This is a genomic window from Bacillus sp. FSL K6-3200, from assembly GCF_038630485.1.
Taxonomy (GTDB): domain Bacteria; phylum Bacillota; class Bacilli; order Bacillales; family Bacillaceae; genus Bacillus; species Bacillus safensis.
This window is the reverse complement of the sequence record NZ_CP152032.1, coordinates 748,929-979,614: the sequence shown is the minus strand read 5'-3', so window position 1 is coordinate 979,614 and position 230,686 is coordinate 748,929. Positions and strand designations below refer to the sequence as shown.

The 230,686-nt window shown below is 41.5% G+C and carries 227 protein-coding genes, 11 tRNA genes, 3 rRNA genes, 3 pseudogenes, 4 riboswitches and 1 other annotated feature (1 of these 249 running past the window's edge); of the genes and pseudogenes, 175 read left to right on the top strand and 69 right to left on the bottom strand.

All coding sequences use genetic code 11. From position 1 onward, the window contains the following. A protein-coding gene (locus MHI60_RS05100; RefSeq protein WP_144486140.1) for a BglG family transcription antiterminator crosses the window boundary here: on the top strand, positions 1-376 show its 3' portion. The gene continues 1,712 nt to the left of window position 1, outside the view; only the last 376 of its 2,088 coding nucleotides appear in the window; the start codon falls outside the window, past its left edge; the stop codon is at positions 374-376. A 16-nt stretch (positions 377-392) separates the two neighbouring features. On the opposite strand, the gene MHI60_RS05095 is transcribed toward MHI60_RS05100, so the two are convergent. Continuing rightward, positions 393-1,031: a class I SAM-dependent methyltransferase gene (locus MHI60_RS05095; RefSeq protein ID WP_263639930.1), complete on the bottom strand. Its 639-nt coding sequence runs from the start codon at positions 1,029-1,031 to the stop codon at positions 393-395. Between the two features lie 129 nt (positions 1,032-1,160). Here MHI60_RS05095 and MHI60_RS05090 point away from each other — a divergent pair, with 129 nt between their 5' ends. Both MHI60_RS05090 and MHI60_RS05085 read left to right on the top strand, forming a co-directional pair. Then, on the top strand, positions 1,161-2,030 hold the full coding sequence (locus MHI60_RS05090) for an SDR family oxidoreductase (protein WP_144473004.1): 870 nt from the start codon (positions 1,161-1,163) through the stop codon (positions 2,028-2,030). Between the two features lie 294 nt (positions 2,031-2,324). Next, positions 2,325-2,747, top strand: coding sequence for a pyridoxamine 5'-phosphate oxidase family protein (locus tag MHI60_RS05085; RefSeq protein ID WP_144486142.1), 423 nt, complete (start codon positions 2,325-2,327; stop codon positions 2,745-2,747). Positions 2,748-3,191: 444 nt separating this feature from the next. On the opposite strand, the gene MHI60_RS05080 is transcribed toward MHI60_RS05085, so the two are convergent. From MHI60_RS05080 to MHI60_RS05070, 3 genes are read right to left on the bottom strand one after another with little or no spacing between them, the layout of a single operon-like run. Then, positions 3,192-3,371, bottom strand: coding sequence for a hypothetical protein (locus MHI60_RS05080; RefSeq protein ID WP_144473002.1), 180 nt, complete (start codon positions 3,369-3,371; stop codon positions 3,192-3,194). Next, the gene (locus tag MHI60_RS05075) at positions 3,368-3,550 is read right to left on the bottom strand and encodes a hypothetical protein (protein WP_024425563.1); all 183 of its coding nucleotides are present in this window, start codon (positions 3,548-3,550) and stop codon (positions 3,368-3,370) included. Before MHI60_RS05075 ends, MHI60_RS05080 begins: the two co-directional genes overlap by 4 nt. Before the next feature lie 13 nt (positions 3,551-3,563). Beyond that, positions 3,564-3,782 carry a hypothetical protein gene (locus MHI60_RS05070; protein WP_034283837.1) on the bottom strand — a complete coding sequence of 73 codons (219 nt, stop codon included), beginning with the start codon at positions 3,780-3,782 and terminating at the stop codon, positions 3,564-3,566. A gap of 158 nt (positions 3,783-3,940) precedes the next feature. Here MHI60_RS05070 and MHI60_RS05065 point away from each other — a divergent pair, with 158 nt between their 5' ends. Then, positions 3,941-6,190, top strand: coding sequence for a hypothetical protein (locus MHI60_RS05065; protein ID WP_263639931.1), 2,250 nt, complete (start codon positions 3,941-3,943; stop codon positions 6,188-6,190). A gap of 75 nt (positions 6,191-6,265) precedes the next feature. Here the strand turns inward: MHI60_RS05065 and MHI60_RS05060 are convergent, their stop codons facing one another. After that, positions 6,266-6,562, bottom strand: a complete 297-nt coding sequence (locus MHI60_RS05060) for a DUF3817 domain-containing protein (RefSeq protein WP_008347156.1) — start codon at positions 6,560-6,562, stop codon at positions 6,266-6,268. A 129-nt stretch (positions 6,563-6,691) separates the two neighbouring features. After that, the gene (locus MHI60_RS05055; RefSeq protein WP_144472998.1) at positions 6,692-7,366 is read right to left on the bottom strand and encodes a GntR family transcriptional regulator; all 675 of its coding nucleotides are present in this window, start codon (positions 7,364-7,366) and stop codon (positions 6,692-6,694) included. A 154-nt stretch (positions 7,367-7,520) separates the two neighbouring features. Between MHI60_RS05055 and MHI60_RS05050 the strand changes: the two genes are divergently transcribed. The 15 genes from MHI60_RS05050 to MHI60_RS04980 all read left to right on the top strand — a co-directional run bounded on the left by MHI60_RS05050 (position 7,521) and on the right by MHI60_RS04980 (position 28,076). Further along, entirely contained in the window at positions 7,521-8,348 is an 828-nt protein-coding gene (locus MHI60_RS05050; protein ID WP_144486148.1) for an AraC family ligand binding domain-containing protein, read from the top strand. Then, entirely contained in the window at positions 8,338-9,270 is a 933-nt protein-coding gene (locus MHI60_RS05045) for a DMT family transporter (RefSeq protein WP_144486151.1), read from the top strand. The genes MHI60_RS05050 and MHI60_RS05045 overlap by 11 nt, the downstream gene beginning before the upstream one ends. Before the next feature lie 100 nt (positions 9,271-9,370). After that, on the top strand, positions 9,371-10,426 hold the full coding sequence (locus MHI60_RS05040) for a tartrate dehydrogenase (protein WP_144486153.1): 1,056 nt from the start codon (positions 9,371-9,373) through the stop codon (positions 10,424-10,426). Positions 10,427-10,498: 72 nt separating this feature from the next. Then, complete coding sequence (locus MHI60_RS05035) at positions 10,499-12,685, top strand: DNA topoisomerase III (protein WP_144486155.1); 2,187 nt, start codon at positions 10,499-10,501, stop codon at positions 12,683-12,685. 196 nt (positions 12,686-12,881) lie between these two features. After that, positions 12,882-13,964, top strand: a complete 1,083-nt coding sequence (locus tag MHI60_RS05030) for a glycosyl hydrolase family 8 (protein ID WP_144486157.1) — start codon at positions 12,882-12,884, stop codon at positions 13,962-13,964. Then, complete coding sequence (locus tag MHI60_RS05025) at positions 13,945-14,796, top strand: GGDEF domain-containing protein (protein WP_095407781.1); 852 nt, start codon at positions 13,945-13,947, stop codon at positions 14,794-14,796. The genes MHI60_RS05030 and MHI60_RS05025 overlap by 20 nt, the downstream gene beginning before the upstream one ends. Continuing rightward, entirely contained in the window at positions 14,786-16,498 is a 1,713-nt protein-coding gene (locus tag MHI60_RS05020) for a DUF2334 domain-containing protein (RefSeq protein ID WP_144486159.1), read from the top strand. The genes MHI60_RS05025 and MHI60_RS05020 overlap by 11 nt, the downstream gene beginning before the upstream one ends. Beyond that, the gene (locus tag MHI60_RS05015; RefSeq protein ID WP_144486161.1) at positions 16,491-17,759 is read left to right on the top strand and encodes a glycosyltransferase; all 1,269 of its coding nucleotides are present in this window, start codon (positions 16,491-16,493) and stop codon (positions 17,757-17,759) included. The genes MHI60_RS05020 and MHI60_RS05015 overlap by 8 nt, the downstream gene beginning before the upstream one ends. A gap of 4 nt (positions 17,760-17,763) precedes the next feature. Continuing rightward, on the top strand, positions 17,764-19,851 hold the full coding sequence (locus tag MHI60_RS05010; RefSeq protein WP_144486163.1) for a cellulose biosynthesis cyclic di-GMP-binding regulatory protein BcsB: 2,088 nt from the start codon (positions 17,764-17,766) through the stop codon (positions 19,849-19,851). Between the two features lie 69 nt (positions 19,852-19,920). Continuing rightward, a riboswitch (cyclic di-AMP (ydaO/yuaA leader) is annotated at positions 19,921-20,065 on the top strand. 112 nt (positions 20,066-20,177) lie between these two features. After that, positions 20,178-22,004: an APC family permease gene (locus tag MHI60_RS05005; RefSeq protein ID WP_144486165.1), complete on the top strand. Its 1,827-nt coding sequence runs from the start codon at positions 20,178-20,180 to the stop codon at positions 22,002-22,004. A gap of 67 nt (positions 22,005-22,071) precedes the next feature. Next, complete coding sequence (locus MHI60_RS05000; protein WP_144472980.1) at positions 22,072-23,793, top strand: pyruvate oxidase; 1,722 nt, start codon at positions 22,072-22,074, stop codon at positions 23,791-23,793. A gap of 231 nt (positions 23,794-24,024) precedes the next feature. Further along, positions 24,025-25,743 (top strand): T7SS effector LXG polymorphic toxin, encoded by a 1,719-nt coding sequence (locus MHI60_RS04995; protein WP_342502672.1) that lies wholly within the window; start codon positions 24,025-24,027, stop codon positions 25,741-25,743. A 19-nt stretch (positions 25,744-25,762) separates the two neighbouring features. Next, entirely contained in the window at positions 25,763-26,308 is a 546-nt protein-coding gene (locus MHI60_RS04990) for a T6SS immunity protein Tdi1 domain-containing protein (RefSeq protein WP_144472976.1), read from the top strand. Between the two features lie 1,006 nt (positions 26,309-27,314). Continuing rightward, the gene (locus MHI60_RS04985; protein ID WP_144472974.1) at positions 27,315-27,761 is read left to right on the top strand and encodes a hypothetical protein; all 447 of its coding nucleotides are present in this window, start codon (positions 27,315-27,317) and stop codon (positions 27,759-27,761) included. A gap of 90 nt (positions 27,762-27,851) precedes the next feature. After that, a complete protein-coding gene (locus MHI60_RS04980; RefSeq protein ID WP_144472972.1) occupies positions 27,852-28,076 on the top strand; it encodes a hypothetical protein in 225 nt (74 codons plus the stop codon). 40 nt (positions 28,077-28,116) lie between these two features. On the opposite strand, the gene MHI60_RS04975 is transcribed toward MHI60_RS04980, so the two are convergent. The 4 genes from MHI60_RS04975 to MHI60_RS04960 form a co-directional block, all read right to left on the bottom strand. Further along, positions 28,117-28,380: a hypothetical protein gene (locus MHI60_RS04975; RefSeq protein ID WP_008346966.1), complete on the bottom strand. Its 264-nt coding sequence runs from the start codon at positions 28,378-28,380 to the stop codon at positions 28,117-28,119. 98 nt (positions 28,381-28,478) lie between these two features. Beyond that, positions 28,479-29,048, bottom strand: a complete 570-nt coding sequence (locus tag MHI60_RS04970) for a GNAT family protein (RefSeq protein ID WP_095407787.1) — start codon at positions 29,046-29,048, stop codon at positions 28,479-28,481. A 71-nt stretch (positions 29,049-29,119) separates the two neighbouring features. Continuing rightward, a complete protein-coding gene (locus MHI60_RS04965; RefSeq protein WP_144472970.1) occupies positions 29,120-30,397 on the bottom strand; it encodes an Nramp family divalent metal transporter in 1,278 nt (425 codons plus the stop codon). A 222-nt stretch (positions 30,398-30,619) separates the two neighbouring features. Then, positions 30,620-30,880: a GlsB/YeaQ/YmgE family stress response membrane protein gene (locus MHI60_RS04960; RefSeq protein ID WP_024427360.1), complete on the bottom strand. Its 261-nt coding sequence runs from the start codon at positions 30,878-30,880 to the stop codon at positions 30,620-30,622. A 156-nt stretch (positions 30,881-31,036) separates the two neighbouring features. Between MHI60_RS04960 and MHI60_RS04955 the strand changes: the two genes are divergently transcribed. Beyond that, positions 31,037-31,867 carry an EcsC family protein gene (locus MHI60_RS04955; protein ID WP_073203922.1) on the top strand — a complete coding sequence of 277 codons (831 nt, stop codon included), beginning with the start codon at positions 31,037-31,039 and terminating at the stop codon, positions 31,865-31,867. Between the two features lie 25 nt (positions 31,868-31,892). On the opposite strand, the gene MHI60_RS04950 is transcribed toward MHI60_RS04955, so the two are convergent. Next, complete coding sequence (locus MHI60_RS04950; RefSeq protein WP_144472968.1) at positions 31,893-32,990, bottom strand: DctP family TRAP transporter solute-binding subunit; 1,098 nt, start codon at positions 32,988-32,990, stop codon at positions 31,893-31,895. 82 nt (positions 32,991-33,072) lie between these two features. On the opposite strand from MHI60_RS04950, the gene MHI60_RS04945 reads away from it, so the two are divergent. From MHI60_RS04945 to MHI60_RS04910, 8 genes are all read left to right on the top strand, one after another. Further along, the gene (locus tag MHI60_RS04945; protein WP_186318710.1) at positions 33,073-34,677 is read left to right on the top strand and encodes a sensor histidine kinase; all 1,605 of its coding nucleotides are present in this window, start codon (positions 33,073-33,075) and stop codon (positions 34,675-34,677) included. Beyond that, entirely contained in the window at positions 34,674-35,357 is a 684-nt protein-coding gene (locus MHI60_RS04940) for a response regulator (protein ID WP_144472954.1), read from the top strand. The genes MHI60_RS04945 and MHI60_RS04940 overlap by 4 nt, the downstream gene beginning before the upstream one ends. A 123-nt stretch (positions 35,358-35,480) precedes the next feature. Continuing rightward, on the top strand, positions 35,481-36,749 hold the full coding sequence (gene dctP / locus MHI60_RS04935) for a C4-dicarboxylate transporter DctP (protein WP_095407792.1): 1,269 nt from the start codon (positions 35,481-35,483) through the stop codon (positions 36,747-36,749). Positions 36,750-36,946: 197 nt separating this feature from the next. Beyond that, entirely contained in the window at positions 36,947-37,969 is a 1,023-nt protein-coding gene (locus tag MHI60_RS04930; protein ID WP_024425375.1) for an AI-2E family transporter, read from the top strand. A 63-nt stretch (positions 37,970-38,032) separates the two neighbouring features. Then, positions 38,033-38,166: riboswitch (cyclic di-AMP (ydaO/yuaA leader) on the top strand. A gap of 76 nt (positions 38,167-38,242) precedes the next feature. Continuing rightward, positions 38,243-39,484, top strand: coding sequence for a dicarboxylate/amino acid:cation symporter (locus tag MHI60_RS04925; RefSeq protein WP_095407793.1), 1,242 nt, complete (start codon positions 38,243-38,245; stop codon positions 39,482-39,484). Positions 39,485-39,611: 127 nt separating this feature from the next. Further along, positions 39,612-40,523 (top strand): ABC transporter ATP-binding protein, encoded by a 912-nt coding sequence (locus tag MHI60_RS04920; protein ID WP_144472952.1) that lies wholly within the window; start codon positions 39,612-39,614, stop codon positions 40,521-40,523. Further along, positions 40,516-41,283 (top strand): ABC transporter permease, encoded by a 768-nt coding sequence (locus MHI60_RS04915; protein WP_095407795.1) that lies wholly within the window; start codon positions 40,516-40,518, stop codon positions 41,281-41,283. The genes MHI60_RS04920 and MHI60_RS04915 overlap by 8 nt, the downstream gene beginning before the upstream one ends. Before the next feature lie 117 nt (positions 41,284-41,400). Further along, entirely contained in the window at positions 41,401-41,736 is a 336-nt protein-coding gene (locus MHI60_RS04910) for a hypothetical protein (RefSeq protein ID WP_024427366.1), read from the top strand. A 98-nt stretch (positions 41,737-41,834) separates the two neighbouring features. Here MHI60_RS04910 and fbpB read toward each other — a convergent pair whose 3' ends face one another. Beyond that, positions 41,835-41,984 carry a Fur-regulated basic protein FbpB gene (gene fbpB / locus MHI60_RS04905; protein WP_065215285.1) on the bottom strand — a complete coding sequence of 50 codons (150 nt, stop codon included), beginning with the start codon at positions 41,982-41,984 and terminating at the stop codon, positions 41,835-41,837. 315 nt (positions 41,985-42,299) lie between these two features. Further along, positions 42,300-42,620 (bottom strand): thioredoxin family protein, encoded by a 321-nt coding sequence (locus MHI60_RS04900; protein WP_012008983.1) that lies wholly within the window; start codon positions 42,618-42,620, stop codon positions 42,300-42,302. A gap of 184 nt (positions 42,621-42,804) precedes the next feature. Between MHI60_RS04900 and MHI60_RS04895 the strand changes: the two genes are divergently transcribed. The 7 genes from MHI60_RS04895 (at position 42,805) to MHI60_RS04865 (ending at position 50,242) form a co-directional block, all read left to right on the top strand. Further along, positions 42,805-43,887, top strand: coding sequence for a D-alanine--D-alanine ligase (locus MHI60_RS04895; RefSeq protein WP_048240325.1), 1,083 nt, complete (start codon positions 42,805-42,807; stop codon positions 43,885-43,887). Between the two features lie 79 nt (positions 43,888-43,966). Next, entirely contained in the window at positions 43,967-45,331 is a 1,365-nt protein-coding gene (gene murF / locus MHI60_RS04890) for a UDP-N-acetylmuramoyl-tripeptide--D-alanyl-D-alanine ligase (RefSeq protein ID WP_144486167.1), read from the top strand. Between the two features lie 18 nt (positions 45,332-45,349). Beyond that, positions 45,350-46,042, top strand: a complete 693-nt coding sequence (locus MHI60_RS04885) for an alpha/beta fold hydrolase (RefSeq protein WP_095407798.1) — start codon at positions 45,350-45,352, stop codon at positions 46,040-46,042. Between the two features lie 127 nt (positions 46,043-46,169). Then, positions 46,170-46,508, top strand: a complete 339-nt coding sequence (locus MHI60_RS04880) for a n-acetylglutamate synthase (protein WP_095407799.1) — start codon at positions 46,170-46,172, stop codon at positions 46,506-46,508. 165 nt (positions 46,509-46,673) lie between these two features. After that, positions 46,674-48,164: a DEAD/DEAH box helicase gene (locus MHI60_RS04875; RefSeq protein ID WP_058214406.1), complete on the top strand. Its 1,491-nt coding sequence runs from the start codon at positions 46,674-46,676 to the stop codon at positions 48,162-48,164. A 112-nt stretch (positions 48,165-48,276) separates the two neighbouring features. Beyond that, on the top strand, positions 48,277-48,756 hold the full coding sequence (locus MHI60_RS04870) for a PH domain-containing protein (protein ID WP_024425383.1): 480 nt from the start codon (positions 48,277-48,279) through the stop codon (positions 48,754-48,756). Further along, positions 48,746-50,242: a PH domain-containing protein gene (locus tag MHI60_RS04865; protein ID WP_144472948.1), complete on the top strand. Its 1,497-nt coding sequence runs from the start codon at positions 48,746-48,748 to the stop codon at positions 50,240-50,242. Before MHI60_RS04870 ends, MHI60_RS04865 begins: the two co-directional genes overlap by 11 nt. A gap of 53 nt (positions 50,243-50,295) precedes the next feature. Here MHI60_RS04865 and MHI60_RS04860 read toward each other — a convergent pair whose 3' ends face one another. Beyond that, a complete protein-coding gene (locus tag MHI60_RS04860) occupies positions 50,296-50,901 on the bottom strand; it encodes a rhomboid family intramembrane serine protease (protein ID WP_144472946.1) in 606 nt (201 codons plus the stop codon). Between the two features lie 94 nt (positions 50,902-50,995). Between MHI60_RS04860 and acpS the strand changes: the two genes are divergently transcribed. The 14 genes from acpS to MHI60_RS04790 all read left to right on the top strand — a co-directional run bounded on the left by acpS (position 50,996) and on the right by MHI60_RS04790 (position 61,980). Further along, positions 50,996-51,361, top strand: a complete 366-nt coding sequence (gene acpS / locus MHI60_RS04855; protein ID WP_075622395.1) for a holo-ACP synthase — start codon at positions 50,996-50,998, stop codon at positions 51,359-51,361. A gap of 160 nt (positions 51,362-51,521) precedes the next feature. Beyond that, complete coding sequence (locus MHI60_RS04850) at positions 51,522-52,538, top strand: outer membrane lipoprotein carrier protein LolA (RefSeq protein ID WP_095407802.1); 1,017 nt, start codon at positions 51,522-51,524, stop codon at positions 52,536-52,538. A gap of 139 nt (positions 52,539-52,677) precedes the next feature. Next, positions 52,678-53,844, top strand: a complete 1,167-nt coding sequence (gene alr / locus MHI60_RS04845) for an alanine racemase (RefSeq protein ID WP_095407803.1) — start codon at positions 52,678-52,680, stop codon at positions 53,842-53,844. A gap of 293 nt (positions 53,845-54,137) precedes the next feature. Next, positions 54,138-54,419 (top strand): hypothetical protein, encoded by a 282-nt coding sequence (locus MHI60_RS04840; protein WP_003214273.1) that lies wholly within the window; start codon positions 54,138-54,140, stop codon positions 54,417-54,419. A 4-nt stretch (positions 54,420-54,423) separates the two neighbouring features. Beyond that, positions 54,424-54,774 (top strand): type II toxin-antitoxin system endoribonuclease NdoA, encoded by a 351-nt coding sequence (gene ndoA, locus MHI60_RS04835; RefSeq protein WP_024425388.1) that lies wholly within the window; start codon positions 54,424-54,426, stop codon positions 54,772-54,774. 117 nt (positions 54,775-54,891) lie between these two features. Further along, a complete protein-coding gene (locus MHI60_RS04830; RefSeq protein ID WP_024427375.1) occupies positions 54,892-55,722 on the top strand; it encodes an RsbT co-antagonist protein RsbRA in 831 nt (276 codons plus the stop codon). Positions 55,723-55,726: 4 nt separating this feature from the next. Continuing rightward, positions 55,727-56,095 (top strand): RsbT antagonist protein RsbS, encoded by a 369-nt coding sequence (gene rsbS, locus MHI60_RS04825; RefSeq protein WP_003214235.1) that lies wholly within the window; start codon positions 55,727-55,729, stop codon positions 56,093-56,095. 2 nt (positions 56,096-56,097) lie between these two features. After that, positions 56,098-56,499: an anti-sigma regulatory factor gene (locus MHI60_RS04820; protein WP_024427376.1), complete on the top strand. Its 402-nt coding sequence runs from the start codon at positions 56,098-56,100 to the stop codon at positions 56,497-56,499. Positions 56,500-56,509: 10 nt separating this feature from the next. Beyond that, complete coding sequence (locus MHI60_RS04815) at positions 56,510-57,517, top strand: PP2C family protein-serine/threonine phosphatase (protein WP_095407804.1); 1,008 nt, start codon at positions 56,510-56,512, stop codon at positions 57,515-57,517. 59 nt (positions 57,518-57,576) lie between these two features. Further along, positions 57,577-57,906 (top strand): anti-sigma factor antagonist, encoded by a 330-nt coding sequence (locus tag MHI60_RS04810; protein WP_017358393.1) that lies wholly within the window; start codon positions 57,577-57,579, stop codon positions 57,904-57,906. Continuing rightward, positions 57,903-58,391 carry an anti-sigma B factor RsbW gene (rsbW, locus tag MHI60_RS04805; RefSeq protein ID WP_048240335.1) on the top strand — a complete coding sequence of 163 codons (489 nt, stop codon included), beginning with the start codon at positions 57,903-57,905 and terminating at the stop codon, positions 58,389-58,391. The genes MHI60_RS04810 and rsbW overlap by 4 nt, the downstream gene beginning before the upstream one ends. Then, entirely contained in the window at positions 58,357-59,145 is a 789-nt protein-coding gene (gene sigB / locus MHI60_RS04800; RefSeq protein ID WP_024427378.1) for an RNA polymerase sigma factor SigB, read from the top strand. Before rsbW ends, sigB begins: the two co-directional genes overlap by 35 nt. Continuing rightward, positions 59,145-59,744, top strand: coding sequence for a PP2C family serine/threonine-protein phosphatase (locus MHI60_RS04795; RefSeq protein ID WP_095407805.1), 600 nt, complete (start codon positions 59,145-59,147; stop codon positions 59,742-59,744). The genes sigB and MHI60_RS04795 overlap by 1 nt, the downstream gene beginning before the upstream one ends. A gap of 76 nt (positions 59,745-59,820) precedes the next feature. Then, the gene (locus tag MHI60_RS04790; RefSeq protein WP_144486169.1) at positions 59,821-61,980 is read left to right on the top strand and encodes a Tex family protein; all 2,160 of its coding nucleotides are present in this window, start codon (positions 59,821-59,823) and stop codon (positions 61,978-61,980) included. A 19-nt stretch (positions 61,981-61,999) separates the two neighbouring features. Here MHI60_RS04790 and cmpA read toward each other — a convergent pair whose 3' ends face one another. Continuing rightward, positions 62,000-62,134, bottom strand: coding sequence for a cortex morphogenetic protein CmpA (gene cmpA, locus MHI60_RS04785; protein ID WP_008346893.1), 135 nt, complete (start codon positions 62,132-62,134; stop codon positions 62,000-62,002). A gap of 99 nt (positions 62,135-62,233) precedes the next feature. Between cmpA and MHI60_RS04780 the strand changes: the two genes are divergently transcribed. The 13 genes from MHI60_RS04780 to MHI60_RS04720 all read left to right on the top strand — a co-directional run bounded on the left by MHI60_RS04780 (position 62,234) and on the right by MHI60_RS04720 (position 70,340). Beyond that, entirely contained in the window at positions 62,234-62,707 is a 474-nt protein-coding gene (locus MHI60_RS04780) for a SprT family protein (RefSeq protein ID WP_111289827.1), read from the top strand. A gap of 200 nt (positions 62,708-62,907) precedes the next feature. Beyond that, complete coding sequence (locus MHI60_RS04775) at positions 62,908-63,885, top strand: thiamine pyrophosphate-dependent dehydrogenase E1 component subunit alpha (RefSeq protein WP_144486171.1); 978 nt, start codon at positions 62,908-62,910, stop codon at positions 63,883-63,885. Between the two features lie 19 nt (positions 63,886-63,904). After that, complete coding sequence (locus MHI60_RS04770) at positions 63,905-64,942, top strand: alpha-ketoacid dehydrogenase subunit beta (protein ID WP_095407808.1); 1,038 nt, start codon at positions 63,905-63,907, stop codon at positions 64,940-64,942. A 17-nt stretch (positions 64,943-64,959) separates the two neighbouring features. Continuing rightward, entirely contained in the window at positions 64,960-66,096 is a 1,137-nt protein-coding gene (locus MHI60_RS04765) for a dihydrolipoamide acetyltransferase family protein (RefSeq protein ID WP_144486173.1), read from the top strand. A 16-nt stretch (positions 66,097-66,112) separates the two neighbouring features. Next, positions 66,113-67,492 carry a dihydrolipoyl dehydrogenase gene (gene lpdA / locus MHI60_RS04760; RefSeq protein ID WP_144486175.1) on the top strand — a complete coding sequence of 460 codons (1,380 nt, stop codon included), beginning with the start codon at positions 66,113-66,115 and terminating at the stop codon, positions 67,490-67,492. 103 nt (positions 67,493-67,595) lie between these two features. Continuing rightward, positions 67,596-69,443 carry a sigma-54-dependent Fis family transcriptional regulator gene (locus MHI60_RS04755; RefSeq protein WP_144486177.1) on the top strand — a complete coding sequence of 616 codons (1,848 nt, stop codon included), beginning with the start codon at positions 67,596-67,598 and terminating at the stop codon, positions 69,441-69,443. 223 nt (positions 69,444-69,666) lie between these two features. Continuing rightward, positions 69,667-69,741 (top strand) — tRNA-Asn (locus tag MHI60_RS04750). A 4-nt stretch (positions 69,742-69,745) separates the two neighbouring features. Beyond that, positions 69,746-69,836, top strand: a tRNA-Ser gene (locus tag MHI60_RS04745). A gap of 9 nt (positions 69,837-69,845) precedes the next feature. Continuing rightward, positions 69,846-69,917, top strand: a tRNA-Glu gene (locus MHI60_RS04740). 20 nt (positions 69,918-69,937) lie between these two features. Further along, positions 69,938-70,012: transfer RNA gene (locus MHI60_RS04735), tRNA-Gln, on the top strand. A gap of 30 nt (positions 70,013-70,042) precedes the next feature. After that, positions 70,043-70,118: transfer RNA gene (locus tag MHI60_RS04730), tRNA-Lys, on the top strand. Between the two features lie 7 nt (positions 70,119-70,125). Next, positions 70,126-70,208: transfer RNA gene (locus MHI60_RS04725), tRNA-Leu, on the top strand. Between the two features lie 48 nt (positions 70,209-70,256). Beyond that, a tRNA-Leu gene (locus MHI60_RS04720) sits at positions 70,257-70,340 on the top strand. Between the two features lie 362 nt (positions 70,341-70,702). Here the strand turns inward: MHI60_RS04720 and MHI60_RS04715 are convergent. After that, positions 70,703-71,209, bottom strand: coding sequence for a hypothetical protein (locus MHI60_RS04715; RefSeq protein ID WP_144486179.1), 507 nt, complete (start codon positions 71,207-71,209; stop codon positions 70,703-70,705). A 263-nt stretch (positions 71,210-71,472) separates the two neighbouring features. On the opposite strand from MHI60_RS04715, the gene MHI60_RS04710 reads away from it, so the two are divergent. After that, complete coding sequence (locus MHI60_RS04710) at positions 71,473-72,645, top strand: sensor histidine kinase (protein WP_144486181.1); 1,173 nt, start codon at positions 71,473-71,475, stop codon at positions 72,643-72,645. 36 nt (positions 72,646-72,681) lie between these two features. Next, on the top strand, positions 72,682-73,356 hold the full coding sequence (locus MHI60_RS04705; RefSeq protein ID WP_144486183.1) for a response regulator transcription factor: 675 nt from the start codon (positions 72,682-72,684) through the stop codon (positions 73,354-73,356). A gap of 249 nt (positions 73,357-73,605) precedes the next feature. Here the strand turns inward: MHI60_RS04705 and MHI60_RS04700 are convergent, their stop codons facing one another. Beyond that, a complete protein-coding gene (locus MHI60_RS04700) occupies positions 73,606-73,950 on the bottom strand; it encodes a hypothetical protein (RefSeq protein ID WP_144472928.1) in 345 nt (114 codons plus the stop codon). Between the two features lie 466 nt (positions 73,951-74,416). On the opposite strand from MHI60_RS04700, the gene MHI60_RS04695 reads away from it, so the two are divergent. Together MHI60_RS04695 and MHI60_RS04690 are read left to right on the top strand one after the other, a co-directional pair. Then, positions 74,417-74,794 (top strand): hypothetical protein, encoded by a 378-nt coding sequence (locus MHI60_RS04695; protein ID WP_144486185.1) that lies wholly within the window; start codon positions 74,417-74,419, stop codon positions 74,792-74,794. Positions 74,795-75,133: 339 nt separating this feature from the next. Beyond that, positions 75,134-75,337, top strand: coding sequence for a cold-shock protein (locus MHI60_RS04690; RefSeq protein ID WP_003214229.1), 204 nt, complete (start codon positions 75,134-75,136; stop codon positions 75,335-75,337). A gap of 274 nt (positions 75,338-75,611) precedes the next feature. Here MHI60_RS04690 and MHI60_RS04685 read toward each other — a convergent pair whose 3' ends face one another. After that, positions 75,612-76,073: a CarD family transcriptional regulator gene (locus MHI60_RS04685; RefSeq protein WP_087976933.1), complete on the bottom strand. Its 462-nt coding sequence runs from the start codon at positions 76,071-76,073 to the stop codon at positions 75,612-75,614. Between the two features lie 330 nt (positions 76,074-76,403). Next, the gene (locus tag MHI60_RS04680; RefSeq protein ID WP_144486187.1) at positions 76,404-77,453 is read right to left on the bottom strand and encodes an NAD(P)-dependent alcohol dehydrogenase; all 1,050 of its coding nucleotides are present in this window, start codon (positions 77,451-77,453) and stop codon (positions 76,404-76,406) included. 218 nt (positions 77,454-77,671) lie between these two features. Between MHI60_RS04680 and MHI60_RS04675 the strand changes: the two genes are divergently transcribed. Continuing rightward, the gene (locus MHI60_RS04675) at positions 77,672-78,073 is read left to right on the top strand and encodes a MerR family transcriptional regulator (protein WP_095407819.1); all 402 of its coding nucleotides are present in this window, start codon (positions 77,672-77,674) and stop codon (positions 78,071-78,073) included. Between the two features lie 43 nt (positions 78,074-78,116). On the opposite strand, the gene MHI60_RS04670 is transcribed toward MHI60_RS04675, so the two are convergent. After that, on the bottom strand, positions 78,117-78,845 hold the full coding sequence (locus MHI60_RS04670) for a glycoside hydrolase family 16 protein (protein ID WP_025093569.1): 729 nt from the start codon (positions 78,843-78,845) through the stop codon (positions 78,117-78,119). A gap of 271 nt (positions 78,846-79,116) precedes the next feature. Here MHI60_RS04670 and MHI60_RS04665 point away from each other — a divergent pair, with 271 nt between their 5' ends. The 5 genes from MHI60_RS04665 (at position 79,117) to MHI60_RS04645 (ending at position 83,704) form a co-directional block, all read left to right on the top strand. Beyond that, positions 79,117-79,689: a TetR/AcrR family transcriptional regulator gene (locus tag MHI60_RS04665; protein WP_025093568.1), complete on the top strand. Its 573-nt coding sequence runs from the start codon at positions 79,117-79,119 to the stop codon at positions 79,687-79,689. A 78-nt stretch (positions 79,690-79,767) separates the two neighbouring features. Next, the gene (locus MHI60_RS04660) at positions 79,768-81,207 is read left to right on the top strand and encodes a DHA2 family efflux MFS transporter permease subunit (protein ID WP_048240348.1); all 1,440 of its coding nucleotides are present in this window, start codon (positions 79,768-79,770) and stop codon (positions 81,205-81,207) included. A gap of 194 nt (positions 81,208-81,401) precedes the next feature. Then, entirely contained in the window at positions 81,402-82,295 is an 894-nt protein-coding gene (locus MHI60_RS04655; protein ID WP_144486189.1) for an alpha/beta hydrolase, read from the top strand. A 157-nt stretch (positions 82,296-82,452) separates the two neighbouring features. After that, a complete protein-coding gene (locus MHI60_RS04650; RefSeq protein WP_144486191.1) occupies positions 82,453-82,830 on the top strand; it encodes an MmcQ/YjbR family DNA-binding protein in 378 nt (125 codons plus the stop codon). 112 nt (positions 82,831-82,942) lie between these two features. After that, positions 82,943-83,704: an SDR family NAD(P)-dependent oxidoreductase gene (locus MHI60_RS04645; RefSeq protein WP_095407823.1), complete on the top strand. Its 762-nt coding sequence runs from the start codon at positions 82,943-82,945 to the stop codon at positions 83,702-83,704. 231 nt (positions 83,705-83,935) lie between these two features. Here the strand turns inward: MHI60_RS04645 and MHI60_RS04640 are convergent, their stop codons facing one another. After that, the gene (locus tag MHI60_RS04640; RefSeq protein ID WP_144486192.1) at positions 83,936-84,304 is read right to left on the bottom strand and encodes a hypothetical protein; all 369 of its coding nucleotides are present in this window, start codon (positions 84,302-84,304) and stop codon (positions 83,936-83,938) included. Positions 84,305-84,581: 277 nt separating this feature from the next. Here MHI60_RS04640 and MHI60_RS04635 point away from each other — a divergent pair, with 277 nt between their 5' ends. Then, on the top strand, positions 84,582-85,730 hold the full coding sequence (locus MHI60_RS04635; RefSeq protein WP_144486194.1) for a type II asparaginase: 1,149 nt from the start codon (positions 84,582-84,584) through the stop codon (positions 85,728-85,730). 36 nt (positions 85,731-85,766) lie between these two features. Here the strand turns inward: MHI60_RS04635 and MHI60_RS04630 are convergent, their stop codons facing one another. After that, entirely contained in the window at positions 85,767-86,660 is an 894-nt protein-coding gene (locus MHI60_RS04630) for an alpha/beta hydrolase (protein ID WP_095407828.1), read from the bottom strand. A 56-nt stretch (positions 86,661-86,716) separates the two neighbouring features. Next, positions 86,717-87,169 carry a helix-turn-helix domain-containing protein gene (locus MHI60_RS04625; protein ID WP_034284102.1) on the bottom strand — a complete coding sequence of 151 codons (453 nt, stop codon included), beginning with the start codon at positions 87,167-87,169 and terminating at the stop codon, positions 86,717-86,719. 422 nt (positions 87,170-87,591) lie between these two features. Here MHI60_RS04625 and MHI60_RS04620 point away from each other — a divergent pair, with 422 nt between their 5' ends. The 3 genes and pseudogenes from MHI60_RS04620 (at position 87,592) to MHI60_RS04610 (ending at position 90,356) form a co-directional block, all read left to right on the top strand. Next, positions 87,592-88,197, top strand: a complete 606-nt coding sequence (locus MHI60_RS04620; protein WP_095407829.1) for a TetR/AcrR family transcriptional regulator — start codon at positions 87,592-87,594, stop codon at positions 88,195-88,197. A 31-nt stretch (positions 88,198-88,228) separates the two neighbouring features. Continuing rightward, entirely contained in the window at positions 88,229-89,431 is a 1,203-nt protein-coding gene (locus MHI60_RS04615) for an MFS transporter (protein WP_024425416.1), read from the top strand. Between the two features lie 172 nt (positions 89,432-89,603). Further along, positions 89,604-90,356: pseudogene (locus MHI60_RS04610) on the top strand (GNAT family N-acetyltransferase). Here the strand turns inward: MHI60_RS04610 and MHI60_RS04605 are convergent. Further along, complete coding sequence (locus MHI60_RS04605; RefSeq protein WP_095407831.1) at positions 90,351-90,824, bottom strand: GNAT family N-acetyltransferase; 474 nt, start codon at positions 90,822-90,824, stop codon at positions 90,351-90,353. The pseudogene MHI60_RS04610 and the gene MHI60_RS04605 sit on opposite strands and share 6 nt — an antisense overlap. 53 nt (positions 90,825-90,877) lie before the next feature. On the opposite strand from MHI60_RS04605, the gene MHI60_RS04600 reads away from it, so the two are divergent. After that, complete coding sequence (locus tag MHI60_RS04600) at positions 90,878-91,147, top strand: YesK-like family protein (RefSeq protein WP_095407832.1); 270 nt, start codon at positions 90,878-90,880, stop codon at positions 91,145-91,147. On the opposite strand, the gene MHI60_RS04595 is transcribed toward MHI60_RS04600, so the two are convergent. The 3 genes from MHI60_RS04595 to MHI60_RS04585 form a co-directional block, all read right to left on the bottom strand. Next, the gene (locus MHI60_RS04595) at positions 91,144-91,683 is read right to left on the bottom strand and encodes a GNAT family protein (RefSeq protein ID WP_095407833.1); all 540 of its coding nucleotides are present in this window, start codon (positions 91,681-91,683) and stop codon (positions 91,144-91,146) included. The two genes, MHI60_RS04600 and MHI60_RS04595, sit on opposite strands and share 4 nt — an antisense overlap. Continuing rightward, a complete protein-coding gene (locus MHI60_RS04590; RefSeq protein WP_024425420.1) occupies positions 91,680-92,075 on the bottom strand; it encodes a VOC family protein in 396 nt (131 codons plus the stop codon). Before MHI60_RS04590 ends, MHI60_RS04595 begins: the two co-directional genes overlap by 4 nt. 68 nt (positions 92,076-92,143) lie before the next feature. After that, positions 92,144-92,767 carry a GNAT family N-acetyltransferase gene (locus MHI60_RS04585; RefSeq protein ID WP_095407834.1) on the bottom strand — a complete coding sequence of 208 codons (624 nt, stop codon included), beginning with the start codon at positions 92,765-92,767 and terminating at the stop codon, positions 92,144-92,146. A gap of 149 nt (positions 92,768-92,916) precedes the next feature. On the opposite strand from MHI60_RS04585, the gene MHI60_RS04580 reads away from it, so the two are divergent. The 6 genes from MHI60_RS04580 to MHI60_RS04555 all read left to right on the top strand — a co-directional run bounded on the left by MHI60_RS04580 (position 92,917) and on the right by MHI60_RS04555 (position 97,000). Next, the gene (locus MHI60_RS04580; protein WP_095407835.1) at positions 92,917-93,468 is read left to right on the top strand and encodes a TetR/AcrR family transcriptional regulator; all 552 of its coding nucleotides are present in this window, start codon (positions 92,917-92,919) and stop codon (positions 93,466-93,468) included. An 85-nt stretch (positions 93,469-93,553) separates the two neighbouring features. Next, complete coding sequence (locus MHI60_RS04575) at positions 93,554-94,096, top strand: dihydrofolate reductase family protein (protein WP_111289882.1); 543 nt, start codon at positions 93,554-93,556, stop codon at positions 94,094-94,096. A gap of 109 nt (positions 94,097-94,205) precedes the next feature. Beyond that, positions 94,206-94,679 (top strand): MarR family transcriptional regulator, encoded by a 474-nt coding sequence (locus MHI60_RS04570; RefSeq protein WP_144486196.1) that lies wholly within the window; start codon positions 94,206-94,208, stop codon positions 94,677-94,679. Then, positions 94,663-95,286, top strand: a complete 624-nt coding sequence (locus MHI60_RS04565; RefSeq protein ID WP_095407838.1) for a nitroreductase family protein — start codon at positions 94,663-94,665, stop codon at positions 95,284-95,286. The genes MHI60_RS04570 and MHI60_RS04565 overlap by 17 nt, the downstream gene beginning before the upstream one ends. A 17-nt stretch (positions 95,287-95,303) precedes the next feature. Further along, on the top strand, positions 95,304-96,356 hold the full coding sequence (locus MHI60_RS04560) for an LLM class flavin-dependent oxidoreductase (RefSeq protein ID WP_095407839.1): 1,053 nt from the start codon (positions 95,304-95,306) through the stop codon (positions 96,354-96,356). A gap of 350 nt (positions 96,357-96,706) precedes the next feature. After that, complete coding sequence (locus tag MHI60_RS04555) at positions 96,707-97,000, top strand: hypothetical protein (RefSeq protein WP_095407840.1); 294 nt, start codon at positions 96,707-96,709, stop codon at positions 96,998-97,000. 34 nt (positions 97,001-97,034) lie between these two features. Here the strand turns inward: MHI60_RS04555 and MHI60_RS04550 are convergent, their stop codons facing one another. Then, positions 97,035-97,598 (bottom strand): XRE family transcriptional regulator, encoded by a 564-nt coding sequence (locus tag MHI60_RS04550; protein ID WP_095407841.1) that lies wholly within the window; start codon positions 97,596-97,598, stop codon positions 97,035-97,037. 110 nt (positions 97,599-97,708) lie between these two features. Here MHI60_RS04550 and MHI60_RS04545 point away from each other — a divergent pair, with 110 nt between their 5' ends. Next, positions 97,709-98,296, top strand: coding sequence for a LysE family transporter (locus MHI60_RS04545; protein ID WP_144486198.1), 588 nt, complete (start codon positions 97,709-97,711; stop codon positions 98,294-98,296). Between the two features lie 4 nt (positions 98,297-98,300). Here MHI60_RS04545 and MHI60_RS04540 read toward each other — a convergent pair whose 3' ends face one another. Next, on the bottom strand, positions 98,301-98,852 hold the full coding sequence (locus MHI60_RS04540; protein WP_144486201.1) for a GNAT family N-acetyltransferase: 552 nt from the start codon (positions 98,850-98,852) through the stop codon (positions 98,301-98,303). Positions 98,853-98,978: 126 nt separating this feature from the next. Here MHI60_RS04540 and MHI60_RS04535 point away from each other — a divergent pair, with 126 nt between their 5' ends. Both MHI60_RS04535 and MHI60_RS04530 read left to right on the top strand, forming a co-directional pair. Then, a complete protein-coding gene (locus MHI60_RS04535) occupies positions 98,979-99,164 on the top strand; it encodes a CsbD family protein (RefSeq protein WP_024425431.1) in 186 nt (61 codons plus the stop codon). A 147-nt stretch (positions 99,165-99,311) separates the two neighbouring features. Beyond that, positions 99,312-99,974, top strand: coding sequence for an O-methyltransferase (locus MHI60_RS04530; RefSeq protein WP_095407844.1), 663 nt, complete (start codon positions 99,312-99,314; stop codon positions 99,972-99,974). Between the two features lie 35 nt (positions 99,975-100,009). Here MHI60_RS04530 and MHI60_RS04525 read toward each other — a convergent pair whose 3' ends face one another. Both MHI60_RS04525 and MHI60_RS04520 read right to left on the bottom strand, forming a co-directional pair. Beyond that, on the bottom strand, positions 100,010-100,336 hold the full coding sequence (locus tag MHI60_RS04525; RefSeq protein ID WP_144486203.1) for an AzlD domain-containing protein: 327 nt from the start codon (positions 100,334-100,336) through the stop codon (positions 100,010-100,012). Beyond that, positions 100,333-101,058 carry an AzlC family ABC transporter permease gene (locus tag MHI60_RS04520; RefSeq protein ID WP_144486205.1) on the bottom strand — a complete coding sequence of 242 codons (726 nt, stop codon included), beginning with the start codon at positions 101,056-101,058 and terminating at the stop codon, positions 100,333-100,335. The genes MHI60_RS04525 and MHI60_RS04520 overlap by 4 nt, the downstream gene beginning before the upstream one ends. Before the next feature lie 297 nt (positions 101,059-101,355). On the opposite strand from MHI60_RS04520, the gene MHI60_RS04515 reads away from it, so the two are divergent. Continuing rightward, the gene (locus tag MHI60_RS04515; RefSeq protein ID WP_095407847.1) at positions 101,356-102,231 is read left to right on the top strand and encodes an EamA family transporter; all 876 of its coding nucleotides are present in this window, start codon (positions 101,356-101,358) and stop codon (positions 102,229-102,231) included. A 78-nt stretch (positions 102,232-102,309) separates the two neighbouring features. After that, complete coding sequence (locus tag MHI60_RS04510; RefSeq protein WP_095407848.1) at positions 102,310-103,329, top strand: S66 peptidase family protein; 1,020 nt, start codon at positions 102,310-102,312, stop codon at positions 103,327-103,329. Between the two features lie 35 nt (positions 103,330-103,364). Here MHI60_RS04510 and gltP read toward each other — a convergent pair whose 3' ends face one another. After that, entirely contained in the window at positions 103,365-104,615 is a 1,251-nt protein-coding gene (gene gltP / locus MHI60_RS04505) for a glutamate-aspartate/proton symporter GltP (protein ID WP_095407852.1), read from the bottom strand. A gap of 369 nt (positions 104,616-104,984) precedes the next feature. Between gltP and MHI60_RS04500 the strand changes: the two genes are divergently transcribed. The 12 genes from MHI60_RS04500 to tsaD all read left to right on the top strand — a co-directional run bounded on the left by MHI60_RS04500 (position 104,985) and on the right by tsaD (position 114,180). Next, positions 104,985-105,061, top strand: a tRNA-Arg gene (locus tag MHI60_RS04500). 11 nt (positions 105,062-105,072) lie between these two features. Then, positions 105,073-105,146 (top strand) — tRNA-Gly (locus MHI60_RS04495). Positions 105,147-105,280: 134 nt separating this feature from the next. Further along, positions 105,281-106,829: ribosomal RNA gene (locus MHI60_RS04490) — 16S ribosomal RNA — on the top strand. 182 nt (positions 106,830-107,011) lie between these two features. Beyond that, positions 107,012-109,942: ribosomal RNA gene (locus tag MHI60_RS04485) — 23S ribosomal RNA — on the top strand. Positions 109,943-110,003: 61 nt separating this feature from the next. Next, a 5S ribosomal RNA gene (gene rrf / locus MHI60_RS04480) occupies positions 110,004-110,119 on the top strand. Together the 16S, 23S and 5S rRNA genes with 4 tRNA genes alongside form the textbook arrangement of a ribosomal RNA operon. 18 nt (positions 110,120-110,137) lie before the next feature. Further along, positions 110,138-110,214, top strand: a tRNA-Met gene (locus tag MHI60_RS04475). 4 nt (positions 110,215-110,218) lie between these two features. After that, positions 110,219-110,295, top strand: a tRNA-Asp gene (locus tag MHI60_RS04470). Between the two features lie 272 nt (positions 110,296-110,567). After that, a complete protein-coding gene (gene thiL, locus MHI60_RS04465) occupies positions 110,568-111,545 on the top strand; it encodes a thiamine-phosphate kinase (protein ID WP_144485890.1) in 978 nt (325 codons plus the stop codon). A gap of 58 nt (positions 111,546-111,603) precedes the next feature. After that, positions 111,604-112,035, top strand: a complete 432-nt coding sequence (gene tsaE, locus MHI60_RS04460) for a tRNA (adenosine(37)-N6)-threonylcarbamoyltransferase complex ATPase subunit type 1 TsaE (protein WP_240193836.1) — start codon at positions 111,604-111,606, stop codon at positions 112,033-112,035. After that, entirely contained in the window at positions 112,016-112,705 is a 690-nt protein-coding gene (gene tsaB / locus MHI60_RS04455) for a tRNA (adenosine(37)-N6)-threonylcarbamoyltransferase complex dimerization subunit type 1 TsaB (protein ID WP_144485886.1), read from the top strand. Before tsaE ends, tsaB begins: the two co-directional genes overlap by 20 nt. A gap of 25 nt (positions 112,706-112,730) precedes the next feature. Then, positions 112,731-113,159, top strand: coding sequence for a ribosomal protein S18-alanine N-acetyltransferase (rimI, locus tag MHI60_RS04450; RefSeq protein ID WP_024424460.1), 429 nt, complete (start codon positions 112,731-112,733; stop codon positions 113,157-113,159). Beyond that, the gene (gene tsaD / locus MHI60_RS04445; protein WP_144485884.1) at positions 113,152-114,180 is read left to right on the top strand and encodes a tRNA (adenosine(37)-N6)-threonylcarbamoyltransferase complex transferase subunit TsaD; all 1,029 of its coding nucleotides are present in this window, start codon (positions 113,152-113,154) and stop codon (positions 114,178-114,180) included. The genes rimI and tsaD overlap by 8 nt, the downstream gene beginning before the upstream one ends. A gap of 270 nt (positions 114,181-114,450) precedes the next feature. Here tsaD and MHI60_RS04440 read toward each other — a convergent pair whose 3' ends face one another. After that, positions 114,451-116,373 carry an ABC-F family ATP-binding cassette domain-containing protein gene (locus MHI60_RS04440; RefSeq protein WP_144485882.1) on the bottom strand — a complete coding sequence of 641 codons (1,923 nt, stop codon included), beginning with the start codon at positions 116,371-116,373 and terminating at the stop codon, positions 114,451-114,453. A gap of 138 nt (positions 116,374-116,511) precedes the next feature. On the opposite strand from MHI60_RS04440, the gene moaC reads away from it, so the two are divergent. Genes moaC through tatC form a run of 4 tightly spaced genes read left to right on the top strand, consistent with a single transcriptional unit; the run spans position 116,512 to position 118,644 of the window. After that, the gene (gene moaC / locus MHI60_RS04435) at positions 116,512-117,003 is read left to right on the top strand and encodes a cyclic pyranopterin monophosphate synthase MoaC (protein WP_144485880.1); all 492 of its coding nucleotides are present in this window, start codon (positions 116,512-116,514) and stop codon (positions 117,001-117,003) included. Between the two features lie 15 nt (positions 117,004-117,018). Next, complete coding sequence (locus tag MHI60_RS04430) at positions 117,019-117,672, top strand: redox-sensing transcriptional repressor Rex (protein ID WP_008355687.1); 654 nt, start codon at positions 117,019-117,021, stop codon at positions 117,670-117,672. A gap of 27 nt (positions 117,673-117,699) precedes the next feature. Then, positions 117,700-117,879, top strand: coding sequence for a twin-arginine translocase TatA/TatE family subunit (locus MHI60_RS04425; protein WP_008355689.1), 180 nt, complete (start codon positions 117,700-117,702; stop codon positions 117,877-117,879). Between the two features lie 6 nt (positions 117,880-117,885). Further along, on the top strand, positions 117,886-118,644 hold the full coding sequence (gene tatC, locus MHI60_RS04420) for a twin-arginine translocase subunit TatC (RefSeq protein WP_095407858.1): 759 nt from the start codon (positions 117,886-117,888) through the stop codon (positions 118,642-118,644). 39 nt (positions 118,645-118,683) lie between these two features. Here the strand turns inward: tatC and MHI60_RS04415 are convergent, their stop codons facing one another. The 3 genes from MHI60_RS04415 to MHI60_RS04405 are packed head-to-tail and all read right to left on the bottom strand — an operon-like array spanning position 118,684 to position 120,292. Beyond that, positions 118,684-119,310 carry an NUDIX domain-containing protein gene (locus MHI60_RS04415; RefSeq protein WP_144485878.1) on the bottom strand — a complete coding sequence of 209 codons (627 nt, stop codon included), beginning with the start codon at positions 119,308-119,310 and terminating at the stop codon, positions 118,684-118,686. 56 nt (positions 119,311-119,366) lie between these two features. Continuing rightward, entirely contained in the window at positions 119,367-119,561 is a 195-nt protein-coding gene (locus MHI60_RS04410; protein ID WP_003213897.1) for a YdiK family protein, read from the bottom strand. Then, the gene (locus MHI60_RS04405; RefSeq protein ID WP_144485876.1) at positions 119,558-120,292 is read right to left on the bottom strand and encodes a CPBP family intramembrane glutamic endopeptidase; all 735 of its coding nucleotides are present in this window, start codon (positions 120,290-120,292) and stop codon (positions 119,558-119,560) included. The genes MHI60_RS04410 and MHI60_RS04405 overlap by 4 nt, the downstream gene beginning before the upstream one ends. Positions 120,293-120,521: 229 nt before the next feature. Between MHI60_RS04405 and groES the strand changes: the two genes are divergently transcribed. The 4 genes from groES to MHI60_RS04385 all read left to right on the top strand — a co-directional run bounded on the left by groES (position 120,522) and on the right by MHI60_RS04385 (position 125,613). Beyond that, on the top strand, positions 120,522-120,806 hold the full coding sequence (gene groES / locus MHI60_RS04400) for a co-chaperone GroES (RefSeq protein WP_024426730.1): 285 nt from the start codon (positions 120,522-120,524) through the stop codon (positions 120,804-120,806). Between the two features lie 55 nt (positions 120,807-120,861). Then, positions 120,862-122,496 (top strand): chaperonin GroEL, encoded by a 1,635-nt coding sequence (gene groL, locus MHI60_RS04395; protein WP_041108751.1) that lies wholly within the window; start codon positions 120,862-120,864, stop codon positions 122,494-122,496. Between the two features lie 509 nt (positions 122,497-123,005). After that, positions 123,006-124,787 carry an AAA family ATPase gene (locus tag MHI60_RS04390; RefSeq protein ID WP_144485874.1) on the top strand — a complete coding sequence of 594 codons (1,782 nt, stop codon included), beginning with the start codon at positions 123,006-123,008 and terminating at the stop codon, positions 124,785-124,787. 220 nt (positions 124,788-125,007) lie between these two features. Continuing rightward, entirely contained in the window at positions 125,008-125,613 is a 606-nt protein-coding gene (locus MHI60_RS04385) for an FMN-binding negative transcriptional regulator (protein ID WP_144485872.1), read from the top strand. A gap of 144 nt (positions 125,614-125,757) precedes the next feature. Here the strand turns inward: MHI60_RS04385 and MHI60_RS04380 are convergent, their stop codons facing one another. Continuing rightward, on the bottom strand, positions 125,758-126,294 hold the full coding sequence (locus MHI60_RS04380; protein ID WP_144485870.1) for a hypothetical protein: 537 nt from the start codon (positions 126,292-126,294) through the stop codon (positions 125,758-125,760). 244 nt (positions 126,295-126,538) lie between these two features. Between MHI60_RS04380 and MHI60_RS04375 the strand changes: the two genes are divergently transcribed. Continuing rightward, positions 126,539-126,973, top strand: a complete 435-nt coding sequence (locus MHI60_RS04375; protein ID WP_095407862.1) for a hypothetical protein — start codon at positions 126,539-126,541, stop codon at positions 126,971-126,973. A 28-nt stretch (positions 126,974-127,001) separates the two neighbouring features. Here MHI60_RS04375 and MHI60_RS04370 read toward each other — a convergent pair whose 3' ends face one another. From MHI60_RS04370 to MHI60_RS04360, 3 genes are all read right to left on the bottom strand, one after another. Beyond that, a complete protein-coding gene (locus MHI60_RS04370; RefSeq protein ID WP_024424475.1) occupies positions 127,002-127,352 on the bottom strand; it encodes a DUF4064 domain-containing protein in 351 nt (116 codons plus the stop codon). A 141-nt stretch (positions 127,353-127,493) separates the two neighbouring features. After that, a complete protein-coding gene (locus MHI60_RS04365) occupies positions 127,494-127,958 on the bottom strand; it encodes a hypothetical protein (protein WP_144485868.1) in 465 nt (154 codons plus the stop codon). A gap of 125 nt (positions 127,959-128,083) precedes the next feature. Next, complete coding sequence (locus MHI60_RS04360; RefSeq protein ID WP_144485866.1) at positions 128,084-128,758, bottom strand: hypothetical protein; 675 nt, start codon at positions 128,756-128,758, stop codon at positions 128,084-128,086. A gap of 209 nt (positions 128,759-128,967) precedes the next feature. Between MHI60_RS04360 and MHI60_RS04355 the strand changes: the two genes are divergently transcribed. Next, the gene (locus MHI60_RS04355; protein ID WP_024424478.1) at positions 128,968-129,336 is read left to right on the top strand and encodes an RlpA-like double-psi beta-barrel domain-containing protein; all 369 of its coding nucleotides are present in this window, start codon (positions 128,968-128,970) and stop codon (positions 129,334-129,336) included. A 73-nt stretch (positions 129,337-129,409) separates the two neighbouring features. Then, positions 129,410-130,459 carry a hypothetical protein gene (locus MHI60_RS04350; RefSeq protein ID WP_144485864.1) on the top strand — a complete coding sequence of 350 codons (1,050 nt, stop codon included), beginning with the start codon at positions 129,410-129,412 and terminating at the stop codon, positions 130,457-130,459. A gap of 214 nt (positions 130,460-130,673) precedes the next feature. Here the strand turns inward: MHI60_RS04350 and MHI60_RS04345 are convergent, their stop codons facing one another. The 3 genes from MHI60_RS04345 to gabP all read right to left on the bottom strand — a co-directional run bounded on the left by MHI60_RS04345 (position 130,674) and on the right by gabP (position 134,341). Continuing rightward, a complete protein-coding gene (locus tag MHI60_RS04345) occupies positions 130,674-131,045 on the bottom strand; it encodes a carboxymuconolactone decarboxylase family protein (RefSeq protein ID WP_095407866.1) in 372 nt (123 codons plus the stop codon). A 276-nt stretch (positions 131,046-131,321) separates the two neighbouring features. Beyond that, a complete protein-coding gene (locus MHI60_RS04340; protein ID WP_144485862.1) occupies positions 131,322-132,854 on the bottom strand; it encodes a multicopper oxidase domain-containing protein in 1,533 nt (510 codons plus the stop codon). 98 nt (positions 132,855-132,952) lie between these two features. Next, positions 132,953-134,341, bottom strand: a complete 1,389-nt coding sequence (gene gabP, locus MHI60_RS04335) for a GABA permease (protein ID WP_048240037.1) — start codon at positions 134,339-134,341, stop codon at positions 132,953-132,955. Between the two features lie 479 nt (positions 134,342-134,820). Between gabP and MHI60_RS04330 the strand changes: the two genes are divergently transcribed. The 5 genes from MHI60_RS04330 (at position 134,821) to guaA (ending at position 141,914) form a co-directional block, all read left to right on the top strand. Beyond that, on the top strand, positions 134,821-135,720 hold the full coding sequence (locus tag MHI60_RS04330; protein WP_059376152.1) for a cation diffusion facilitator family transporter: 900 nt from the start codon (positions 134,821-134,823) through the stop codon (positions 135,718-135,720). A gap of 102 nt (positions 135,721-135,822) precedes the next feature. Then, on the top strand, positions 135,823-136,785 hold the full coding sequence (locus tag MHI60_RS04325) for a MoxR family ATPase (RefSeq protein ID WP_111291467.1): 963 nt from the start codon (positions 135,823-135,825) through the stop codon (positions 136,783-136,785). Then, on the top strand, positions 136,782-137,972 hold the full coding sequence (locus MHI60_RS04320; protein ID WP_144485860.1) for a DUF58 domain-containing protein: 1,191 nt from the start codon (positions 136,782-136,784) through the stop codon (positions 137,970-137,972). The genes MHI60_RS04325 and MHI60_RS04320 overlap by 4 nt, the downstream gene beginning before the upstream one ends. Before the next feature lie 9 nt (positions 137,973-137,981). Continuing rightward, positions 137,982-140,186, top strand: a complete 2,205-nt coding sequence (locus tag MHI60_RS04315) for a transglutaminaseTgpA domain-containing protein (protein WP_144485858.1) — start codon at positions 137,982-137,984, stop codon at positions 140,184-140,186. A gap of 186 nt (positions 140,187-140,372) precedes the next feature. Continuing rightward, positions 140,373-141,914, top strand: coding sequence for a glutamine-hydrolyzing GMP synthase (gene guaA, locus MHI60_RS04310; protein ID WP_144485856.1), 1,542 nt, complete (start codon positions 140,373-140,375; stop codon positions 141,912-141,914). A gap of 88 nt (positions 141,915-142,002) precedes the next feature. Here the strand turns inward: guaA and MHI60_RS04305 are convergent, their stop codons facing one another. The 4 genes from MHI60_RS04305 to MHI60_RS04290 form a co-directional block, all read right to left on the bottom strand. Further along, a complete protein-coding gene (locus MHI60_RS04305) occupies positions 142,003-142,479 on the bottom strand; it encodes a YbaK/EbsC family protein (RefSeq protein ID WP_144485854.1) in 477 nt (158 codons plus the stop codon). Positions 142,480-142,565: 86 nt separating this feature from the next. Continuing rightward, a complete protein-coding gene (locus MHI60_RS04300; RefSeq protein WP_144485852.1) occupies positions 142,566-143,624 on the bottom strand; it encodes an AraC family transcriptional regulator in 1,059 nt (352 codons plus the stop codon). Beyond that, entirely contained in the window at positions 143,625-145,286 is a 1,662-nt protein-coding gene (locus MHI60_RS04295; RefSeq protein ID WP_144485850.1) for a 2-isopropylmalate synthase, read from the bottom strand. Positions 145,287-145,343: 57 nt separating this feature from the next. Next, positions 145,344-145,607 (bottom strand) — a binding site (T-box leader). A gap of 219 nt (positions 145,608-145,826) precedes the next feature. After that, positions 145,827-146,714 carry a helix-turn-helix domain-containing protein gene (locus MHI60_RS04290; protein ID WP_144485848.1) on the bottom strand — a complete coding sequence of 296 codons (888 nt, stop codon included), beginning with the start codon at positions 146,712-146,714 and terminating at the stop codon, positions 145,827-145,829. A 104-nt stretch (positions 146,715-146,818) separates the two neighbouring features. Here MHI60_RS04290 and MHI60_RS04285 point away from each other — a divergent pair. The 3 genes and pseudogenes from MHI60_RS04285 to MHI60_RS04275 form a co-directional block, all read left to right on the top strand. Further along, a pseudogene (locus MHI60_RS04285) lies at positions 146,819-147,172 on the top strand (GMP synthase (glutamine-hydrolyzing)); the annotation flags it as partial. Between the two features lie 122 nt (positions 147,173-147,294). Next, positions 147,295-148,293 (top strand): HEPN domain-containing protein, encoded by a 999-nt coding sequence (locus tag MHI60_RS04280; protein ID WP_144485846.1) that lies wholly within the window; start codon positions 147,295-147,297, stop codon positions 148,291-148,293. A gap of 227 nt (positions 148,294-148,520) precedes the next feature. Continuing rightward, positions 148,521-151,046 carry an ATP-binding protein gene (locus tag MHI60_RS04275; RefSeq protein WP_144485844.1) on the top strand — a complete coding sequence of 842 codons (2,526 nt, stop codon included), beginning with the start codon at positions 148,521-148,523 and terminating at the stop codon, positions 151,044-151,046. Between the two features lie 515 nt (positions 151,047-151,561). On the opposite strand, the gene MHI60_RS04270 is transcribed toward MHI60_RS04275, so the two are convergent. From MHI60_RS04270 to MHI60_RS04260, 3 genes are read right to left on the bottom strand one after another with little or no spacing between them, the layout of a single operon-like run. Further along, positions 151,562-152,014, bottom strand: coding sequence for a LytTR family DNA-binding domain-containing protein (locus MHI60_RS04270; protein WP_144485842.1), 453 nt, complete (start codon positions 152,012-152,014; stop codon positions 151,562-151,564). Between the two features lie 5 nt (positions 152,015-152,019). After that, positions 152,020-152,580 carry a GNAT family protein gene (locus MHI60_RS04265; RefSeq protein WP_144485828.1) on the bottom strand — a complete coding sequence of 187 codons (561 nt, stop codon included), beginning with the start codon at positions 152,578-152,580 and terminating at the stop codon, positions 152,020-152,022. Positions 152,581-152,584: 4 nt separating this feature from the next. Further along, a complete protein-coding gene (locus MHI60_RS04260) occupies positions 152,585-152,770 on the bottom strand; it encodes a Fe3+ hydroxamate ABC transporter substrate-binding protein (protein ID WP_144485826.1) in 186 nt (61 codons plus the stop codon). Between the two features lie 179 nt (positions 152,771-152,949). Here MHI60_RS04260 and MHI60_RS04255 point away from each other — a divergent pair, with 179 nt between their 5' ends. Together MHI60_RS04255 and MHI60_RS04250 are read left to right on the top strand one after the other, a co-directional pair. After that, on the top strand, positions 152,950-153,495 hold the full coding sequence (locus MHI60_RS04255; RefSeq protein ID WP_144485824.1) for a sigma-70 family RNA polymerase sigma factor: 546 nt from the start codon (positions 152,950-152,952) through the stop codon (positions 153,493-153,495). Continuing rightward, positions 153,464-154,909: a DUF4179 domain-containing protein gene (locus MHI60_RS04250; protein ID WP_144472589.1), complete on the top strand. Its 1,446-nt coding sequence runs from the start codon at positions 153,464-153,466 to the stop codon at positions 154,907-154,909. The genes MHI60_RS04255 and MHI60_RS04250 overlap by 32 nt, the downstream gene beginning before the upstream one ends. 18 nt (positions 154,910-154,927) lie before the next feature. Here the strand turns inward: MHI60_RS04250 and MHI60_RS04245 are convergent, their stop codons facing one another. Continuing rightward, on the bottom strand, positions 154,928-156,115 hold the full coding sequence (locus MHI60_RS04245) for an MFS transporter (RefSeq protein ID WP_144485822.1): 1,188 nt from the start codon (positions 156,113-156,115) through the stop codon (positions 154,928-154,930). A 100-nt stretch (positions 156,116-156,215) separates the two neighbouring features. On the opposite strand from MHI60_RS04245, the gene MHI60_RS04240 reads away from it, so the two are divergent. The 21 genes from MHI60_RS04240 (at position 156,216) to ablB (ending at position 175,640) form a co-directional block, all read left to right on the top strand. After that, complete coding sequence (locus MHI60_RS04240; RefSeq protein WP_144485820.1) at positions 156,216-157,112, top strand: LysR family transcriptional regulator; 897 nt, start codon at positions 156,216-156,218, stop codon at positions 157,110-157,112. A 115-nt stretch (positions 157,113-157,227) separates the two neighbouring features. After that, a riboswitch (purine riboswitch) is annotated at positions 157,228-157,329 on the top strand. A gap of 144 nt (positions 157,330-157,473) precedes the next feature. After that, entirely contained in the window at positions 157,474-158,799 is a 1,326-nt protein-coding gene (locus MHI60_RS04235; protein WP_095407886.1) for an NCS2 family permease, read from the top strand. A gap of 206 nt (positions 158,800-159,005) precedes the next feature. Further along, positions 159,006-159,167 (top strand): hypothetical protein, encoded by a 162-nt coding sequence (locus MHI60_RS04230; protein ID WP_166644707.1) that lies wholly within the window; start codon positions 159,006-159,008, stop codon positions 159,165-159,167. An 11-nt stretch (positions 159,168-159,178) separates the two neighbouring features. Next, on the top strand, positions 159,179-159,358 hold the full coding sequence (locus MHI60_RS04225) for a YezD family protein (protein ID WP_024424503.1): 180 nt from the start codon (positions 159,179-159,181) through the stop codon (positions 159,356-159,358). Positions 159,359-159,566: 208 nt separating this feature from the next. After that, positions 159,567-160,358, top strand: coding sequence for a hypothetical protein (locus tag MHI60_RS04220; protein ID WP_144485818.1), 792 nt, complete (start codon positions 159,567-159,569; stop codon positions 160,356-160,358). Positions 160,359-160,562: 204 nt separating this feature from the next. Further along, complete coding sequence (locus MHI60_RS04215) at positions 160,563-161,117, top strand: DUF2179 domain-containing protein (protein WP_024424505.1); 555 nt, start codon at positions 160,563-160,565, stop codon at positions 161,115-161,117. Beyond that, positions 161,114-161,314: an NETI motif-containing protein gene (locus MHI60_RS04210; protein WP_012009137.1), complete on the top strand. Its 201-nt coding sequence runs from the start codon at positions 161,114-161,116 to the stop codon at positions 161,312-161,314. The genes MHI60_RS04215 and MHI60_RS04210 overlap by 4 nt, the downstream gene beginning before the upstream one ends. Before the next feature lie 79 nt (positions 161,315-161,393). Further along, a riboswitch (purine riboswitch) is annotated at positions 161,394-161,495 on the top strand. A 169-nt stretch (positions 161,496-161,664) separates the two neighbouring features. After that, the gene (gene purE, locus MHI60_RS04205; protein ID WP_039183007.1) at positions 161,665-162,153 is read left to right on the top strand and encodes a 5-(carboxyamino)imidazole ribonucleotide mutase; all 489 of its coding nucleotides are present in this window, start codon (positions 161,665-161,667) and stop codon (positions 162,151-162,153) included. Next, entirely contained in the window at positions 162,146-163,288 is a 1,143-nt protein-coding gene (purK, locus tag MHI60_RS04200; RefSeq protein WP_144472581.1) for a 5-(carboxyamino)imidazole ribonucleotide synthase, read from the top strand. The genes purE and purK overlap by 8 nt, the downstream gene beginning before the upstream one ends. Continuing rightward, complete coding sequence (gene purB, locus MHI60_RS04195; protein ID WP_024426701.1) at positions 163,285-164,580, top strand: adenylosuccinate lyase; 1,296 nt, start codon at positions 163,285-163,287, stop codon at positions 164,578-164,580. Before purK ends, purB begins: the two co-directional genes overlap by 4 nt. Positions 164,581-164,652: 72 nt before the next feature. Continuing rightward, positions 164,653-165,375 carry a phosphoribosylaminoimidazolesuccinocarboxamide synthase gene (purC, locus tag MHI60_RS04190; RefSeq protein ID WP_144472579.1) on the top strand — a complete coding sequence of 241 codons (723 nt, stop codon included), beginning with the start codon at positions 164,653-164,655 and terminating at the stop codon, positions 165,373-165,375. After that, complete coding sequence (gene purS / locus MHI60_RS04185; protein WP_003214349.1) at positions 165,368-165,622, top strand: phosphoribosylformylglycinamidine synthase subunit PurS; 255 nt, start codon at positions 165,368-165,370, stop codon at positions 165,620-165,622. The genes purC and purS overlap by 8 nt, the downstream gene beginning before the upstream one ends. Continuing rightward, a complete protein-coding gene (gene purQ, locus MHI60_RS04180) occupies positions 165,619-166,302 on the top strand; it encodes a phosphoribosylformylglycinamidine synthase subunit PurQ (RefSeq protein WP_024424510.1) in 684 nt (227 codons plus the stop codon). Before purS ends, purQ begins: the two co-directional genes overlap by 4 nt. After that, complete coding sequence (purL, locus tag MHI60_RS04175) at positions 166,286-168,517, top strand: phosphoribosylformylglycinamidine synthase subunit PurL (RefSeq protein WP_044335226.1); 2,232 nt, start codon at positions 166,286-166,288, stop codon at positions 168,515-168,517. The genes purQ and purL overlap by 17 nt, the downstream gene beginning before the upstream one ends. Beyond that, positions 168,493-169,923 carry an amidophosphoribosyltransferase gene (gene purF / locus MHI60_RS04170; protein WP_039183010.1) on the top strand — a complete coding sequence of 477 codons (1,431 nt, stop codon included), beginning with the start codon at positions 168,493-168,495 and terminating at the stop codon, positions 169,921-169,923. Before purL ends, purF begins: the two co-directional genes overlap by 25 nt. A 96-nt stretch (positions 169,924-170,019) precedes the next feature. Further along, positions 170,020-171,060 (top strand): phosphoribosylformylglycinamidine cyclo-ligase, encoded by a 1,041-nt coding sequence (purM, locus tag MHI60_RS04165; RefSeq protein WP_144472577.1) that lies wholly within the window; start codon positions 170,020-170,022, stop codon positions 171,058-171,060. Further along, positions 171,057-171,626: a phosphoribosylglycinamide formyltransferase gene (purN, locus tag MHI60_RS04160; RefSeq protein WP_095407892.1), complete on the top strand. Its 570-nt coding sequence runs from the start codon at positions 171,057-171,059 to the stop codon at positions 171,624-171,626. Before purM ends, purN begins: the two co-directional genes overlap by 4 nt. A 15-nt stretch (positions 171,627-171,641) precedes the next feature. Then, a complete protein-coding gene (purH, locus tag MHI60_RS04155) occupies positions 171,642-173,180 on the top strand; it encodes a bifunctional phosphoribosylaminoimidazolecarboxamide formyltransferase/IMP cyclohydrolase (RefSeq protein ID WP_144485816.1) in 1,539 nt (512 codons plus the stop codon). A gap of 12 nt (positions 173,181-173,192) precedes the next feature. Next, on the top strand, positions 173,193-174,467 hold the full coding sequence (purD, locus tag MHI60_RS04150; RefSeq protein WP_144485814.1) for a phosphoribosylamine--glycine ligase: 1,275 nt from the start codon (positions 173,193-173,195) through the stop codon (positions 174,465-174,467). A gap of 111 nt (positions 174,468-174,578) precedes the next feature. Next, entirely contained in the window at positions 174,579-174,773 is a 195-nt protein-coding gene (locus tag MHI60_RS04145; protein ID WP_144485812.1) for a hypothetical protein, read from the top strand. Between the two features lie 21 nt (positions 174,774-174,794). After that, positions 174,795-175,640, top strand: a complete 846-nt coding sequence (gene ablB / locus MHI60_RS04140; RefSeq protein WP_144485810.1) for a putative beta-lysine N-acetyltransferase — start codon at positions 174,795-174,797, stop codon at positions 175,638-175,640. Here the strand turns inward: ablB and MHI60_RS04135 are convergent. Then, positions 175,635-177,293: a PucR family transcriptional regulator gene (locus MHI60_RS04135; RefSeq protein ID WP_144485808.1), complete on the bottom strand. Its 1,659-nt coding sequence runs from the start codon at positions 177,291-177,293 to the stop codon at positions 175,635-175,637. The two genes, ablB and MHI60_RS04135, sit on opposite strands and share 6 nt — an antisense overlap. Positions 177,294-177,484: 191 nt before the next feature. On the opposite strand from MHI60_RS04135, the gene MHI60_RS04130 reads away from it, so the two are divergent. The 4 genes from MHI60_RS04130 to MHI60_RS04115 are packed head-to-tail and all read left to right on the top strand — an operon-like array spanning position 177,485 to position 181,469. After that, the gene (locus MHI60_RS04130; protein ID WP_048240005.1) at positions 177,485-178,849 is read left to right on the top strand and encodes an aspartate aminotransferase family protein; all 1,365 of its coding nucleotides are present in this window, start codon (positions 177,485-177,487) and stop codon (positions 178,847-178,849) included. Between the two features lie 9 nt (positions 178,850-178,858). After that, the gene (locus tag MHI60_RS04125) at positions 178,859-179,548 is read left to right on the top strand and encodes a CoA transferase subunit A (RefSeq protein WP_186437339.1); all 690 of its coding nucleotides are present in this window, start codon (positions 178,859-178,861) and stop codon (positions 179,546-179,548) included. Then, entirely contained in the window at positions 179,524-180,189 is a 666-nt protein-coding gene (locus tag MHI60_RS04120) for a 3-oxoacid CoA-transferase subunit B (protein ID WP_095407899.1), read from the top strand. Before MHI60_RS04125 ends, MHI60_RS04120 begins: the two co-directional genes overlap by 25 nt. A gap of 14 nt (positions 180,190-180,203) precedes the next feature. Next, positions 180,204-181,469 (top strand): peptidase, encoded by a 1,266-nt coding sequence (locus MHI60_RS04115; protein WP_144485804.1) that lies wholly within the window; start codon positions 180,204-180,206, stop codon positions 181,467-181,469. A gap of 31 nt (positions 181,470-181,500) precedes the next feature. On the opposite strand, the gene MHI60_RS04110 is transcribed toward MHI60_RS04115, so the two are convergent. Continuing rightward, entirely contained in the window at positions 181,501-181,722 is a 222-nt protein-coding gene (locus MHI60_RS04110; protein ID WP_144485803.1) for a DUF2892 domain-containing protein, read from the bottom strand. Positions 181,723-181,846: 124 nt separating this feature from the next. On the opposite strand from MHI60_RS04110, the gene MHI60_RS04105 reads away from it, so the two are divergent. Together MHI60_RS04105 and MHI60_RS04100 are read left to right on the top strand one after the other, a co-directional pair. After that, positions 181,847-183,589: an adenine deaminase C-terminal domain-containing protein gene (locus MHI60_RS04105; protein ID WP_144485801.1), complete on the top strand. Its 1,743-nt coding sequence runs from the start codon at positions 181,847-181,849 to the stop codon at positions 183,587-183,589. Between the two features lie 560 nt (positions 183,590-184,149). Further along, positions 184,150-184,464, top strand: a complete 315-nt coding sequence (locus tag MHI60_RS04100; protein ID WP_024424524.1) for a YerC/YecD family TrpR-related protein — start codon at positions 184,150-184,152, stop codon at positions 184,462-184,464. A gap of 219 nt (positions 184,465-184,683) precedes the next feature. Here the strand turns inward: MHI60_RS04100 and MHI60_RS04095 are convergent, their stop codons facing one another. From MHI60_RS04095 to MHI60_RS04085, 3 genes are all read right to left on the bottom strand, one after another. After that, positions 184,684-184,749: a hypothetical protein gene (locus MHI60_RS04095; RefSeq protein ID WP_342502685.1), complete on the bottom strand. Its 66-nt coding sequence runs from the start codon at positions 184,747-184,749 to the stop codon at positions 184,684-184,686. Positions 184,750-184,790: 41 nt separating this feature from the next. Further along, positions 184,791-184,865 (bottom strand): hypothetical protein, encoded by a 75-nt coding sequence (locus MHI60_RS04090; protein ID WP_263640222.1) that lies wholly within the window; start codon positions 184,863-184,865, stop codon positions 184,791-184,793. A gap of 113 nt (positions 184,866-184,978) precedes the next feature. Further along, positions 184,979-186,559 (bottom strand): FMN-binding glutamate synthase family protein, encoded by a 1,581-nt coding sequence (locus tag MHI60_RS04085; protein WP_144485799.1) that lies wholly within the window; start codon positions 186,557-186,559, stop codon positions 184,979-184,981. A gap of 139 nt (positions 186,560-186,698) precedes the next feature. Here MHI60_RS04085 and MHI60_RS04080 point away from each other — a divergent pair, with 139 nt between their 5' ends. Further along, positions 186,699-186,929, top strand: a complete 231-nt coding sequence (locus MHI60_RS04080; RefSeq protein ID WP_024426686.1) for a hypothetical protein — start codon at positions 186,699-186,701, stop codon at positions 186,927-186,929. A gap of 24 nt (positions 186,930-186,953) precedes the next feature. Here the strand turns inward: MHI60_RS04080 and MHI60_RS04075 are convergent, their stop codons facing one another. Then, positions 186,954-187,319 (bottom strand): DUF2283 domain-containing protein, encoded by a 366-nt coding sequence (locus MHI60_RS04075; RefSeq protein WP_144472552.1) that lies wholly within the window; start codon positions 187,317-187,319, stop codon positions 186,954-186,956. A gap of 273 nt (positions 187,320-187,592) precedes the next feature. Between MHI60_RS04075 and MHI60_RS04070 the strand changes: the two genes are divergently transcribed. The 5 genes from MHI60_RS04070 (at position 187,593) to MHI60_RS04050 (ending at position 194,964) form a co-directional block, all read left to right on the top strand. Beyond that, the gene (locus MHI60_RS04070; protein WP_048239995.1) at positions 187,593-188,285 is read left to right on the top strand and encodes a heptaprenylglyceryl phosphate synthase; all 693 of its coding nucleotides are present in this window, start codon (positions 187,593-187,595) and stop codon (positions 188,283-188,285) included. Between the two features lie 57 nt (positions 188,286-188,342). Further along, on the top strand, positions 188,343-190,565 hold the full coding sequence (gene pcrA / locus MHI60_RS04065; protein ID WP_144485797.1) for a DNA helicase PcrA: 2,223 nt from the start codon (positions 188,343-188,345) through the stop codon (positions 190,563-190,565). A gap of 44 nt (positions 190,566-190,609) precedes the next feature. Then, positions 190,610-192,616 carry an NAD-dependent DNA ligase LigA gene (gene ligA, locus MHI60_RS04060; RefSeq protein WP_048239993.1) on the top strand — a complete coding sequence of 669 codons (2,007 nt, stop codon included), beginning with the start codon at positions 190,610-190,612 and terminating at the stop codon, positions 192,614-192,616. 42 nt (positions 192,617-192,658) lie between these two features. Then, entirely contained in the window at positions 192,659-193,828 is a 1,170-nt protein-coding gene (locus MHI60_RS04055; RefSeq protein WP_238409518.1) for a CamS family sex pheromone protein, read from the top strand. 128 nt (positions 193,829-193,956) lie between these two features. Beyond that, entirely contained in the window at positions 193,957-194,964 is a 1,008-nt protein-coding gene (locus MHI60_RS04050) for a phosphotransferase (RefSeq protein ID WP_144472548.1), read from the top strand. Between the two features lie 43 nt (positions 194,965-195,007). Here the strand turns inward: MHI60_RS04050 and MHI60_RS04045 are convergent, their stop codons facing one another. Together MHI60_RS04045 and putP are read right to left on the bottom strand one after the other, a co-directional pair. Next, the gene (locus tag MHI60_RS04045) at positions 195,008-195,706 is read right to left on the bottom strand and encodes an MgtC/SapB family protein (RefSeq protein ID WP_169510856.1); all 699 of its coding nucleotides are present in this window, start codon (positions 195,704-195,706) and stop codon (positions 195,008-195,010) included. Between the two features lie 160 nt (positions 195,707-195,866). Continuing rightward, a complete protein-coding gene (gene putP / locus MHI60_RS04040) occupies positions 195,867-197,348 on the bottom strand; it encodes a sodium/proline symporter PutP (protein WP_144472547.1) in 1,482 nt (493 codons plus the stop codon). A 423-nt stretch (positions 197,349-197,771) separates the two neighbouring features. Here putP and gatC point away from each other — a divergent pair, with 423 nt between their 5' ends. The 3 genes from gatC to gatB are packed head-to-tail and all read left to right on the top strand — an operon-like array spanning position 197,772 to position 200,978. Then, positions 197,772-198,062, top strand: a complete 291-nt coding sequence (gatC, locus tag MHI60_RS04035; protein WP_024424549.1) for an Asp-tRNA(Asn)/Glu-tRNA(Gln) amidotransferase subunit GatC — start codon at positions 197,772-197,774, stop codon at positions 198,060-198,062. Positions 198,063-198,076: 14 nt separating this feature from the next. Beyond that, positions 198,077-199,534 carry an Asp-tRNA(Asn)/Glu-tRNA(Gln) amidotransferase subunit GatA gene (gene gatA / locus MHI60_RS04030; RefSeq protein WP_041116096.1) on the top strand — a complete coding sequence of 486 codons (1,458 nt, stop codon included), beginning with the start codon at positions 198,077-198,079 and terminating at the stop codon, positions 199,532-199,534. A gap of 13 nt (positions 199,535-199,547) precedes the next feature. Next, entirely contained in the window at positions 199,548-200,978 is a 1,431-nt protein-coding gene (gene gatB / locus MHI60_RS04025) for an Asp-tRNA(Asn)/Glu-tRNA(Gln) amidotransferase subunit GatB (RefSeq protein WP_059374649.1), read from the top strand. 165 nt (positions 200,979-201,143) lie between these two features. Here the strand turns inward: gatB and MHI60_RS04020 are convergent, their stop codons facing one another. Continuing rightward, positions 201,144-201,989, bottom strand: a complete 846-nt coding sequence (locus tag MHI60_RS04020) for a TetR/AcrR family transcriptional regulator (RefSeq protein ID WP_095407910.1) — start codon at positions 201,987-201,989, stop codon at positions 201,144-201,146. 131 nt (positions 201,990-202,120) lie between these two features. Here MHI60_RS04020 and MHI60_RS04015 point away from each other — a divergent pair, with 131 nt between their 5' ends. Then, positions 202,121-205,336: an efflux RND transporter permease subunit gene (locus MHI60_RS04015; protein WP_144472545.1), complete on the top strand. Its 3,216-nt coding sequence runs from the start codon at positions 202,121-202,123 to the stop codon at positions 205,334-205,336. A 31-nt stretch (positions 205,337-205,367) separates the two neighbouring features. Here the strand turns inward: MHI60_RS04015 and MHI60_RS04010 are convergent, their stop codons facing one another. Continuing rightward, entirely contained in the window at positions 205,368-206,321 is a 954-nt protein-coding gene (locus MHI60_RS04010; protein WP_144472543.1) for a nucleoside hydrolase, read from the bottom strand. A 181-nt stretch (positions 206,322-206,502) separates the two neighbouring features. On the opposite strand from MHI60_RS04010, the gene MHI60_RS04005 reads away from it, so the two are divergent. The 4 genes and pseudogenes from MHI60_RS04005 to MHI60_RS03990 form a co-directional block, all read left to right on the top strand. Then, on the top strand, positions 206,503-207,411 hold the full coding sequence (locus MHI60_RS04005) for a diacylglycerol kinase (protein WP_024424554.1): 909 nt from the start codon (positions 206,503-206,505) through the stop codon (positions 207,409-207,411). A 61-nt stretch (positions 207,412-207,472) separates the two neighbouring features. Then, positions 207,473-208,852: a 23S rRNA (uracil(1939)-C(5))-methyltransferase RlmD gene (gene rlmD, locus MHI60_RS04000; protein ID WP_144485795.1), complete on the top strand. Its 1,380-nt coding sequence runs from the start codon at positions 207,473-207,475 to the stop codon at positions 208,850-208,852. Between the two features lie 250 nt (positions 208,853-209,102). Continuing rightward, positions 209,103-210,077 (top strand): tRNA-dihydrouridine synthase, encoded by a 975-nt coding sequence (locus tag MHI60_RS03995; RefSeq protein ID WP_095407913.1) that lies wholly within the window; start codon positions 209,103-209,105, stop codon positions 210,075-210,077. 106 nt (positions 210,078-210,183) lie between these two features. Then, positions 210,184-210,627, top strand: a pseudogene (locus tag MHI60_RS03990) (SMI1/KNR4 family protein); the annotation flags it as partial. A 143-nt stretch (positions 210,628-210,770) separates the two neighbouring features. Here the strand turns inward: MHI60_RS03990 and MHI60_RS03985 are convergent. Beyond that, positions 210,771-211,535 (bottom strand): MurR/RpiR family transcriptional regulator, encoded by a 765-nt coding sequence (locus tag MHI60_RS03985; protein ID WP_095407914.1) that lies wholly within the window; start codon positions 211,533-211,535, stop codon positions 210,771-210,773. A 148-nt stretch (positions 211,536-211,683) separates the two neighbouring features. Here MHI60_RS03985 and MHI60_RS03980 point away from each other — a divergent pair, with 148 nt between their 5' ends. Together MHI60_RS03980 and MHI60_RS03975 are read left to right on the top strand one after the other, a co-directional pair. Then, positions 211,684-213,273 (top strand): alpha-glucoside-specific PTS transporter subunit IIBC, encoded by a 1,590-nt coding sequence (locus MHI60_RS03980; protein WP_095407915.1) that lies wholly within the window; start codon positions 211,684-211,686, stop codon positions 213,271-213,273. Positions 213,274-213,290: 17 nt separating this feature from the next. Then, positions 213,291-214,616 carry a 6-phospho-alpha-glucosidase gene (locus tag MHI60_RS03975; RefSeq protein WP_144485793.1) on the top strand — a complete coding sequence of 442 codons (1,326 nt, stop codon included), beginning with the start codon at positions 213,291-213,293 and terminating at the stop codon, positions 214,614-214,616. A gap of 90 nt (positions 214,617-214,706) precedes the next feature. On the opposite strand, the gene MHI60_RS03970 is transcribed toward MHI60_RS03975, so the two are convergent. Beyond that, entirely contained in the window at positions 214,707-215,078 is a 372-nt protein-coding gene (locus MHI60_RS03970; RefSeq protein ID WP_046314086.1) for a hypothetical protein, read from the bottom strand. 172 nt (positions 215,079-215,250) lie between these two features. Here MHI60_RS03970 and MHI60_RS03965 point away from each other — a divergent pair, with 172 nt between their 5' ends. Together MHI60_RS03965 and MHI60_RS03960 are read left to right on the top strand one after the other, a co-directional pair. After that, on the top strand, positions 215,251-215,688 hold the full coding sequence (locus tag MHI60_RS03965; RefSeq protein ID WP_034623077.1) for an Rrf2 family transcriptional regulator: 438 nt from the start codon (positions 215,251-215,253) through the stop codon (positions 215,686-215,688). Between the two features lie 64 nt (positions 215,689-215,752). Then, a complete protein-coding gene (locus MHI60_RS03960) occupies positions 215,753-216,664 on the top strand; it encodes an NAD(P)/FAD-dependent oxidoreductase (RefSeq protein WP_144485791.1) in 912 nt (303 codons plus the stop codon). A 10-nt stretch (positions 216,665-216,674) separates the two neighbouring features. On the opposite strand, the gene MHI60_RS03955 is transcribed toward MHI60_RS03960, so the two are convergent. Continuing rightward, positions 216,675-216,881 (bottom strand): hypothetical protein, encoded by a 207-nt coding sequence (locus MHI60_RS03955; RefSeq protein ID WP_144485790.1) that lies wholly within the window; start codon positions 216,879-216,881, stop codon positions 216,675-216,677. 113 nt (positions 216,882-216,994) lie between these two features. Between MHI60_RS03955 and MHI60_RS03950 the strand changes: the two genes are divergently transcribed. Then, complete coding sequence (locus MHI60_RS03950; protein WP_144485788.1) at positions 216,995-217,642, top strand: DUF3885 domain-containing protein; 648 nt, start codon at positions 216,995-216,997, stop codon at positions 217,640-217,642. 33 nt (positions 217,643-217,675) lie between these two features. Here MHI60_RS03950 and MHI60_RS03945 read toward each other — a convergent pair whose 3' ends face one another. After that, positions 217,676-219,004, bottom strand: coding sequence for a 6-phospho-beta-glucosidase (locus MHI60_RS03945; protein ID WP_144485786.1), 1,329 nt, complete (start codon positions 219,002-219,004; stop codon positions 217,676-217,678). A 197-nt stretch (positions 219,005-219,201) separates the two neighbouring features. Here MHI60_RS03945 and MHI60_RS03940 point away from each other — a divergent pair, with 197 nt between their 5' ends. Further along, positions 219,202-219,933 (top strand): MurR/RpiR family transcriptional regulator, encoded by a 732-nt coding sequence (locus MHI60_RS03940; protein ID WP_041116121.1) that lies wholly within the window; start codon positions 219,202-219,204, stop codon positions 219,931-219,933. A gap of 17 nt (positions 219,934-219,950) precedes the next feature. Here MHI60_RS03940 and MHI60_RS03935 read toward each other — a convergent pair whose 3' ends face one another. Next, positions 219,951-221,150: an MFS transporter gene (locus MHI60_RS03935; RefSeq protein WP_144485784.1), complete on the bottom strand. Its 1,200-nt coding sequence runs from the start codon at positions 221,148-221,150 to the stop codon at positions 219,951-219,953. Between the two features lie 145 nt (positions 221,151-221,295). On the opposite strand from MHI60_RS03935, the gene MHI60_RS03930 reads away from it, so the two are divergent. Further along, positions 221,296-221,775 carry a YbaK/EbsC family protein gene (locus MHI60_RS03930; RefSeq protein WP_024426664.1) on the top strand — a complete coding sequence of 160 codons (480 nt, stop codon included), beginning with the start codon at positions 221,296-221,298 and terminating at the stop codon, positions 221,773-221,775. 34 nt (positions 221,776-221,809) lie between these two features. On the opposite strand, the gene MHI60_RS03925 is transcribed toward MHI60_RS03930, so the two are convergent. Further along, the gene (locus MHI60_RS03925) at positions 221,810-222,718 is read right to left on the bottom strand and encodes a LysR family transcriptional regulator (RefSeq protein ID WP_111291760.1); all 909 of its coding nucleotides are present in this window, start codon (positions 222,716-222,718) and stop codon (positions 221,810-221,812) included. A 103-nt stretch (positions 222,719-222,821) separates the two neighbouring features. Between MHI60_RS03925 and MHI60_RS03920 the strand changes: the two genes are divergently transcribed. Continuing rightward, entirely contained in the window at positions 222,822-224,024 is a 1,203-nt protein-coding gene (locus MHI60_RS03920; protein WP_342502671.1) for an MFS transporter, read from the top strand. A gap of 58 nt (positions 224,025-224,082) precedes the next feature. On the opposite strand, the gene MHI60_RS03915 is transcribed toward MHI60_RS03920, so the two are convergent. Together MHI60_RS03915 and MHI60_RS03910 are read right to left on the bottom strand one after the other, a co-directional pair. Continuing rightward, entirely contained in the window at positions 224,083-225,162 is a 1,080-nt protein-coding gene (locus tag MHI60_RS03915; protein ID WP_024426661.1) for a DUF3900 domain-containing protein, read from the bottom strand. 200 nt (positions 225,163-225,362) lie between these two features. Continuing rightward, positions 225,363-225,512, bottom strand: coding sequence for a DUF1540 domain-containing protein (locus MHI60_RS03910; RefSeq protein WP_072367870.1), 150 nt, complete (start codon positions 225,510-225,512; stop codon positions 225,363-225,365). Between the two features lie 354 nt (positions 225,513-225,866). Here MHI60_RS03910 and rfbF point away from each other — a divergent pair, with 354 nt between their 5' ends. Genes rfbF through MHI60_RS03885 form a run of 5 tightly spaced genes read left to right on the top strand, consistent with a single transcriptional unit; the run spans position 225,867 to position 230,648 of the window. Next, on the top strand, positions 225,867-226,631 hold the full coding sequence (gene rfbF, locus MHI60_RS03905; protein ID WP_144485780.1) for a glucose-1-phosphate cytidylyltransferase: 765 nt from the start codon (positions 225,867-225,869) through the stop codon (positions 226,629-226,631). A 4-nt stretch (positions 226,632-226,635) separates the two neighbouring features. Beyond that, on the top strand, positions 226,636-227,607 hold the full coding sequence (locus tag MHI60_RS03900; protein WP_025092661.1) for a GDP-mannose 4,6-dehydratase: 972 nt from the start codon (positions 226,636-226,638) through the stop codon (positions 227,605-227,607). A 12-nt stretch (positions 227,608-227,619) separates the two neighbouring features. After that, positions 227,620-228,531, top strand: coding sequence for a putative nucleotide-diphospho-sugar transferase (locus MHI60_RS03895; protein WP_144485778.1), 912 nt, complete (start codon positions 227,620-227,622; stop codon positions 228,529-228,531). Beyond that, a complete protein-coding gene (locus tag MHI60_RS03890) occupies positions 228,528-229,718 on the top strand; it encodes a glycosyltransferase family 2 protein (RefSeq protein ID WP_111291765.1) in 1,191 nt (396 codons plus the stop codon). Before MHI60_RS03895 ends, MHI60_RS03890 begins: the two co-directional genes overlap by 4 nt. Further along, positions 229,719-230,648, top strand: coding sequence for a putative nucleotide-diphospho-sugar transferase (locus tag MHI60_RS03885; RefSeq protein ID WP_144485776.1), 930 nt, complete (start codon positions 229,719-229,721; stop codon positions 230,646-230,648). The last annotated feature ends 38 nt before the right edge of the window (positions 230,649-230,686 follow it).

Genomic DNA, 230,686 nt, shown 5'->3' with positions numbered 1-230,686 from the left:
CATACATGCGGATGATGTGGCGAGCGGTCTTCTGGAACGTGAACAGCAAGGCGGCTTAGGCATACCTGGTACTGAATTTGCTCTTTTTCATTTAAAGCATGCAGACATCAAGGAACCAATTTTTCATATTTATGATCTTGATCAGGCATACAAGGTTAAAAGCATGGATGGCGGGCAGCAGCAGATGTCACGAATGCTCATGATGCTTGCGCCGCAAGAGCTTGGCAAGGAAGGATCAGAAATGTTTAGTCTGATCAGTTCATCCATCATTGAAAGTGAAGAAAGCATGGCGCTTTATGGACAGGGGACTAAGGAAGACATTGAACAGAAATTACATCAGCTTTTCTATCAATTTGTCAAAGAGGCAAAGTGGTAAGAAAAAGGCCGAGAGCTTATTCGCTTCTCGGCTTTTTTGCTGTGACACAGACAGCAAGGGTAGGGCGAATTTCTTCATACTCAATAGAAAATTGGTCAAACCCTGCAAACTGTATGTCATTTAATATGTTTTCACCCATCTCTTTTGTCCGCTTGGCGTCAGCTCCTTTTTCTCTTGGCTGCATCACAATAACGAGAGTCCCGCCTGGTTTCAAAGTGTGATAAAGATTGAGTAATCCCGTTTTTGGATCATCCCAAATTGTAAAATTATTAACAGATAGCACTTTGTCATACTGCTCTCCGGGAAGGCGTGTTTTCTCGATTTTTCCGACATACAGCCTAACCTGTTTGTCTTTTGCTCGTTTGCTGACGCGGGACTGTGCTTGCTCCTGCATGGTAGAAGAAGCATCCAGCCCATCAATGTGAAGGTCTTGATAATGCTTGAGCATATGTTTAATACTGTAGCCGGGTCCATAGCCAATTTCCAAAATGTTTTCACCATCTGTCAAATCTAAGTGGCGAATGGCCCACTGATTCAATGCTTTATTTTCATTTGCCATAATGAATCCAGCGATGCTTCCGAGCCAGCCTTTTGGTCTGCTAAAGGTTTTCGAAATAGTAGACAGCATGTGAGAACGCTCCTTTTTGATGATCATGTAACCGTTTTTTCTCCTCTTCAAACATGCTGATTTTCGGGAACACATCGGTACAGCTTCATGATGTTTGAGTGGAAAAATGAGGTGGTAATGAAAGGATACATCAACAAATCAAGGAGGAGCTTACACATGGATTTACGTGAATATTTAACAAATGGCATTCCGCGCCAAACGCAGGATCAGCAGCCAGGCAGTGAAAGGGAAATGAATCCAGCGCCGATCTTTGAGGATGAATCATATCAAGGTTCTGGCAAGCTAAAAGGAAAAGTGGCACTGATTACAGGTGGAGATAGTGGAATTGGACGGGCAGTATCTGTTGCCTATGCAAAGGAAGGTGCAAATGTCGCCATTGTATATTTAAATGAACATGAGGATGCAAAGGATACGCAAAAGCGCGTAGAACAGGAAGGCGTCAAATGTTTAACGATTGCAGGAGATGTCGGTGACGAAGCCTTTTGTGAGAAAGCAGTAGAAAAAACAGTTGAAGCCTTTGGTCAATTAGACATTTTAGTGAATAATGCGGCTGAACAGCACCCGAAAGAACGGATTCAGGATATTTCTAGTGAACAGCTTCACCAAACCTTTAGAACCAACTTCTATTCCTATTTCTATTTTACGAAAAAGGCATTGGATTATTTAAAACCGGGAAGCTCCATCATTAATACAACATCAATTAATCCATACCGGGGTAACCCAGTGCTGATTGATTATACGGCGACAAAAGGAGCCATCAACGGATTTACACGTTCTATGGCACAATCGCTTGTGAAAGATGGGATTAGGGTGAACGGTGTAGCGCCAGGTCCAATTTGGACGCCGCTCATTCCATCTACATTTGATGAAGACAGTGTGGAAAGCTTCGGGTCAGAAACCCCAATGGGAAGACCAGGACAGCCTGTAGAGCATGTCGGCTGCTTTGTGCTGCTGGCTTCTGACGAATCGTCTTATATGACAGGACAGACACTTCACGTCAATGGCGGTTCCTTTATGAATACATGATCTACCGCGGCACCGCCCAGCTTTGATTGGGCGGTGTTTTTAGTATTTCTTGCGATTCTTCTGCACAGATATGACAGACCATACGATAATGCCTACAACAACTGCCGCAATGACAAGTGAACTTAAATGAAACATCGTTTCATGATGCATGTTCAATTTCTCCCTTCATTGAACCTGTTTTCTATAGCATCAGCTAGAAGGTCTCTTTTTATGAAAAACACATTTCTTTGTTTAATGAATGGGCTGTCGTGGAAACCTATGAATACGGATGAAATTTTGAAGGAGTGAAACGATATGTCTCAAGAAGAATTAAAACAAAAGGTATTAAACCTATTAGATGAACAAAAGGTCGGAACATTGGCGACTGTTGAACAGGATAAGCCGCATACCCGCTACATGACTTTTTTCCATGAAGGGCTGACGTTATATACACCAACGAGTAAAGAAACACATAAAGCAGAAGAAATTGAAAAAAATCCGAATGTTCATATTCTCATTGGATATTCAGGCGAAGGATTCGGTGATACTTATGCAGAGATTGCAGGCACCGCAGCATTAACCGACGATCGGGAACTGATCGACCGTCTTTGGTCTGATGAGATGGAGAAATGGTTTAAAGGAAAAGATGATCCGAATTTAGTGATTCTGAAGATTAACCCAACCTCCATCCGTTATATGAATGAAGGAAGCCGTACACCAGCAGAATTATCACTTTAACACTTGCGTAAGAAGGGGGAATGTGTTATAGTTTGATATTAAGTGTTGAAATAAGCAAATAAATAAAGAAAGTAAACTTTCTTTTTTCTATGACATAATGAGAAGCAATAGAGCTTCTACTTGATAAGAACGAGACGCTGTCAAAGCGAACAAACTTATTCTTTTCCTTCTGCACCCGCCCCCCTATATAAGCGGAAGAATGGAAAAAAGACGTTTTGATTTACAATTCACACTGGCGCGGCTTCGGAGCCGTAAGGACGAATGAGAGGTAGGGCTTTCGTTGTCTTGTTATCCAGAACTTCCATGGCGTTTACTTTCAAACGTAGGTTCACTCGGAACACATATGACACACTGATATGATCGAATCTTAATTCATACACTCCGTAACGGAGATTAAACATTAATTATTTATTTGCATGAAAAGAGTAAGGAACAGGCTGCCATCTATTTGGCAGCCTTTTTCATTGGGTTAAACAATAGGACCCCGAGACCAACGAGCCCAAGAAAAGGGAAAACAAAGGTCGCAACCAAACGCATAGCGTCCGCTCCAAAAGGGTTCGATACTAACAGCAGGCCGATAAATGCACAGATCATCAGAGTGAACAAAGCGAGCTTCATGATCATTTACTTTGTCCTTTCTTCTGATACCGCCAAATTCGCTCAATAAAAAAGAACATGACCGCAAACAAAATAGAAAACATGAACATGTCCAGCAGTGTCACGCCTCTATTTGGGTGCACAAGACCAAACCAAACGAATTGCAGCACAAAAGAGATCGCAAAATATAGAATCGATTTTTTCATCATTGTCCTCTTTTCACTTATTTTTTTGTCCCTTAAGCCACATCAGCCAAATGATGAAGGAACCAATCACACATGAGAGCAAAGTGACAGGCGGCAAGGTGTGCCAGCTAGTCAGCCCCTTTACAAAACACATATAAAAAAAGAAAATGGAAATGGATACGAGTACCCATTGCTTGAACCAGCGAGGGACACGCAGCCAAGCTGCTAGAATGATTGATGATAGCTTATCCAATGAGATAACTCCTTTTTTGAATCTGATTGGATTTTATCGTAAACAACAAAGTTTGTAAAATATGGATTTTAGAGGCTTTGATGGTATTCTTCTAGCATGAAACATTTTCGCTGTACTGACGTATAAGTTACAGGAACCTCATGAAAGGAAGCGATCAAGTGAAAAGAATACCAGTCATCTTCCTCAGATATATTGTCTTCTTTATTCCAGCGATCATTCTCAGTGTTTTGGTGTGGAATCATTACCAAGATGATTTGTCAGATGGGAAAGTAACAGAGTATGACGTCAAAGGAATGTTTACATTTGATGAAGGAAAACGAGTGGTGAGTGCTGTATCAAAAGACCAGCAGCTCCATTTTGCAATGTATGATCCTCAATCAGGAAAAAGAATCAGTGAATGGACCACAGAAAGTGATTCGTTTAATGAAATGCTGCCATCCATTCAAGGAAACAATCTCTTACTGGCTTTAAAAAATAAAGACGGGCAGCTGTTGATCGAGAAACTAACACCAAGCGGAAAAAAGAAAGAGCTCGTTCAAAATAACCTGCAGATTCCCTCATTTTTAAAAACGAATACATACCAATGGAATGGACGGCTCGTATTTACAGGAGAAATGGACGGTGCCGCTGCGGTCATCGGTGAGCTGAAGAATGGGCAGTTTCATGTGCACAATCTGAACGAGCTAAAGCTGCCAGCAAGACCCGTTTCTATCGATGTCGTCATGAATTCCTTTAGAGGGCAGACGCCAATTCCTATGTATGAATTGGCTTTGAAAAATGACCAGAAGGCGTATGTCAGCGGAATCTCAAACGAGAAGCATCAGCTGGGGGTTTATGTCTCCAAAAACGCTGAACCGTTTAGCCTCATTGAAGATAAGGTGGAGCAGCAGCTGGAGAAAACAATCGGGACATCACAAAACTTTGCAGTCGCTGTGGAATCGGAATATCCAAAAAGGGCAAGAAAAGTGAATGCAGAAGGAAGGCTTGGGGAAGTCGTTCCAACACCAAAACCGATTTATCAAGCCTTTATTTACCAGCTTAATGAAGAAGAAGTTCTCCTGGCAGGCTCTACAGCAAAGGACGAAGCAAAAGGCAAACTGACAGGTTATATTTATAACCATCGTACGAATAAGGCGACGTCTGCCAGCAAGCTTTTGCAGTCGTTTTCATATGAATCTTTACAAAAAGAAGGGCTCTCTTTCAATAAAAATGTGAAGAGCAATTGGCTCTATTATTCATTTGACAATCAATTAACGGGTGCATTTGAGACGAAAAGCAAAGAGCTAAAGGAATTTCCTTTGCAGAAGGTCATCTCAATTGAAAACGCCAGTCCAGCCCACCAAACGTCTGTTGATACCTTTACGCAATATGTAATGAAGGGCGGACCGCTCATTCTTAACTGGGCGATATGGATCTTGATCCCGCTGTTATTATTTGTACTAGCGATCTTCCTGCCGCCGATTTTGAGACTGGTGAGAAGAAACAAAATAAAGGACAGTGTCACATTAGAAGCCAATATTGTGTCTGTTAAAGAAACGGGCACCTACATCAACGAACAGCCAGTTGTCAGCATGCGGCTTCAATTTGAATATGAAGGGCAGCGTATAGAAAAGACGGTTAAAACGGTAGTATCCTACACCCAGATACCACAGCCAGGCCAGCGTATTGTCATTCACTATGATCCGAAGAAGAAAAAGGCAATGCTCTTAAAAGAAGGTGACTTCTCGCAGCCAAGTCAGCCAAAGTTCATCAAAGGCGCTGTTTTGAGAAAAATAGAATCATATGGAACCGTAGGACGAGGCACCGTCTTATCACTCACATTTGAATTAGATCAGAAAACGTATATCATTCCGATGATTCAAGCCGCTGGTTTTGAATTTAGAACAGGAGAAAAAGCCGATCTCGTCGACATCAACGGCTATCTCAAAATGGCAGCCTATGGCCATGAAGTGCGGAATCGATCGGGGAAAGATGTGACGTTAACAGGAACGATCCAGCGTGTGAAACAATATCCAATTGCCATCCATGAGCAAAAGCCTATTCAGCTTGATGTGACGGTTTCAAACGGAGATGAATCCATCACAAAAACGGTCAGCCAGTTCATCCCTGACCATATGCAGGTCGCAGCTGGCACTCAAATTACGATCCAGACAAAGAAAGAAGAGCTGGATAGAGAAATGGGTCTTATGCAAGAGAAACAAGGAAGCGCAAAAGTGACCAATATCGAATTTGCTGGCGTCATCGGCAATCTGCCGTTAGCGATCATTCAGGTTGAGAGAAATGGCATGATGTATGAAGTGAAACAGCCAATCGATCCAATCACTAGCGTCTTGCCTGGTGATGAATTATGGGTGGCGTATCACGATATGACGCGTCAAGCAGCCATTGTGAAATATGCATCAATATAAAAAAGCGTTCCTTTATCAGGACGCTTCAGCGTGAAGACTAAGGGCTAAAACGAATGTCGTTTTAGCCCTTTTTGATTAAGCTTTTGTATCATATTGGCGGAGTACCTTATCGTAGGCGAAATTACCGAAAGGAATGAAAGCCGCAAAAAAACCAGCGATGGACCATTTCAAATGCCAGCGAACTTTAAAAGTCACATATGCCAAAATGAGCATATAGATGACAAACAATGCGCCATGAAGAGAGCCTACAATAGTGACTGCCATCGGAATATCCGCAAAATATTTTAGAGGCATGGCAATTAAAAGAAGGGTTAAAAGAGACATACCCTCAATAAAACCCGCCTGTCGAAGACGGCTAATACTTGTATGCATATACAAATCCTCCTGTATAAAAGCTAGTTTCTCATCTTCTAATATAAACGAAAGATCGTCTGGACATGCTGAAATCTACGAAAAATTCAAAATATGTTCATGGAATGCTTAAAAAATGGGAAAAGTCCTTTACTCTTTGTTTGTTTTACAGAGTACTTGCTTTAAGTGCATGACATCATGTAATAAATGCTCTGTCATTGCTTGAACGGCTTCTGTGGAGCGGCGTTCTTTTATTTCAGAATAGATGGCTGCATGCTCTCTTTGAATCGTTTCAGCACGAGCTCCGCCGCTAAAATGGAAGATGCGGCAATAGTGAATGAGTGCATTCACGTGATTCAATTGTTTGGATAAGCGGTCATTGTGACTCGCCAAAATGATTTTTTGGTGAAAGGCTTCATGTAACTGGACAATCTCTTTAGATGGCAGCTGCTGCTTGATCGCTTCGTCCGCCTGCGTGAGAACCTGCTCAATTTCATCCATTTCTCTTTGCGTGGCTTCCTTACAGGCAAGCTCAACAGCAAGTGTTTCTAAGGCCACCCGAATTTGATAAAGCTCCTCGACATCTTTTTCTGTTAACGTATAGACGGAATAGCCTGAGCGATGATCCGCGATTAAAAGCTCGTCTTTTTCTAACAGCCTCATCGCCTCTCTTACCGGTGATCGGCTTACGCCAAATTGTTTGGCAAGCTGCGTTTCATTGATGCGCTCTCCTGGCTGAAACTGGCCATCAAATATCATTTGCTTCAGCTGTTCATAAAATTGCATGTGATACGGTGTTGGTTTTTCCATCTCGAATGAATTCATCCCATCATTCCCTCTTTTATACATCATCTTTTGTCTCATGTTATCCAAGTTCTTCCCTCTAGGCAAGCCTGCATCGCAAAGTCAATATCGTACAATCCAAGAGAAAAAGGGTGTGCTACACTAATGATGAGCTCAGTGAAAAGAGGGGATCGACATGAGAATACTAGAGGAACGAACAGTCCATTTTGATCAGGACTTGCAAATAGAGGCGTATCGCTTTCATGCCATCATCAAAAAGTTCCCAAAACATTTTCATACATACTATGTGATTGGATTTATTGAAGGCGGTCAAAGGCGTATGTTCTGCCAAAATCAAGAATACATCATTGAAAAAGGAGATATCCTTCTTTTCAATCCATACGATAACCACGCATGTGAACAATTTGATCACATGCCGCTAGATTATCGCAGCTTAAATATTGAACCAGAGTTGCTGGAAAAGGTCTTTCAGCACAAGCCGCATTTTAAAGCCCCTGTGGTTTCACAAAGTGAACTAGCAAAGCAATTATATGATCTTCATCAAATGATCACAGAAGAAGCTCCTGCTTTGAATAAACAGGAAGCCTTTTACTTTTTGATGAAGCAGTTGATCGAAACCTATTCTGATACACCAGAGGAAAAAGCATCAGCAGCCAATGCCAATGAACAAAAAGTCCAAGACGTACAGCAATATATTGAAACACATCTCACGGAAAATATATCGTTAGATGACTTAGGTGAGCTTGTGTCCATGAACAAATATTCATTGCTGCGTGCTTTTACAAAGTTCAGAGGAATTACGCCGTATCGTTATTTACAGACAATCAGGGTGAACTATGCGAAGGAACTTCTCGCCCAAGGAATGAAGCCAATAGATGTAGCTGCTGCCGCTGGATTTTCTGATCAAAGTCATTTGACTCATTTCTTTTCGGAATTTATTGGGCTTACGCCAGGGCAGTATCAGCAAATTTTTGCAAAGCAGGTAACACAAAATGAAAAATAAACAGCTTCTTGGTCATCTAGCAGCCATGTTCACCATTTTTTTATGGGGATCTACCTTTATATCAACCAAAATATTATTAACGGCTTTTTCTCCAACAGAGATTTTATTTTTTCGTTTTTTTATAGGGTACTTGGCTCTAATGATCATCTATCCAGTTACCATGAAAGTGCAAAGTAAAAAGCATGAAGGGATGTTTGCACTCGCAGGTTTATGCGGTGTGGTCTTATATTACTTTTTAGAAAATGTCGCACTTACTTATACGTTCGCTTCGAATGCAGGTGTCATCAGCTCCGTTGTCCCATTCTTCTCTTTTTTATTGGCTTATTTTTTATTAAAAGATGAGCCGCTGAACAGCCGGTTTTTCATAGGATTTTTCATCGCGATGACGGGAATTGTGCTGATTAGCATGAATGGAATGACGACGTTTCAGCTGAATCCACTTGGTGATGTCTTAGCATTAACGGCTACCATCGTCTGGGCACTCTATTCCATCTTATCGAAGATCATCAACCAATATGGGTACCATATCATTCAGGTGACTAGGCGTGTCTTCTTTTACGGACTGTTATGGATGATTCCATTGATCTGGCATTTTAAGATTCGTTTAGACTGGGAGCGATTCACGAATCCATCGTTTGCCTTCCACTTACTGTTTTTAGGTCTTTTCGCATCTGCTATTTGTTTTCTGACATGGAGCTTTTCCGTGAAAACGCTCGGTGTGGTGAAATCGAGTGTGTATATTTATGGAGTGCCCATTATTACGATGGTCATTTCAATGATCGTTCTTCACGAGAGATTGACCTTCATGTCTGCGCTTGGAACGGCACTGACCTTAGGAGGTTTGCTGCTTTCAGATAAAAAAGGTGCGGGAAGAAAGAAACAGAAGTCCCCGATACTGGTGCAGGATAAAAAGGCGCTTTGATCAAAAAAGCGTCTTTTGTCCATTGTAAGAACAGGCACTCTTTAGTAAACTCAAATTAAATAGGGTCGACGGTCGACCGATAACAAAGGGGGAAAAATCAATGAAGCATGTTTCAATTGCAGCGATACCAGGAGACGGGGTTGGAAAGGAAGTTGTACCTGAAGCCATACGGGTTTTGAAAGCGGTATCAGAGGTGCATGGCGGTCTGTCTTTCACCTTTCAGGATTTTCCGTGGAGCTGTGAATATTATTTAGAGCATGGCGAAATGATGCCAAAGGATGGATTGGAACAACTGAAAGCCTTTGACAGCATTTTCTTAGGGGCCGTCGGAGATGCCAATTTAGTGCCGGATCATGTATCACTTTGGGGATTGCTCATTAAAATTAGACGTGAATTTGAGCAGGTGATTAACGTTAGACCTGCAAAACAGCTGAGCGGCATTCGCTCCCCGCTTGCTCAGCCAAAGGATTTCGATCTTCTTGTTGTAAGAGAAAACGGTGAAGGTGAATATAGTGAAATCGGAGGCCGCATCTATCAAGGGGAAGATCAGCTTGCCATTCAAAATGCTGTTTTCTCAAGAAAAGGGACAGAGCGAGCCATACGTTTTGCCTTTCAATTAGCAGAAAAAAGACGAAAGCATGTGACAAGTGCAACCAAATCAAATGGAATCGTTCATACAATGCCATTTTGGGATGAAGTGTTTCAAGACGTAGCAAAGGATTATCCAGAGGTGACAGCAGACTCGCAGCACATTGATGCGCTCTCAGCCTTCTTTGTGACAAGACCAGAGAAATTCGATGTGATTGTTGCCAGCAATTTATTTGGCGATATTTTAACTGATCTTGGGGCTGCCATTATGGGAAGTATTGGCGTGGCGCCTGCCGCCAACATCAATGTAAATGGCAAATATCCATCCATGTTTGAGCCTGTACACGGATCAGCCCCAGACATTGCAGGAAAAGGAATCGCTAACCCAATCGGTCAAATTTGGACCGCTAAACTCATGCTTGATCATTTCGGAGAGGAAGAACTGGGCACACACCTGCTCGAAATCATCGAGTCAGTCACAGCAGACAACTTTTTAACGGCAGACATCGGCGGGGCTTATCAAACACAAGAAATCACAAATGAAATCATTAAGCGCTTGAAGAAATAATCCGTCATTAGAACCACATCTCCACGTCTGCTATAATAAAAGGATGGATAGAAGAAAGAGATGTGAAATCTAGTGTCAAAAACAGTTGTATTAGCAGAGAAACCTTCAGTAGGACGTGACTTAGCGCGTGTGCTGAAGTGTCATAAAAAAGGAAATGGTTTTTTAGAAGGAGATCAATACATTGTAACGTGGGCGCTTGGTCATTTGGTCACACTGGCTGATCCAGAAGGCTACGGAAAAGAATTTCAATCCTGGCGTTTAGAGGATTTGCCGATCATTCCAGAGCCGCTCAAGCTTGTCGTCATGAAAAAGACAGGTAAACAATTTCAAGCAGTGAAAGCGCAGCTTGCAAGAAAAGATGTAAAAGACATTGTCATCGCAACAGATGCTGGACGTGAAGGAGAGCTTGTCGCAAGATGGATTCTTGAAAAAGCGCACGTGAAAAAGCCGCTAAAACGACTATGGATCTCATCTGTTACAGATAAAGCCATTCAAGAAGGCTTCAAACGATTAAAAGACGGCAGAGAATATGATAACCTGTATCGCTCGGCAGTTGCACGTGCAGAGGCAGACTGGATTGTAGGGATCAACGCAACAAGAGCGCTGACGACCAAATTCAATGCACAGCTTTCCTGCGGACGGGTACAGACACCAACGATTGCCATGATCGCCAAACGAGAAGAAGACATTCAGCAATTCCAGCCGAAGCCATTCTATGGATTGACTGCACTAGTAGATGGACTTACGTTGACCTGGCAGGATGCCAAAACAAAGCAAAACCGCACATTCCAAGAGAATGTCATAAAAGAGCGCTTAGCAGGCTGCAAAGGAAAACCAGCAGTGATCGATGCATTGAAAAAAACAGCGAAAAAAGCTTTTGCTCCAGGGCTGTACGACCTGACTGAATTGCAGCGTGATGCGCATAAACGCTACGGCTTCTCGGCGAAAGAAACCTTGTCTACGCTTCAACGATTGTATGAGCAGCATAAGCTTGTGACATATCCGCGTACAGATTCACGTTTTATTTCAGCGGATATCGTTCCTACATTAAAAGATCGATTAAAAGGAATGAACGTCAGACCGTACGCACAGCATGTGAACCGCATTTTACAATCAGGCGTGAAAGCGCACAAAGGGTTCGTCAACGATGCAAAAGTGTCAGATCATCATGCGATCATTCCAACCGAGGAAGAGCTGTATCCTGGTGCATTAAGTGATAAAGAGCGTAAATTATATGATCTAATTGCCAAACGATTCCTTGCTGTACTTATGAATCCTTTTGAATACGAGGAAACAACGGTGATCGCCAAAATAGGCAGTGAAACATTCACAGCAAAAGGAAAAATCGTGCAATCAGCCGGCTGGAAAGCCGTTTATGATGAATCCTATGAAGACGAGGAATCAGGCGAAGCAGATCAGCATCTGCCGGTACTCTCCGAAGGGCAATCACTTGAAGTACGCCAGCTGAAAGAAACAAAAGGAGAAACGAAGCCTCCTGCTCGTTTTAATGAAGCAACGCTGCTATCTGCTATGGAGAACCCAGCGGCATTCATGCAAGATCAGGAAAAGGATTTAGTGAAAACTCTTGGTGAAACAGGCGGACTAGGGACAGTAGCTACAAGAGCCGATATCATTGAAAAACTGTTCAACAGCTTCTTAATCGAGAAAAAGGGCAAAGACATTTTCATCACATCAAAAGGGAAGCAGCTGCTCTCCTTAGTGCCTGAGGACTTAAAGTCTCCAGCGTTAACAGCGGAATGGGAACAAAAGCTTTCTAAAATCGCAAAAGGACAGCTAAAGGCTGCTCAATTCATGAGTGAAATGAAGTCCTATGCAAAACAAGCCGTATCTGAAATCAAACAGACGAACCAAACCTTTAAGCATGACAATGTCACTGGCACCCATTGTCCGGACTGCGGAAAACTTATGCTGAAAGTGAACGGAAAACATGGCACCATGCTCGTGTGCCAAGACCGAGAATGCGGCCACCGTAAAAATGTGGCGAAGAAAACAAACGCACGCTGCCCGAACTGTCATAAAAAGCTCGAGCTGCGCGGAGAAGGCGATGGTAAAATCTTTGCTTGTGTGTGCGGCCATAGAGAAAAACTGTCTGTTTTCGAAAAACGCAAATCACAATCCAATCAAAAGAAAGCCAGTAAGCACGATGTGTCTAAGTATATGAAGAAACAAAAGAAAGTGGAAGAACCAATCAATAACGCACTGGCAGAGCAATTGAAGAAATTAAAATTAGATCAATAGTAGTGTAAAAACCCATGTGGAAACACATGGGTTTTCCAATACAATCAAGCATATCGGCATACTGTTTTTCTGAAAATGGGAATACCTATGCGAAAAGACTCGTAATTTGGTATAAAATATTTATTTAAATTTAAACAGAAACACTCTATAATAAATCGTTGGATGCAAAGAGCACGGGAGTTGAAAGGGGACACGAATGGATACACCCATACATCGCATGACTATTGTTTTACTCATTGTCATTCTACTAGGCGGATGTACCTGGAAACAGCAGAAGGAATCAGCTAATCCAGTATCACCACAGCCTGTATTGCCTGGAGAATATTTTATCACTCACGACTTAATGACAGATCAAGGCATGATTCGCACCTCATTTGCAGAGCAGCACATCTACTTATCTGAATCACTTGGACTTTGGATGGATTATCTTGTTCGAAAAAAAGATCAGAACTCTTTTGACCAACAATTTGGTGTCCTGCAAGATCAATTTTTACTAGACGATCATCTTCTCAGCTGGCAAATCGAATCTGATCAAAAAAGTAAGGCCAATGCCTTAGTTGATGATTTACGGGTAGTGGCGGCACTACAAAAAGCAGGTCGTTTATGGAAGAATTCAGCATATCAAACCACAGCAAAAGAAATCTCACAAGCGTTAAAAGACAAAAATATGTATAGAGGCATCTTGTCCGATTATTATGATGCATCAACAAATCGAACTTCACACACAATCACACTCTCATATATAGACCCAAAAGCAATCAAAGAATTGGAATCCCTCAAAATATTCACGAAACAAATGACGAGTAATCAATTGTCCATTCTAAAACAAGCACCGAGAAAAAAAGGATTCTTTCCTAAATCCTATGACATAAAGAAAAAAGCCTATTCATTTGATCGAGAAATCAATATGATTGATCAACTCTATACGGCACTACATGCCGATCGTGCAAAGGTGAATACGTCCGCGATCATGAAATGGCTTAAAACAACTTTTGCAAAAGAAGGAAAATTGTACGGTAGATATAAACTGAGTACATTGCAGCCAGCAGTGACGTATGAATCGCCTTCTGTATATGCACTGGTCATCTTGTATGCTCTTAAACGAAACGAACCGGAATTCGCAAAAGATGTGTATGACCGCATGAAAGAATTACAAATTCAAGATCCTCTCAAGGATTATTATGGAGGGTATATGAATGAAAAAGACACACACTCATTCGATAACTTGTTGCCTCTAATTGCAGAAAGGGAGCTTTTTAATGAATCGGTTATTCAGTAATACGTATCGTTTGTATTATTCTCTGCTCCTCACGTTTGCAGGTCTTATTTTGTTTATGGGCTACCTAAGCGTACAGGATGCGGAGAGCTTTATGATGATCACACTGACTTTTGTCGTGTTAGGATGCGGGATTTTATTTGGCATCTTACCAGCATTAATTTTTACTTTGCTGATGTTGTTCTTTATAGGAAGCACTATGTTCTTTACAGAGCTTGGTCAGACAAACTCTTTCTTTTCCAATCAAACATTGCAAGATGTGGTGATTTGGGCTGTAGCCCTCCTCTTTTTTGCGATTTCAGCAGGAAGCTTGCATGAGCGGATCAAGACGATGCGTCACACCATTGAACAACAAAAGCAGGCTATGAAACAATTTGTGGCGATAGACTCGACAACAGGGTTTGACAATGCAGAGCGGATGAAACTGGAATTGTCCGAGGAAATGAAACGGGCAGAACGCTACAAACAGCCATTTGTTTTTATTCTTCTTCATATCCATTATGCAGCGGAATTCAAATCGTTATATGGAGAAAAAGAAATGAAACACCTATTTCAGCAATTAAGTATCAAGATCCGTGAAAGTGTCAGAGAAACCGATAAGAAATTTCGATTATCTGAAGAACGAATAGGCCTGCTGCTTACTCATACACCAGAAGAGAATGTCTCTGTCGTCCTTGAGAAGCTAAAGGATAAATTGCAAAAGCATGTGCTGTTAAATGGCCGTGAAGTCACCTTGACATTTCATGTCTGTCATTTAACAAGCAGTTCGGATTATCGTACGCCAGAGCAATTTTTAGAAGAACTAGAAAAAGAGATGATGATGAATGAACTTTAATTCTTTAATGAAATGTTGTTTGATGATCGCTCTTTTTTTGATTCTTTCGTTTCAATACATGGCTCCAGCCGACGCTCTTGCTAAGCCAAATACCCTCATCGTTTATTCGACAGAATCGGGAGAAGCGACTCCAGCTGTGCATATGCTGGATCTACTTTCCGGACATTTTTCCAAACAGCCGACGATTGTATCTGATGAACGTTTGGCTGAAAAGAGAATCAGTGAATTTCAGCAAGTCATTTATCTAGGTGAAATGAAGAAAACTTTACCGAAAAAAACAATTCGTGCGATGAACGAATCACAGAAGGTAATAGCCATTGGGTACAATGCGGAACAGCTTCGCCCATTCTCCAAGTTTACTTTTCACAAACAAGATCACACGAGTCAAATCAAATATACAGATGATCAAGCTTACCGTCAGCTAGAGAAAAGGATCAGTGCGTTAACGGTTCAAGGGCCAGACTTGCAAAGTGAATTTCTCTTGAAGAAGCATGAAGCTGATCTTCCATTTGTGGTTCAAACGAAAGAAGGTGCGGCTTATATCGGAATCTTAGATGTTGTTCAGCACAGCGAGCTTCTTGCAGAAGTGCTAGAAAAACACCTGCCTTCTTCTGATCAGCTGACCACAAAATATTTAAAGCTTGGGAACATCAGTCCTGTCACTGACGAGAAGAAGCTGCTTGAGCTTGGACAATACGTATCGACTCGGCATGTTCCGTTTCTAATAGCTGTAACCCCTGTTTGGGTGGATCGAACAACAGGTGATGAAGTGACACTGAGTGACCGCCCGAAGCTCGTAAAAGTGTTAAAACAATTGCAAAGCGATGGAGCCAGCATCATTCTTCATGGATTGAGCCGAACGTATCGAACGGAGGATTCTGGTCAGGACTTTGAGTTCTGGGATGCAAAGAATGATCAGTCCATTACGTCAAATGATCCAAAAAAAGCCGAGAAGAAGCAAAGTGCAAGCCATTTCTCGAATGAAAAAGACTTCCATGCTTATACGAATTCGATTAAGCAGCAAGAAATCATCTACACAGAAGAAAAACTGACAAAAGGCATTGAGCTTCTTGCGCAGCAAGGTCTATATCCACTGGCATTCGAGGTGCCGCATGATGCTATATCTCAACAAGGCTATGAAGTGATATCAAGGCATGTGTCCAGTCTGTTTGGACAGGTACAGCTGTCGGAGCATACTTGGAAAACGGCCGGTGCTCCGCCACTCGTGACGAAACCCGCCATGCTACATGGCATGACCTTATACCCTCAGCAGTCAGTAGTGACAGTAACTGACGAAGAAGGTTCAAATGTTTTAACAGAACAGAAAATTCAATCCATCCAGCATCTTCAATCAGCCGCAATTGGGCTTTCCTATGATGTGGAATCGGGAATAACTGGACTGCAAAATCTGATCACACAGATGGATGCAATTCCTTCTAGTGAATGGCTGGATTTAAAGAAAACAAAACAAACAGTCCAAACATCACATGTACAGATCAAAACATCAGGGAATGGACATATTCAAGTAGAACAATCCAATAGAGCGGAAACCACAACAGTCAAACGAAGCGGTATGGAAAATATGCTGCGAATTCTCACAGTCGTGGTGATGCTGTTTATTGCGGCATTTGCTTTTTACACATTGTATTTAAGACTGACAATGAAAAAACGAATTTTTAAGGAGAGAAAATTAGGTGGCTGATGTCTTATTTTATCTTTCATTAATACTGATTTGGATCATGCTCCTATACCACATGTTTCTCATGCAGGGCGGCTTTCAGCACTACCTGACCTACGAAAAAGTGCTGCCTGAATGGACGAAACAAGGGAAGGAACTGCCGACCGTCAGCATTCTGATTCCTGCTCATAATGAAGAAGTTGTCATCCGGCAAACGCTAAAAGCGATGGTCCAGCTATCCTATCCTAAACATCTCCTTGAAATCATTGTGATTAATGACAATTCTTCCGATGGCACAGGAGACATCGTGCAGTCTTTCAGTGAGCAATATGATCATGTTCATATGATTGAAACGAAACCGCCATTTGCAGGAAAGGGAAAATCCACTGCACTGAATGAAGGTTTAAAGGCTTCAACAGGAGAAGTCATCTGCGTATACGATGCAGATAACATGCCTGAACAAAAGGCCGTCTATCATTTGGTTCTTGGTTTATTGAATGACCCAAAGGCAGGCGCTGTTGTCGGGAAATTTAGGGTCATCAATGCAGCCAAAAATCTGCTGACCAAATTTATTAATATTGAGACCATCTGCTTCCAATGGATGGCGCAAGGCGGAAGATGGAAGTGGTTTGGCATTGCAACAATACCAGGCACCAACTTCGCCATCCGCCGGCACATTTTAGAAGAGCTTGGCGGCTGGGATGTTCATGCGTTGGCTGAGGATACCGAATTAACGATCCGTGTCTATAACCTTGGCTATGTCATTCGATTTTTTCCAGCTGCGATCACATGGGAACAAGAGCCTGAGACGTGGAAGGTCTGGTGGCGGCAAAGAACGCGCTGGGCACGAGGTAATCAATATGTTGTGCTCAAATTTTTAAAGCAGTTTATGAAGCTGAAACGAAAACGAATGATTTTTGATTTGTTTTATTTCTTCTTTACGTATTTCTTATTTTTCTTCGGTGTCCTGCTCTCAAATGGCATCTTTATCGTGAACCTATTTGTTGATCTTCACTTATCTGTAGGGGCCGTTGCACTGATCCTGTGGGGATTGGCCTTCTTCCTCTTTCTAACAGAAGTGATGATTACATTAAGCATTGAGAAAACAGAGCTCACCAAACAAAATATACTCATTGTGGCACTCATGTACTTCACTTATTCTCAAGTATGGATTGCGCTAGTCGTGTACTCCTTATTTGTAGAGGCAAAAAGCCGTTTATTCAAACAAGAAGTGAAATGGTACAAAACCGAGCGTTACGATCAACAACAAAAGAAAAGCGGGTGACATATTGAAATCGGTAAAATGGATGATTTTTATATTGGTGATATCCCTTGCCATTCAGCCTTTTTTCATGGCGGGTCAAGCAATGGCGCAATCAAATCGAGTACAAGTGAAAGATGACTGGATTCGCTCATCTAAAGGAAGCCAGACAGAAACGCAGCATTTATCAGAAGATGTAGTGACCTTGTATGGACAAGAAGACCGCACTGAATTTTCCTATCAAATAGAAAAAGAAAAAGTAGAGTCTAGCACCCTTACATTGAATATAGAGGCTTCACCATTACTCATTTCGCCATCTTCATTCACAGTCATGATCGATGGAGAGATTGAAAAGACCATTCCCGTATCAGGGAAAAACCAAAAGAAATCGATTCAAATCAAATTGAACAAAACGCAATTGAAAAAAGGATCTCATCAAATTCAGCTCGCCTTTTATGGCGTGTTAAAAGAAGGTGTGTGTATCAACCAAGAGACACCTGCCAATTGGCTGAAAGTATACCCTGAAAGTGAGCTGGATTTCAAAGGGACTCAAACGAAAGACGTGACGTTAGACAGCTTTCCTTCACCTTTCATTCAAACAGGTGATCAGAAAGAACAAACAGATATTGTGATGCCAAATTCACCGGAAGCATCTGAATTAGAAGCGGCTATGAAAGTATATCGGACGTTGAAAAACAAAGACCGAGAGGCAGACCTCAAACTTGTCCAAGAAAAGGACCTGAAGCAAATCGCGCATCCAACCATTGCTGTAGGAGCAAAAGGAAACTGGGATGGACGAATGAAATCGATCGAGCAAGCTGCGAAGATGAAAACAGCAAGCAATCAACTCACATTAGCGGTGAGAACCTTGACAGGGAAGAAAAAAGAACAGCCCATTTTATTTGTCACTGCTGAACAGCCCAAAATAATTGCCGAAAAAATCAATGTCTTGACTCAACCAGAACTGACCGATCAGCTCACTGGGACTGATTTACTCCTTCAAAAGGTTACGGCTAAAGCATCAAAACCATCTCATCAAATTCGTTTAAAAGATTTTGGTGGTGATGATGTTACGGTTGGAACAAAAAAGACGGCATCTGATCATTACTATTATCCGAAGGCATTGATCGCTAATCAGAAATCAGGTGCAAAACTCAATCTATCATTTAAAAAATCTGATACAGCGAACAAAGCGGAACGCTTAACAGTCATGATCAATAACGAACCACACGATGTACCGTTAACGAAACTAGGAAACAAAGATGGGAATGGATTCTATCATGTGTCAATTCCAGTAGATTCACAAGTACTTCAAAAGAACGAATATATTGATCTCCAATTTGTCACTACAGGCTTTAAAAACATGGAAGCCTGCAGGCATACGGATGAAGAAGGCTGGATTTACATTGATAAGAACAGCTCTCTTCAAATACCAGAAGGGACGACTAGTGATACACCAGATTTAGCTTCATGGCCGCTTCCTTTCACATCAAAAACGCAGCAAGGAAAAACATTGATCATCTTGCCAGATCAAATCAAGCAAGAAACGATCAATCAAATGGCGATGCTGACAGAATCATTTAGTCAGCCGGAAGCTGCTCAATATCAGTTGATCAAAGCATCAAATGTGACAAATGATCAATTGAAAAATCACTCTCTTATTTTCATCGGGGGCATCCATACGTTCTCTCTTTTAAAAGAAAAAGCAGAAGATCTCATCGTTCCAGCGAAAAAGGATCAGTATGATGTATCCTCCTTTGGTATGATCAACGAAACGACTGCTCGTATTGTATGGACGCAGCCATCTGTATGGAATAAAGAACAAACAATGACCGTCTTTTCAGGAATGAATGCAGCCGACGCTGATCTTTCACATGAAGTGATTCGTTTCCTGCAAACAAATACGGAAACGGCAACAGTTGCAATCGAGAGCAAAAACAAGGACATGTTCTCTAATCATCAAACAGTCAGCAGCACAACAAATGATCTTCAAAAAGGTGAAAAGCAAGGCGTTGGTGATTCTTGGATTTACTTTGCATGTATCGCTGTGCTAATTATTTTTGTGGTCGTGATGATTATTTATTTCGTACGAAAAAACCGCAAAAAGACTGATTGATAAACGATCAAAAGACCTTGAAAAAATGTCTTTACTTTGGTATCAAACGGGAGTATGATCTCTTTTATAAAAGACCAATCGCTGAATCATTTCGATGAGCGGGGGAACCATTAGTAGTGTAAAGCACTACGTGGGGTGAATCCTTTTTAGGTAGGGCAAAATCTCATGCGCCCGAATCCGTCAGCTAACCTCGTAAGCGTTAAAGAGAGCAAAGACCAACCTGTGATCTAAACAATAGACGCAGGGGCATTCTATTGCCTCTGTGTCTTTTTGGCGATCCATCTTTTGTAACTTAAATCGTTTGACACTAAAGGAGCGGGCATCACATGTACAGTTTGATGAAGCGTATTTTAATTGGGAAACCATTAAAATCACAGGCAGCAGGAGAACAAAAACTATCAAAAATCAAAGCGTTGGCATTATTGTCATCAGACGCATTGTCATCCGTTGCATACGGTACGGAACAAATCTTGATTGTTCTTTCAGTCGTTAGTGCAGCAGCATTTTGGTACTCACTCCCGATTGCAGGTTGTGTATTAATTCTTTTAATGGCGTTAATTTTATCTTACCGACAGATTATTTATGCTTATCCAGAAGGCGGCGGGGCCTATGTCGTCTCTAGCAGAAACTTAGGTGAAAAACCAGGACTGATCGCAGGCGGATCATTGCTTGTAGATTATATTTTGACTGTAGCAGTGAGTATATCAGCGGGTACCGATGCCATCACATCGGCTTTTCCGGCACTATACCCATATCATGTGCTGATTTCAATTGTATTGGTCATTTTGATCATGGTGCTTAACCTTCGTGGATTGACAGAATCGGCATCTATTTTGGCTTATCCCGTATACTTGTTTGTCATATCACTCCTTATTTTAATTGGAGTCGGCGGCTTTAAATTATTAACAGGAGGCGTGCCTCCAGCACCTGAGCATACAGCGATAGGCACACATGTACCTGGCATTACATTATTTCTTTTATTAAAAGCATTTTCGTCTGGCTGTTCTGCACTAACTGGGGTAGAAGCCATTTCAAATACCATTCCATCCTTTAAAAAACCAGCTGCACAAAATGCAGCGAGAACATTATTGATGATGGGTGGATTACTAGCCGTATTATTTGTTGGCGTGACATTGCTTGCGTTTGGTTTTGGCATCTCACCAAAGCCAGAAGAAACGGTAGTATCACAAATTGCATCAGATACATTTGGACGTACATTTTTCTATTATGTCATTCAGGCTGTCACAGCTTTAATCTTGATATTAGCGGCAAACACCGGCTTTTCCGCCTTTCCTTTATTGGCGGTCAACTTAGCAAAGGATAAATATATGCCGCGCATGTTTACAGTAAGAGGGGATCGACTTGGTTATTCTAATGGCATTATCTTTTTAGGTGTAGCTTCCATGCTGCTCATTTGGTTGTTTGATGGGAAAACGGAACACCTCATCCCGCTATATGCTGTCGGTGTATTTATTCCATTTACCTTGTCACAGACCGGCATGTGTATGAAATGGATTCGTGAAAAACCGCAGGGCTGGAAAACGAAAATGCCTATCAATATAGTCGGAGCACTGATTTCTTTCACGGTTCTCATGATTCTCATTTTGACCAAGTTTCATCTTGTATGGCCATTATTTGTTTTCATGCCAATTGTGCTATTGATTTTTCATTCCATTAAAAAGCATTATCTGTCTGTTGGAGAACAACTGCGTTTAATGAATGAAACAGAGCCTGTTGAGATTAAAGGAAATGTGGTCATTGTGCCAATAGCTGGTGTAACACGTGTCGTTGAACAATCTGTTCAATATGCAAAATCCTTATCAGAGCAAGTCATAGCAGTTCATGTATCCTTTGATAAAGAAAAAGATAAGAAAATTGAAGCGGATTGGGAAAAACTGAATAGCGGTGTGCGGCTTGTGATGCTGCATTCGTCTTATCGAAGCCTTATTCATCCGCTTGATAAATTTCTTGAAACGGTTGAGGCAAAAGCAAATGCTCATCAATATAAAGTGATGGTGCTCGTGCCTCAATTCATCCCGAAAAAAAGATGGCACACCATTTTGCATAACCAATCTGCCTTTTTATTAAGATTCCGTCTATTATGGAAGCGGGATATAGTGGTCGCCACCCTTCCATATCATTTTAAAAAGTAGCAGCAAGTTGAAACGTTTGATCAAAAGGGTGCGGTGGTATGGAGTAAGAAAAAAGGAGTTTTCTCACATGCCGCAAAGAACCGCAGGAAAAGAAGTAACAGCGCTACTGGAAGAGTGGGGCGTAAAACATATTTATGGAATGCCCGGCGACAGCATAAACGAATTGATTGAAGAGCTTAGGCATGAATCAAGCCAAATACAATTTATACAAACGAGACATGAAGAAGTGGCGGCACTTTCAGCGGCGGCTGATGCCAAACTAACAGGTAAGCTCGGTGTCTGCTTATCCATCGCTGGACCGGGTGCTGTCCACTTATTAAATGGACTATACGATGCAAAAGCAGATGGGGCACCCGTATTAGCAATTGCAGGGCAGGTTGCTTCGAATGAAGTAGGGAGAGACGCCTTTCAAGAAATCAAATTAGAGCGGATGTTTGATGACGTCGCTGTCTTTAATCAGCAGGTACAAACTGCAGAAGCTCTGCCTGATTTATTGAATCAAGCCATTAAAGCAGCTTATACCCACAAAGGTGTGGCAGTTCTCACCGTATCGGATGACTTATTTTCTCAAAAAATTAAGCGTAAGCCTGTTTATACATCTCCTCTTTATGTTGAGGGAGAAGTACGGCCAAAGAAAGATCAACTGTTAAAAGCCGCACAGCTGATTAACAATGCGAAGAAGCCAGTCATCTTAGCAGGTAAAGGATTAAGAAATGCAAAAGAAGAGCTTCTGTCGTTTGCAGAAAAGGCTGCTGCACCTATTGTCATTACACTTCCTGCAAAAGGGGTTGTGCCAGACAGACATCCATACTTTTTAGGGAACCTAGGTCAAATTGGAACGAAGCCAGCATATGAAGCGATGGAAGAGTGTGATCTCTTAATTATGCTTGGCACTTCCTTCCCATATAGAGACTACTTACCTGAGGACACACCTGCCATTCAACTGGATATTAAACCAGATCAAATCGGTAAAAGATATCCAGTAGACGTAGGAATCGTGAGTGACAGCAAGAGTGGTTTGCAGGAGCTGACCTCCTACATTGAATATAAAGAGCAGCGTGGTTTCCTTGAAGCTTGTACTGAGCATATGATGAAATGGCGAGAAGAAATGGATAAGGAAAAATCCGTTGCCACATCACCGCTTAAACCGCAGCAAGTCATTGCTAGATTAGAAGAAGCAGTCGAAGACGACGCCATTCTTTCTGTTGATGTAGGGAATGTGACCGTATGGATGGCCCGCCATTTCGAAATGAAACAGCAGGATTTCATCATCTCCAGCTGGCTTGCCACAATGGGCTGTGGTTTGCCTGGAGCGATCTCTGCTAAGTTAAATGAACCGAATCGTCAAGCAATTGCTGTCTGTGGTGATGGTGGCTTCACAATGGTCATGCAAGACTTTGTGACAGCGGTAAAATATAAGCTTCCGATCGTTGTTGTAATCTTAAACAACAGTAACCTTGGAATGATTGAATATGAACAACAGGTAAAAGGAAACATCAATTATGGCATAGAGCTTGAAGATATTGATTTTGCTAAGTTTGCAGAAGCATGTGGCGGCAAAGGAATCTCCGTGTCATCACATGAAGAACTAGCTCCGGCTTTTGATACAGCCCTTCAATCTGATAAACCCGTCATTATTGATGTTGCTGTCACCAATGAACCGCCGTTACCTGGGAAAATTACGTATACACAAGCAGCCGGTTTTAGTAAGTACTTACTGAAAAAATTCTTTGAAAAAGGCGAGTTGGATATCCCTCCACTCAAGAAAAGTTTAAAACGCTTTTTCTAAACAAAATGTAGTCGGTCCTCTCAAAAGAGGACTGACTTTTTTTGCTGAAAAGAAAAAACATTTCAATTATCACTTGTTTTATTCCCTCTAAAAATATTTGGAAATTATTTTTGTAACTTAAAGCCTATTTTTCCAATTTGCTGAGAAAGGTAAAATAGACTTTATGATCAATAATGGAGGGAGTGACTTCTTCTGGGCAAGATACTTGATGCAAAAGCACTAACAAGTGCCATGGACACAAGGGCAAAACACTATCAGGAACTCCGCGAACAAATGGTAGATTTAAAAAAGGCATTACAAGGTGTTGCCAATCTCGGTAATGATTTCACTGGGAAAGGTGCCGATAACATTAAAAGCTTTTATAAAGAGCTTGCTGGAAATGTAGACATGTTTATTAGCTTCATTGATAAGCAAAAAGCCTTTCATGAAGGTGTTTCTGGGACACTGGATGATACGAGCTTTGGCGGCGATACCTTTATAGAGGAACACTTTTTAGACAACGCAGTACATATGGGCATCAAAAACGCCAAAAGCATTGTAAAGGATCAAAAAAAGGCACTCAAAACGATTTTTCAAGACATTGATGACCTCATTTCCCTAGAGGTATTTGATAGTCAAACCTTTGATGAAAAAATAGAAGATGCGGAAGATGAACGAAAAAAGACGGTCAAAGAACTAAGAGAGCTTGATCAAAATTTAAAAGATGAATATGCTTTGTCAGAGACGGAGCAGCAAGCTACAATGGCATTGTACGCTGAAATGATGAATGCGACAAATGATGGAAAAGCGATTTCGCCTATGAATTTTGACAAGAAAGCGTATCAAAATAGCGAAATCTACAAGGCAAAAAGCGATATTGAGAAGCAAACTGCTGAATATCTGAAAATCAAAAAAGAACAAGAAGAAGCCCGCGAGATCGCAAAGGAACAAGAGGCACTCGCTAACCGCCCTTGGTATGAAAAAGCGCTCGATTATGGTGGAAACATCGTGAATGAACTGACTGGTGTGAACGATGCAAAACGTGCCGCAACGGGCATTGATCCAATCACAGGCGAAGAGCTCACGGCAGGACAGAGAGTCGCGGCAGGTGGCATGGCAGCAGCCGGATACATCCCAATCGTTGGCTGGGCAGGCCGCATTTTCAAAGGTGGGAAAGCTGTCTATAAAACAACCCAAGCCACATCAGCCGCAGTCAGGGCAGTCGACATCTACAAGACTTCACAGAAATCCTTTGACGCCCTGAAAACATCTCAAAAAGGCTTATATGGTCTCACCGCCACCAACGGTTTCAGCGAAGCGATCACAGGCCGAGACATGTTTGGAAATAAGATCTCGAAAGAACAGCAGGAAGCGAGTATGAATGCGGCTCTGGGGATGCTTTTGCCGTTTGGGGCTAAAGGGTTTCATGGTAAGATGGGGGTTAAGAGTGCGGGAGATGTAAAGCATTTAGAAGATGCCCCTAGAATAAAAGAAATTGAAGTTAATTTTAAAAGAAATGTTAAACATGATTCTGAAGAGTTCGCAAGACAATTAAAAGACCAAGAAAAAGGTATGAATGAGTTAACGGTTGACGAGTATCTGAAAAATAGAGATAGATATATTGCTGAAGGTAGAGCGATAGAAGGAAATGCAGCTCAAAAAATGGCTAGGCAAGAAGCACTTAAAGATAAAATTGCTGAACTACGAAAACAAGGCCTTTCCAGAGCAGCTGCGACAAAGCAAGCTACGGAATGGCTGGAAACAAAAGCAGCACTGCATAATCCAGATCAAATAGCTGGAGGAAGAGCAGACATTATTGGAGGTTTGGGGGATAAAAAAGTAAATTCCTCGATAGGTTCACAATGGAAATATAGAATTGATGTTGCTGATGAGCAAATTAGGGGAATTGCTAAGAATATGTCACCTGAGCAGCTAAAGAATACTTACTTAAATGTGAAATTAACTCAATAATTAAAGGAGGGTATTTTAATTGGAAACTATATTTAGTGATTATATAAAATATGAAACAGTTGATGAAGATGTTATTTTAAAATATAAGAATAAAATTCCTGAAGAATTAATAGAAACGTGGAAAAAATTTGGTTTTGGTAGTTTCGTTAATAACTTTTTAAAAGTTATCAATCCAGACGATTATTTAGATATTTTAGAAAGAAGTTATGTAAGGTATGAGCAGGCAATTCCTATTTTTACTACTGCAATGGGTGATATTATAGTATGGGAAAAAGATAAGTATTTAAATTTATTAAACTTTAGGAAAGGTTATGTCCATGTTGTTTCATCAGGATTTGAATTCTTTTTTGATGACTTAAAAGATAATGAATTTATGAACGATGAATTAATGTGGCAGCCTTATCCTGAAGCGATTAGTAAATACAGTGCCCCTGGCTATGACGAGTGTTTTGGATACACCCCTCTATTGAGTTTAGGAGGAGCAGAAAAAGTAGAGAATCTAAAAAAAGTCAAATTGAAGGAGCATATTCTTATTATTACTGAATTTATGGGGCCAGTTCAGTAAAGTTCAAGATTATGTTACAGAATTAACTATAAGCACTTGATTGCCTTAGGCAACAGGTGTTTTTTATTTCTATAAGAAATTTAAACCTTGGATGACATTGGCTGATTCATGAAGGTTGTACTATTATAGAATTAATAATATAGGATAGAGGGACAAGTGAGGGTATTTGCTAAGCAAGGAATTAAATACGAAGAAATTATGAAGATAGGAAATTGGGAATTAATATTTAGTAAACCCCGCGGAGACGGATTACTACCTGTAATAAAGCATGCTGTGTATATGCCTTAGAAGGAGACATGATGATGTACATTAAGTGAAAATGTACACAAAATGGAAAATTTTAAATTGGATAACAAAAATATAAATGTGATTAAAGGAGTACCAAATTTTCAAGTAGAAGAACATAATGATAAGACCTATATAGATGAGAAAGGTAAATTAGACGTATATATAGGGTTAGATAAGGTCTTAATTTCATTTTCAGAAAATGATACAGTGTCTATTTTATAAAACGATACAGTAGGACTTGCTTTGGACAAAGATGAAGTAGTATGTGGCATTATTATAAGTGGTATGTTAGAACATGAAAAGAAAACATTAGAAGATGCATTGAATTAGAGTATTATGAAATACAAAAAAACCTTGACGGCTAAAAACCTTTCGAGGTTTTTGTGTTTCAGAGGAAAAGTGGGTTTAAACCTTATGCTATTCATTCTGGTGATACAGTAAATAGCATTAGTTAAGATCAATGACAGAACATTTTTCGAAGTGAATCTTATAATCTCTAAAAGCCGTAAGAGAGTTAAGACAAAAATGTTTAAAGAAGTACAATGGATTCCATTTTTAAACTGGAATTGAAAACAAAGATTATTTTTGAGCAGACAAAAATTTAGATTGCTAAAAGAAAGTGTTAGGAATGATTTCTTGAGCAGTGGATAAGGAGATTTCATGTTAGTTAAAATAGATTTTCGTTTTGTTGAAAGTTAGAAACTGAAAGGGTTTTTATATGTTAAATGATATATTGTCAAAGAAGATAGTTATAGAAAGTGGCACTGAGTTTGAAAAATCTCTAGAGTATGGTGGACCCTACGAACTAGCAATTGTGGAATATACTTCAGGAGGGGAAGAACAACTCTTTACTGGACTAGCCTATGATATGTACGAAAACGGACATATTGAAAGTTATTTCTATGTAGAGAAAGGTATTAAACAGGGGAAGTATGTGGAATTTTATCCAAATGGCTTTGTGAAAAAAATAGGGTATATGAGGAAGAACGCTGTGGATGGATATCAAGTCGAGTTTTTTGAGAATGGAAATAAAAAGTATGAATGTGAGTGTATTGCTGGTCGAGAGATGACTTATATAAAATATGATAAAGAAGGTAATGTGAAAGAGCTTAAGGCAGAACCTAGTGAATCAGATCTCATTTATGCTGAAAAATTCAATGATTGATCAATGTTCAAATGAATTTTCAGTTAAAGTAGCTTAAAATGAGAAGAAAGCAGGTAGAAATCATTTCAAATCATAAAGGAGAAAAAAACCATGCTATGGATTTTCACACAAAACCAGCAAAGTTTCGTTCATGTTCATGAAGTCACTGTAGCCGGCAAAAAGATTGAAGGGATGATTGCAGGAAGCGATACTTGGGTGAAGACGCTCGGCAAGTATGATTCAAATGATCGAGCATCAGAGATCCTTGAAGACATTGTGAAAACAATTGAAGCCAATCAAGATGCCACCGTGACTTACAGAATGCCAAATCAATAAAAAAGAAACCACCTTTCCATTGAGAAAAGGTGGTTTTTGTTTATGACGGTGTTTTTGTAAAGGCTAAAAATAAAGGGATGCCTGTGCCGACAAGGGTTGTGGCAAAAAGGAACATACCGCAAATGAATAGAAAATGGCTGGCTGAAAAGACAAGTGCCAGAATGAGAAAAACGATGCTGAGTCCTGCCATGCTATATGATGGGACAAAGCGGCGTTTGTATGTGGCTTTCTTTGTTAAGAATGAGAAGAAAATGCCAAATAATAATGGGACAATCCATAAGTAAAACAAAATAATAAGAGACATACTTCATACCTCGATTTTTCCTTCTATTCTATCAGATGCTGATCGCAACGGATACTACAAAGCTTCACTTTGTAAAATAATTCATGCAATCGACACAATTAAGTGGACTGATTCATAGAATGCGTTTTTTCTTCCATATATTCAGGCTGTAAAAGGGCGTATACACAATGATCCGTAAAGCGGTCTCCCAGCCATTCACATTGTCTCAAAATGCCTTCAAGCGAAAAGGATAATCGTTCTGCGATGCGTCTGCTCTTCTGGTTATCGACAGCAGCTCTGATTTCAATGCGGTGCAGTCCACATTCTTCAAATAAATAACGAATGACTGCTTTGCACGCTTTTGTCATGATGCCTTTTCCTTGATAGCCTTCTCCGAGCCAATAGCCAATTGAAACAGTCCTGTCGATCCAATGAATTTGGTGGGTGCCGATGATCCCGACAAGCTCTCCATGTGACCAAATGCCCGCTTGAAAACCGTTGTTCTGCATGGCTTGCTGCATTGCGCCTTGAATGAACGCCATGCTGTCTTCTTCTGTTTTCGTTGAATCCACCCAAAGCATCCATTCACGTAAATGCTTTCTTGACCGCTGGATGAGCAAATATAGACTTCTTGCGTCTCTTGGCTCAAGCAGCCGCATGGCTATCTCTTGATCCTGATAAAAAAACATGTGCCCACATCCTCTCAGGGGAATTTTACCATAACCATATGAAAAGAAAAAGACAGCATCACGACTGTCTTTTACATAAACGTATCCACAATTAAAAAGAGATTGAGTGCGACAACAAGAGCTGCTATCACCCAAGATATTCCTGTTACCCAGCTGGCATTCGTCAATTCGCCCATAATTCGTTTTTTACTTGTAAATAAAATGAGCGGAATTAAAGCAAAGGCAATACCAAAGGATAAGACCACCTGACTCATCACAAGTGCGGATGTCGGATTCACCCCAGATGCAATGATCACAATAGGGGGAATAATAGTAATCAGCCGGCGGACATACAGCGGAATCCGGTATTGAATAAAACCCTGCATAATGATATCGCCTGACAATGTACCGACAGAAGAGCTTGATAGTCCGGCTACAAGCAGGCCTACACCAAATAAGATAGCTGATACAGGGCCTGCTAGTGTGCTAAAATGCTGGAACGCAACATCCAGATCTTCAACAAAGAGGCCATTTTTATAAAATAAAGCGGCTGCCACAATCAACATACTGGCATTGATGGCTCCAGCGACTAGCATCGCAATGAGGATATCTAAAAACTCAAAACGGAAAATCTGTTTTTTCTCCTTTTCCGTTCTGCCGACGACTCTTCTTTGGGTTAAAGCTGAATGTAAATAGATCGCGTGCGGCATCACAGTGGCACCTAAAATTCCAGCTGCAAGCAGCACACTATCTGCGCCATCAAATTTTGGAATGAAAAGCCCGCCTGCGACACTTGCCATATCAGGCTTGGCGACAAAGGTTTGCACAGCGAAAGCGATCACGACAACGAACAGCATGCCGGTGATGCCGGCTTCTAATGCGCGATATCCCCGTCTTTGCAATTCTAAAATCGCAAATGATCCGATAGCTGCAATAATGGATGCTTCAAGCAGCGGGATCCGAAAGAGCAAGTATAAACCAAGTGCTGCCCCGATAAACTCGGCTAAATCTGTGGCAATAATGACGAGTTCGCCCTGAATCCATAAACCGATGGAGACGGGTTTTGGAAACTCTTCACGTGCGATTTCAGGTAAGTTTTTACCTGTCGCTATTCCAAGCTTTGCGGACAAGGATTGGATGAGCAAAGCCATGAGATTTGATATGAGAATGACCCATAAGAGGAGATATCCATATTTGGAGCCAGCCGCAATGTTGGTGGCAAAATTCCCTGGATCAATATATGCAATGGCAGCGATAAAAGCAGGGCCTAGAAAAGGAAGAAGCCTTCTAAATCCTTTGACCTTTCCTTCAAGTGCACGCTCAGCTGCCTCTGACATGTGTGCTTGTGCCTCGATGTATTTGTTTGTCATATGTCATCACCTAGATTCTACAAAGTTTTGCTTGGGCACAAAAAGTTTCCTTCATGCAATTTTTTATCATCATATGCCCATCTTCATGAAAAGTCAACTATCTGAACTAATAGGTTTGTTTATCATATGTAAGTGAAAAAAATAGATACCTTGTCAACGCGCAACATAAAAAACACCGCCCCTTAGACGGTGTCCCTACTGCTTCCTCTGTTATTTGTTTTTTTAAGATACCCTTGATCCCACGCTGCGGAAGATCAGGCTTAAAATAATGACAAAGATTGCTGCTCCTAAGATCGCTGGAATGATCGCAAAGCCTGCCAGACTAGGACCCCACGTTCCAAGTAATCCATGACCAATCCAAGCACCTACAAACCCAGCAATCATTGAGCCGATCCATCCTCCTGGTACACTGCCTCCAGCAAGTGCACTCCCAATGAGACCAATGACAATCGCCACAACTAATGAAATTAGAAATCCTAACATGTTGATCACTCCTCTTTTGTTTGTTTATTAAGCAATAACCGTTTTGAAAAAGATTAAAACCTTTCGGAACCGCTTCAATGTTCTATACGTATGATGGACAAGGATTGTGTATAATAACAGACAAATACTTCAGCGGCATCTAAGGAGGCATATGGCATGGAGGAAAGAGAGTGGCTAAAAGCACAATTAAAGGAGATCGAAAAGTGGGAGAAAGACCAGCAAAAGGTATGGTTCTGGGAGAAACTCAGCCGCCTTCCATTTCAAATGCTGGACAAGCTGACGCCTGCTTTTATTCAGAAAAAAATCGGTGTGCTGCTTGATGAAATGGGTCATTACATTCAATCTGGCGGTGCCTATTTGACATCGGAAAAAGGCATCATTCATCAATTTCAAAAGAAGTGTGAGGGCGAATCCATTCAGCGTATAGAGGATATTGGAAAGGCACCAATCGAAATGATGGATGCCATTAGTGAACATATGGGGAAAAACAGAACGAATCTCGCGACGGTGCAAGGGGCGACAACTGGTGTCGGCGGAATGTTTACACTAGCTGCTGATATTCCTGCGGTACTGGGCCTCTCCCTGAAAACATTACAGGATATTGCCGTCACCTATGGCTATGACCCTAAAAACAAAGAGGAGCGGGTCTTCATCATTAAATGCTTGCAGCTGAACTCTGCTGATGTCGTTGGAAAGAAATCGATTCTAAAAGAGCTGAAAAGCTATCATGCATCCGAAGGGAAGCATGAAAACATGATTTCCCAAATCCAAGGGTGGCGTGAGGTCGTCTATAATTACCGGGATTCGTTTGGCTGGAAGAAACTGTTTCAGCTTGTGCCCATCGCTGGGATTTTGTTTGGTGCAGTTTCGAACCGCTCCCAATTAAAAGGAATTGCCGAAACAGGCATGATGCAATACCGAAAGCGTAGAATTTTAACAAGATTAGAAGAGCTCACGCAGCAAGAACAGAGTGAGTCCGGCGCATAAAAAAATCCCTCATCAAAGGGATTTTTTATTTGCTCTCATTCTCTTCCTGAAAAGCATGGATAGGTGAGTGTTCATAACGTGCACGCAGTTCGCGGATCTGTTTGATGAGGGTGGAGCCAATCGTTTTTTCGGCTTCATCATACAAAGGATCAAGGGCTTTCATCCATTTTTGTCTTTCAGCATGCGTCAATTCATGAATGGAAATCGGTGATTCACGTTTAATGTCCTCCAGCTGATCTTTGTTCATCTGTTCTGCATGCTTTTCATTCCAAGCCGTAGTTTCTTCCATGGCCTCAAGTAAAATCCGTTTCGTTTCGGGTGTCTGGCGGTCAAAGAAGGATTGATCTGTTAAGACCACATAGCCTAAATACCCGTGATTGCTGATCGTCATATAGTCTTGTATATGATAGAATTTTTTTGAATAAATATTTGAAATGGTATTTTCTTCACCGTCTACTTTTTTTGATTCTAATAGCTGAAACGTTGAATTAAATGATTCCTGATAGGGCTTTGCGCCAAGAAGTTTGAATTGTTTTTCAATCATGTCGCTTTGCATAATGCGGAGAGACTGGTTTTTTAAATCTGCCGGCTGTTTAATTGGCCCTTTATTAGAGGTAATTTGTTTAAAGCCATTTGTCCAATAAGCCATTCCCTTTAATCCATCTTTTTGCAGCGTGCCAAACAACCTTTGTCCAATTGCACCGTGCAGGCCTTCTTGAACAGCATTGTAATTTGAAAAAGCAAAGGGAAGATCAAGTGCCAGCCACTCAGGAGACAGCATGCCGAGCTTCGAGGTAGACGGAGCGATAAATTGAACTTGATTCTCTTTGAGTGCATTAATCTCTTCAATATCAGAATAAAGGCTTCCGTTGGAGAAAATTTGAATGCTGATTTTACCATCGGATTTTTCTTGCACGAGCTCAGCAAATTTCTTTGCGGCAAGTCCTTTAGGTGTATTGTCTGCCACGACATGGCTGAATTTGAACACAAGCTGGTCCTTCAGTCCAGTCTGTTCATCATCAAAGGTTGTCGCTGATTTTGGCATCATATGATAAAAACCAAAGTATAAAGCGGTTACAAAACCGATCATGAGCAAAAGTGTATAAGCGAGTAAATTCTTCATGCGTCAGATCCCCCTTATGTCAAGCATACTTGACAGAGGAAGAATTCGTAAAGATACAGGTGAAAAAATGATGAGAAATCGATTGAAATTACAACAATTATCTATTAGATGGAAGCTTACCATCCTCACATATTTCGTTGTCATTTTCGCCCTTTTAATCGGAGGGATTGTCCTTGTTGGGGGAATTCAGCAAACAGAGGAACGGGAGCTTCGAAAAAGACTCATGAACACAGCGAGAACTGTGGCTGAAATGAATGAGGTGAAGCAGGCGTTAGCTGATCAGACAAAGGAACGTGATCGATTACAGCATGCTATCGAAGAGATTCGGATTATTCAAGACGCTGACTACATTGTCGTGATGGATATGGATCATGTGAGATTAACGCATCCAGTGAAAACGAGGATTGGCCAGCGCTCAGAAGGAACAGATGAAGAGCCGGCTTTTGCAGAGCATATTTATTTCTCAGAAGCAGAGGGAGAGCTTGGAACAGCCATCAGAGCTTTTTATCCAGTGAAGGATGATCAATTTAATCAAACAGGGGTTGTGCTTGTAGGAAGAACCCTGCCAAGTATGGCAGATATATTAGGAGAAATGAAGCGCGATATCCTCATGATTCTCCTGCTGACACTCAGCTTTGGGCTTGTGGGTTCATTTTTACTTGCTCGTCATATTAAACAGCAAATGTTTAAGCTTGAGCCGCATGAGATTGTAAGAATGCTAGAGGAACGCACTGCAACCTTTCACTCTATTAATGAAGGGGTCATCGCCATTGATAATCAGCACATGATCACCATTTTTAATGAGAAGGCGAAGCAGATTTTTGGCGTGACGGGTGATGTCGTGGGCCTGAATATTTGGGATGTGCTGCCTGACACAAGACTTCCTGAGATCATTGATCGCGCAGAACCCGTCTACAATGAAGAAATTCATATGAGCGGAAAGCGGATCATGAGCAGCCGGATCCCGATTGTGATGAAAAAGAAGATCATCGGAGCGGTCGCCATTTTCCAGGACCGGACGGAAGCGGCAAAATTGGCGGAGGAGCTAACAGGGGTTAAAAACTTTGTGGACGGTTTGCGGGTGCAAAACCATGAACATATGAATAAGCTTCATACGATCGCCGGACTGATTCAGCTTGGTAAAGCCGATCACGCGCTCGATCTAGCCTTTCAAACGACAGAGGAGCAGGAACATGTGACGGACTTTCTTCATCGCGTCATTCAGCATGATGCTGTCGCAGGATTATTGATGAGCAAAATCAGAAGGGGCAAGGAGCTTGGCATCAAGGTCGAAGTAGATGAACATAGCTGTCTCCGTGATTTCCCAGAACGGCTTGATCAGCATGATATGACGAAGCTGCTTGGAAATCTCATTGAGAACGCCTTTGCCTCGTATGATACTGTAGAAAGAGATACAAAAGTCATTTCCATTAGTATCGATCAAACGGAGGATGTTCTTGCGATTTTAATTGAAGACAATGGCTCCGGGATCGAAGAGGAACTGATTCCTTATATTTTCGATAAAGGCTTCACACACGGCAAAGAGGGCGGAACAGGCTATGGCCTGTATATTGTAAAAACGATTATCGACAAAGGGATGGGAAATGTAGAGGTCACATCAAGCATCGGCATTGGTACCACCTTCTCAATCGAATTCCCAATGACAATAGAGGAGAGAGACAGATGACTCAGATTAAGGTGCTGTTAATTGAAGATGACCCGATGGTGCAAGAAGTGAACAAAGAGTTCATTAAGAGTGTTCCTGGCTTTCAAGTTGCAGCTGTCGCTGGGAACGGGGAGCAGGGCATTCAGCTGGTCAAAGAAATTCGTCCAGACCTCGTGGTACTTGATGTGTATATGCCAAAAAAGGATGGCGTCAAAACGCTGCAAGACATCAGAAAACAAAAGATGCAAGTGGATGTGATTGTCATTTCAGCAGCGAAGGACAAAGAGACCATCGGCGTCATGCTTCAAAATGGCGCGCGGGATTATATTATTAAACCATTCAAATTTGAACGAATGAAAGAATCACTTGAAAGCTATAAGGCGTTTAAATCAAAAATTCGAACAGCAGCAGAATTTTCTCAAGAGATGCTGGATGATATCATACGAAAGCCTGCTGTTAAGCAGGAAGATACTTGGCTTCCTAAAGGGCTGAATGTGCATACGATGAACGAAATTAAAGCGTATATGGGCTTGCAGGAAGGCGCGCAGTCTGCAGAAGAAGTCGCCAATGCACTTGGCATTGCCCGCGTCACGGCACGCCGGTATTTAGACTTCCTCGTAAAAGAAGGCGAGCTAAAATTAGATATGCAATATGGCGGGGTAGGACGGCCTGTGAATAAATATATCGTACATTCTGACTAAGAGACCAAAAAGACCAAAATGTACGATATGTCCATAAGCTTCACAGCCTTTGATGAAATCGCTATCATTTATCTACAGATACTAGTTAAGCGTTTACATCAAAGGGTGAGGGAGTTGATTTTTATGAAAAGGATTTTGAAGAACCTGACATTTCAGGTGATTGTAGCTGTCATCATCGGGATCATTGTCGGGATGGTTTGGCCAAACGTCGGAAAAGAAATGAAGCCGCTTGGTGATACCTTTATCAATGCCGTTAAAATGGTCATTGCACCAATTATTTTCTTAACCATTGTTCTTGGTATTGCCAAGATGGGAGATATGAAAAAGGTTGGAAAAGTTGGGGGAAAAGCATTTATTTATTTTGAAGTCGTCACGACACTTGCTCTGGTCATCGGTCTTTGTGTTGTGAATATCATGAAGCCGGGTGCAGGTCTTGACTATAGCAAGCTTGAAAAAGGGGATGTCTCACAATATACCCAAAATGGCGGACAGGGTATCGACTGGATGGAATTTGTCACGCACATCGTGCCATCTAACATGGTTGATGCTTTCGCAAAGGGTGATATTTTACAGGTCTTATTCTTCTCTATTTTATTCGGTGTTGCGCTCGCTGCTCTTGGCGAGAAGGGGAAAGGCATCATCGAATGGCTCGATAAGCTGTCACTTGTTTTCTTTAAAATCATTGGATATATCATGCGTGCTGCGCCGCTTGGTGCATTTGGGGCGATGGCTTATACAATCGGACATTTTGGGCTGGCATCGATTAGACCGCTGGGAAGTTTGATGCTCTCCGTTTATATGACGATGTTCCTGTTCATCTTCATTGTACTGAACATCATTTGTAAAATGTATGGCTTCAGCTTGTTCAGCTATCTGCGATTTATCAAGGATGAAATTTTGATTGTTCTTGGCACAAGCTCTTCAGAATCCGTGCTGCCAAGAATGATGGATAAAATGGAACGCTACGGGTGCTCTAAGTCTGTTGTTGGTCTTGTCATTCCAACAGGTTATTCTTTTAACCTAGACGGAACCTCAATCTATTTATCGATGGCCGTGGTCTTCTTGGCGCAAGTGTTTGGTGTAGACCTGTCGATCGGTCAGCAGATCACCATTATCCTTGTTCTGATGCTTACATCAAAGGGAGCAGCTGGGGTGACAGGAAGCGGATTTATCGTGCTTGCATCTACTCTTGCGGCACTTCAGGTCATTCCATTAGAGGGTCTTGCACTGCTGCTTGGGGTTGACCGCTTCATGAGTGAAGGAAGAGCAATTACAAACCTCATTGGAAATGGAATCGCAACAATTGTTGTCGCGAAGAGTGAAGGTGAATTTGACGAAGCGAAGAGCAAAACAGCACTTCAGGAAATGCGGAATATGAAGCAGGCTGTTTAGTATAAAAACAACCAAAAACCGAAACCTTATGTTCTACATGGGTTCGGTTTTTTTGTGTAAAAAAGAAAAACCAATAAATTTAATACAAATCGTAAGACCTCTTTGACCTTTTATTATATAATTTACAGAAAGATCCGATATAATGTATATCAGATACGATGAAAAATAGACTTTAGTCCTGGCAGGTGTGTAACGTAATGACGGCATTTTTAAAATTGTTCGAAAAACCCGGTGTTAAGCGGTTTTCAGTATTTGTAGTATTAGCCACAGCATTATATCTATTAAGAGGAATGATGAATTTAATTCTTTTGACCTTCATTTTCACCTTTTTGATGAATCGGTTGGAAGAGGTCATTAGAGGCTTTTTAAATCGCTTCCTGAAAATAGGACAGAAATCGGTCATTACCATTTTGTATATTCTCCTGGCTGGTGGATTGACATTTGGCGGATTCGTTTTTGTGCCAATCATCGCTAAACAGGTTGAGCAGCTATTTCATTTAGGAAAGAAAATTGCAGATCACCCACAAGATTTACCCTTCTTTGACGTCATCACGAACGTATTCGGAGATTTCAAAATATCAGCTTTCTTTGAGAAAGGGTTTAATTTCCTCTATACATACATTACCGATTTTAGCACGTTCAGTATCCAGGTCATTATGTCCTTAATTTTAAGCATGTTCTTCCTGTTCGAAAAAGAACGCCTCATTCAATTCATGAACAAGTTCAAAACGAGTAAAATCTCCGTGTTCTATCATGAAATTGCCTTCTTTGGACGTAAATTTTCCCGAACGTTTGGAAAAGTACTCGAAGCACAGTTTATTATTGCAACCGTTAACTGTGTGCTAACGACAATTGCGCTAGGCATTATGGGTTTCCCGCAGTTATTTGGATTAGCGGTCATGGTCTTTTTACTAGGCTTAATCCCAGTAGCAGGTGTAGTTATCTCTCTTATTCCACTCAGCATCATTGCGTATACACTCGGAGGCGGAATGTATGTCCTGTATATAGTGCTGGTGATTGTCATTATCCATGCCATTGAAGCATACTTCTTGAATCCGAAGCTCATGTCAGCTAAAACAGAACTCCCTATTTTCTTCACGTTTATTGTGCTGATCTTCTCTGAACACTATATTGGCATTTGGGGACTTATTATTGGTATCCCAATCTTTGTGTTTATTTTAGATATTCTTGAAGTGACAAATAGGGAAGAAAGTAATTAAAAAGTTCATATGAACCTGTTTACAATTTTCTAAAAATAAGGTATAAATGGTATGAAAATATCATATTACCACACGCTTAATCCTTCTAAAGGAATGGGGGACCCATGTTTTTGGGGTGAATTTTTCTTATCTGAGAAAAAAGGACATCTCTTCGTCCTAACCCGTCAGCTAACCTCATCAGCGTGAAGAGAGTAGACAGTGGTACACGTATGGACACGCAGGCCCACGAGAAAACTCTCTCGTGGGCTTTTTGACGAGGAAGGGGAGATTTTATTGAAGCTGGCGACGAAAATTATTATTGCCTTGTTTTTAGGTGCTATCACAGGATTGCTGCTTAACCTTTTTGCTCCAAATGTATTCAAAGTGTTAGACCCTTATTTATTTACACCTCTAGGTCAAATCTTCTTAAACCTGATTAAAATGCTGGTTGTGCCCATTGTATTCTTTTCGATCACGCTCGGTGTAGCAGGCCTTGGTGATCCGAAAAAGCTAGGCAGAATCGGTGTAAAAACCATTACTTATTTCCTGCTCACGACCACTTTCGCCATTATCATTGGCATTTCATTAGCCTTATTGATTAAGCCCGGAGCTTTCGGTGATTTTGATACAAAAGCGGCTGATTATTCCGCAGAGGAAGCCCCATCAATGGCAGAAACACTACTCAACATTATTCCAACCAATCCAGTCCAATCGTTAGTTGAAGGAAACATGCTCCAAATTATCGTCTTCTGCGTATTTTTAGGTCTTGGCATAGCCATGCTTGGTAAAAAAACGGAAGGCTTGCTGAAGCTGTTTGAACAAGGAAATGAATTAATGATGTATCTTGTCGGTGTTGTAATGAAATTTGCACCGTACGGGACATTCGGTTTGATTGCAACCGCGATCGGCAGTCAGGGACTGGATGCCATGAAAGCGATGGGACTTTACTTCTCGGTCGTGTTAATTGCGCTCATCCTGCATTTCTTCCTGACATATGGATCAACCATTGCTATCTTAGCCAAACGAAATCCAATTGCCTTCTTTAAAGGATTTTCACCAGCGATGGTTGTTGCGTTTAGTACATCAAGCAGTAACGCAGTACTGCCTGTATCAATGGAAACAGCGCAAAAGCGTTTAAAGGTGCCAGAGCCGATTTCAAGCTTTGTGCAGCCGCTGGGTGCAACCATTAATATGGATGGCACAGCCATTATGCAAGGTGTTGCGACCATTTTTATCGCTCAAGTATATGGGGTTGAACTGACGCTTGTTCAAATGCTGACGGTTGTGTTAACGGCTGTATTAGCAAGTGTCGGTACAGCAGGTGTCCCAGGGGTAGGGCTCATCATGCTGGCCATGGTGTTAAATTCCGTGAATCTTCCTGTTGAGGGAATAGCGCTGATCCTTGGCATAGACCGTTTATTAGATATGGCAAGAACCGTAGTGAATATTACAGGTGACGCAGCATGTGCTGTGATTGTGACAGAAACTGAGAAAAAACATGAGAAAGATATATCATCACCTAACTTATCACTGTAATAAGCAAGAAGGGCTGACTGGATCAGCCCTTTTTTTCATGGATTGACTTGTCTACCGTGATATACTTTTTACAGGATGAGCGGTCGTAACTGCCGCCATAGGCTTTACATCAGAAGGAGGAACCACTTTGCAGTCTGCTGTTTTAAAAGTAGAGAAAGTCGATAAACAAATTGGCCGGAAAATGATCTTGCAAGATATTTCTATAGACATTGGGCGAGGAGAAATTGTCGGATTACTTGGTCCCAATGGATCTGGCAAAACAACCTTGATTCGTTTGATCGTTGGCTTGATGAAAAAAAACAATGGCCAAATCATGATCAACGGATATTCACAAGATGAGGATTTTCTCCAGGCGATGTCATCTGTTGGTGCGATCATAGAAAACCCAGAATTTTATTCGTATTTAACAGGCTTTGAAAACCTTGAAATGTATGCAGCGATGCACAACGGGGTGACGGAGGAACGCATTCAGGAAGTAGTGGAAAGAGTTCGTCTTGAGGATGCCATTCATCAGAAGGTCAAAACGTATTCACTAGGGATGAAACAAAGGCTTGGGATTGCACAAGCTATTTTGCATCGGCCGAACCTGCTCATTTTAGACGAACCGACAAATGGACTGGATCCTGCAGGAATGAAGGAATTCCGGGAGCACTTGCAAATGCTTGTACAAGAAGAAGGAACCTCCGTGCTATTTGCGACGCATTTATTGCATGAGGTAGAGGAGCTATGTGACCGCATGATCATCATTCAAAAGGGTCAGATCAAAGCTAGCACTCATCTCCGTGATATGGAAGGGAAAGAACAGGTGCTGATGAATATTCAGCCAGTAGAAAAGGCGGTTTCATGGCTTGACGAACACGAGTATACATATAAACGAAATGGAGAGCGTGTATTGCTTCAACTGAACAAAGAACGTGTGCCAGAGCTGAACAAACAGCTTGTGCTGGCGGGGTTTGATGTACTTGAAATGGTGCCTCAAAAGCAGTCAATTGAAGAGGCGTTTATGAAATGGACGGAAGGCGGGACGACAGATGCTTAACCTCATCAAGAATGAGCATAAGAAAATCATGAGGAAAAAGATCACATTCATTGCTCTTTTATTGATCGTTGTATTTCAACTGGCAATGGCTCTAACTTTGAAACGAGTCATATCAAGCTTTGGTGGACAAGACACAGTCGCAAACTATTTTGCTTATTCCACGAACGTCGTGTTTATTTTACAGGTGTTAGCTGTCGTTGTTGGCGCGACCTTGATCTCAACAGAGTTTCAGAAAAGAACAATCAAGTTTTTATTGATCCGGCCAAAAACAAGACTGCACATTTTTCTGTCAAAATACATCACACTTTTGCTGACAGTCATTTATTTGTTTGTTTTTTATTATGTTTTGGCCTTTCTATTTGGTCTTATTTTCTTCGGTACTGATTTTGATGAAAGAACGGGGCAATTATTTCAGCATACGTTTGCCGTCATTGGATCTCAGTGGGTGGAAGTGGTCATGATGGCAAGTTTTGCTTTTATGTGTTCCAGTTTGTTTAGAAACAGTCTTGTTGCACTTGTGACTTCGTTTTTTGTTTTATATGCGGCGAAATCACTTGTACCCATCATGTCTCTCTTAGAAAATCAGTGGGGGAAAATCCTCCTTTTTGCGAATACAGACTTTACTCAGTACAGCTTTCAAGGACCGCCGCCTTTTGATGGGATGAGCATTTTGTTTTCTCTATTTATAGTGGGGGCGCATTTTGTTTTCTTTGTTGGATCGGCTTGGATTCTTTTTTGGAAACGTGATGTAAATGTGTAAAAATTGTGTCAAATAACAAGAAAAATTCGTGACATCTTTGTGAAAACGAGTCTGTATTTCACGATAACCTGCTGATTTTGTCTTATAATAAGAAGGAGTCATGGAGGTGGCACTATCGTGAAAAATTTCATTACGGCTTTACCAATTTTGTTGCTGCTGTCGTTTTCGTTTGTGTCTTTTGCCTTCCAGTTTGATCACCTTGTTTATTTCAGACTAGCGCTGGGGATCTTTTCGTTAGCGGGTCTTTTCTTTCTGTATACACTTAAAAGAAACATGAAATGGTTCATGGTCTATTTATATGCGAGCTGGATCGTTCTTGCTGCCGTCACGACATTTGAGGAACCAGTCTTTTCTCAATTTTTCTTCGGTGGTTTAACGATGACAATGGGTTATCTCACATATATGCTCATTTATTTAGGAATGAAGCAGGATCGTGTAGCGAAAGCAAATTAAAACAAAAGCCGATAAAATCGAATAACAGATTTTATCGGCTTTTTTCATTTTATTGAAGCAGACAAAAGAGCAGCCAGCGATGACTGCTCCTCTTGTACTTATGATTCACGCCCAGCAGCTGCAAGCTGCTTCTGATGTTTTTTGTCGATGGTTTCGTATATACTTTCCATCATTTGAGGATCGCGCATGATGGCCTTTTTGTTCTCTTCAATCAATTGCTGATAGGTTTTAATTTTCTTCTTAGACATGTGACTTATCGCTCCTTTATTAGAATGGACGTCTATAGGATTTCACATAGATGAAATTGATAATCATTTTCAATTAGCAACTCCATTATACAAAGACAAATGTCAGAAGTAAAGATTCAATTCAGAAAATTCACGTAACCGACATATTCCAAGCTGTATCGACGCTGCATTCTTTCCCAGGAAATAATCTTGTCATTACTTGTCGTAGTGAAACATCTATTTGAAACGTTTTGGCTGCGCAACTCGTCTTATGAAGAGATTTGAAAAGAAAAAAGAACATCAGCAAGTGTTTGCTGATGTCCTTCGTTTAATCAATTAAGAAACGTGTTCTTGAAGAAACTCTGTCACTTCTTCAGGCGATTTTGCATTTGCACTGTGTAAATGACCTGTTTTTTCACCATTTTTGAAAATTAACAGGCTTGGTATGCCCATTACCTGATACGTTTCAGCTAATTCAGGGAAATCATCTTTATTTATTTCAAACCATTCATGGTGAGCATAAGCTTCTAGGATGTCTGGAATGAACATGTCCATTCTTGTGCAGTCAGGACACCATGTTGCAAAGAATTTAACGATGACTTCTTTGTCTGATTGGATAATTTCATTGAATTGTTCAGTACTTGTGATTTTTTTCAATTTGTCACAACTCCTTTTCAATGTCATTTTAATATAAATTACAGGCGAATGACATACAAATGCTCGGGAGGCGCTTACAACCTTTACAAATCATTTCAATTACGTAACAACAAAAATTAATTAGAGCATTTTTGCTTGAAAGTGATAAGATAGTAAAGATGAATTTTAGTGGGGGGAGTATCCATTGAAAATAAGTTTAGGATTGATTTACGGCGGAAAGTCAGCCGAACATAATGTATCACTGCAAACAGCCCTTGCAGTTACAAAAGCACTTAACACTGAGAAGTTCGATATACATCCAATTTATATTACAGAAGAGGGTGAATGGTTAAGAGGAGAAAAACTCACTGAACCAGTATCAAACGTCAAAATGCTTCAATTTGAACAGAACGCAAAGACGTTTTTACCAACTTCTTTAAATGAAAGCATGTTTCCACAGCCTGCATCGGCTGATGAGAAAATTGATGTTGTCTTCCCGTTGCTGCACGGACCAAATGGAGAAGATGGCACAATGCAAGGGTTACTTGAACTGTTAAATATCCCGTATGTCGGCAACGGCGTTCTCGCGTCTGCTGCGGGTATGGATAAAGTCATGATGAAAGATGTTTTTGCACAAGCAGGACTTGCACAAGCAAAGCACCTTTCTTTCAATAAAAAAGACTATGAGAAGGCGACACCAGCCAGCTTAGAACAGGTGGAACAAGTACTTGGCTATCCATGCTTTGTGAAACCTGCCAACATGGGATCAAGTGTTGGAATTAGCAAATGCCGCAGCAAAGAAGAGCTGCAGACTGCATTTGACCTCGCTTTCCAATATGATCGTCGTGTGGTCGTAGAAGAAGGCGTCGTTGGAAGAGAAATCGAGATTGGTGTATTAGGCAACGATGAGCCGAAATGCTCTGTCGTTGGTGAGATTGCACCTAAAACAGATTTTTATGATTACAAAGCAAAATATGAAGATGGCGATACAGATTTGATCATTCCTGCGAGTGTGTCAGAGGATGAATATAAGACGATTCATGACATGGCGATTAAGGCATTTAAAGCCCTCGATGGATCTGGTCTCGTACGTGCAGACTTCTTCCTTACTGAAAAAGGTGAAGTGTTGATCAATGAAGTGAATACAATGCCTGGATTCACACCATTTAGTATGTTCCCATTGCTTTGGAAGCACACTGGTGTAGAGTATCCAGAGTTGATTGAAAAGCTGGTGTCACTTGCAATTGAACGCCATCAAGAAAAACAAACCATTAAAACAACTTTTTAATGTGAGCAGCAAGCAGACACTATCCTTAGGTAGTGTCTCTTTTCCTTCAAACGTGAAATGAGAAAGAGAGGCGAAAATCATGATCAAACGTACAGTGAAACAAATCGCCCAAATGGCTGGTGGAACCCTATCTAATCAAGCTTTTGGCGAAGAGCAGATTCACGGAGTGACAACAGATACACGAAAAGTATCAGACGGCGCACTGTTTATCCCGCTTATTGGAGAACATTTTAATGGTCACACATTTGCTTCGAAAGCAGTGGAGCTTGGAGCATCAGCTGTTCTTTGGAATCAAAAAGAAGCCAATCCGCCAGAAGGCGTTCCGGTTATTCTTGTAGAGGATACATTAACTGCGCTTCAACAGCTCGCGAAATCATACTTAAAAGAAGAAAATCCTCGTGTTGTCGGTATTACAGGAAGTAATGGGAAAACCACAACGAAAGACATGATTCATTCCGTCCTGCAAACAGCGTATCAAGTTCATAAAACAGACGGTAACTTTAATAATCATATCGGTCTTCCGCTCACCATTCTTGCAATGCCTGAAGGAACAGATATTGCGGTTTTGGAGATGGGCATGAGTGCAAAAGGCGAAATCGAATTTTTATCAGATCTCGCTGAGCCGGATGCAGCAGTCATCACAAATATCGGGGAATCTCATATGCAAGATTTAGGATCAAGAGAAGCCATTGCTGATGCCAAATGTGAAATCGTCAAAGGGTTAAAAGAAGACGGTATCTTTTATTACTTAGGTGATGAGCCCTTGCTCCGCGAACGATCAAGTTCACTCTCGCAGCGTGTAAAAACCTTTGGAGAAGCAGAGGACTGTGATATCAAAGTAACGCACATCAACCAGCTTGCAGAAGGAACAGAATTTCAAGTCGAAGGGTATGCCCAAGGTTTTCTCATTCCTGTATTAGGGAAACATAATGTGAAGAATGCACTTGCGGCTATTGCCATAGGCCAGCATTTTGGGCTGAATGAAAGACAAATTGCCCAAGGACTGATGCAAACGAAGTTGACGGGAATGCGTCTTGAGCTGTTTAAAACAGATAAAGGAATTACTGTCATTAATGATGCGTATAATGCAAGTCCTACTTCTATGAAAGCAGCCATTGATCTTGTGGGGGATATGGACGGCTTCGCCAATCGTATTCTTGTACTTGGAGACATGCTCGAAATGGGCAGCGAAGAAGAAACGTATCATTATGAATTAGGCCGTTACATCAAGCCGGAATTTATTGATCATGTCATGACGTATGGCCGTCTAGGTGCATTCATTGCTGAAGGAGCGAAGAAATCATTCGGCGCTGAACGCGTGTGCTCCTTTATGGACAAAGAGGACTTGAAGAAAAAACTAGCTGAAGTGGCAAGGCCTGACGATGTTGTGCTTGTCAAAGCCTCACGCGGTATGAGATTGGAAGAAGTCATTACTGCACTATAAAAGTGAGAAGGTGACAGAATGATCGGCTGTTTATGTATCCACGGTTTTACGGGTGCCCCTTATGAAGTAGAACCGCTGGCGCAATATTTAAAACAGGCGGCAGATTGGAATGTGCAGTCTGTCACGCTTCCGGGGCATGGGAATGAACTTCAGTTAAAAGGCATTCTTTATCAAGAATGGATAGCGACAGCTGAACTCGAACTTCTATCCCTTTATCGAACTTGTGACACCGTGTATTTAGTCGGCTTTTCTATGGGCGGAATGATTGCTTCTTACTTAGCAGCTAAGTACCCAGTTGCCCGTCTCGTTCTTTTAAGTGCTGCGGCCAAATATGTGAACCCAAAACAAATAATGCAAGACACAAGGCAGATGGTGAAGGAATCCCTGTCTGGGTTAATTGATACAAACCCTTTGTATGATCGATATCGTCATAAGCTCACAAGCACACCGCTGTCAGCTGCGATAGAATTTATGAAGCTCGTAAAGCAGACGAAGAATTCGCTTGAGAAGCTTCATCTGCCTGTGTTAATTGTTCAAGGTGAAAGCGACGGGATTGTGCCTGCTTCAAGTGCGGAATTTATTTATCATAAAGTTCCGTCTCGCCAGAAAGAAATGTTTTATTTGCCGGATTGTAAACATCATGTTTGTCATGAGCCATGTGCCCAGCAATTGTTTGAGAAAGTAGAACATTTTTTAAAAAAAGCAATTTAATATATAGAAAAGCAAAAATGTGGCTAAACTAATATAAATTGAATCCCACTTGTTAAAATTTGCATCATTTTTGTCGAACGAGTGACAAGCCTATGGTACAATAGGAAAGAAAAGGTGGTTGATTCGGTTGTTTCAATATGACGGAAAAACCTTTGTCCCGCAGTCTAATTCGAGTAACGGAGAAGTATCGGTAGGAACCATATTTCAATATCGTCAGGACGGGAATATATTAACGGGCACATATCAAGGCGGCAGTATCGTATCTGGTGTACTTGTAGGAACTGTGAATGAGGATGGAACACTTCATTTTAGATACCACCATGTCAGCAAAGACGGCAGCATGAGAAGCGGGTCTTGCAATTCTACACCTAAACAGTTGGATAACGGAAAAATTCAACTGTTCGAAAAGTGGAAATGGATGGACGGAGATCAAAGTGAGGGTGAATCTGTCATTGTGGAACAGTAGATATATCCATTTCTGTCTTGTTGAAAAACAAATAGTGTAATGGTAAGATATAAGGTAGGGTAATTCGGGCTTTGTATATAATGGACCTGTCCTTTCGGAAAAGGACAGTTTTTAATGATCATTCACGAGATTACTGAAACAGCAATTAGAAGGAGTTTGAATAATTTGACTATAACGTTTCAAGATTTTCAATTAAGCGAAAGTCTCATGAAAGCTATTAACCGCATGGGATTTGAAGAAGCAACACCGATTCAAGCGGAAACAATTCCTCTCGGTCTTCAAAATAAAGATGTCATTGGACAAGCACAAACAGGTACAGGGAAAACTGCAGCATTTGGTATTCCTCTTGTAGAAAAAATTGACCCAGCTTCTCCAAACATCCAAGCGATTATCATTGCGCCAACAAGAGAATTAGCGATTCAAGTATCTGAAGAGCTATATAAAATTGGCCAAGACAAGCGTGCGCGCGTACTTCCGATTTACGGCGGACAAGATATCGGTCGTCAAATCCGTTCGCTCAAGAAAAATCCTCATATCATCGTAGGGACTCCAGGACGTTTACTCGATCACATTAACCGTCGTACAATGCGTCTTCAAAACGTTGAAACAGTTGTGCTAGATGAAGCAGACGAAATGTTAAACATGGGTTTCATCGAAGACATTGAATCGATCCTTTCAAATGTACCAAGTGAACACCAAACACTTTTATTCTCTGCGACAATGCCTGCACCAATTAAGCGCATTGCAGAGCGTTTCATGACAAACCCAGAACACGTAAAAGTAAAAGCGAAAGAAATGACAGTCTCTAATATCCAACAGTTCTACTTGGATATTCACGAGCGTAAGAAGTTTGATACATTGACTCGTCTTCTTGACATTCAATCACCTGAGCTTTCAATTGTCTTCGGCCGTACGAAACGCCGTGTTGACGAATTGACGGAAGCACTTAACCTTAGAGGTTATACAGCTGAAGGAATTCATGGTGACCTGACACAAGCGAAACGTATGGTTGCGCTTCGAAAATTCAAAGAAGGTTCAATCGATGTGCTTGTCGCAACAGACGTTGCAGCACGTGGACTTGATATCTCAGGCGTAACACACGTGTATAACTTTGACGTACCACAAGATCCAGAAAGCTACGTTCACCGTATTGGACGTACTGGACGTGCTGGACGTACAGGTATGGCGATGACATTCATCACACCACGTGAAAAAGATATGCTTCGTGCGATTGAGCAAACGACTAAACGTAAAATGGATCGTATGAAAGAACCAACACTAGATGAGGCAATCGAAGGACAACAGCAAGTAACCATTGATCGTCTGCGCACAATCATCAGTGAAAACAACTTGAACTTCTACATGACAGCTGCTGCTGAATTGCTGGAAGATCATGATTCTGTCACAGTGGTTGCGGCTGCCATCAAAATGATGACAAAAGAGCCAGATGCAACGCCTGTTCGTTTGACAGATGAAGCACCAATGATTTCAAAACGCAATCGTAACAACCGCAGCTCTTCTAAACGTAGAGACGGTGGCGGCGGAGGCGGCTATCGCGGGAAAAGCCGTTCATCTTACGGTGATAAAAAGCGTTCTTCAAATGACCGCAATCGTTCTTCTAACGATCGTCGTCAAAAGAAATCTTATAACAACTAATTCTAAAGCGAATCCTTTGCAGGGTTCGCTTTTTTTAACAGGTTAAAATTGAAACTTTTTAGGCTTTGTTTCGTAATATATTGATAGAAAAGTAAGAGAATGGGGGAAGAATGTGAGAAAACAGCCGCAACGTCAAATTAGTTTAAATGGTTTAAAGGTATGGCGTCTTCAAAATGGAATTATCTCATTGATTTTCTTACTCATCATCATTGGGGTATTTGTTGCTAGCTACTATTTTCAATGGCCATATTGGATTGGAGCAATTCTTTCTGGTTTATGGGTCTTACAGGTCATTTTCGGCATTTGGCTCATACCAAAAATCCGACATCATATCTGGCGCTACGAAGTATTTGAAAATGAAATTGAAATACAGCATGGGCTCATTCGCGTCACACGTGTGATTGTGCCGATGGTGCGTGTTCAGCATGTTGATACTTCTCAAGGGCCGCTTTTAAGGCGCTACCGTTTGGCATCTGTTCAAATTTCGACTGCTGCCACAGTTCATGATATACCGGCGCTAGAATTAGAAGAGGCAGATGAGCTTCGTGATTACATATCTCGTTTAGCAAGGGTGACGGAAGATGATGTCTGAACCAAAACGTGTACATCCCATCTCGATGTTCATTGATTTTATATCAGATGCTGTATCCATGATCAAAAACTTCATTATCCCTTTTTTCGTGTTGATTTTTGTGAACTCGAATTCGAGCATTCGTTTTTATGCATTTATCATTCTCGGTGTGCTACTTTTATGGAAAGCTGTGTTTACCATTTTAGAATGGAGACGATTCACTTACCGGATGGAAGACGATGAATTTCGCGTGGAATCGGGTGTGATCACGAAAAAGAAAAAATATATCTCGTTAGAACGAATTCAAACGGTGAATACAAGTGAGGGGATTTTCCAACGGATTTTCGGTTTAGTGCGAGTCCAAATCGAAACGGCAGGCGGAACGGATGGTCCAGAAGTGAGCCTGACCGCGATTACAAAAGCAGAAGCGGAACAATTAAAGCAGTCGATTTTCAACCGGAAGAAAAGCTTGCAGGAAGAAGAAATGACGGATGAAGCAGGAGATCTGCATGGCCATTTGACTGTGCAAAAACCTGTGCAGGAAGAAATCAATGTCTCCTATCGTATGGGTGTGTCAGAGCTGCTTTTGGCTGCGACCACTTCCAGCGGTATCGGAGTCATTATATCTGGGTGTCTCGCCATCTACACGCAAATAGATGAAATTCTTCCACTGGATGGTTTCTTCAAGCAGTTCTCTTTTTTAAGCCATGCGAGCGTTGAAATCTATGCAATTTTGATATTTCTTGCCGTATTGATTGCGTGGATCCTGAGTGTCGGGGTAACAGCACTTCAGTATGCGAATTTTGCTGCAAAGCGAAAAGGGAATGACATCATCATTACAAGAGGACTCATTGAGAGACATCAAATGACCATTCCACTTGCGAGAATTCAAGCAGTGAAAATCAAAGAAAATATTATCCGTGAGCCTTTTGGTTTTGCGACGGTGATGCTGGTTAGTGCAGGAGGTTCAATTACAGAGAAAGAAACGTCTTCCGTCTTATTTCCGCTCATTCGGAAGAAAAAGATCAATGAATTGCTCTGCCAATTCACCGATCATTATCATGCAGCACCAGAAACAGAGCTGAAAAAGGTGCCAAAGCGTTCACTCAAACGCTATTTGATCTCTTATGGCTTTGTACCGTTACTTGTAGGTGTCATCCTGTCGGTACGCTTTCCGCCATGGGGGTATTTAGGACTTATTCCGTTACCGCTTGCCCTATTCTTTGGCTATTTAGCTTATAAACAATCAGGATATACAATCAAAGATTCATTGATTCAAATGACATCAAGAGGCATTGGCAAGACCACTGGCATTGTCTTGAGAAAACGGATGCAAAACTATACGATGACGCAATCTTTTTTCCAAAAGAAAGGCCGGGTCGCAAGTATTCACACCTTTGTGAAATCCTCTGCGCTGCTTGATTCCTTTAGTGTACATCACCTTGAGGAAGAAGATGCAGCGCGTGTATTTGATTGGTATTCGTATGAAAAAAATCAATCGTCTTAAACGAAAAATGTCGATCAGCTCCTATTTAAGGAGGATCGACATTTTTTATGAGATTAATATCGTCTTTTTTTCGAATGGAAGAACAGCGTAATAGGTGCTAGAATCATACCGCCGATCAATCCAAATAAGTGAGCCATGATATTGATGTTCGAATTGACGAACGTCATGATGACAGAAACAGCAAGAATCGTTAAAATTACTTGTGAATTGCCGCGGTCCATCATGTGTGGTTTAAATAGGACAAGGTATAAATAAACTCCAAACAAACCGAAGATCGCACCAGAAGCGCCAACGTGTACATACTCCAAAGGCTCCACCCAATAGGTTCCGAGATTGCCAACGAACCCTGCACCAAGATAAATAATCAGAAATCGAATCTTCCCAAGCAAATGTTCAAGCGCTGGGGCGAATAAGAAAAGGGACATGGAATTAAATAAAATATGTGTGAGACTTCCGTGCAGAAAAATAGGTGTGACAAGCCGCCACCATTCCCCAGCTGCTACACCATAATTGAAACCGACGAGATGATCCTGCCCAAGCTGTATAATAGGGACAGGAATCGCAAATATAAGCCACAGGCCGATTTGTAAAGCAAGGATCGCTGTTACGATTGGATACGATCTAATAAATTGTTGAAAGCTCTCCGTTCGAATAAACATAACAAACCCCTTTTGACTAGATAATGGTAAGTTTATAGTAACACGTTTATGAAGCGAACACTCAAATTAGTACGAGTATCATAGGAGGTACCTCATGATCAAAGGAATAGGCATTGATATTGTAGAGATCGACCGGCTCTCGCGAGTGCTCAGCAGGCAGCCCCGTTTACCGGAACGAATTTTGACTTTAAGTGAACAGGACGTCTTTCGTACACTCAGTGAAAAAAGACAGCTAGAATTTTTGGCAGGACGCTTTGCGGCAAAGGAAGCTTTCGCTAAAGCATACGGAACGGGAATCGGTCAGCATTTAAGCTTTCATGACATAGACATTCAAAAAGACGATAATGGAAAGCCCTTCATCAAAAGCAAGAAAGCGGAGGGAGATCAGGTTCATGTGTCCATTACCCATACAAAGGAATATGCTGCGGCACAAGTTTTAATTGAAAGGTTGTCAAGCTAGTCTGCATATTGTTTGTCCCCCCTTCATATATTGGGTAGTGCGATAAGGAAGGGCGAGTTGCTAACAGGCTTTGATGGTTCGCGGTACGCAGTTAACTCTTGAGGCGTACTGTTAAAGTCAAACAAGCGGTTTCTTCCTTTTAACACAATTAACGAAGGGGTTGAAAAGGGTGAGAAAAAGCTTTGTTTTGCTTGTAACGGGAATCCTTTTTGTACTGATTCTCTCCGCATGCGGTCAAAAATCTCAGAAGGATATCGTTGGAGATTTAAACAAAAAGGCAGAGGAAATGACATCATACAAAGCCAAAGCAAAAATGACCATTGAGACAGGAAATGACCCGCAGGAGTACCAGGTAGAAATTTGGTACAAGAAGCCGGAGCTTTACCGTGTCTATTTAGAAAATCCGAAAAAGGATCAGAGTCAAGTCATTTTAAGAAATGGCAATGGTGTATTTGTGCTGACACCTTCATTGAACAAGAGCTTTCGTTTCCATAGTGATTGGCCGAATAATAGCAGTCAGGTCTATTTATTCGAATCACTCGTGAAGGACATTAAAAATGACAGTGCAGCTCAGTTCAAAGCGAAAGAGTCAAAGTATGTGTTCGAAACGAAGACCAATTATCAGCACAACCAAATGCTGCCTACCCAAGAGATTACCTTTCATAAGAAAACAATGGCGCCTGCCAGTGTGAAAGTGCTGGATAGCGACAAAAAGCCAATGGTGAAAGTGGAATTCTCTCACTTTGAATTCAATAAATCCTTTGACAAAGATGCATTTGATGAGAAGAAAAACATGACACTCTCTCAAATGGATGTTGCTACAAGTGCAGACCCATCTGACAGCTTTGCGGTAAAAACACCAGTTGATATGCCAGAAGGCGTGAAGAAGATGGAAGAGAAAGAAATGACGACAGATGCTGGGAAGCGTTATGTGATTACGTACGGCGGCAAGAAATCCTTCACACTCATTCAGGAAAAAGCGAGAGTAGCTGAAGCATCTACGCCTGTCACGATGAATGGCGAGCCGGTCGATCTTGGCATGACAGTAGGGGTTCTGACAGATCAATCCCTCTCATGGACATCTGACGGAGTTGACTATTTAATTTCCTCAAGTGATTTATCGAAGGAAGAGCTGTTGATGGTCGCAAACAGTGTAGAAGGCCAGTCAGCTAAATAAATGAAGTTCTCAGGCGAAAGCCTTGAAAATGAAGCATCAGCCCTGTGTAAGGGCTGATTTTCTTTGATTTGTTTCACATTATTGTTGATTTTTAGTATCATATGAGGGGATTGAATCATTCAATAGGGAAGTGTGACTGATGGACACAAATGCCTTTTATAGAGACACATGGGCAGAAATTAATTTAACAGCAATCAAGCATAATGTTTCACATATGAAAGATCATATCGGTCAAAATGTTCAACTGATGGCTGTTGTGAAAGCCAATGCATATGGACATGGAGATATAGAAGTGGCAAGAACTGCCCTCGAAGCAGGTGCAGACTTGTTAGCTGTAGCCTTTTTAGATGAGGCCATTTCTTTAAGAAATCAAGGCATCAAAGCACCGATTCTTGTACTCGGCGCTGTACCGCCGGAGTATGTCAAAACTGCCGCTCTATACAATGTGGTCATGACCGCTTACTCCACCAGTTGGCTGAGGGAAGTCGTCCATATGGGACAACCTATTCGTTTTCATTTGAAAATAGACAGCGGAATGAACCGTTTAGGTGTGAAAACGTTGGAGCAAGTCAGCGAAGTAAAGAAGCTTGTGAGCGAGCATTCTTATTTACAGCTGGAAGGTGTATTTACTCACTTTGCGACAGCCGATGAAAAGGATGAGGACTATTTTGAGCGGCAAGTCGACACCTTTCAAACCCTGCTTCAGCCGCTTCATACGGACGAACTGCTCGTTCATTGTGCCAATAGTGCAGCAGGTTTAAGGTTTAAAGAAGTGTTGTTTAATATGGTTCGCTTCGGCATCAGTATGTACGGGCTGTCACCGTCAGAGGAAATCAAAGATGAACTCCCTTTCAAGCTCGAAGAAGCCATGTCTCTTCATACAAAGCTCGCCCATGTGAAGCTCATTCAAAAGGGTGAGAGTGTCAGCTATGGGGCGACGTATACCGCCAATCAAGATACATGGATCGGTACGGTACCAGTCGGCTATGCAGACGGGTGGATCAGGAAGCTGGCAGGCACGGAAGTACTTGTTGGTGGAAAGCGCCGGAAGATTGCCGGAAGGGTATGTATGGATCAATTCATGGTTGAACTGAAAGAGAATTTTTCAGCAGGGGAGCCAGTCGTTTTGATTGGTGGACAAGGTGAAGAAATGGTATCAGTCGATGAAATTGCAAAAAGGCTTGAAACCATTAACTATGAAGTCACTTGCTCCATTGGCCACCGCGTCCCAAGAGTATATATAGAGGACGGCAAAAGGGTGCATGTACGGAATCCGCTGCTTCAAGGCGGGCCAAGCTTTTTCTAAACAGCTTTCACAGGAACGATCGTCAAACTGACATCGTTCCTTTTTATTCTACAAAGAAGGGGTAAACATTCTCCCTTTTTTAGAGATTTTGGAAATACCGTATGATTTTCGGAAAAAAGCGTATAATGTGAAAGAGGAACTCCATTATCATCTTGATTTACGGGTGGCGAGCCGTTTCATGTTCTAATAAGAAATCATGAAAAAACAGCTTTGCTTGCGCATTGAATAATGGTATGATTAGTCTTGGAATGGATCGATACGGTATCCGTAAGTTTTGTGGAGGTGTATGTTTTTTGTCTGAATCCAGCGCAACAAACGAAATGAAGATTCGACTGCCGGAGGCTTTAATGTCTGAGATCGAACGAGTAGCAGAGCAGGATAAGGTAACAAGAAATGAATTGATCTACCGAGCGACAAAAACGTATATTCGTGAACGTAATATTCGACAAAATCGTGAATCGATGAGACGCGGCTACATGGAGATGGCGAAAATTAATCTGAATATCTCTTCAGAGGCACAATACGCAGAGTTTGAGGCTGAGAATACAGTTGAGCGATTAGTCAGCGGGGGTTAAACATTTGATTGTTAAACGCGGTGATGTTTACTTTGCTGATTTATCTCCTGTTGTTGGCTCCGAGCAGGGCGGGGTTCGCCCAGTATTGGTGATTCAAAATGACATTGGAAATCGCTTCAGCCCGACTGCTATCGTTGCAGCCATAACAGCCCAAATACAAAAAGCGAAATTACCGACTCACGTCGAAATTGATGCAAAGCGCTACGGCTTTGAACGAGATTCTGTCATTCTTTTAGAGCAGATTCGTACAATCGATAAACAAAGATTGACAGATAAAATCACACATCTTGATGATGAGATGATGGAGAAGGTTGATGAAGCCTTACAAGTTAGTTTGGCTCTTATTGATTTTTAATATGGTGATATTTGGTTGCTCTGTTGAGAGCAACTTTTTTTTGTGTTCAATTTTTTTTAACGTTATAATGAAGAAAGACTAAAAAGAAGTGCTGTTTATGTACGTAGGGGGTAAAACATGTCGAATCAAATCGTGTTAGCTTTTGCAAGAAAGCATCAAGAGGAATTACAAAAAGAGTGGACGGACATTTTAAGACGACTCGGAGAAAAAGAAACGGACATGATGCTGAACGACAATATGTATGAAACCATCTGTTCGGAATATGTTCAATTAATCATTACATCTCTTTCAGAAGGGTATGCAGAAGATTTTGAAGAAAAAGTGCAAACTTTTGCTTTAAAAATTGTTCAAATGGGTATATCACTTAAGTTACTGGCAAATGGTCTAACAGAAATCCGTTCACATTTATATCATAAAATGAACGACGACAAAGATACAACAGAAGAAAGTCATGACCTCATCTGGCAAATCGATCGATTCATCACACCGATTCATAACGAGATCTTAAACCAGTATTCCATCTCATGGGAGAAAACAGTCAACCTTCAAAAAATTGCGCTGCAGGAACTTTCTGCCCCGCTGATCCCAGTATTTGAGCACATCACCGTCATGCCGCTTGTTGGAACAATTGATACAGAACGTGCGAAAAAAATTATGGAGAACCTGCTCAATGGTGTCGTCAAACATCGCTCGCAGGTCGTCTTGATTGATATTACGGGTGTACCTGTCGTTGACACAATGGTCGCGCATCATATCATTCAAGCATCAGAGGCTGTGAGATTAGTAGGTGCGAAGTGCTTGCTTGTCGGTATTCGCCCAGAAATAGCCCAAACCATTGTGAACCTTGGAATTGATTTATCTCAAGTTACAACAAAGAATACCCTTCAAAAAGGAATTCAAACTGCTTTGGAAATGACAAATCGAAAAATTGTTTCATTGGAGGGATAACCCAGTGAGAAATCACCCGAAGATTCCAATCTTAAAACTATATAACTGCCTTCTGATTTCGATACAGTGGGAGCTTGATGATCAAACAGCTCTCCACTTTCAAGAAGACTTACTGAATAAAATTCATGAAACAGGAGCAAACGGTGTTGTCATTGACCTCACATCCGTCGATATGATTGATTCCTTTATCGCAAAGGTATTAGGCGATGTGATTACCATGTCCAAGCTCATGGGGGCAAAAGTTGTATTAACAGGAATACAGCCGGCAGTCGCTGTGACGCTGATTGAACTTGGTATATCGCTTGAAGAAATTCAGACAGCACTAGATCTTGAACAAGGGCTTGAGACACTGAAGCGGGAATTGGGGGAATAGATATGAAAGACCAATCCTGTGTAAGAATATTGACGGAATGGGACATAGTCGCAGCAAGACAATTGGGGCGCAATGTTGCAAAAGAACTTGGATTTGGAACAGTTGACCAAGCAAGAATTACGACGGCCATTTCAGAATTAGCTCGAAACATCTATTTATACGCTGGTAAAGGTCAGATTTGTATAGAAGAAGTGATGGAGCGAGGAAAGCGTGGACTCAAAGTGATCGCAGCCGATGAGGGGCCGGGTATCATGGATATACGTAAAGTAATGGAAGACGGATTTTCAACATCAGGCGGACTCGGAGCAGGTCTTCCGGGTGTCAGACGACTGATGGATGAATTTAAATTAGATTCTGCACCAGAACAAGGAACGGAGATACAAGCTGTTAAGTGGCTTCGCTAGGAGGGAAACCATGGATTTTAAGGAGGTAATGGAGCAGCGGTACCATCAGCTGCTCAGTCGTTATATCAGTGATTTAACTGAAACATCGCTTTATCAAGCTCAAAAATTTAGCCGTAAAACCATTGAGCATCAAATACCTCCTGAAGAAATAGTGAGTGTTCACCGAAAAGTGATTCAGGAGCTTTACCCTGATTTGCCGGAAGATGTTTTTCATTCACTAGACTTCTTAATTGAAGTCATGATTGGGTACGGACTTGCCTACCAGGAACATTTAACACTCAGAGGCATCCAGCAAGAAATAAAATCTGAAATCGAAATTGCTGCAAATGTTCAGCAAACCCTTCTGGAAACGAAAATTCCAGAAGGAGATACCTTTGATATTGGTGCGATTAGTGTACCGGCAAAACAGATGAGTGGAGATTATTACCACTTTGTAACTGATCACGATACAATCAATATCGCGATCGCAGATGTCATTGGAAAGGGAATCCCGGCTGCGCTCTGTATGTCGATGATTAAATATGCGATGGATTCCTTGCCTGAGTCAGGGAGCGGCCCAACAAAGGTGCTGAAAACCCTGAATCGTGTAGTCGAGCAAAACGTAGACCCAAGTATGTTTATCACGATGTTCTATGGCAGCTATAATAAAGAAACGCATGAGTTTAAATACGCATCGGCTGGTCATGAGCCGGGCTTTTTCTATTGCAGAAAAGAGAACACATTTTACGATTTAGATGCAAAAGGGCTTGTCCTTGGGATCGCACCAGACTTTGACTACAGACAGTACGAGAAGCATTTGGACGCAGGAGATATGGTCATTCTATTCTCTGATGGTGTCACAGAATCCAAGTCAGAGGACGGTTTCTTAGAGCGGGAGGATATCAAAGCGCTCATATCAGAGCATCTATCCTACTCAGCTCAAGAAATGGTGGATGCCATCTACGCCAGCTTACTCAAACTGCAGGATTTTCAGCTGCACGATGACTTTACTTTACTTGTTCTCAAAAGAAAGGTTTAGAAAGTGAACATGCGGGTATATAAAACTTTAGGAAACAAGAATTTCGAGGTGAATGCATAATGAATATGTCTGTAAAAGAGCATCAAATAGATCAAAAAACGAAAATCAGTGTCAGCGGGGAAATTGATGTGTACTCCGCTCCTCAGCTAAGAGAAACGCTCATGCCTAAAGCAGAGGCGGGAGAGCATCTTGAAATCTGTCTAAAGGATGTTACGTATATGGATAGTACAGGTTTAGGTGTATTCGTTGGGCTGTTTAAAGCGGCTCAAAAAGCAGGTGGCACATTAAAGCTTGAGAACTTGTCAGAACGGCTTGTAAGGTTGTTTGAAATCACTGGATTAAAGGACATCATTGACATTTCTGCAAAGTCAGAGGGTGGGGTACAATGAACGAATCAGTAGATCTAATCGAGATGAAAATACCGGCGAAACCAGAATATGTAGGCATCATTCGTTTGACTCTTTCAGGAGTAGCGAGCCGGATGGGCTATGTCTATGAAGAGATTGAGGACTTAAAAATTGCCGTCAGTGAGGCCTGTACAAATGCAGTTCAGCATGCCTACAAAGGTGAAGACGGTGAAGATGGAGAGGTGGCTGTTCGCTTTCTTGTCTACGAGGATCGTCTAGAAATCGTTGTCGCTGACAAAGGTGGCAGCTTTGACTTTAAGCAAAAACAGGAAGACTTGGGACCGTACACATCTGCTCATACGGTGGATCAATTGGCAGAAGGAGGTCTTGGTTTATATTTAATGCAAACATTGATGGATGAAGTCGAGGTGCAAGCAAACTCCGGAGTTACCGTGGCGATGACAAAGTTTTTAAACAGGGAGCGAGTTGACCATGACACAACCATCCAAAACTATGAAACTAACTAAAGATGAAGTAGACCGCCTCATCCAAAGCTATCAAACCAATCAAGACGAGCAGGCGCAGCTCACGCTGGTCGAATGCTATACAAACTTGGTTGATATGCTGGCGAAAAAATATTCTAAAGGAAAAAGCTTTCATGAGGACCTCAGACAAGTTGGAATGATTGGTTTACTTGGCGCCATTAAACGATACGACCCGCTCGTCGGTAAATCATTTGAAGCCTTTGCCATTCCAACCATCATCGGGGAAATCAAACGCTTTTTAAGAGATAAGACATGGAGTGTCCATGTACCAAGGCGGATCAAAGAGCTTGGACCGAGAATCAAAATGGCAGTCGATCATTTGACAACAGAGACACAGAAATCACCTAAAGTCCAAGAAATTGCAGAATACCTAGATGTAACAGAAGAAGAAGTACTTGAAACCATGGAGATGGGCAAAAGCTATCAAGCACTGTCTGTTGACCAAGGCGTAGAGGCTGATTCTGAAGGAAGTACTGTGACGATTTTAGACGTTGTTGGCTCACAGGAAGAGGGCTATGAACGTGTGAACCAAAAAATGATGCTTGAGAGTGTGCTTCATGTGCTGTCAGATAGAGAAAAAGAGATTATCAATCTGACTTACTTGCAAAATAAGAGTCAGAAAGAAACAGGCGATTTGCTTGGTATATCCCAAATGCATGTATCGAGACTGCAGCGAAAGGCAGTGAAAAAACTGCGAGATGCATTATCAGAAGATGCGTCTATGGAGCTAGGGTAATGAAGCAGATTGAACAGCATGAGCATGTAAACGCCATTATTTATCAATCGAATAAAGAAGGAAAAGCATGCTGCGGGGACAGTTTTTTTATTAAAGCAGATGATGAAGAACTAATTTGTGCTGTAGCAGACGGATTGGGCAGCGGCCAGTACGCCAATGAATCATCTTCTTTAGTCAGCGAAATTGTCGAAGAATATGGACATGAGGATGTGACGACCCTCATCGACAGATGCAATCAGGCCATGAAAAATAAACGCGGGGCCACCGTGGCCATATTAAAGGTGAATTTTTCCCAGCAGCAATTTACCTATTGTTCGGTTGGTAATATTCGGTTTATCTTGAATGCACCTTCTGGCGACTATATTTATCCACTTCCGACATCAGGATACTTATCAGGGAAACCTAGAAAATATAAAACGTACACCTATTCCTACGAAAAAGGATCGATATTCATTATGTATTCAGACGGACTGAATGTGCCAAACATGCGCATGTGTTTAAAGCATGGGCATTCAGTTGAAGACATCGCCAAACAGCTTGAAACATACACACAAGACAAAAAGGACGATCTCACCTATGTACTTGGTCAGCTCACGTAAAATAGCTGACCTTTTTTCTGTTTTGCCGGTTTTTTTGATACACTAAATAAGAAGACACAGTGAGAGGATGCAAAGTATGAAGACATCTGACTTTTTATTGAAACAAATTGCAACTGAATTAAAGCTTTCAACGAAACAAATTGAAAGTGTGATCAAGCTTTTAGAGGATGGCAACACCGTCCCGTTTATTGCCCGTTATCGGAAAGAGCAGACAGGCTCACTGGATGAGGTGCAAATTCAAACCATTTCAGAGCGCTATACATATATCCAAAATGTCACGAACCGAAAAGAAGAAGTCATTCGCTTAATTGCTGAACAAGACAAACTAACCGATGAATTAAAACAGAAAATTGAACAAGCTCATAAACTGCAAGAGGTCGAAGATTTATACCGGCCATTCAAACAAAAGCGCAAAACAAAGGCGAATGTAGCCAAAGCAAAAGGGCTGGAGCCGCTGGCGGAATATTTACTCACGCTGCCAAGCGATCAGATCGAGAAGAAAGCAGCTGCTTTTATTAACGAAGAAAAAGAAGTGGCAAATGTAGAAGAGGCACTTGAGGGTGCGCAGCACATCATTGCTGAACAGCTGGCAGATGATCCCGATATGCGAAAATGGATTCGCAGTGAAACGTACCAAAAGGGCAGTCTGGTCACATCAGGAAAAGACGTCGAAAGCGATGAGAAAAATGTCTATGAAATGTATTACGATTATCAAGAGCCAATCAAAAAGATTGTCCCGCACCGTGTATTAGCGGTCAACCGCGGGGAGAAAGAAGGCATTTTAAAGGCAGCCATCGAACCACCTGCTGAAAATATTCGCTTCTATCTCGACAAACAAGTTCTAAAAGGCAAACAGACGACGGCGAGACCGTTTATTGAAGCGGCAATTGATGATGCATATAAACGCCTCATTCAGCCTTCTATCGAACGTGAAATACGAAAAGAGCTGACAGAAAAAGCAGAGGAACAAGCGATTCATATTTTTGCTGAAAACTTAAGAAAACTGCTGCTTCAGCCGCCAATGAAAGGGAAACGTGTACTTGGAGTCGACCCCGCATTTCGGACAGGCTGTAAATTAGCTGTCGTGGATGATACGGGAAAAGTCCATCATATTGGCGTTATTTACCCGCACCCGCCTGTGCAGAAAAAAGCGGAAGCGAAACAAAAAGTGAAAGAGATCATTCAATCATCAAACATTGAAGTTATTGCGATTGGAAACGGAACAGCCTCAAGAGAGACTGAACAATTCATTGCAGACTTGATTCAAGAGCTGGATCAGCCAGTGTCCTATTTAATCGTGAATGAAGCAGGAGCAAGTGTATACTCCGCATCTGCACTTGCGCGAGAAGAGTTTCCAGATCTGCAAGTCGAAGAACGAAGCGCCATCTCAATCGCTAGAAGATTACAAGATCCTTTAGCAGAGCTCGTGAAAATTGATCCGAAGTCTGTCGGTGTGGGCCAATACCAGCATGACGTGAGTCAAAAGCAATTAAACAGCTCGTTAACCTTTGTCGTTGAGACAGTCGTCAACCAAGTTGGTGTGAACGTCAATACAGCCTCACAGGCGCTGCTGCAATATGTATCAGGCCTTTCAAAAACCGTCGCTGGGAATATCATCAAAAGGCGCGAAGAGATTGGGAGATTCACAAGCAGAAAAGAATTGAAGGATATCCCAAGGCTCGGTGCTAAGACATATGAGCAGTGTATCGGTTTCCTTCGCATTACAGACGGACAAGATCCGCTTGACCGTACAGGCATTCACCCCGAGAGCTATAAAGAAACAAAACAGTTTTTACGCATGATCAACATGACGCCAGACGATCTTGGCACAGAGCAGTTAAAAGAGAAAATTGCTGAAGTGAAACTGGACGAAGCAGCCCAGCAGCTGGACATTGGGACAATTACACTTCAAGATATCATCGATCAGCTGACAAGACCTGAGCGTGATCCGCGGGATGAAGTACCAAAACCGCTGCTCAAAACAGATGTGTTGAAATTGGAGGACTTGAAGCAAGGAATGGAGCTGCAAGGAACGGTGAGAAACGTTGTAGACTTCGGCGCATTTGTTGATATTGGCGTAAAGCAGGATGGGCTTGTGCATATTTCTAAACTAAGCAACCGTTTTGTGAAGCATCCGCTTGATGTTGTATCAGTTGGTGACATTGTGACCGTATGGGTGGACTCCGTTGACCAAGCAAAAGGCCGCGTTGCCCTCTCCATGCTGAAACCAGAGTAAACAAAAAACGAGGCGCACCTTAGGATGGGGTGTGCCTTGATGTGACTGAATGTTTTTTTCTATAAAAGTACCAGCATTGATTCAGCAATTTGATTTGATAATGATTTTTCTCATAAAATGCCTTCTGCATCTGATTTTTCAGCCAATTGGGCATCGCCCATTCCTCCTTTGATCGAAACAGTGGATGTACCTTCAATGTATGCATAGGGGAAATTGTCCCGTTCGAGGTTTTTATAGAAAGGAACGATCTTGATTGAACGAGAGAGAGTTACAGCAGTTAACAGAACACATTTCCCAACATTTCTTTGGTAAGACATTCCGCCATCAGGCTATTTTTAATGACCGGCTAAAAACGACAGGCGGGCGATATTTACTTGGTACACACAATATTGAACTGAACCGCCGATATCTAGAGGAGCATGGACGAGAAGAATTAATCGGGATCATCAAGCATGAGCTGTGTCATTATCATCTGCACCTTGAGGGAAAGGGCTATCAGCATCGCGACCGTGATTTTAAAGCGTTATTAAAACAAGTAGGAGCCCCGCGTTTTTGTACACCGCTAAAGACCGTACGAAATAAGCGGCGTGCGGAGAAACGCCATGAATATGTCTGCACAGGATGCGGCAGGTCTTTTATAAGGAAAAGACGGTTTGATACCTCTCGTTATGTATGCGGCGTCTGCAAAGGGAAATTAAAGTGGGAGCGTACAACCGATTCATTGTGAAAAGCATTTCCTCTAAGGAGATGCTTTTTTTGTTCCAATAGATGTGTGAACATATTGAGACAAAAAGAGACGCATGTCTCATTTTGTCTCTTTTTTCATCGGTGTGATTCGCTCAAAGCATAAGTGTTCATGGGTCGTCATGTTGGCATGATTTTTGCTTGTATATAAGTGCAAGCAAAAAAGATAGGAGGTTTTACTAAATGGAAATGGCATTGACTAAAGAAAAAGCCGTATGGATGTATCAAAAGATGCAGGAAATCCGCCAATTTGAAGATCGAGTGCACACGCTTTTTACAAAAGGAATTTTGCCGGGGTTTGTCCATCTTTATGCTGGCGAAGAAGCTGTTGCCGTAGGAGTCTGTGCTCATCTGAATGAAAAAGACAGTATTACAAGTACCCACCGGGGCCACGGCCACTGTATAGCGAAGGGCTGTGATCTAAAGGGAATGATGGCAGAAATCTATGGGAAAGCCACAGGTCTCTGTAAAGGCAAAGGCGGATCCATGCACATTGCAGATTTTGATAAAGGAATGCTTGGTGCCAACGGAATTGTTGGAGGGGGCTTTCCTCTTGCGTGCGGGGCAGCCCTCACAGCTAAATATAAAAAGACAAAAAATGTAAGCGTTTGCTTTTTTGGGGATGGTGCAAACAATCAAGGGACTTTCCACGAAGGAATTAATCTCGCGGCCATCTGGAAACTGCCCGTCATTTTCATTGCAGAAAACAATGGGTACGGGGAAGCGACACCATTTTCCTATGCTTCAAGCTGCAAATCAATCGTAGATCGAGCGGCCGGTTATGACATTCCTGGGATTCAAGTAGATGGAAAAGATGTGATGGCTGTTTATCAAGCCGCAGAACAAGCAATTGAACGAGCAAAAAATGGAGAAGGTCCGACATTAATTGAATGCATGACATATCGAAATTATGGCCATTTCGAAGGAGACGCCCAGCGTTATAAAACCAATCAAGAAAAAACAGAACACCAAGAAGAGAGAGATGCGATCGCTCTTTTTAAAAATGAATTAATCAAGCAGCAGCTGCTGACGAATGGGGAGCTATCAAATATTGAAGCGGCTGTAGCAGAAGCGATAGATGAAGCCGTTACATTCAGTGAAGAAAGTGAATATCCAGATCAGACCGAATTATTGACCGACGTGTATGTTTCGTATCAATAAATCAAAGGGGGAGAGGAAAATGACAAGAGAAATCAGCATGTCTAGTGCATTAAATGAAGCGATTAAACTTGCCATGAGAAGAGACGAGGATGTCATTTTAATGGGGGAAGATGTTGCTGGAGGCGCTCATGTCGATCACTTACAGGATGATGAAGCATGGGGCGGTGTGCTTGGTGTAACGAAAGGAATCGTTCAGGAGTTTGGGCGTGAGCGAGTTCTTGACACACCGATTAGTGAAGCTGGCTATGTAGGTGCGGCCATGGCAGCAGCTTCCACAGGACTAAGGCCAATTGCAGAACTCATGTTTAATGATTTTATCGGCACCTGTCTGGATCAAGTGCTGAATCAAGGAGCAAAATTCCGATATATGTTTGGCGGAAAAGCAGAGGTGCCGATCACGATTAGAACGACACATGGAGCGGGTTTTAGAGCAGCTGCTCAGCATTCGCAAAGCTTGTATGCGCTATTTACAAGCATCCCTGGATTGAAAGTAGTGGTGCCTTCTTCACCATACGATGCCAAAGGATTGCTGCTGGCAGCCATCGAGGATCAGGACCCTGTCATCTTTTTTGAAGACAAAACGCTTTACAATATCACAGGAGATGTTCCAGAGCGATACTACACGCTGCCGCTTGGCAAAGCAGATGTGAAAAGAGAAGGCTCAGATGTGACCATTTTTGCAGTAGGCAAACAAGTTCATACAGCACTCGAAGCGGCAGAGCAATTGGCTGTCCAAGGAATTGAAGCAGAGGTGATTGATCCAAGAAGCTTGTCACCGCTCGATGAAGAGGCCATTCTAACTTCAGTAGAAAAAACAAATCGGCTTGTCATTGTAGATGAAGCAAATCCGAGGTGCGGAATTGCCGCAGATATTTCTTCTCTGGTTGCGGATAAAGGGTTCGATTTACTTGACGCTCCAATCAAAAAAGTGACGGCTCCTCATACACCGGTTCCGTTTTCACCACCGCTTGAAGATATCTATTTGCCGACACCTGATAAGGTTGTGAACACCGTCTTAGAGATGGTTGGAAAGAGTCATGACAAGATTTTGAACTAAAGAAAGGAGAGAGGGAGATGGCTGTCGAGGTTGTGATGCCGAAATTGGGCATGTCAATGAAAGAAGGAACGGTATCTGTCTGGAATAAAGAGATCGGAGAGACTGTAAATAAAGGGGAAAGCATTGCAAGCATCAACTCTGAAAAAATTGAAATGGAGATCGAATCACCTGCTGAAGGAACCATATTGGATATAAAAGTGCCTGAGGGAGAAGGTGTACCGCCTGGCACTGTCATCTGCTATATCGGTGAAGGAAATGAACAGGTCGAGGAAAAGAAAGAAAAAGGCCTGCCGCCAAAACAAAAGAAAGAGAGAATTAAAATCTCCCCTGTTGCACGTAAGATTGCTCAAAGTGCTAATCTGGATATTCATACACTAGTGGGAACAGGTCCAGATGGGAGAATCACGAAAGCGGATGTGCTTCGGGCACTTCCTGATGAAAAAGAAAAAGAACAACACAATGAACCAACAAAGCATCAGCCAGTCAGCATGATGCGGAAAACCATTGCCTCGCGAATGATGGAAAGCCTGCAAACAAGTGCACAATTAACAATAACGATGAAAGCGGATGTGACAAAGCTGACAGCATTACAGTCTGAGTTGAACGAAACAGCTGGAGCACGACACGATATGAAATTAACCATGACTGATTTTGTAGCCAAAGCAGTGATTCTTTCCCTGCTAGAGCATCCTGCAATGAACAGTCAATATCAGAATGATAGAGTCGAAACTTTTGAGTATGTTCATCTTGGAATCGCTGCTGCTTTAGATCACGGGTTGGCAGTGCCTGTTATTCGGCATGCGGAAAAACTTTCACTTATTGAGCTGGCGAAGAGTATCAAATCGTATGGCAAAAAAGCACGTGAAGGCAGACTTCTCCACGATGAAATTGAAGGCTCTACTTTTACAATCACTAATCTAGGCGCCTATGGTGTGGAACATTTCACACCGATTTTGAATCCGCCGGAAGCAGGTATTCTTGGTGTTGGCAAAGCGGATCACATGCCTGTTTATCATGGGAATGAATTATGTAAAGGGACGATCCTGCCACTCAGTCTGACCTTTGACCATCGCGTGCTGGACGGAGCGCCGGCATCACAATTTTTATCAACTGTTAAATCATATTTAGAAAATCCAGTATCCATTCTTTTATAGGAAGAAGGTGAAATGAATGACGCTTGTCATTATAGGAGGCGGGCCAGCAGGATATGTGGCGGCAATAACAGCCGCCCGTTTTGACAGAGAGGTTGTACTAATCGACCAAGGCCTGTTAGGAGGTACCTGCCTGAATGAAGGCTGTATTCCAACGAAAGCACTTTTGCAAAGCGCCGATATGTACGAGCATGTGAAATCAGCTGGACACTTTGGAATTGAGCTTTCAGAAAAGAAGCCTAGCATTCATTGGGATGCCGTTCAAAAGCGGAAGCGGTCAGTCGTCAAGCAGCTGACTGATGGCGTTCGTTATTTGATGAATAAAAACAAAATCAGCGTGTTAAATGGGAAGGCATCATTTCTTTCAGCACATGAGCTATTGATAGAAAGTGAAGGGAAATCTGAAATCATTCAGGCAAAACAAATCATTATTGCTTCAGGATCAGAACCTGCTGCTTTACCTTTCGCCCCATTTGATAGAGAGTGGATTATTGATAGTAAGGATGCGATGACGCTCCCTTCAATACCAGATTCACTTTGTATCATTGGTGGAGGGGTGATCGGCTGTGAGTTTGCAAGCATCTTTAGCAGAATGGGGTCAAAGGTTGTCATGGTGGAACAGGCAGCACACATTTTACCTGAAGAAGATCACGATACAGCTAACTGTCTTCACGATCAGCTTCAAAAAGCAGGTGTAGAGATTTTGACATCAGCAGCAGTTAAACAGCTTGATGCAATCTCAAAAAAAGTGGTGGTTGAGAAGGATCATGGGGAGCGCTGTGAAATCAAGTCCGATCATTGTTTAGTCGCCATTGGCAGAAAGCCGAAGCTGGGAGAGCTGAATCTTGAGCAGATCGGTATTGAATTTGATAGAAACGGCATCTGCGTGAATGAGCATATGCAAACCAATCTCCCGCATATCTATGCGTGCGGTGATGTGACAGGCGGCGTTCAGCTTGCTCATGCTGCTTTTCATGAAGGAACGATTGCGGCATCACATGCATCAGGTGAAGATGTAAAAGTCAATGAACACGTGATTCCAAGGTGCATCTACACGTCTCCAGAAATCGCTAGTGTCGGTTTAAATGAAGAGAATGCTAGAAAACAATATGGGGAGATTCGAATAGGGAAATTCGCATTCTCTGCAAATGGAAAAGCATTAATTTTAAATCAGCCAGCTGGTCAAGTAAAGGTCATTGTCGAACCGCAATATCAAGAAATTTTAGGTGTATCCATCATCGGGCCGAATGCAACAGAACTGATTGGACAAGCGGCGGTGATGATGCATACAGAGTTGACAGCTGATACATTAGAGCAGTTTATTGCGGCACATCCGACACTCTCTGAGGCGATACACGAAGCCTTGCTGCAAACAAATGGACGAGCGGTGCACTGCTGATAGAGAAACTTTCTATCCGAATGACTTCCTGGGTCAGCCAATAATTGAAAGCGCTTTTATAATTATCTATAATGGATAAAAAGCCCCCAGAGGAGAGGATGGAATGAATCCGACGCCTTGCTATTTAAATACTTGGAAACGTTTTGTTCGTGAAGGTTTGCTTGATAGGTCTCGTCTGGATAAGAGAGTGATGGAGTCATGGCACAGATGTAAACAGGCAAATGTGAATCCGTATTTAGATAAAGGACAGTCGTTGTTAGAAAAGGAATTATTCAGTGTTCAAAAAAAGAAGTACTCACTCTTTCTAAATGCCGCTCTTCCTTACTTAAATAAAATCAGTCAGCAATTAAAAGAATCTGACATGATGGCTTTACTCATCGATGCAGATGGTTATGTGCTAAGTCTGACTGGAAGCCAAAGGACGCTGGTAGAAGCGAAAAAAATAAATTTTATGGAGGGTGCGCGCTGGACCGAAGCCGATGTGGGGACGAACGCTATTGGAACGGCACTGGTCATTGGAGAAGCTGTAGCGATCAACGGAACTGAGCATTTTTCAGTCGCTTCCCACCATTGGAGTTGTTCAGCGGCCCCTATTCGTGATGCAGATGGCACGATCATAGGAGTCATTGATATCTCCTGTATGGCGGATCAAAGTCATCCTTTTACGCTTGGAATGGCTTCAGCAGTTGCATATGCCATCGAGAGAGAAATTCAGGTCCAGCAAAAAAGGAAAGAGATGGAGCTGATCAGTCATTGTCTCCAGCAGGTAGAAGCGGACGAACCATATGTTGTCTGTAATGAGAAAAAGCAGATTGTTTTGGCAAGTAAGCCGATTAGAGACCGGTTTTCAGACTGGTACGGAATGGATGTTGCGCTGCTCATGGACGATACATTTGTTACACGGGACAAGCAGATCATTCAGTCAGAACAAGACGGAAAGCCGCTTGGGATGTCTTTTTCTCTTGAAGAAGCAGCGAAGAGCAATATAACCGTTTCTTTTGCTCAATTTCCCGGGGAATCTGGAACAAGTACGGCATTTCAGCAGACGCTCAGCGAATTGAAACGAGCGGCACAAACAGATGCAAATGTCTATATTTGGGGAGAAACAGGTACAGGGAAAGAACTGGCCGCTCGAGCGATTCACTTAGCTAGTGAAAGACATAAAGGACCGTTTATTGCCGTGAATTGTGGAGCCATACCTGAAAGCCTGTTAGAAAGCGAACTTTTTGGTTACGCTGAAGGTGCTTTTACAGGGGCAAAACGTCATGGAGCAAAGGGGAAATTTGAACAGGCGCAGAAAGGAACTCTCTTTTTAGACGAAATTGGGGAAATCCCTTATGCGATGCAAGTGGCGCTTCTTAGGGTCATTGAAGAAAGGAAAGTCGTACCGCTCGGCGGGACACACGAAATCCCTTTGGATATTAGAATCATAACAGCGACACACCGGAATATGAACGAACTGCTGAAGGAAGGAAAAATACGTGAAGATTTGTATTACCGTCTTCATGTCTATCCAATCAACATCCCGCCGCTTAGAGAAAGAAAAGAAGACATTGTTGATTTATATCGTTATTACCAAAAGAAACACCAATGGAATGCGACATTTCCTGAATCTTTTTTTCGTAAGCTAGAAGCGTATCATTGGCCTGGAAACATACGAGAACTTTTTAATCTGTTTGAACATATAAGGGTTCTGTTTCCTAAAGGAGGATGGATTGGTGAATCGCAATATGCGGCGGTATTAGAGACGATGGATCAGAAAAAGCAGAAGCTGCCTCCAGTAGAATGTACCGAGATTCCAAAAGAGCTCACGTTTAGGGAACGCATTCAAAAGCAAACAGTGATAGAAGCACTGCACAAAACAAAAGGTCATGTGTCAGAAGCAGCGAGGTCAGCAGGTGTGCCAAGAAGCACCTTTTATAAGTGGATGCGAAAGTATAAGCTGTCATGAACTCATAGGGAGCGCAGCAGCAAGGAGGCCTTGGTCTTTCAGTTAGAGGTCGGGGTCTTTCTGTCATGTCTAAACAGAAAACAAAAAGGAAGGAAGAAAGGCTTGACTGTTATATTAGTATATGTTAAATTATAAAAGCCGTCGCTAATGAGACAGGAATGAAACACTTAAAAATTCTTGACACATTTTTCTGGCATAGATATAATGAAACATGTCTTATTATTCCGCAGTAGCTCAGTGGTAGAGCTATCGGCTGTTAACCGATCGGTCGTAGGTTCGAGTCCTACCTGCGGAGCCATAATGGAGAAGTACTCAAGTGGCTGAAGAGGCGCCCCTGCTAAGGGTGTAGGTCGCGTAAGCGGCGCGAGGGTTCAAATCCCTCCTTCTCCGCCATTATTGTATGGCCCGTTGGTCAAGCGGTTAAGACACCGCCCTTTCACGGCGGTAACACGGGTTCGAATCCCGTACGGGTCATGTTTTGTTTTTTGATTCGTTGGGCTATAGCCAAGCGGTAAGGCAACGGACTTTGACTCCGTCATGCGTTGGTTCGAATCCAGCTAGCCCAGCCATTTTTATATATGTTTTTCTGCATAGCAGATGAGCCATTAGCTCAGTTGGTAGAGCATCTGACTTTTAATCAGAGGGTCGAAGGTTCGAGTCCTTCATGGCTCACCATTGTCACGCGGGTGTGGCGGAATTGGCAGACGCGCTAGACTTAGGATCTAGTGTCTTTATGACGTGGGGGTTCAAGTCCCTTCACCCGCATTGTTTTTTCAAACAGTGCACTTATGCATATATGAGCACATCATACACGCGGTCGTGGCGGAATGGCAGACGCGCTAGGTTGAGGGCCTAGTGGGTGAATAACCCGTGGAGGTTCAAGTCCTCTCGGCCGCATCAATGATACCAAAGGTTGTAGACCTTTGGTATTTTTATTTCTAAATGAATCTGTCCACTCACCTTAAGTAAGTGGACTTTTTTGTTTGAGATCGATATTTTTATATCATGTCGTCCAATTTTTCAGCCATAGCCTTTTGTTTGTTAGGAAATAAGTGACCATATACGTCTATTCTTTAAAATTACTGTAGATCGAGTTGGTGCATAAATCTTTTCTCCATTTTCTCCTAACACTCTTGTATATCCAAGATATCAGCATATAAAAAAGAAGAGGCCTTTTGGGGTTAACCTCTTCTTTTCTTTTTCATCCTAGTGATAACACCAATATTACAACATGGACATCTAATTTTACATCATTTAATTTAGACACTTGTTGCAGCTTTTTTACGACTCAACTGGAGTCGAATGAAGATACCGAGAATTCTTGTTGTAAACATAGCAAGTGTAAAGAAGATAAAGGCAGGTGGTATGATATCAATATCCAATTTATGTGTGATCATAAACTCCATAAAGCGCTGTGGATTCCAATGTTCAGCATAGTTAGTTAATACAATGCGCCAACCGAGACCGATTATCCATAATAATAAATAAGGTATGCCTGCAATGGTGAAGGCTTTTCCCTCAGACCATTCTATTTTGACAGTGAAAAGAATCAATATTCCAAATAAAATGCCTGCAGCTATCATAAACCCTAATGCAACAATGTCATTTCCTGATGTGGGAATATCCTTAACGTACATTTTTATGACAATACCACATATAATAAACGGCAAAATAGCATTTCGCACTGTAAATTTCTTTCGTCCAAATTGTGTAAATAAAACAACTAAAAAGATCGTCCCCATGATTAACCACGTTTGAGTATCCAAATCAATTCCTCCGTAATATATATTTAGCCTGATTTATATAAGCTGTGTAGAATTTAATGTTAAAAAATCGACCTAAGCTCAAGCTATGAATCGTACACTTAAGACTATATCAACTATCAAAGTATCCATCTTCTATCCGTTGACTGATTTTAAAAAAGAAAAAATATATCTGTAGGTAGAGGCACAACTGGTTTGTTATTTGTTACTATAACGGAATAAACTCAAGAGATATGGAATTGATAAGAATGAGGAAGTGATAAGGTTTGCTTTTTGATGCGAATACGCGATTGATTAAGGTCATTGCAACCATTGCTTTGTTATATGTGTTGTATAAAGAATTCACGAATCAAGTATTTGAGGCTGTCATTGGGTTTTCTTTAATAATACTGTTATATCTCGTCTTACTGTGGGCACGGGAGACTTGGTTGAGTGGGGTAAAATATGCTGTTATTTCACTCTTGATTTTAGCAATAGAATTAATTTTGAATAATGTATACGGCATAACTGACGCAGCTTTGTTATGGCCATTAGTTTGGATTTTGGCAACGGTTTATGATAAGTACAAGTATTTATCTTCTATTCTGGCCTTACTTACAATAGTGGTTTTTATATGCATATCTCGGCCTGTTACTTTCACAGCACCTCTTATCTTAGTAGGATTATTTATAGTGGTCTTAATTCGTAAGATTTGGAAAAATGCTTATCGAATGAAGGAATTACACCTGCAAGAAATAAACAAGGCACATCAAGAGTTAAAAGAAGCACACGCTGAACTGCAGGAAGCTACTATGAATTCCATGAAATATGCAGCTTTAGAAGAACGTATAAGGCTTGCTCGTGAAATTCATGATGGTCTTGGCCACCAGCTCACATCCTTAATTATTCAGCTGCAGGCTCTTGAAATTATGCTGCCGGATGAACCGAAAAAGGCATCTGAAGTAACCACGCAATTACTTCAGATAGCTAGGAAAGCTATGGCTGAAGTTCGTTTTTCGGTAAGAGAATGGTCAAGTGATGAAATGGGTCTCGGGATTATCGCTTTAAAAGGACTTGTATCTCAAATTCAAGGTCGCTCTCCAATAAAATTCAATTTTGTTCAGGAATCAAAAATTTCCGAATGGCCCAATGAAACCAGTATTGTACTATACCGCACACTTCAAGAATCCCTAACTAACATTTTACGTCACTCAAATGCCACATCGGTTACAATTCACCTTCAGGAAGTGAATGATGAAATTATTTTAAAGGTATCTGATAATGGAGACTATGTGAATGATGTCCCGTTGAAAGTAGGGTTCGGATTAAATGGAATGATAGAACGTTGTCAACAACAAGGAGGGACGTGTACATTTACTTCGGTGAAACCGCATGGTCTTTGTATTGAGATAACGCTCCCAATAGAAAAAAGGTCACATCATGATATACATAATCTGTAAAAAGGAGTTTCATTCTTTTGTGGGGGGAAATGGGAAATGGATGAAAAAAATAAGATTCGAATCGTACTGGCTGATGATCAACCTATTGTCCGTCAGGGTTTAAAATATATCATTGATTCACAAGCAGACATGGAAGTTGTTGGTGAAGCAGCTGATGGGAAAACAACGATAGAGATGACAAAAAACACGAATCCTGATGTGGTCCTAATGGATATTCAAATGCCAAATGGGACTGGCATAGAAGCTACTTACAACATTCTTGATTCAATGCCTTATATCAAAGTGGTGCTTCTTACAACATTCGATGTCCAAGATTATGTATTTGATGGCATTCGAGCCGGTGCTGTTGGTTATTTATTAAAGGATACCGATACGAAAGAACTTCTAGATGGTATTCGATGGGTTAACCAAGGTCAAGCGATCTACCGAACAGCAATGGCTAGTAAAGCACTTGCAAAAGCCATTAGTGAAGGTAAGAATACTGAACAAAATGATACCAAAACTTCAGACTTGCCCGAACCCTTAACTGAACGCGAAACTGATGTTTTGCAGCAAATGGCTTATGGTCGGAGAAATTCAGAAATTGCGGACATTCTTCATATATCACAAGGGACAGTTAAGTCACATGTCCATCGTATTTTTCAAAAACTTGGTGTTGAAGATCGGACACAAGCTGTAGTATTTTCCATACGAAATGGGTTAGTTGAATAATTGAAAAACGTTATTTAAATCTAACATATAAATGATGAATTCTATAAGCAGAACATAAAAGTGTAATGAAAATAAGCTTTCATAACCAATGATATGTTTTCACAATGTTGAGGCCGAGTGGGTGAATAACCCGTGGAGGTTCAAGTCCTCTCGGCCGCATCTAAAAAACCAAAGGTTGTAGACCTTTGGTTTTTTTATCACTTTTTAATGAATCTGTCTATTTTACCATAAGTAAGTGGGCTTTTCGAATTATCGAGGTTCAACTGTAATCTTAAAAATGACGTAGTTATCGTTTATATCATAGGCATAAACCAACGCCGTGCCAAGTGATGAGTAAGAAGATACGACACCACTAGAACTAATGCTGATAAGGTGACTGCCAGAGATGATTTCCCACCTTGTATAGCCATACAGCAATCCAACATTTGAGTTTCTTAACATATGGAAATCGACTGTTCCAATTTCATTTGTAGGCTTTGCTATATTGTGACTTTTTGCAGGTTCTTGCGCAGAAGCTTGATTTGTTAAAGCTGGAAGAGTTAATGAAGTAATTGATAATACTGAAACAATTAATCCCTTGTAAAGTTTATTCATAATACTTCCCCCTAAGTTTGGTTTTGTTACAAATCTATCATAACATGTAAAATATTTGAAATATATGAATTGTTTGTGAAACTGTATAGATCAATTTTAAGGAGGGGCAATACCAAGTTAATTTTCGTGGAAGGGGTAATGTATGTTGGCGTACTCTATTCTGAATATGAAATTCAAAAATTGTATGCTAAGTGGAAACATGCCCGGTCATTTTAATATAAATTTCTCGTTTGAATGAACGATTCCACATCAGATTATCTTAGGTGTGAAATCATATTGCGACTTTAATTAATATCCTCTAAAGAATCGTTGACAATCATCATGCGATTGTTGTCCATAAAAGAACTGAATAAGCTTTTTTATTAAGAGTTTCCTTTCGTCGTTTATATTGTAAAATAAAGGTTATGATGAGATAATTTGATAAAAAGAAATTAAGTCGCATAAGATCAACCAAAGGAGTTATAACATGATAAAAAGGGTTTCTCTAGTTTTACTTACTCTCATGATGTCTATAGTTGTTTTGCTAGTGGCTGCCAAAAATTCCCCTGGGGATAATGTCATTTCATTTGATCAGCCTCACATCTTAATAATATCAATTGTAATAATGGTATGTTTATTCATTCCTCCGTTAGTGATGTCCTTTTTCAGTCACTTGATTGTGAGAACTATATCTAGTGTATACCAATGTTTTATTGTTCTATCTTTTCTGGGGCTCATTCCAATAGGATTTCTTATTCCAGATTTTTTAACAATTGTTGTTTCTGTTGTAGGAACTTTAGCCAGCGTTGCTAGTCTTATAGTAACTTTAAGAATTGATAGGAATAAAGATGCCAATCTTAACTAAAATAAAAATGACATCAATTTTCTAAGAGTACAGTAATGTTTCGTTATTCCTTACTTTTAAATAAAGTGAAAGTTGTCTAAATGGATTGACGTTATAAACTTGTTTATTCCTTCGGATTGAACACCCTTTTTTAAAGTCAGAGGAACAAAATTGAGTATGATCGTTGATTTTGTTCTTTTAAATCCTAAATTGCAATTATTTCCGATTCATGCTACAATAAGAATAATTATTTTTGTTCGGCGTAAAGGATAGCATGAAGAAAGACTTTTCGTCTTGAGGATACTTTGGGCAAGGATAGTATAATACATTGTGTGGTATACGCACGAGGAGGCAACAAACATGGAACAAGGTACAGTAAAATGGTTTAACGCAGAAAAAGGTTTTGGATTTATCGAACGTGAAGAAGGCGACGATGTATTCGTACATTTCTCAGCTATCCAAGGTGACGGATTCAAATCTTTAGACGAAGGTCAAAAAGTTACATTTGACGTAGAGCAAGGTTCTCGTGGAGCTCAAGCTGCTAACGTTCAAAAAACTGCTTAATCTTCATCCTTTTAAAACAGGTTCTCTGTAGAGAGCCTGTTTTTTTATGCTTTCACGCATTTTTTCAATAAAAAACCCTACTCAGCGTACAAGTAGGGAGATGTTACAAGGTAATCGTAAAAAAATTCATGCTTCAAAGGTTTATCAACAGTATAGCATATTGGATTTACAATATGCGGAATTTGCCTAAATAAATTCTTTTTTTAAATAAAATGAAGGGTGGAAATGTTCTTAGAGAACGTGTATTCAAAAATGGTGAGCGTGGAAGAGATTCTTAACAAAAACTTTTTATTTGTTTTTCTGTAATCCCTTTGATGACTTCTAATTCACTTAGCAAAAATTCATGGGCATCATCCAGCATTTTCTTTTCACTAGCATTTAGTGCTTTCTCTTTCTTCATACGCATAAGATCACGCACAACTTCAGCACCATCTTGGATGTTACCCGTTTTTATTTTGTTTGTATTAATTGTATGCCGTTCTTTCCACGTCAGTAATTGATCTGATTTGCCATGCTGGAAAATGTGCATCACATTCTTTAAAGCCAGTATATCTGTAACAGGTCTTATACGTGAACCTGACATTTTCCGTGTTGGAATCATTACTTTCATATGACTGATTGACATTTTAATCACATAATACTGCTGTTTTTCATCAGAAAATTCTTTTTCTTCTATGGCTTCAATTATACCTGCTCCGTGCATTGGATAAACAATGTTATCACCAATTTGAAACATATCATCCACCTCCATATATTGTATCTACTTTAAGGGTACCACACTTGGAGGAGAAATAATCAAATTTTTAATAATAACATGTTTATTTATTTGTTGTCAACAAATTTAGTTCTAAAAAAGAGAGTTAATTTTTTAGGAATTTTGGATGTGATTTTTTTAATTTGAACATATTCTCCTCGCTATAAGAAGAACAGGATAACCACAATTACTGCTCGGACTCCACCCTTTGTATCCGCCATCCAGTCTTTCAAACGTAAACAGCTGTTTATGAGGAAATCATGGTTAAAAAAAAGACCAGCCATTGAGCCAGTCTTTCAAAATAGAATTCGATCATAACGTCGAAATATCAATCACAAACCGGTAACGAACATCACTTTTCAGCACACGTTCATACGCTTCATCAACTTGATTAGCATTGATGACTTCAATTTGTGGTGCGATGTTGTGAGCAGCTGCGAAATCGAGCATTTCTTGTGTTTCTTGGATGCCGCCAACGAGTGAACCGGCTATACTGCGGCGGCCGGAAATTAATGAAAAGACGTGGAATTGATCCGGTTTAGGCGGTGCACCGACGTTCACCAAGGTTCCATCTACACGGAGTAAGGACAAATAGGCATCCACGTTAATGTTGGCAGAGACCGTATTGAGAATAAGGTCGTACTGACCGGCTAGTGTCTGAAACGTATTAGGATCACTTGTAGCAAAGTAGTCTTTTGCGCCAAATGACAGTGCTTCTTCTTTTTTATTTAAAGAGCGGCTCAACACCGTCACTTCAGCACCTAGAGCGCTCGCGAATTGAATGGCGACATGACCGAGTCCGCCCATTCCGACGATAGCAACCTTTTTGCCAGGACCTGCCTTCCAGTGCTTTAATGGTGAATAAGTGGTAATGCCAGCACAGAGAAGAGGACTTGCGGCATCAAGGGGCAGTTGATCAGGAATGCTGACGACAAATCGTTCAGTCACGACAATTTTTTGACTGTAGCCGCCATAAGTCGGTTCCCCGTCATAGTCACGGCTGTTATACGTTTGGACGACCCCTTTTGTGCAATACTGCTCGTCTCCATTTTGACAATATTCACAGGTGCCGCAGGAATCCACAAAGCAGCCAACGCCTACACGGTCTCCGATCTGAAATTTCGTCACATCATTACCTACAGCTGCAACGACCCCAGTAATCTCATGACCCGGAACCATCGGGAAAATACCGCCGCCCCATTCATCAAAAGCGCTGTGGATATCTGAATGACAGATCCCGCTAAATTGAATATCAATTAAAATATCATGTGGACGAAGCGCTCTTCGTTCAATGATCGTCCGTTCAAAATTCGCTTTTGCGTGTGAAACACTTAAAACATTTGATTGGTGCGTCTGACACATTCTTGATCATCCTTTCAAAAATAAGATTCGATTCTTTCTTCTATACTGTACTTGTTAAAGTGGACTATAAGTCAACAGAAAACCTTCTGTGATAATGAATTCAGGCTTTTACGACATTCTTGAATCAAGAATTGAGCCAAAAGCATCTTGCTTTCTTTTTCAAAATGGAGATGATGAGGAAAGGGAGATCGGAAGGTAAGAGAAAGAAGGAGGGTACAATGAAAATAGCACAAGCAGCAAAACAGCTCGATTTATCCACTGCGACACTTAGATATTACGAAAATATTGGTTTGATTAGGGAAATCAAACGTGACGATCATGGGATTCGTGATTATACAGAGGATGATCTTCAATGGATTGAATTTATCAAGTGTATGAGAAATGCAGGGCTCTCGATTGATGCGCTTAGAGAATATACAGCCTTATTTTTTGAGGATGATGATTATACGTTATCTTCGCGAAAAAACATTTTGGTCAATGAACGAGAAAGACTCGTCCAAAAACAAAAGGAAATCGAAGAGACCATTAAACGATTGGATTTCAAAATAGAAAGTTATGAAGATATTATCCACAATCATGAGAAAAAACTCGCTCATCAGCTGAAAACTCATTCTAATTAAACGAAGAAAAACCTGTGACTTGTCACAGGTTTTTTTGATAGAGTTATCTTTTTGTGTAACGCACCCAGTTATAATGTGCGTGGAGCGGTGTAACACCGTTGTAGGAGCCGAGCCATTCATCGACACCTGCACCATTCCACAGGTTCATCATAATTTTCCCTGGTGTTTGAGGAATTTGAGTGGTGGCGGTATGCTTTAATTGCCCATCGACATACCATTTGATAGAGTTTGGCTGCCAGTCAAATGCATACGTGTGATAAGAGTTCGCTGCATCGAAACCAAGGTTGACGATCTTTTCATGATTTCCTACACCATTGGTATAGTAGTTAAACTGTACCTTTGTCGTATCTTTTCCTAGAAATTCAATGTCAATCTCATCCCAAGGCGTACCATCAGTCGGTCCCGTATAAGTGAAGAAAGAAGAGACGATCCCCACATTTTTGGCTGGCTTCATGTTGACTTCATATAGCCCATAGCCGTACGTTTGAACGGAACGGTTTTCTCCGCAGTCAAACTTGTTATAGGCGGGACTTGTGAGCGATAAACGCATTTCACCTGATGAGGTCATCGACACGTTATTTGCACGCCACGTACAGTTAAACATGTTTCCATTCGAGTATCCATCGGCTTTTTGCCATAACCCCGTATTATAGTTGTTAAAAGGTTCATAAAACGATCCACCCGTTTGTGCCGAGGCACCCGCTGTAAATGTGGACAAACTCAAGACTAATCCAGTGACAAGCAACATCAACATTCGTTTCATACGGTACATATTCGCATTCTCCTCTCCTTTTATGGAAGCGCTTTCTTTATTGATCATACATGATTCTTTCAAAAGGGAAAATCGGTCTAAATAATGATAAACAGTGTGCATTATTTAATAGAATTGAAAGAAGGATCATAAGTAAAAAATAATGATTGACATTGCGGACAGTTGTCCGTAAGATAATATCGGGACAATTGTCCTAAGAAAAACCTAAAGTGTTTTGATTTAACACATAGAGATAAGTGTCATGTGGATGAAGGTAAAGAAGGTGAGCATGGTGGAAAAGGATATTGGGGAGGAAATTGAAGAGATCGCATTCTCCTTATTTCAAGAATTTGGTGTAGAAAATGTCAGCATGCACAAAATTGCGAAAACAGCTGGTGTTGGGCAGGGCACTCTTTACCGCCGCTACGCCAATAAAAGTGATCTGTGCCTTTCTATCCTTGGGGAGAGATTTGAACAGCTGATCCCAGCTTTGCATCTTTACTTGAGCAAAATAAGTGATCAGCCGGTCCGTGAACGTTTGCGCTATGTTCTCGAAGAAATTCATCTGATCGTCGGTCACCATCTAGACTGGATTCGGATGCTCACAATTTCTGGGAATTTAGAGCAGACAAGTAAAGTGTATGAGAGTCATTACAGTCAATCACTTAGACAAATCATTCGTGATTTGCTTGAGGAAGCGAGAGAAAAGGGAGAAGCGAACATACAGGATATAGAACTGACAACGTTATGTATGTCCTCTCCAATGACGCCTGAGCTCATGTTTTATATACATGAATCTGGCTATTCAATCGAAAGAATAGCTCAATTTGCTGCAGAAAAACAGATTTTATCCGTCTTTCAATAGACATAAAAGTGGCTCATTTCTGACCACCCTGACTTCCTAAGTTCATCTAAATTCAAAAAGAAAAGGAGCCAACTTAATATGAACAAACAGAAAGCAGCAGCTTCTGAAATTCGAACGCTGCCCATTATTATTTCTTTTATCACAGCTGGATTTATTGGCCTGTTCAGTGAAACGGCATTAAACATGGCGCTGAGAAGTTTAACGTTAGACTTTGGAATTGAAGCGACGACTGCTCAGTGGCTGACAACAGGATATTTATTAACACTTGGTATTCTCGTACCGATTTCAGGACTCATTCTTCAATGGTTTACGACAAGACAGCTTTTCATTACATCGCTCGTCTTTTCGATCATCGGAACATTTATTGCGGCGGTTGCGCCAGTCTTTAGTATTTTAATGGTAGCACGTGTCGTGCAGGCAGTCGGCACAGCATTGCTTCTGCCATTGATGTTTAATACGATTTTGGTCATCATTCCACCTCATAAACGAGGCAGATCGATGGGGATTATTGGTCTTGTGATCATGTTTGCACCAGCTGTCGGCCCGACCGTCTCTGGACTTATTCTGAAATCGTTGACGTGGCATTGGATTTTCTGGATTTCACTTCCTTTATTAATTGCTGCACTCGTATTTGGTTATATCTTTATGCAAAATATTACAGAACCAACAAGACCGAAAATCGACATTTTATCAATTGTGCTTTCAACCATTGGTTTCGGCGGAATTGTGTATGGCTTTAGCAGTGCCGGTGAAGGCGGCGGCTGGAGCAGTATGCATGTCATCGTTGCAATTGTAGTTGGTGTCATAGGGATTCTTGTGTTCTCTTTAAGACAGTTGAACATGAAAGAACCAATGCTGAACTTAAGCCCGTTTAAATATCCGATGTTTGTCATTGGGTTACTTCTGATTTTAGTGTGTATGATGGTGATGCTGTCTGCTATGATGATTTTGCCATTGTATCTGCAAACGTCCTTGGCGCTTTCTACATTTACAGCAGGTTTAATGCTATTGCCAGGTGGAATTATCAACGGACTGCTATCCCCAATCATGGGTGGTTTATTTGATAAGTTTGGTCCAAAATGGCTTGTCATTCCAGGTCTTGTCATTGTCGCAGCGACGATGTTTGGCTTTACGAATCTAAGTGTGAATACGTCGATTGGATTCATTGTAACCCTTCATATTACATTAATGATCGGAATCGCGATGATTATGATGCCTGCTCAAACAAATGGATTGAATCAGCTGCCGCCAGAGCTATATCCGCATGGTACAGCGATTATGAATACATTGCAGCAGGTGGCAGGAGCCATTGGTACTGCAATCGGTATTTCGATTCTTTCATCAGGAGCACGCAGCTTTATGGAAAATGTGTCTGATCCCGCAAATCCGATGAATCAGCTGCTCGCCTTTACAAATGGTGTCCAGCATGCATTTATCTTTGCAGTGATCATGACCGTCATTGGGTTAATCATCGCTTTCTTCATTAAACGAGTGAAGGTAGAACAGCAAGTATCATAAGAGAAATGAAAAGCACTGTGGACATAGCGCCGCAGTGCTTTTTTATTTGCCCAATGCTTGTTTCAAAGAGTGAGAAAAAGGGGAGATAGGTAAAAAGTGAACAAATGAAAATTGCTGCTGATTCAGTAGGAGGAAAAGAGGAAAAGGAAACGAATGAGTTAACTAAGAAATGAATAAGATAGGAGTCTGAGATCATGAACTTAGAAGAACAAATCAAAATCGCTGCATCATTACGCCAGCCATCTGAAGGTTCATTAGCGAGTCAATCGGAACTAAAACCAGTAAATCCTCCTGAAGTGAACAAAATGGAATATGATATTCCAACAAGTGCTGGCGAAACAAAGGTGTGGGTATTTAAGCCAGTGAACACATCAAAACAGCTGCTTCCTGTTTTTGTGAATTTACATGGCGGCGGATTTATCATGGGCAGTGCTGAAATGGATAATCCATGGTGTCCAGTCATTGCAGACCGGGCGCAATGTATCGTTGTCAATGTCGAGTATCAGCTTGCACCCGAGCACCCTTTCCCAGCCGCTCTCCATGAATGCTACGATGTACTGAAGTGGCTGTATGAACACCCTGATGAACTTCAAATCGATCGGAATGCATTAGCTATTGGCGGACATAGCGCAGGAGGAAATTTGGCAACGGCTGCTTGTCTATTGAATATTCAAAGAGGAAATACACTCCCAATTGCCTATCAAGTGCTTGATTATCCGCCGCTCGATCTAGCCACTGATCCAGCACAAAAGCCAGCGTTTGAAGAAGCGATCCCAGTTGAATTGGCGAGACTCTTTAATTCCTTCTATCTGCAAGGCCAAGATCCGCAAAATCCGCTCGTTTCTCCGGTTTTTGCAGATCGTTCAACCTTAGCAAAAATGCCTCCAGCTCTCGTCATCACAGCAGAGAGGGATTCGCTGGCTGAAGAAGCCGAGCAATATGCTGCCAAGTTAAAAGAAGCTGGGGTAAACGTCACGTACAAACAATTTAAAGGTGTCCCTCACGGCTTCACGCATGCCGGAGATTTAGCCATAGCTGAAGAAGCTTGGCATTTGATAGGGGATCAATTAAAGAAGGCGTTCGAATAAGAAAAGTAAAGTGATTCAAAGCACAGGAGACAATGGGCCTGTGCTTTTATTATTTGTTTCTGAAAAAGAAAAGTGAATGTAAAAAGGATCAGATATCTTTTCTCGTTGTCGATATAATAGAAAGAATAGATAACCTCTTAAAAAAGGAGCGAATGAAATGAAAAAAGAACAGCTACAGGCATTTTGTCTTTCTTTAAAAGGAACAATTCATGATTATCAACCTGAGTGGCAGGCAGATCGTTATCATATTGGCGGAAAGATGTTTGCTATGATGGGGGGAGATGCTAATCGAAAGCCTGTCATCACGTTAAAATGTGATCCTCATCGTGCTGAAGAACTAAGAGAGATGCATGAAGGAATTATCCCTGGCTACTATATGAATAAGACTCATTGGAATTCCATTTACCTTGATGCAGACATTCCATCCTCATTTGTAGAGGAGCTAATCGAACATTCCTACCAATTGGTTTTTCAAAAATTAACAAAAAAATCTCAACATGACATCCTCCAAAATGATTCCAAAGGAATTGACTGAGGAGCTGTACTAAGTTAGACATGATGCCCTTTGACTCTCTTCAAAATTGACTTGAGCGAAACGCTGTCGTTATAATTTAACCAGTAAGAAGACACGAATAGGGGGATATAAAATGGGCTATACAGTCATTACAGGAGCAAGCTCAGGTATTGGATATGAGGCGGCTCTTGCCTTTGCAGCACGAGGGGAAAATCTTATATTAGCTGCACGCCGGCTCGATAAACTCCAAGAATTGAAGAAAAAGATTCATGATCAATATCCCGATATCAAAGTAGTCATACAGTCAGTCGATTTAACAAACATAGAGCAAGTGTATTCATTTTATGAATCATTATCAGATTATGAGCTGGATACGTTTATAAATAATGCAGGGTTTGGTCACTTTGGCTCTATAGGAGAACAAGATTTAAGTAAAATTGGGGACATGCTTCATCTGAATATCGAAGCATTAACGATTCTATCCACCTTATTTGTTCATGATTATGAGCAAGTAGAGGGAGCGCAGCTGATTAACATTTCTTCACGAGCAGGCTATACAGTCGTCGGCAATGCTGTCACCTATTCAGCAACGAAGTTTTACGTGAGCGCCTTTACAGAAGGGCTGGCCCTAGAGTTGAAAGGAAAAGGAGCCAAATTACAGGCAAAAGTATTAGCGCCATCCGCGACAGAATCAGAATTTGCAAAGCGTTCATTGGATGTAGACGAATTTGAATATGAAGGCAATTTCAAGAAATATCATACATCAAAAGAAATGGCAGCTTGTATGCTTGAGCTTTATGACAGTGAAAAAACAGTCGGTATTGTGGACGGAAAGACATTCGAATTTGAATTGAAAGATCCAATCCTTTCACACGCTGGTACAGTTATGAAATAAAGATTCCATCACTGAGTTAGATATCCTCAGTGATTTTTTTATGGCATGATTGATTGTGTGGTGAAGCATAGGAGGAATGTACAAGTGAAGGCTATTAAGCAACACAAAATTTGCCCTTCGCCACTATACAGAAGAGGATTTTGTACGTCCTAGGAAGATCGCTCAAAATGGATACCGATTATTTGATGAGAAAAATGCTTTAAAGAAACTAATGAAAAAAACACCTTAGCGTTAGGTGTTTTTTTCATGCATTCTTTGATAAAACAAAGAATCACAAGTCCAGTAGATAAGACTGCTCATGATGATGATGGGTAAAGACGCCTGGCTCCCAATACCATCAATGAAAAAGAGCATGACAATCATTGCAATCAATAAATAAGCAGCTAAATAAAGTAGATGAAAAGCCTTTGGCTGCAAAGAAAACAATAACTGCAAAGGAACTGCAAAGACGAAATAATAAACAAAAAAGATAGGAATGTAAAATATCAGAAACGCAGGTTCAGCTTGAATAGGTGGAAATAAGCAGACAAACAAGCCGAGTAAAATAGAGCTGATGAATAGTGTGATTAGGATTTTGTAAAAGGGTTGAAGCGAATGCAAAATGTATACTCCTTTTTTGTAAAATTTACTATATTTTATCATAAATTCATTATCAAGCATCGGTTATTTTTAAAATACGCCACCTTCAATACTCAACTTAATTACAGCAAATTTAGGTATAAAGAATTGAATAAATCTATAATATAATGCTCTTTTTACCTTAAATTGGTTCAGTATCTTTAGCCTCATGCTGATGAATGAAGGTATGGTATAAAGTAAAGCCTATAGAAAGAGATTTAGCCATGAAATCCATCAAATGAGGAAAAGAGATGATCCAATGAACATGACAAAATGGTTAGGTGCTGTCCTTCTTTCTGTTTTATTACTAGTGACAGCAGCCTGTGCGAACACAGGCACTCAAGAGAATACTCAAAGCGAAAAAGAAAACGTATCTAATGAAACAAAAGAGAAAAACAATGCGATTGAAACAGGGAATAAGTCCTTATCAAATATTAAGGTATTAGCCACAGGCGGGACGATTGCTGGCAGTTCAGATAGTGATACAGATACGACAGGCTATAAATCTGGTGCACTTGGCATTGATAAAGTCATTGCTTCAGTTCCGCAGCTGAAGGATATTGCAAATGTCACTGGTGAGCAGGTAGCGAATGTTGGAAGTGAAAATGTTGATGACGCTCTTCTTTTAAAATTAGCCAAACGAGTGAATGAGCTATTAAAAGATGATCAAGTGGATGGCATTGTCATCACGCATGGAACAGATACACTTGAAGAAACAGCTTACTTTTTACATTTGGTTGTCAAAAGTGATAAGCCTGTTGTGGTCGTTGGCTCAATGAGACCAGCGTCGGCTATCAGTGCAGATGGTCCGCTTAACTTGTATCATGCGGTGAAAATTGCATCCACGAAAGAAGCAAAGGGCAAAGGGGTCATGGTCACATTAAATGACCGAATTGCATCAGCTCGATTTATTACGAAAACAAACACGACCACAACCGATGCCTTCAAGTCACTTGAGCAAGGATATATCGGAGTAGTTACTGGTGAAGTGGTGTCCTTTTATAACGAACCGACAAGAAAACATACAACTGAAAGCGATTTTGATGTATCGAAGATAAAAGAATTGCCGCAAGTCGATATTTTATACGGCTATCAAAATGATCAAAAATATATGTATGATGCCGCAGTGAAAGCAGGAGCGAAAGGGATTGTTGTAGCCGCAGCAGGAAATGGAACGATGTCAACAGAAGCCATCAAAGGAGCAGCAGATGCAGTGAAAAAAGATGTGGTTCTCGTGCGATCAAGCCGAACGGGTAATGGAATTGTCACCCACGAAAAAACGGATGATGAACATCACTTTGTGTCGTCTGATTCATTAAATCCGCAAAAAGCACGCATTCTGCTCATGCTGGCACTTACGAAGACAAAAGATCCAAATAAAGTGCAGAAGTATTATGAACAGTATTAATGAAGAAAAAGACCCAAGTAATATCGGGTCTTTTTTTTATGCATGTTCCTGATGTTCAGAACGCTCCTTTAAAGAGAGTAAAATATCTCGCCAAATATCGTCTACATCAGTAAGAAAGTGCCCTGCTTGATCTATATAATAGGTTTTGACGTTTGGAATCGCCCGAGCTATTTTTTCTATTTCTACAAATGGAGCCATTGTATCTTCTTTTCCATGCCAGACATCAACAGGAATTTGAATATCTTTCATATCGAATGCCCATGGTTTCGAGAGTAAAATGGGTTCACGAATACATTCATCTACCGATTGACGAGTCGCTTCGTGTAAATGTGTCATCATCATTTCTAACTGCTCATCGGTTTGAAGGAATTGCCGATCCCACGGATGTAAATGCTTGTTCCCGTTTTTGGCCAGCTTCTTAAATTTCTCTGGTTTGTTCTCAATCATTTTCTTCTGGGAACGATAGCTTGCTTTCAATAGCCAAGGAAACTTCTTACTAAGGAAAAAAGCCAATTTATTTTCTTTCAGCATACTTTTAGGCGGTTTCCCGTTCTGAAAAGGGGTTGTACTTGAGATCAGTGCAGCTGAAAGGACGCGATCCGGCAATTGATAGGCACAACCAGCAGCGAATGCGCCGCCTCCAGATACACCCATCACTGAAAATTGTTGAATGCCAAGATCATCTGCCACTTCCAGCACGTCTTTTGCCCAGTCTAAAATTGTACGGTCAGGTAGAGGGGTAGATAAACCAAATCCAGGTCGATCCAAACAGATGAGACGAATGCCGAGTTCTTGAGAGATTGGATCATCATCTAAAAACATCACTCTTGATCCAGGTGTCCCATGAAAAAAGAATACTGGAAACCCCTCAAGATCACCGTATTGAGTCAAACCGATGTGACGGCCATCTTGTAAATGAACGCTTTTCATATTTTCATCCCCTTAATAGTTTATCTAGCTTAAATGTCGATGAGAGAAACACCGTATTAAGGCGCTTCTTTCGCAATCTGATAGATTTTTTCGTATAGAGATAGTAATGTTTTTAAATCTTCTTTTGGAAGCTTTGCATAGTATTTTTGTATAAGGTGCAGTTGAATGTCTTCCGTATTCTTGTGATAGTCATGGCCCTTTTGAGCAAAATCAACAATGATTTCTCTTCGGTTATGTGGATTAATTTCTCGTTTGACATAGCCGAGCTGCTCTAGCTTTGATACAAGCTGGCTAGCTGCGCTCGCAGAAATCGAAAAGTAATCAGCTAATTCATTAATTGTTCTCGTTTTCGTGCGCAATAGTTCAAGTGTCAGCTCTTGTTTGGCTGATAAATCTGCATACTCATGTTTTAAAAATCGTTGATACTCTTCTACATAAATTGAGCCTAGTGCATTCGAGTATTCAATGATCTTTTTACCGTAATGAATGATTTCCTCATCCAATGACATCACCTCTCTTCTATTATAGGCAATCTTTATATTTAAGTGAAGTTAAATATAAAGAAAAGTTAAATGAATGACGGATATACTTGAAAGGGAGATCACCGGTATATCCACTTTTTCATCAAAAAGGGACAAAGAATACTTCCCATGATTCCCGCACATTCATAAAATGTCGTTGGCTTGAATTTGAACACGTAGTACGCCAAAGTCGCCATGAAAAGGTCGCAGAAGAAAAATACGTATAAGTCCTTTTTGGTGATAGCACAAATGACTGTTCTGTTAGTTTTCATATGAATCACTCCTTATGAAGTCCAATGCCTTTTTCATTGTATTATGAGGAAAATCCATTTATAATAAAAAAATAAACCAACTGGTCGGTATTATTTTGTCCGCATTAAGAAATGCAGGGTAGAAAGGGATTGTGACACATGACAAGTACACAAAGCGGGGCTGGAAAGAGTGAGAAGACGAAGCAAAAAATCGTCACCGCTTCTCGTGATTTATTTGCGAAAAAAGGATATTCAGAAACATCCGTACGCGATATTTTAGAGGCTGCTGAGGTGAGTAAAGGCAATCTCTATCATCATTTCAAAGGAAAAGAGTTTTTGTTTCTTCATATTATGGAAGAGGATCATCGTTTGATGATGGAAACGTGGCATGAGGAGAAGAAAACACAGCACCGGGCTGTCGATAAGCTCGCTGCATTTGCAGAGATGCTCAGTCAAATGGGCATTAACTACCCATTAATGAGAGCGAGTGAGGAATTTTGTGCCAGTGCTTTTACATCAGACGAAGTCATGGAGCGGCTGAACAAGATTGATGTCGATTTTGATGATGTGATGAGAGATATCTTACTTGAAGGAAACAAAGATGGCAGCTGGTCGATCCAGCATGTGGAGTCAAAAGTGAAACTATTACTTTCCGTTTTTTATGGATTAGACGTGTTATATAAAAATGACACCATGGAGCAGAAGAAAGAGTTGCAAAAAGAGGCGATCTCATTGTTTATTCACGGAATCAACCATCATGAGTAACAAGTGAGTCAGTAAAGGGGAAACAAACATCATGCAAAAACCGATTCGTGAGCAAAAAGCAGTACTCGTGATTTTATTAAGTAATATATTTATTGCGTTTTTAGGCATCGGTCTCATTATTCCTGTCATGCCGTTATTCATGAATGTCATGCATCTAACAGGGAGTACGATGGGATACCTTGTGGCGGCGTTTGCCGTTGCTCAGCTCATCGCATCACCTATTGCAGGGAGATGGGTAGACCGCTACGGAAGAAAGATTATGATTGTGTCTGGGCTGTTTCTATTCGCGTTATCAGAACTTGTTTTTGGTCTTGGTACACACGTGTATGTTCTGTATTTTGCAAGGCTTCTAGGCGGTATTAGTGCGGCATTTATTATGCCGGCTGTCACGGCGTATGTCGCAGATATTACGACCGTTCAAGAAAGATCAAAGGCGATGGGCTATGTCTCTGCGGCCATTAGTACCGGCTTTATCATTGGCCCGGGAATTGGCGGATTTATCGCAGAATACGGCGTACGCCTGCCATTCTTCTTTGCGGCAGGGATTGCGTTTATTGCTGTCATTTCGTCTATGTTTATGTTGAAGGAGCCTTTAACAAAAGAAGAGCGAGAGAAGCAAATGAATGAAGTGAAAGAATCGACTTTCTTTAAAGATTTGAAAAAATCAATTCATCCAAGCTACCTCATCGCCTTTATCATTGTGTTTGTCCTCGCATTTGGACTATCTGCATATGAAACAGTCTTTAGCTTGTTCACAAATCATAAGTTTGGATTTGGTCCAAAAGATATTGCCGTGATCATTACCGTCAGCTCGATTGTGGCAGTCATCATCCAAGTACTTGTGTTTGGTAAACTGGTAAATGCCCTAGGAGAAAAAAGAGTCATTCAGCTATGTCTGATTATCGGGGCTGTCCTTGCTTTCGTTTCAACCGTTGTTTCAGGCTTTTTGGTTGTCTTGATTGTCACATGTGTCATTTTCCTTGCGTTTGATTTATTGCGTCCAGCATTAACGACCTTCTTATCCAAAATCGCTGGCAACCAGCAAGGATTTGTAGCAGGGATGAACTCTACCTACACAAGCCTAGGTACGATTTTCGGACCGGCACTTGGCGGCATTTTATTCGATCAAAATATTCATTTCCCATTTTTATTCGCAGGTGTTGTCTTATTTCTTGGATTAGGCTTAACCCTGATTTGGAAGGGGAAGGTGACAGAAGAAGCATCAGCAGAATAATATCATCCAGAGTATAAGAGACCTTTTAAATGAGGTCTCTTTTTTTAAATGGCGCCTTTGATGCAAAATCCCTTTTTTGGCAAAGAATTCTCTATGTCAGCTGCTTTTTCTTTATAATGGAAGGATAGGGGGGAGCATCGTGCATCTATTGAGGCAGCAAAAGGCACCATTAATGAAAAAAGGAATTAGACAGATTGATCCGGCATATCCAGTGTTTGTAGATGCGGTCATGGATGGCCTCATACAAGGACATCTTTATGTAGATGATGAAGTGCATCCGCTTGTTTATTTTCTCGAAGCTTCATGCGGCATTTATTATGTTGCAGGAAGAAGTGAAGCGGAGCTGTTACGCTGCTCAGCCTTCATTGTGGATGTGTACGAAAGGCAGAAAAGACAAAACGGCCGATTTACCATATTTTCAGCAAATCCATTAACAGATGCGTTGTTGAAAAAATGCCTTGGGTCACATCTGAATGAGATGGAAAGACATGCGTACGTTTATCCACAGGCACATTCTCATGTCACTTCGCCTCATCCAGGTTATAGAGTAGAGCGGACAAATGAGCAGGTGATGACTGCAAGCAGGGCTTTTCCTCCTAGCTATTATGAAGCCTATTGAGGAGAAACTGCTTGCTTTCTATCAAAGGGAATCGGGATTGCCATTTTAGATAGAGAGAACGTGGTAAGTGAATGCGTCTCTATTTTTTCAAGTAAGGATCGTGCGGAGATAGATATTTGGACAGATGAGACTTATCGAGGAAAAGGTTTGGCACTGCTGGCAGCTCAGCATATGATCAGCATCTGTCTTGAAAAAAAGAGGACACCGCATTGGGATTGCGATGTCCATCACCTAGCTTCAATCAAACTGGCAGAGAAGTTAGGCTTTCAGAGGATCAAAACCTATCGATTGTTTTATGACTCATGATGAGAAGGTCTTGAGATACCAAGCATCCATTGCAGAATGCTCGGAGCCTTCAAGCGGTTCTGAAAGAAGAGAAAAGCCATATCGCTGATAAAGGCCTGTAGCCGCTGTTAATTCCCGGCGGGTTTCTAAATAACACGCTTCGTAGTATGTAGAGGCATATTCCAGCGCCGTATCCATCAGTTTTTTGCCCGCACCTTTTCCTTGTGCTTTTGGACTTAAATAGAGCTTTTGTAATTCACATACGCCATTTGTAAATGGAGCAATCCCTACACCACCAACAATCTCACCCTGCTCTTCAGCAATCCAATAGGCTGCATGAGTCAATGATTGATAGTATTCGAAAAGCTGGTCAAGTTGGGGATCAGTATAGGCAGTTCCTTCAATCGCCAAATTCGCTGATTCTAGTGACTGGCGGATAATCGCTGCGATATACGGATTGTCTTTTTGCTCAATTGGTCTAATGTTCATTTGAAGTACCTCCATTGTTATGGGATCAAAAAAGAGAATAGGAGTTGACATACATGTTCTGGCTGCAAACCGCCTTTTTTACAATCGTTGTTCTGTGTCTCTCATGGTGGGCAGGGAAAAGACGCCGGCAGCGCCATGCGGGATTCATTGTCCCTATATGCTTGATTTTATTTGGTTTGGTTTTATTGATTGTCAGTTTCTTTATTGGCAGATGGGAAGGCATGGCGCTTAGTCTATCAAGCGTCTCTATCGTTCTCTCTTCCATCATTTGTTTGATTATCGTCACTGGGATTCAATTTTTAAAAAAAGATGACCCTTCTTAAGCGGGAGCATCTGTATTCATCATGTGGTTATATTCTTCACGAAGGATGCCCATGATGATGACATCTGAGTATGTACCGTTGAAATAGAGCGCTTGGCGTCTTTTTCCTTCATATTGAAATCCGGCTTTCTCATAGCTTCGAAAGGCCCTTGGATTGTGGGAAAAGACTTCGAGCTCAAGACGGTTGAGTTCTAATGTGTTAAAGGCAAATGCTTGAACCATCCGAACAGCTTCAGTGCCATAGCCTTTTTGAAAATGCTCCGGCCCGTGAAGCGCAATGCGGAAGCTTGCCGTATGATTGATTGGATCAATGTCCACAATTGCCGCATCCCCAATCATCTCTTTCGTGTCTAGCAGACAAATGGCGAAATCTCGTCTGCTGTCATCTTGCAAAAAGCGGGTATAGGCGGAGCGAATTTCTTCTAGTGTGAACGTTTTGCGTGTGCCAGTCATATGAAGTGTTTCTGCATGCTGGCATCCTCTTTGAATACCAGGATAATCTTGCTCTTCAATCGGTCTCAAAAATATACGAGTCATGACGGATCACCCTCCTCTATATATCGAGAGATTTCAATTAAATTCAGATCAGGATCACGAATATAAACAGATTCAATTGGACCTAATGTACCGGTGCGTCTGACCGGCCCCTCTTCAATGGGGACTACTTGCTTCCGGAGGTGCAGCAGCAAACTGTCCATGTCTAAATCGGTGATAAAGCACAAATCATGAGATCCAGGAAGAGGATGAGCCGCTTTTGGCTCAAATTCATGACCAGCTTCATGAAGGTTGATCTTCTGTAAACCAAAACGAAGCGCTTTACGGCCTTCACCAAAAGTTTCTTCCTTCATCCCTAATACGTTTGTATAAAAGCGAATGGTGTCCTCCATATGTTGTACAGTCAACACGATATGATCAAGTCGTCGTATCATCAGTCTCTCCTCCAAGTATGATCGTTGATTGAACTGACTCTATTATATCATCACCTGAAGGGGATACCTTATTTAATCACGGTTTTATAGCTCCAGCTTTTCAAGGACATGTCCTTTCCGCGCAATACCCTTTCATCAAACTCCATCCAGCCATTTTTTCGGTAGAACTGACGATTGGCCTCATTGTGTGTAATCAGTGTGAACAGTCCGCCGCCTTGCCGGGCGATAAAGGGGAAAAGACCTTGCTTTAACATGCGGCTTCCGAGTTTTTTTCCTTGCTCGTCTTTTGCCACGACAAGTGCTTCTAAATACCAGTAAGGCTGCTTTAAGGAAGAACACGCTTTTTTCGCCTCCTTTAAAACACGGAACACATGCTGAATCGCCGATATACCGCCAGTGAAGAGCAGCTTCAACCCACCTGATAACACATAATCCATGAAGCCTGGTTCAGGAAGACGCGGATGCTTTAAAAGGGCAGCAGACACCACTTTCTCGTTCTCAACCCCAACAAAACAGATTTGATGCTGAAAATACACTTTTGTATTGACCAAATGCAGTTGACGGGCGAAAGCAGACCGCTTTGAGACTTTTTCACATAATAAGTCAAAAAATGAATAGTCCTGAAACGAATCATCTAACAACTCTGCCACTTGAGGCAGTTCATCCTCTCTAGCAAGTCTGAAATGAAACATATGATAGTCCTCCTTTATTGAACACATATAGATTATTGAACATGTGTTGATTATAATAAGAAGTAAACCAATCGAACATCGGCAATGAACGAGATCCTGTTCATAAATAGACATTCGGCGCCTGATTGTTCAACAATGGAGGGGATTTCATGAAGGACAGACGAACAATTAAAACAAAAAGAGCCATTCGGGAAAGCTTTCTTGCGCTGTTAAAGGAAAAGGAAGTGCAGCAGATTACGGTATCAGAGCTATCAAGGAAAGCGGATTTAGGCAGGGGAACCTTTTATTTGCACTATCAAGATGTGTTTGATTTATATGAACAGCTTGAGAAAGAACTATTCGATCAGCTCGGGGGGTTATATGATGAAACCTTTCCAAGTCAGGACCCTCTTGATATGCTTTCCTTTTTAAACAAAACGACTGAGTACTTGAAAGAGAATCAATATATGTTGACGTTATTTGTAAAACCAAATGGCCCAACGACCAATCAATTCAAAGCATTTTTCAAAGAAAAAATCATGAAAGAGTGGCAGCTTGATCAGCGGCCGATTACAGAGAATGAGCAAATAGAGGCATCTTTTGTCGTGTCTGGTGTCGTGGGTGTACTCGAGGAATGGATTCATGAAGAAATGACCATTGATGCCGGCAAACTCGCACATAAATTATACGAGCTTCTCGTCAAGGTGGAACAGGAATCGTAAAAAGGGAGAAAGTTATGTAGCCTTTGTGTTTCCTTTTTGATAAAATAGAATATATGTTCTTATTTGAAGTAAGGGAGTGGTGGGATTGAGTGAGAAAAGGAAGCTGCTTTTTTATGGGGCGATGAGTATCGATGGATATTTAGCGAGAGAGGATCACCGGCTAGATTGGCTAATAGGGACAGAGGGCGAAGAAGAAACGAGCTATGACACCTTTTATGCGTCAGTCGATACGCTGATCATGGGGCGCAATACATATGAACAAGTTCTTCAGCTGTCACCAGATGAGTTTCCCTATGAAGGAAAGACATGTTATATCATGTCACGTACGTTACAAGAGAGTTTGGAAGGAACGCATATCATTCGCGAAGATATCTTATCATTTGTAAAAAAATTAAAGAATGAAACAGGCCGGCATATTTGGATTGTCGGTGGCGGGGGACTGCTTCAATCTTGCATACAAGCAAGATTGGTTGATGAGCTTTTTCTTCAAATCGTACCTGTCATGATTGGAAGAGGAATTCCTCTATTTTCGCCAGCGGATTTGGAATCTAGGTTCTCATTACAGGAAGTACAACAATATAAACAAATTGCTGAAATGCATTTTATCTTAAAAGAAGAGGATCACTGAACCAAGGTGGTCTTTTTTTTTATGACATAAACTCGTTGACAAGAAAATATCCTAGTGTTAGGATGAATTTATCCTAGTTTTAGGATTTCTTGAAAAAGGAGTAGTTGCCATGGTGCAGCATGAACATGAATTAGATTTAAGGCTATTCCGCGTGTGGATGAAAGCCTATCAAGCCCTTTTTACAAATATCCAAAAAGACATTGAACGTTATGATATCGGATTTGAAAACTTTCAAATCCTTGAATTGCTCTACAGTAAAGGGCCTCAGCCTGTTCAAAAAATTAGCGATATCCTGTCAATCCCAAGTGGAAGCATGACATATGTCGTGAACAAACTAGAAAAACAAGAACTGGTGAAAAGGCAATGTGCGCCTTCAGATAAGCGGGTATTCCACGTACGGCTGACGGAAAAAGGGAAGCAATTGTTTGACAACATTTTCCCTAAACACACAGATGTTATTTCGCAAAATCTATCCTTTATTGAAAAAGAAGAAAAAGAACAGCTCATTGAATTACTAAAAAAAATCGGTTTAGGTGCAAAACAACTTCGCGAAAAGGGGAAACAAGATGACACTCAGCTTTGATACATTGGTACGTGAAAGACGATCCGCATCAAATTTTTTGCCAAATATCTCGATTTCGAGACAAGAGCTTAACAGCATATTTGAAGAGGTCAAGCTGGCACCATCTGCTTTTAACTTACAGCATACACAATATGTTGTCGTTCAAACAGAAGAGCTGAAAGAACAAGTAAGAGAAGCGGCATTTGGACAATATAAAGTGCACTCTGCTTCAGCAGCGATCATCGTACTCGGAGATCCAAATGCTTATGAGCACGCAGGGAACATATATGAAGGCCTGAAAATGCTAGGCATTTTAAATACGCAGCAATATGAAGAAATGGTCAGAGAGACCGTGAGTTTTTATGAGCAGAGAGGAGCAGATTTCCAGAAGGAAGAGGCGATCCGCAATGCTTCCTTATCTGCCATGCTGTTTATGCTTGCCGCTAAAAATAAAGGCTGGGATACTTGCCCGATGATCGGTTTTGATCCCGAAGCAATGAAAAAGGTATTAAACATTCAATCAGATTTGGTTCCTGTGTTAATGATTACACTCGGAAAAGAAAAAGTAGAGAGCAGACAAGCAAGAGGCTACAGAAAGCCAGTTTCTGAATTTGTGACATATTTATAAGATAGGGGGTTCCAATCATGGAACTAGGAATTAGTACATTTGTCGAAACAACACCTGATTTTCAGACAGGAAAAACAGTCAGTCACGCACAGCGTATTCGAGAAGTAGTAGAAGAAATTATTTTAGCAGATCAAGTCGGTCTCGATGTATTTGGCGTAGGTGAGCATCATCGTGAGGATTTCGCCGCATCGAATCCAGCTGTCGTCTTAGCGGCTGCAGCAACACAAACAAAAAATATTCGTCTAACAAGTGCAGTGACAGTCCTTTCATCAGCAGATCCTGTTCGTGTATTTCAGGATTTTGCAACCTTAGATGGACTATCAAACGGACGTGCAGAAATTATGGCAGGCCGTGGTTCATTTATTGAATCATTCCCTCTCTTTGGCTATGACCTGGACGACTATGAAGAATTATTTGAAGAAAAGCTTGATTTGCTGCTGAAATTACAGCAGTCAGAGCGTGTCACATGGAGCGGAAAGCATCGCCCAGCCATTCAGGATGTTGGGGTGTACCCAAGACCTGTTCAAGATCCGCTTCCAATCTGGATCGGCAGTGGAGGAAACCGTGAATCGGTCGTACGTGCTGGATTACTAGGGTTACCGCTTGTACTCGCAATCATTGGCGGAAGTCCTAGACAGTTCGCACCGCTCGTTCAGCTGTACAAGCAAGCGGCAGTGCACGCTGGACATGATCCTGAAAAATTAACTGTAGCATCACATTCTCATGGATTTGTTGCGGCAGAAACAGACCTGGCAGCAGATCAATTCTTCCCATCTACACAGCATGTGATGAACACATTAGCGAGAGAGCGAGGCTGGGGGCCTTATACTCGTTCTACGTTTGATTCAGCGAGAACTTTAGAAGGCGCGCTGTATGTAGGAGATCCAGATACCGTGGCAGAGAAAGTCATCCACCTTAGAAAAAATGTAGGAATTACTCGTTTTATGCTGCATGTACCGGTTGGTTCAATGCCGCATGATCAAGTGCTAAAAGCCATTGAGCTATTTGGAAAAGAAGTGGCTCCTAAAGTAAGAGAAGAGGTTGCCCGCTGGGAAGCAGAGCAAAAATAAATAAAAAGGCCGATCAGTGAATAACTTTTGATCGGCCTTTTCTTATGCTTAAATATCAATGACACATGGTTTTACTGTAGGACATTTAGCTGCAGAAGCAATTGGTGTGATCGCCAAGGTGAAGAGGAAAACAAGTTGAAAACAGATGAGCCATTTTTTCATGAAATCACCTCCGTTTACAATTGTTTGACTAGAATGAGATGAGGATAAATGCATAGAAGTATGTGACACACTCTATCCAGCATAAGACAATGATATCATAATTTTCAAAAAAATGAAAAAATAAACTTACAAAAGTTCTAAATTATGGTATAGTTTATACGTTCAACAAAAAAGGGAGGGATTTTTTTATGAAAAAGGTCATGTCTTCTGTTTTGGTTGGAGCAATTGTCTTAACGGGTGCTGGAGTCACAACTGCTCCAGTGGAAGCAAAGGAGCAAACAAACAGTGAAATAACGGTTCAGGCCAGTCGAACTGTTTCGGTAACAAGAACATATACGACATCAAACATCCCAGAAAGTATTGTATATGCAGAGGATGGCTGGGTCGGGATTTTAAAACAAACCTCTATTAAAGAATTAGGATTAGGAAAATATAGTGTCACATTTACTGGAACTGTTGTACGCGATCCGGGATTTAATTAAATAAAACAAAAAAGCTGACAGGTGGACAAGCCTGTCAGCTTTTTTCATGTGGATAATAAAGAATCATTTGCATCCGGACCATTTGTTCTCCGGTTTGTTTATACGTGTGCGTCCGGTCCGCTTTAAAACGAATAGAGTCTCCGGCTTTTAAGGTGTATTGTTCATCACCAATGGATAAATCAAGGACTCCCTCAAAAACAGTGATCAATTCCTCTGTTCCTCCAATGTGTTCACTCGCACGCAGCGACCCGCCTCGATCAATTTCCACTCGGTACATTTCAAATTTCCCCCGGTCATCGAAAGGGAAAGTCGTGTACACACGATATCGGCCGTCGTCCTCAGTTAAAACCTGCGCATCCTCCTTACGTACTACCTTGATTTCAGGCTGCGGTGCGTGAATGAGTTCACTAAAAGATACTTTTAATCCGTTGGCGATTTTCCACAAAGTCGTGATGGTAGGGGTTGATTCTCCTCTTTCAATTTGTCCAATCATGGTCTTGCTGACACCAGTTAATTCTGCCATCTTTTCGAGGCTTAATTTTTTTTGATCTCTAAGAAGTCTCACATTTTTCGAAATAATGGATTGTACGTCTTCCATGAAAAAAACTCCTTTCTCTATTTACTTTATAAAGATCAAACGTTACAATAAAACGCATATTACGTAATAAAGTAATTAAAGTCTATATAACGTATAAGGGAGGCGGCATCTTGATTGTATCTATGTTGATCTATGCTTTTGTTAGCAGCTTTACCCCAGGGCCAAACAACATCATGGCCATGGTCTTTACGAATAAATATGGGGTCAAGCAAACATTTCGATTTTGTTTAGGAGTTGGTATCGGATTTCTCGTTATTTTGTGTTTGAGCTGTTTCTTTAATCTTATTCTTTATCAAGTGATGCCGAAAATAGGCTGGGTCATGGCGTTCATCGGAGCTGCATACATGATTTATTTAGCGGTCAAAATCATAAAAAGTAAAGGCGGGGATGACGAAACACTTGATCGCTACAATTATTTTATCCCTGGTATGCTGCTGCAATTTATCAACCCAAAAGCGATCTTGTATGGATTGACTGTAATTTCAACATTTGTTTTGCCATATGGACAATCTAATATGCAGTATGTCATATGGACGCTGATTCTCGCACTCATTGGCTTTCTCGGTACATTCAGCTGGAGCTTATTTGGCTCTTTGTATAAGCGTTTTTTGACTGCTTACGAAAAACCGTTCCAGTATGTGATGGGGCTGCTTCTGATATACAGTGCGATTTCAATGATATGGGGCTATGTGATGTAAGTAGTCAGGAGCTTGGCCGCTGTCTGCCCATCACAACAGTATCATAATATAATCCGTCACTCAGCTGTTTATCGTTTTTTAATACACCTTCAATCAGAAAGCCGTGGTTCTCATATAATCGAATGGCTTTTTGGTTGGTTTCCAGCACTTGAAGTGACATCTTCTGAATACCCTGCTGATCTGCCCAGTCGATTGAAGCGGCTAAAAGCTCTTTCCCGATGTGGTAGCCCCAAGCATCCTTTTGTATGGCGACGCCAAATGTCACTTTGTGAGCAGAGCGCTTGAGTGAATGGCCCTCGCATCTTGAAAAACCGACAACCTCTCCTTCAATAGCAGCGACCAAAAATAAATGCCGGCTTTGCTTGGTATCCTCTTGGATCAACACCTCAAAATCTTTTTCATGAAGAAAGGCTTCGCCTGGTTCACGGTCTAAATATTCTGTTTCACCATCGATTTTCAGTCTGAGAGCTGATAACTGTTTGGCATCGGCCGCTGAAGCGGACCGAATATGATAGGTCAACCCACGAACTGTGAATATTTTTTCAGAGATGATCATGAAATAGAACACCAACCCTTCTTTCTAATATGTCTATCATACCTGAAACATGTACATCGCACACTCAGATGTTTTGTATCTTTCAAAAAGGCTAAATGCATAGTATCAAACGTGGAGGTGGAACAAATGAGTAAAGAAAAAGGACATATGGATAAAGCAAAAGGAAAAACAAATCAAGTCAAAGGTCAAGTCAAAGAAAAGCTTGGTGAAGCAACCGATCATCAAAACCTGAAAGCAGAAGGGAAAAAGGATCAAGCAAAAGGAAAGCTTCAAGATAAAAAAGGGGATGTCAAAAATAAGCTGAACCAGTAGAACCGAAACCAGTGCGTTGCTTCATGTATCATCACCACATGTCTTTCATCAAAAAAATGAATAGATGTGTGAAAAGAATTGATTATACGCTCTCACGATCATCATGTAGACTTAAGTGAGAAGACATAATCAAGGGAGATGGATGAAATGGAGCAAGTGTGGGGAAAAGTTGACGAGTATATCACAGACAAGTTGATCCCTAAAGATGATGTATTGGAGCAAGCTCTTACTCATAATAAGCAAGCGGGTCTGCCAGAAATTGATGTGTCGCCAGCCCAAGGAAAATTGCTTTATTTATTAGCAAAAACGAAGAATGCAAAGCGCATTTTAGAAATCGGGACACTCGGTGGATACAGTACCATTTGGCTGGCGCGTGCTCTCGAAGAGGATGGAGAACTCATCACACTAGAGGCTGTCAGCCACCATGTACAGATCGCACAGCAAAACATCAGCAGAGCTGGCTTATCAGAACGGGTGAGCATTTTGGAAGGAAAGGCATTAGATACGTTATCTCAATTAAAAGAGAAGGCTGCGCTTCCATTCGATTTCATTTTCATTGATGCAGATAAACCGAACAATCCGAAATATCTGAAGTGGGCGTTAGATTTCTCGAAAAAGGGCACAGTCATTATTGCAGACAATGTCGTCAGAAATGGAGCCGTCCTTCATGACTCTGATGAGGATGAACGAGTACAAGGAACTCGTGAATTTTTCGATTTACTCAAACGAGAGCCGAGAATAGAGGCAACAGCGATTCAAACTGTTGGTGAAAAAGGTTATGATGGATTTGTATACGGAATCGTAAAATGAACAAAGCTTAACCACATACGGTTAAGCTTTTTCTTTTAGAAAAACCATCTAGCAGTGCCCATCAGCATGACGCCGACAAGAACAGTAAGTGACAAGCTTTTTGTCCAAACAGCAATGAGTACAGTAGGAGTCAAGACAGCAAGATACATCCAATGGATAGTGACGCCTGTGCCTGTTGTTGTATGGATGAAGAGATGCTCTGCAATCAAAGCTGTAAAGATACAAATAGGAATAAACGATAACCATTTCAGCACCACTTCAGGCAGCTCAATACTCCGTACAAATATAAAGGGTATAACCCTTGGAATGACGGTGACGATCATACAACCAACAATGAGCCATAACATAAAGCTGCTAATCATTTATCTGTCACCACCCCAATGGTTGCGACAAGTACAGTTGCTATGAGAACAGCCACATGTGATGGAACAAAATGAAGCAAAACAAACATTGCAACGACCATATATAAAACAAGCGACAGGCGATGAGTTAACTTATTTTTAGGTACTGTCTGTAACGAAAGGACTAGCAGTGCAGCAAACATCGCTGATAAAGCAAAATCAAGACCAAGTGCTTCAGGATTTGAGATCCAGTGTCCAAAAATGCCGCCAAGTACACAGGCAGCAATCCAGCATAAATACGCTGTTATGTTCAATCCGTGCATCCACCTGTTATTCAGCTTTCCTTGCTGCGCTAATTTATTCATCGCTACACCGAAGGATTCATCAGTCAGCAAAAGACCGAACCCAATATTTTGTTTCACAGAGTAGCGTGTAAAATGAGGAGCAAGCGTCAGGCTGAGCAATAAATGACGCAGATTCACAATAAATGTGGTGAAAATAATAGCGGAAAGGGGACTACCCGTAACAAGCAGTGCACAGATAATAAACTGTGAAGCACCTGCGTAAATAAAGATTGATAGAAGCGCAATGTCCCATAAGCTCAACTGTGCGCTAATTCCAACTATTCCAAAGGCAAACCCAATACTCATATAACCAAGCAGTGTTGGCACACAATCTTTTATTCCCTCGAGAAATGGTGTATGTTCCGTGTTGGGAATATGTCTTCTAGCTTCAATATCCAACGACCTCTACTCCTTTTTTGCGCGACCACCTATAGTTTTACTTACTATATGAAAACGAATTCAGCATGTCAATACCCGTTTATCTTCTATTATATGAAGAAAGATGGTGACAAAAAAGGATTGAAGTCAACCAGGATTTGTTATAAAGTAATCTGAAAATAAAAACAAATGAGGTGACGACAATGCAATGGAAGCCTTTATTTGAACATGATGTACCAAACACCCTCCGTCCATAACGGAGAGTGATCTCCGTTTGTGGATATGGCGATCAATATATCCAGTAACGGAGGGGAAAAGATGAATGAAAAATATATAGGCGCCCTTTACCTAGCAATCGCTGCAAGTATTTGGGGCGGCATGTACGTTGTTGTCAAAGTAACAGTAGCGGTGGTTCCACCGCTTGAGCTTGTATGGATGAGATATGCTATAGCAGGAATCGTGCTGGTGTGCACCATTTGGCGGTTGGGCTATTCCTTTCGATTAGATAAAAAAGATATCCCGCTTGTTGTCATGATCGGATTGATCGGAAATTTCCTATCAATTGTGACCCAAGAAATCGGCACCATGTATACGTCGGCACAAATGGGGGCTGTTATCACATCTGCGACCCCTGCTTTTATGGTGCTGTTTGCTTTCTTTCTATTAAAAGAAGCCATGACTGTTCGAAAATGCGCATCCATCCTACTTGCTACAGCAGGTGTATGGCTCATGATTGGACCAGTCGCAGTGCACTCAGATGAATTTGTTGGCGGTCTCTCACTTGTCATCGCTGCTTTTACATGGGCGCTTATGTCTGTTTTGCTTAAACGGGTTCCAGGAAAGTACCCTCAAGTCGTGACGACCACATATGCGATCATCATTGCATTCATTGTCTTAACACCACCTGCTTTATTTCGTTTACCTCATCTAGATGTGGAGCAGATGGCAAGGCCAGAGATTTGGGGCGGTATTCTCTATCTAGGCATCATCTCAACAGCTCTAGCATTCTTTTTGTGGAATAGAGGGCTTCAATTGATGGATGCCTCGAGCGGCGGTCTGTTCTTTTTCTTTCAACCGATCGTAGGGGCAGCTCTTGGCTGGCTGCTTTTAGGTGAAGAGATGGGAATACGCTCATTCATTGGGATTCTATGTATCTTTGCAGGAGTCTATACTGTACTGCGTCAAAAGGAATAAGAAGAGATGTCCCTTATAAAAGGGGCATTTTCTTTAAAATGGATAGGTTAAGAGAGATAGAGATTGGAGGGAAGCAGAATGATACAATTTCCGCATTTGCAAAAAGGACAAACAATTGGCGTCACAGCACCTTCCTCAGGTGTACAGCCAACTTTGCATGACATGTTTCAGCTTTCATGTGAACGAATGAAAAATAGAGGCTATGATGTCATATGTGGAGAGACGGTCTGGCAGCAGGAAAAGGCAAAATCTGCCCCTGCGATAGAACGAGCAAACGAACTTCAGTACATGATGACATGTGATGAGATTGACCACATCATCCCGCCATGGGGAGGACAGCTGCTTATGGAAGTGTTAGAGCACCTTGATTTCTCATCCATGCAAAAAAAGTGGATTTTAGGTTACTCAGATACGAGTGCACTCCTGCTGGCGCTCACATTAAAAACTGGCATTGCCACAGCGCATGGACCGAACTTAGTCGATCTAAGAGGAGAAGAGCTGGATCAAACGACTGCCATGTGGGAGCGAACACTTTCCGCAAAAGGGGAGACGGAGATAACCCAGTTTTCTTCATCTATGTATCAAAAGGAATGGCAGCATGACAACCCGAGTAAACATGTCTTTCATTTAACAGAACCTACCGCTTGGCATACGGTTGATCAACAAGAAAAGATGGTAAAGGGCAGACTGCTGGGTGGCTGCATTGATATTATACGTCACTTAGCAGGGACACCTTTTGGAGACGTCAAAGCTTTTCAGGAAACATTCATAAAAGGCGAACCAATTCTCTGGTATTTCGAAAACTGCGCATTAAATGCTGCAAGCGTGAAGAGATCGCTTGTTCAATTAAAACTAGCAGGGTGGTTTGATCACTGTTCAGGTATGATGTTTGGGCGAAGTGCAGTAGATGTGCCTGTTGAAGGGTATCAGTATCAGGATGTATATGAAGAATTACAAAAGGAACTACAAATCCCCATTTTTTACGATATAGATTGTGGGCATGTCCCGCCGCAAATGACGCTGATTAATGGGGCATATGCAGAAGTACAGCTGCAGCCTCAAGGAAAAGCCGTACTAAAGCAAACATTTTTAGCATAAAAAAGGAAAGGGGTCGCCCTTTCCTTCATATAACATTACATCCCTTTTGTTTCTTCACCTGCTTTAGGAACTTCCCATGCTGACTCACGGAATACTTTTTCCCATTTAGATACGACAATACATGCAACGGCATGCCCTGGAACATTCACGCCAGTTCGTGCCATATCCATAATTCGGTCAACACCGGCTATGATGGCAACGCCTTCTGCGGGAAGACCGACTGCATGAGCGGTAGCCAAAAGAACAACGAGTGAACCGGATGGCACAGCTGCAATACCTTTACTCGTTAACACAAGAACAAGCATCATCAAAAGCTGCTGTGACAGACTCATGTCGACACCAAACGCTTGTGCAAGGAAGACACAGGCAACCGATAAATATAAACTTGATCCATCGCAATTGAGAGAAAGACCAGATGGAATCACGAAGGAAACGATTCTTTTTGGACACCCGTATTTCTCCATTCGTTCCATCAATTGAGGAAGGACAGTTTCAGTGCTCGTAGTAGAGAAGGCAACAAGGAACAAATCCCAAATCATTTTTAATACTTCGAAGTAGTTAAAACGGAAGATCAGTGCGACCAGAGGGAATAAAGCAAAGAGAATAATGAATAATCCTAAAAATACAGTCCCGACAAGCTTCATCATTGGGATTAATAAAACAATGCCATATTGGCCGACAGAAGCAGCCATTAATGCAAGAACCCCAATAGGTGCTGTTACCATCACCATCTGTGTGAGCTTAAACATGATTTGTGCCACTGATTCAAAGAAGGTGAGAACAGGAGCAGAAGCTTTACCGATGCCGCTTGCTGCTACACCAAATAAGATGGCGAAGAAAATGACAGCAAGTAAATCATTCTGAGCCATAACATCGACGATATTGGTTGGAATGATATCTAATACCATTTGTTTAAAGTCAACGACTTTCTCCGTATAACCATCTAATTCCCCAATATCTTTCTTAGCTAATTTAGAGAAATCGAGGCCAACGCCAGGCTTTAGCCCATTTGCCAATAATAGCCCGATCCCAAGAACGATGGTTGTGATGACCTCAAACCAAATGATCGTCTTTAATCCAAGGCTGCCCATTTTCTTCATGCCGCCGCTGCCGGCTGCACCAATAACAATGGTAGAGAAAACGATTGGAACAACGATCATTTTAATCAGCCTGATGAATCCATCTCCAATTGGCCGCAGTGCCATTCCGAAGTCGGGGAAGAAATGGCCGATAAGAGCTCCTATCACCAAAGCGATCATGATTTGAAAAGCGACGAACTTTTTCATCATCTCCTACCTCCTTTAAATGCATGGAAAAATATTAAGAATTTTCCAATAAATAAAAATTCTATGTGGCCATGTTTTGTCCTCCTTTGTATTTAGAAAGATTTTATTTAAGAATCATTGGAATTATGAAGAAAGAGAAGAAAATAGGGCTATTACATGTCTATTTATCTAAGAAAAAATCATTTTAAAAAAACATGAAACTTTTTTAGAAAAATGTATTGACCCTTTTGTATGATCCGTGGTATATTTTTATTCGTCGCTGATGACGTATTTGAAACACAGACGTTCACACACATGCGGCAAACAAATTTTAAAAAGATGTTGACTTAAGAAAAACGATATGTTAAGATAATTAAGTCGCCTGATTAAGCGCCCGTAGCTCAATTGGATAGAGCGTTTGACTACGGATCAAAAGGTTAGGGGTTCGACTCCTCTCGGGCGCGCCAATACAAATCACGCGGGTGTAGTTTAGTGGTAAAACCTCAGCCTTCCAAGCTGATGTCGTGAGTTCGATTCTCATCACCCGCTCCATTTTTGAACATGATCTTTGAAAACTAAACAAGACAAAACGTACCTGTTAATTCGAGTTTTTATAAAAAAATCCTATGATACTTCATAGGTAGTCAGTCAAACGCTGACGAAAAACAAAACTTCGGTTTTGTACTTTTTCGGAGAGTTTGATCCTGGCTCAGGACGAACGCTGGCGGCGTGCCTAATACATGCAAGTCGAGCGGACAGAAGGGAGCTTGCTCCCGGATGTTAGCGGCGGACGGGTGAGTAACACGTGGGTAACCTGCCTGTAAGACTGGGATAACTCCGGGAAACCGGAGCTAATACCGGATAGTTCCTTGAACCGCATGGTTCAAGGATGAAAGACGGTTTCGGCTGTCACTTACAGATGGACCCGCGGCGCATTAGCTAGTTGGTGGGGTAATGGCTCACCAAGGCGACGATGCGTAGCCGACCTGAGAGGGTGATCGGCCACACTGGGACTGAGACACGGCCCAGACTCCTACGGGAGGCAGCAGTAGGGAATCTTCCGCAATGGACGAAAGTCTGACGGAGCAACGCCGCGTGAGTGATGAAGGTTTTCGGATCGTAAAGCTCTGTTGTTAGGGAAGAACAAGTGCGAGAGTAACTGCTCGCACCTTGACGGTACCTAACCAGAAAGCCACGGCTAACTACGTGCCAGCAGCCGCGGTAATACGTAGGTGGCAAGCGTTGTCCGGAATTATTGGGCGTAAAGGGCTCGCAGGCGGTTTCTTAAGTCTGATGTGAAAGCCCCCGGCTCAACCGGGGAGGGTCATTGGAAACTGGGAAACTTGAGTGCAGAAGAGGAGAGTGGAATTCCACGTGTAGCGGTGAAATGCGTAGAGATGTGGAGGAACACCAGTGGCGAAGGCGACTCTCTGGTCTGTAACTGACGCTGAGGAGCGAAAGCGTGGGGAGCGAACAGGATTAGATACCCTGGTAGTCCACGCCGTAAACGATGAGTGCTAAGTGTTAGGGGGTTTCCGCCCCTTAGTGCTGCAGCTAACGCATTAAGCACTCCGCCTGGGGAGTACGGTCGCAAGACTGAAACTCAAAGGAATTGACGGGGGCCCGCACAAGCGGTGGAGCATGTGGTTTAATTCGAAGCAACGCGAAGAACCTTACCAGGTCTTGACATCCTCTGACAACCCTAGAGATAGGGCTTTCCCTTCGGGGACAGAGTGACAGGTGGTGCATGGTTGTCGTCAGCTCGTGTCGTGAGATGTTGGGTTAAGTCCCGCAACGAGCGCAACCCTTGATCTTAGTTGCCAGCATTCAGTTGGGCACTCTAAGGTGACTGCCGGTGACAAACCGGAGGAAGGTGGGGATGACGTCAAATCATCATGCCCCTTATGACCTGGGCTACACACGTGCTACAATGGACAGAACAAAGGGCTGCAAGACCGCAAGGTTTAGCCAATCCCATAAATCTGTTCTCAGTTCGGATCGCAGTCTGCAACTCGACTGCGTGAAGCTGGAATCGCTAGTAATCGCGGATCAGCATGCCGCGGTGAATACGTTCCCGGGCCTTGTACACACCGCCCGTCACACCACGAGAGTTTGCAACACCCGAAGTCGGTGAGGTAACCTTTATGGAGCCAGCCGCCGAAGGTGGGGCAGATGATTGGGGTGAAGTCGTAACAAGGTAGCCGTATCGGAAGGTGCGGCTGGATCACCTCCTTTCTAAGGATATATGGAGCAGCGTACGTTTTCGTCTTGTTTAGTTTTGAAGGATCATTCCTTCAAAACATGTCTCTAGCGAGACAGGATTGTTCTTTGAAAACTAGATAACAATAAGTAATACATTCACATTGAATGCAATGCAAAGTTCATCACACATAGTGATTCTTTCTAAAGTAAGAAATGGTTAAGTTAGAAAGGGCGCACGGTGGATGCCTTGGCACTAGGAGCCGATGAAGGACGGGACGAACACCGATATGCTTCGGGGAGCTGTAAGCAAGCTTTGATCCGGAGATTTCCGAATGGGGAAACCCACTGCTCGTAATGGAGTAGTATCCATACTTGAATACATAGAGTATGAGAAGGCATACCCGGGGAACTGAAACATCTAAGTACCCGGAGGAAGAGAAAGCAAATGCGATTCCCTGAGTAGCGGCGAGCGAAACGGGAACAGCCCAAACCAAGAGGCTTGCCTCTTGGGGTTGTAGGACACTCTATACGGAGTTACAAAGGAATGATATAAGCGAAGAGGTCTGGAAAGGCCCGCCAAAGAAGGTAACAGCCCTGTAACTGAAATGTCATTCTCTCCAGAGTGGATCCTGAGTACGGCGGAACACGTGAAATTCCGTCGGAATCCGGGAGGACCATCTCCCAAGGCTAAATACTCCCTAGTGACCGATAGTGAACCAGTACCGTGAGGGAAAGGTGAAAAGCACCCCGGAAGGGGAGTGAAATAGATCCTGAAACCGTGTGCCTACAAGTAGTCAGAGCCCGTTAACGGGTGATGGCGTGCCTTTTGTAGAATGAACCGGCGAGTTACGATCCCGTGCAAGGTTAAGCAGAAGATGCGGAGCCGCAGCGAAAGCGAGTCTGAATAGGGCGCATGAGTACGTGGTCGTAGACCCGAAACCAGGTGATCTACCCATGTCCAGGGTGAAGTTCAGGTAACACTGAATGGAGGCCCGAACCCACGCACGTTGAAAAGTGCGGGGATGAGGTGTGGGTAGGGGTGAAATGCCAATCGAACCTGGAGATAGCTGGTTCTCTCCGAAATAGCTTTAGGGCTAGCCTCAAGGTAAGAGTCTCGGAGGTAGAGCACTGATTGGACTAGGGGCCCCTACCGGGTTACCGAATTCAGTCAAACTCCGAATGCCGATGACTTATCCTTGGGAGTCAGACTGCGAGTGATAAGATCCGTAGTCGAAAGGGAAACAGCCCAGACCGCCAGCTAAGGTCCCAAAGTATACGTTAAGTGGAAAAGGATGTGGAGTTGCTTAGACAACCAGGATGTTGGCTTAGAAGCAGCCACCATTTAAAGAGTGCGTAATAGCTCACTGGTCGAGTGACTCTGCGCCGAAAATGTACCGGGGCTAAACGTATCACCGAAGCTGCGGACTGTTCTTACGAACAGTGGTAGGAGAGCGTTCTAAGGGCTGTGAAGCCAGACCGGAAGGACTGGTGGAGCGCTTAGAAGTGAGAATGCCGGTATGAGTAGCGAAAGACGGGTGAGAATCCCGTCCACCGAATGCCTAAGGTTTCCTGAGGAAGGCTCGTCCGCTCAGGGTTAGTCGGGACCTAAGCCGAGGCCGAAAGGCGTAGGCGATGGACAACAGGTTGATATTCCTGTACCACCTCCTCACCATTTGAGCAATGGGGGGACGCAGGAGGATAGGGTAAGCGCGGTATTGGATATCCGCGTCCAAGCAGTTAGGCTGGGAAATAGGCAAATCCGTTTCCCGTAAAGGCTGAGCTGTGATGGCGAGCGAAATTTAGTAGCGAAGTTCCTGATTCCACACTGCCAAGAAAAGCCTCTAGCGAGGTGAGAGGTGCCCGTACCGCAAACCGACACAGGTAGGCGAGGAGAGAATCCTAAGGTGATCGAGAGAACTCTCGTTAAGGAACTCGGCAAAATGACCCCGTAACTTCGGGAGAAGGGGTGCTTCTTAGGGTGTTAAAGCCCCGAGAAGCCGCAGTGAATAGGCCCAGGCGACTGTTTAGCAAAAACACAGGTCTCTGCGAAGCCGTAAGGCGAAGTATAGGGGCTGACGCCTGCCCGGTGCTGGAAGGTTAAGAGGAGCGCTTAGCGTAAGCGAAGGTGCGAATTGAAGCCCCAGTAAACGGCGGCCGTAACTATAACGGTCCTAAGGTAGCGAAATTCCTTGTCGGGTAAGTTCCGACCCGCACGAAAGGCGCAACGATCTGGGCACTGTCTCAACGAGAGACTCGGTGAAATTATAGTACCTGTGAAGATGCAGGTTACCCGCGACAGGACGGAAAGACCCCGTGGAGCTTTACTGCAGCCTGATATTGAATGTTGGTACAGCTTGTACAGGATAGGTAGGAGCCTTGGAAACCGGAGCGCTAGCTTCGGTGGAGGCATCGGTGGGATACTACCCTGGCTGTATTGACCTTCTAACCCGCTGCCCTTATCGGGCAGGGAGACAGTGTCAGGTGGGCAGTTTGACTGGGGCGGTCGCCTCCTAAAATGTAACGGAGGCGCCCAAAGGTTCCCTCAGAATGGTTGGAAATCATTCGCAGAGTGTAAAGGCACAAGGGAGCTTGACTGCGAGACCTACAAGTCGAGCAGGGACGAAAGTCGGGCTTAGTGATCCGGTGGTTCCGCATGGAAGGGCCATCGCTCAACGGATAAAAGCTACCCCGGGGATAACAGGCTTATCTCCCCCAAGAGTCCACATCGACGGGGAGGTTTGGCACCTCGATGTCGGCTCATCGCATCCTGGGGCTGTAGTCGGTCCCAAGGGTTGGGCTGTTCGCCCATTAAAGCGGTACGCGAGCTGGGTTCAGAACGTCGTGAGACAGTTCGGTCCCTATCCGTCGCGGGCGCAGGAAATTTGAGAGGAGCTGTCCTTAGTACGAGAGGACCGGGATGGACGCACCGCTGGTGTACCAGTTGTTCTGCCAAGGGCATCGCTGGGTAGCTATGTGCGGACGGGATAAGTGCTGAAAGCATCTAAGCATGAAGCCCCCCTCAAGATGAGATTTCCCATTCCGCAAGGAAGTAAGATCCCTGAAAGATGATCAGGTTGATAGGTCTGAGGTGGAAGCGTGGTGACACGTGGAGCTGACAGATACTAATAGATCGAGGACTTAACCTATATTCTAATGTGAAGCATGAACATTGTTATCTAGTTTTGAGAGAACATTCTCTCCATCAGGTTTGGTGGCGATAGCGAAGAGGTCACACCCGTTCCCATACCGAACACGGAAGTTAAGCTCTTCAGCGCCGATGGTAGTTGGGGGTTTCCCCCTGTGAGAGTAGGACGCCGCCAAGCTTGTTATATTTATATCGTCGCGGGGTGGAGCAGTTCGGTAGCTCGTCGGGCTCATAACCCGAAGGTCGCAGGTTCAAATCCTGCCCCCGCAACCAAAATGGTCCGGTAGTTCAGTTGGTTAGAATGCCTGCCTGTCACGCAGGAGGTCGCGGGTTCGAGTCCCGTCCGGACCGCCATTTTTATGACTTGTAAACGAAAACGTATAGTTTCGTTTTTTTTTATGTCTTTTTCTTTCTACAAGTACCCAAGATGCAATGAAATGATTTGTGTTTGGCTACACTATAAGAAAGAAAAGATAGATTATTTCAATTCAGCCTGGTTTTTTCATACCAGGCTTTCTTTATATCATTTTTGTTGGAATTGAGACTTATATTCGCTACACTAATACTAACTGTGTTTGACATCATGTCTACTTAACCAATTGATTGTAAGAAGGGGCTGTCTTTTTATGGATGAATTTGATCTTATTCGCCGAATCACACCAAAAGATACATATCAGCGCTCTTTGATCATGGGCATCGGTGATGATGCAAGTGTTTATCAACCTCATTCACATTGTGAAGAGGTCGTTTGTGTTGATACAATGGTGGAGCATGTTCATTTTCGTTTTGACTTTTCCACACCATTTGAAGTTGGCTTTAAGGCACTGGCAGTCAATGTTAGTGATATCGCTGCAATGGGAGGGACCCCAAAGTATTATCTTGTTTCAATTGCGATCCCGCCTCATGGTGATGAGACAATCGTTACGGACCTTTATGAGGGAATGAAAGCGTTGGCTGACTCCTATCATATGGATTTGATTGGTGGAGATACAGTGGCTACCCGCAGTGACTTTGTCATTACCGTGACAGTCATTGGTGAGGTTTCCAAGGGAACAGCTTGTTATCGTCACAGTGCTCAGACTGGAGACATCGTCTTTGTCACAGGTGAACTCGGTTCATCAGCTGCTGGGTTATCAATCTTAATGAACGAAGCAGCCCCTTCTAAGGCGGTCGATGCTGATTTTTTTCTTAAGCGTCATAAAATGCCTCAGCCTCATATTGCTGCTGGACACATTTGTTCAAGTTTCCCGCGGGTCACCTTGAATGATGTGAGTGATGGATTAGCGAGTGAGTTAAATGAGATAGCCGAAGCGAGCTGTGTGATGATCGAGATAGAAGCTGATAAGCTTCCAATTCATCCAGATTTACCGATCCTGCGCAAAGACTGGCTTGAATGGGTGTTATTTGGGGGAGAAGACTTTGTTTTAACTGGTACAATACCAGAATCTGATTGGGAAAGCTTTGAATCGCAATGTCAAAAAGAAGGCATTCAGATCACACGTATTGGACAAGTCAAAGATGATCAAGCAGCCAGTGTTATGTTAAAAGACAATGATCAACAAACAATGTTAATGAAAAAAGGATATAATCATTTTAAGAAATGAGGTGACATCAACGGTGAAATTAACATGGACGACAAAAGGTGCGGATGAGACGAAACGAATTGCCGCTGCTTTGGCCAAACTTGTGATGCCAGGCGATGTATTGACATTAGAAGGAGATTTAGGCGCAGGCAAAACCACTTTTTCAAAAGGTTTTGCGGAAGGCTTAGGAATTACCCGTATCGTCAACAGCCCTACCTTTACAATTATTAAAGAATATACTGATGGCAGACTGCCACTTTATCATATGGACGTGTACCGCATGGAAGATGCGGAGGAAGAGATCGGACTCGAAGAATATTTTGAGGGTGAAGGTGTATGCTTGGTTGAATGGGCACATCTTATTGAACCTCAATTGCCTTCTTCCTATTTAAAAATTGAAATGCTGAGAACAGAACGTGAAGAAGAACGGCATCTCACGTTTGATGCAAAAGGGGAGCGTTATGAGACCCTTTGTAAGGAGATGAAAGAATTTGACCATATTGGCCATTGATACATCAAACCATACACTAGGAATTGCTCTTGTAAGAAATTTCACTGTAATTGGCGAGAGCATCACGTATTTAAAAAAGAACCATTCCGTCCGAGCGATGCCCACTGTTGAAGCATTGATGAAAGAATGTGGTGTATCACCAAGCGAACTAAGTAAAATCGTTGTGGCAAAAGGACCTGGTTCTTACACTGGCGTCAGAATCGGGGTCACCATAGCAAAAACACTTGCGTGGACGCTGTCTATCCCGATATCGGCTGTTTCGAGTTTAGAAACACTTGCGGCAAATGGCCAATATTTTGATGGGTATATCTCACCTCTATTTGATGCGAGAAGAGGACAAGTTTATACCGGACTATATACGTTTGAAAAAGGTAAGATCAAAGAGGTCGAACCAGATCAAAATATCCTGCTCGCGGATTGGCTTCATGAACTGAAGCAGACAGGAAAGCCTGTTCTATTTCTTGGACAAGATGTGCACCTTCATGAAGAGAGCATTCGCTCCATTTTAGGAGAAACGGCTGTACTGGCAGAGGGGACATTTCATAACCCAAGACCTTCAGTGCTTGCATTTTTAGGCGCAGATCGTCCTGCTGAAGATGTCCATCAGCTTGTTCCTAACTATATTCGTTTGGCAGAAGCGGAAGTGAAATGGCTTGAAGGACAAAAATAATCTTAACATAGCAGAGATTCGACAAATGACAGTAGCAGACATTCCAGAGGTGTATACGATTGAAGTGCATTCGTTTACAGCACCCTGGAAAAAGGAATCGTTTGTCTATGAGATTCTTCATAACCAATACAGCCATTATTTTCTCATTGAAGAAGATAAGCAGCCTGTTGGATATTGCGGGGTCTGGATTGTCATGGACGATGCACAAATTACGAACATTGCGATTCTCCCTGAGCATAGAGGAAAAGGATACGGGGAAGCATTGCTTCGATATGTCATGGAATTTTGCAAAGAAAAAAAGACAGATCATCTTTCTTTAGAGGTGCGGGTTTCGAATACACCAGCACAATCCCTCTATGAAAAGCTCGGTTTCAGACCAGCTTCTATTCGAAAGAATTATTATACGGATAATGGAGAAGATGCATTAGTCATGTGGGTGAATATAAATGAGTGAACAAACAGATCGATTTATATTAGGTATAGAAACAAGCTGCGATGAAACAGCTGCGTCCATTGTGAAAAATGGAAAAGAAATCGTGGCAAATGTGGTTGCCTCGCAAATAGACAGTCATAAACGATTTGGCGGTGTTGTACCCGAAATTGCTTCGAGGCATCACGTGGAGCAAGTTACCATCGTATTAGAAGAAGTGATGGCACAGGCGGGTATGACTTTTAAGGATTTAGATGCGATTGCTGTCACAGAAGGACCTGGCCTCGTCGGTGCCCTGCTGATTGGTGTCAATGCAGCAAAGGCACTGAGCTTTGCCCATCAAATTCCTCTTGTCGGTGTTCATCATATTGCAGGGCATATTTATGCAAACCAGCTTGTTGATGAATTGGAGTTTCCATGTTTAGCTCTTGTTGTCTCCGGTGGGCATACTGAGCTTGTTTTAATGAAGGAGCATGGATCTTTTGAGGTCATCGGAGAAACTTTAGATGATGCAGCTGGAGAAGCGTACGATAAAGTGGCCCGGACGATGGGTCTCCCGTACCCAGGCGGACCTCACATTGATCGGTTAGCGCATGAAGGGGAACCGACAATTAAGCTTCCTCGTGCATGGCTTGAAGAAGGATCCTATCACTTTAGCTTTAGTGGTTTAAAATCAGCTGTGATCAATACCTTACACAATGCGTCACAAAAGGGAGAAACGATTGCCCCAGAGGATTTGGCAGCAAGTTTTCAAGCAAGCGTCATTGAAGTGCTTGTTGGGAAAACATTGAAAGCAGCTGAAGCCTATGGTGCGAAGCAAGTTGTTCTAGCTGGAGGAGTTGCTGCCAATAAAGGACTAAGAGAAGCTTTAACATCAGCATTCACGAATCTGCCAGACGTGAAGGTCATTATTCCGCCATTATCCCTTTGCACAGACAATGCAGCCATGATCGCTGCTGCTGGAACCGTTGCATTTGAAAAAGGAATAAGAGGCGATATGGCGATGAATGGTCAGCCAGGATTGCCGCTAATCTCATATGAATGAAAACTCCTGTGGATATACAGGGGTTTTTATTTTTTATGAAAGCGATTTATTCACATGAAAACGTTATATATCCACAATTGTTAGAAAATTTTGTTTTAAATTGAAGAGGATGTGTATAAATACGATCTTTTTTGTGGATATGTGATTAAAACTCTGTGGATAAAGTGGATAAGTCCAAAGTATTTAAGAATAATCAAGAAGTTATTGTGGGTATCGTTGTGGATAATAAATTTTCATTGAAAGAAAAAAGAGTACCCTTTAGGGCACTCTTTAAGATTCTGACAGCTCTTCCCACTCTGCAAAAAGTGATTCCAGCTCTTGATTGAGCGTATCATTTTCTGTTTGAATGGCTTGGACCTTCTCGTGATCTTGAAAAATATCAGGATCACATAGCAGCTCTTCATTTTCACCAAGTTTGTCTTCGACGACAGCAATGCGTTCTTCAATTTCTTCGATTCTGCGCTGCTTTTGTCTTTCTTTCTTTTTCAGTTCTTTTTCTTCCGCATAAGAAAGCTTTGCCTTTTCTGCTGGCTGGGCAGATTGTTTTTTAACAGGTTCATTTTCTTGAAGTGCTTCCAGCTCAAGTTGTTCATTTTTCTTTTCAAGGTAGTAATCATAGTCACCGAGATATTCTCTTGTTTCTGTAGGTGACAGCTCGAATACTTTCGTAGCGAGACGATTGATAAAATAACGATCATGCGAAACAAATAAGATGGTTCCTGGATAATCAATCAGTGCATTCTCTAAAATTTCCTTACTATCTAAGTCCAGATGGTTTGTCGGCTCATCGAGAATAAGAAAATTGGCTTTTTGGAGCATCAGCTTTGCCAGTGCAAGGCGTGCTTTTTCTCCACCGCTTAATGCATGGACAGGCTTTAGAACGTCATCACCGGAAAAGAGGAAGTTTCCTAAACATGTCCGAATTTCTTTTTCATTCATATGAGGATAGTCATCCCAAAGTTCATTTAGCACTTTTTTCGAAGATGTCAGTTTAGCTTGCTCTTGGTCATAGTAGCCAATCGTGACATGAGATCCAAAAGTGATATCGCCTTTTACGGGTGTTAATGTGTTCGTTAACGTTTTTAAAAGGGTTGATTTCCCGATCCCGTTAGGACCAATGAGTGCCACACTATCCTCGCGTTTAATCTGAAAAGAAAGAGAGGATAGGAGCGGTGTCTTTTCATCATAACTAATATCGAGATCATGCACTTTCAGCACATCATTGCCGCTTTGTCTCGTAATATCAAAATGAAAGTTTGCGGATTTTTCGTCTCCTAAAGGCTTATCTAAACGATCCATCCGTTCGAGCTGCTTGCGTCTGCTTTGAGCGCGCTTTGTGGTTGAAGCTCTTGCCAGGTTGCGATCCACGAAATCCTGAAGCTTTGAGATCTCTTCTTGCTGCTTTTCGTAGAGTTTCATATCACGCTCGAGCTGCTCTGCTTTCAGCTCTAGATACTTACTATAGTTCCCTGCAAACTTTTTCATTGAAGTTCTTGAGACTTCATAGACGTGGTTTACGACTTTGTCTAAGAAATAGCGGTCATGGGACACGATAAGAATAGCGCCTGTATAATTTTGCAAATACTGCTCCAGCCATGATAAGGTATCAATATCTAAATGGTTTGTCGGCTCATCCAGAATTAAGAGTTCTGGTTTCATTAACAAGAGCTTTCCAAGCGCTAGACGGGTTTTCTGGCCGCCGCTTAAGGATTGGACGGTTGTCTCATCTTCAAAATGACTAAAGCCGAGTCCATGAAGAATGGAGCGGACATCTGCTTCATATTGATAGCCGCCTTGATCTTTAAATTCCTGCTGAAGCCTATCATAGGTTTTCATAAGGGCATCCAGCTCAGAACCTGTGGAGGAAGCCATTTTCTCCTCAATGGTTCTCATCTCTTGTTCCATCTCTTTTAAATGATCAAAAACCGATAATAATTCGTCTTTTAACGTACGTGTAGACGTCACATCGGTATGCTGTGCTAAATAGCCGATCGATAGGTCTTTTGGTTTGATGATCTCACCTTGCTCGTAAGACATTTGACCGGCAATGATTTTCAAAAGCGTGGATTTGCCTGCGCCGTTTCGACCTACAATGGCAATTCGATCCCTTGCTTTGACTTCCAATTTTATATTCGTTAAAACGGTATCAGCGCCAAACGATTTGGACAGCTGATTCACTTGTAGAATCATCATGTAACTTCACCTCTGCTATAATATGTTAAGTGTAGCTTATCAGCAGTAAACCGGCAAATGTTACATACAATCGCCATATTCAAATGAAAGACAGATAGGAAAAAATAGTGTATCATTTGAGTGAGGGAGCGTTGAAAGATGAGTCAATTTAGCCACTTTAACGAACAGGGAAGAGCAAAGATGGTCGACATTAGTGACAAATCGTCTACAGTGAGAACCGCCGTAGCTGTTTCAAGTGTTCGTATGATAAAAGAAGTGTTTCATAAAATACAACAGCGTGAAATTGGAAAAGGGGATGTGCTGTCTGTCGCACAGGTTGCTGGCATCATGGCAGCAAAGCAAACATCTACCATCATTCCAATGTGTCATCCGCTTGCACTAAAAGGCGTGGATATCTCCTTTAATTGGGAGGAAGCCGGAAATGCGCACATCCTGAACATACAAGTACAGGTAAAAACAAAAGGAAGTACGGGTGTGGAGATGGAAGCGCTCACTTCTGCTTCAGTATGTGCACTGACCGTTTACGACATGTGCAAAGCGATTGATAAAGGCATGATCATCGGTCCTACCTATCTAATTGAAAAGACAGGCGGGAAAAATGGTGATTTTCACAGAGCATCTGATATTTAAGTTGGAGGACCTTATATGAATATAGATCAGTCAAAAATTCCACAAGCGACAGCCAAACGTTTGCCGCTATATTACCGTTTTTTAAAAAATCTGCATGCATCAGGAAAACAAAGGGTGTCATCGGCAGAGCTTAGTGATGCAGTCAAAGTGGATTCTGCCACCATTCGCCGAGATTTTTCGTACTTTGGTGCACTTGGGAAGAAAGGGTATGGCTATAATGTCGATTATCTCTTGACCTTCTTCAGAAAGACCCTTGACCAAGATGAAATGACCAATGTCATGCTCATCGGTGTCGGGAATTTAGGAACTGCTTTTTTACACTATAATTTCATAAAAAATAATAATACAAAAATTTCAATGGCTTTTGACGTCAATGAGAGTAAAATAGGAAGTGAGATAGGCGGTGTGCCTGTCTATGATTTGGATAAGCTTGAAGAGCATGTTCAAGAGGTAGGAGATATCCCTGTTGCGATTTTGACAGTACCTGCTGTAGCAGCTCAATCCATTACAGATCGTTTGATTGCCCTTGGCATCAAAGGAATCCTTAACTTTACGCCGGCTCGATTGAATGTGCCGGAACACATTCGAATTCATCATATAGATTTGGCGGTTGAACTTCAATCTCTTGTGTATTTCTTAAAGCATTATTCTGTTACGCAGGAGGATTGACGAAAAGGGGTAAAGGGGGTGGAGCAAATGGGTCCGATCGGTCCTGGGAGTTTGATTCTGATTGCGATTGTAGCGCTCATTATTTTTGGGCCGAAAAAGCTTCCTGAATTAGGAAGAGCAGCAGGAGATACATTACGTGAATTCAAAAATGCCACAAAAGGCTTAGCTGATGATCAGGAAGAAAAAAAGAAAAAAGAAGATCAGTAGAATAGGATGAGCTTCATGAATGTCAAAGATATGCCGCTTATGGAGCATATTGTGGAACTGCGAAAACGTTTAGTGGTCATTGCGATGTTTTTTGTCACCTTTATGGTGGCTGGTTTTTTTCTCGCTAAGCCGGTCATTGTGTATTTACAAAATACCGATGAAGCGGCAACACTCACGCTGAACGCATTTAAGCTTACAGATCCTCTGTACGTGTTTATGCAGTTCGCATTTGTCATTGCTTTGGTTTTGACGTGTCCCGTTATTTTATATCAGCTATGGGCGTTTGTGAGCCCTGGCTTATATGATAAAGAAAGAAAGGTGACACTTGCTTATATTCCGATTGCACTGCTGTTATTTTTGAGCGGTGTCGCTTTCTCTTATTTTATTTTGTTTCCGTTTGTCGTTGATTTTATGATACGGATGTCGAATGATTTAAATGTAGAGCAAGTCATTGGGATTCATGAGTATTTTACATTTCTGATGCAGTTAACACTTCCATTTGGCTTTTTGTTTCAGATGCCCGTTGTGTTGATGTTTCTTACAAGACTTGGCATCATCACACCGATGTTTTTATCAAAAATACGGAAGTATGCCTATTTTGTCCTCCTTGTCATTGCCGCACTCATTACACCGCCAGAGCTTGTTTCTCACCTCATGGTCACCTTGCCAATGCTCGTTTTATACGAAGTGAGCATTATCATTTCAAGAGTGACTTACCGCAAAATGCAGCAAACAGAGGAGAAAGAAAGTCATTATGTCTCATAAAAAGGCATCATGATCCAATGAGGGATCACGATGCTTTTTCTATTGTGAAAGAAATTGATTGATCGCATGAAAGAGGTGCTCATAATAGGCGGGCTCATGCGGGACAAAATCATGAACACCTACTTCAAAACTTTCCTCATGTCGTTCTCCGTTTGCATCAACTTTAAAGCCATCGATTCGAATTTTTTCGCATGCTCCTGTTAAAAGCTGCTGTGCATTAAGCAGCTTTGCTCTGTACAGACCAGCGACTTCTTCTTTCTGTAGATGAACTTCCATGTGCTCTTCTTGATTCATATAAAGGTACACATGGCAGAATTCACGGTCGATGAACGAAGGCATATGGATTTCATCCTGTATGACACCTGCAAAGGTGAGGTCCTCAAAAGGGATAGAAAGACCAAGCTCTTCTTTTACCTCTCTTAAGCCATCAGAAGGCTGTTCATCTGCAAGAAGGTGGCCTGCTGCTGTGATATCAAAAAGAGAAGGGAAATCCTTTTTTGCGGGACTTCTTAGCTGAAAATAAAGGTGCACGGTGCCATGTTCCTTTTTAAGAAGCCAGAAATGAAATGTTTCATGCCAAAGACCTTGGGTGTGGACATCTGAACGAGCGGCAGCTCCAATCATTTCATGCTGATCATTGAAGATACGAAGTTTTTCATGTTCCATGAAGATACATCCTCCATAAAAAAACCATTTTCCAACCGCGGAAAATGGTTTTTGATTTATTTTTGCTGCTGTTTTTTGAGTTTGACAGAGAAGGCAAACATTTTAAGCGCGATATTGATATTATAGGCCGCAAACACCATCAGCAAAATGCTGTAAAATGACCACATGTCACCTGGGTTTTGAATGGCCATATAGGTGAAAGCCACACCTACGGCAAAATAAATGATGCCCCATACGACTGGGTTTCTCATGAGAAAAAGCCTCCAATAATCATTTGCATGGTTTGAGATTGTTCTTCAATCATTTTTCTTACAGGCTCAATCTGCACAAGAATGACGAGCGAGTTCATCAGCATATGAGCGCCGATTGGAACAATGATTCGTTTTGTTTTCGCATATAAAAAGGCAAAGGTAAAGCCCATTGCGGTATAGAGCAAGATATGGGGAAAATCATAGTGTACAGCAGCGAAAACCACTGAACTGACAAGTGCTCCAATGAAAAAATTCGTTTTTTCATAAACCACACCAAAGATGATTTTTCGAAAAATGATTTCCTCTAAGATCGGTCCAATCAGGGCGATGACGATCACAAGCCATGGAACTGCATCCATAATGGATAAAATGTTTTGGGTATTTTCAGATTCTCGTCCAATGCCAAATGCATATTGTTCAATCGCTCCTGCAATTGATTGTGCTAAGAGGGAAAGAAAGAACCCCCCAATGATCCAAGCGATTGCCGCGCCGACTGAAGCCGGTTCTTCATTTCGAAGTGAAGCTGTTGGTACAGTCCGAAGAATGAGCAGAATAATAATTAATCCGACACAGAAACTAATGATTGTCCATGTTCCTGACAATTTAGAGAGCTCTGCTTGTGTCATCGGTGTCTGAATGTAACCTAACCACTTCATGATGAACAAATACGGAAACGCAGAAACCTGCACCAATATATACGTTAAGATGATGTACCAATATTGTTTTTTCAAGTAACGAAAACCCCTTTACTAAAAGAACTAGATTTATTGTAACACAAGTCTTCTTTTTCGATGAAAAGGAAAGAATCTGAGATCAAAAAAGATCTTGAAAGCGTAAAAATTTTTAAAGGTTTTCACTTGAAATTGCAGAAGACATTCTTTATTATAATAAATGTGTTAGCACTCACTGGTGATGAGTGCTAAAAAAGACTACATATAAAAATTGAGGAGGTTGTTTCTTATGTTAAAGCCATTAGGCGATCGCGTAATCATTGAACTCGTTGAATCTGAGGAAAAAACCGCTAGCGGTATTGTGTTACCGGATTCTGCAAAAGAAAAACCGCAAGAAGGTAAAATTGTTGCAGCAGGTTCAGGGCGTGTACTTGAAAGTGGTGAGCGCGTTGCGTTAGAAGTAAGCACAGGCGACCGCATTATCTTCTCAAAATATGCAGGCACTGAAGTGAAATATGAAGGCAAAGAATATTTAATCCTTCGTGAGAGCGACATTTTAGCTGTTATTGGTTAATCACATAAAAAACATTGAGATAAATTTTTAAAAAGACTGAGGAGGTTTCGTTATTATGGCAAAAGATATTAAGTTCAGTGAAGAAGCACGTCGCGCAATGTTACGTGGTGTAGATGCACTTGCAGATGCTGTAAAAGTAACTTTAGGACCTAAAGGACGTAACGTGGTTCTTGAGAAAAAATTCGGTTCTCCACTTATCACAAATGATGGTGTAACGATTGCAAAAGAAATCGAATTAGAAGATGCATTTGAAAACATGGGTGCAAAACTTGTAGCTGAAGTTGCAAGCAAAACAAACGACGTAGCTGGTGACGGTACAACGACTGCAACAGTTCTAGCTCAAGCGATGATCCGTGAAGGTCTGAAAAACGTAACAGCTGGTGCAAACCCTGTTGGCGTTCGTAAAGGGATCGAAGAAGCAGTGAAAGTAGCACTTGAAGGCTTGCACGAGATTTCTAAACCAATCGAAGGTAAAGAATCAATTGCTCAAGTTGCGGCTATTTCTGCAGCAGACGAGGAAGTCGGCAGCCTAATCGCTGAAGCGATGGAACGTGTAGGTAACGACGGTGTCATCACAATTGAAGAATCTAAAGGATTCACAACTGAGCTTGAAGTGGTTGAAGGTATGCAATTTGACCGCGGATATGCTTCACCATACATGGTGACGGATTCTGATAAGATGGAAGCAGTTCTTGAAAATCCTTACATCTTAATCACTGATAAAAAAATCACAAACATTCAAGAAATCCTTCCTGTACTTGAGCAAGTTGTACAACAAGGAAAACCATTATTGCTTATTGCTGAAGATGTAGAAGGCGAAGCACTTGCAACTCTTGTTGTAAACAAACTTCGTGGTACATTCAACGCAGTAGCAGTAAAAGCACCTGGATTCGGTGATCGTCGTAAAGCAATGCTTGAAGACATCTCTGTTCTAACTGGCGGAGAATTAATCACAGAAGACTTAGGACTTGACCTGAAATCAACTGAAATCGGTCAGCTTGGCCGCGCTTCTAAAGTCGTTGTGACAAAAGAAAACACAACAATCGTAGAGGGCTCAGGAGATTCTGCTCAAATCTCAGCACGTGTGAACCAAATCCGTGCACAAGTAGAAGAAACAACTTCTGAATTCGATAAAGAAAAATTACAAGAACGTCTTGCAAAACTAGCTGGCGGCGTCGCTGTCATCAAAGTTGGTGCTGCAACTGAAACAGAACTAAAAGAGCGTAAACTACGCATCGAGGATGCACTGAACTCAACTCGTGCAGCAGTTGAAGAAGGTATCGTATCTGGTGGTGGTACAGCACTTGTGAATGTATACAACAAAGTCGCTTCAATCGAAGCTGATGGTGACGTTCAAACAGGTGTGAACATCGTTCTACGTTCTCTTGAAGAGCCAATTCGTCAAATCGCTCACAACGCAGGTCTTGAAGGATCCGTTATCGTTGAGCGCTTGAAAAACGAAGAAATTGGCGTAGGCTTCAACGCAGCAACAAACGAATGGGTAAACATGATCGAAAAAGGAATCGTTGACCCAACAAAAGTAACTCGCTCTGCACTTCAAAACGCAGCTTCTGTAGCAGCAATGCTTCTAACAACTGAAGCAGTCGTTGCTGACAAACCAGAAGAAGGCGGCTCAGGCGGCGGAATGCCAGATATGGGCGGCATGGGTGGAATGGGCGGAATGATGTAACACCCTCGAAAACCCCTTGAAATATAGGGGTTTTTGTTATGTCTTTTTTTAATTGGTCATTTAAAATGAATTCGATTGGCAATAATCATCGAGGTAAACATATTTCCTTGAAACAATCCAAAAGAGAAAGAAACAAAAATTTGCTTCTGTGCGTATGGTACAGTGAGAATAAATTAAGGTTTAGAACACTTTTATTACAAATACAATCTTTTTATTGGTGATAACACTGATAAAGTACCTTTATAAAGGTCTTTATTAAAAATATTATTTGAATTTATAATATAATCAATAAGTAGAGAATTATGAATTTATGTATGAATATCACTATTTATCTGATACATACATAGAAAATTGTTAATGTCTTGTGATGAGCTGTTAGAGTTGGTATTATTTTTATAGAAGCATCTGTTTATTTTTGGAATTTTCGATTACAGGAATAGAGCAGTTATTTAATCCTAACCAGCTATATGAATTGATTCTTCAGAATAAACTATTTAGGGAGGAATTTTGTGAGTAGTATTAGAATAAACGGAATACAAGTTAAAAATTATCGATCATTTGGTAAAGAGGAAACAATCGTTTTTCCAAAAAAGGATAACAAGAAGCCAATTGCAATTGTTGGATACAATAATGCCGGTAAAACTAATCTGCTCAATGCTATTTTATATGGGATTACAGAAAGGTATATAAATAAAAATACATTTACTCGTGATGATTTTCATAATAGAGATTTGGCCAACATTCCCTATATAATGACGGGTATTGAGAGTAGTTCAGAATTAAAGGCAGATGGAAAATTTGCTGATTTATCAGGTTATCATTTTCTTGAAATAAATTTGGATGGGGAAGTTATAGAAAATGCTAAAATTGAATCTTTTAAAGATAGAGAAAGAAACGATAAAAATTGGGGTGCGTATGGAGCATCCAAATATTTTAAAATTTTTTATATAAATTTCCACGAGATAAAGAAAGAGATTTCAACTAAAAAAACTAGTTGGGGGAACCTTACTTCATTTCTTGCAAAACACATTAAAAGTATTGTGGATACAGATAAAGAAATGCAGAAAAAAAAAGATAACTTTAAAGAAGAAGTAAAAAGCTCTACAGAAAATATACTCAAACAATCGTTATTAAATGATTTCATAAAAAAAATTCAACTGAATTATTCGAAAAACCTTAGAAATAATAATTGTAATATAGAATTTGGTTTACCAGAATATGAAGATATTTTTTTAGAAATGGTATTTAAGATAGGATTAAATGGGGATACTGAAAATTTGATTCCTATTGAACATTTTGGTGATGGTTATATTTCAATGTTTGTAATGGCAGTTATACAAGCAATTGCAGAAACGAATACTGAAGACGAGTGCCTATTTTTATTTGAAGAGCCGGAAAGTTTTTTACATGAAAATCATCAGGAATATTTTTATAAGGTTGTGTTATGTGGACTTGCAGAAAATAATCATCAGGTTATTTATACTACACATTCAGATAAAATGATAGACATCTTTGACACCAAAAATATAATTCGATTAGAGTATGACGAGATAAAGAAGCAAACAGAGGTTAAATATAATAGACCAAAGACAGATTTTTTATCAGAAATTGAAGTTACTGATATTAAAGATGATAATATAGTCGAAAAAATAAGGGATTACAACAACTATATTAAAATTATTGAACCAAATTTAAATAAGATAATTTTTAGTAGGAAAGTTCTGCTTGTTGAAGGCCCAAATGATATGATGGTCTACAAAGAGATTATACGTAAGAAAGTGCTAGAAAAAACAAATGATGAAAAATTCTCTAATTCTTATTTAAACTTTAGAAACATAGCTGTTATCCCTCATCATGGGAAAATTACAGCTTTGGTACTAATCAAATTATGTAAGCACTTAGGTATAGACTACTTTGTTATTAATGATTTTGATTTTGAAGAGGACTTTGTTAGTGAACTTAATTTTAGTACAGAAGAAGAGTATAAAGACAGTGATTTTTATAACAATGGCATTGAAAGGATTATAGCTTATAACTCAAAAGGTGAGGATTTAAAAACAGTAACAAAAAAAGCAATGATTACAACAAATTGGAGACTAATAAAAGAGTCAAAATCTAAACAAATACATTTTAATGTACCGAGGTTGGAAAATGTGATTGGTTATGATAAGAATGATAAAAATAGTTTTGGAATTTGGGATACTATAAATAATATGGAAAATTTCAAGGAGGAACTCTTCCCTAAAGATTTAATTGAATTTTTAGAGATTAATGAAATTCAACCTATTTAAATATATACCATGCTCCTATCCTCTTAGGAACGTGGTTTTTTATTTTCGTTTTGAATTTTTTTCTCGGTTGCCTAATTATTAATGATCAGGTAGTCTTCCAAATACTTGTGCTTGATGTTTATTTGTTATTGATTTTTTTCACTTTCTTTAAAAGAGCTACTAGAAAAAAGAGATGCTTCATGTTTTTAGAATTAGCTTTTAAGAAAAGAGGGAAGAATACATGCATATCCCATCATTTTTTCGAGTGAAAGATATGAAGAAAATCAAATCATTTATTCAATCTCATTCATTTGCTACAGTTGTGACCACAACGAATGAAAAGCCCATTGCGACACATATTCCGGTGAGTTTTCATCAAGTTGACGATTCGTATGTGATCTCAGGGCATATGGCGATTGGAAATCCTCAGTGGAAAACGTTTGAAGAGAAAGAGAAGGTGCTCATCATCTTTCAAGGGCCGCATGCATACATATCTTCTTCATGGTATGAAAAAGAAGCAGTACCTACATGGAATTATCAGGCTGTTCATGTTTATGGAAAGGCGGAACTGCTTGAAAAAACGGAACTGGTCAAGGAATTAACCTCGATGCTGGAGACATACGAAGGCCGCAGAGAACAGCCGGTGTTATGGGATACGTTGTCTGAGGAACTGTTAGAGAAGCAAATGAAAGGCATTGTAGGCTTCAAAATCATTATAGATGAAGTTCAGGCTGCTTTTAAATTAAGCCAAAATCGCCACGAAAGGGATTATGCCCGCATCATTGAACAGCTGGAAGAAGAGGGGGAAGTGGAAATGGCTGAGGCGATGAAAAAGAGTTCCATTTAAGAGACTTCTCGAAAGATTAGTTATCCTTATGGCGTAATAAATTGAATGAAACGTTACTTATAAACAAAAACACTTTCTTCTAGGAAAGTGTTTTTTAAGTGTTGATAAAAAAAGCCCTCATCATTCAAGGGCATTAGTGAAAGTTTATTTTACTTTAACTGTGAATGTCACGTCTTTACTATTCATGTAATCGTCAGTTGTGACATTTCCAAATTTCAGCTTTAATTCTTTGATGTTTTTAATGTTGATCTCTATGCCTTCAGGAGCTAAAAATTGAATAACACCATCTTGTTTAACGCCACCTTCAACTTCGCCACCGATATCACCATCAGTCATAAACATATTCGCATCTAATTGCATGCTTCCAGCTACAACTTTACCTTGATCTGGATAGAAGTTTAGAACTTTATCTGTCGTATTTTCGATATTCATTCCAACATTGATTCTATCCTTCATAATTTTAATTTCGCCAAGGTTTACTTTCATTCCTTGAGCAGTTGTTTTGTGTTTGCTCGCATTTATTTTCTTTGAACCATTGTCTTTTTTGTTTTTTGATTGTGTTTTTGTGCTTGTAGACTCTTTTTCTTTAGATGCACCTGTAGACACATCTTCTGTTGAGCCGCAAGCAGCCAGTGTAAATGTTAGCCCTAAAGCTAAAAATAAAGCATAGAATTTCTTCAAAATGAAAATCCCCTTTTGTTTAATTTATATAAGCGTCATGTGCTTATACATTGACCATGACTATTATAATAGGATAAAAGTACTTGTAAATCAACAAAAAATGATAAAAATAGAAATAATTGTTTTGGAGTGTTTTTTTATAAACCGGTTAGCTTAAAATTACATAAAATCCACTTCTTGTGACTTAAATCGAAGTTGAATTTCCTTATAATAGAATTATTATAAGGGATTGGGAGTGATTGAGATGGATGGTTCGTCAATCAAGACGGTTAATAGAGAGGATCAACATGAATTCTTGTTTCTGAATATATCTTCAAATACAGTTGGGGCTCTTTCAAAGGAATCTGCTGAGAGGATTCTAAGGGGGAGGGATACCGATGAAATACACCAATTGATGTATGTTCCTATTGAAAATTATGAAGACCTCAAATGGCTGATTCATACTTTGCATAAAGCCATCATGGATGAAAAAGATGTACGTGTCGTTCTTGAATTGGCTGATCTACTCTATTTCTTTGTTGTCCCTGCTTACAAAGAAGAATTGATGAGCAAGAAAGATTTGTCACACATGGTGAATGATATATTATTTATGTTGGATCTTTGGACAGATGAAAACATAATAGAGTTAGTTAATTCCATTCAATATGAATTAAAAATAGTAGAGAGAAAAGGCTTGTAGAGCAATCTCTACAAGCTTTAATCTCTTATTATGCAGTTGTGTTATTGACGACAGGCTCTTTTCTAAACACGCCCATGCAGCCTGCAATGATGATTAATACAGCTGGTAGGATGAAGAACATAGAAATAGAAATAATGCCACCCACAGCAGATACCAATAATAAAATTCCACCAAGCTTTGCTTTTTTCTTTACGATGACAGATGCGACAATGGCAAGAATAGAGAAAAGCATTGCTGCCCAGCCTAACCCTGTAATTTCACTTGTGCCTGAATCACTAAATGCCGCATCGATTCCTCCGAAAGCAAGAGCGAACATTGCGCCGAAAAATCCGAAAATACCTCCAATTAAACCTAAAACAAATTCTGTCGTTCTTTTCATAATACTTTCCTCCGATATGTAAATAAGAATTATTGGTACTTAAGAACCAACACAATCTTACTAATCGGCATTCTTTTCATAAAGTTAATAGTTTTGTTAAAAAAAAGAAGAAAATCCATAAAGGATTTTCTTGTCCAGTTATTAGGCTCTTTCCCAAGTGATTTTTGTTTCATTTGTTTTTTTCGTTCCCTTTGCGAGCACTTTGCCGTTTTCTTGTTTCACGGTGATGTTTAGGTCATAAAAGGAATAGAGGGCGCCGAGGCTGTCATTTTCCGGTTTATGAAGATTGTTTTCTTTTTCAGTTGATGCTCCAATGGCCAGCGTTTTGGCAAAGTTTAAACCGATGACTTCAGCGTAATCACTATTGGTATCAGAGGTAGCCGTTACGTTTAAAGAAATGATTTTTTTCTTTTGATCCACGGTGATGTCAGTGTCTTCGATGAGTTTAGATTGCTCCATTACTTCTTTTGTTTCTTTTTGAATGCGTTCATTAATCGTTGGAAGTGCCTTAGATTCTGGTTTTTGTTCTTTTGTTGTATTTGAGCAAGCTGCTAGAATGGAGAGACTTGCAACTAGGCTCATGAAAACAAGTAGACTTTTTTTCACGTTCGTTCTCCTTTTTTCGTCGAATGTTGTATGTTTATGTTACCACGAATCTTTGTTTTGATTAAAAGAGAAGTGTTGATAAGCTGTGAACAATAAAAAGCACCCTCTATCGGGTGCTTTATTTCTTATTGTGCTGAAAGGCTTGTACTTAATGGGATAGAAGAAATGACGGTGAATTTAGGAGCTGCGGCACCAGATTCTAAATTTTTACGTGAAAGCGATGATTTGATTGACCCATCCCAATTTTTATAGACACTTCCTGATGTATTTGCACGAAGCTGTACATTCGAAAAGCTCGCTTGTGAATAGCTGTTTGTTCCATTATCCTGCACGCCGTGTACCATTTTGACAACATCAAGGTTTTTCAAACGGCTAGGGTTGTAAACAGGCTGCTTATAGCGCAGTTTCCCATTGACATACAGTGACACCGTGCCATCACCATTGTTGATGAGCTTTAAGTTGACACGATCGCCATCCTTTATGCTCTGATCATATTCACTGTTCCAGTATTGACTGCCGCCTTGTGAACCGCTGCCAAGAAAGACCTTATAGCCGGAAGACGTTTTTGAAATACCGCTCTCTACAACGGCAGAGCCGAGACCGAGATACCAGTCCGCATAGCCGTTTTTAATGGTGGCTGTTTTCGGCAGGACAATATCAGCAGAGATACCTGACCATTTGGCTTCATCTGTTTGTGTCACAATGGCGCCGTGACGAGGACTAGCCGCTGAGGCAGGAAGACTTGAAAACATCAAAACGAAGGTTAAACTTACACTCAAAACGATGAACCACTTTTTCATGAAAATTCCTCCTTAAATTTGATTCACTTTCATTATATAAAATGAAGGAGGGGGGCTGCTTACAATGTTCTGACTGTTTTTGGTAGTATTTATGAACTTAATCGGTCATAAAGTGGTCAACTTGTATTTGAATTGTAATGTGTCTGTAAAATAACTGGGTTCATCTTCATGTATAATGAGTGCAGAAACCAAAAACGGAGGATTTCTTAATGAATAAAAAGCTTATCACGACAATCGTAACAGTAGCTAGTTTATTTTTAGCATTCAGTTTCTCACATGGAGCAAGTGCAAAAAAAGTAAGCGGCAATATTACTTGGTATAATGGTGTCGGCAAAAAAGGCGCAGATGGAAAAAAACTCGGTCATTGGGATGCAGCAACTAAAATGGGCTTTGACGTACCGAAAAAAGGTACAAAACTAAGAGTGACAACAAAAGCGAAACCACATAAAGTGATTACAGTATATAAATATGATGTAGGCAGAATGCCAAATGCTGTACTAGACGTAAGTCCAAAAGCATTCAAAGCACTTGGGTATAAAACAAGTAAAGGTGTCGTAAAAGGGCATTACACTTATTAATACATAGGCATGCAAAGAAGCGGGAAAAGTTTATTTTCTGGCTTCTTTTCTTGTAGAGAGGGTCTGAAAGGCAATGAAAAAATCAACATGGTGGATCATCACAGTCATTGGCGTCGCAGTGATTGCGGCAGTTATTTTCTTCATGATGAAGCCGGGGCAAGAGGCAAAACATGCAGGGAAAGTCAAAACAAACCAAGATGCAAAAGACGAATTGCTCGTTTCATTTACAGATCAAAAGTTACACAATACTTATTACTTGCACGATCGGGCGCTTCATACGGAGAAACTGACAGCATATCCTTCGATTGCTTATGATTCTACGAAACAGGTTTTATATTACACGTATACGGATGAAGACACGCAAAAGGTGAGTATTCGGGAATTAAATGTGAAATCTGAAGAAGAAAAAACACTGTTTACGAGTGATGATTCCATCGACAGTATGAGACTGTCTGGTGACGGAAAGAAGTTATTTCTAAGGTATAATAAGGATTCTGGAGAGCAATTTTTTGTCGCATCTTTTGATTTGAAAACACACAAAATGAAGGAGCTGTATCCGGAAAAAAGCAAGGATGATACGGTGAGTTCTTTTGCATATGATCCGACTTCAAATGATTTGGCAATCCAGCATTATTCTTTAAAAGAAGATTATCAAAAAACCGATGAAGCAAATGAAAAGGGCAGAGATCCTGAACCAACAACCATGAAGATCACCCTTCAAACAGGTGAGAAGGGGAAACGCATTGCACGTATCTCACAAGCGATCAATGATATTTCATTTTCTCCAGATCATAAGAAATTGATTTATACAGAAGTAAAGGTTCGTAAAGAAAAAGAAATATCCTCGATTAAGTTGCTTGATGTAGAAACAGGAAAAACGACGACACTCGTTAAAAACAGCCAGGATGTTCATATTTTAAGTGCTGCACAGCCGCAATTTTCTACGGACGGGTCGTCTGTTTATTTCTTAGGTGTTGCAAAGAACGCAAAAGAATTAAAGGATGACACCGGACGAAAGGCGAAGGTAAGAACGATTTTTGAATACAATATGAAGAAGAAAACAGTGGAAGCCGCTTGGGAGAAGGATGGCGGAATCGTTAACAATTTCACTGTCAATCGATAAAGGAAACGTTCAGTTATTTATATAACTGGACGTTTTTTTATTTTGTCACTTGAAATGCTGGAGAAATGGTGGATTTATAGAAGGAAAATCAGTTTTTAAGCAGTGATACGAGTGCTATTTTCTTATTTTGCTTATGTGACAGAGGAAAAGAAAAAGAGTAATATGAATGAACATAAAAAAACGAGAGGACTGATGACATCTCGTTTTCTCTGTTTTATTTGTTTTCATCTAATAAGTTTTGAAAGATAAACAGGGCATTAATGGAGTGAGGGAAGCCAGCAACCTTTGTACAGTGTTTAATAATCTCCATAATCTCTATGACAGAAAGTCCGATATGTAATGCTTGTTCAAAATGAGTCTTTAAGTCTTCATCACAATTGCCTTTTGTGATGAGGGAAGATAATGTGCTGATGGCCTTTTGTTTTTCATCTAATATGAAGTGGTTGAATTCTTTTTGTTCACTGAGTTCAATGGTTAGTTGTTCAATGTTTGACCGAATGCTCTCGTTCTCATGAATTGAAAGCTTCTCTCTGTTACCTGCCGCTGTTTCTTGTTTGACCTGGCAAGTCTCTTTTTCTTCATTCAAATTGAACTCCTCCGTTTTTTATCGCAATTTTCCATTTGTTCGTTCATTATGGCATATGTGCCTTTTGATAGATGTAATGGGTATATAGTAGTATTATCGGTTTGCTGCGTCAACTTTTTAAGTATGGAATGCTCCTTAAAGGAATGATTCATGCGATTTATTTTTCCATTTTGAAATGGATCATAAAAGGGCTAATGAACTGATCGTCTGTTAGCCCCTTTGTGATCAGCGTTTTCATACAAGTTCTACGCATTTAGCGGAAGAGTGGTTTCATTTTTACTGAATGATATCCATCGGCCTCATCATGTCATAATCTTCATGTTCTAAAATATGACAATGCCATACATATCGGCCGCTGTATGGAACAAATCGAGCAACAATCCGAATGACTTCACCTGCATGCGCCTGAATGGTGTCCTTGTAGCCTTGTTCATGTAAAGGAGGCGCTTCGTTTGGTCCTGTATACACGATTTCTCCTGTCGATTGATAGACTTCTGTATCAAATGGCCTTCTGTCTAAAACCCTAAATTGAACAAGGTGCAAATGAATAGGGTGTGTGCCCCTGGTTGGATTGACGATGGACCAAACCTCTAGACTGCCAAGACGAGGATTTTCCGTGACAGGGTCATTCCAAAATTGGTTATCGAGCAATAGGATAGGGCGGCCGTATTTATCCTGTGTGCCGGTAAGCGTGAGTGTACGCTCTCTATCAGCTTGACTTGGCCGAAGCGGTGGCAGCGGTTTGAAAATCGGACGTAATGTTTTAGGTACTCTCCCTTTTAGTGGACGCGTGACTTTGAATTGCATAATGTTCGCATCTGTTTCAGGATTCACATCCTGTCCGCAGCCGGCTGTATTTTTGAGAGTGATTGTTTTGTTTTCATAAGCTGAAAAGTCGATGATGACATCGAAACGTTCAGCAGGTGCGATGCTAAAGGATTGATGGCGAACGGGTCTTGGCAAAAAGCCCCCATCGGAACCAATTTGCAAGATTGTGGCGTCGTTATCTAGATGCAGCTCGTAAGTTCTAGTATTGGACGCATTTAAAATACGAAAACGGTATTTTCGCGGCTCTACTTCTAAATACGGCCATACTTTTCCGTTGACTAAAATTGTTTCTCCGCAAAAAAAGGGCACGATGGATGGGTCTGGTATGTCACTGTCCTCTGGCGTGTTGTTTGGTCTGCTAGGATAAAACAGTGAGCCATCCTCCTGAAATGTCCGGTCCATAATCATTAAAGGAATGTCGTAGTCATCTTTCGGCAGCTCTAAGGACTTTTCAAATGCATCTGAGATCAAATAAAACCCAGCTAAGCCGGCATACACATTTAGTCGTGTCAGTGCCATTGCATGATCGTGATACCACAATGTACAGGCTTGCTGATGATTTGGGTAGACGTAAGTCTCTCTTTCAAAAAAAGGCCCGGTTGCTTCATAATCCCGTGAAAACCAGGCCTCTGGGTAGCCGTCACTGCTTGCTGGTGTGACGCCGCCATGCAGATGAACGACTGTTTTGACCTCTGGTTCATCGTGTTGCCCATGGTGAATGGTGTGATCGACAGGCAGAAAATGTTTCAATGGCAATTTGTTCATCCATTTCACTTTGACCTTTTCATTTCGGTTGGCTTTAATGGTTGGACCAGGCAAGCTGCCATTATAGGTCCATAGCTTGGTTGGGGGCAGGTCTCTATGAACTTTTAAGAATACCTCCTCCATAGCAATTTCATAATACGTTTGTCTTGGGTTCTTTTTGACGGGCTTCGCGACTTCTGGAATTGGAAGCTCGTCAACAAATTTTTCTAGGTTCATGTTGACTAATCCTCACTTAAATACAATTTGATACAGTATAAGTGCGGACATCAAAATAGGTGAATAAAATAAAAAAACCCGCTTTTCAGCGGGAGAAATTACGGGTGTTTATTTTCAAGCGCCGCATTTGAAGGCACTTTTTTATTCGGTTTAAAGATGAAATAAGCAGCTAGCACGCTAAAGGTAATGATACTCGTCAAAATGAGCTGTGGCCGCATTGATTCGATAAACAGCATCGATGCCAAGATGGCACAAATAACCAAAATGGTAAAGTACGTGAGGTATGGAAACAGCCACATTTTGATTTTAAGCTGCTCTGGATTTTCTTTTTCGATTTTACGACGCATTCTTAATTGTGAAACGGCAATGACCAAGTAGACAAGAAGGGCAATGGCACCAGATGCATTGACTAAGAACAAAAAGATGGTTTCAGGATAAAAGTAGTTCATCATGACGGCAATGTAGGAAAAGAAGGTACCTGCGACTGTAGCCGCTACAGGAACACCACGTTTGCTGATTTTCATAAAGCGTTTCGGCGCTTCGCCTCTTTCTGCTAATGAATAAAGCATTCTGGACGTTGTGTACAATCCGGAGTTTAAACATGATAGAACAGCTGTTAAGACAATGACGTTCATGACTTGAGCGGCTGATGGAACACCGATGTATTCTAATACCGCAACGAAAGGGCTTGTTAAAATACTTGCGGAATTCCACGGGAGCAAGGTGACAACGACAGCAATAGATCCGACATAGAATACGATAATACGCCATACAACAGAGCGAGTGGCTGTCGTCACAGATTTAACTGGGTCTGCTGATTCACCAGCCGCTATGGCCACAATCTCCGTTCCCATGAAGGAAAAGATGACGACGACGATTCCGAGTAATACAGAGCTGAATCCATTTGGAAGGAAACCGCCATTCCCTGTTAGATTGGCAAGACCTGAAGTATGATGACCGCCAAAACCAAAGATAAATGCAAAACCAATAAGTAGAAAGAGAATAATGCTGACGACTTTAATCAATGAAAACCAATATTCAAATTCGCCAAAAGATTTAACAGAAAAGATATTTGTTAATGTTAAGAGGATTGTGAGGATAAGACTCGTGAGCCAAACAGGTGCATCTCCATACCAATATTGAATAATGGCAGCACCGGCAATGGCTTCGATGGCGATGACGATCACCCAGAAGAACCAGTAAAGCCAGCCGATTGTAAAACCGGCCCATGGACCGATAGCATCGCTCGCATATTGTGAGAAAGAACCGCTTGTTGGATAGGCACATGCCATTTCTCCAAGCATTCTCATAATAAAGATCACCAGAAGTCCGGCAAAAGAATAGGAAAGAATGGATCCAGGCCCTGCAGAATGAATGACAGCGCCGCTACCAACAAATAGCCCTGCCCCAATGACCCCAGCAATGGAGATCATCGAAATATGTCTTGTTTTAAGGTTTTTTTGAAGACCGTTTGTCATGTTGGACATTTCTTTACCTCCAAACACTTCTCTTTAATAGAGAATTTGTTTTTAGAATATTTTAAATTTTATCACACTGAATTGTCATTCAGCATTGGACAGGTTATCAAACTGACATTTCAAACCTCTTAACATGATGTTAAAAAGTAGAAAGGATTTGAGAGATTATGTTCCCTCTTTTCCCTCTGTTTATTTTTAAAATAGCATAAAAAAGAAAGTGGGGAAGTTGTGTCTCAAAATAAAATTATTCTGATAATTCCCCTGAGGAGAGAGATTTGACGATATGTCCATTTCGAAGAGAATTGAAAAAGGTTGATGGGAGTAGGTCTTGAGGTCATTTGACCTTATAAAAATAAGTTTACTTAGGTCAACACATTTCTATTTATCCTATTTTGCTGACATAAGCGAATCATGTTGCTGTAGACCCACACGGGCTTTGCTTTGTAAGATAAATAATAGAAAAGTGATGTGTGAGGAGGCGCGGCGACATGGAGCGCTATAACGAATTAAGACAAGGTGAAACAGGTGCTTGGGTCAGCATCATTGCCTATGTGATCTTATCTGCGGTCAAACTCATTATTGGGTACGTGTTTCATTCAGAGGCCCTTTCGGCAGATGGATTGAATAACACGACGGATATTATTGCATCCCTTGCTGTGTTGATTGGGCTGCGTATTTCTCAAAAGCCGCCTGATGAAGATCATCCATACGGTCATTTTAGAGCGGAAAATATTGCGTCTCTTGTGGCTTCTTTTATCATGATGCTTGTTGGGCTTCAGGTTTTGCTGAGTGCAGGCAAGTCGCTCTTCTCATCTGAGCATCAAACGCCGGATATGATCGCGGCCTGGACGGCAGCAGGAAGTGCTGTTGTGATGTACGGTGTGTATATCTATAACCGCAATCTGTCCAAACGGATCAATAGCCAGGCTCTTCATGCGGCAGCTGCTGATAATAAATCAGATGCGTATGTGAGTATTGGAACATTTGTAGGAATCATAGCCTCTCAATTTCAGCTGGCATGGATTGATACGCTTGCAGCGTTTGTCATTGGCTTAATTATTTGTAAAACTGCGTGGGAGATTTTCAGAGATGCCTCTCATTCGTTAACAGACGGTTTTCATATAAAAGATATGTCTAAATATAAAGAGACCATTGAAGCAACACCAGGAGTGGGCGATTTAAAGGATATTAAGGCGCGTTATCTTGGAAGTACAGTTCATGTGGATGTAGTGGTTGAGGTCGAACCTAACTTGAACATTGCAGAAAGCCATGATATTGCAGATGAAATTGAACGCAGAATGAAGCAGGAGCATGATATTTTACACTCGCATGTTCATATGGAGCCAGCAAGTGAGCCGAAAGAAGAGAAGAAGTCTTTTCCATCGTGAGAAGGCTTCTTTTTTATATGTGTTGATGTTATATGCAAATGGGCGTTGTATGGTAAAGTTAGACTATATGAAATTTGACAGAAACGTGATAGGAGGATCAGGATGGCATTTGATGAACCGATGCATTCAGATTTACAAAAAATCGTAGATAACATCAATAAAGTCATGGTTGGGAAAAAAGACATTGCGATATTAAGCCTTGTTGCGATTTTGGCGAAGGGGCATGTGCTGCTAGAGGATGTGCCTGGTGTAGGGAAGACGATGATGGTGCGTGCTTTGGCAAAATCCATTGGCTGTGAGTTTAAGAGAATCCAATTCACTCCTGACCTTTTGCCTTCAGATGTAACAGGCGTGTCGATTTACAATAAAAAGACAAATGAATTTGAATTTAGGCAAGGACCGATCATGGGGCAGATTATTTTGGCTGATGAGATCAACCGGACCTCTCCTAAAACACAATCAGCATTGCTTGAAGCGATGGAGGAAGGCAGTGTCACAGTGGACGGAGAAACGATGCCGCTTGCGGATCCTTTTTTCGTCATGGCGACCCAAAATCCAGTGGAATATGAAGGAACTTATCCGCTGCCAGAAGCGCAAATGGACCGGTTTTTATTCAAGCTGCAGATGGGATATCCGACTATGCTCGAGGAGCTGGAGGTGCTCAATTTGCAGGAGAAGAAATCACCGATTGATACGCTCCAAGCTGTCATGACAAAGGAACATATCCATGCGTTGCAGCAGGCTGTTCAGACCATTCATGTGGATGCATCCATTAAAGAATATATTGTTGAAATTGCTCAAGCGACGCGTAAACACCCATCTGTTTATCTAGGTGTAAGTCCAAGGGGATCGATCGCCTTGATGAAAGCGGCACAGGCGTATGCGCTTTTGAATCAGCGTGATTATGTGATTCCTGATGATGTACAGTATTTGGCGTCTTATACATTACCGCATCGTATGATTTTGACATCAGAAGCGACATATGAAGGGAAGAAGGCGGAGACACTGCTGCGACAAATGCTTGAGCAAATTGGCGTGCCAGTTCAAAAGTCGATGACTCAATGAAGTCACGTAATCGTTTAGCCGTTTCATTATGGTTACGGGTGATGATGCTCATCATGCTCACTGCGGCAGCCTTTTGTTATGCCATGTTTCAGGGAGGGTTTGTGAGCTGGTTCCTTTTTTATGCATTTTTACCATATGCTTTGTATGCATTGCTGTTTGCGCTCGTTCCGCTGCGCGTGACAGCCAAGAGGACATTACAGCAAACCCGCTTGAAGGCGGGGGATGTGCTGTCCGTTGACCTTGAAATCAAGCGGACCCATCCATTTCCGTACGTTTACGTCATGATAGAGGATGCTCCGCCAGAGACCTTTCACTTACAGGAACAGATTGAAATGAAGCAAATGCTTTTTCCCTGGTTTCGGAAAACATGGCGATTTTCCTATCAATTGAATGATGTCATGCGGGGAGAGCATCATTTGACAGCCGTTAGAATCAAAACGGGTGATATGTTTGGGTTTGTTGAGAAAGAAATCATCATTCCGTTAGAGAAAAAGCTGCTTGTCTACCCCAAAGTGCTGGATATCCCAGTAGAGCCTGCTGAGTCAGTGAATGAAAACGGAGGCAAAGCGGTTCACTCGTGGTTAAATGAACCGGCCCATGTGACAACAGGCGTACGGGAATACCAGCAAGGAGACCGGTTTGCTTGGGTGGACTGGAAGACGACAGCCAGAAGAGGCCAATTGATGACAAAGGAATTTGAACAGAATCAATCAAAGGACCTTGTCGTCTTTGCAGATTTTACCGACAAAGCTGTTTTTGAAACAGTCGTCTCTATTACAGCATCTGTTCTTCAAACGGCTGTGAAAAAAGGAGTGCCGTCAGGTCTTGTCCCTCTAGGAGATCAGCATGCCTTTCGAGTCGAACAAGGAGAACTTCATTTACAGGACATGCTTTATTATTTAACAAGGGTGCAGCATCAGCCTTCCCGCGCACTAGAATATAAACCGTTAGCAGCGAGTGAGTACCAGCATTCAGGTAAATATGTCGTCACGGGTCAGCTGCAGGAGGAGCTTGCGGCAAGTCTCTTTGGAAATCGAAACAGAAAGAATATCACCGTGCTTTTAGTGAAGAAAGCCGCTGACCATTTGACGACAAAAGAAAAACAGCTTGTAGACCGGCTCAAGGCCTCTGGAATACGCATCACCCTTTTATTTGAAGACCGGCTGCACGAAAGAACTGTGAGGTGACAAACATTTATGCTGCATACGCATCTGCGGCAAAGCCGTTTTGAATTGTTCATCTATTATGCTGTAGCTTTTCTGCTGCTATGGGAGTGGCTTCGTCCACTTCAAGATTTTACAGAGACGAGCCATACGTCTTATTTCATCATTTTTATCGGGCTTACGTGTTTGTTTACGTTCTTTCGTCTGAAGTGGTATGTGACGTTTCCTATTTGTGCTGGACTGATTTTGCTCGCCTTATATTTGATCTTTTATCAATCAGCGCCAGGCTATCCCGCAGCTTTGTTTGCTGATATCAAGGATAATATCACCTTAATGAGCATGGGCATGTGGAGTGACATGTATCCGTCTTTCCGCACATTGTTGTTTTATATTTTGCTGTGGCTGCTTGTCTACTTGCTTCATTATTGGGTGGTTTATCAGCAGCGTATCTTTTTCTTTTTACTGATGACGATTGTCTATGTCACGATTCTTGATACGTTTACGCCATATGATGCGACCTTTGCGATTGTTCGTATTATGGTATTTGGCTTTTGTTTGCTTGGATTGCTGTATTTTGATCGACTGCGTTCAGCTGAGGGAGTTCGGGTGTCACAGAAAGCGCGTCTAAAGTGGTTTTTGCCCATGCTGGCGCTTGTCCTTCTATCAGCGACACTCGGCGCTTCTTTGCCGAAGTCAGATCCAAAATGGCCTGATCCTGTCCCGTTTTTTAAGGCGGTTACGAATCAAGATGGGACAGCCGGGCAGAATAAAGTGGGATATAGTGCAGATGATTCGGCGCTTGGCGGACCGTTTAGTGAGGACCGCACACCTGTCTTTAAATGGAGCGGAAAGGAGCCGTCTTACTTTCGTGTAGAAACAAAAAGTATTTACACAGGAAAGGGCTGGGAGGATGCTTCAAATGATACGAAGCCTACTCGGCTAAAGGACGACACTGTGCCGAATCGGTGGTTTACCAATCGTGTGAAAACAGAGGAGCATGAAACAAGAATCGATATAGAATCGGATTATCGATTTAATCATGCTGTGTATCCTATTGGAACGATCATGCTGACGCCAATGGAAAACATTCCGCTGCAAATCATGGGCAAAACGGAGAAAATTGTCCCGTCTATGCAAAACCCACCTAAAAATTTGGGGAACTATCAAGTCAGTTTCTTATCTCCTACATTTATCCTGGAGGATTTACAGAAAATCAAAGTACCGACAAAGAAGCAGGTGAATCAGCAGGTTGGCCGTGAATACTTGCAGCTTCCATCGTCACTTCCAGAGCGTGTGAAAACTTTGGCAAACAGCTTAACGGAAACGAAGGATAATATGTATGATAAAGCGAAAGCGATCGAGGATTATTTAGGATCTGCGAAGTTTTCATATGAAACGCAAAATGTCGCTGTGCCTGGTCGTAATGAAGATTATGTGGATCAATTTTTATTTGATACGATGATCGGCTATTGTGATAATTTTTCAACCTCTATGATCGTGATGCTTCGTTCAATTGGAATTCCGGCGAGATGGGTGAAAGGGTATACGTCTGGCCAGTTATATGAAACACAAATGGATGGAAACAATGTGTATGAAGTGACCAATAACAATGCGCATTCATGGGTAGAGGTTTATTTTCCAAACAGAGGCTGGGTCACCTTTGAACCGACAAAAGGATTTACAAACCCAGAGACATTTACGAATGAAGCTGTTTCAAGCGATCAAACGGATGATCAAAAGCAAGAAGAAGATCAGTCTAGTTCTGATGCAAGTGAAGATCAGCAGCAAGACCAGCCGCAGCAGCAGGAGACAGAGCAGCCGGCACAACCAAAGGAGCGAGCAGCGCAGGCAAAGCCAAATATGGTGCATGTTGGTTGGGTTATAGGTTATGTGGCAGGAGCTATTGTCCTGCTTGGATTCATCAGCTGGATGCTTTATCGATTCAGAACAAGATGGCTGCCATTCTTTATTGTAAGAAAGGTGAAACGTCTGCCAGAGGATGAAGCATTCTTCTATGCGTATGCAGCTCTATTAAAGCAGCTTGGGCGCAGAGGAATCGAGAAAAAGCCAGGTATGACGCTAAGAGAATTCGCTTCGTTGATTGATGAGAAGAATGGAGATCATCATATGTCAGAGCTGACGCAGTTTTATGAACGTGCGCTCTACCGGCGAGAGGATGCCTCAGCGCTTTGGCAGCAATCGGCAAAGTTATGGGAAAATTTAATAAACAGGAGATAGTCTTGACCGCGTACCTTCCTGTTGTTAGAATAGGTGAATATTAAAACCTTCTAAAATACATGAAATTGAAGCGTTCGGATGTGAGTCTGGGCGCTTCAAAAGCGTGATTCACACTGAGAGCAGGTTTTCTCCTCTCATTTTTTCTGTGCGTTTATAAAAAACTATATTGGACATAGAGGTGACACCATGACAAATTTAGTAAATGAAATGATTTTGGTTCTCGATTTCGGCAGTCAGTACAATCAGCTGATCACACGCCGTATTCGTGAATTTGGTGTGTACAGTGAGCTTCATCCGCACACTTTAACTGCTGAAGAAATTAAAGAAATGGCACCTAAAGGAATCATCCTTTCTGGTGGACCAAACAGTGTTTATGATGAAGGATCTTTCCGCTGTGATGAAAAGATCTTTGATCTAGACATTCCAGTTCTAGGCATTTGCTACGGCATGCAGCTCATGACTCACTATTTAGGCGGGAAAGTAGAAGCGGCCAGCCAGCGTGAATATGGAAAAGCAGATATCCATATTAACGGAACACCTGCTTTATTCAAAGACCTTCCGACTGATCAAGTCGTTTGGATGAGCCATGGTGACCTCGTTGTTGAAGTACCAGAAGGCTTTACAGTCGATGCAACAAGTGCACATTGTCCAAACTCAGCCATGAGCTTAGCTGAGAAGAATTTCTATGGCGTTCAGTTCCACCCAGAGGTTCGTCACTCTGAGTACGGAAATGACCTATTGAAAAACTTTGTCTTCGGCGTGTGTGATTGCGATGGCAAATGGTCAATGGAGAACTTTATTGAAATCGAAATGCAGAAAATCCGTGAACAAGTAGGCGACAAGCAAGTATTGTGCGCACTAAGCGGCGGTGTGGATTCATCTGTTGTGGCGGTATTGATCCACAAAGCAATTGGCGATCAGCTGACATGTATTTTCGTTGACCACGGTCTTCTTCGCAAAGGCGAAGCAGAAGGGGTTATGAAAACATTTAGCGAAGGTTTCAACATGAACGTGATTAAAGTAGATGCGAAAGATCGTTTCTTAAACAAGCTAAAAGGTGTGTCTGATCCTGAGCAAAAACGTAAAATCATCGGTAACGAATTTATCTATGTATTCGATGACGAAGCGGACAAGCTAAAAGGAATCGACTACTTAGCGCAAGGAACACTTTACACAGACATCATTGAGAGCGGAACAGCAACGGCACAAACAATCAAATCTCACCACAACGTAGGCGGTCTTCCAGAAGACATGCAGTTCGAATTGATTGAGCCACTCAATACGCTATTCAAGGATGAAGTCCGTGCCTTAGGTTCAGAGCTTGGCATTCCTGATGACATCGTCTGGAGACAGCCATTCCCAGGTCCAGGACTAGGTATCCGTGTACTAGGTGAAATTTCTGAAGAAAAACTAGAAATCGTCCGTGAATCGGATGCGATTCTACGCGAAGAAATTGCTAACTTCGGCCTTGAGCGCGACATCTGGCAATACTTCACGGTTCTCCCAGACATCCGCAGCGTAGGTGTCATGGGTGACGCAAGAACATACGACTACACAATCGGTATCCGTGCTGTTACATCTATTGATGGGATGACGAGTGATTGGGCAAGAATCCCTTGGGACGTGCTTGAAAAGATCTCAACTCGTATCGTCAATGAAGTGAAGCATATTAACCGCGTGGTGTATGATATTACGAGTAAGCCGCCTGCTACGATTGAGTGGGAATAGTTATAATAGAGCTAGAAACCTTTGTGTATCAAGGGTTCCTAGCTCTTTTTTATTTTTAATTGCACTTTTTCCTTCCGTCTTCATGTGTTCATTCATCATTCCATCCCTTACACACATCAATCGATTGTGAATAACCGGAGTATTTTTCTAATTGTTTTATTGTTAGTTCAATAGCACTGTTACTGCTCCCGCAGGCTGGATAGACTGTCTCAAAACGTTTGAGTGAAATATCTAAATAAACAGAAACGCCATTCTTTATAGCAAAAGGACATACTCCGCCAATTTCATGACCGACCAAGTCAACGACCTCATGAGGAGAAAGCATTTTAGCTTTTGTTTTAAAATATTCCTTGAATTTTTTGTTATCAACTTTTGCATCGCCAGAGGTCACAATTAAAATAGCTTGTCCATTTACTAGAAAGGAGAGTGTTTTTGCGATTCTTTCAGGTTCGCAGCCCAATGCAGAAGCAGCCAAGTCTACGGTGGCACTAGACACTGAAAATTCTTGAATTCGAGTATCCATATCATATTGTTTAAAATAATCTTTTACTGTCTTGATCGACATGATGATTTCTCCTTTTTATTAGTATTGATTTGACATTTTCTCGATTTTAAAATGGTCCTTTTAAGATAAGCGTCATTCTTCTGCTATTATAATCTATTATTTAAACGATATTGATGTGGTGTTAGGTGATACTTTTTCTTAAATAAACGAATGAAATGCTCTACATTTTGATAACCAACGGCTGCCGCAATATGATCTACTTGTGAATTGCTGCCATTGAGCATTTCGCAGGCTTTTTCCAATCTTATTTCTTGTCGAATCTCACTAAATGATTTGCCAAGCTTACGAGCTATATATTTTGACAGGTAAGACTGTGAAAGGTTAAATTCCTCTGCCATCTCCTGGATTGTTATATGCTCACAACATTGCTGAATATATTGGAGCATTTGAATAATACGTATATCACGATATTGTTTCACCTGATTTACGTTCATATGACTTGGTTTGAACCTTAATAAGAGACATAATAATATCTCAAACAAATTATTCATAATCAACTGGTAACTAGGAAACTGATTATAATTTTCTGTAAATAGTTGAAGAGAGCAGTCTAGCAAATGTTTATCCAAGTGACTATGGAAAATAAGAATATTTTTATTTTCTTTTATATACAATGCATTCAAAAAGAATTCTGAAATGACATTATTTCCTTTTAACATTTTAAAAAACACTTTTTGAAAAGTACTCTTACGGATCATGATTTGCATGGCGATTGTATTCTCCATTACAATTGGCTTGTGTATGGTGTCAGGTGGAATAAAGGCAATATCTCCTGATTTTAAAGTCATTTTTTTATCATCCACTTCTACATACATCTCATTTTCCAGAACATAGATCATTTCAAAGAAATCATGGATAGCCGACAATTGAGGCATAAAACGGCTATACTTTCTCACTTCGATATCTTTCTCCTGACCTAACCACATGGTATCTTCCTTTTCAAATTCGTTCTGCCCTTTTTGCAAAAATTCTTCTATATATATTTGCTTATGCATTAAATTGTGTTTATCATAATCCTTCAAAAATAATTGCAATGATTGATTGTCGTGCTTTTTCTGTTGGTATTGTTGATAAAAGATTTCTTGCTCGTTATATTCTCTTAAATATTGCATCACTTCATGTTTTTCAAGTTTATCTTTTTCCATCTACATCCAAACCTCTAGTTTATTTACTGCAACCACCAGGGCCTTCACTGTTGCTTCCATAATATCTTTATCAATTCCAGCACCCCAATGCATTTTTCCTTGATATGAAATTCCAATTTGTGCACAGGCTTTTGCTTGAGAATCCTTGCCCAAAGAATTCTGTTCATAGACTTCCAAAACATACTCGAGATGAAAATATGCTTTTAACGCATTACTGATTGCATCTAAACTTCCAGTGCCAGTTCCTTGTATGTCTATTTGCTGATTATCTCTCAGCAAAGTTAAGGTGACTTCCTGCTTCTCTCCTTTATGAAATTGATAATCAAGCAGCTGGAAATGAGGGTGATAATCAACATACTGTTCTTTAAAAACATGATATATTTCTTCGACAGACAATTCCTTACTTGCCTGATCAGATACTTTCTTCGCTTCATATCCCATGGCTTCATTCATTTGATAAGGAAGTTGAATGCCATAATTTGTTTCTAGTATATAACCTATGCCGCCTTTTCCAGACTGGCTATTGATTCGAATCACATCCGTTTGATAATTCCTACCCAAGTCAACTGGATCTACTGGGATATACGGAACGTCCCATTTATCAACATTATTTTCCTTTCTATATTTCATACCTTTAGATATCGCATCTTGATGTGACCCAGAGAATGCGGTGAAAACCATTTCCCCAGAATAGGGCTGCCTCTCCGGAACAGTGATTTTTGTTAGTTTTTCATATTTTTTACGAATCGCTTCTAGGTTATTGAAATTCAATTTTGGATCATAACCTTGTGAATACATATTCATCGCCAAGGTAATCAAGTCTACGTTCCCTGTACGTTCACCGATACCAAATAATGTACCTTCGATTCTTTCTGCGCCAGCTAGAACACCAAATTCTGCATCACTCACCCCAGAGCCGCGGTCATTATGAGGATGAACAGATAATGTCACACTGTCTCGGTAAGACAGATTTTTGTGTATATACTCAATCTGACTTGCAAAGATATGAGGCATTGAATATTCAACTGTTGTCGGAATATTGATGATTGCTTTATGAGTTGGTGTCGGTTTCCAAATATCTAAAACACTATTACAAATATCTAACGCATAATCAACTTCTGTTCCTGGAAAGCTTTCAGGACTATATTGAAAATAAATATCACTATTTGTTTTTTCGGCAAGTTCTTTTACTAAAATAGCTCCATCAATAGCAATTTGTTTAATTTCATCTTTTGTTTTCTTAAATACTTGTCTGCGCTGCGCTTCTGAAGTCGAATTATATAAATGAACAATCGCTTTCGGTACTCCCTTAATGGCTTCGAAGGTTCGGCGGATAATATGCTCTCTCGCTTGTGTGATCACCATAATCGTGACATCGTCTGGAATCATATGATGATCAATCAGTGTCCGTAATAGCCTAAACTCCGTATCAGAAGCAGCTGGAAATGCGATCTCAATTTCTTTAAAACCTATCTCTACTAGTAACTGAAACATTTCCAATTTTTCTTCTAAGTTCATAGGAATAGGTAATGCTTGATTTCCATCCCGCAAGTCCACACTGCACCATATCGGAGCACTTTCTAATGTTTCTTTCTTCACCCAATCATACGTAAGGTTCGGTGGCAAAAAGTATTTCTTTTCGTATTTTTTGTGGTTAAACATGATCGATTCCTCCTAGAAAATAGAATATAAAAAAAGCCTTTCATCCCCAAGATTTAACTTGGAGACGAAAGACTTCTTCTTACGCGGTACCACCCCTGTTTCATGATAAACAAACATTATCATGCCCTTATTCGGATACAGATTGTTTGATCTGTATCCTTCCCATATAACGGTGGGGTGCCGACCTTAACTACATCAATACTTTTCATTTCACTAAGGCTACTCTAAGGTGAGTTCCCTGCCTTTTTGTTATTGCTTCTCATCAGCCAGCAACTTTCTGAAAACATTTCGGCAAGTACTATTCCTTATCATCGCATTCTCACTTTTCTGATTTTTTCTATTATACCAAGTTTACAAAAAAGAGATAGGGATAGGGATATCTTTTTTAATTGATTTTTTTTGTTCTATGGGTGCTTATCTTTAATCCTCTTCACCAAATAAAATTCCGAGGCCACAAATAAAGGTGAGTGAATTCATAGCGAACAATAAAATCGTACCAATTTTTTTCATGGCAATGAACCTCCTCTTAAATTCAGTCTGCTAGCCTTCAAAATTTAAATTCACTGGTTCATCCTCTAAATGATCCACAGTATTTTGTTCTGTCACTGGCACACTTTCATCTACAATTTTAAAACTAAGTTCGTCCATCCAAATGTGACCTTGACCATGTAGTAATATGCCAAACGCAATGACTTCACTTTTGACTGGAACATCCAATACTACACTAAAATGATTCCAGCCGTTTGTTCCTGTAATTGGGCGGTTCATCATGTTGTCAAACGCAAGAACTTCACCTGAAGAATGGTCAATCCTCATCCATAAACCAGCTGAACCTTTCACATCTTCGCTTTTGACAAAGGCAGAAAATTGAAGGCGTTCCCCTCGGTAACGATCAGACTTAATTTGCTGCATTAAGGTCGCGAATCCTCGTGCTTTTTCATCTATTGATTTTAAATAAGCGGAGTTAGTACCACTGTGTACAATTCTGTTATCCAAACCTGTTTCATAGTCAGATGGGGTGTCCCCCGTCATAATCCAGCCAGTAGGTGTGTTCTGATTTGCAGCCATATTCGTTTCCTCCTTATCAATGACATTCCTTAGTAATCTCCGATAACGTGCGGGTGACATGTCATATATCTTCTTAAAGGCTCTAGTGAAGGATTCCTGTGAACTAAATCGATACTGCAATGCGATATCGATCGCCCTTTGGTTCGTATGAATTAAATCCTTCGCCGCTTGGGTCATTCGCCGTTCCCGTATATAGTCAACAACTGACTTCTTAATCACTTTTTTGAACATACGGTGAAAGTGAAACCTAGAATAACCAGCGTGTTTCGCTAGAGTTTGAAGCGGTAAATCATCTTTCAGATGCTGTTCAATATAATTTAATGTTTCTTGAATCGTTTTCTCATGTTCTTGATAGGACAACCGAGCACCTCCTTGCTTTACGAGTTTAGTATAGCGGAAATGCTCTTTAGGAAACTTGACTTTTTGTGCTATGTTGCAATTTTAGAATTGACCTTCTAGTCCTAGGTTCAGGACTGGGTAGCTGTGTAATGAGTGAAATTTCTGAAGAAAAATTAGAAATCGTCCGTGAATCTGATGCGATTCTACGCGAAGAAACTGCCCACTTCGGTCTTGAGCGCGACATCGGTCAATACTTCTCGGTTCTCCCATCCGTAGAGGTTATGGGTGACGCAAGAACATATGACTACACAATCGGCATCCGTGCTGATACTTCGATTAATGGGATAACGAGTGACTCGGCAAGAATCCCTTGGGATGTTTTTTAAAAGATCTCAACTCGTGTGAATGAAGTGAAGCGTATTAACCGTGTAGTGTATGATATTACGAGTAAGCCGTCTGCTACGATTGAGTGGGAGTAGGAATAAAAAGTTTAAAATTTTTATTGTAAGGCATTCTAGGCATTTTTTATTCTGTGCTAATAATGTGTAAAACAGAATGATAATATTAATTTAATGTAAAATAAAAAGTAAAGGGGTACGAAATGATTAAATATAAGTTTATTGCATATGCTTATGATTTGGAAATTAAAAACACAATGAATAGAGGTATTAAAGTTTTTGAGAATTTAAGAATTTCCAATAACCCTAATAAGGTATCAGAAATATTTCATCCTCTTTTTAGAGATGCAATTGGAAGCCTAGAATATGATTGTCTACTATCGGGTCCATATTTTTATGCAGAAGGAGAAGTTAAAGAAGACTCTCTTTTTGATGAAAAATCAGAATGTGAATTTTTAGATAGTTTTATGAAAAAAGCTCAACTTGTTAACAGCTTTCTTTGGTTAGTTAAAGATAATAGTGTTCGTGTTGAAAAGGGATATATGCAATTGGAAACTGTTAGAGAAGTAAAATTCAGTTCAAATGGAAGAAGTGTAATGTTTTATAACTTGAAAGGTGGTAGAGATTCAATACATTTTAATATAGAAGAATTAAAGTTGCCAGAGGTGTTTTATAAAAATTATTTTGGTCAAGCTGTAGATATTTCAGGTTTGAATAATAAGGATGATTCATTTAAGGAGATTCCAGTCTATGAAACTTCGAGAATCGAAAGAGCTTTATACCTTTTACAAACTGCTAGAGCACAAAATTACTTGCCAGAAAGAATATCGATATTTACTTCTTTATTAGAAACTTTAATTTCAACTAGTAATACTGATGTTACACATAAATTAAGAGAACGAATAGCTTGGTTACTGGGAGAAAGTTATGAAGAACGAGAAGAAATATTTAATGATATGGGAGTAATTTATGGCATTCGGTCTCAGCATGTTCATAATAGTACAGTCCCTAAGGGTACTAGGACAGCAGAAAAACTGATTTTATATGCAGGGAAATTAGAAAATTATGCAAGGGGAGTATTAGTAAAGGTTTTAATTGAAGAAGAAATTGGTGATTTATATCGAAAAAATGATAGAGGAAAATATGATGATGAAAAATTAGAAAAGTTCTTTAAAAGTCTTTGTTTAGGAAAAAGTATATAGAAGATAAAACTTCTAAAACCTTATTTCCCTTGTGTCAATAATAGCACAGCTTAAGATTGTTCATTTCATTCACACGTTTCCGTCTCCATTTTATTGCTCGGATATGGTATGATTACCCTGAATGAGTAAATTCTATTATTGGGAAGTTTGTCAAGTGAATTTAATATTGTAGTAGAAAGAGTAAAAACTGAGATTATTCGAAAATTAAATTTTAAGGTGTGCGAATTATGAATTTAGAAAATACAAAATTAATGATGGAATTATATGAAAGGGGGTCTTCCTTTTATTTTAAAATTCAAGAGATTTATAGAGAAGTTGAAAGTGTTTTAAACACTAGGATACCCCGCATATTTCCATATTATACTCAACATGATGTTAGACATTCATTAAGGATTATGGATTATATGTACGAATTAATTGAAGATGTAAGAGATTTAAATGATTTAGAAATTTCATTAATAATTTATGCTGCATTACTCCATGACATTGGTATGGCTGTGGATGAAGATGAGATACATGATATTAAGAATGGAAAGTTGACATACGAAGGGTTAAATTATGAATTATTGTTACAACAATTTGAACAAGATCATACGCTGGCCATACAGGAGTTCATAAGAGAGGTACATGCATTTAGATCATCAGAATACATTAAAAATAAACTGTCACATCATTTTTTTATACCAGATATGCCAGAAGTGTTTTTTGTTAACGAATTAGCGAAAATTTGTGAGGCACATACAAAGGATTTTTATTGGCTAATAAAAGAACTAGAGGTAAACATTATTAAAGGGAATTATAATTGTAATCTGCAATTTTGTGCAATGCTCTTAAGACTAGGAGATATATTAGATTTTGATAGTTCTAGAACCCCTACTCGTTTATTAGAAACCGCTAAACCCTTAGGATATAGTCTAACTGAATGGAAACAACATTTTGTAATTGAAAATAAACAAAAGATCATTACTAATGAAACTGGAATTAAAATTGTGGAATTTTACGGTAAGTGCGAAGATCCTAAAATTCATCGAAAGATTTTAAGTTATTTAGGTTGGGTAGAGAAAGAAATAAATAACGCTTTGGAGATTTCTGAAAAATTTAAAAATGAACATAAATTTAATTTACATTATAGAATAAATAACTTTATCAAATCTAATGATTATAAATTAGTAGACTTGAAGTTTGAATTCAATTATTTGAATATTGTTGAGATTTTAATGGGAGAAGAATTATATGGAAATAAAAAATTTGGTCTTAGAGAAGTTATCCAAAACTCAATAGATACCTGTAATCTTAAGAGTTTTATACACAAACAAAAGAAAGAGCCGTGGGAAAGTGAATTTCAAGGGACAATAGATATAATTTTAAAATACAGTACTAATGAGTTTATTATAAAAGATAATGGAATAGGTATGGATTATTCCATAATAAAAAGATACTTTTTAGAGTTGGGTTCATCTTACTATAAATCAAAAGAATTCAGGAATTTAGATAGTGAATATAAACCTATAGGTAATTATGGTATTGGTTTTTTAGCAAGTTTTATGATGTCATCAAAGATTTCAGTGAGAACGAAACACTATACTAGTAACTCTATTATTGAATTAGAGATAGAAAAAAATGAACAGTATGTAGCAATGAAAGAGATAGAAAAGCCGAGCTTTGTAGGGACAGAAGTAATTTTGAATTTAGATGAATTTTTATCAATATGGGAAAATAATATTAAGGAATTACAAAATTATTTAAATGAAGGTTTTTTATTTAAGGATATTGATGTACATTTATACGTTGAAAATGAAAGTCAAGGTTTTGAAAAGATAGCAATAGATAATGGTGAGTTGGATCTTACTGAGTGTGTAGATCTAAGTAATTATCTAGATGGTATAGAACTAACAGTAAAATATATTAAACCAAACAAAATGTTTAAAAAATTTCTAGCAGATTTGATAAATGTTGATACTGCCTTTGTAGAAGATGAATCAATAGTATTTATTTCTGAAGGTGATGAAACAGTACTATTAAAGGACTTTGTGCAAAATAACAAGCTAGAAACTGTTGAGGTAATATTGATTGATGATGAAGCCGTACCAAAACTAGAAAAAGCTATTGAATTCTTTGATGATGCTGATGAAATTATTGAATATGTGTGGGATTTTTATATGCCACCAACTTTGGAAGTAATATCAGCAGGTGGAAGTTTGATGAAGAATAGACCGTCTCATCAAGAATATTCAGAGTACATTATTGGTTTTGATATTGAGATTATAAATGAAATCGAAGATCTATTTCATGATAATACATTAGGAACTATTTATACTAAAAAAGAATATGAACTGTTTGCAGTAAATGGCCAAGATGAATATTTGGAACTGAGTGACAATGAAGATGAAAATGACTTATTGACATGGAGTGGCCGTAAAGCTTTTTATAGAAAACTGTTTGTTAGAGGGGTTTTTGTGCGAAATCTATTGTCTATTCATATAGACAATAGAATAAATAATATATTGATTGAGGATATTAAAATAAATATTCTTAATACGTCAATCATACCTACCGTCAATAGAAACTCTCTGAAAGAAAATGATGAAACTATTATTGAGAATTCTATATACATTGCAATTTGTTTAAATATTATAGAGGAAACCGAAGACCAATTAGAAAGAACACTACTACGTAATTATTTAGAAACCTATATGGATTTTTCGAATAGTTTGGTAAAAAAGAAATATCATCCTAAGAAGCAACTATACTAATTGAATGTGATCTAAATTTATGATGTTAAAACAACCCTATCAAGGGATGAAGCCAGTTCTTTATAATGAATTGGCTTTTTTGTGCAATTAAATAGACTGTCACATAGTAAAGCTACTCTTTATTAAAATAAGTATCCCAGTCATAATTCTGAATTTGATAGGATTCTTCAATATTAATTGAAACCTGCATTTTAAGTATTATTCCAATCGAAACATATTGAAAGTTTACTAAGGAAATTCATCATCATCTTCGTAGCTGTTGTATACGGGCCCTTCAGAACCGTCCTTATTTGGATGATTCAAAGCATAAGTTGAATTCTCAAGTTTCAAAGTAATAGCCTAGCTGAGAGGATACAAAGAAAACTTAAAATTTAAAGTAATAAACAATGGGAAAGATATTTTTTCCAAGGTGTAAATTAGCATTGATCTAAAAGTGAAACAGTAAATCAACACTAACGCCGTAAAGATTATACAAAATGTGATGGAAAGATTGCTGATGTAACGTTTCATACTATTCACTTCCTCCGTAATCCAAGCTTCTCTTTTAATGCTTGGATATAAAAACGTGAAATCATTACTTTTTCTTCATTTGTAAGGCTTGCTTCAAAACGACCACTCGTTTTAGGAGAAATGTCGGCGATAGAATCAATATTCAGAATCATCGATTTCGAGATTCTGACATAATCATGTGCTTCAAGCTGTTCTTCAAGTTCAAATAACTTTTCCTTTAGGAGAAACACCCCATCTGTCGTATACAAGAACGATTTTTTATCGACACTTTCAATATATAAAATGTCGTGATAATAGATCTTTTTCATGCTTTCTTTCTCCGGGTCTTTCGCTAGGAAGAAGGGGGCTGATTGCTCTACTTGCTGGACAAGCTTTTCAATCGTCGAATTGAGCTCATAAATGTGAAAAGAAACATACTCAGATTGCGGCTTTTGAATGAAATGAATATCTGTTTTCATTTGTTTTATTTGTAATCCCTTTTCAAAATCGCATACATAAACACATCATCAAACCCATTCTGACCAAGATCATACTCCCTTAATAAACCCTCTCGAACAAAATCAACATTCTCCAATAATTGAACAGAGGACGTATTTGCTGGATCAATAATCGCTTCAATCCGGTTCAGATTCATTTCCTGAAACCCATATCGTAGCACCGCAGCAATCGCTTCGCTCATGATGCCTTTTCTCCAATGATCGTGGTGTAATTCGTAGCCAATTTCCGTGCGACAGTGCTGTTTTTCTAGGTTGAGAAAGCCGCAGCTGCCGATGATGACTGGGTTCTCTTTTAGAGAAATGCCCCAGCGGATGCCTGTTTGTTCTTTGAAGATATTGTCATACCACTTGATTTCTTCTTTTGTGTCTTCGATGGATTCATGAGCAACAATTCCCATGTAGCGGCACACAGTTTCATTGGATAAATAGATGTGCATATCCTCAGCGTCTTCGATCGTTGCTTGTTTTAAAATTAGTCTTTCGGTATGTATTGTTGGAAATGTTTGTGGAAAGTTGATTTTGTTCATTTGGTTATCCTCCATGAGATGTCTTTTGTTCTGTACATGCCTTACAATAAAAAACCCCTTCATTCCTTAGCCAAGCCTTCACCTCTGTCATTCCTTTTCTCTTTGGATAGACAAGCTTGACGTACACTTCTTCGTTTCCTTCTATCATTTTCTTACAGCTAGTACACGTAGGTTCTTCAAATCGAAACAATCGACTTACCCCTTTTTGTAGATATTTCTTCCATTATATCAAATGTTCGACATAATCTTTGCGGCTCGTTCTTCACTTTCTCTATTTTTATCCGACATATGCTAAGTAAAAGAAATTTCCATTTGTTGAAACCGTTTGAGAGAAAGCTTGCTCTAACAGGTGTAGGAGGTGTGAGTGAGATGAAGCAAGTGCGTCTAATTAAAAAAGCACAAAAAGGGAATGTCCCGGCATTTGAGAAATTAATGTTGATGTACCAGGAGCGTTTATATAAAACAGCTTTTCTCTACACAAGAAATAAAGAGGATTCATTAGATGCTGTTCAAGAAACGGTCATTAAAGCGTTTAAGCATCTATCTGGATTAAAAGAACCGGCTTATTTTTCTACCTGGCTGACGCGGATTTTGATTCATACGATTTTTGCGATGAAGAAAAAGCAGCAAGATGTTGTTCCGTTTGAACAGCATCATGAGAGCGTTGAGCGTCATGATTTTTTGGAAGACAAGCTCGATTTAAAAAATGCACTTGAAGTGTTAGATGAGCAATACCAGGTGGTCATTCAGTTGTTTTATTTTCAAGATTATTCAATTTCGATGATTTCTGAGCAGATGGGTGTGCCTGAAGGAACGGTTAAAACTCATTTGTATCGAGCAAGAAAGTTATTAAAGCAAACATTGGAGAAGGAGGAGAGTGTCGATGGAACGAAAAGAAATGAAAAAGCTTTATGATGAGATTGATGTACCAACAGTTGAAGTGACCTCTGCGATTCGCCAAGCCATTGGGGATGTGAAAGCGGAACAGAAAAGACATTGGTTCAATTGGAACTGGAGAACGCCAATATACTCTGCCATTGTTCTCATCGTCCTTTACTTTTCATCAGGTTTCCTTTTTCCTTCTCTTAATACAGCGATGGCACGTGTCCCGATTATTGGGCAATTTTATATGATGTTTCACGATAAAGTAGGAATGGCTCTTTTTCAGAGTGATTTGGTGAAGCATGTCAATGAAGGGGCTGAATCAAGAGGGGTGACTGTGAAAGTAAACAGTGTGTACTATGATGCCGGACGGCTTGTTTATACGTTTACGGTGGAGAATCTCCATACAAAAGAAGATTCTGTATCGTATAGAGTGAATCCAGAAAAAATCGATGGAAACTTCCAACTTAATTATGATAAAACAGAGTTGAAAAAATTAAAAGATGGCCGCTATGTTGGACAGACGGAAGTCTATACAAATGGACAAACGATCAAACAAGGTCAGCAAGTGTCACTTGTCATTTCGAAGATTGGGGATATTGCAGGGAATTGGCGCTTCAAGTTACCTGTGGTCAAGCAAAAAACCACTTTATTAGCGGGACAAAAAGACGTGTCTATTTTAAATGGACGTTATCAAATAAGAAACGTAAAGGTAGAAAATGGAGTGAATGGCTCTGCTATTCAATATGCCATTGATTACAATGGTTTTGCCAAAGATGATAGAGTTAGTATATTTGGAATGAAGGATAATTTAGGGAATGAGTATGAGTTAGAATTAGGAACAAGGTTAGGAAGAAAACCACTTTCTCCTAAAAAAAATAGAGTCGATCATTTAACCATTTTGAATCAGCCGATCAATCCAAAGGCGACCGAATTGACATTTGACACATCTGTGGATATCGAACGAGAATACAGCCACATCATTCCTCTCAAGACAAAGCTGCCTGTTCAGTTCAAAACAAAACACCATGGCATCGGAATCAAAATCAATAAGATAGATCAAAAAGACCGTTCTGTGATTGTTGATTATCAATTTACTGGAGTAGACCAGAAAGAATTAGATGAGGATGTGATGAAGAATATCGGTGAATTAATTGGATTGGGCGATGTTAAAAAGCTGAAGTCATGGTCCGACCCAGAAGCAGATTATGAAAGCGGATATTATTTGAAGGGGAACAATGCGAAGGTGACCAATTTGAAGACAGCTTCGATGCAATCCACCTTTGAATTTGATAATAAGGAGTTAGAGACTTTATCATTAAACCATTTTTCTTTTAAAGAATATGGGCTTTACCTTGATTTGTCAGAACTGAATATGTTGGCACCACAGAAAGCGATAAAGGTAACCATTCCAGTCAAAAAAGAAACATCAAAAGCTAGTCAATAAATAAGAAAGCGAACATGGTTATACATGTTCGCTTTTTGGCTGTTGTTCCACCAGTCGATGACGATTGAACGAATACCGAATCAACATCAACGCCACAAAACTAGCTAATCCGCCAATCCAACTTAAATTCGTTACATTTGTATACTGTATAATCACACCGCCCATTGACGATCCGAGCATCATGCCGATGTTCATAATCGCTGTATTAAAGCTTAGCACGGTTTCTGATGCTTGGGGTTTAAGGGAGATCAGATAAAATTGCTTCGCTGGTGTTGTTGTCCATGTGGCGATGCCCCAAATGGCGAGTGTGATCAAGACGTTAATTGTAGAGAATTGCGTAAAGAATAAGGCAAAGAGAGCGAACATCTGGATCAAGATGCTGATCGAGATGGTTCGGTTTGGTCCCCATTGATCGACGGCGAATCCGCCAAAACGTGAGCCAATAAAAGCAGAAATTCCTAAGACGAGCAAGGCAATGCTTGTCATTTCAAGTGAAAAGCCGGCGGTCTGTCTTAATAATGGAGAGATATAAGCAAAGACCATCGTGTAGCCTAAGATCCAAAAGACGGTTGTTGCTAAGCCGCTGATCACTCTGCGGTCTTGAAGGATGTGTAATTGCTGCTTTAATGGCAGATGTGAATGTCCCTCTATGCGTGGCAGCAATTGATAAAGAAGCAAGAAGAGACAAGCAGTACCTAGTGCAATGATGAGAAAAATATAGTGCCAATCCACGTGACCTGATAGAAATGTTCCAATCGGCACACCAAGTACGAGTGAAACAGTGAATCCAGTGATGACAGTCGCCATTGCACTTCCCTTTTTTTCTGGCGGGGCGATCTGCGCTGCATAATTCGTGGCGACGACAATATATAAGCCGCCGCTCATGGCCATGATGACTCGGGATAGCAGGAGCAGCACAAAATGATGGCTGAAAAAGGCGAGCATATTGCCTAAAATAAACACAAAAATAGCTGATAACAAAACCTTTTTTCGGTTCAGCTTCGATGTTGCCATGACTAAAAAAAGAGCGCCTACTGCATAAAAAAGAGAATAGACGGTGATGAGCTGTCCGGCAGCAGGAATAGAGATGTGTAAATCAACAGCAATGATATCTAGAATGCCTGACACGACGAATTCTGACGTGCCTGTGACAAATGAACCGACAGCTAAAAGAATAATCAATAGCTGATGAGATGTGTTTTTCATTTTGAACCCTTCCTTCATGTTGATACGTTGTCTTTAGTTTAAATTCCGTGCTAACATAAGTAAAATTGATGTTTTTCATGAAGGAGATGAGTAAATACTCATGAGCTTTGTTCGCTTTGATATTATCGCAAAAGTTGTGGAGCTTGGCAGTTTTACAGCAGCAGCTGAAGCATTAAATATGACGCAGTCCGCTGTCAGTCATGCAGTGGCGAATTTAGAGTCAGAGTGGGGCGTGTCTTTATTCATTCGTGACCGAAAGAAGGGCATTATGCTGACGGACATTGGTCAAACGCTTCTCCCGCATATTAGAGAAGTGTTAAATAGAGTGGAGAAAATCCAGCAAGAAATTGCGTTAACGAAAAATATTGAAACGGGTTTGATTCGTATCGGCACATTTGCCAGTGCCTCGGCTTGTTTATTGCCTAAACTGCTTGTGAGCTATCAGAAAAAACATCCGAAAATCGAATTTAAATTCTATGAGGGAACGTATGAAGAAATATTGGAGTGGCTGGATTCAAGCATCATTGATGTTGGATTTGTTGTGAAAGGCCATGCGGATGAAGCCTTTGATTTACTGCCGCTTATGAAAGATGAGATGGTGGTCGCCTATCACCCAAATCATCGATATGAACAGCAGCCCATTGTAGATATAACAGATTTGGCGGATGAACCATTTATTATGCCGACTGGCATGTATCAATCACATGTAGAGGATATTTTTTCGGAGGCGCAAATGAAGCCAGCTGTTTTATTTGAAGTTCATGATTGTACGACCATTGCCCGTATGGTCGGGGAAGGACTTGGCGTCACAATAGGCCCGGAGTTATTTTTAAAAACGCAGCAGCTTGTGCATATTCGCCAGCTGAATGTCTCTCATCATCGTGAGGTTGCGCTTGCCTGTCCGTCGCTCTCTCAAGCTTCTCCGGCAGTGAAAGAGTTTTTCCATGTAGCCGAAGCGGTTTTTGCAAAAGAGAAGGATTTGGGGAAGGGTGTATAAAGAACTAGATGTGAATTTCCAAATTCGTGTAATAAGACGAATGAAGCGGACATTTCTTTGAAAAATGTTCGCTTTTCGTATTGTATTTTAAAAATGAAGTTGGTACAATAGACACAGAAATCAAATAGATAGAAGTCGTATAATCGCGGGGATATGGCCCGCAAGTTTCTACCAAGCTACCGTAAATGGCTTGACTACGTCAATTCACACTCGTTTGATATAAATCATGCATTGTTCTTGTTTTATGTCACAGTCTGAATTCACATATGTAGTCAAGCGTCCCAAAATTGTTGGGGCGTTTTTTATTTGACTAGTGAATGGGACAGACTAAAGCAAAAGGACATGAAGGGAGTCAGTTGGCTTGAAACAGTTTTTTCAGTTTGATGAGTTAGGTACGAATTACCGCAGAGAGATCATCGGTGGTTTAACCACATTTTTGTCGATGGCTTACATTCTGTTTGTTAATCCGATCACACTTGCATTAGTGTCTGTGCCGGATTTTCCAGATAAATTACGAATTGATCAGGGGGCAGTCTTTACAGCAACGGCGTTAGCTTCTGCTGCAGGGTGTATTCTGATGGGATTGATCGCCAGGTATCCGATTGCGATTGCACCCGGTATGGGTCTGAATGCGTTCTTCGCCTTTTCGGTTGTGCTTGGCATGGGTATCAAATGGGAAGCAGCACTTTCAGGTGTGTTTGTTTCAGGATTGATTTTCGTTGCTCTTTCTTTAACAGGTTTCCGTGAAAAAATCATCAATGCCATTCCGGCTGAGCTGAAGCTGGCGGTTGGTGCAGGTATTGGTTTGTTCATTACGTTTGTCGGTCTGCAAGGCTCTGGCATTATCGCCAATAATGATAATACGCTCGTTTCGATTGGAAACATTCATAGCGGTCCTGTCCTGTTAACAGTGTTTGGTATTGTTGTGACGGTCATTTTAATGGTTCTTCGAGTGAATGCAGGTGTCTTCATTGGGATGCTTGTGACTGCTATTGCCGGGATGATTTTTGGTCTTATACCAGTACCGTCTCAGATTGTGGGAAGTATTCCAAGCTTGTCTCCAACCTTTGGTCAAGCCTTGATTCACTTACCAGAAATATTCTCCATTCAAATGCTTGTCGTGATTTTAACGTTCCTATTCGTTGGGTTCTTTGATACAGCTGGTACACTTGTGGCTGTGGCAACACAGGCTGGTTTAATGAAAAATAATGAGCTGCCTCGTGCAGGAAGAGCGCTTCTGGCGGATTCTTCTTCTATTGTTGTAGGTTCTATTCTTGGTACATCTACAACGACATCTTATGTTGAATCTAGCTCAGGTGTTGCTGCTGGTGCGCGTTCTGGTTTTGCAGCTGTCGTTACAGGCATTTTCTTCTTGCTTGCGATGTTCTTCTCACCACTTTTATCCATCGTTACATCGAATGTGACAGCACCTGCTTTAATCATTGTCGGTGCGCTGATGGTCGCTCCGCTGGCGAAGATTGCATGGGATCGTTTTGAAATTGCGGTACCAGCTTTCTTAACGATGATTATGATGCCACTGACATACAGTATTGCAACAGGGATTGCGGTTGGCTTTATTTTCTACCCGATTACGATGATCTTTAAAGGGAAAGCGAAAGAAGTACATCCAATTATGTACGGATTGTTTGTCATCTTTATTCTATATTTTGCTTTCTTAAATCATTAATTGAACATTTGAAACAGCAGCTCATGGAAGCTGCTGTTTTTTTGTTAAAAAAATCAAAACATAGTTGACTTATAGGAATTATGTGTTTATGATAAAAAGACATAATTCGCTGATTGGATCACCAAAGGCGCTTTGATTTCCTTTTAATAGAAGGTTTCAGGGTGCCTTTTTTTCTTGCAGACATTCAAAAGGGGAGGAGATGTCTTTTGTCACGCTGGCTTAGACAGGTGATTGAACGAAAAAAGCAGGTGCTGATTCAAAAGCTCCTTTTATGGGGGCATGAAGAAAAACAGGAAGCGCTCATGCATTACACGATTCATGAGCTGGAAAATGAGGTTCTCTATTTAAAAGAGCGAAAACAAAAATAGGGGGATGAGCGATGGATGAACAAAAGCTGAATTATATTTTATCTGCCTTAAAAGGGATCGACTATGGATCAGTGGTCATCACCATTCATAATGGACATATTACACAGGTTGATACGACCAAAAAGACTCGGTTCCCCGCTCATCAGGAGAATCTCCGGGTCCAGCAAGGAAAGCGGAGTCAATATCGTTGACCATGAATGTCAACATTGATAAAAAGCTGATGGAGGCCGTCAGCTTTTTTGTTTTGTCTTATTTAAAACCTCTGCTGCCTTTTATCCGTCTATTCGTATGAACGTCAAGGAATCTTGACTGAATAGAGAGACTCCGCTACTTTAAGAGGAGTCATCCGAACAGATCATTTACTTGAGCCTGTAAGGATTGGATAGGAGTTGATATGAGATGTTAGAGAAAGATCAAGATCAGGGGACATCTGAAAAGAAAAACGAAGAGTCATCAATAGATCAAGAAACAAGGCAATCCCGCCTCAGCCGCAGCGCTGCAAAACGTGGAAGAACCTCAAAATCAGCGGATGATGAGCGTTCAGCTATCCAGCGTGTACTGCAAGGTGCAGGAGGCGCGTTTAAGCGTTATGGTTCATATGGACTGGCGATGTTAAAATCACCGAGCCAGGCCATCAATCAAGCGGAAACATTGCGTATGAAGTACGCCTGGATATCGATTGTGTTATTCAGCGTGTTTTTTGCTTTAGGCAACTATGTTCAATTAAAGGCGTCAAAGACCCGCTTATTAGGCTTTGGCATTCATTATTCTTTTGGCGACGCCTTTTTGAAGGTAGCGGTCTTTACACTCATTGTGTTGACATTGATGATGCTTACCGTCTGGCTGCTCGGAAAGTACATGCTAAAAGGCAACATATCACTGAAAGAAGTGATCATGAAGTTTGGCGCTGCGCTTGTGCCGGTTTTGGTTTTATCCATCCTTTGGCTTGTATTTGCCATGCTGAATATTCCATATGTGACCGTCATATTATCCGTGATGATGTTTGTCGGCCTTCAGTTGATTGCGATCGTGCTCTTTCGCTCGATTCAATCGGAGCATGATGCCGAACGTGGAGATTTGATGTATGCCGGCTGGGTCTTTTTATTGGTTGAGCTTGTCATCATTGCGCTGCTCTGGGGCATAGTTGGGGAGTATTTGATTCCATCACTTGTTCCTGTTCGATTCGGATAAAACACACTGAAAACCTCCTTTTTTGAAAAAGGGGGTTTTCATGTTGAGAAGAGAAAAAAACGGGTAAACTCTTGGTAACAAAGACCACCCTTGTTGTCGAAAGATATATGTGTTTTTATCGCGTAAATTTGATTGTATCAAGGTATGTTCTCTAGTAGAATATGGGGTGCTTTATTTGATTTTTTAGTGCAGGGGGTTCGAATCGTGCTTCAACAACTTTTATCCAATGCGTTCACCATGGTTTTAATCATTTTAGTGATTAATATTGTCTATGTTTCTTTTTCCACCATGCGTTTGATTTTAACGATGAAAGGCAGACGGTACGCAGCTGCTTTTGCGGGTACGATCGAAATGCTCATTTATGTCATTGGGTTAAGTATCGTTCTAGATAACTTAGATCAAATACAAAATGTCATTGCGTATGCGCTAGGTTATGGGATGGGGATCATTGTCGGGATGAAAATTGAAGAGAAGCTGGCACTTGGCTACACAACTGTTAACGTGATCACAAAAGAATTGGATGTCGATCTCCCAAGACAATTGAGAGAAAAAGGATATGGTGTCACCAGCTGGGTAGCAGGCGGTCTTGAAGGAGACCGGACAGCATTGCAAATTTTAACACCGAGAAAATATGAACTGCAATTATATGAAACGATTAAGACGCTGGATTCAAAGGCGTTTATCATTTCATATGAGCCCAAATCGATTCATGGCGGCTTCTGGGTGAAGGCTGTGAAGAAAAGGAGAATTAAAGAATGACCGCAAAACCAAAGAAGAAAAAATTCTATGTGGAAGACAACATGACGATTGATCAAGTGTTATCCCAGATGGCAGCGGAAGGCTACTCGCCTGTCCGACGAATGGAGGAACCGATTTTTCAGGAAAAGAAGGAAAATGGGTCGATTCAGATCATTCCGATTGGGAAAAAAATCGTATTTGAAGGAAAAATAGTCTAAATCCGAACATTAAAACGACGACTTCATAGATTGTTCGATAAATCCGTTGACATCATGAACATCCGTTGTTAAGATAAACATGAAATCAAAACACGAGCCTCATATAATCTTGGGAATATGGCCCATAAGTTTCTACCCAGTTACCGTAAATGACTGGACTATGCAGGATAGTGAACAAAACTGACATGGCAATTCAAAAGCGAACAGCGCTTACCATGGCCCGGTTTGTGTTGCTTCCTAACAATGCAATGCAAATCGGGCCTTTTTGTTCGGCGTTTGACAAGCTGCTTAGGTTTGGGAAGCGTGTCAAACGATACAAAATCGAATATCAGCTTAAAGGTGGGGACAAAATGAAGCCGCTTGTAGGTGTCATCATGGGAAGTACATCTGATTGGGAAACAATGAAAAATGCGTGCGACATCTTAGAGGAATTAAACATTCCGTACGAAAAACAGGTAGTATCCGCACACCGGACACCTGACTTGATGTTTGAATATGCGACTGAAGCAAGAGGTAAAGGACTAAAGGTCATCATTGCCGGTGCTGGAGGCGCAGCACATTTACCGGGGATGGTCGCAGCAAAAACGACACTGCCGGTCATTGGTGTGCCTGTACAATCAAAGGCACTAAACGGGCTGGATTCCTTATTATCCATCGTTCAAATGCCAGGCGGTGTACCAGTTGCTACAGTAGCAATTGGCAAAGCCGGTGCAACAAATGCAGGCCTTCTTGCCGCACAAATGATTTCAGCATTTGATGAAACGATCGCAGCTCGCCTTGAAGAAAGAAGAGAGCAGACAAAACAGACTGTACTAGAAAGCAGTGATCAGCTTGGCTAAGCAGACCATTTTTCCAAACGCAACCATCGGGATCATTGGCGGCGGACAGCTTGGCAGATATATGGCTGTCAGCGCAAAGCAAATGGGGTACCGGGCAGCAGTTTTAGACCCAGTCGCACAATCTCCTTGCGGACAGGTTGCCGATAAAGAAATCACAGCCGCATATAGTGACCTTGAAGCGATTCGAAAGCTGGCAGACATCAGCGATGTGGTGACTTATGAGTTTGAAAATATTGACTATGATGCACTCAATCAGCTGAAGGAAGAAGCCTATTTACCACAAGGAAGCGACCTTCTTCTTTTAACTCAAAATCGTGAGACCGAGAAAAAAGGGATTGTAGACGCAGGCTGTGAAGTAGCGCCTTACCGCATCATTGGCGATGAAAAAGAGCTGGAAAACGCAGTGGACGTGCTCGGTTTGCCAGCCGTGCTGAAAACATGCAGAGGCGGCTACGACGGAAAAGGACAGTACGTCATCAAAGAAAAAGGACAGCTTAAGGAAGCAGCTGCACTGCTCACACATGGAACTTGTATTTTAGAAAGCTGGGTTCCATTCCAAATGGAGCTCTCGGTGATCGTCACTCGTTCTGTTCATGGAGAGATTGCAGTATTCCCAGTCGCTGAGAACATTCATAAGCATAATGTTTTGTTCCAAAGCATTGTGCCTGCAAGGGTAGAGAACCGCATTCAGGAGAAGGCGAAAGAACTGGCAACAACACTGGCTGAAAAGCTGGGGCTGGTTGGTACTCTTGCTGTAGAACTGTTCCTGACAAATGACGGAAAGCTGCTCGTCAATGAACTGGCACCGCGCCCGCATAATTCTGGTCATTATACGCTCGATTTATGTGAGACGAGTCAGTTTGAACAGCACGTCCGCGCTATATGTGGTTTGCCGCTTGGCGGTACAGCCCTTTTATCAGAGGGAATGATGGTGAATTTATTAGGCGATGAAGTGGACATTCCAAAAGAGCATCCTGAGCTTCTCAAAGAAGCGAAGCTTTATCTATATGGAAAGCATGAAGTAAAAGCCGGCCGCAAGATGGGGCATATGACGTTTATGAAACAGCTCGATGATGAGTGGATGACAAACATCACAAAGATATGGACTGAAAGAGATGGAGGAAACGGGAAATGATCGAACGTTACGCACGACCAGAAATGTCAGCAATCTGGACAGAGGAAAACAAATTTAATGCATGGCTTGAAGTAGAAATTCTCGCTTGTGAAGCTTGGGCAGAGCTTGGTGTCATTCCGAAAGAAGACGTTGTGACAATGCGCAAGAATGCAAGCTTTGATATTGGACGTATTTTAGAGATTGAACAAGACACGCGCCACGACGTGGTTGCCTTTACGCGTGCTGTCTCTGAATCTCTAGGAGAAGAAAGAAAGTGGGTTCATTACGGGTTAACATCGACAGACGTAGTGGATACGGCGCTTTCATATTTATTAAAACAGGCGAACGATATCTTGCTCAAGGACATTGAGAGATTTGTTGACATACTAAAAGAAAAAGCAAAAGAGCACAAATATACCGTCATGATGGGTCGTACACACGGTGTACACGCTGAACCGACAACATTTGGCCTGAAGCTTGGTCTTTGGTACGAAGAAATGAAGCGTAACCTAGAACGTTTTAAACAAGCAAAAGCTGGCATTGAATATGGCAAAATCTCTGGAGCTGTTGGCACATATGCGAACATCGACCCGTTTGTTGAGCAATATGTATGTGAGAAACTTGGCATCAAAGCTGCACCAATTTCAACCCAAACCTTGCAGCGTGACCGCCATGCAGATTACATGGCTACTCTTGCTTTAGTGGCAACGAGCATTGAGAAATTTGCTGTTGAAATTCGTGGTCTTCAAAAGAGTGAAACACGTGAAGTAGAAGAGTTCTTTGCAAAAGGACAAAAAGGATCATCAGCAATGCCGCATAAGCGTAACCCAATCGGTTCTGAGAATATGACGGGAATTGCCCGCGTGATCCGTGGATATATGCTGACAGCTTATGAAAATGTACCGCTTTGGCATGAGCGTGATATTTCTCATTCATCTGCTGAGCGCATCATTTTACCAGATGCAACGATTGCACTGAACTACATGCTCAACCGTTTCTCAAACATCGTGAAAAACTTAACGGTTTTCCCTGAAAACATGAAACGCAACATGGACCGCACACTTGGCTTAATTTACTCACAGCGCGTTCTTCTTGCATTAATCGATACAGGCATGGCACGTGAAGAGGCATATGACACGGTTCAGCCAAAGGCAATGGAAGCGTGGGAGAAGCAAGTACCGTTCCGTTCATTAGTAGAAGCAGAAGAAAAAATCACGTCACGCTTAACACCTGAACAAATCGCTGACTGCTTCGATTACAACTATCATTTGAAAAATGTCGATATGATTTTCGAACGTCTAGGTCTTGCGTAAGAAATGGGCCGCCTGCTCGCCAGGCGCCCAATCCTGAAAATTGCCAACATTCAAATTAGGAGGCCAACCTGAATGACTGTGAAACAAGAACTTCTCTACGAAGGCAAAGCGAAAAGAATCTATCAGACCGATGACGAGCATATTTTATATGTTGAATATAAAGACTCAGCTACAGCATTTAACGGCGAAAAGAAAGCCGAAATTGAAGGCAAAGGCAGATTGAACAATGAAATTTCGAGCTTAATCTTTCAAATGCTGCATGAGAAAGGAATCAACAATCACTTTGTGAAACGCCTTTCTGAAACAGAGCAGCTCATTCAAAAGGTGCAGATTGTTCCGCTTGAAGTGGTTGTACGAAATGTAGTGGCAGGCAGTATGTCAAAACGCCTCGGCATTCCAGAGGGAACGAAACTGAACACACCTTTGATTGAGTTTTACTACAAAGATGATGCGCTCGGCGATCCGCTCATTACAGAAGATCATATCCGCATTTTAGATGCAGCGACACCAGAGCAGGTCGAGGAAATGAAACAAATCACAAGACAAGTGAATGAAGAGTTAAAACAAATCTTCTCAGACTGCCATGTGAATTTAATTGATTTCAAGCTTGAATTCGGAATAGATCACGAGAATCGTATTTTGCTAGCTGATGAGATTTCACCTGATACGTGCAGGCTTTGGGACAAAGATACAAACGAAAAGCTTGATAAAGACGTGTTCAGACGAAACCTGGGCGGCTTAACGAATGCATACGAAGAAATTTTCAAAAGACTTGGAGGCCATAAACATGTATAAAGTGAAAATTTTTGTCAGCTTAAAAGAGAGCGTTCTTGATCCACAAGGAAGTGCCGTGCAGCACGCTTTGCACAGCATGTCTTATCAGGAAGTAAAGGATGTCCGTATCGGGAAATACATGGAGCTTGTCATTGAAAAATCAGATCGTGATTTAGACACAGTCGTCAAAGAAATGTGCGAAAAATTACTTGCCAACACGGTGATTGAAGATTACCGCTATGAGGTGGAGGAGGTTGTCGCACAGTGAAGTTTGCAGTGATCGTCTTGCCTGGCTCTAACTGTGATATCGATATGTACCATGCGATTCAAGATGAGTTAGGTGAACAAGTTGAATATGTATGGCACGACGAAACGAGTCTTGACGGATTTGACGGTGTACTCGTACCAGGCGGTTTCTCTTATGGGGATTACTTAAGATGTGGTGCGATCGCCCGCTTCTCAAACATCATGCCGGCGGTGAAGAAAGCAGCTGAGGAAGGAAAACCTGTTCTTGGTGTTTGTAACGGGTTCCAAATTCTTCAGGAGCTAGGCATTCTTCCGGGTGCGATGAGACGAAATAAAGACTTGAAATTTATCTGTCGTCCAGTTGAACTCATTGTAGAAAACAACGAAACGCAATTTACAAGCGGTTATCAAAAAGGCGAATCCATTACTATTCCTGTAGCGCACGGTGAAGGCAACTTCTACTGTGATGAAGACACTCTAGCGAAGCTCATTGAACGTGGCCAAATCGCTTTCACTTATGGAGACGATATTAACGGCAGTGTGAATCGTATTGCAGGTGTAACGAATGAAGAGGGCAATGTACTCGGCATGATGCCGCACCCTGAGCGCGCGGTTGATTCATTACTAGGCAGCGCAGACGGACTTAAATTGTTTCAATCTATCGTGAAAAATTGGAGGGACACTCATGTCACTACTGCTTGAACCAAGTCACAAGCAAATTAAAGAAGAGAAATTGTATCAGCAAATGGGATTGAGTGATGAAGAATTCGCTTTAATCGAATCCATTATTGGCAGGCTGCCAAACTACACAGAAACGGGTATTTTTTCTGTCATGTGGTCAGAGCATTGCAGTTATAAAAACTCAAAGCCTGTTTTAAGCAAATTCCCGACAAAAGGAGAGCACGTCCTTCAAGGTCCTGGGGAAGGCGCTGGGATCGTTGATATTGGAGACAACCAAGCGGTTGTATTTAAAATCGAATCACATAACCATCCATCTGCGATTGAACCGTATCAAGGAGCGGCGACAGGTGTCGGCGGAATTATCCGTGATGTATTCTCCATGGGTGCGCGTCCAATTGCTGTATTAAACTCTCTTCGTTTTGGTGAACTGACTTCACCGCGCGTGAAGTACTTGTTTGAAGAAGTAGTGGCAGGGATCGCAGGCTATGGAAACTGTATCGGAATTCCAACAGTCGGCGGAGAGGTTCATTTCGATCAAAGCTATGAAGGCAACCCGCTCGTAAATGCAATGTGTGTTGGATTAATCAATCATGAAGACATTAAAAAAGGGCAGGCCAAAGGTGTCGGCAACACGGTCATGTACGTTGGTGCCAAAACGGGCCGTGACGGGATTCATGGTGCAACATTTGCGTCTGAAGAATTTTCTGATGAATCAGAAGAAAAACGCTCAGCAGTTCAAGTCGGTGATCCGTTCATGGAAAAACTGTTGCTTGAAGCGTGCCTTGAAGTCATCAAAAACGATGCACTCGTTGGAATTCAGGATATGGGAGCGGCTGGCTTAACAAGCTCAAGTGCGGAAATGGCGAGTAAAGCAGGTTCTGGTATCGAGATGAATTTAGATCTTATCCCGCAGCGTGAAACAGGCATGTCAGCATATGAAATGATGCTGTCTGAATCTCAAGAGAGAATGCTTCTGGTCATTGAAAAAGGCCGTGAACAAGAAATCATTGATATTTTTGAAAAATACGATCTTGAAGCAGTATCAGTTGGTCATGTGACAGACGATAAAATGCTTCGTTTACTTCATCAAGGTGAAGTGGTATGTGAGCTTCCTGTTGATGCACTTGCAGAAGAAGCGCCGGTTTATCACAAACCGTCAAGTGAGCCTGCATACTATCGTGAGTTTTTAGAAACAAAAGTTGAAGCACCTGCTATCACAGATGCAGCCGACACGTTAAAGCAGCTCCTTCAGCAGCCAACAATTGCAAGTAAAGAATGGGTTTATGATCAATATGACTACATGGTTCGGACAAATACAGTCGTTGCACCAGGCTCTGATGCGGGCGTTTTAAGAATCCGTGGAACGAAAAAAGCCCTTGCGATGACAACCGATTGTAACGCACGTTATCTCTACCTTGATCCAGAAGTCGGCGGGAAAATCGCAGTCGCAGAAGCAGCACGTAACATTGTGTGCTCAGGCGCTCGTCCGCTTGCAGTAACAGATAACTTAAACTTCGGTAATCCAGAGAAACCAGAAATTTTCTGGCAAATTGAAAAATCTGCTGACGGTATTAGCGAAGCATGCCGCAAGCTAAGCACACCGGTTATCGGTGGTAACGTCTCTTTATATAACGAATCAAATGGAACAGCGATTTACCCAACACCAGTCATTGGGATGGTTGGTTTGGTTGAAGATACAGCTCATATTACGACGCAGTCGTTCCAGCAGGCTGGCGATGTGATTTTCGTCATTGGTGAGACGAAGGAAGAATTCGCAGGCAGTGAACTTCAAAAGATGACAGAAGGCCGTATTTACGGAAAAGCACCAGAAATTGATTTGGATGTAGAGCTTACGCGTCAGGAAGCCCTTCTTGCTGCGATTCAAAACGGACTTGTTCAATCAGCTCACGATGTGTCTGAAGGCGGTCTTGGTGTCGCACTTGCTGAAAGTACATTTGGAACAGACGGTCTTGGCGCTCATATCCAAATTGATTTAAACAGCGAAGCTTCATTATTCAGTGAAACACAGTCACGTTTTGTTGTCACAGTGAAACCAGAGCACCGCGAAGCGTTTGCTGCGGCTGTCAAAGATGCGAAAGAAGTTGGAACGGTCACAAATGATGGTGTATTCACTGTCAAAAATCAAGAAGGACAACAATGGATTCATGCAGCGGTCAACGAGCTTGAACGCGCATGGAAAGGAGCGATCCCATGCTTGCTGAAATCAGAGGCTTAAACGAAGAGTGTGGCGTCTTTGGGGTTTGGGGACACGAAGAAGCCCCGCAAATCACATATTACGGATTGCATAGTCTTCAGCACCGAGGACAAGAGGGTGCGGGAATCATTGCAACAGATGGTGAAAACCTGACGGCACATAAAGGCCTTGGACTGATTACGGAAGTCTTTCAAAACGGTGAGCTAAAGGATTTAAAAGGAAAAGGTGCGATCGGACACGTTCGGTATGCGACAGCAGGCGGAGGCGGCTTTGAAAATGTGCAGCCCCTCTTCTTCCGCTCGCAAAACAACGGCAGTCTTGCCCTTGCTCATAATGGGAACTTAGTGAATGCAACGCAATTAAAGCAGCAGCTAGAGAACCAGGGGAGTATATTCCAGACATCTTCTGACACTGAAGTGCTCGCTCATTTAATTAAGCGCAGCGGCTATATTGAATTGAAAGAGCAGATCAAGAATGCCCTGTCCATGCTTAAAGGAGCATATGCTTTCTTAATTATGACGGAAACAGAAATGATTGTGGCACTTGATCCGAATGGCTTACGTCCGCTTTCACTTGGTATGCTTGGGGACGCGTATGTGGTTGCTTCTGAAACATGTGCATTTGATGTTGTCGGTGCCACGTATTTACGAGATGTGGAGCCTGGAGAAATGCTGATCATTAATGATGAAGGCCTGAAATCTGAACGCTTCTCCATGAACATTAACCGCAGCATGTGCAGTATGGAATACATTTATTTCTCAAGACCTGACAGCAATATCAATGGCATCAACGTGCATAGTGCGAGAAAGAACCTTGGCAAAAAGCTTGCCGAGGAAGCACATGTCGAAGCGGATGTTGTGACAGGTGTACCAGATTCGAGTATTTCTGCAGCGATTGGATATGCCGAAGCAACAGGTATTCCATATGAGCTCGGTTTAATTAAAAACCGTTATGTCGGACGGACCTTTATTCAGCCGTCTCAAGCATTGCGTGAGCAGGGCGTACGCATGAAGCTGTCTGCTGTGCGCGGGGTCGTCGAAGGAAAACGTGTCGTGATGGTGGATGATTCCATCGTACGCGGAACAACGAGCCGCCGCATTGTGACGATGCTAAGAGAAGCGGGTGCGACGGAAGTCCATGTGCGCATTAGTTCACCTCCAATCGCACATCCATGTTTTTATGGAATTGATACGTCCACACATGAAGAGCTGATTGCTTCTTCTCATTCAGTGGAAGAAATTAGACAGGAAATCGGTGCAGACTCCATTGCATTTTTATCTGTAGACGGTTTAATGGACGGGATTGGCAGGAAGTATGATGATCCGCAGCGCGGTCAATGTTTAGCATGCTTTACTGGGAAATACCCGACTGAAATTTATGAAGATACTGTTCTTCCACATGTGAAGGAAACAGCACTGACGAAATAATCGAATAAAGGAGCAGCAGTCAAGATGATTTGATATGCTGCTCTTTCATTCTGCTGAAAATAAATGGAAGAGAAGCAGCTAAAAGGAGTGAATGGGATGTCAGAAGCATATAAAAACGCCGGTGTCGACATCGAAGCAGGATACGAAGCCGTCAAACGAATGAAAACACACGTAGAACGTACAAAAAGAGCAGGCGTTATGGGTGCTCTAGGCGGATTTGGCGGTATGTTTGATTTATCTGAGCTGCCATACAAAAAGCCCGTTCTTGTCTCAGGAACAGATGGTGTCGGAACAAAATTAAAGCTTGCCTTTTTAATGGATCAACACGATACGATCGGCGTTGATGCCGTGGCAATGTGTGTGAACGATGTGCTGGCACAAGGGGCAGAGCCGCTCTTTTTCTTAGATTACTTAGCAGTTGGTAAAGCAGATCCTTTGAAAATTGAATCCATTGTCAAAGGTGTGGCTGACGGCTGTGAGCAGTCTGGCTCAGCGCTTGTCGGCGGAGAGACAGCAGAAATGCCGGGTCTTTACACAGAAGATGAATATGATATTGCTGGTTTTTCAGTAGGCGTCGTTGAAAAGGATGAAATCGTGACAGGAGAGAGCATCGAAGAGGGGCACTTGCTTATTGGACTCAGCTCAAGCGGAATTCATAGCAATGGGTACTCTCTCGTTCGTAAAGTATTGCTGGAAGACGCAGGTCTGGACCTGCATCAAACGTATGAACCTTTTACAAGACCGCTTGGAGAAGAACTTCTTGAACCGACCAAAATTTATGTGAAGCCCGTTCTCAAACAAGTGAAAGCCGGCAAGATTGACGGCATGGCACATGTGACAGGCGGCGGCTTTATTGAAAATTTACCACGTATGCTGCCTGAAGGGCTTGGCATTGAGATTGATAACGGCTCATGGCCAGTACCGCCAATTTTTTCCTTTATTCAAGAAAAAGGACAGTTAAAGGCAGAAGAAATGTTCAACGTGTTTAATATGGGCATTGGTTTTGTCTTAGCGGTAAAAGAAGATGACCTTGTCGAAGTGATCAGAGAACTTGAAGAAGACGGAGAGAAAGCATTTCTCATCGGTCGTGTTCAAAAAGGAGAAGGTGTCACATTCGGCGGTGGAAGCCTCTCATGAAGAAGTTTGCGATCTTCGCCTCTGGAAGCGGGACGAATTTTCAAGCCATTATAGATACATTAAAAAAAGAACAGTGGCAGGCAGAGGCCGCCATTGTGATTTGTGATAAACCGGGTGCAAAGGTGCTGGAGCGTGCTGAGAAAGAGGGCATTCCCTCCTTTGCCTTTACCCCGAAGGCTTTTCCGAATAAAGCCGCTTTTGAACAAACGATCATTGAACAGCTTAGGCTGCATGAAGTGGAATGGATTTTCCTTGCTGGGTATATGAGACTGATTGGTCCGACATTACTTGAAGCATTCAGAGGGAAAATTGTCAATATTCACCCGTCCTTGCTGCCAGCCTTCCCAGGGCTGGATGCCATTGGTCAAGCCTATCAAGCAGGCGTCAAAGTGGCAGGAATCACTGTCCATTTTGTCGATGAAGGCATGGATACAGGTCCGATCATTGACCAAGCGTCGATTTACATCGAACAAGGGGAAGAGCTTGAATCGATTGAAAAAAGAATGCATGAACTAGAACACACACTATATCCAAAAGTGATCAAATCACTTTTAGAATTATCTTAATGAGGTGACGAAGGCATGACGATCAAACGCGCATTAATCAGTGTTTCCGATAAAACGAATCTTGTACTTTTTGTGAAAGAATTAACAGAACTTGGTGTTGAAGTGATTTCAACTGGAGGTACACATAAGCTTCTTCAAGAGAACGGCATTGATGTCATTGGAATTTCAGAAGTCACTGGATTCCCTGAAATCATGGACGGACGACTCAAAACACTTCACCCGAACATTCATGGTGGACTTTTAGCAGTGAGAGAAAACGATGAGCATATGGCACAGATTGAGAAGCATGGCATTCAGCCGATTGATCTTGTTGTCGTGAATCTTTATCCATTCAAAGAGACGATCTCAAAAGACGATGTGACGTATGAAGAAGCGATTGAAAACATTGATATTGGCGGACCGGGAATGCTTCGTGCAGCATCAAAAAACCACCAAGACGTAACCGTGATTGTCGATCCTCGTGACTATGATACAGTCATTCAGCAAATCAAAGAAGGCGGCGTGTCACTTGAGAAAAAACGTGAGCTCGCTGCAAAAGTCTTCCGTCATACAGCTGCTTACGATGCTCTGATTGCGGATTACTTAACAAACTTTGTCGGCGAAACAGAGCCAGAACAGTTCACTGTCACGTTTGAGAAAAAACAATCCCTTCGTTATGGAGAAAATCCGCACCAAGCGGCGACTTTCTATGAAAATGCTCTTCCAGCCAAAGGTTCTTTGGCTACTGCAAAGCAATTACATGGTAAAGAACTTTCCTATAACAATATTAAAGATGCAGATGCAGCACTCCAAATTGTACGTGAATTCACGGAGCCAGCAGCTGTCGCCGTGAAGCATATGAACCCGTGCGGCGTTGGTACAGGAGAAACGATTGCAGAAGCATTTGACCGAGCATTCAAAGCAGATGAGACTTCTATTTTTGGCGGCATTGTGGCACTTAACCGTGAAGTAGATAAACAAACGGCTGATGTGCTGCATACGATTTTCTTAGAAATTGTCATCGCTCCTTCGTTCAGCCAAGAAGCACTTGACGTGTTAACGGCGAAAAAGAACCTTCGTCTATTAACATTAGATGTAGAAGCGGATCTCGGGAAAAAAGAAAAGCAGCTGACAAGTGTCCACGGCGGATTACTTGTTCAGGATATTGACACGTATGGCTTAGAGGAAGCAACCATCTCTATTCCAACGAAAAGAGAACCAACAGAAGACGAATGGAAAGACTTAAAGCTTGCTTGGAAAGTAGTCAAGCATGTGAAATCAAATGCCATTGTCCTTGCGAAAGATCAAATGACAGCAGGGATCGGTGCTGGTCAAATGAACCGTGTCGGCTCAGCTAACATTGCAATTGAGCAAGCAGGTGAAAAGGCAAAAGGAAGCGCACTAGGCTCTGATGCATTCTTCCCAATGGGCGATACAGTGGAAGCTGCTGCAAAGGCAGGCGTCACAGCGATTATTCAGCCAGGCGGATCTATTCGTGACGAAGAATCGATTCAAAAGGCAGATGAATACGGCATCGCCATGGTCTTCACTGGCGTTAGACATTTCAAACATTAAGGGGATGACAGTGTGAACGTACTAATTATCGGCAGAGGCGGAAGAGAGCATACCATCGCTTGGAAAGTGAATCAAAGTAAACTTGTCAGCCAAGTATTTGTCGCACCCGGCAATGATGGAATGACAGATGCTGCGAAGCTTGTACCAATCGACGAAGGCGATCATGAGTCATTAATTCATTTTGCAAAAGAAAACGAAATCGGCTTAACCATTGTCGGTCCAGAGGTTCCTTTAATCGCAGGTGTCGTTGATGCATTTGAAGAAGCAGGTCTAAAAGTATTTGGACCGAATGCAAAAGCTGCGGTCATTGAAGGCTCAAAGGAATTTGCAAAAGACTTAATGAGGAACTACGATATCCCAACAGCCGCTTACGCTGCCTTTACATCGTTTGAAGAAGCAAAAGCATATGTGGAAGAAAAGGGTGCGCCGATTGTTATTAAAGCAGACGGGCTTGCCGCAGGAAAAGGCGTGACAGTAGCCATGACGCTTGAAGAGGCGGTCGATTGTCTGCATGATTTCTTAGAGGATGAAAAGTTTGGCGATGCAAGTGCATCTGTCGTCATTGAAGAATTTTTAACAGGCGAAGAATTTTCACTCATGGCCTTTGTCAACGGAGAAAAGGTGTATCCGATGGTGATTGCGCAGGATCACAAACGGGCCTTTGAAGATGACAAAGGACCGAACACCGGCGGAATGGGCGCTTATTCACCAGTTCCGCAAATTTCAGATGAAGTGGTTCAAAAAGCGGTGGAAGATGTCGTCAAACCGGCAGCACGCGCGATGGTGCAGGAAGGGCGTCCATTTACAGGCATTTTATATGCAGGCTTAATGCTGACACCAGAAGGCTCAAAGGTGATTGAATTCAATGCACGCTTTGGCGACCCTGAAACGCAAGTGGTTCTCCCTCGTCTTGAATCAGATCTAGTCCAAGTATTCCTCGATATTCTTGATGGAAAAGATGTGGAGTTACAGTGGAAAGACACTGCGGCTGTCAGTGTGGTTCTTGCATCAGAAGGATACCCAGAAGACTATGCAAAAGGCACACCAATCGGTGCCTTGCAAACGACTGTGTCTGATGTTGTGACCTTCCACGCAGGAACAAAAAAAGAAAACGATCAATTCGTCACAAATGGCGGCCGTGTAGCGAATGTGACCGCATTTGACGATACATTTGAAGCGGCAAGATCAAGAGTGTATGAAGCGGTTGAAGAAATCATACAGCCAGGTCTATTTTATCGCCGTGACATCGGTGCCCGTGCGCTGAAGGCTGCGGAGAAAAACGTTTAATCAAAACACCTTTCTATCTGACGAGATGGAAAGGTGTTTTTTGTTCATGAGAAGGGATGATGCTCGAATATGAAGAAGTAGTATGGGATGACGAGTTTATGAGGAGGCAGCATGATCATTCAAGGAATCATTCTATTTGCAATCGTCTTACTTATTTTATTTATACTGTTCTCAAATCTCATCATGTATGAAGCGAGAAAGCAAAACAAAGCCAAAAAAGGCTCAGCCATTAGGTATGTGATCATGTCGATTTTTTCTGGTATCGTCATTGTTTCATTTTCCATTTGGATTTTTTTTATTAGCTGATTTATAAGAGAGGATGAGTATATGGTGCAATTGAAGGAACTTGCGAACGAGCGTTTTTCTGCCTCGATCTGTATTGATTCATTTAATGAGCGAATCCGTTTGGATGACTACAGCGGCAGAGTGCGGGATGTGATTCAGTCGGTTCTTAAGGATGCGGCAGACTGCAAGGCTTCTAAGGTCATTGTGAAAGTCAGGCGTGAGCATATGCCTCTTTTTTTAGAAAAAGGTTTTCGGCTTGAAGGCGTGTTTTCTCATTATTTCCTTGGAAGTGATGCGTACGGCATGTCGCTCTTTCTGACGGAGGATCGAATGAACAGCCCGTATTGGCTGAAGGAAGATGAAATTGTTGCGTCTATTCAAGAAAAGCCTCTCAAAAAAGACCAAGGCACGTGGCAGGATGAGTATGTGATGAGGAAAGCGGATACGCAGGATATTCACAAGCTGGCAAAGCTCTATGATACCGTCTTTGAAACGTATCCTACGCCAATGAACGAGCCAGATTACATCCAAAAGGTGATGGAGGAAGGGACGGTTTTTTATGCCGTTGAACATGACGGGCACATTGTGAGTGCAGCATCCGCTGAAATTAATGCGCCGTATGGTCATGCGGAATTAACAGATTGTGCGACCCTTCCATCATACAGAAAACTAGGATTCATGCATCATTTGATTCTAGCACTCGAAAAAGAACTTCAATCCATGCACATCTATGTCTTTTATTCTCTCGCACGTGCACTGTCCTATGGAATGAACCAAGTGTTTTATCAGCTCGGCTATACGTATACCGGGCGTTTCCAAAACAACTGTTATATTTTTGACAAAATTGAAGATATGAATCTATGGGTGAAAACGCCGAATGAATCATGAAATGGTTCTCATCTGATCAAGCAGACCAGATAGGCGGTACGCCATGATACTGAGCTGTAGCTTCATTCGATCATCCGTGGATTTGAGGCTGCAGCCTGTTCTCGTTTCAATTTGTTTCAGCCGGTAGCTTAATGTATGCCTATGAATAAACAATTCCCCCGCAGATTTTTGAATATTTTCATTGTGGGCCAAATACACTTCGAGTGTATGGATCAGGTCAGCCCCCTGTTTTTTCGTATAAAGCAAGGGGCTTAACAGCTCGACGTAAAAGTCATGCAAATTCATACCCGCTTCATTCATTTCAAGAAGCATCCCGTATAAGCCGAGCTTCTGATAATGAATGATGCATTCGTCTGTCTTTAAAAGCGGAAGAAGCCTTGCTGCATACTGCGCTTCCTTCGCGCTTTTTGAAAAGAGACCGATCTGATCATAGGCTCTCCCAATGCCAATCACAATCGGATGGACGGGAAAAAAATAAGACCAGGTGCTCCGGCACTCTTCTGCTGCGCGATACCACTCCGCTTCATGAAACGGTTTTTTTCCTGCTGGTGTAAGAACAAAAATGGAATCGAGCCTTGTCTTTAGTAAAAAAGGAATATGTCTGCGTTCAAATATCGACGTGAGTAATTGAGATAGGCGCTGCATCATTTGGTGATCAAGCTGTGTGTGCTGATGCTGAAATTGAAAGTAGATGACCACCTGCTCATCGCTCATATCATATTGCAGCTTTGTTGCTTGTTCGACCACATAGCTTTCTTCTGTGTATTGCTGCTGCAAAATATCATCTAATAAATGACCTTGCATTTGGTTTTCTGTATCTTGAATGGCTTTTTGCTTCAGCCATTCAATCGCATACACCGCCCCGGCATGCTCGATGGCAATCGCGTCAAGATGATGCCATGCATCCTTTTTCTTTAAAGATACAATAAACCCGAAAATATCGCCCATCGCAATGACCGGACATGCAGCGAGGACAAACGCACCGCATGTGTCATAAACAAGCCGTCCTTTCTCCTCAGCCTGCTTGAGAAGAGGCATCGTTTCGATTGGTTCACGATCTGTCAGAAAGCCAACAGCAGGAGAGTACGTCACTTCATCTTTGATGAGATGAGCTGCGGTTTGATGTAAAAAAACATCAAGCACGACGATGTTTGCCGAAGTGAGATGTGCCAGCTCATCTGTAATTTGTGTGACATTTTTATTGCTTACATTTAAATGGGTCAGTCTTTGGTGAATAGCTGAAGAATATTTAAGCTGATGGAGCTGGCTGCTGACGATTTGCTCTAGGACGGCTTTTGTAATGTCTGAGAAGTTGACATGTGAAGGAATCTCGATGAGTGGAATACCGCTGTTTTTGGCAGCTTCGATCAGTGATGCCGGAATCTCCGTTAAGTACACGCCTTTATAAATCGCAATGGCCGATAGACGATGAGATTGAATCAGCTCCTCAAGCCGGGCGCGCCTTTCCCTATTGTCTGCAAGTCCAAAGCCGGTTGTGACGAGCAGTTCCCCTTCTGAAAGCCTTGAAGTATCTTCGATAATTTCTACAATGGTCACCCACTGAATGAGGCGGTCCAGTCCATTTTCCCCAGCAAGCAGCTTTGTTTCCTTCATGATATCGAGCGAGAGTGCATCTTTGACGAGAATCGCCATAGACTCATGACCTCCTTTTGAACACTCTTATACACGATGTATAAAAAATGCGTGTGAAATTCGGGCATGTGGCGAATGGAGGATGACTGCCCTCTTGATTAAGCTAATCTTATAACAAGTATACAAAATTTTCTTGCGATTCATGAAAAAAGAAAGATGCAGCTGCTGACGAGAGAGGGAGGAATGACAAAGTGGAGACCCGGGATTACTTAATCAAACCGATGTTGAATCAGCATTATCCTGTGGCTGTGAAAGGAGAGGGGATTTATTTATATGATCGGGACGGGAAAAAATATTTAGACGGCTCATCGGGTGCTGTCACGGCAAGTATTGGACATGGTATACGAGACATCATTGATGCCATGACAGAGCAAGCGGAAAAGGTGAGCTTTACGTACAGATCACAATTTACAAATGAACCAGCGGAAGAACTTGCCTATGAATTGAGTACGCTCTGCCCAGGGAACCTGAACTGGTCTTTTTTTGTCGGAAGCGGATCAGAGGCAACAGAAACCGCCATGAAAATAGCCATTCAGCATTGGCAGGAGCAGGGGAAGGCTGAGAAGAATCACATCATCTCAAGATGGATGAGTTATCACGGCATCACACTCGGTGCGCTGTCGATGTCAGGACATATTGCAAGGAGAGAGCGCTTTGAACCACTGCTCGAAAAACACCCGGTGCTGTCTCCGCCATACAGCTATCGTTCGTGGCTGCCAAAGGAAGAAAGCAAGCAGGTCGAATGGTATGTACAGGAATTTAAAACCGTCATCCAGCGTATAGGAAAAGAGAGGATTGCTGCTTTTATTGCAGAGCCGATTGTTGGAGCAGCGGGCGCGGCGCTTGTTCCGCCAGATGGATATTTTGAGGCGATGAAGCGAGTTTGTGAGGAAAACGATATTTTAATGATAGCAGATGAAGTCATGACAGGCTTTGGACGAACTGGGAAAATGTTTGCCATGGAACATTGGGGCGTCGTACCAGATATTATGGTACTCGGAAAAGGCATGAGCGCCGGCTATTCACCGATTGCGGCAGCTGTCTCAGCGGATCACGTGATTGCACCGATTCTCAGCGGTTCGGGCTCTGTGATGGCAGGCCACACTTATAGCGGCAATCCGCTTTCAGCAGCCGTCTCACTGGCTGTCATTCGATATATGAAAAAACACCAGCTTTCAGAACGAGCTGATCTGTCTGGCCGATATTTAATGAATGCTTTAAAGAATTTGCAAACAAATCATTCCATCATAGGAGATGTGAGAGGAAAGGGACTGCTCATTGGCATTGAATTTGTCGCAGACCGATTATCGAAAACACCATTTCCTGCCCATGCTCAAATGACACATTTAGTTGTGGAGACGGCCAAACAAAATGGTTTGCTTGTTTACCCAGCAAGCGCTGGAGAGGATGGCGTAGGAGGTGCAGCGGTCATGATCGCACCGCCGCTTTCTATTACGCAGCAGGAGATGGATGAACTGATTCATTTATTCGGGCAGACAATGACGCAGGTCGAGCAAGAAGTCATCAATCGAGGGTTTTTCCCATCTGCCATGTAGGGAGGAAAGATGATGAACAAAATAGCGAACTTTGATGAAGTCATCACGCATTTCAGAGACGGAATGACCATCATGTTTGGCGGGTTTGGCGGTGTAGGGTCACCGCCATCATTGATCGATGCCATTCTAGAAGCCAATATCAAAGACCTGACATTGATCGGAAATGATGCAGGCTTCCCGCAAATCGGTGTTGGCAGGCTGATCACAGAAGGAAGAGTGAAGAAAATCATTACCTCTCATATTGGCTCAAATCCAATTGCCGGGCAGAAAATGCAGGCAGGTACACTAGACGTTCTTTTTTACCCGCAGGGCATTCTAGCAGAAAAGATCAGGGCAGGCGGGATGGGTTTAGCGGGCATTGTGACAGATGTCGGCATGGATAGCCTGAATCTTGATGAGAAACAATTGGTTCAGCTGGATGGAAAGAAGTATATCCTTGAGCCTGCACTGACTGCGGATATCGCAATTGTGAATGCCCTCAAAGCAGATGAAGCAGGCAACCTGATTTTTGATAAAAGCGCGCGGAATACAAACCCGATTGTGGCGATGGCAGGAGACTGGACCATTGCGGAAGTAGAAGAGATTGTGCCTGTGGGCGGGCTTCATCCAGAGGAAATCGTCACGCCAGGCGTATTTGTGAACCAGATCGTGCAATCAAAAGGAGTGAACTGGACATGGGCATGGGAGACATCGATTTAAGACACCGCATAGCCAAACGCGCGGCACAGGAAATTGAAGATGGGATGATCGTCAATCTTGGGATCGGCATCCCGACCCTTGCAGCTGAATACATCCCAGCACATTACGAGGTGTGGCTGCATGCAGAAAACGGCATTATGGGGGCAGGCGCTTCACCAGCACGAGGGGAAGAAGATCCGAATTTGTGCAATGCCGGCGGTTTTCCCATTACGTTAACAAAAGGCGGCTCATATATGGACAGCACAACCGCTTTTGGCATCATTCGCAAAGGGATGCTGGATATGACCATTTTAGGTGCACTTGAAGTCAGCAGTCATGGTGATCTTGCCAATTGGATTGTGCCAGGGAAACGAGTGCCGGGTATGGGTGGAGCGATTGAACTCGCGCAAAAAGCGAAAAAGGTGGTGGTCGTAATGAGCCACCTTGATAAACACGGACAATCTAAGATAAAAGCAGCCTGCACGCTGCCTTTAACAGCTAAGTCTTGTGTGGATCTGATTATTACGGATATGGCAGTCATTGAGGTCAAGTCACAGCTGCTCATTTTGCGTGAAGTCATGCCGCCGTTTCAGCCGGAAGATGTCATGAGGGCGACAGAGGCGCCGCTCATTTTAGCGCCTGATGTCAAATCTGTTGTGTAGAAAGGATGACCGACTTGCAGCCAATTACACGTATCAGAAGCTGGATGAAAGAGCATAAGGAAGAAGCCGTGACGCTTCTTCAGCAAATGGTGCAATGTGACAGCACACAAGGAAATGAGCAAGAAGTACAGAAAATCGTAGCAAATAAACTTTCTGCCATTGGCTTTGATGTTGACGTATGGGACATTGGTGGAGATGACTTGCTGAATCATCCGTATTTTTATTCCCCGAGACGTTCCTTTAAAGGAAGTCCTAATGTCGCCGGACGATTGAAAGGTAAAGGAGGCGGCAAATCTATCTTATTAAATGGGCATGTGGATGTTGTCCCAGCAGGAGATCACAAACAATGGACATATCCGCCCTACAGCGGGCATATCATAAATGGGAGACTTTATGGACGCGGGGCAACAGATATGAAAGGTGGAAACGTTTCTTTACTCTTTGCACTTGAAGCACTGCAGGCACTTCAGATTCCACTGAAGGGAGATGTCGTGTTTCATAGTGTTGTCGAAGAAGAGAGCGGCGGCGCAGGCACCCTTGCAGCCATACTAAGAGGATATACCGCAGAGGCAGCCATCATTCCAGAGCCAAGTCATATGAAAATCTTTCCGATTCAGCAAGGATCTAAATGGTTCAGACTGCATATTAAAGGAAGGGCTGCTCATGGCGGAACAAGATATCACGGCGTTTCTGCTATTGAAAAGAGCACGATAGTCCTTTCACATATAGCGGCACTTGAAGAAGAAAGAAATCAGCGAATCACTGAGCCGCTGTTTCAGCATATCCCAATCCCGATCCCAATCAATATTGGGAAAATTCAAGGCGGTGATTGGCCATCCTCTGTAGCAGACCTTGTCATAATGGAAGGCAGGCTCGGGGTGATACCGGGTGAAACGGTAGAACAGGCAGAGAAGGAATTAGAAAATTGGATGGCAGGGCTCGGAGAAAAAGATGAATGGTTCCAAGAGCATCCTGTTGAGGTTGAATGGTTTGGTGCAAGGTGGCTTCCGGGTTCCATCGATACGGATCATCCGCTTTTAGGTTTATTGAAGGAACAATATGAAGCGGTCATGAATCAGCCGCCGAAGATCGAAGCCGCCCCTTGGGGAACGGACGGAGGATTACTGTCACAGGCGGCAGGTATTCCGATCATCGTTTTTGGACCGGGAACAACGGAGCTTGCCCATTTTCCGAATGAATCCATCGACATTGAGCATGTGATTGAAGCAGCAGAAATTATTGCAGGTACAATAGTAGAATGGTGTGAAGCAGCAGAATGAGATGAAAACGATCATAAAAAAGAAGGCTGCCTTACTCAGCCTTCTCTTTATGTGTGTGCTGCTGCTCACACATATATGTCACTGGACAAAAACGAAGAATGCCAGATCCCAGTTTCATACCGCCAAACATGATGCCCAAAAGCAGCATTTTACTCCATGGTTTTCTAGCATATAACGATCCAGCCACAGTACATATTGTCATTCCGCAGGCAATTCTAATGAGCGCTTCCATTAAGCCGAGATTAGGTTTCATTAAGGTGAATCTCCTTTTTTAAATTATTTTAAGTGTGATTTCAAGAAATTGTAACGTTTCATTAATGCGTAACGTGGTTCGTTATGTTACGATAGGGCTAATACAAATGAAGGAGAGTATGTGAATGTCCGAACGTACTTTTAATTGGAGAAACAATGACATCCGCACACAAATCGATGTAGTCGACTCAAAAATAGTTCCAACACTCCTTTTAACGAATGGACTCGTGCTTAACCCGTTTTTGAAACAATGGGTGAAGGCAAATATTTGGATACATGATGATCGAATTGTTTATGTCGGAGCAGAGCTTCCTCAAAATAAATCAGCTAAACGTGTGATTGATTGTGAAGGGAAATACATTGTGCCTGGGTATATAGAGCCTCACGCGCACCCGTTCCATATTTATAATCCCCAATCACTTGCAGAATATGTGTCTCAATTTGGCACAACAACAATGGTCAGCGATAACTTATTTCTTCTTTTGCAAAGCAATGAAAAGAAAGCGCTTTCCACTCTGTGTGAATTAAAAAAGCAGCCATTTCAGTATTTCTGGTGGTCCAGATACGATCTTCAAACGGAAGTCAGATATGAAGATGAGATGCTGCCAGTCAACTACCGGAAGGAATGGATTGATCATCCTGACGTCCTCCAAGGCGGCGAATTAACAAGCTGGCCAAGATTGATGGACGGTGATGATCTCATTCTATATTGCATGCAAGAAACAAAGAAGCAGAGAAAACGAATTGAAGGGCATTTCCCTGGAGCTTCTGAGAAAACGCTAACAAAAATGAAGCTGTTTGGCGCGGACAGTGATCATGAAGCGATGAATGCGGACGATGTGTTAAAACGCTTGTCCCTTGGCTATCATGTTTCATTGCGGCATTCTTCCATCCGCCCAGATTTAGTGAACATTTTAAGAGAACTGCATGAGCGTAATTTTAGACATTATGATCACTTTTTCTATACAACAGATGGTGCTGCCCCTCACTTTTATGAGGAAGGCATGATTAACCGTTTGATTTCAATTGCCCTTGAAGAAGGCGTGCCGATCATTGATGCGTATAATATGGCGACATTTAACATTGCAAAATACTATCAAATTGATGATTTACTAGGCGTTGTTGGCCCAGGCCGGCTGGCTTCTTTGAATATTTTAGATGATCCAATGAACCCAAATCCTGAAACGGTGATATCTAAAGGGGTTATTCTCAAATTAGATGGCGAGAACCAGCACCAATTCCAAGAAACAAAATGGGAAAATGGCGGGCTGGCTCCATTAGATTTAGGCTACGATCTCACGATGAGTGATTTGCAATTCTCTATGCCGCTAGGTGTCAAGATGAGAAATGCCGTTATTATGGAGCCTTATACAGTGGAAATTGATAACTCAATCAACCAGCTGTCATGTGACCATGATCAAAGCTTCTTTAGCCTGATTGACCGAAAAGGTGAGTGGCGTGTGAATACGATGCTAAAAGGGTTCGCAAATAAAGTGCAGGGCTTTGTCAGCTCATTTTCGCTCACGGGTGACATTTTAGTGATCGGGAAAAATAAAGAAGATATGATGCTGGCACATAAGCGGATGAAAGAAATTGGCGGGGGAATCGTACTCACAGAGAACGGGAAAATTTTGCACGAAATCCCGCTGCAATTATCAGGCTGTGCATCGGCTGAACCGTTTGAGACTGTTCTTCAGCAGGAACAAACATTACGCGAGCTGCTCATTGAGCGCGGCTATCCATTTGACTGCCCAATTGATACACTTGTCTTTTTCCAAAGTACACATTTGCCGTATATTCGAGTGACACCAAGAGGAATATTTGATGTCATGAAAAAAACTGTACTCTTTCCGTCTATAATGCGTTAAAATATAACAGAGTGGAGCTGTATCATCTTTGCCGCATTTCTGACTGCTGTTATAGGGCAGAAGTGAGCCGTGGTTCTCTTCACTGCCATGTAAGTGAAAATGATCTTATGTGGAGCTGTTGACAAAGCAGAGGGCTTTGACATGACGAAAGAAGTACTCTAATTGTAAAATGAATCTGTCGGTTACGCTGACCGGCCAACATATTTTGAATAATTGAGCAAGGCGGGGCGCATATTTGTGGTCTCGCCGAGCTTTCCGCAAAGCCTGTATATAAGGGTAGAAGACCTAACCAAGCAGAAGTCATCTTTATACCGAAAGCAAACAAGTTTGTCAGATTGTCATACAAGGAAAATGACAGAACTTGTCGAATTTGTTTACGATAAAGAAGCTTCGGCTTACGAAAGAACCTGACGGCAATTTCAGCGTAGAACCAAACCTGTCATGATCTGTTCAAAGCTCATTGCTGAGGTTTTAAAAAAATTAGTCAGGAAAGATACCGCTTTCTCAGAAGAAGATCGTGCGAAGCGGTGGGGCAATAGTAAAGGAGAAGATGTATTAAGATGCAAATTGATAAATTAAGGGGCAAAAGCTTAGATCAGTTATTCAACTCCATCTTATCCCTTAAAGACCTGGAAGAATGTTATCGATTCTTTGATGATTTATGTACCATCAATGAAATCCAATCTTTATCACAGCGTCTTGAAGTAGCGCGTATGCTTCGCGAGGGAAACACGTATCATAAAATTGAGACGGAAACAGGTGCAAGCACTGCAACTATCTCACGTGTCAAACGCTGCTTGAACTACGGCAACGATGCCTACACGATGGCACTTGACCGCGTAGCGGAACAGCAGGAAAATAACGAAACAAAATAAAGCAGCTTTCACTGTAAACAATCCTTTTCACGAAAAATGGACTTGTTTGCAGTTTTTTTATGAAAAGGCGTGCAGTGGCTGATAAAGTGTCCCTGTTTTTTTACTTTAGCTCGCCCATAAACCACTAGACATGATTTCTTTAAATCCTACTGTTTGCATGTCCTTTGAAACAAATAACCCCCATTCCCTTTGAAAGTCTTTTCCAACGGGGAGAGGCAGTCATTTCTGATCGTCATCATGTCTATCGAAAAAGTTTTGAAAATAGGCATCTCCTTTAAACACAATGATTTGTGAACCCCGAAATCCAGGGACATCTACTGCAACTACTACACGATATATGTTTCACCGTCATTCGGTTTTAGATCAATAAGATGTTCAGCTCTATTTAATAGGGTTTGAATGCATAATCGCTTTATCTTTTTCGAGCTCTCCGTTCAGTTACTTTTTTAAGTTCTTTATACGCGATTGAGCGAAAATGTCAATAAAAAAAGGCGCGTTTCCGCACCTTTTCGAGCTAGACAGACGGCTGTGTCCCTGAAAAAATAGGGATTTCACTTGTCTGACCATTTTCTTGTCTATAGACAATATGTTTCTCATTAAAATGAATGGGAGATTCAATTCCTGCGGCTGCTGATAAGTTAAACAAACCTTCTCTTAGAGAAAGGATATAATTGCAGACTCGATATTTCTTTTCTTCAATCGTTAAACCCTTTTGCAGCTTTGGATCAGTTGTGGCGACCCCAACTGGGCATTTATTCGTATGGCACACTTGTGCGCGAATACAGCCGACTGAAAACATGAGTCCCCGTGCGATATTGACAAAGTCAGCACCCATGGAAAGGGCAATCGCAATTTTATCAGGTGAGAGAAGTTTGCCAGAAGCAAAGAGTTTTACCTGATCTCTGACACCGTATTCTTTCAATATTTGATGAACCATTGGGAGTGCCGTGAAAATCGGCAGCCCTGCGGAATCTGCCAATTCATGAAAGGACGCACCAGTGCCGCCTTCTCCGCCATCTATTGTAATGAAATCAGGGTGTTTCCCGCTTTTTTTCATATAGCTGGCAAGCTCTTCAATATTTTCTTTATGTCCGACAACAAGTTTGATCCCAACTGGTTTTCCACCTATACTCCGCAGTTGTTCAATGAAATCAAACATGTCAGGAATGGAGTGGAACATCTCAAAGCGGTTTGGGCTGTCAATGGATTGGTGAGGCGGTAATTTACGGATATTCGCAATTTCTTCCGTCACTTTTTCGCCGTCAATATGACCGCCGCGTGTTTTTGCTCCTTGTGCCAGCTTGAGTTCAAAGGCTTTGACTTCCTCGTGTTCGCTTTTTTTCTTGAATTCTTCAAAGGAAAATGCGCCATCTTCTGTTCTGACGCCAAATAAACCAGGTCCAATCTGGCAAATGATATCTGCGCCGCCTTTGAGATGATAAGGAGAAAGCCCGCCTTCACCTGTGTTCATCCACGTCCCGCCGGCCATTTTTAATCCTGAGGATAGAGCTGTAATCGCCCTGTCGCCTAAGGAGCCGTAGCTCATGGCAGATTGACCGATCAATCCTTTCACATGGAAAGGATTTTGACATGTGTGTTCGCCAATGACTTGTACATCCTCTTGATGGAGAAAGTAAGGCTTTGCTTCGACTTCTTTGAAATGTTCACTTCTTCGCAGTAAATTGTCTTGATCAATCTGATATACTTTTGTTTTGATTTTTTCAGATTGATCGATTCGTAGTTCATTTCGCTGCTTTGGAAATAGGACGTTTCGAATGTAATAGCCTGGCTTGTCAAAATCACGTTTTGATCCAAAGCCCATCGTCCGGCTTTTGTACTTCCCAGACATGACCGCCTGCTCGTATTCTCTTCTTGAGAAGGGCAGCTCCTCTCGGTCATTCAGAAACAGATATTGGCGAAGCTCAGGTCCTATTTTTTCAAAAATAAACCGCAGCTTTCCAATGACCGGATAATTTCGCAGAACTGAATGTTCTTCTTGTTTTTCATCTCTCATCCAAATCCAGATTAGTAGAATGATTGGGATGATCAAACAAATGACTAGTAATGCGCTGATGATCATTAAGGTTGTGGTCATGAAGTTCCCCTCTTTTCTCTTTCATTGCTGTTGTTATTCCACTTTTTAATGAAAGAGAAACCACACCAGCATATTGTGACGTTTAGAAATGAAAAGGCGGGGTAACTTACAAATAAGATCATAAGGGGAGGGAACATACATGAATAAGCGTCCAAATGCGTATGTACTTGCAGGATTAGGGGTTGGAGGTGCTGTGTTATTAGCAGTAAAAAATAAACAGCATCTGAAAAAATGGGCAAGCATGTTCCGGTCAGATGAAAAGATTCCTGAAAAAGCCGGCCACCCAGATCCATTAGATATCCAAGACAACAAGATGGTCGACGAAGGGGCTATGACATCCGTCCATTATTTTAATGAAGCGAGACAATAATTTGAAAAAAACCGTTTTGAAAGATCAAAACGGTTTTTTTCTTGTGATGTTATAGCGAAGAGGATCGACAATGGTAAAACCGGTCAGCCCATTGTGATCAGATGTCGAGAATTGAAATTCAATGCCTGACAGATGATAAGTTGAGAGAATTTCCTGATCTGTCAAACGTAAAGAAAGTTCATCCTCATAAACCGGTACGTTCCGCAGCACTTCGGATTCTTCTGCAAATAACTCCAACCCAGCCACCCGGCCTTCTTGATCAATATCTACATTGACACATTCATTGACATCTAATTCAATGGTTTCTTTGATTTTCATATGCTCCGCTTGCGGGGTGATATAGATGTATCCGATGTCTAGATTTTGTTCATATGTAATCGTTCTTTTCAACTGAATCACCTCTGCTCAATAGATGGTTTTTAAATCTATAGTAAAATATTCCTTTATTGTATAATAACATGTGACAAAGTGCCAAAATATCAACCTCTTTCAGCTCCTCTTCGAGTGGATTTTTTATCTATTCTCCAGCAATTTTTTCTAAAGTCACAATCACCCATTTTCAAAAGAATGAAACTTTTAGCTAAAGGAGGTTACCCATTTTTTGCGGCCTTTGATTTTGTTATAATATTTAAATGGAATGAAACGAATGGAGGAACGTTTTTCATGTATGATGTTACCGAGTGGAAGCATGTCTTTAAACTCGATCCAAATAAAGAAATTTCCGATGAACAGCTAGAAGCGATTTGCGAATCTGGGACGGATGCCATATTGATTGGCGGCAGTGATCATGTGACAGAGGACAATGTGCTTCAATTGATGTCAAAGGTCCGCCGGTTTCTTGTACCATGTGTGCTCGAAATCTCCACACATGAGATGATTGTGCCTGGCTTTGATCTGTATTTCATCCCAACCGTCTTAAACAGCTCTCACCCTGACTGGATTGTTGGGCTCCATAAGGACGCGATGAAGGAATTCGGTGATTTGATGTCAATGGAAGAGATTGTGCCTGAAGGTTATGTGATCTTAAATGAAGATTGTAAAGCGGCAAAGCTTACAGAGGCAAATACAGCGCTGGATATCGATGACGTCAGGGCATATGCAAGAGTGGCAGAGCATTTGATGAAGCTGCCCATTTTTTATCTGGAATACAGCGGAACGCTTGGAGACATAGAGCTTGTCAAAGAAACAAAAGCAGTGCTTGATGAAACAGTTCTTTTTTATGGCGGCGGCATCGAGAACGCTAAGCAGGCAAAAGACTTCTCGCAGCATGCAGACGTCGTGGTTGTAGGAAACGTCATTTATGACAATTTCAAAGAAGCATTAAAGACAGTCGAAGCAGTCAAAAAGTCATCATAGTCAAATAAGACGAAACGGGTTAAAATAGAACATAAGTTCGAATTGGCGGTGAATGGAATGAATGAAATATCGAATCATCTATTAGAAGGGCTGAATGACGCGCAGAAAGAAGCAGTCAAAGCAACAGACGGTCCTTTATTGTTGATGGCAGGAGCAGGAAGCGGGAAGACACGGGTGCTCACACATCGAATTGCCTACTTAATGGCAGAAAAGCATGTGGCTCCGTGGAACATTTTAGCGATTACATTTACAAATAAAGCAGCACGTGAAATGCGTGAACGTGTCCAGGCTATTTTAGGGCCTGGCGCAGATGACATCTGGATCTCTACGTTCCACAGCATGTGTGTCCGTATTTTAAGACGCGATATTGACCGCATTGGTGTGAATCGCAACTTCTCTATTTTAGACACATCTGACCAGCTTTCAGTTATTAAAAACATTTTAAAAGAACGGAATATCGATCCTAAAAAGTTTGACCCACGCAGCATTTTAGGTTCCATCAGCAGTGCAAAAAACGAACTCATTGACGCAGAGGAATACGCCAAAACAGCTGGTGATTTCTATGATCAAGTGGTCAGCGATGTCTATACAGATTATCAAAAGCGTCTACTTAAAAATCAATCACTCGATTTTGATGATTTAATTATGATGACGATTCGATTGTTTGAGCGCATCCCCGAAGTGTTAGAGCACTATCAGCGGAAATTCCAATACATTCATGTGGATGAGTATCAGGATACGAACAGAGCACAGTACATGCTTGTGAAACTGCTCGCGCAGCGTTTTCAAAATATATGTGTTGTCGGTGACTCGGATCAGTCTATTTATCGCTGGCGCGGAGCGGATATTACAAACATTCTCTCCTTTGAAAAAGATTATCCATCCAGTGAAGTGATTCTGCTTGAGCAGAATTACAGATCGACGAAACGCATTTTGCATGCCGCAAATACGGTCATTCAAAACAATGCAAACCGGAAGCCGAAAAATCTTTGGACAGAAAATGATGAAGGGGCGAAGATTGCCTATTACCGCGCAGATAATGAATTTGGTGAAGGTCAATTTGTCGCTGGAAAGATTCATCAGCTCTATAAGAGTGGTAAGCGCAAATTATCTGATTTTGCGATCCTTTATCGGACCAATGCCCAATCTCGTGTCATAGAGGAAACATTATTGAAGTCAAACATTCAATACAACATTGTCGGCGGCACGAAGTTCTATGACAGAAAAGAGATCAAGGACATTTTGGCATACTTACGCCTAGTGGCAAACCCAGATGACGATATTAGTTTTGCACGAATTGTCAACGTACCAAAGCGCGGAATCGGTGCGACATCTGTTGATAAAATTGCAGCATATGCGGAGATGAATGACCTGTCTATGTTTGAAGCACTTGGTCAGGTGGATTTCATTGGACTCAGTGCAAGAGCGGCTAATGCGCTTGATGAGTTCAAACAGCTCGTTGATCAAATGACGAACATGCAGGATTATTTATCTGTCACTGAATTAACAGAAGAAATCCTAGAGAAAACAGGCTATCGTGAAGCGCTGAAGCTCGAAAAAACGATTGAAGCACAAAGCCGCTTAGAAAATATTGACGAGTTTCTATCCGTCACTAAGAACTTTGAAGAACAGAATGAGGACAAGTCACTTGTGACCTTCCTGACAGATCTCGCCCTCGTCGCAGACATTGATAAGCTGGATGAGAATGAAGAAGAAGATCAGGATGCCGTCATCTTAATGACTCTTCACGCCGCAAAAGGTCTAGAATTCCCTGTTGTTTTCTTAATGGGGATGGAGGAGGGTGTCTTCCCGCACAGTCGTTCACTAATGGAAGATGCAGAGATGGAAGAAGAGCGCCGCCTCGCTTATGTGGGCATCACACGGGCTGAAGAAGAGCTTTATTTATCAAGTGCAAAAATGAGAACACTTTTCGGCCGGACGAACATGAACCTTGAATCTAGATTCATTCGAGAAATACCAGCCGATTTATTGGACAACCTAAATGAGAAAAAAGAAACAAAAACATCGTTTGGACAAACAAGAGAACGACCGCAAAGACGGGGACCAGTCTCACGTCCGCAAACACAAACGATTCAAAACACAGGCGGTGGCAGTATTGGCTGGGCTGTGGGCGATAAAGCGGCCCATAAGAAATGGGGCGTTGGTACGGTTGTAAGTGTGAAAGGCAGCGGAGACAGCACAGAGCTTGATATTGCCTTCCCAAGCCCTACAGGCATTAAGCGTCTTCTCGCAGCATTTGCACCAATCGAGAAGCAATAAATTGATAGGACTGACAAAACGGATGAATTGAAAGGAAGAAGCAGATGGAAAAAGAAGCAGCGAAACGCCGGATCGAGGAACTGCACCAGATTTTGAATCAATACAACTACGAATATCATACACTTGATCGTCCAAGTGTTCCTGACGCTGAATATGATGCGCGGATGCGTGAGCTGATCTCTCTGGAGGAAGAGCACCCTGATTTAAAAGCAGCGGATTCTCCTTCACAAAGAGTAGGCGGCGCTGTTTTAGACGCCTTCCAAAAAGTGCGTCACGGCACACCAATGCTCAGCCTTGGGAATGCGTTTAATGAACAGGACCTTCTTGATTTTGACCGCCGGGTTCGTCAAGCAGTCGGTGACGATATCGCATACAATGTCGAGCTGAAGATTGATGGACTCGCTGTTTCTCTCCGTTATGAAAATGGCGTGTTTGTCCGAGGAGCTACACGCGGCGATGGAACAACGGGTGAGGATATTACTGAAAACCTCAAAACGATTCGTTCCATCCCGCTTAAAATCAAACGCCCTCTGTCGATTGAAGTGAGAGGCGAGGCATTTATGCCAAAACCTTCTTTTGAAGCATTAAATGAAAAAAGAATACAAAACGAAGAAGAGCCGTTTGCAAACCCGCGTAATGCGGCTGCAGGTTCACTTCGTCAACTTGATACGAAAATTGCAGCGAAACGAAACCTTGATATATTCGTCTACAGTATAGCGGAGCTTGATGAAATTGGTGTTGAAACGCAAAGCGCAGGACTTGATCTTCTCGACGAACTTGGCTTTAAAACAAACAAAGAAAGACGGATGTGCCAAACGATCGAAGAAGTCATCGACCTTATTGAAACATTAAAAGTAAAGCGTGCCGATTTTTCATATGAAATCGATGGAATTGTCATTAAAGTCGATTCACTCGCTCAGCAGGAAGAACTCGGCTTTACAGCAAAAAGCCCGCGCTGGGCGGTTGCGTACAAGTTTCCGGCTGAAGAGGTCGTAACGAAGCTGCTTGATATTGAACTTAGTGTCGGGCGAACAGGTGTGATTACACCAACAGCAATTCTTGAGCCTGTCAAAGTAGCAGGGACGACAGTGCAGCGTGCGTCTCTTCATAATGAAGATTTGATCAAAGAAAAGGATATTCGCTATTTTGATCAAGTGATTGTGAAAAAAGCCGGCGATATTATTCCTGAAGTCGCAGGTGTCCTTGTCGATCAGCGTACAGGCGAAGAAAAGCCGTTTCACATGCCAACTGAATGTCCAGAGTGTCATAGTGAGCTGGTGCGAATCGAAGGCGAAGTGGCCTTACGATGCATCAATCCAGAATGTCCTGCCCAAATACGCGAGGGGCTCATTCACTTCGTTTCCCGTAATGCAATGAATATTGATGGGCTTGGCGAACGGGTCATTACGCAGCTTTTCAAGGAACAGCTCGTTTCTCGTGTGTCCGACCTTTACCGATTAACGAAAGAAGAACTGATTCAGCTTGAACGAATGGGCGAAAAATCTGTCGACAATTTACTGCGTTCGATTGAGCAGTCGAAAGAAAACTCTCTTGAGCGTTTACTATTTGGACTCGGTATTCGATTTATTGGTTCAAAAGCGGCAAAGACCTTGGCGATGCATTTCGAAAACATCGATCAATTAAAGCAAGCAACGAAAGAACAATTACTTGAAGTCGACGAAATTGGTGAAAAAATGGCTGATGCCGTCGTCACGTACTTTGAGAAAGAAGAAATACTCGATCTGCTGAACGAACTAAAAGAACTTGGAGTCAATATGACCTACACAGGGCCAAAGCCGGTAAAAGCAGAAGAAAGTGATTCCTACTTTGCAGGAAAAACCATTGTGCTGACAGGGAAATTAGAAGAAATGGCTCGAAACGATGCAAAAGCAGCGATCGAAGCGTTAGGCGGCAAGCTGGCAGGTAGTGTGAGTAAAAAAACAGATCTAGTCATTGCCGGAGAAGCAGCGGGGAGTAAGCTGACAAAGGCAGAAGAACTCAATATTGAAATTTGGGACGAAGCTAAAATGCTCGAGGAGCTAAAGAAATAAGAGGAGTGTTTTCTATTGAAAAAGTTGTTATTGCTGCTGACAATGCTCACACTGGTATTGTCAGCGTGTGCACCTTTTGGGGGAAAGGAAGAGGAAGAGGTCACACAAAAAACGGATGAAACGAAGGAAACAAAGGAAACAGCCATCATCCCGATGTACAATATCTCAGACTCCTATTACAAAATGGTGCTGCCGTTTAAACAAGGAGCTGCGAGAGGTTTAACAGCGGAGCGTCTCAACACACGCTTGGACATTGATGAATTTGAAACAGGACTCATGCGCCTCGCAACAGAGTCATTTAATACGAACGACTATCTTTTCCAAGAAGGACAGCATTTAGATGAGGACACCGTTCTCAGCTGGCTGGCACGCAAAAAAACAGGCAGTGATCTGAAAAAGGCAGAAAAAGATGATAAAGACTTTAAGAATCTAGGCTTAAATCCTGCTCTTCCAAACTCAGGTTCAACAAAGTCTAAAAATGAAAATAGTCCAATTTACTTAGCTTCAATGCTAGAGCATAATTACTTAATTCGAAAAGACAAAAACAGCTTACAACTTGGCGGAGTTGTCATAGGTCTTGCGCTGAACTCTGTTTATTATTACCGTGAAAAGATCGGTGACCCGCAGCAAGAGGTGACCATCGATTCATCGAAAAATTCTAAGAAACTTTTGGCAGAGGGTGAAAAAATCGCTGAACAAGTGGTCAAACGAATTCGTCAAATGGACGGTCTGCAAAAAGTGCCTGTCATGATTGCCCTTTATAAGCAAGCACCAAAATCATCTATCGTTCCAGGTAACTTTATCGCCAAAACGGATGTGAAAGCAGGCTCTGCTGATATTGGAAATTGGGATACGATCAAAGAGGAGAATGTATTCTTCCCTTCAGATAATGCGAAAAGCAGCTACAAAGATGATTCAGAGCGATTTGACCGCTTCAAGACAAAGGTCGAAGACTACTTCCCGAATTACACTGGTGTTGTAGGAAAAGGTTTTTACAAGAACGGCAACCTGCAAAAAATGAAAATCGAAATTCCAATGCAGTTCTATGGAAAAACGGAAGTCGTAGCCTTCACACAATATTTAACCGGGGAAGTCATGGATTACTACAAGAGCACCAATATTGAAATCAACATCACATCTTCTGATCAACAAGAAGCCCTGATCACAAAAAATGCTGAAGACAAAGAACCAACTGTTCATATATATGACTAAATAAGAGGGATTTCCAAACCCTTGTCAAAATATTAGTAGAAACCAAGAAGAAAGGCAGGTATGTTGATGCTCGTATAATGCTGATTACCGTCAAGAACATTTAAAAAGACGATAAAAGGAGAATCAGCATGCATAAAGAAGTAAAAGCACGATACGATGAACAGAAAGTCTTAAAGAAAGCGGCTCATTTGTATGACTTTCAGCTTGACCAAGTCACATTTCTAGCCGATGCAGAAAATTATGTGTATGAATATCAGGCAATGAATGGGGAGAATTATATATTAAAAATCACCCATACCATTCGTCGTTCACCCACATATATTTTAGGAGAAATGGACTGGATTCGATTCCTGTCTCATCATGGTATTTCTGTAGCAAAGCCGATTTCATCAGCTAGAGGAAAAGACGTTGAAACCATTCCTGATCAAGCCGGAGGCGCATTTTTACTCCGTGTGTATGAAAAAGCACCGGGAAGAAAAGTGAATGAAGGAGATTGGAATGGGAAGCTGTTTGAAGCGTTAGGGTCCTATACAGGACGAATGCATCAAACAACAAAACGATATCAAGTAAAAGATCCTCGCTGTAAGCGTCAAGAGTGGTATGAAGAGGAGCAATTAAAGCTTGATCAATATATTCCTTCTGATCAAACGGTTGTATTGCGAAGAAAAGATGAACTGATGCAAAAGCTTCACCAGCTCCGAATTTCCAAAGATGTGTATGGGCTGGTGCATGCCGATTTGCATCACGGGAACTTTCATTATCATCAAGGAGAGATTATTGCATTTGATTTTGATGATATTGGATATCACTGGTTTATCAATGATATTAGTATTTTGCTATACAATGTTCTTTGGTATCCAGTGATTCCATATGATGATAAAGCTGAATTTACGGCAGAATTTATGAGTCATTTTCTAAAAGGCTATCGACAGGAGAATGAGCTTGATGACGCGTGGCTGGCAACAATCCCTGATTTCCTCATGCTGCGTCATATGCTTATTTATGGGCTTTTACATCAAGCATTTGATCTCCAAACATTGACTTCTGACGAAAAAGCCATGCTGTCATGTTTTCGAAAGGAAATTGAGCAAAACATACCAATTACTCCTTTTGACTTTCAACAGCTGGCCCGATAAAAGAAACCCCTTGCTGTGTCAAACAGCAAGGGGTTTTTTGTGACTATACCGTATCACACTTCACGCCAACGACGCCTTCTAGATCTTTAATATCAAAGTACACATCGGTTGTATAGCGGTCTTTATGCACACGTACACGTACTTCCATGATCGGATAGTCCTTTTCTTTTAAATCATCAATTCGTACAGAATGAATGCGGATATTGAGAGCTTTCATTTCTTTTAAAATATCGGTCATGCGGTTTCGGTCAGAAAGAGACATTCTGATGCGGATTTCTTTTTCCTGCAGGCGAATCGGTCCGATCCGCTGGAAGAGCCATGGTAGAAATTCGACACTAATCAGAATAAAGAAAAGACTGAGGAAGGCTTCTTTATAAAATCCTGCACCTGTTGCAACCCCAAGTCCTGCTGCTCCCCAGATCATCGCAGAAGTCGTGAGTCCTGAGATGACATCATTGCTTTTTCGAAGAATCACACCTGCTCCAATAAAACCAACACCAGATATAATTTGCGCCGGTAACCTGAGTGGGTCCATTTGAAGCTTAGAGACTCGAGGGAAATTGTAGGCTGCATCAATGCTGATGATGGTTAAGACGCAGGAGCTGACAGCAATGACAATACACGTTTTCAAGCCGAGGGGCTTTTTCTTCAGCTCTCGTTCAAGCCCGATAATCAGCCCGATTAAGGTGGCCACGGCTAATTTTAAGACTGTATCCCATTCAATTGTCCAAAACATGCGTATCGCTCCTTCACTTCATGTACGTTTCACAACATGTATATGATCTTCTCACAGCCCATATAGCTGCACAACTCTTATTTTATTCAGTTTCTGAAGAAAGAAAAGCTTTTTATTTTATTTAAAAAGAGAGTCATCCGCATAGGGCAGATGACTCTTCAATTCTTTATTTTGTTTCTTCTTCAAGATGATTTTCCATTTTGTTGAAAAGCTGTTTTGATGCTTTTGACGGCTTACTTGTCAATAAGCTCACAATAATGGCAGCTAATCCACTAAGCGTAAAGCCTGGAATCATTTCATAAATACCTGTGGCATGGTTGAGGCCTGTCGTAATCCATGTCAGAACCACAACCGCACCAACGATCATTCCAACTAGGGCACCATGATGATTCATTCGCTTCCAGTATAGGCAAAGTAAGATGACTGGACCGAATGAAGAACCAAATCCTGCCCATGCATAACCGACAAGGTCAAGAATGGTGTCACTTGGGTTAAGTGAAAGGCAGAGAGCAATCACAGCGACAACGAGTACAGACATCCGGCCAATCATGACGAGCTCTTTGTCTGATGCTGTTTTTCTAAAGAACGTTCTGTATAAATCCTCTGTCATCGCACTTGCTGTGACAAGCAGCTGAGACGAAATTGAACTCATAATCGCAGCTAAGATGGCAGAAAGTAAAAATCCAGTGATATATGGATGGAACAATACTTTAGAAAAGACGATAAAGATGGTTTCAGGGTCAGCAAGGTTCATACCCGTTTCATGAACATATGCAACACCAACTAAACCGACAGACAGTGAACCAATCACTGAAATAATCATCCAGCTCATTCCGATTCGGCGTGCTGGTTTTAGATCTTTTACAGACGTAATGGCCATAAAGCGCACGATAATATGCGGCTGTCCAAAGTAACCTAGTCCCCAAGCGAGGAAGGAAATAATGCCAATGACGCTCGTTCCTCTAAAAATATCAAGCAATTTAGGGTCAATCTGTTGAATATCTTGGATCGTAGCAACAGGTCCGCCTAATTGTGTAAAGGCAACGATCGGCACGAGCACTAATGCTAAAAACATGATAGCTCCTTGGACAAAGTCCGTTAAGCTCACTGCCAAAAATCCGCCGAACAATGTATACAAAATGACAATACTTGACGTCAAAATCAGTCCAAACGTGTAATTTGCACCGAATGCTGACTCAAATAAACGTCCGCCTGATACCATCCCAGACGATGTATACAGCGTAAAGAAAATTAAAATGATGACGGCTGACACAGCTTTTAATAAAGCAGATGATCCTTTGAATCGTTTATCAAAGAAATCGGGAATCGTAATCGCATCATCCGCAATTTCTGTATAAGAACGTAAACGAGGTGCAAGAATGAGGTAGTTCAAGTAAGCACCAACGATTAAACCAATCGCAAGCCAGGCTGTCGATAAACCTGTTTTATACATTTCACCTGGCACACCCATCAGCATCCACCCGCTCATGTCCGCAGCACCTGCTGAAAGGGCTGTAACGAATGGGCCAAGCCCGCGTCCGCCGAGCATATAATCATTTAAATCATGTGTTTTCCTAAATGCATACCAGCCAATGGCAAGCATTCCGATAAAATAAATAGATAAGGAAATTGTAACTTCAATACTCATTTTGTGTTCTCACCTTTTTCGTATTAATTTGACATCACCTCAATCAAAATATACAGAAGTGCGATGGCAGCTATTTTGCTTGACTGTCCCGCTCACTGCTATGGTTACTTAACCTAACAGAGTATTCCCAAGTGATCAACCTGCCTAAACCTCTTCATTTTGAAGAAAAAATCCACAGACCAGTGATAAGAATTAGTGTGTAAGCGTTTACAAAAATAAACAAAAGTAAAAATTTTCTGAAAAATAAAAAGTCACCTGATGAATATTTCTTTTATCGATTTGATAATAAAGACGTTTCAAGAAAACGGACCTTTTACCGCACCTGCGTAAAGTTGCTTTAGAACAGTAAAATTTGATATGATAAAGTGTATATGACTTATGATCATGACCACGAGTACGCATCATTTTTGGAGGTGAACCTGCATGTCAAGAATTTCAATAGAAGAAGTCAAGCACGTTGCGCATTTAGCAAGGCTTGCGATTACAGAAGAAGAAGCTGAGATGTTTACAGAACAGCTTGATAGCATCATTTCATTTGCAGAGCAGTTAAACGAGGTAGATACGGAAAACGTTGAACCTACTACACACGTATTAAAAATGAAAAACGTCATGAGAGAAGATGTTCCGAATAAAGGTCTTTCCATTGAGGCAGTCGTCAAAAACGCGCCTGATCATAAAGACGGCTATATTCGTGTGCCATCAATTTTGGACTAAAGGAGGCCCGAGACATGTCACTGTTTGATCACAAAATTTCTGAATTAAAAGAGCTTTTACATAAAAAGGAACTGTCTGTTTCTGATTTAGTGGACGAGTCTTATAAACGAATCAATGAAGTAGACGGGAAAGTACAAGCATTCCTTGCACTGGACGAAGAAAAAGCACGTGCGTATGCAAAGGAATTGGACGAGGCAGTTGGTGAAAAGGACGAGCTTGGCCTATTGTTCGGTATGCCGATCGGTGTGAAAGATAACATTGTTACAAAGGATTTGCGTACAACAGCTTCAAGTAAAATCCTGCAAAACTTTGATCCAATTTATGATGCAACCGTTGTGAACCGCCTAAGAGACGCTGAAGCAGTCACAATCGGTAAATTAAATATGGACGAATTTGCTATGGGATCTTCTACGGAGAACTCAGGCTTTAAAGCGACGAAAAACCCATGGAATTTAAACACCGTTCCGGGCGGATCAAGCGGTGGATCAGCAGCTTCTGTTGCAGCAGGTGAAGTACCGTTCTCTCTTGGATCAGATACAGGCGGTTCTATTCGTCAGCCGGCATCTTTCTGCGGGGTTGTCGGTCTTAAGCCGACATATGGCCGTGTATCCAGATACGGATTAATCGCATTTGCTTCATCATTAGACCAAATTGGTCCGATTACACGTAATGTAGAAGACAACGCATATGTTCTTCAAGCGATTGCAGGTGTCGATCAAATGGACGCAACAAGCGCAAATGTCGATGTCCCAGATTTTCTTTCTTCATTAACTGGCGACATCAAAGGTCTGAAAATCGCTGTGCCGAAAGAATACCTTGGCGAAGGCGTTGGCGAGGAAGCAAAAGAGTCCGTTCTTCAAGCGTTAAAAGTATTAGAAGGACTTGGTGCTTCGTGGGAAGAAGTATCTCTTCCGCACTCTAAATATGCACTTGCGACTTACTACTTACTGTCTTCTTCAGAAGCATCTGCAAACCTTGCACGTTTTGACGGCATCCGCTATGGCTACCGTACAGATAATGCAGACAATCTTATTGATTTATACAAAAATACTCGTTCTGAAGGCTTCGGAGACGAAGTGAAGCGCCGCATCATGCTTGGTACATTCGCGCTAAGCTCAGGATATTACGATGCGTACTATAAAAAAGCGCAAAAAGTCCGTACATTGATCAAAAAAGACTTTGAAGATGTTTTCGAAAAGTATGATGTCATTGTAGGACCTACAACGCCGACTCCTGCATTTAACATTGGTGAAAAGACAAGCGACCCGCTAACCATGTATGCAAACGATATTTTAACGATCCCTGTTAACCTTGCAGGCGTTCCAGGAATCAGTGTGCCTTGTGGATTTGCAAATGGCCTTCCGTTAGGACTGCAAATCATCGGCAAGCACTTTGACGAAGGAACAGTGTACCGCGTGGCTCACGCTTTTGAGCAAGCAACAGATCATCATAAAGCAAAACCTGAACTGTAAGGGGTGAATTAGAATGAACTTTGAAACGGTAATTGGACTTGAAGTCCACGTAGAGCTAAAAACACAATCAAAAATTTTCTCAAGCTCGCCGACACCTTTTGGTGCAGCTGCCAACACGCAAACAAGTGTCATCGATCTTGGGTATCCTGGCGTACTGCCTGTACTGAACAAAGAAGCGGTGAACTTTGCGATGAAAGCGGCCATGGCGCTGAACTGTGAAATCGCAACAGATACAAAATTTGACCGTAAAAACTACTTCTATCCTGATAACCCAAAGGCGTATCAAATTTCTCAATTTGATAAACCGATCGGTGAAAACGGCTGGATTGAAATTGAAGTAGAAGGCAAAACAAAACGAATCGGTATTACGCGTCTCCATTTGGAAGAGGATGCTGGGAAACTGACGCACACAGGCGACGGTTACTCACTCGTCGATTTCAACCGTCAAGGTACACCGCTAGTTGAAATCGTATCTGAGCCAGATATTCGCACACCAGAAGAAGCGTATGCTTACTTAGAAAAATTAAAATCCATTATTCAATATACAGGCGTTTCTGACTGTAAGATGGAAGAGGGCTCACTTCGCTGTGATGCCAACATTTCTCTTCGCCCAATCGGCCGTGAAGAGTTTGGTACAAAGACAGAGCTCAAAAACTTGAACTCATTCGCTTTCGTACAAAAAGGCCTTGAATTCGAAGAGAAGCGTCAAGAGCAAGTATTGCTTTCTGGCGGCTTGATCGAACAGGAAACCCGCCGTTATGACGAAGCGTCTAAAAAGACAATTCTCATGCGCGTCAAAGAAGGCTCTGATGATTACCGCTACTTCCCAGAACCGGATTTGGTGGAGCTGTACATTGATGACGAGTGGAAAGAACGTGTAAGAGCATCTATCCCAGAGCTTCCAGACGAGCGCCGCAAACGCTACATCGATGAGCTTGGACTTCCTGCATACGATGCAATGGTACTCACGCTGACGAAAGAAATGTCTGATTTCTTTGAAGCGACCATTTCAGAAGGTGCAGAAGCGAAGCAAGCATCAAACTGGCTCATGGGTGAAGTATCTGCTTACTTAAACTCTGCTCAAAAAGAGCTGGAGGATACAAAGCTAACACCGCAAGGACTGGCTGGTATGATCAAGCTTATTGAAAAAGGAACGATTTCCTCTAAGATTGCGAAAAAGGTATTCAAAGAGCTCATCGAAAATGGGGGAGATGCAGAAACAATCGTCAAAGAAAAAGGACTTGTCCAAATTTCTGACGAAGGTGCGCTGCTCAAACTCGTTACAGAAGCACTTGATAACAACCCGCAATCCATTGAAGACTTTAAAAATGGTAAAGACCGCGCGATTGGTTTCTTAGTCGGACAAATCATGAAAGCATCGAAGGGCCAAGCTAACCCGCCGATGGTGAACAAGATTCTCCTTGAAGAAATCAAAAAACGATAAATAGCAAAAAACCGCCTTATGAAAAAGGCGGTTTTTTTTCTTGAAATGACAGGGTCTTATCATAGATTCAGACCACAGCCGTATATCAATTTAGAGAATCTTTTCTTATAATGAAGCATAAGCGAAAGTGCACATTCGAAGGGGAAAAGGTGAGCTAAATCCATTTTACTGAAGAAACAGCTTCAATTGTTCCACTGCTCTTAGAACAGCAGGGTCCTCACACTTTTCTAAATTCGTCAGCATCCCTTGAATGACTGGCTTACGAGGTTCAGCTTTTGCCAGCTCTTCTTCAATCACTTCAATGGATACAATGGTATCATCAGAAAGCAAATGCTCAAGCTTTAACAAACGAAGCTCCTCTTGAAGGGAATCAGCACTCGGCACTTCATCGTCCCAAATGGTTTGCTTCAAAATCGGTTTCGTCTGAGAACGAAGCAAGCCGTGGACCAGATCATCAAACCGTTCGAGTATAAAGGATGAGAGCTCATCAAATGATAATTGCATTTGATCCTGTAAAAGCAGAACCTGCACATATGATTGGATAATTCCTTGAATCATGACTGACAGGTCAGTTACATATGGTTCGATCTCCTGTCCATAAGTGGTCAAGATGGAAATTTGAATTTCATCGTTCATTTGCTTTTTCACAGTTTTTGAATACTTTTTAATTTGCTGGTTTTCCGGAATAATATTCTCGCTGAGGATCAGAATGATAAAATCCTTGTTCTCAGCAAAATGCTGAAACTGTTCAGCGATTTGTTTCTGAAAGATCTCTCTCGGCGCGAGATGCTGATTCTCTTTTCGAATCGTTTCGATAGTTTGCATCGAAGTGTCGATATAATATTCAAACGCTCGGTTGAAAAGCTGTTCTTTTGATTTGAAATGTAAATAAAATGCGCCTTTTGATATTCCGCATTCATCTGCAATTTCCTGAATGGTCGTAGAAGAAAAACCCTTTTTCGCAAACAATTGGATGCTTGCTTTAATGATTTTTTCTTTTTTTTCGTTCATGAAATAAGGCCCCTTCAGCTTTAGAATGTTACGTCACACGCAAGTGAAATGGTTGACGGCATTGTATGTCACCGTTTATTATGATATAGAATGACCAGTCAGTCAATACATAAAGGAAAATGGAGGAAATAATGAATTCGATCATCAATTTTGTATTAAAGAATAAGTTCGCTGTATGGCTCATGACGATTATCGTAACAGTTGCTGGTCTATATGCCGGATTGAGTATGAAACAAGAATCAATCCCAAATATCAACACTCCAGTCATTACGGTTTCTACAACGTACCCTGGCGCAACGCCGGACGAAGTATCAGATAAGGTGACAGATCCAATTGAAAAGTCGATTCAAAACCTCAATGGGGTCAACGTGGTCACTTCTAATTCTTTTGAAAATGCATCATCCATTCAAATCGAGTACGATTACAACAAAGACATGGATGAAGCAAAAAAGGAAATTGAAGATGCGATTAGCAATATCGATTTTCCTGAAAATGCAGAAAAACCTAAAATCGCACGCTTTAGTATTAACGCGATTCCAATTTTAGCTCTTAGTGTCTCTGGAGATAAAGAATCATTACAAGACCTTACACAAAAAGTAGAAAATGACCTCGTTCCTTCACTTCAAGGATTAGACGGTGTCTCTTCTGTCGAAACTTCAGGACAGCAAATCAAAGAAGTAGAATTTTCGTTTAAACAAAAGAAATTGAAAGAATACGGTCTAGATGAAGATACCGTTCAAAACATGATCAAAGGCTCTGATGTGAATGTACCATTAGGTCTATACACATTTGGCAACAAACAAAAATCAGTTGTCGTGGACGGCAATATTTTAAGCGTCAAAGATTTAAAAAATATGCGAATTCCAGTCACACCAAGTGCAGGCGGCGGTGCGGGAAGCGCTGGAGCTGGAGCACCTTCTAGCAGCGCAGGTGCGCAAGGTGCCGAGCAGCAGGCGGGAAGTGCAAGTCAGCAGCAAGCAGCAGCTCAGCAGCAAACAGGTGGAGGAGCAGCAAGCAGTCAATCTGTAGAGCTGCCGACGATTAAGCTATCTGAGATAGCGGATATTAAAGTCGTAAAAGATGCAGAATCGATCTCTAGAACGAATGGAAAAGACAGTATCGGTCTGCAAATTGTCAAAGGTTCTGAAGCCAACACAGTAAGTGTAGCAGAAGAAGTCACAAAAGAACTTGAGAAATTCAAAAAAGACAACAAAGGAATTAAAGTAAGCACGACATATGATCAAGCAGAGCCGATTAAAGAGTCTGTTAGCACAATGCTGAACAAGGCGATCATCGGAGCAATCTTTGCGATCATTATCATTATGTTGTTCCTTCGAGATATCAAATCAACATTAATTTCGGTCATTTCCATTCCGTTATCTCTGTTGATTGCTGTCTTATTATTAAATCAGTTGGATATCACGTTAAATATCATGACACTTGGTGCCATGACCGTCGCCATCGGGCGTGTTGTCGATGACTCGATAGTGGTCATAGAAAATATCTATCGACGGATGGCGTTAAAGGATGAACCGTTAAAAGGCAAGGCACTCGTCAGAGAAGCCACAAAAGAAATGTTTATCCCAATCATGTCTTCGACGATTGTAACAATTGCGGTATTCTTACCGTTAGCATTAGTAGGTGGAATGATTGGTGAACTATTCATTCCATTTGCCTTAACGATTGTGTTTGCGTTACTTGCTTCACTGCTTGTCGCTATTACAATTGTTCCAATGATGGCACACACTCTATTTAAAAAGAACCTGTACGGCACAGCGAAAAAGGTAAAAGAACATAAACCAAGCAAGCTTGCTGGCGGTTATAGACGTGTACTTAATTGGACACTCAACCATAAATGGATCACATCAGGAATTGCCATTCTTATGCTTGTCGGAAGTTTATTCTTAGCACCACTTGTCGGTGTCAGCTTCTTACCACAGGAAGCAGAGAAGACGGCCATGGTGACATATACACCTGAACCTGGACAAACGAGAGAGCAAGCAATTGATGAAACGAAAAAAGCTGAAGAATATTTGATGAAACGTGACCATGTCAAGACAGTTCAGTATTCACTAGGCTCTTCAAATGCCATGACAGCAAGTGTTGGCGGTAACTCTAACGGTGCGTTATTCTTCGTACAATATGATGATGACACGCCAAACTTTGATAAAGAAAAAGATCGTGTGGTCAAAGCCCTGCAAGATAAAGCATCTAAAGGGGAATGGAAATCACAAAACTTCTCATCTGCTGGTGCAAATAATACCGTGACATACTATGTGTACGGGGACAAAGCAAGTGATATTGAAGGCACAGTAAAAGATGTTGAGAACATCTTAAAAGATGAGAAAAACCTGAAAAATGTCAGCACAAGCTTATCTGAGAAATACGACGAATATACGTTTAATGCAGATCAAGAAAAACTGGCGAAACTAGGTCTAACTGCTTCACAAATCGCTCAAGCGATTGCACCTCAAAATAGTGAAACAACACTGACGAAAGTCACAGAGGACGGCAAAGAACTTGATGTGAAGCTTCAAACGGAAAAAGATGAATATAAGAGCAAAAAAGATTTAGAAAATAAAAAGATCACCACACCAACAGGGCAAGAAGTCCGAATTGGTGATGTCGTAAAAGTAAAAGATGGTACGACTGCAAATACGGTGACAAAACGTGATGGGAAAATCTACGCAGAAGTGTCTGGTGACATGACAACAGACAACGTCTCAAGTGTGACACAAGATGTTCAGAAGAAAGTCGACAAGCTTGATCTGAAATCTGGCGTAACGATTGACACAGGCGGCGTAAGTGCGGATATCGAAGAATCCTTTACACAGCTTGGCCTTGCAATGCTAGCAGCGATTGCCATTGTGTATCTCGTTCTCGTCATCACATTTGGCGGAGGTCTTGCACCATTTGCGATTCTCTTCTCACTGCCATTTACGATTATTGGTGCGCTACTTGGATTGTTTATAGCAAAAGAAACCATCAGCTTAAATGCCATGATTGGATTGCTCATGCTGATCGGTATCGTTGTAACTAATGCCATTGTCTTGATTGACCGCGTAATTCATAAAGAAAAAGAAGGTCTCTCAACAAGAGAAGCGTTACTTGAAGCAGGTACAACAAGATTACGTCCAATCTTAATGACAGCACTTGCGACGATTGGTGCACTGCTGCCACTCGCATTAGGATTTGAAGGCGGAAGCCAGATCGTATCAAAAGGACTTGGCGTTACCGTGATTGGCGGTATAACCAGTTCTACACTTCTCACATTGGTCATCGTCCCAATCGTGTATGAAATGTTAAGCAAGTTTAGACGTAAGAAAAAGTACGCAGAAGAAGAGTAAGAGGAAGCCCCGCCAATGAGCGGGGCTTTTTTTATTTTGAAATCTGACAAACAGCTTTTCTCATAAGCTCTTCAAATGCGTGGAAAAAGGCATCACGATCGACATGGTCAATCACTTGAATTGATTTTCCATCTGGATGCTCTTCGGTGCGACCTTGTCTAGGCGTTTCAGTATAAACGATCGCATTAACTTCTTTTGAACGGGTAAATGATGTAGAAGCAAGAGTAATCGTTGTCAGCACGTCCCATAAGTAATACGTCGAGTTCGTTTCATGATGAATGAGCGGCGGACAAAAGGCGTAGCACTGTCCGATAAAATCTATTCCAATATGAGAACGAAGAGAAGCCCAGCGCTGACGTACATCAAGTGTAAGCGGGACTTGATTTGTACTTTCAAGCGCGACCATCTCAATAGGAAACGGTTCCTGAAAGACAGTGCTGACAGCATAAGGGTCCCAAAATGCATTCCATTCTGCTGTCCCGTCATGCTCGGGTTCTTCAACATTGCCTTTTTCAAGGAACGTGCCGCCCATCCACACCAATTTCTCAATTTTGTTAGAGATTGAAGGATCTTCTTCTAAAGCGCGTGCAAGATCTGTGAGCGGACCAGTAAAGAGCAGGGTGACAGGTTCTTTTGCCTTCTTAACCGTTTCAATCAGGTGAAGGTGTGCTGGCAGCTTGGATACTTTTGTATCAACAGTACCTTTTTCATTTAAAATTGGCAGAGCATCTACATAAAAAGCATGCATACGCCACTCCTTCGGAAATGGATTGACGCCTCTAGAAGTTGAAGCAGCAACTTCAATTTCATAAGGGCTGAAACGATCAATGATTTTTTGAGATGCACTGAGAGCAGGCTCTAAATAACAATCAGCAGGAATCACAGACATTCCGATGACTTTCAGATGTTCCATTTGAAGGAGAAGAAATAAAGAGACGAGATCATCAACACCGCCGTCATGATTAAAATAGACAGGCTTTTTCATCGCATATCATCCTTTACAGCGTTTTCTTTTATCTTATCAGAATGCTTTCTTGCTGGGGAAAATGTGGTAGGAGATTTCACATATTAGGTGGTTGTTTTGTTGCCATTTTCAAATCTCATAGTATAATTAAAGGTTGTTAGTGGTGAAAATAGATTGCATAATGAATATAGGATGATGATGAATGAAACGTGCTCGAATTATATACAATCCGACATCTGGGCGTGAACTCTTCAAGAAGAATTTACCGCAGGTTTTGCAAAAATTTGAACAAGCTGGCTATGAAACTTCTTGTCATGCGACGACATGTGCAGGAGATGCCACGCAAGCAGCAGAAAAAGCCGCACAGAGAGATTTTGATTTAATTGTAGCAGCAGGTGGAGACGGCACGATCAATGAAGTCGTCAACGGACTAGCACCGCTTGAAAAAAGACCAAAATTAGGAATTATTCCAGTTGGAACGACAAATGATTTCGCAAGAGCACTTGGAATTCCACGAGAAGGTGTTTTGAAAGCGACAGATGCCATTATTGAGGGTGTAGCAAAGCCGCTTGATATCGGTAAAGTCAATGGCCATTATTTTATTAATATTGCTGGCGGCGGCCGGTTAACAGAACTCACCTATGAGGTGCCTAGTAAACTGAAGACCATGCTTGGACAGCTTGCTTATTATTTAAAAGGCATGGAGATGCTTCCTTCAATCCGCCCGACAGAAGTCGAAATTGAATATGACGGCAAATTGTTTCATGGAGAAATCATGCTGTTCCTTGTTTCACTCACAAACTCAGTAGGCGGCTTTGAAAAATTAGCGCCAGATTCCATTTTAGATGATGGGATGTTTGACCTGATTATTCTAAAGAAGGTCAATCTAGCAGAAGCCATTCGAGTGGTCAGCCTTGCACTGCGGGGCGAGCATATTCATGATAACAATGTCATCTACGCAAAAGCGAATCGCGTGAAGGTAGATGTAAAAGATAAAATGCAATTGAATTTAGATGGTGAATACGGCGGCATGCTGCCAGGTGAATTTGAAAACCTGTATCGCCATATTGAATTTATTGTGCCAAAAGCAACAGCTGAAAAAATAGGGTGAAGACTGAACTTGGTTCCTTATGGCGGCCAAGTTTTTCTTTGCAAATGAGGTGATAAAATTGGTGAAAATGAAACCGCCTGTTGAAAAGAATGAATACTACAATGTAACCTTCGAAGACTTAACGCATGAAGGTGCAGGTGTAGCAAAAATTGAAGGATTCCCTGTCTTTGTACCAAATGCCCTTCCTGACGAACAAGGGCAAATCAAAGTCACACGAGTCAAAAAAGGATTTGCTTTTGGACGACTCATGGAGCTGACAAAGGAAAGTCAGCACAGGCAAGATGCGCCATGTCCCATTTACAAGCAGTGCGGCGGCTGTCAAATTCAGCATATGAGCTATGAAGGCCAGCTGCTATTTAAACAGAAACAAGTAAAGGACGTTTTAGAGCGGATCGGCAAGCTTGATATGAGCCGTGTAAAAGTTCATCCTGTACTCGGCATGGAAGACCCTTGGAATTACCGAAACAAAGCACAAGTTCCAGTTGGCGAACGTGAAGGCGGACTTGTTGCAGGGTTTTATCAGCAACGTACCCATGAAATCATTGATATGGAAAAATGTTTGATCCAACAGTCAGAAAACGACGAAGTGGTACAGGCAGTAAAAGACATATGCAATGCGTTTGGCATCAAAGCATATAACGAAGAGCGGCACAAAGGATGGCTGCGTCATGTGATGGTTCGCTACGGTATTGCAACAGGTGAAATGATGGTTGTATTTGTTACTAGAACGGCTGATTTTCCGCAAAAGCAGCAGGTGATTGAGCAGATTATAGCACGCTTCCCACATGTTCGGTCAATTGTACAAAACGTGAATTCAAAGAAAACAAATGTCATTTTCGGAGATGAAACAACCGTTTTATGGGGTGAAGAATACATTTATGACACGATTGGCGACATCAAATTTGCCATTTCAGCCCGCTCCTTTTATCAAGTGAACCCAGCCCAAACAAAGGTGCTTTACGACAAAGCGCTTGAATATGCAGAGCTGCAAGGCGAAGAAACCGTCATCGATGCCTACTGCGGAATCGGTACGATTTCCTTATTTCTCGCACAAAAAGCAGGCAGAGTAAATGGCGTAGAAATTGTGCCAGAAGCAATTGAAGACGCAAAACGCAATGCTGCCTTAAACGGAATCAATAATGTTGAATTTGCAGTCGGCGAAGCAGAAACCGTCATCCCAAACTGGTACAAAGAAGGCATCAAAGCAGACACCCTCGTCGTCGATCCGCCAAGAAAAGGATGTGACGAAGCACTGCTTGACACCATTTTAAAGATGAAACCAAACCGAGTTGTTTATGTTTCCTGTAATCCTGGGACGCTTGCTCGTGATTTGAGAATTCTTGAAGATGGCGGGTATGTGACAGAGGAAGTGCAGCCTGTGGATATGTTTCCGCATACGAGTCATGTGGAGTGTGTGGCAAGTCTTGTGATTAATCAGTAATGTATTGAGATATCCCGATTTCGTGAAAAACATCGATATCGGGATATTTTTATTTTTGCCTGCTCTAATTGCATAAAAAAGGTTAACCAGAGGTCAAAAATTAATATTCACCCCGCATTTAGTTATGAAATGTCCTTTTTTGCAATTTTGCCCGGTTCATATTAAAGTATATAATGATAAAAATTGCTGAAAGACTTTATAGAAGGACATGCCCTTTAGGTGCTATGTCATGAGAGGAATTGGATGAAAGATGAGTAAAAATTTCTGGCGTGATTTACCGCGGCCATTTTTTATATTAGCACCAATGGAAGAAGTGACAGATGTTGTGTTTCGTCATGTTGTGAGTGAGGCGGCGAGACCGGATGTGTTTTTTACAGAGTTTACGAACAGTGAGAGTTATTGCCACCCTGATGGTATTCAAAGTGTGAAGGGGCGTTTAACGTTTACAGAGGATGAGCAGCCGATTGTTGCTCATATTTGGGGAGACAAGCCTGAAAACTTTAGACAAATGAGCATTGGAATGGCGGAATTAGGATTTCAGGGGCTTGATATTAATATGGGCTGTCCTGTCCCAAATGTCACACAAAATGGGAAGGGCAGCGGCTTGATTCTTCGTCCAGACGTTGCCGCAGAGCTGATTCAAGCAGCAAAAGCTGGGGGATTACCAGTCAGCGTCAAAACAAGACTTGGTTTTACTGAAGTCGATGAATGGCGCGGGTGGCTTAGACATATTTTGGAGCAAGATATTGTGAATTTATCAATCCATCTTCGCACAAGAAAGGAAATGAGCCAGGTTGATGCGCATTGGGAGCTCATTCCTGAGATCAAAAAACTTCGTGATGAAGTAGCACCTGATACTCTTTTGACAATCAATGGTGATATTCCAGATCGTCAAACAGGCTTAAAGCTCGCTGAACAGTATGGAGTGGACGGCGTGATGATTGGACGTGGGATTTTCCATAACCCATTTGCTTTTGAAAAAGAGCCGAAGGAGCATACAAGTGATGAACTGCTTGGTCTCTTAAGATTACATCTTGATCTTCATGATCAATACTCATCACTAGGTCTGCGTCCATTCAAGGCACTGCACCGTTTCTTTAAGATTTATGTAAAAGGATTCAGAGGAGCGAGTTTCTTGAGAAATCAATTAATGAACACATCATCAACAGATGAAGTGCGTGCAATGCTGGATGAATTTGAAGCGAGAAATCAAGACCAATCATGACCAACAAGAGGAGGGGTAACCCTTCTCTTTTTTTATAAATAGGACTATTAAACTAGTTCTCTTAAATGGTAAAATGAGATAGAAATAACAATTGGAGGTATTTTATTTGAAACCATTTTGGGATAGAGAAAGTGAAGAGACATTTAAGAAAATCAATGAGAAAGGCATTGCAAGAGCGGAAAAGAAGCTAGGCGTCATCTTGCCTGATACATATAAGAAACTTATCCTCGAACAAAATGGCGGGTATACCCTGCATAATGCTTTTCCAACGGATCAGCCGAATGGATGGGCAGAGGATCATGTGTCATTTGATCATTTAAGAGGGATTGCCAAAGATGAAGGCATTATGGATAGTGATTATTTAATAGAAGAATGGGAATTGCCTGAGGGACTTGTACTCATTTGTGGGGATGGTCATACGTGGATTGCATTGGATTATAGAGAAACAAAGGAGCATCCGCCGATTCACTACTTTGATCTAGAAGATGAGACGGATTTCAAATTAGCGGATTCGTTTGATGAACTGCTTGCTGGGCATTATACTGCTGAATAACATGAAAAGGAAAAGGCAGCCGCAAGTAGATATATTTCATTAAAACCGTTGTTATACAGTATTTTTTGAGAGAGACAAAAGAGTCTCTCTTTTTTTGCGAAGCAACATTGAATCTCTCTCCAAAACTGTACCTGTTATGTTTAAGTATTATTATTCAATTGGTTCACTTTCCACTCACTAAATTTCCTGACGATAATATCTGCCACAATATAAAAAGGCAGAAAGCTGGAGTTGTCCACTTTGTTATATAAGTGAAACGGGGTGCTGCTTACATAAATGTTAAACATGGCATTTTGTGCAAGGAGGTTATTCCTTAAAGTGGTCATGCTGATAAATTTGATATGTCTCGTTTTCACCAATTGAATGATATCATCTAAATTCTTCGATTCACCCGATAAAGAAATGATAAATAAAAGGTCATCCTCACCAAATTCAATGATTCCATCTGTTAAGTCCCGCTTGCTTCGTAATACTTGAGATTTTTTATGCAGTGACCATAGCTGCCGCTGTACATCATTGGCCAAATCGAGCTGTGCTGTTCCTGTCCCATAAATATAAATATACGGTGCACGATCTATCAGTTGATTTAATTGATGAAAGTCGAGCTGCTCCATATATTTTCTTGTCTGGCGGATATCTTGATCAAGCAGCTCCATTAAATCCTGTGTGGTCTCTTCAGTGAAAGCATTTAATTTCACATAAGACTTTAAGTCGCTGTAGCCGTCGAACCCTATTTTCTTGGCAAGCCGGTGGATGGATGAGATGGAAGTATGAGCATAACGGGCAAGGTCCTGAATTTTCATTGTCTTCATTTCTTCAAGATGATCATGGATCGTTTTAATAATATGCAGGTCATTCTTATTTAAATCTTCGAAGTATTTATTAACCAGCTTGTCCAGTATCATGCGATGTGCCCTCCAACATGAAAATATTTTCTTCCTGTGAAAATATAATCTAATGTTACAACTTGATTTCTAAATACGTCAAACCTATTGGTTTTTGTAAGCGCTACCTTTACAGTGATGTTATGGATCAAGCAAAGGGGTTATGCTTATGAATGCAATCAAGCGATTTGGCAGTGCTATGGTAGTTCCTGTACTTTTATTCGCGTTTTTTGGTATTGTTGTCGGCCTCGCGACTTTATGTAAGAATCCAGCGATTATGGGGGAAATGGCTGCAGAAGGTACGATGTGGTACAAGGTTTGGTCACTGATTGAAAGCGGGGGATGGACGATTTTCAATCATATGGAACTAGCTTTTGTGATTGGATTGCCCATCTCACTTGCGAAAAAAGCGCAAGCACGTGCGACACTCGCAGCTTTAATGATTTATCTCGTATTTAACAATTATATTCATGCTATTTTGACACTTTGGCCGTCTACTTTTGGTGTTGATTTATCGCAAGGTGTCGAGAACGTAGCGGGTGTAAAAGAAATTGCAGGTATACCTACACTGGATACAAGTATCATTGGTGCGGTGATGATATCTGGAATTGTCATTTGGATCCATAATCGTTTTTATGATCAAAAGCTGCCTGAGATGCTTGGGATTTTCCAGGGGCTTGTATTTGTTGTCATCATCGGATTCTTTGTGATGATTCCTATTGCTTTTATCGTGGCTTTTGTATGGCCCTATGTTCAGCAGGGGATTCAATCCCTCCAAGGGTTCATGGCACAGTCTGGTTATATTGGTGTCTGGCTGTTTCATTTCTTGGAAAGGGTGTTAATTCCAACAGGACTTCACCATTTTATTTATACACCTTTTGAGTTTGGTCCAGCGGCTGTAAATGGGGGATTAAAACCATATTGGATTGCTCACTTAAATGAATTTGCGTCCTCCACTTCCGATTTGAAGGATCTTTATCCATACGGATTTTTATTGCATGGGAATATTAAGATGTTCGGCTGTTTAGGGATAGCTTTAGCCATGTATTTTTCAACACCGAAAGAAAATAGAAAAAAGGTTTTGGCATTGGTATTACCCGCCACATTAACAGCCATATTTGCCGGAATTACAGAACCGCTTGAATTTACATTTCTATTTCTCGCGCCTTATTTATTTGTGATACATGCACTTCTTGGAGCGACCATGGTGACAATCATGAATATGTTTGGTGTTGTGGGCATGATGGGTTCCGGGCTTATTGAAATAGCTGCATTGAACTGGATTCCGCTCTCTTCAAATCATGGAGGGATTTATCTAATCCAAGCGGTGATTGGACTTCTCTTTACAGCATTGTATTTTGTCATATTTAGATGGATGATTGTGAAATTTGATATTCCATTACCAGGACGAAAACATGAGGAGGAGACGAGGCTATATACAAAACAAGATTATGAGAATGCTCATAAAAAAGCTCATGACCAAAAGGAAGCGCCCGTTTATGCGTCTGAGTATGAAGAGAAAGCCGTTTATTTCTTAGAAGGCCTCGGCGGTAAAGAAAACATTAAAGATGTGACAAACTGTGCCACGCGTCTGCGAATTACAGTGATTGACCCTAGCTTGGTGAAAGATAGAGAATACTTTACAAAAAATAAACTGGCACACGGAATGGCGAAGAGTGGTCAAAGCATTCAGATCATTGTTGGCTTAAGTGTACCGCAAGTGAGAGAGTCCTTTGAGACAAAACTTTCATTAGATTGAAAAAGGAGCTGGATATCATGAAAAAATTTAATATTACGATCGCTGGAGGAGGAAGTACATTTACACCAGGGATCATTTTGATGCTGTTAGACTATTTAGAGGAGTTCCCAATTCATACAATTAAACTCTATGATAATGATGAAGCTAGACAAAAGACGATTGCAGATGCATGTGAGATTATGTTAAAAGAACGAGCACCAGAAGTGCGATTACTGGCAAGCACGGACCCAGAAGAAGCCTTTACTCAAGTCGATTTTGTGATGGCACATATCCGTGTCGGCAAATATGCAATGCGTGAATTAGATGAGAAAATTCCATTGAAGCATGGAGTCGTCGGACAGGAAACATGCGGTCCAGGCGGGATCGCTTACGGAATGCGGTCCATTCCAGGTGTATTAGAACTTGTCGATTATATGGAAAAATACTCACCTGAAGCTTGGATGTTAAACTATTCTAACCCTGCAGCGATAGTAGCAGAGGCAACACGTAAGCTAAGACCGAATTCTAGGATTTTAAACATATGTGATATGCCAATTGGCATCGAAGAATTAATTGCAAAAAATTTAGGCTTATCTTCACGGAAAGAACTAGAAGTAGATTACTATGGTTTGAATCATTTTGGCTGGTGGACAGATATTCGAGATAAAGCTGGAAATAGCTTAATGCCTGAGGTGATTAAGCATGTAAGCGAGCATGGTTATGCAACAGATGGAACATCTGAATTAGAACAGCAGAAGAGCTGGAACAGCACATTAAAAAAGGCTAAAGATATTCAAGCACTTGATCCAAAAACGGTACCGAATACGTATTTGAAATACTATCTATTTCCAGATGAAGAAGTGGCACATTCAAACATAGCGTTCACGCGTGCCAATGAAGTGATGGAGGGGCGGGAAGCTTTTGTTTTTAGTGAATGTCAGGCTATCATTGATAAAGGAACTGCAAAGGATACAAAGCTGACCATTGATGAGCACGCTTCCTATATCGTTGATTTAGCAAGAGCTATTGCTTTTAATAAAAAGGAACGGATGCTGATGATTGTAGAGAACAATGGCGCCATTAGGAACTTTGATCCAACAGCCATGGTCGAAATTCCTTGTATCGTTGGCAGTAATGGTCCAGAAAAATTAGTAGTTGGAGAGATTCCAAGATTCCAAAAAAGTCTCATGGAGCAGCAAGTTGGCGTAGAAAAACTAGTAGTAGAAGCATTTGAAGAAGGGTCCTATCAAAAATTATGGCAGGCCATCACATTATCGAAAACGGTGCCGAGTGCTAAAGTAGCAAAAGATATTTTAGACGACTTAATTGTGGCAAATCAAGCATTTTGGCCAGAGTTAACATAACACAAGAATAAGCAATATGGGCGTCACAGCGCTCATATTGCTTATTTGTTTTTTTAACCGATGTATTGTGATGGAGAGGAAAAGGCCCCCTTACTCTGCACTCTCCTCAACCTCACGGCTATCCTCTGTTTCACCAATATAAATAGGGCCGTTTGCGTGGTCGATTCGGATTGGCCATTCGTATGGAATTTGAAGACGTCTAGCAATGGCTCTCCAGAATTTTGTGGAATCCAATTCGAATTCTTGGAAGTCTTTTAATAAGTCTTTGTAAGACGAGCCATCAAATTGAATGAACATATCTTGAAGGCGCATGAACGCGACATGTCTCACTTCAAGTGCTGCTGCGGCTTCCATTTCTTCTTCTGTTGCTTCTCCGATGATTGTACCTGCGGGCGGAAGCATGTCGTATACGTTAAATTCCTCTTCTTCTTCGTGTGCTGCATTGTGCTGTTGATCTGACATTTTTCTTCACTCCTTCTCGTTCTCAATCAAAACTTTATTCTGTGCTTACTTCTATTATCGGAAGGAAATGTGAAAAGTGGAGCAGATCCACAACACTTGCTTTTTTCTCTTGAATCATCTATGATCAATTGTAGATATAAAAGGTCTATAATAGATAGAAAGGAATTTTCTCATGAAATATTCTAAAGCGACCAACTATGCGCTGCATACGATGGTGTTTTTAACTCTTGCGCCAAAGGGTAAAGCGATTGGGGTTGAGCCTCTTGCTAAGATGCAAGACCTTTCACCAACCTATTTATCCAAAATTTTAACAAAGCTTGTGAAGGCGGGATTGATTGAGTCAACACCTGGTGCAAAGGGAGGTTATACCCTTATCAAACGAAAGGAAGACATTTCGTTTTTAGATGTCATTCAAGCTGTAGAAGGACAAACGAATTTATTTCGCTGCTCTTTAGAGCATGACTCCTTCATGCCTCATGATGGCTGTTTGATTGAACAAGTCATGCAGGATGTGGAAACGAAAATGCAGGAGACGTTAAGTCAAAAACGGTTAATTGATATTGCGAACCAAATTGAGCAGACAGAAAAAAATCCATTTTTCAATATGTGATTTTTTTGAACTAATTATAGATATTAAGAGTCTATAAAATCTTGAATAAAAAGGAGAGATTGATATGTTATTAGATTGTGCCATTATCGGAGGCGGACCAGCCGGATTAAGTGCAGCACTTGTTGTAGGGAGAGGCAGAAAGCAGGTCATTGTATTTGATGATGAGCTGCCAAGAAATCGAGTGACGCAGGAATCACATGGATTTATTACAAACGATGGAATGACACCGTTTGAAATCAGACAAGCCGGAGAGGCAGACCTTCAAAAATACCCTAGTATTAAAATCAAACGAAGTCGAATTGTTGATATACAAAAGAAAGAGGAAAGCTTTACGTTACTGACACACGAGGGGGATACATTCGAAGCGAAAAAAATCATTTTGGCAACAGGACTTCAGGATATTCTGCCAGAGATCGAAGGAATTCATGATGTGTACGGAAAAACGTTGTTTAGCTGTCCTTTCTGTGATGGATGGGAATTAAAAGACAAAGCACTTGCCCTTATTGCAGAGAATCAGCGAGCCTTGCATATGGCTAAGCTTCTTTCCAATTGGACAAAGGATTTGATCGTGTTTACAAATGGGCACGTGTTGGCTGAAGAGGACAAGGCACTTCTGACGGCACATTCTATTCAAGTCATTGATGTGCCAATTGTGTCGATTGATCATGACAATGGGCAGCTGCGTGCTCTCCAGCTTGCGAATGGGGAGATAGTCAGAAGGGAAGGTGGTTTTGTCGCAAGTGAATTCAAGCAGTCAGCCCCATTTGCCGAAAAGCTTGGCTGTCAAATGGCGAAGAATGCGGGGATTGAAACAGATATTCTTGGACGTACAACCGTTAGTGGAGTCTTTGCGTGTGGGGATAATTTAGGCGGCCCTGCTCAGTTAGTTCTTGCAGCAGCAGCTGGAAGCCAGGCAGGAATGGGCGTCATTCATGAATTTGTGCAAGAAGAGTTTCAAGAAAAAACATCTCTTTGAAAAGAGATGTTCAGCGGAGAGCGGTTTTTCGTTTTGTTAAGACGTGAGCTGTCCATTCAAAAATTGCGTAGATAACAAAGAAGATCAGGAGCCAGCTGCTGGCATCGACCCAAACATTGGTGATCTGAATGATGTTCGCCTGATCAAGTCCAGCCTGTATCCACATGGTGATCAGTGCTGTAAGGAACACTTGTAAAAACCATTTTGATTTTTTCAATAGGTCACACCTCCATCTCTTTCTATCATATAAGAAATGACAGTTTATTTCCAATTGTTTTCCTGTATGTTTCAAAGGTAAAATAAGAAATAAAATCAATGGAAGGACATGAGATGAACGATCAAACGAATAGATTTTTAAAAAGTCATTTTCCTGACCTTCTCCTCACGCCGCCTCTTTTTTATGGGTGGCCTATTGGGCTACGGTTTGAAGTGGCAGATTGGTCATTAGGAAAAGAATCGATTGTATTAGAAAAAGCGGGAGATCGTGCTTTAGAGATTGTGAAATATGCTTTTGATCCAGAAGACGCGATGCTGCTTGTAACGGATGTGTATACAGAACATGAACATGAATTAACGAAGCGTAAGCTCTTGGTTTACCAGAAATATGTAAATCGAAAAATGCGTTACCGATTGCGTCATGAGCTCTTGACCTATGTACACCCAGAAATAGAAGAGATCATGAAGTTAGAGCGGTTTACTATCAACTGCCGTCTGCGAGATATTCGGTTGCGCCCTTTGCTTCATGCGATATGCCAAGAAGGTTTTTTTACACCAAATCAGATTTTGAAGGGAAAACTGGGGTATGAAATTTACCTAATGAATCTCTCGAAAAAAATGATTTTTCACTTATATGATGATCGAGGCTGTGATCTTATTGCGGCAGATACTGAGCGTCTTCGGCCAGTCTATGAAGGCTTACAGCACTGGCTATTAGACTATGACCGCCCTCAGATGGATCAGTTGTTTACAGAGAAATAAGAAAACCGCACTTTCGACAAGTGCGGCTTCTTTTTATGCTTCTACTTTATTGAAGAACTGTGGCAAATATTCTTTGTGTGCTTCTAGCATTTCATCTAGGATGCTTTTTGCAATGGCATCTGATGGAACAAGCGGGTTGATGGTCATTGCGACAAGTGCTGTGTTGTAATCGCCTGTCACGGCAGCTTCAGCAGCTACACGTTCAAAGGATTTAATTTGAGAAATGAGTCCTTTGACAGCGACCGGCATTTCACCAACAGCGATTGGTTTAGGACCGTCTTTTGTGATAACGCAGTTGAGTTCAACCGCAGAATCATTTGGAATGTCACTAATTGCCCCATTATTAATGGTGTTTACAGGCTGAATGTCATGCTTGTCGTTATAAATGGATGCAATCAAGTTACAAGCCGCATCACTGTAGTAGGCACCGCCTCGTTTTTCAAGCTGTGGCGGCTTGATGTCGAGATCAGGGTCTTTGTAAAGCTCGAACAAATCATTTTCTAATGCGCGAACGACTTCAGCACGTGTTCCTTCATTTGCTGCTGCTTTCTTTTCCTCAGCCAGCATATCACTTGTTTTGTAGTAGTAACGGTGATACGGACAAGGAATGACGCCAAGCCCTTTTAAGAAATCAGCATCCCACGGAATCGCCTGAATGTTGTTCATCGACATGCTAGAGTTTGGATCAGCCATGTCTTCGATGACTTGATCCATGATGCTTTTGCCATCTAAGAATACATTGAGTCCAAAGACCATATGGTTTAATCCAGCAAAGCTGACTTCGACTCTGCTTGCGTCGACATCAAGCCCTTTGGCGATTCCCATGCGAATGCCGATAGGCACGTTGCATAAACCAACGACTTTGCGATGGTTTGAATAACGAAGAACGGCTTCAGTGACCATACCAGCTGGATTTGTGAAATTCACAAGCCATGCATTCGGGCAAAGCTCTTCAATATCTTTGACAATATCAAGAATGACAGGAATGGTGCGAAGTCCTTTGAATAGCCCTCCTGGACCATTCGTTTCTTGACCAATGACATCATATTTTAAAGGAATGCGTTCATCCTTCATACGTGCTTCAAGAAGTCCGACACGGAATTGTGTTGTGACAAAATCAGCATCTACAAGTGCTTTCCTGCGATCTAATGTTAAATGAACCTCGATTGGAAGACCTGCTTTTTTGACCATGCGTTTTGCAAGATTTCCGACGATCTCAAGCTTTTCTTTTCCCGCTTCAATATCAACGAGCCAAAGTTCGCTAATCGGAAATTCATCGTACCGTTTAATGAATCCTTCTACAAGCTCTGGTGTATAGCTTGATCCTCCGCCAATTGTGACAACCTTTAATCCTTTTGGCATGTTCTGCACCTCCGAATAATGTAACGCGCAATGTTATAATAGAGAAAAGTCTTTTTTATTTTGTACATCTATAGCTTATCGTGAGAGCATCTTGTGCGTAAATGACTTCAGCGTCTTTAGGCAAGGGTGCCCTATTTAGAGATTTGTTACATAAAAGAAACACATTGTGACATGTTGTTGGAGAAAGGGGAAGTCAGATGTTTTCAAGTGAGGTCATTTCCAGCTTTAATGAACTAGAAAGCGCTTTATACCGATATATCATGGAAAACAGTGAAAAGGTCGTGTACATGAGAATTCGAGACCTTGCAGATGCTGCGCATATTTCCACTTCGTCTGTCCTTCGCTTTTGCCGAAAAGTAAACTGTGATGGCTTTTCAGAGTTTAAAGTGAAGCTCAAAATGTATTTAGAATCAGAGCAGACACCTTCTTTAAAAAGTACACAGCACTTTCTATATGAATTTATTGAACGAACCTTGAAGGGAGACTTTGAGGGGAAAATTAAGGAGGCCGCGAAGCTTATTGCTGAGGCAAAAAATGTGCTGTTTATCGGAACTGGCAGTTCTGGCATTTTGGCGCAGTATGGTGCGAGGTACTTTTCAAGTCTTGAGAAATTTTCATTTTACATCAATGATCCGTTTTTCCCGATGAATATGCAGTATTTAGACAACAGTGTCACCATTGTGCTGTCTGTATCAGGAGAGAACAGTATTACAATTGATCATATTTCGAAGTTAAAAAGAGAAGGCAGCAAGATCATTAGTATTACGAATAACCAGCACTGCACGATTTCGCGCATTTCAGATTTAAATATTGCCTACTACGTCACAGATGAGCGGGTCCACAGAGCCAATATCACCACACAGACGCCAGTTGTGTATATTTTAGAAGCCATGGCCCGTGACATGTTTGCGATGTTAAAAGAAAAGTAAAAGAGCCGCTGCATACATCAGCTGCTCTCTTTTTTCTGCTTCATAAAAGCAAGGATGGCAATGCCGGAACAGACGAGCACAAACAGACCGCCCAGCAAATACACAGACCTCGCCCCGTATGCATCTGCAATCAATCCAACAAAGAAAATAGATAAACCGACAGATACAGAAGAAAGGACGTAGTGAGCCGAATACACCTTTGATAAATCACGTACTGGCGTTGCCGTTTGAAGAATGGTTTGCTGCGAAACATCTCGGATTTGGTAGGCAGGCCCCATCAAAATACAAAGCACCAAAGCAAGCCACGGCAGGCTGTTCAGTGAATAGACAATGGTCAGCACTGCATAAATGAATGAACCAGCTGCCATAAAGAGGAGAAGCTGTTTTTGAATAAACTGACTCATCCATGCAGCTAAGAGCCCGCCTATGATGGCACCTGTATAATAAGCGGCATTGATAAATCCCCACCATTCCTCACCTTGATTTAAATCATGTGTGACAAAGGCAAGTGTAATTGCCCCGATCCACACAGCACCCGCAATATTTTCACAAACATCCATAAAGGTCAGGGTGCGCACCGTTTTATTTCTCCAAATGATCGTCCAGCCATCTTTGAAGCTGTTCATCTTATTTGCTTTTCGAACCGTCTCTTCTTGCTTGAGAAGAGGAAAAACAGGGATGAAAAATAGATAAGACAATACAATCATGACACAAGTAATCCACATTAAATAAAATGGACCGATCAACAGGACGAGCATTCCAGTGAACGAATAGCCGGCGATTTGAACCATTTGATGATAAATGGAGGCTGTACTGTTTGCTTTCACAAGCTGATTTGCTGGTACAAGCATCGGCATGATGGCCTGCATTAAAGGACTGATGAACCCGCCTGTGAGGGAAATCAAAATAAGCGCACTAAACAGCCAGACCATATGCTGCTGAAAGAAGTGAAATTGGGCTGTAAACACGATGAGCATTCCAAGACGTAAAAGCGGGACCCATTTCAATAGGTGGCCAGCTTGAAAGTAATCGGTTAAAACAGGAGAGAAGAGCCCAGCCAATAGCTGGCATATCGTTCTGATCAGCGGAAATACAGCCGCATAGGCAACAGATTGTGTATCTTGATAAATGACAAACGTAATCGTCATGACAAATAGAATATCACTCAGCATGAGAAGGCTTTTACTGCTTGTATAACACCAAAACTTGTTTCCCATATCAAACCGGCTCCTTTTCAAAAACAAGTTCAGTATAGCATGGTGATGGTGTGTCCATAGGTTTTTCATTGAAAAATACATCTTAAGGATGAGAAGATTGTGATAAGCTAAATGAAGGACATTGTAAGGAAAGGGGTTCAATCGATTGAAAAAATTACCGGCACATGACTTTTTGGACAAACATGGCATCCCATATGAGGTCAAAACATTTTCTGCCGAAACAGAAAAGGGAGCAGCAAATGTAGCGGCAGCCCTTGGTTTTCGTGAAAGACAAATGATTAAAACATTGATTTTTGAAACAGGAGAAGGGGAGCAGCTGCTTGTGATGGTTGGTGCTGACCAGCATATTAAGTCAGGGAAACTAAAGAAAGCGGCTGGCTCCCGTAATATTAAAATGGCTTCACCGGAGAAGGTTCTTGAAGTGACGGGCTATCGAATTGGTTCGATTCCGCCGTTTTGCTGGCAGCCAGAAGGATTCCGCACGATCATTGAAGCTTCGTTATTAGAGGAAGAGATATTAGGAGTTGGAGCAGGTGAATGGGGAAATGAAATCCTCATCACACCAGAACAATTAGTGAAAGCCTCAAAAGCTGTACCGTTTGACATCGTGCAGCCAGCCGAATAGAAAAAAAGTGCCTGTTTCAGAAGCAGGCACTTTTTTAATTGGCAGCAGGCGTAGTAAATGGTCCGATACCTTTCATTTGCAGGAAGGCATCCACGGTTCTATTTTCTTCAAGATCATTCGCCCGTTTGCATACAACAACAGGTCTGACGATCTCAATGCCTTCAATGTACACGCGCCCAATTTCTTGCCGCTTGAGACTGCCTCGAACCGCATCATGGGGAACAAGTGTGATGCCATAGCCAGCTTTGATCATTTGAATCGCTTCATGAACACCGCTGAATTGTAAATCAACGGTCGGTTTTTTGATCCCTTTCGAGGTAAATAATGAAAAGAGCTTATCTCTTGTGGAACTGCCTTCTTCACGCATCAAAAAAGGCTCCTGGCTCAGGCGCTCTAACGGGACGGTTTTTCCGTTCAACGGATGGTCTGCCGGCACAATAAAATCATAGCTTAAATTCGTTAAATGAGAGGTGAGAACCTCCTCATGGTGCAAATCCTCGATCACAGCGATGGCCACATCTGATTCATATTGAAGCAGGCTCTCTAAAACTTGAGCGGAGTTTCCGCTTTTTAATTCAATTTCTGTCTGTGGTGAAGAAGTTTTAAAGGCAGCAAGCCAATCTGGCAGTAAAAAGTTAAGTGGTACATAGGTAGAAGCGATGCGGAGCCGCCCCTTTTTTCCGTTTTGTAAAAGTGTGATCTGATATTCTACTTCTTTTTCAGCCTCGAACACTTGCCGGGCATAAGGATATAGAATTTTCCCCATTTCCGTAAGTGTAATGCCTCTTCCATTTCGTTTAAAAAGACGGAAACCGATCTCACTTTCAATGCTTCTAAGTTGAGCCGTCACAGCTGGCTGTGTCAAAGATAGCGCGTCTGCTGTTTGTGTAACGCTTTTTGTCTCTGCGACCTTTGCAAAAATTCGAAGGGCATGTAAATTCAACTTTGCACCACCTATCAATTATTTTGATGGTTTAATCAAAAACATTCATTAGATTTATTATAAGGCATCCCTTATTGTAAAGATAGCGAAGGGGGAAGGGAAAATGGATCATCGTCAAAAGCAAGTGGTGTCAATATCGCTTATCACAGCATTTGCACTGATTGGGGATTCAATTCTTTATATTGTTCTTCCGATCTATTGGAAAGAGGTTGGTTTATCATCTATTTGGGAGGTCGGGCTGCTGCTGTCCATCAACCGATTCATTCGCATCCCGCTAACACCTGTTGTTTGGTGGCTCTATCGGTTTGTCCCAATGAAGACCGGTGTATTGATCGCTATTTTGATTGCATCAGTGACCACAGTGCTTTATGGTGTGAGCGGTTTTTGGCTGCTGCTGATCTGCCGCTGCGCTTGGGGGCTGGCATGGACGTTATTGCGTATGAGTGGAATGAGATTACTTGCTGAGATGGAGGAAGGCTCACAAGGGCATTATACGGGTATTTATAATGGGCTTTACCGGCTTGGCAGTTTATTTGGCATGTTATTTGGTGGAATATTCGCCAGCCTGATCGGTTTCCAATCCATGACGCTTGTCTTTGGTTTACTCACATTACTAGGAATCAATTTTTATGTCTCTTTGGATGAGATTGAAAAGGGAGAAGAGGGGCAGGTGTATCAAGTCATCAAACAGAGGTGGCTTGCACGAGATGTTGTAAAAGTATTAATGACAGGTATGCTGATCGCACTTGTGATACAAGGCTTATTCGCATCAACCCTCAGCCATGTCATTGAAGCAAGGATCGGTCATGGAGAATTTGCTCTGTTCGGCTTTGTCATCGGAGCTTCGGCATTAAGCGGAATCATTCAAGCGCTCAGATGGGGATGGGAACCATTTGTCGCACCGAAAACAGGCAGATGGTTTGATCGTCTTGTGATGAAGGAACGAACGCTTTGCTGGATGTTTCTTTCATTTGGAGGTCTCAGTCTTCTTGCGGTCATGCTGAAAGTAAGCGGCTGGTTTCTTGTGATGCTGCTTTTGATCCAGCTGATGTCAACAATCTTAACGACATTAACGGATACGCTTGCTTTTCAAAAAGCGTCTGCTCAAACAGATAAAAACCGCTTCCTCGCAAGCTATTCCTTTGTTCAAGATATGGGAGCGGCTTTAGGACCCTTGTGCGGGTATACGATGATTCAATTTTTTGGATCAGGCAGCGTCTTTTGGCTGATGCTCATCATAAGCTTATTTCTTGTCAGCATGTGGGCAAGAGGCAGGGAGCTGCATGTTTCTTCTGATCCAGCGTAATAAATCAAGCATTATACAAAAAAACTGCCTCATGCGCTGAATGCAAGAGGCAGTTTTTTTATTCTAGATCTGAATCATAGGCTTTTTGCGTCAGCTGGCTGACCACCTCTTTTAACCCATTTGGTTTATGAAACTCAACAGGTGTGCTTCCTTTTTCGAAGACGATTTGGTCTGCTTCAACGAGCACGACATATCGATTGTTGAGCTTTGCAATATGGATCGAGTGGCCAAAGTCTGCTAGAAGACCTTTGATTTCCGTTTCGCCTAGACGCATTTTCATTGTGATATCAGGGGTTTGTTCAACAATATGGGAGGCCGCTTGTGTGACCTGCTCTGTATCGAGTGTTTCTCTAATTTCTCGCTTTTCACTCGCTTCCCATATTTCAAGATCCTCTTCAAATTGCTTTAATTCTTCACTTTCATCCTGTAATGTTTCAAAAACCTGTTCCTGTACCATATTCATAACCTGTGATTTCATGATTTCAGGCATGGATTCACCGTATTCGACGAATTTCAAAAAGTCTTCAAAATAACGAGCGTGTGAAGATTGGTGAATTTTTACTTCAGCTTCTTCAGTCATGCCCTCTTCTGGCATAAACGGGTATTGAATCGATTTCATGTTTTTTGTCGTAATAGCCATTTCGACTTTTCTAATCAAGGTAGATGTATCAGCGATAGAAGCCACTTTCTGTTCGAAATCGCATTTCATAATAAAGACAAAGGAATCATCGAAATACTTTTTAGGAACGGCAGAAGCAACTAAAAAAACGCCGCCTCTGACAGCACTTGTATCTAAATATGTGCGAACAAACTGTTCACTGCATTCATTAAACAATTCTTTTGTATCTGCAAATCTCGTTTGATGAAATAGATTGTAGTTTGGGTTTGAATCGAGCTCATGACCGGGTTCTACAATAAATCGGCCAATTTTGGTCGGTACTTGTTCAGATTTAGGGTGTCTGTCCACTTTACGTTTGACGATTTTTTTCAGCTCACCGTCTAAAAAGTCCTTCAGCTCACTTTGTTCAAATTCCTCTTGATCTAGTGTTTGATAATGTTTAAACCGTTTATTTGCTTGTTCATCTTTGCCTTCAATTTCCACGACAAAGAATGATAGAAAACGTATCGTAAAATCCATTGATTGGTCACCACTTTTTCTTCTTCGGATATGTTGAGTATAGAAAAAGGAGTGAAAATCGTCAACGAATGGAGAAATATCGTGTCATTATTTCCCGAGAAATGTTTATTGAAAAACACTTGATAATAATTATCATTCTTGATAGAATGATAAAAGAAAAGAAGGAACCTGCCAGTTCCTTCATCTCAGAGAAAAATAGATTATTTTGTTTCAAATGTTTCGCAATCAGTTTCAGTATTGCGAGTCACTTCAGTCATCGTGTTTTTACCAATTTTAATGGTAGAAGCGGTACAGCTGTTTTCAGCCCAAAAACGGCAAGAGTTCACTTCACAAAGAACGTTTTGTGCCATGGGAATTCACCTCCGTGATTCATATTGAGAATGAAGCAAGCTGCCACTTGAATTCATTCAATCTAGTAGTCTCTTTGTAGAAAGAGGCTGTTTGTGCTGATTATGCACATGTTTATCATACCATCTACCCTGAAAATATACAATTTAAACTTTGGAAGAGCGAGAATATGAATCTCGCTCTTTTTTTATTTGTAAAAATAGTTAAATGCTAGGTGGCACACTCTCTCATTTCGACATATGAATAGAGTAGATTCAAAACCTGATGTCGGACAAAGTATGAGGGTACATGTACTGATTTTCCGCATAAAGATAGGGTTTTAATCAAAAATCTTCATAGAGAGATGAGGGGAGAAGATGAAAGCAGTCATTCTCTGCGGAGGAAAGGGAACGAGAATGAGTGAGGTCACACAAGCGCTTCCTAAACCACTTGCTATGATCGGAGATCGGCCTATTCTATGGCATATTATGAAAATCTATCAGTATTACGGTGTAGACGAATTTATCCTATTGCTTGGATATAAAGGAGAGAAGATCAAAGAGTACTTTCTAAACTACGACTGGCAGCATCACAGCATGCAGCTCGATATGGCGACAGGAGAAATGAAGCTATTAGGGAAATCGGAAAACTGGAAAATCACCTTTTTAGATACAGGTGAAGATACGATGACAGGCGGACGTTTAAAGCGGGCACAGGAATACATTGGTGATGAGACCTTTATGATGACGTATGGTGATGGACTGGCCAATATCAATATGTTTCATTTGCTTAAACGTCATCAGGATTTTGGAGCAGCTGCGACTGTCACAGGAATTGAAAAGAAGTCCCAGTACGGGACACTGAAGGTGTATAACGGGATGGCACAATCCTTCTCTGAGAAGACAGACAGTATCGGGATGATCAATGGAGGATTTTTTGTGTTGTCTCCAAAGGTATTTGATTATTTGACAGACGATGATCAATGCGTGTTTGAAGCAGAGCCTCTTCAAAACTTAGCGAATGATGGAGAGCTTGCCGTTTATGAGCATCACGGATTTTGGACAGCAATTGATACGTATAAAAACCTGAAGGAAATCAACGACATGTGGACAGATGGAAAACAACCATGGAAGGTTTGGTGACAGCATGAGCGGATTTTGGAATGGAAAGAACGTATTTGTAACTGGATGTACAGGGCTGTTAGGAAGCTATCTCGTCAAGGAATTGATTGATCAAGGGGCAAACGTGACTGGGCTTGTGCGTGATCAAGTGCCTCGATCGAATTTATATCAAGGCAGTCAATTTGAAAAAATGAATGTGGTGCAAGGCGCATTAGAGGATATGCAGACGATTGAACGTGCGTTAGGAGAATATGAAATTGACACCGTCTTCCATTTGGCTGCCCAAGCCATTGTTGGGGTCGCGAATAGACATCCTGTTTCTACATTTGAAGCGAATATCTTAGGGACATGGAATGTGCTGGAGGCTTGCAGAAGACAGCCGCTCATCAAACGAGTGATCGTGGCATCAAGTGACAAAGCATACGGTGATCAAGAGCAGCTTCCATATGATGAAGACATGCCGTTAAACGGGAAACATCCGTATGATGTCTCAAAGAGCTGTGCAGATCTCATTTCTCATACGTACTACAACACATACGGTCTTCCAGTTTGTATTACACGCTGCGGTAATTTATATGGAGGCGGAGATTTGAATTTCAACAGAATCATTCCGCAAACGATTCAGCTTGTGTTAGAAGGAAAGGCGCCGGAAATTAGAAGTGATGGGACATTTATTCGTGATTACTTCTACATTGAAGATGCAGTGAAGGCTTATTTGCTTCTAGCTGAGAAGATGGAGGAAAAAGGGCTGGCGGGAGAAGCCTTTAACTTTAGTAACGAAATTCAGCTGACAGTGCTTGAACTTGTAGATAAGATTTTAAAGGCAATGGGAAGTGAGCTGAAGCCTCGTATTCTCAACCAAGGAACACATGAGATTAAGCATCAATATTTGTCGGCAGAGAAAGCGAGAAAGCTGCTTGATTGGAAGCCTGACTACTCCATTGATGAAGGTTTAGAGAAGACGATTGAATGGTACCGCGAATTCTTTCAAAAATAGAGGTGTAAAAAGATGAACAGCATATATTGTACGGTTCTTTCAAGTGGAAGACTTTATCAAGCCATTGCGTTTTTCTTATCGTTGAAGCAAGTAGAAGATGATGCTGTCATCAAGACGTTATGTATGGATGATGCTGCATTTGATTTGCTTCATCAAATGAATTTCCCGCATGTGGATCTTGTTCATGTACGGGAGCTCGAAACACCAGAGCTGCTGGAGAAAAAAGAGGAACGGGATGCATCGGAATATTGCTGGACCTTAAAGCCGATTTGGATTGAGTGGTTATTTGAACAGGAGCAGGCAGAGAGCGTGACCTATCTTGATGCCGATTTGTTCTTTTATGAGAGCCCTCAGGTTATTTTTCAACATCAGCCGAATGCTTCTGTTTTAATTTCGAGAGGGGATATTGTCATTCCAAGCTTTGATGCAGAGGAAGTGAAGATGCTTCAGAAGCTTTTAGGACGCTATAACTCAGGCTTTCTACATTTTAAAGGAGATGAAGCCGGACGAAAATGCCTCAGCTGGTGGAAAGAAGAATGTCTAAAAGAATGTAAAAATGCACCGGGAGAAGGCAAGTTTGGCGATCAAGGATATCTAGATCATATGCCGAGGCTGTTTGACAAAGTAGAAGATATTGAGACAAAAGGCGTGAATATTGGTCATTGGAACTATGGGCAGCATTCTTATCGGGAGGAGAATGGACGTATTCTTCTGGAGGATGGGCAGCCGCTTATTTGCTATCATTACAGCGGCTTTCGGATTGTGAGCAAGGATGAGATGCAGCAAATTCATGAAAAAGGACGAAATGACCTGCCGTTTTTCCAAGAAGCCTATCGGCAAGTGCTTCGCCATGTGATTGAATCTGTGGAGCAGGTCGATCCGCTGTTTAACGGCTATGCCAAACGGGAGGAGGATGACGCATGAATGAAAAGCCAAAGGTAAGCGTCATTATTCCAAGCTATAATGCCAAAGAGCGTTTAGAGGGGAGCCTTTTTTCTTTAACGCTTCAGGAAACAGATATTCCATTTGAGGTCATTGTTGCTGATAATGGCTCAACGGATGGCACGATGGAAATGCTTGAGAATATTGAGGTGAACTTCCCGTTTAAAAAGGTGCGTATTCCTGTCAATCAAGGAATTGCAAAGGGGCGTAATCATGCCATTCGCGAGGCGGAGGGAGATCTGCTCATTTTTCATGACAGTGATATGCTGGCAGAACCGAGGTTTATTCAAAAGCATGCAGAGGCCCATGCTGGCAGGGAGGATCTTGTCATTTGCGGTGTGTGCTGGAAGCGAATTTATCGCTATTTTTACACAGCTTTTGATAAGGATCATATGAAGCGGTTGAAAAAGCAAGGACTGTATAAACGGAAAATGGAGGACAAAACGCCTCTTTTATCATTGGAAGAAGTCGAAAATGGTGCATTTCTAGAGAAAAGCTTCGATTTGCAGTCTGAGTTTATTGATATCCTAAAAGACATCTTGGAAACGTACCACTATGATTTAGGTTCATATGAGCTGCCATGGCGATTTTTTATTACAAATAACTCCTCTGTTAAACGTAATCATGTCATGGCACTAGGGATGTTTGATGAAAATATTGTTCGTTACGGATTTGAGGATTATGATTTAGGGATTCGACTGAATCAGCTTGGTCTCTCCTTTGAATTGCGAGAGGATATCATGAGTGTGCATCAAGAGCATCCAAGTAATTTAACGTCGTTTGATGACATCAAATACAACATTTTGTATATGTGTGAGAAGTACAACAATATTGATTCCATTGATGTCCATTTAGCTTTCTCTGGTCCGTTTTCTCACACTGTGACAAATGATATTGTGAAAGAAGTTCGCCAGCTGCGTGAGAATCCAGCATTTGATGACCTGTTATCCTATTTTTTAGAGCTGCTTCATTTGATCACAGAGCGGAATGTAGGCATCAAACGGGATAAAAAAGATATGCTGACAGCCAAGCAAGTTCCTTTGAAAAAGCTGGCAGAAGCCGCGCAGCTTGCACGGCAGGAGTGTGGCTGCACGGTACTTGTAGAAGCCATTCAAGGGCTGACGAAAGAGCTGTTGCGCGTTGATTTGTTCCAAGTGGATGTGTTGTAAATGGTGTCTTATCACTTTACAACCATTGTGTCGAATACCCATGTCTTTAAGCTTTTGGCGCTGATTCATTCGCTTGAACAAAACGCTCATTCATTCAAGCTGTCCGTTTTATGTGCAGACCCTTTGGCTTATAAGGTGTTAAAGGAGTTCCCTCATCCGCATGTTCAATATGAACAGCTTGAAGACATTGAAGATGACACGCTGCGAAAGGCAAAAGAAGATCGTACGTTTCATGAGTATTGCTGGACGTTAAAACCTGCTTATCTGCTTAATATTCTTGAGTCCTCAGATGCGGATTATCTTGCCCATCTGGATACAGATTTGTATTTTTATCATGATCCAGAGGCGATTTTTGCAGAGAATCCAAGCGCTCATTTATTTTTAACGGATCATATGAATTCCAAGCGGTTCTATCGTTATTACGAGTTGTCTGGCCGTTTTAATACAGGGTTTGTAGGCTGTCGTAACACAGATGTTGCCAAACAGGCAGTCACGCAATGGAAAGAAAACTGTCTTGCCCATTGTACTGTAGAAATGGATACAGAAAAAAAGACGTACGGAGATCAGCGGTATGTGGAAAGATGGGTTGATGATTTTGAAGGGGTTCATATCGTTGCATCTAAAGGAGCCAATGCGGCGATTTGGAACATTGAAAACTACAAGCTTTCAGTTGTAAAAGGAGATATGTATCTCGATGAATGTCCACTCTTGTTCTATCATTTTTCTGCCTTTACGATCATTGACGAGAATACCTTTAACCTTAATTGGTATTACTATATGAAAGAACAGAAGCTTGTGGATCATTTGTATATTCCGTATGCCGACTTGGTTCATCAAAAGATTAAACAGGTGCAAAAGGTATTTCCAGAATTTAAGCAAGGATTTATTGCGAAGAAGCATGTTCCTGACACGCATTTTTATGAGAGATGAAAAACCGCTCATTTATTGAGCGGTTTCAGCGTGTAGAC

What these genes read in the sequence shown, in the direction of transcription:
- MHI60_RS05095 (WP_263639930.1), bottom strand. Translation starts at nt 1,031, where the DNA reads ATGATCATCAAAAAGGAGCGTTCTCACATGCTGTCTACTATTTCGAAA.
- MHI60_RS05090 (WP_144473004.1), top strand. Translation starts at nt 1,161, where the DNA reads ATGGATTTACGTGAATATTTAACAAATGGCATTCCGCGCCAAACGCAG.
- MHI60_RS05085 (WP_144486142.1), top strand. Translation starts at nt 2,325, where the DNA reads ATGTCTCAAGAAGAATTAAAACAAAAGGTATTAAACCTATTAGATGAA.
- MHI60_RS05080 (WP_144473002.1), bottom strand. Translation starts at nt 3,371, where the DNA reads ATGATCATGAAGCTCGCTTTGTTCACTCTGATGATCTGTGCATTTATC.
- MHI60_RS05075 (WP_024425563.1), bottom strand. Translation starts at nt 3,550, where the DNA reads ATGAAAAAATCGATTCTATATTTTGCGATCTCTTTTGTGCTGCAATTC.
- MHI60_RS05060 (WP_008347156.1), bottom strand. Translation starts at nt 6,562, where the DNA reads ATGCATACAAGTATTAGCCGTCTTCGACAGGCGGGTTTTATTGAGGGT.
- MHI60_RS05055 (WP_144472998.1), bottom strand. Translation starts at nt 7,366, where the DNA reads ATGAATTCATTCGAGATGGAAAAACCAACACCGTATCACATGCAATTT.
- MHI60_RS05050 (WP_144486148.1), top strand. Translation starts at nt 7,521, where the DNA reads ATGAGAATACTAGAGGAACGAACAGTCCATTTTGATCAGGACTTGCAA.
- MHI60_RS05045 (WP_144486151.1), top strand. Translation starts at nt 8,338, where the DNA reads ATGAAAAATAAACAGCTTCTTGGTCATCTAGCAGCCATGTTCACCATT.
- MHI60_RS05040 (WP_144486153.1), top strand. Translation starts at nt 9,371, where the DNA reads ATGAAGCATGTTTCAATTGCAGCGATACCAGGAGACGGGGTTGGAAAG.
- MHI60_RS05030 (WP_144486157.1), top strand. Translation starts at nt 12,882, where the DNA reads ATGGATACACCCATACATCGCATGACTATTGTTTTACTCATTGTCATT.
- MHI60_RS05025 (WP_095407781.1), top strand. Translation starts at nt 13,945, where the DNA reads ATGAATCGGTTATTCAGTAATACGTATCGTTTGTATTATTCTCTGCTC.
- MHI60_RS05020 (WP_144486159.1), top strand. Translation starts at nt 14,786, where the DNA reads ATGAACTTTAATTCTTTAATGAAATGTTGTTTGATGATCGCTCTTTTT.
- MHI60_RS05005 (WP_144486165.1), top strand. Translation starts at nt 20,178, where the DNA reads ATGTACAGTTTGATGAAGCGTATTTTAATTGGGAAACCATTAAAATCA.
- MHI60_RS05000 (WP_144472980.1), top strand. Translation starts at nt 22,072, where the DNA reads ATGCCGCAAAGAACCGCAGGAAAAGAAGTAACAGCGCTACTGGAAGAG.
- MHI60_RS04995 (WP_342502672.1), top strand. Translation starts at nt 24,025, where the DNA reads ATGGACACAAGGGCAAAACACTATCAGGAACTCCGCGAACAAATGGTA.
- MHI60_RS04985 (WP_144472974.1), top strand. Translation starts at nt 27,315, where the DNA reads ATGTTAAATGATATATTGTCAAAGAAGATAGTTATAGAAAGTGGCACT.
- MHI60_RS04980 (WP_144472972.1), top strand. Translation starts at nt 27,852, where the DNA reads ATGCTATGGATTTTCACACAAAACCAGCAAAGTTTCGTTCATGTTCAT.
- MHI60_RS04975 (WP_008346966.1), bottom strand. Translation starts at nt 28,380, where the DNA reads ATGTCTCTTATTATTTTGTTTTACTTATGGATTGTCCCATTATTATTT.
- MHI60_RS04970 (WP_095407787.1), bottom strand. Translation starts at nt 29,048, where the DNA reads ATGTTTTTTTATCAGGATCAAGAGATAGCCATGCGGCTGCTTGAGCCA.
- MHI60_RS04965 (WP_144472970.1), bottom strand. Translation starts at nt 30,397, where the DNA reads ATGACAAACAAATACATCGAGGCACAAGCACACATGTCAGAGGCAGCT.
- MHI60_RS04960 (WP_024427360.1), bottom strand. Translation starts at nt 30,880, where the DNA reads ATGTTAGGATTTCTAATTTCATTAGTTGTGGCGATTGTCATTGGTCTC.
- MHI60_RS04955 (WP_073203922.1), top strand. Translation starts at nt 31,037, where the DNA reads ATGGAGGAAAGAGAGTGGCTAAAAGCACAATTAAAGGAGATCGAAAAG.
- MHI60_RS04950 (WP_144472968.1), bottom strand. Translation starts at nt 32,990, where the DNA reads ATGAAGAATTTACTCGCTTATACACTTTTGCTCATGATCGGTTTTGTA.
- MHI60_RS04940 (WP_144472954.1), top strand. Translation starts at nt 34,674, where the DNA reads ATGACTCAGATTAAGGTGCTGTTAATTGAAGATGACCCGATGGTGCAA.
- dctP (WP_095407792.1), top strand. Translation starts at nt 35,481, where the DNA reads ATGAAAAGGATTTTGAAGAACCTGACATTTCAGGTGATTGTAGCTGTC.
- MHI60_RS04930 (WP_024425375.1), top strand. Translation starts at nt 36,947, where the DNA reads ATGACGGCATTTTTAAAATTGTTCGAAAAACCCGGTGTTAAGCGGTTT.
- MHI60_RS04915 (WP_095407795.1), top strand. Translation starts at nt 40,516, where the DNA reads ATGCTTAACCTCATCAAGAATGAGCATAAGAAAATCATGAGGAAAAAG.
- fbpB (WP_065215285.1), bottom strand. Translation starts at nt 41,984, where the DNA reads ATGTCTAAGAAGAAAATTAAAACCTATCAGCAATTGATTGAAGAGAAC.
- murF (WP_144486167.1), top strand. Translation starts at nt 43,967, where the DNA reads ATGATCAAACGTACAGTGAAACAAATCGCCCAAATGGCTGGTGGAACC.
- MHI60_RS04885 (WP_095407798.1), top strand. Translation starts at nt 45,350, where the DNA reads ATGATCGGCTGTTTATGTATCCACGGTTTTACGGGTGCCCCTTATGAA.
- MHI60_RS04865 (WP_144472948.1), top strand. Translation starts at nt 48,746, where the DNA reads ATGATGTCTGAACCAAAACGTGTACATCCCATCTCGATGTTCATTGAT.
- MHI60_RS04860 (WP_144472946.1), bottom strand. Translation starts at nt 50,901, where the DNA reads ATGTTTATTCGAACGGAGAGCTTTCAACAATTTATTAGATCGTATCCA.
- acpS (WP_075622395.1), top strand. Translation starts at nt 50,996, where the DNA reads ATGATCAAAGGAATAGGCATTGATATTGTAGAGATCGACCGGCTCTCG.
- alr (WP_095407803.1), top strand. Translation starts at nt 52,678, where the DNA reads ATGGACACAAATGCCTTTTATAGAGACACATGGGCAGAAATTAATTTA.
- MHI60_RS04830 (WP_024427375.1), top strand. Translation starts at nt 54,892, where the DNA reads ATGTCGAATCAAATCGTGTTAGCTTTTGCAAGAAAGCATCAAGAGGAA.
- MHI60_RS04820 (WP_024427376.1), top strand. Translation starts at nt 56,098, where the DNA reads ATGAAAGACCAATCCTGTGTAAGAATATTGACGGAATGGGACATAGTC.
- MHI60_RS04815 (WP_095407804.1), top strand. Translation starts at nt 56,510, where the DNA reads ATGGATTTTAAGGAGGTAATGGAGCAGCGGTACCATCAGCTGCTCAGT.
- MHI60_RS04810 (WP_017358393.1), top strand. Translation starts at nt 57,577, where the DNA reads ATGAATATGTCTGTAAAAGAGCATCAAATAGATCAAAAAACGAAAATC.
- rsbW (WP_048240335.1), top strand. Translation starts at nt 57,903, where the DNA reads ATGAACGAATCAGTAGATCTAATCGAGATGAAAATACCGGCGAAACCA.
- sigB (WP_024427378.1), top strand. Translation starts at nt 58,357, where the DNA reads ATGACACAACCATCCAAAACTATGAAACTAACTAAAGATGAAGTAGAC.
- MHI60_RS04795 (WP_095407805.1), top strand. Translation starts at nt 59,145, where the DNA reads ATGAAGCAGATTGAACAGCATGAGCATGTAAACGCCATTATTTATCAA.
- MHI60_RS04790 (WP_144486169.1), top strand. Translation starts at nt 59,821, where the DNA reads ATGAAGACATCTGACTTTTTATTGAAACAAATTGCAACTGAATTAAAG.
- cmpA (WP_008346893.1), bottom strand. Translation starts at nt 62,134, where the DNA reads ATGCCCAATTGGCTGAAAAATCAGATGCAGAAGGCATTTTATGAGAAA.
- MHI60_RS04775 (WP_144486171.1), top strand. Translation starts at nt 62,908, where the DNA reads ATGGAAATGGCATTGACTAAAGAAAAAGCCGTATGGATGTATCAAAAG.
- MHI60_RS04770 (WP_095407808.1), top strand. Translation starts at nt 63,905, where the DNA reads ATGACAAGAGAAATCAGCATGTCTAGTGCATTAAATGAAGCGATTAAA.
- MHI60_RS04765 (WP_144486173.1), top strand. Translation starts at nt 64,960, where the DNA reads ATGGCTGTCGAGGTTGTGATGCCGAAATTGGGCATGTCAATGAAAGAA.
- lpdA (WP_144486175.1), top strand. Translation starts at nt 66,113, where the DNA reads ATGACGCTTGTCATTATAGGAGGCGGGCCAGCAGGATATGTGGCGGCA.
- MHI60_RS04755 (WP_144486177.1), top strand. Translation starts at nt 67,596, where the DNA reads ATGAATCCGACGCCTTGCTATTTAAATACTTGGAAACGTTTTGTTCGT.
- MHI60_RS04705 (WP_144486183.1), top strand. Translation starts at nt 72,682, where the DNA reads ATGGATGAAAAAAATAAGATTCGAATCGTACTGGCTGATGATCAACCT.
- MHI60_RS04700 (WP_144472928.1), bottom strand. Translation starts at nt 73,950, where the DNA reads ATGAATAAACTTTACAAGGGATTAATTGTTTCAGTATTATCAATTACT.
- MHI60_RS04695 (WP_144486185.1), top strand. Translation starts at nt 74,417, where the DNA reads ATGATAAAAAGGGTTTCTCTAGTTTTACTTACTCTCATGATGTCTATA.
- MHI60_RS04690 (WP_003214229.1), top strand. Translation starts at nt 75,134, where the DNA reads ATGGAACAAGGTACAGTAAAATGGTTTAACGCAGAAAAAGGTTTTGGA.
- MHI60_RS04685 (WP_087976933.1), bottom strand. Translation starts at nt 76,073, where the DNA reads ATGTTTCAAATTGGTGATAACATTGTTTATCCAATGCACGGAGCAGGT.
- MHI60_RS04680 (WP_144486187.1), bottom strand. Translation starts at nt 77,453, where the DNA reads ATGTGTCAGACGCACCAATCAAATGTTTTAAGTGTTTCACACGCAAAA.
- MHI60_RS04675 (WP_095407819.1), top strand. Translation starts at nt 77,672, where the DNA reads ATGAAAATAGCACAAGCAGCAAAACAGCTCGATTTATCCACTGCGACA.
- MHI60_RS04670 (WP_025093569.1), bottom strand. Translation starts at nt 78,845, where the DNA reads ATGTACCGTATGAAACGAATGTTGATGTTGCTTGTCACTGGATTAGTC.
- MHI60_RS04660 (WP_048240348.1), top strand. Translation starts at nt 79,768, where the DNA reads ATGAACAAACAGAAAGCAGCAGCTTCTGAAATTCGAACGCTGCCCATT.
- MHI60_RS04655 (WP_144486189.1), top strand. Translation starts at nt 81,402, where the DNA reads ATGAACTTAGAAGAACAAATCAAAATCGCTGCATCATTACGCCAGCCA.
- MHI60_RS04650 (WP_144486191.1), top strand. Translation starts at nt 82,453, where the DNA reads ATGAAAAAAGAACAGCTACAGGCATTTTGTCTTTCTTTAAAAGGAACA.
- MHI60_RS04645 (WP_095407823.1), top strand. Translation starts at nt 82,943, where the DNA reads ATGGGCTATACAGTCATTACAGGAGCAAGCTCAGGTATTGGATATGAG.
- MHI60_RS04635 (WP_144486194.1), top strand. Translation starts at nt 84,582, where the DNA reads ATGAACATGACAAAATGGTTAGGTGCTGTCCTTCTTTCTGTTTTATTA.
- MHI60_RS04630 (WP_095407828.1), bottom strand. Translation starts at nt 86,660, where the DNA reads ATGAAAAGCGTTCATTTACAAGATGGCCGTCACATCGGTTTGACTCAA.
- MHI60_RS04625 (WP_034284102.1), bottom strand. Translation starts at nt 87,169, where the DNA reads ATGTCATTGGATGAGGAAATCATTCATTACGGTAAAAAGATCATTGAA.
- MHI60_RS04620 (WP_095407829.1), top strand. Translation starts at nt 87,592, where the DNA reads ATGACAAGTACACAAAGCGGGGCTGGAAAGAGTGAGAAGACGAAGCAA.
- MHI60_RS04615 (WP_024425416.1), top strand. Translation starts at nt 88,229, where the DNA reads ATGCAAAAACCGATTCGTGAGCAAAAAGCAGTACTCGTGATTTTATTA.
- MHI60_RS04605 (WP_095407831.1), bottom strand. Translation starts at nt 90,824, where the DNA reads ATGAACATTAGACCAATTGAGCAAAAAGACAATCCGTATATCGCAGCG.
- MHI60_RS04600 (WP_095407832.1), top strand. Translation starts at nt 90,878, where the DNA reads ATGTTCTGGCTGCAAACCGCCTTTTTTACAATCGTTGTTCTGTGTCTC.
- MHI60_RS04595 (WP_095407833.1), bottom strand. Translation starts at nt 91,683, where the DNA reads ATGACTCGTATATTTTTGAGACCGATTGAAGAGCAAGATTATCCTGGT.
- MHI60_RS04590 (WP_024425420.1), bottom strand. Translation starts at nt 92,075, where the DNA reads ATGATACGACGACTTGATCATATCGTGTTGACTGTACAACATATGGAG.
- MHI60_RS04585 (WP_095407834.1), bottom strand. Translation starts at nt 92,767, where the DNA reads ATGTTTCATTTCAGACTTGCTAGAGAGGATGAACTGCCTCAAGTGGCA.
- MHI60_RS04580 (WP_095407835.1), top strand. Translation starts at nt 92,917, where the DNA reads ATGAAGGACAGACGAACAATTAAAACAAAAAGAGCCATTCGGGAAAGC.
- MHI60_RS04570 (WP_144486196.1), top strand. Translation starts at nt 94,206, where the DNA reads ATGGTGCAGCATGAACATGAATTAGATTTAAGGCTATTCCGCGTGTGG.
- MHI60_RS04565 (WP_095407838.1), top strand. Translation starts at nt 94,663, where the DNA reads ATGACACTCAGCTTTGATACATTGGTACGTGAAAGACGATCCGCATCA.
- MHI60_RS04560 (WP_095407839.1), top strand. Translation starts at nt 95,304, where the DNA reads ATGGAACTAGGAATTAGTACATTTGTCGAAACAACACCTGATTTTCAG.
- MHI60_RS04555 (WP_095407840.1), top strand. Translation starts at nt 96,707, where the DNA reads ATGAAAAAGGTCATGTCTTCTGTTTTGGTTGGAGCAATTGTCTTAACG.
- MHI60_RS04550 (WP_095407841.1), bottom strand. Translation starts at nt 97,598, where the DNA reads ATGGAAGACGTACAATCCATTATTTCGAAAAATGTGAGACTTCTTAGA.
- MHI60_RS04540 (WP_144486201.1), bottom strand. Translation starts at nt 98,852, where the DNA reads ATGATCATCTCTGAAAAAATATTCACAGTTCGTGGGTTGACCTATCAT.
- MHI60_RS04535 (WP_024425431.1), top strand. Translation starts at nt 98,979, where the DNA reads ATGAGTAAAGAAAAAGGACATATGGATAAAGCAAAAGGAAAAACAAAT.
- MHI60_RS04530 (WP_095407844.1), top strand. Translation starts at nt 99,312, where the DNA reads ATGGAGCAAGTGTGGGGAAAAGTTGACGAGTATATCACAGACAAGTTG.
- MHI60_RS04525 (WP_144486203.1), bottom strand. Translation starts at nt 100,336, where the DNA reads ATGATTAGCAGCTTTATGTTATGGCTCATTGTTGGTTGTATGATCGTC.
- MHI60_RS04515 (WP_095407847.1), top strand. Translation starts at nt 101,356, where the DNA reads ATGAATGAAAAATATATAGGCGCCCTTTACCTAGCAATCGCTGCAAGT.
- MHI60_RS04510 (WP_095407848.1), top strand. Translation starts at nt 102,310, where the DNA reads ATGATACAATTTCCGCATTTGCAAAAAGGACAAACAATTGGCGTCACA.
- gltP (WP_095407852.1), bottom strand. Translation starts at nt 104,615, where the DNA reads ATGAAAAAGTTCGTCGCTTTTCAAATCATGATCGCTTTGGTGATAGGA.
- thiL (WP_144485890.1), top strand. Translation starts at nt 110,568, where the DNA reads ATGGATGAATTTGATCTTATTCGCCGAATCACACCAAAAGATACATAT.
- rimI (WP_024424460.1), top strand. Translation starts at nt 112,731, where the DNA reads ATGACAGTAGCAGACATTCCAGAGGTGTATACGATTGAAGTGCATTCG.
- tsaD (WP_144485884.1), top strand. Translation starts at nt 113,152, where the DNA reads ATGAGTGAACAAACAGATCGATTTATATTAGGTATAGAAACAAGCTGC.
- MHI60_RS04440 (WP_144485882.1), bottom strand. Translation starts at nt 116,373, where the DNA reads ATGATGATTCTACAAGTGAATCAGCTGTCCAAATCGTTTGGCGCTGAT.
- moaC (WP_144485880.1), top strand. Translation starts at nt 116,512, where the DNA reads ATGAGTCAATTTAGCCACTTTAACGAACAGGGAAGAGCAAAGATGGTC.
- MHI60_RS04430 (WP_008355687.1), top strand. Translation starts at nt 117,019, where the DNA reads ATGAATATAGATCAGTCAAAAATTCCACAAGCGACAGCCAAACGTTTG.
- MHI60_RS04425 (WP_008355689.1), top strand. Translation starts at nt 117,700, where the DNA reads ATGGGTCCGATCGGTCCTGGGAGTTTGATTCTGATTGCGATTGTAGCG.
- tatC (WP_095407858.1), top strand. Translation starts at nt 117,886, where the DNA reads ATGAGCTTCATGAATGTCAAAGATATGCCGCTTATGGAGCATATTGTG.
- MHI60_RS04415 (WP_144485878.1), bottom strand. Translation starts at nt 119,310, where the DNA reads ATGGAACATGAAAAACTTCGTATCTTCAATGATCAGCATGAAATGATT.
- MHI60_RS04410 (WP_003213897.1), bottom strand. Translation starts at nt 119,561, where the DNA reads ATGAGAAACCCAGTCGTATGGGGCATCATTTATTTTGCCGTAGGTGTG.
- groES (WP_024426730.1), top strand. Translation starts at nt 120,522, where the DNA reads ATGTTAAAGCCATTAGGCGATCGCGTAATCATTGAACTCGTTGAATCT.
- groL (WP_041108751.1), top strand. Translation starts at nt 120,862, where the DNA reads ATGGCAAAAGATATTAAGTTCAGTGAAGAAGCACGTCGCGCAATGTTA.
- MHI60_RS04385 (WP_144485872.1), top strand. Translation starts at nt 125,008, where the DNA reads ATGCATATCCCATCATTTTTTCGAGTGAAAGATATGAAGAAAATCAAA.
- MHI60_RS04375 (WP_095407862.1), top strand. Translation starts at nt 126,539, where the DNA reads ATGGATGGTTCGTCAATCAAGACGGTTAATAGAGAGGATCAACATGAA.
- MHI60_RS04370 (WP_024424475.1), bottom strand. Translation starts at nt 127,352, where the DNA reads ATGAAAAGAACGACAGAATTTGTTTTAGGTTTAATTGGAGGTATTTTC.
- MHI60_RS04360 (WP_144485866.1), bottom strand. Translation starts at nt 128,758, where the DNA reads ATGAAAAAGTGGTTCATCGTTTTGAGTGTAAGTTTAACCTTCGTTTTG.
- MHI60_RS04355 (WP_024424478.1), top strand. Translation starts at nt 128,968, where the DNA reads ATGAATAAAAAGCTTATCACGACAATCGTAACAGTAGCTAGTTTATTT.
- MHI60_RS04350 (WP_144485864.1), top strand. Translation starts at nt 129,410, where the DNA reads ATGAAAAAATCAACATGGTGGATCATCACAGTCATTGGCGTCGCAGTG.
- MHI60_RS04340 (WP_144485862.1), bottom strand. Translation starts at nt 132,854, where the DNA reads ATGAACCTAGAAAAATTTGTTGACGAGCTTCCAATTCCAGAAGTCGCG.
- gabP (WP_048240037.1), bottom strand. Translation starts at nt 134,341, where the DNA reads ATGTCCAACATGACAAACGGTCTTCAAAAAAACCTTAAAACAAGACAT.
- MHI60_RS04330 (WP_059376152.1), top strand. Translation starts at nt 134,821, where the DNA reads ATGGAGCGCTATAACGAATTAAGACAAGGTGAAACAGGTGCTTGGGTC.
- MHI60_RS04325 (WP_111291467.1), top strand. Translation starts at nt 135,823, where the DNA reads ATGGCATTTGATGAACCGATGCATTCAGATTTACAAAAAATCGTAGAT.
- MHI60_RS04320 (WP_144485860.1), top strand. Translation starts at nt 136,782, where the DNA reads ATGAAGTCACGTAATCGTTTAGCCGTTTCATTATGGTTACGGGTGATG.
- MHI60_RS04315 (WP_144485858.1), top strand. Translation starts at nt 137,982, where the DNA reads ATGCTGCATACGCATCTGCGGCAAAGCCGTTTTGAATTGTTCATCTAT.
- guaA (WP_144485856.1), top strand. Translation starts at nt 140,373, where the DNA reads ATGACAAATTTAGTAAATGAAATGATTTTGGTTCTCGATTTCGGCAGT.
- MHI60_RS04305 (WP_144485854.1), bottom strand. Translation starts at nt 142,479, where the DNA reads ATGTCGATCAAGACAGTAAAAGATTATTTTAAACAATATGATATGGAT.
- MHI60_RS04300 (WP_144485852.1), bottom strand. Translation starts at nt 143,624, where the DNA reads ATGGAAAAAGATAAACTTGAAAAACATGAAGTGATGCAATATTTAAGA.
- MHI60_RS04295 (WP_144485850.1), bottom strand. Translation starts at nt 145,286, where the DNA reads ATGTTTAACCACAAAAAATACGAAAAGAAATACTTTTTGCCACCGAAC.
- MHI60_RS04280 (WP_144485846.1), top strand. Translation starts at nt 147,295, where the DNA reads ATGATTAAATATAAGTTTATTGCATATGCTTATGATTTGGAAATTAAA.
- MHI60_RS04275 (WP_144485844.1), top strand. Translation starts at nt 148,521, where the DNA reads ATGAATTTAGAAAATACAAAATTAATGATGGAATTATATGAAAGGGGG.
- MHI60_RS04270 (WP_144485842.1), bottom strand. Translation starts at nt 152,014, where the DNA reads ATGAAAACAGATATTCATTTCATTCAAAAGCCGCAATCTGAGTATGTT.
- MHI60_RS04265 (WP_144485828.1), bottom strand. Translation starts at nt 152,580, where the DNA reads ATGAACAAAATCAACTTTCCACAAACATTTCCAACAATACATACCGAA.
- MHI60_RS04255 (WP_144485824.1), top strand. Translation starts at nt 152,950, where the DNA reads ATGAAGCAAGTGCGTCTAATTAAAAAAGCACAAAAAGGGAATGTCCCG.
- MHI60_RS04250 (WP_144472589.1), top strand. Translation starts at nt 153,464, where the DNA reads ATGGAACGAAAAGAAATGAAAAAGCTTTATGATGAGATTGATGTACCA.
- MHI60_RS04245 (WP_144485822.1), bottom strand. Translation starts at nt 156,115, where the DNA reads ATGAAAAACACATCTCATCAGCTATTGATTATTCTTTTAGCTGTCGGT.
- MHI60_RS04240 (WP_144485820.1), top strand. Translation starts at nt 156,216, where the DNA reads ATGAGCTTTGTTCGCTTTGATATTATCGCAAAAGTTGTGGAGCTTGGC.
- MHI60_RS04225 (WP_024424503.1), top strand. Translation starts at nt 159,179, where the DNA reads ATGGATGAACAAAAGCTGAATTATATTTTATCTGCCTTAAAAGGGATC.
- MHI60_RS04220 (WP_144485818.1), top strand. Translation starts at nt 159,567, where the DNA reads ATGTTAGAGAAAGATCAAGATCAGGGGACATCTGAAAAGAAAAACGAA.
- MHI60_RS04210 (WP_012009137.1), top strand. Translation starts at nt 161,114, where the DNA reads ATGACCGCAAAACCAAAGAAGAAAAAATTCTATGTGGAAGACAACATG.
- purE (WP_039183007.1), top strand. Translation starts at nt 161,665, where the DNA reads ATGAAGCCGCTTGTAGGTGTCATCATGGGAAGTACATCTGATTGGGAA.
- purB (WP_024426701.1), top strand. Translation starts at nt 163,285, where the DNA reads ATGATCGAACGTTACGCACGACCAGAAATGTCAGCAATCTGGACAGAG.
- purC (WP_144472579.1), top strand. Translation starts at nt 164,653, where the DNA reads ATGACTGTGAAACAAGAACTTCTCTACGAAGGCAAAGCGAAAAGAATC.
- purS (WP_003214349.1), top strand. Translation starts at nt 165,368, where the DNA reads ATGTATAAAGTGAAAATTTTTGTCAGCTTAAAAGAGAGCGTTCTTGAT.
- purL (WP_044335226.1), top strand. Translation starts at nt 166,286, where the DNA reads ATGTCACTACTGCTTGAACCAAGTCACAAGCAAATTAAAGAAGAGAAA.
- purF (WP_039183010.1), top strand. Translation starts at nt 168,493, where the DNA reads ATGCTTGCTGAAATCAGAGGCTTAAACGAAGAGTGTGGCGTCTTTGGG.
- purM (WP_144472577.1), top strand. Translation starts at nt 170,020, where the DNA reads ATGTCAGAAGCATATAAAAACGCCGGTGTCGACATCGAAGCAGGATAC.
- purN (WP_095407892.1), top strand. Translation starts at nt 171,057, where the DNA reads ATGAAGAAGTTTGCGATCTTCGCCTCTGGAAGCGGGACGAATTTTCAA.
- purH (WP_144485816.1), top strand. Translation starts at nt 171,642, where the DNA reads ATGACGATCAAACGCGCATTAATCAGTGTTTCCGATAAAACGAATCTT.
- MHI60_RS04145 (WP_144485812.1), top strand. Translation starts at nt 174,579, where the DNA reads ATGATCATTCAAGGAATCATTCTATTTGCAATCGTCTTACTTATTTTA.
- ablB (WP_144485810.1), top strand. Translation starts at nt 174,795, where the DNA reads ATGGTGCAATTGAAGGAACTTGCGAACGAGCGTTTTTCTGCCTCGATC.
- MHI60_RS04135 (WP_144485808.1), bottom strand. Translation starts at nt 177,293, where the DNA reads ATGGCGATTCTCGTCAAAGATGCACTCTCGCTCGATATCATGAAGGAA.
- MHI60_RS04125 (WP_186437339.1), top strand. Translation starts at nt 178,859, where the DNA reads ATGATGAACAAAATAGCGAACTTTGATGAAGTCATCACGCATTTCAGA.
- MHI60_RS04120 (WP_095407899.1), top strand. Translation starts at nt 179,524, where the DNA reads ATGGGCATGGGAGACATCGATTTAAGACACCGCATAGCCAAACGCGCG.
- MHI60_RS04110 (WP_144485803.1), bottom strand. Translation starts at nt 181,722, where the DNA reads ATGAAACCTAATCTCGGCTTAATGGAAGCGCTCATTAGAATTGCCTGC.
- MHI60_RS04105 (WP_144485801.1), top strand. Translation starts at nt 181,847, where the DNA reads ATGTCCGAACGTACTTTTAATTGGAGAAACAATGACATCCGCACACAA.
- MHI60_RS04100 (WP_024424524.1), top strand. Translation starts at nt 184,150, where the DNA reads ATGCAAATTGATAAATTAAGGGGCAAAAGCTTAGATCAGTTATTCAAC.
- MHI60_RS04085 (WP_144485799.1), bottom strand. Translation starts at nt 186,559, where the DNA reads ATGACCACAACCTTAATGATCATCAGCGCATTACTAGTCATTTGTTTG.
- MHI60_RS04080 (WP_024426686.1), top strand. Translation starts at nt 186,699, where the DNA reads ATGAATAAGCGTCCAAATGCGTATGTACTTGCAGGATTAGGGGTTGGA.
- MHI60_RS04070 (WP_048239995.1), top strand. Translation starts at nt 187,593, where the DNA reads ATGTATGATGTTACCGAGTGGAAGCATGTCTTTAAACTCGATCCAAAT.
- pcrA (WP_144485797.1), top strand. Translation starts at nt 188,343, where the DNA reads ATGAATGAAATATCGAATCATCTATTAGAAGGGCTGAATGACGCGCAG.
- ligA (WP_048239993.1), top strand. Translation starts at nt 190,610, where the DNA reads ATGGAAAAAGAAGCAGCGAAACGCCGGATCGAGGAACTGCACCAGATT.
- MHI60_RS04055 (WP_238409518.1), top strand. Translation starts at nt 192,659, where the DNA reads ATGCTCACACTGGTATTGTCAGCGTGTGCACCTTTTGGGGGAAAGGAA.
- MHI60_RS04050 (WP_144472548.1), top strand. Translation starts at nt 193,957, where the DNA reads ATGCATAAAGAAGTAAAAGCACGATACGATGAACAGAAAGTCTTAAAG.
- putP (WP_144472547.1), bottom strand. Translation starts at nt 197,348, where the DNA reads ATGAGTATTGAAGTTACAATTTCCTTATCTATTTATTTTATCGGAATG.
- gatC (WP_024424549.1), top strand. Translation starts at nt 197,772, where the DNA reads ATGTCAAGAATTTCAATAGAAGAAGTCAAGCACGTTGCGCATTTAGCA.
- gatA (WP_041116096.1), top strand. Translation starts at nt 198,077, where the DNA reads ATGTCACTGTTTGATCACAAAATTTCTGAATTAAAAGAGCTTTTACAT.
- gatB (WP_059374649.1), top strand. Translation starts at nt 199,548, where the DNA reads ATGAACTTTGAAACGGTAATTGGACTTGAAGTCCACGTAGAGCTAAAA.
- MHI60_RS04020 (WP_095407910.1), bottom strand. Translation starts at nt 201,989, where the DNA reads ATGAACGAAAAAAAAGAAAAAATCATTAAAGCAAGCATCCAATTGTTT.
- MHI60_RS04015 (WP_144472545.1), top strand. Translation starts at nt 202,121, where the DNA reads ATGAATTCGATCATCAATTTTGTATTAAAGAATAAGTTCGCTGTATGG.
- MHI60_RS04010 (WP_144472543.1), bottom strand. Translation starts at nt 206,321, where the DNA reads ATGAAAAAGCCTGTCTATTTTAATCATGACGGCGGTGTTGATGATCTC.
- MHI60_RS04005 (WP_024424554.1), top strand. Translation starts at nt 206,503, where the DNA reads ATGAAACGTGCTCGAATTATATACAATCCGACATCTGGGCGTGAACTC.
- MHI60_RS03995 (WP_095407913.1), top strand. Translation starts at nt 209,103, where the DNA reads ATGAGTAAAAATTTCTGGCGTGATTTACCGCGGCCATTTTTTATATTA.
- MHI60_RS03985 (WP_095407914.1), bottom strand. Translation starts at nt 211,535, where the DNA reads ATGATACTGGACAAGCTGGTTAATAAATACTTCGAAGATTTAAATAAG.
- MHI60_RS03980 (WP_095407915.1), top strand. Translation starts at nt 211,684, where the DNA reads ATGAATGCAATCAAGCGATTTGGCAGTGCTATGGTAGTTCCTGTACTT.
- MHI60_RS03975 (WP_144485793.1), top strand. Translation starts at nt 213,291, where the DNA reads ATGAAAAAATTTAATATTACGATCGCTGGAGGAGGAAGTACATTTACA.
- MHI60_RS03970 (WP_046314086.1), bottom strand. Translation starts at nt 215,078, where the DNA reads ATGTCAGATCAACAGCACAATGCAGCACACGAAGAAGAAGAGGAATTT.
- MHI60_RS03965 (WP_034623077.1), top strand. Translation starts at nt 215,251, where the DNA reads ATGAAATATTCTAAAGCGACCAACTATGCGCTGCATACGATGGTGTTT.
- MHI60_RS03960 (WP_144485791.1), top strand. Translation starts at nt 215,753, where the DNA reads ATGTTATTAGATTGTGCCATTATCGGAGGCGGACCAGCCGGATTAAGT.
- MHI60_RS03950 (WP_144485788.1), top strand. Translation starts at nt 216,995, where the DNA reads ATGAACGATCAAACGAATAGATTTTTAAAAAGTCATTTTCCTGACCTT.
- MHI60_RS03945 (WP_144485786.1), bottom strand. Translation starts at nt 219,004, where the DNA reads ATGCCAAAAGGATTAAAGGTTGTCACAATTGGCGGAGGATCAAGCTAT.
- MHI60_RS03940 (WP_041116121.1), top strand. Translation starts at nt 219,202, where the DNA reads ATGTTTTCAAGTGAGGTCATTTCCAGCTTTAATGAACTAGAAAGCGCT.
- MHI60_RS03935 (WP_144485784.1), bottom strand. Translation starts at nt 221,150, where the DNA reads ATGGGAAACAAGTTTTGGTGTTATACAAGCAGTAAAAGCCTTCTCATG.
- MHI60_RS03920 (WP_342502671.1), top strand. Translation starts at nt 222,822, where the DNA reads ATGGATCATCGTCAAAAGCAAGTGGTGTCAATATCGCTTATCACAGCA.
- MHI60_RS03915 (WP_024426661.1), bottom strand. Translation starts at nt 225,162, where the DNA reads ATGGATTTTACGATACGTTTTCTATCATTCTTTGTCGTGGAAATTGAA.
- MHI60_RS03910 (WP_072367870.1), bottom strand. Translation starts at nt 225,512, where the DNA reads ATGGCACAAAACGTTCTTTGTGAAGTGAACTCTTGCCGTTTTTGGGCT.
- rfbF (WP_144485780.1), top strand. Translation starts at nt 225,867, where the DNA reads ATGAAAGCAGTCATTCTCTGCGGAGGAAAGGGAACGAGAATGAGTGAG.
- MHI60_RS03900 (WP_025092661.1), top strand. Translation starts at nt 226,636, where the DNA reads ATGAGCGGATTTTGGAATGGAAAGAACGTATTTGTAACTGGATGTACA.
- MHI60_RS03895 (WP_144485778.1), top strand. Translation starts at nt 227,620, where the DNA reads ATGAACAGCATATATTGTACGGTTCTTTCAAGTGGAAGACTTTATCAA.
- MHI60_RS03890 (WP_111291765.1), top strand. Translation starts at nt 228,528, where the DNA reads ATGAATGAAAAGCCAAAGGTAAGCGTCATTATTCCAAGCTATAATGCC.
- MHI60_RS03885 (WP_144485776.1), top strand. Translation starts at nt 229,719, where the DNA reads ATGGTGTCTTATCACTTTACAACCATTGTGTCGAATACCCATGTCTTT.